The following is a 230,686-nucleotide window of genomic DNA, read 5'->3' as shown; positions in this document are numbered from 1 at the left end:
ATCCCCCAAAGGCAAAATGCTGGTCACCCTGCAGCCGGCCGGAAAACTGGAAAACTTCTTCACACAAATGGCAGCTTTGGATCACGAACCCTCGCAGGAAGAAGTCGCCAAAATATTCGAGGCCAATGAAATGAAAGTCGTCGGGCCGCCATTGAAAATATAGCGTGCTTTTCTGAATTTTAGAGGCTTCCGATAGCCTGCTTACCTGTAAATTCAATCTGTCTATGCCTATATTAAAAGATGTACCAACCCTCTACCAATGGGCGGGAGATATGCATACTTTCGAGACCCTGTTTTCCCGTTTTTATGAGAAGGTGTTGCAGGATGAACTATTAGGGGATGTTTTCAAAAATATGTCCCCGGATCATCAGAGGCACGTCGCCCACTTTGTCGCGGAGGTTTTTGGCGGCGAGCAATTGTATACGGGTCGGGATCATGGCAGCCACGCGTCCATGATTGGAAAGCACATCGGGAAAATGCTCACCGAAGAAAAACGGCAGCGCTGGGTGCAACTTCTCTTGCAGACGGCGGACGAAGTAGGGCTTAAAAGCGATCCCGAATTTCGCTCCGCTTTTGTGGGATACATTGAATGGGGCACCAGGTTGGCTGTCATCAATTCACATCTCACCGACAATCCGGTTACAGAAAGCGAACCCATGCCAAAATGGGGCTGGGGCGAAACAGGCGGGCCTTACATAGCTGAATAGCAAGAACCCGGATTTCACGATTTCTCAGCTGCTTGTATCGTGTGTTTTGCTTCGACGCACGGACCTGAAATCCGATATTTCCATTTACAAAGTACCAACTTGAATGTGCTAGTTTTCCTGATCGCAGCTTACGGTCCCGAGCCAATCTTTACTTCACCTGCCTTTTCAGCTCCTCATACCGCTTCCGCAACTTCTCCAATCGTACTTTTTCAGAAGAATGCTTTGCCAGGTTCAGCGTTTCGTGCGGGTCTTTTGCAAGGTCGTAAAGTTCCTCGTATCCGTGCTCGGTATACAGCATGTATTTCAAATCTGATGTCACTACGCCTTCTACTTTTGGCAGACGAGGGCTGCCCAGGTAGGTGTGCTCGTAAAAGAAATCCCGGCGGGCTGGTCGCTTTTTTTGCTCGACGGCCAGAAGATCGTAACCCTGCATGGAATCTGGCGGGTGGATGCCGGCCAGGGAAAGCAGGGTAGGTGCAATGTCAATGTTCAATGCAAGCTGCCTGGACGAAATACCCTGCAAGCTTTTCGGCATCGCGCCGCCGGAAATGATCAGCGGAACACGGATCGATTCTTCAAAACCAAACCATTTACCCTCCAAACCATGCTCACCAAGCAAAAAACCATTGTCACCCATGAAAACGATGAGCGTGTTCTTGTCAATGTCTAGCTTTTTGAGCTGAGCAACTAGGCTTCCTACCACTTCGTCCACACCGGTGATGAGGCGGTAGTAATCACGGGTGGTTTGCTGCCGTAGTTCGGGCGTCGACAGCAATAGTTTCCACCGGTCACGGCCGATGTTCTGGTCGGTGCGGAAGAATGCAGGGAGGCTGTTCCAGTATGGCGGCCCGGCAGTCAGCGGATCGGTTGACCAGCTCGTATGGCGGCTGACTTTCCTTTTTCGCTGCCCAGTAGTCAAACAGCGTATCCGGCTGGTTCTTCACCCCAATCCCGAATTTTCCGATAAAACCAATCTTGTAACCTGCTTTTTTCAGCAAAGCGGGATAAGTCTGAGCAAGCGCATCCGGTTTGAAATCCGTATCGAAATCATTGATACCATGCCGCGACATGTATTGTCCGCTCAGCAAACTGGCACGGCTCACCATGCATATTGCTGTGGTTACGTGCGCATTACGGAACAAAATTCCCCGTTTCGCCAGTGCATCGAGATGTGGGGTCTGGATAATTTTGTTACCCATCGCGCCGAGCGCGTCCCACCGATGGTCATCGGTCAGCAGGAAGATGATATTGGGCTTTCTGGAACCCTGCGCGAAGGCGGTGTGCGTGAGCGCGAGTGCCAGCGCGATGATGGTAATCAGGATCTTTTGCATATTATAAACCATTGACACCTGAGCATTCTTGCCGTACGTACAAAAGCCACAGGCCCTTTCAGATCTCTCACATCAGTGAACTCTTTTGTACGAATGCTGCGGTACTCTTCGCTGAGCTTGTCTGATGAGCTGGATGAATTTAAATTAAAGACCAACATTTAGTCGTCGCCATTTCGGGCAGACTTTCAAAATTAACCGGAGTGTCAGTCAATCTTTGGAAAACTTCTGATTTCTCCATTTAACCGCGGAAACGATTCCAGGTAGTCTCCATCGCCGGTTTCGCGCGGGTCTTTCGTCGCCAGCTGATAGTCTTTCAGTTGCTTCCTCAGCTTCCCGAGCTGGCCGGCTACGCTTTTGTCATTTACCAGATTTTTCAAACAACCCGGATCTTTAACAATGTCGTAAAATTCTTCCTTAGGCCGCTTGTCGGTCGCCAGGTGAAAGTATGTTTCTTTACTTTTGAGATCAACCACCACCAGGGAAGGCAGTCGTCTTTCCCGTTTTTCTATACCCGGTTTTTTGAATTTACATTACATCGATTAAGAAGGCTGTAACTGCTACTTCAGCAGTCACGGGAAATGCCGGACAACCATCATAATTTGACTTGAATGAACAGAAGAACATTTACCAGGCAGACGGCTGGTATTTGGGCCGCTTTGTTATTATCGCAGGTTGAACCTGCCGATCCGAAGCTGATCGTTACCGAAATCCTGATCCATGAAGTGAAAGTGAATGCGCGCGGCAACTGGCATTTTGTGGAACTGAAAACCAATAAAGGGCTGACCGGGCTGGGAGAGGCGTCCCACGGTTCGCGGTGAAAGACGGACCGGGACAGCTGCACCAGGAGATCAGGCGTATTTTCGAGCTTGTGAAAGGCGAGTCGCCATTCCATATCGAGCAGTTTTGGCAGCGCGGATTGAAGTCGGCGGCGGAGAGCGGAAAAGCCTCGATTACGGCATTCAGCGCGATCGAGCATGCATTATGGGATTTGAAAGGGAAGGCGCTGGGTGTGCCGGTGCACGATCTGCTTGGTGGAAAGCTGCGGGATAAACTGAAAGTATACGCCAACATCAACCGAGCCATCAATGCCCGAGATGCAAATGGCCGCAGGCTGATCCCGGATTTTCAGCGCAATGCGGAAAATGCATTGAAAAGCGGCTTTAGAGCGGTAAAACCGGCACCTTTTGATGATATGAAACCGCTGAAATCCAGCAGTGAAATCCAGGTTGAGTCTGACATTGACTATGCGATACAAACAATCGAGGCAGTGCGTGCGGAGCTGCTGTCGCCCGACGAGCATTTCGACGAGGGCTACATCCACGTTCCCGACGCACCCGGGCTCGGGTACCAGCTTAATCCGGCAATTCCGAGCAAATACCGCATCTAGCAAAACACATTTTGTATGAAAATTTTTACCAAAAGAATACTGATCGGTCTCACCATTTTGCAGGCTGCCTGCTATGGATTTACCGCTTCGGAAATCAGCGTGACGAGTGAAAAGCAGCATGCCGCGAAGCCTAACATTCTCTTCATTTTCGCGGATGACTTGCGGGCGGATGCATTGGGATATGCCGGTAACACAATCATCCAGACCCCAAATATTGACCAGCTTGCCGCTTCGGGGACGCATTTCAAAAATTGTTACGTGATGGGCGGGCATCATGGTGCCATTTGCGCGCCCAGCCGCGCCATGCTCATGAGCGGGAAAAGTCTTTTTCACGTGTACGACAAACTGGATGGCGTGCACACCATGCCGCAGCATTTTGCCGAAAACGGTTATGAAACATTCGGTACGGGAAAATGGCATAACGGAGCCGAAACCTTTGAAGCTTCATTTCAAAAGGGTAAAACCATTATGCTGGGTGGCATGAGCGATCACTTTAAAGTGCCTGTGTGTGATCTGGATGCAAACAGAAAGCTTGGCAAACCGGTTGTGAAAGGTTTTTCGACCGATATTTTCACGGAATCGGCGCTTTCCTATCTGGACGAGTATGCAAAAGGAAGCAGGAAAAACCCGTTTTTCTGCTACGTCGCCTACACGGCACCTCACGATCCGCGCTCTCCCCGGGAGGATTACATTGGTAAATACCCGGAGAAGGATATTCCGCTGCCCGGCAACTACAAGCCTGTGCACCCGTTTGATTTCGGCGATGCGCAGGTGCGGGACGAAAACCTGGCTCCGTGGCCACGTACTCCGGAAATTATCAAAGCTACCTTATCAGATTATTATGGACTGATCTCGCATCTGGATGCGCGCATCGGGGATCTGATCCAATCGCTGAAAGAGAAGGGGCTTTATGAAAATACGATCATCGTTTTCGCCGCCGATAATGGACTTGCGGTAGGCAGTCACGGGCTGCTTGGCAAGCAAAGTCTGTACGAGCACAGCATGAAGGTACCCTTGATCCTGACCGGCCCGGGTATTCCCAAAAACAGCGCTACCGACGCACTGGTGTATCTTTTCGATATTTTTCCCACACTGACCACCGTGGCCTGCCTGCCTGAGCCGGAGAGGATTGATGGTAAAAATCTTTCTGATGTAATTAGCGGGAAGTCTGCGCAGGTGCGTGAAAGTAGCTTTACCGCCTACCGCCACCTCGTACGCGCTGTGCGAGATCAGGAATGGAAACTGATCCGCTATCCGAACCGGGATTATACCCAACTATTTAACCTCAAAAAAGACCCGCTCGAACTCGAAAACCTGGCGGGAAAACCGGCATACCGGAAGCAAGAGGAAAGGCTGAAAAAGCGGTTGATCCGGTGGCAGCAGCAAACAGGCGATACAGTTGCCTACACGGCAAAAACCATTTTGCCAATGCAATATAAACCGGAGCAATTTGAGCGGACCATGGACCAGCAGCAGCCAGTTTACACCCAGAAAAAGTATTGGGATAAACGTTGAAAAAAAGCTCTTCCAAATAGCAATTCTATTTATAAACCATCCGGTGATGGCAAGCAGTCCTACCAAGCGCTAAAAACCTGAGCCATGAACGAATCTGTTATAAAAATACACGATGGTGAAGGCCATTAAAAAGATTAAAATCGTTGATACGAGGGTATAGATACGACTAACACGCTCGATGCTTAATTTGAGATTCGGTCTGAACAATCTGAATGCAAACAGGCAGCCGTTGGACACTGTGACAATTACAAAGCAGTAAAAAGTATCATCTTTAAATTTTTCGAAACTGATTTCAGGTGATTTGGTTAAAACAAAACTAAAAAGCCCGATATACATCAGGATACACGCGATCATCAGATTAGCATATTGCTGCCGGAATCCGGGTAAGAATATGCCTCCTGCTGCCATGCATGTACCAAGCGCAAAAATTAAAGCGATGTAATTCAAATCAAATTCATAATTCAGCAGGGTAATGAATGCAAGTATTGGCTTACAGGCTATTCCTATTGCATATTGGATATTTGCGTCTGTTTTCATCGTGGAATATACAGTATTTATCCTGCTGTTGTACGGCAAATTATATGTCATTTCAAATATATTAAACAGCACTTATTATGCTGCTTTTTATTATTTATCACCTTTATCAATCACAGGTATATTAGATTAAATGCGCTGAGTTCTTTGGCTTAAACAACTATCTGTCAAGGAATTTCGCTGCTATATGAAATCAAAACTACTTCGGCAGCATGTGACCTGGATCCATGCATTTTGTGTATTGGCAGTTTCCTTTGTCCAACTTCCCGCCAGGCTCTCGGCACAGCCGGCCATTGAATGGGACAAGACCTTCGGAGGAAGTTCAAGCGACAATATCGCCTGCGTCAAACCTACGGCAGACGGCGGGTACATTGCAGCAGGATCGTCTGCTTCCATGGCAGATGGTGATAAATCCAGGGGGTCGTGGGGCGGCTTTGATTTCTGGGTTGTCAAACTTGCAGCCGATGGGACCAAGGAGTGGGACAGAACTTACGGTGGCCAGATGGACGACCAGCTTGTCCAGGTTTTCCAGACGTCCGATGGCGGTTATATGCTGGCAGGACATTCTAAATCCGATGCTTACGCTGAGAAGGGAGCCGACGACCAAATCGCCGGCGGAGGCAGCCGGGGCGACTTTTGGTTAGTCAAAATTGACGCAACCGGAAGCAAAAATTGGGACAAGACTATAGGCGGCACCAGTGACGACATACTGGAAGATGCCAAACAAACTGCCGACGGTGGCTATATCCTGGCCGGTTCGTCCACTTCGGGAGCAGGCGCCGACAAAACACAACCTTCTGCGGGCCTTCAGGATTTCTGGCTTGTACGGGTAGATGCAAAAGGAAACATAATCTGGGACCGGACCATCGGCAGCGGCAGCTCCGACCGCAATGCAAACATTGCCGTCACCGCGGATGGCGGCTACATCCTGGGTGGTGGCGTTAAATCAGAAGATGAAGCTAATGCGAGGGCGTTTGCAGCCAGGATGTCTGAGGATGGAACCGTTTTGTGGAGCCGCGACTTGGGTGTGCCCAACAGTGAGGTCTGGGATATGATTGCAACCAGCGATGGCGGGTACGCGGCGGCTGTCAGTGAATTGGTAGGAGAGTTTAACCGGCCTTTTTCGCTGCTCAAAATGGATGGGAGCGGCACGCAAACGTGGCGGAAAACATACACTGGAGGGTTGACAGCTTATCCGTTACCCGATGTGGCGATGTCGACGGTCAGGGAAACGGCAGATGGCGGCTTTTTGATGGGCGGGTTCTCTAATGAGGCAGCCGGGAACGACAAGTCGGAATACCCCAAGGGCAGGCTGGATGTGTGGATCGTCAAGGCAGATGCAAATGGTGCCTGGCAGTGGGATAAAACCATCGGGGGACACATGGTTGATCATCTCATCGCATTTGAAGCTACGCCGGACGGAGGCTATATTCTTGCGGCCAATTCATATTCGAGTACGGGAGAAGACAAGTCTGAACCCAACCGTGCCGGTGAAGACTACTGGCTGGTGAAGCTGGCACCGCAGACACCTGATACCCGGCTTAGGTTTTCGGCTTCAAGCCTTGACCTGTCTGTGGTGCAGGATTCTGTTGCTGAACCTGGATCTGTCAAGCTGATTACCAACTCAGGTACGCCTGATGTGACGCTTACGGCATCGCCCAATGTTTCCTGGCTGATCCCGCCCACCGGGGCCGGCCGCTTGCAGATCGGAGTGGATGCGGCAGGATTGCTCCCGGGGACCTATCAGACGACGCTGATTGCGAGTGCACCAGGCTATACCGGCGATACGCTCCTGATCCATTTAAACATAAAATCAGCAGATGCGCCCGTCACAATCCGGATTGATGCCGGGGGCGACGGATTTACGACGGCCGACGGGCGCGTATTCAGCCGGGACCGGTTTTACCACGGAACAGATCGTGTGTACCGGGCCGAGGATACGCAGGAAATTCAGTATACAGCGGACGATGTGCTGTATTGGTCTGAGCGCAGCGCCGACGCTTTTCAATACGATATTCCGGTCACAAACGGCAGCTATATGGTGGTGCTGCACTTTGCCGAAATCTGGTTCGGCTCTCCCATTGCAAGGCCGGCGCGACCGGGTCTGCGGATGTTTCATGTAGATGTCGAAGGTGAGCGAAAGCTTACAGACTATGATCCGTATGCGAAAGCCAACGGAAACTTTACTGCCCTGGAAGAGGCATTTCCGGTCGATATTACAGACGGCATGATCAATGTAGATTTTATTACCGGGAGTGCTAACTGGCCTACCGTGGCTGCCATTGAGATTGTTCCGCAGGATGAGTATTTCAAAACAGTATTGACACTGCCTGTGGCGGCAGATGCCTACGTGCACACCCATTTTCCGGATCAGAATTTTGGTACAGACCCCGAGCTGATTGTAAAAGCCGGCGGGGATAATATCAGCAGAAATACTTACCTGAAATTTGATCTGCGCCCTTTCCAGTACATTACCTCTGCCAGGTTGCGGATTTACGGTGCCAATGTGGAAACGACCATGAACGTAGGCACGGCGGTGCACGGCGTCGAAGATGATGCATGGACTGAAACAGGAATTACCTTCAGCAATGCTCCTGTCGGCAGCCGTCGCGAACTCACCTATACAACGATCAATCACCTGCTCGCGTACCGTGAATTTGACTTGACAGAATTTGTGCAGAATCAGGTCATGAACGATAAGGTAGTCAGTCTGCTCGTGAAAAATCCGACATCCGCGAATAAGAAGCTGGGTTTTCACAGCAAGGAAAATGTATCAGGGCTTGCCCCTGAATTGGTAGTCACATCCAATAAACCGGTCGTCAGTATGGCCCGGAAATCAGCCGCACCATTTGCTTTGCAAAATGCATGGCAAAAAGAGGATGGAAGCTCCGTAATTTTCCCGAACCCCGTCAGAAAAGCATTCAGATTCAAGCTTTCCAGCAAGCACGAAGGCGATGTTTCTATGCGGTTAATTGATCAGGCGGGAACAGTGTATGATGTACAAAAGCTGAGCCCGTCTGCCGGCCATGAAGTAGTCGACATTACCAGGGCTGCATTAAAGCCTGGCATTTACCTGCTGAAAATCCAATCCCACGCTTCCACGGAAATGGTTAGGGTTGTCATAACAGAGTAAGGGGACTTCGATTTTCATTTTGCATTGGAAAGGATAAAATTGCGTCTCGATTCAGACAACTTCGTTCAGGAATATCACTCTGTGACTTAATTGTTTGTAAAAGAGCACCGATCATTTCCAATTCCAATTTGCAGTATGAAATTGATGTTTTCCAGTGTTATATTCAGTGGGTAAATGGGAAAACTTAAAAAGGTAACTCTCACGCATCAATGACATTCAGCATTTTATTGGCTAACATCACTTCCTGTATCTTTTTTGCTGATCATACTTTTCAGTTGCAAAACAATAATCTGCAAAAGTGCGATTCGCTCTACGAAATGATTTCCCGTCAGCAAATTCATTTATCGCCCGATGATGACGATGATACGTGGTATGGTTTTCCCTTTGCGTCGTCGGACATTAAAGAAGATTCATTATTTTCTACGATTTTCAGACAACCTGATAATTATCTGGCTTGTTATAGCAAAATCTTAAAAGATCCAAAACTCGATCTGCGCTACAAGCATATTGCACTGCTGGCAATGCAGAATGCCAATGCAGAGACATATTACCAGGTTTTGAGAAAAACATTTTCCTCCTTTAAAAAGAATGAAGTTAACAGTAATACGCTGCTATATGCGATCATACAGGATGCTGAATGGAGTAATGTCGTGGTCTCCAATAAAGATGATGGTGAAATGAGGCGTTTGCTCATGGAAATACACAACTATCATCGAACCCCGGCCCGGCTCAAAAAGTATATTGGGAAGATGCTTGGCGTACATGAATAGCATAGCTTTTTTAGGAGCGCTTTTGCATGATCAGCTATCACTAAATCAACTGTTCGTTTTCGCGAGGCATGCACTACTGATCAAGATGCAATTAATGTCATTCTGAATTAATTCATTTCACCTCGCCACAGCCCGGAACCATCGAGCCCGGCAACCAGCCGGGCTCAATGCCGTATGCTGAGCATGTGTTTTTTGCTTCCGAAAATGTGGCAGGTAGCCCAGGCTGCAAGCGTTCAGGTAGCCGGGAAATAGGTCGCCTGCAGGTACTCCCGCAGCCTAGTCTGTTGATGACCGAGCAGCCGCTCAACGGTATCGTGGGTTCCGGCCAGCATGCCATCTCTGGCGGCGGCACCCCACTGCGCAAGGAAACTGGCCACCACTTCGGGCACACCCGCAGCGACTTTCTGCGCAATGAAGGGCGCAACTTCACTGTTCCGGTAATTAATAGGCCGGCCCGCCAGTGCCGTAAGTTCGCTGGCAATGTCGTGAAACGAATAGGCTTCGCTGCCAGACAGGGTATACTCCTGATTGTCATGTCCTTCACTCGTCAGCAGGGCAGCTGTGGCTGCGGCCAGTTCGGTGCGCGTGACGAAAGCGATCTTGCCTTCCCCCGCCGTAAAAATCAGTTCCGCATCCGGCACCTCGCTCCCGAGGATATATCCCAGACTTTCAAAGTAGTAGCCGTTTTTAAGAATGGTATATACCAGCCCGGATGCTTTCAGGTAGGCTTCCGTGGCCAGGTCGCTTTCAGTAACCTCCTGCATCACAAAATCGGTACTCCGCTGGATGCTGGTATAAAAAAGATGCCTGACGCCGGCTTCCCTGGCAGCGTCAATGACGTTCCGGTGCTGGTGCACCCGGTCGGTAAAAGCCACGGCCGAAACCAGCAGCACCTTGTCGATGCCCTGAAAGGCTTGCACCAGCGAAGGATAGTCAAAATAATCGCCTTTCCGAACGTCTATTCCCCGTTTTACAAGATCCGCGGCTTTGCTGGTATCACGCACCAGGGCCGCAATTTCTGAGGCCGGGGTGGTAGTAAGCAAAAAATCAATGGTCTGGCGGCCCAATCCGCCGGTGGCTCCGGTTATTAAGATCATGATGAAAAGAATTAAAAATCTGCGTACATTTACTTGCGATTTGCAAGTGTAAAGGTAAAATTAAATACTTGCAAAAAGCAAGTTAAATTTAAATTGGTTTTTTATGAAAGAGGTAAATCAGCGTTCTACGTGCCCAGTCAGTACATCGCTCGACATACTTGGAGATAAATGGACCCTGCTCATTCTCAGGGATATGGTATTTGCGGGGAAGTCTGCTTACGGACAGTTTCTGCAGTCGGCGGAAAAGATGGCGACCAACATTCTGGCCGACAGACTGGCGGTACTGGAATCGCAGGGCATCTTAACCAAGGCGGTGGCGGCGGATAAAAAATCCAAGTTCACCTACCGCCTGACCGAAAAAGGGATCGATACCGTGCCGATCATTGTCGAGCTGATTTTGTGGGGAAGCAGGCATTGCTCCACCGTCGTTGCTCCTGGCTTGCTGGAAGAACTTCAGGCCGGGAAAGGCGCTGCCATTGAAAAGTACCAGCGGCAAGCGCGTGAACAGGCCTTGGTTTAAACGAAAGGTATATTTCAATGGAAACCTGATTTTAATAGCTGCATAAGCTGCATTTCTGCACGTTTATGCCAGGGTAGAAAATGTCTATATTGCAGGAAAATACCTTGTTGCTGCTTATGAAATATTTGTACGCTCTGCTTTTTATCAGTTTGCTAAGTTGTGAAAGGCCGGAGATAGAACAGCCTGCTGAATTTCCATCGACATTATACCTGAGCCGTATCAGCATCAAATCCAAAGTCCGCCTTTACACAGCTAAAAAAGAAATAACGGATCAGGCCATCATCGACAGGTTCGTGGAAAGCAATGGAGGGTTCAGGCTAAAAGATTCTTCAGTTGTCAGCGATGAATATATAAAATTCATTTCTCCTGATTCTGCTGAGATGGTGAACTCGTCCAGCTCATTTCTAATCACCAAAAATGATAAGCAGTTGTTGTTTAAATCAACCAAAAAGCAGATTGTAACGCAAGGACAGATGAAGTCCAGCTTTAATATGTTAAAATACAGGAGTGAGTTTGAACCAGTCTGGGATAATAAGTTCAGTACCTATAATATGATGGTGGGGTATGGAAATTATTCTGAACTGAGTATGTCTGTATTTGAGTACTTGCGTGTTTGGTGGACTACCAGTTTTGATTCGCTATTTTTCCAGCATCCTGATTTATACAAAGCCTCGTCATACGGTAAGACGCTTAATGAATTTGACGAATCTTATGTAAATTCCATAGGTAAAGCCGATACCCTGGCCATTCGGGAATATTTTTACTTAATGAAAAAAAGATAACTGCTTTTATTCCACGGAGCTTTAAGCCGGTCACGAATTCAGGCTTGGCACAGTTCCGGAGTTGATTCAGAATTTTTGGTCGCAAACCCGTCAGCGATATCAGCTGCATGACGTATATAGGGGATTGTTTAGCCGGTCGGTACCCTGATCGCAATCCTGTCATTTTACAGTGCAAACTCCTTACAGCGCAGTCTGCATTTATTTTCCAAGCCGGAAAATAATAATATTAAATCTTTATTTATTTACTTGAACTACAAGGCTGCAAACGTCCTAAATTTACGCGCGATTTTTTATTCAACATAAACGCCTGTAAGCTATGGACCTCTTTTACAAAGTTTTAGGAAATTTCCTTTTGAGGAAAATCAACAAAAGTGCTGTCCGGCAGATCTGCCTGGCAGCATTTTGTTTTTTACCGCAATGCCTGTCGGCTGCGGTCATTTATGTCAATCCCGCAGCAGGTGGGAACGGCTCGGGCAGCAGCTGGGGAAATGCGTATACCAAGCTGGCACCCGCGCTCGCTGCCGCAGTCGCTGGAGACGAAATTTGGGTCAAAAAAGGGGTTTACAAACCTTCGATTGCATTTGACATCAATGGAAACGGTACCCTGGAAGCACAGGAAGTAACGTTCAGGATCCGGTCGGGAATTGCCGTGTACGGCGGCTTTGCCGGCAATGAAACGCTCCGCAGCCAGCGTAATTACCTCGCCAACCTCACAATCCTGAGCGGGGATATCGATAACAATGATTCCAATGTCGACGGCAACAACATTGCTGAGAATACGGGTAATATCCAGGGAGCGAATGCATTCCACGTTGTTTACACCCGCAACGTGGATGCCGCAGCGCGCCTCGACGGATTCATCGTCACCGCAGGCAGAGCGAAAAGCAGCGGCGTATCCACGGATGCAAACCAGGATGGCGGCGGCTGGTACAATCACCTCGGCAGTCCTGCCAATGCAAGCAGTCCCACGATCGCCAATACGACTTTCCGCGGGAATTATGCCGAGTCAGAAGGCGGCGCATTGTTCAGTACTGCGTTGGCAGGCGGCACCGTAGCTTCGGTGATCTCCAATTGTAAGTTCATTTCCAACAAGTCCAACGTTGCAGGCGGGGCGGTCAATATGGGCTCCTTCAGTGCGGGCAATTACCAGCCGCAGTTCAGAAAGTGCGAGTTTGTGCAGAACGAAGCGTACCGCCGCGGTGGGGCCATTTACCTGATCGGCGACCATGCCGTACTGGATTCCACGACTTTCAGGGCCAACATGGTGACCGCTGTATCTCCCGACAAGAGCACGCTTCCGGGCTCAGGTGGGGGCGTGGGTATGGTAGGTTCCAATGCCCGTTTTTCAAACTGTATATTCGACAGTAACACCACCACCGGCAATCCTACGGGCCCATTTGAAGGCGGCGGGGGCGGAGCTGTGTACATGTCAGTGAACGAATCCCAGTCGAATACGCTGGGCATTTCGGAACCGAAGTTTGTGAACTGCGGGTTTTATAACAATGTCGCCAGCGGGAATGTATCTGCCTGGGGTGGCGCGGCAGTGCACCTGAGCGATGGTGGAAAGCTGCGTCCAACATATACCGGCTGTGTTTTTACCAACAATCAGGCACAAAATCTGGGCGGTGCCGTGGCGAATTTTGCAAGGGTGATCAGTGTAGCAACCGGGTTTGTGCCGGAACTTACGCCTGTTTTTACCAACTGTACCTTTTATTACAACCAGGCCGGCCAGCAGGGTGGGGCGATCTACAACCAGGGATATATCTACAAAGGTGCGCAGGTACTTAACGCCAAAGTTGAAAACGCCATTTTATGGAACGACATGGCGAGTACAAGCGGACCGGAAGTGGGCTCGTCGACTGCCAGGATTACCATTTACTATTCGCTGGTAAAAGGATCGGGCGGCAGCGGCGCGGGCTGGAATGGCAGCCTGGCCCTCGATGGCGGCAATAACATTGACACCAATCCCGGCTTCGTGAACACGGCTGATGCCGACGGGGCTGACAATCTGCCCGGTACTTCCGACGACGGACTGCGGACAACTGCATACGCGCCCGTGACCGATGTGGGTAACAATGCGGCTGCCGGACTGGCCGGAGTTACCAAAGACTTCATCGGCGGCGCACGCATTCAGGGCAGCACGGTGGATATGGGTGCCTACGAAACCGCACGCATTAAGTTGCCTGACCTGGGAAAATTGCGCCTTTATGACTGGCGGCCCGTCGTGACCGGCTGCCTGAGCTGTCCATGGGCAATCCAGCTGAATGAAAGGATATTCCAGAACTTTTCCTGGGACGGCGCTGCCTACCTTACCGATGGCCGGTCAACCTTTATCACGGGTAAAATTGTCAGCCGCGAAAACAGGGAGGTTGGATTTGAAGTGTACCTGAGACTTGTCAGCAAGCAGGATTGGAGCACCTGGAGTGCCAGGGGACGCACTTATTCCACCTATGCTTCCGAGGCCGAAATCGCCGCGAGACGAAACCATATTAACTGGACTTTCTGGGAACTGAGCAGTGACAGTTATCTCAAAGGTACCGGGCTGCTTTCCGGTACATTGAGTCTGGCGCATACGCCGGTCGACAGGCATACGGGCTTCCAGCTGGGTGTAGGTGCCAATGGCTGGGATGCTGACCAGGGCCTGAGCGGGACTTTTTCTTATAGAGGTACACTCCTTTACAGAGGTGAAAGACTTGCCCTTAATAACGTAGGCTCACTGAATGTGGATGCCAGGCAATCCGACCGGGCTGTCAGACTTATGGTACCGGAACCCGAAGTAGCAGCAGGTGATGCAGTCGTCAGCAAACCTGCATTGTCCATTTATCCAAACCCTGCGCGTGATGCCATCAACCTTCAATCAGAAAATCTGATTGGGAAATTCGGAATAAAGCTGTTGCGGCAGGATGGATCGGTGGTGAGCCAGTGGCAGGGTGCCTCTACAGACGGTACGGTGCGTATGCCGGTAAAAGGAGTCAAGCCCGGTAACTATCTGCTGATCCTGACGGGTAAGGATGGTACCGTCACCAGCGGGAATGTGTTAGTTGAATGATAACAAAAAGGACGGCCCCTCCATCATACTTGGAGGGGCCGTCCTTTTTTACTGCTTATTATTTTTTGTACCGGACATTCAAGTCCGAACGAGAAATTACCGTACAGGCCGGGATTGACTGAGCAGGTCGCGGATTTCAGTTAATAATACTTCTTCTTTTGTAGGTGCAGGAGGTACTCCGGGCTCTTCTACTTTCCGGCGCATCAGCCGGTTCATAGACCTGATCAGCAGGAATATAATGAACGCCAGAATGATAAAATCAATCACAATGGTAAGAAACTGTCCATAAGCAAACACAGGCCCGAGGCTTTTGGCCTGTTCAAGCGAAAGTCCCGGTGTAATTTTGTCGGAAAGCGGCACATACAGATTACTGAAATCAACATTTCCCACTGCTTTTCCAACCAGCGGCATAATAAGGTCATTCACGACGGAATCAACGATCCGGCCGAATGCCGCACCAATAATTACCCCGACGGCCAAATCCATGACATTACCACGCAGGGCAAACTCTTTGAATTCTTTTAACATTTGCTTTTTTGTTTAAGGGATGATCAGAGAAACGGAAATATAGAGACGAAATCTTAAAACAGGATGATCACAATGTGATTTCAGTAAGGTTGTAAGATGTCAATATAGTAAAGATCCAGTGATTTTATCTCAACAGACAGCCTGTCAGCCAGCAGTTTTGATTCTTTTGCGTGATGAAGGTCCATTGTCAGATGTTCCAGTTCATCCATATCCCGTAAAGATAAACGCTGAACAAGCTGCTCCTGCAGCAGCATATTCCGGCTGGTGAGATATTCCGAGGTCAGCTTTGTCCTCGCTTTCAGGTAATCGAGCATTCTTTTTGCGTCCGTGATCATCATCTTCAATGCGGTAGTTTTATTTTCATTCCTGATACTTTTATTTCTTTATATCTGAATCCGGCTGCTCTTTTTCGAGCGCTTTGAGGAGTGCAGCGTACTTCTCAGAAAGCAAAAGGGTGGCTGCTGCATGTCTTTGCTGCAACTCCGACAGCGCGGCACTGTCCGATTCGGAAATGGCTGATAGTTCACCCGCGTGCTTATCGAGCAATTTTTTTCTTTCAAGTTGAAACTGACTGATCAGACTGGCCCGTTGCCGAACGTAGTATAGCAGGTCGTCAGCTTTCATAAGAAGGGACAGTTTGGCGTCAACAAGTTGAAGTAAGATGGTTTGAGTTTAGCAATACTTAACAATAATTGTGCTAGCCATTGGAATTTCAGGAAGGCTGTCTTTATTTTTTTAAAAATTAATGCCTCCTGCGGCCTTATTAGGACAACTGTAATTCAGGCTGCGACTAGGTTGAATAACACGTATCCTATACTTTTGCGCCCAATGAAACCCCAAGCGCATTCCTGCCAATCCATATCATTGCCCGCCGGCAGTCCGCCCTGAGTGCCGGGCCTGGCGATCGGCACGCCGCCAGCTTCATCTCTTTTTTATTTTCCGGTCACTTACTTGGCACGCGCAGACACCGGGCATATCCCCGGTAAAAGCATTGCGCTTTATCCATGTAAAAACCTTTATCCAACCATTTTTCATGAAGGGCTATTTAGATCTTTTCGATTTTTCACAAAAAATCAACTATAAAACCGAAATACTGGCCGGACTGACCGTAGCCATGACGATGATGCCGGAATCGCTCTCATTTGCGATCCTGGCCGGTTTTCCGCCGCTTACCGGACTTTATGCAGCCTTTATCATGGGGCTGGTGACGTCAGTTTTCGGAGGCAGGCCGGGACTGATCTCCGGCGGGGCCGGTGCCACGGTGATCGTTTTGGTGGCGCTGATGAAATCACACGGTATCGAATATGTGTTTGCTGCAATTGCACTGGCTGGCGTCATCCAGATGCTGATCGGCATTTTCAAATTCGGGAAGTTTGTGAGGCTGGTGCCCCAACCTGTTATGTACGGTTTTGTCAACGGACTGGCTGTGGTCATTTTTATGTCCCAGCTCGAACAGTTTAAAACTGTCGTCGCCGGCGAATCCGTATGGCTCACCGGCACCCCCCTTTACATGATGACCGCGCTGGTGCTGCTTACGATTGGTATCATCCTCATCTTGCCAAGGTTCACCAAAGCAGTTCCTCCGTCTCTCGTGGCCATTATCGTCGTCTTTGCGATCGTACTGGGTTTCGGTCTGGACACCAAAACAGTGCGTGATATTGCCGCTGTGAGTGGCGGGTTTCCTCCTTTCCATATGCCCGCAGTCCCGGTCAGCCTTGCTACCCTGGAAATTATTTTGCCTTACGCCGTGATTATGGCAGGCGTGGGGCTCACCGAGGGATTGTTGACGTTAAACCTGGTGGACGAACTAACCGGAACAAAAGGAAACGGCAACCGCGAATGCATTGCGCAGGGTAGCGCCAACATCCTCAACGGCTTTTTCTTCGGGATGGGCGGGTGCCCGATGATCGCGCAAACGCTGGTAAACCTTTCCGCCGGGGCAAGGGCACGACTGTCGGGTATCATCGCATCGCTGACAATCCTGACCATCATTTTGGTGGGTGCGCCCGTCATTGAACGGGTACCCATGGCGGCACTGACCGGCGTGATGATCATGGTGGCAGTCGGTACATTTGAATGGGCCAGTTTCAGGATTATCAATAAAATGCCGAAACAGGACGTGCTGGTGGGTATGCTGGTGGCTGCGATTACCATTTACCTGCATAACCTCGCACTCGCCGTGCTGGTAGGCGTGATCATTTCCGCCCTGGTATTTGCGTGGGAAAGTGCCAAACGCATCCGCGCACACAAATCCACGGATGAAAACGGGGTCAGGCATTACAGGATTTATGGTCCGCTCTTCTTCGGGTCCGTCGCGGCATTTAATGAGAAATTCGAAGTGCTGACAGACCCGAAGGAAGTGATCATCGATTTCTCCGACAGCCGGGTTGCTGACATGTCCGGCATTGAGGCGCTGAATAAAATTACGGCCCGGTATCAGAAAGCAGGAAAAAAGGTGCTCCTGAAACACCTGAGCGCCGACTGCCGCCGGTTGCTTCAGAATGCCGACGATGTGATCGATGTCAATATCATTGAAGATCCTACCTACCGGGTGGCAGATCAGTAACCGCAGCAGGGGCGGGGCGGGCTGTAAGCTGTGCCCCGCATGCATACTGCTCAACAGCGGTCCTGCCGGATCGTTTTTGACGAAGCATATTATATTCCTAACTTCAAAATTTGCGCCCGAATTGAAAAACGTAGGTTTTGGCGTGCGTTTTTATGCATACATTATATTTTTCTTTTCAGTATTTGGGCTTGTTCTATCGATTACATTTTCATGACAGACACAGATCCGGGAAATGACCTTTGGGAGCGTTTTGTTTCAGGGAGTTCTTCGGCATTCAGCGAACTTTACGATGCTTACACGGACATTCTTTACAAGTTCGGAATGCGGTATACTGCTGACAGCGAGCTTGTCAAGGATTGTATCCATGATCTTTTCATTGACCTGCATACCTACCGGCCCAGCCTGGCCAGAGAGGTGAATGTCAGGTTCTATTTGCTTAAATCATTCCGCAGGAAATTGCATGCTGCCCACCGCAGGTCGAGCCTGCTGAATCTCAACCGGTGGAATACGGACGAAACTTTTGGCGTCCAGGCATTATCGTTCAGCATTGAGCATGAAATAATTGTAGACGAGGAGCAGCGCGAAATGCTCGAACAACTGGCTTCCGAAATCAACCAGCTTCCGGAGCGGCAGCGGGAAATTCTGTACCTGCGATTCAATCAGGATCTTGATTATGAGGAAATTGCCTCAATGATGCAGATCTCCGTCCCCACCTGCAGAACCTTCATTTACCGTGCAATCAAACAGCTCCGCGGCAAGCTGGCGTGTGGCTCTTTCGCCCTGATTATTCTCTGGGCGTAAAATATTTTCTTTTTTTGTTAAAATAATCCTTTTCAGACGTCTATGTCTGGTCGCATTTCTTCTCTTGTAGGTCAAACAAGTTCTTAAATGAAGAAACGCGTACGCAAAAGTGAACATCTGCCTGAGTCCGAATCGCCGGATCTTTCGGAAGATGAAAAAAGGATTGCCGCCAATACCCGCATTTTAATGAAGTCAGTACAGGAGGAGGCTCTGCCGGTGCTGGAAAAGACGGCATTGCGCCTGCGCATGGAGGAAACCATTGAGCTGCAGGGTACCCGTACCTTTCGCGGGACATGGCTGGCCGTGGCGGCATCGGTCGCATTGCTGCTGGTCAGCGTGTCCGGCTACTTTTTGCTTCGGCAAAATACGGGCTCGGCCATGCAGGAGGAAGCTTCAAAGCTCACTTTCGATACGGCTGATACACGTTTGCAGCTTGCCGACAGGAGGATCGTTCGGCTGTCCGAGCAAAATGCAGACCTGGTGTATAAGCAGGATGGCTTGCGAATCCAGATCGATTCCGCATCGGTGGTTGAGCAGCGCACAGCCGACCAGGCATTCAACACCCTGACGGTCCCTTATGGCAAAAGGTCAACCGTAACATTGGTGGATGGTACCAAAATATGGCTTAATTCCGGTTCCAAGCTGGTTTATCCTTCCACATCGGATGGAAAAACCAGGGAGGTTTACCTGGAAGGGCAGGCTTACTTCTCCGTCTCCCACGCCGACGATATACCCTTCTTTGTGCATACCAAAAATATGAAAGTTCAGGTGTTCGGGACCGAATTTGACGTGAGCGCTTACGACGACGACCCGCAGAGTACGGCTGTTCTGGTCAAAGGAAGTATTGAGCTTACCGCCAATCAGAAATCCTTTTTTGGCTCAAAAAAGAAAAAGCTGACGCCCGGAACCATGGCCGCCTACGATCCCGGAACCTCGGAACTGCAGACCTCGCAGGTTGATGTGGCATCCTACATTTCCTGGAAAGAGGGTTACCTCATTCTCAATAAAGTGCCTTTACCAGACATTCTGCGTAAGCTGGGGCGCTATTACCGGGCTGATATTTCACTCGGAAGTGCCGATGCAAGGAACATGACATTTTCCGGAAGACTGGATTTACAGGAAGACATTGCGCCGGTGCTGGATATCATCGCGGCAACCACATCACTCAATTATCAGCAAACAGAAAGGAGGTTTATATTCAGATAAAGCATTACCCGAAAACAAAAAACGGAAGACGCGGCAACGTCTCCCGATAGTCCCACTTGCCGGTAAGCAAGTGATTTTTAAACCATTGTATCAACAAAAGTCAATTCAAATTTATGAAAAAATTTGACCATTCAGGGTATTGCCCTCTGGGAGAATTGTATCCCAAAAAATTGCTTAGGATTATGAAGCTGGTAGTTCTGCTGCTGTTTATCGGAATGATGGGGGTTCACGCCACGGGCTATTCGCAGAAAAGCCGGATGGACGTAACGATCCGCAACGGCCATCTCGGGTTATTGTTTAAGCAGATTCAGGAAAAAACCGATTACAGGATTTTCTATCGTGACGGTCTCTTTTCGGAAACTGAAGGAGGAAATCTGAATCTCAATCTCAAAAACGAAACCGTACCTGCCATCCTCACGCGGGCACTGAAAGGATCTGATCTGTCCTATAAAATCATTGGGAAACAGATCGCAGTTTTCAAAAAAGATGAAGCGCCGCAATCCGCTGCCATCAAATCACTTCCTGTTGCCGTGGAACCGGCTGCGGCTGTGATCAGAGAAATTACCGGTACCATCCGGGATATGAAAGGTTCGCCGCTCCCGGGAGCAACCGTCATCGTCAAAGGAACCGACAAGGGGACTTCGACCGACGCGACCGGAAAGTTTACCATTGAGGCGGAACAGGGCGATGTGCTGGTGATTTCGTTTATCGGATACCTGGGAAAAGAGCAGGCGATCAGTACTCAAACCTCGGTTGACGTGCAGCTGGAAGAGGATCTGGGCGGGCTCGAAGAGGTGGTGATCGTCGGTTTCGGATCACAGCGGAAAGCAACCATCACGGGCTCCATCGCCACCATCACCACAGAAGATTTAAAGCAAAGTCCGACGGCAAGCATTACCAATGCACTGGCAGGGCGGCTTCCCGGACTTTTTGCCAACCAGTTCAGCGGGGGCGAGCCTGGGGTAGACCGGAGTGACATATTCATACGCGGTACCGCCACCTATGGCAACCAGTCGCCCATCGTGATTATTGATGGACTCGAAAGAAGTATGGATTACCTGGCGCCCTCTGAAATTGAGACATTTACGATCCTGAAAGATGCATCGGCGACAGCACCTTACGGGGTGAGGGGAGCCAATGGAGTTATCCTGATTACGACCAGAAGGGGGAAAGTACAGGATAAGGCCACCGTGAATTTCAAAGCATCGGTGGGGGTAAACCAGCCGGTAAAGTTCCCGACTTACCTGGGCTCGGCAGATTACGCCATGCTATACAATGAGGCGCGCCGGAATGATAATCCCGGCGTGGACCCGTCTACCCTCAATTTGTTTTCGGAGACGGCCATTGCCAATTTCAGGAAGGCAAAGGGTGACAACTCCGACGGCCTGGGTTACAACTGGAATTACTTTGACTACGCCTTCAAGCCGGGCGTACAGCATGATTATAGTTTGTCTATTAGCGGTGGATCAGTAAGGGCCAGATATTTCGTTCTGGCCAATTACTTTCAGCAGGACGGTAATTACAAGCATACCGATCTCGGCCCCAACAACACCCAGGCAGTTTTCAAGCGCTATAACTTCCGCTCCAACATTGACATTGATATTACGGATAACTTTTTCGCCAGACTGGACATCGGGGCCAGGATCACCGACCGTAATGCACCGGGTACGACGGCCGCCAGGATTGTGGAAATGGCCAATACCCAGCCTTCCTACCTGCCGATCACGCTGGAACCCAACGGAAATCCTGCCAACCGCGTTTACGAAGCCAATAATCCGCTTGGCATGCTCTATGGTGATCAGATTTACCGTTTCAACATATTGGGAGAGCTGAGCCGTACCGGTTTTCTGAATGATAAAAATACCTACCTCAACGGATCATTTTCGCTCGGTCACAAGCTGGATTTTATTACAAAAGGACTTTCTGTCGACGGGATATTTTCTTATGATGCCGCAGACGGGGGCTGGATCCGGCGGGATGTGACAAGCTATTCCGAAGGTTATCGCGAGTACCCGGGCTATGCCACGTTCGTTCCCGAGGCAGGCAGCGATATTTACAGAGAGCCCGGTGTTTATACGGGTGCCTACAAGTCGGGCAACAAGTACGATATTGACCAGACGATCCGCAACCAGTTTGACAAAAAAGACAGCGAAAGCCGGTCCTATATGCAGGCCAAGCTGGATTACCTGCGCAATTTCGGAATGCATGACGTAACCGGGATGGTGCTGGTAAACCGTTCCAAAAGGATCATCAACAACCAGGTACCATTCAGCTACCAGGGTATTACCGCCCGGGCGACCTATGGTTATGATGATCGCTATCTTTTTGAATTCAATGCGGCTTACAACGGGTCTGAGAACTTTGCCAAAGGCAAGCGCTACGGATTTTTCCCATCGGTTTCTGCGGGCTGGGTACTTTCCAAGGAGCAATTCATGACGAGTACCCAAAACTGGCTGAACACATTCAAAATCAGGGGTTCCTATGGTCTTGTAGGCAGCGACCGCGTACCCAATGATCGCCGGTTTATCTACCTCCAGTACTTCGGGGGACGGGATGGTGACTACAATTTCGGGACGGACAATTTTGGCTCCGGTGCCGGGGGATACCTGTCCGAAGGTGACCTTGCAAACCCTGACCTGACCTGGGAAAAAGCCAGGAAAGCCAACATCGGTATCGACGCCACATTCCTCAAACACCTTACCGTGACAGTGGACCTTTTTCATGAACACCGGTACGACATTATCACGGACATGGGCGGAGGCGACAAGCTGGGTTATCCGGACATCGTCGGCAAAGACGCGCCATACATCAACTCGGGGATTGTGAATAACCGCGGGTTCGATCTGGAAGTAGGCTGGTCGGGAAGCATTGGTAAGCATGCTACTTACTTCATCCGTCCCAACCTGTCTTTTGCGCGCAACAATATCGTTTTCATGAATGAAATACCTTACGCAATGGCAGGCCGTGCCAACACGGGCAAGCGCATCGGCGAACATTTCAACTATGCATTCGACCACTTTGTGCGCAACCAGGAGGAGGCCAATGAGCTCAACGGAATGAATTCCGGAAGTGGCTATCAGTCGTGGGGAACTTTACGGCCCGGCGACGTGGTGTACAAGGACCTGAATGGCGACGGCAGGGTAGACGACCTGGGCGACCGTACCGCGATGGGCAATCCGCGCAACCCGGAAATCATGTTTGGTCTGCCGGTGGGCGCGCGGTACCGCGACTTCGATTTCAGTATGCTGTTCCAGGGTGCGTCGCGGGCTTCCGTTCAGCTTTCGGGTGCTGCTGTGTACGATTTTCCATTGTTTAATCAGGATAAATACGGTAAAGTAAAACCGATGCACCTGGACCGCTGGACACCGGAAACTGCTGCCACAGCCACTTATCCTGCGCTCCACTTCGGAGACCACAGCAACAACAAAAATCCGAACAGCAGCCTGTTCATGTACAATTCCAAATACGTCCGGCTGAAAACAATTGAACTGGGCTACAACCTGCCCAAGGCAGCCATCAAGAAAATCGGCATTGAGCAGGTGCGGTTCTATGCGCAGGGCCTTAACCTGCTGACTTGGGACGGCCTCAAAAAGGTGGACATGGACCCTGAAACCCGGGAAGGTACCGGCGACTGGTACCCGATCCAGAAGGTGCTGAACTTTGGTGTTGATTTAACATTCTGATTTTAAATCCGAGCATTTATGAAGACGAAAAACATATATACGATTATCCTTTTCTTCACCTGCGCATTGCTATCGGCCTGTAAGGAGGATTTCTTGGACAGAAAACCCGATGATCAGGTGGATGCCGAGCAGGTTTTTACAAGATATAACAAGACCAATCAGCTCATTACCGACCTGTACGACAATGCAAAAGGCTCAAACAGTCCGCTGGTATTCTTTTCCCACTTTTCCACAGCGCCCGTAACCGATGAAGCCGAGGGTTCCACCGCCGAAGGAAGCCTCACCAACAAGTTCAACAACGGTGACTGGAATGCGAATGTAATGCCGGCCGGGAGCAGCCGGGGCCAGTACTGGTGGGATCTGTACGGCAGGATCCGCAAGGCCAACGTGATCCTGGAAGGTGTACGGAAGTACAATACGCCCGATAATCCCTTGCAGGCAGGAGACCTCAACAAGCGACTGGGCGAAACATACTTCCTGCGTGCCTACTTCCATTTTCTGGCGGCACGAATGTATGGCGAAGTGGTGTACGTGACCCACACCATTAATCCGAGTGACCCGATGGACTTCAAGCAGGAATCTTTTCATTCTATTGCTTCCAAAATTTACCAGGATTGTGATTCTGCCATGGCGCTGGTGCCAGCCAGCTGGGGTGGTGCTGATTTTGGCAGGATTGATAAAGGTGCCTGTCTGGGCCTGAAAGCCATTGTAGCCTGGATGGCCGCAACACCCATGTGGAACGGAGGATCATTTCCGAATGATACGCGACAGTTCGCATCGGAATATACGTACAATGCAGACCGCTGGAATACTGCCAAAATAGCCGCGAAAGCAGTTATCGATTTTAAAGTGGATGGCCGGCAGCGCTATTCCCTGTACCAGGGGCACGATGCTTCTGATTTCAGGGATGATGCGGGTGTTGATAATAACAATTCGAAAGTGCCGGCCCGGCTCTGGGACATGTATCACAGCATGGAAGCATTTCAGAATGAGGCCATTTTCTTTGTCACACGTGACAAGGACAACAACTGGCAGGGCGACATTTATCCGCCCAGCTGGGGAGGAAGCTCGCGTCAGATGCCGGTTCAGGAGCAGGTGGATGAGTACGAGTACATTGCGCCCGATGGGTTCGGATACCCGGTATATGCAGCCCGCGCCAAAAAAGACGGATATGACGATACCAATCCTTACGAAAGTGTAAAACGCGATCCGCGTTTCCACAGGGATGTCATTTATCATGGTGCCACATTCAAGGGAAAAGTGATCAACACGGCCTCGGGACCGGACAAGGTGGGAGCCACCAACTCCACTACCACGGGGTACTTTCTGCGGAAAATCCTGAGAGAATCCTGGAACAGGGATAAAAGTTTCTCCATCAGCGGTCCGCCGGTTTGGCGCCTGCCGGAGTTCATGTACATCTATTGTGAAGCTGTGAACGAAACCGCCGGTCCGAATGCGGAGATCTATGACATGCTGAACACCGTCCGCAAAAGATCATTCATGGCGCCCATACCAGTGGCGGCAATGACGAGCAAGGCGTTGATGGACGAGTACATCAAGCGGGAGCGCAGGGTGGAGCTTTTTTATGAAAACAACAGGATATGGGCATCGCGCCTGTACCTCGAACCCAGCTCACCGAAAGAAATCGCCAAAGAACAAGCCTGGCAAAGTGCGGGAACTACGAATGACCAGCGTTCGCAGAATGTGTGGCCGTATCCCAAAGCGCAGCGCATGATCAATGGGATGAAACCGGTTGAAGACCCGGCAGGGAAGATTGTGGTGGATGGCAAAACTTACAAAATGCAGCGATACTTTATAGAAAGCCGCGTTTTTGTAGCACCAAGGCATTACTTGTTCCCGATTATGCAGGACGAGCTGCAAAGGACGCCGACCTTAAAACAAAATCCAGGCTGGTAACACCCCGGATCAAACCTGCCGAACCCGGATGGGTATGGCAGGTTTGGCCCATTTATTTCGTGCGCCCCGAACCACAGGTGCGAGCCAGGGCTTCGGTATATTCCTGCGGTACCGGGTAGCTGCCGGTTTTTTTGCGCAACTCATAAAACCGCCTTGCCTGAACACAGTCATTGGCGCGGAAGTATGCCGTAGACAGCTTGAATAATGTATTTGGATTTAAGCTGTCGGCCGCATACGATTTCAAAAACAAAGAAATAGCTGCCGACAAGGTGGCCGGATCCCCGGTATTATCATATTTTCTTATGAAAATGGTCGCTTTGTCCGTCAGCAATTTTGGATTTTTGGGATTTTTTTTCAAACCCTCATCATACTGTTCCAGGGCTTTGGCCAGGTCACTGAACGAAGAGTAGATGGCTCCCCATCCCCAATAAACGTCTTCATTATCAGGATTTAAGAGCCACGCCTGGTTAAAGCGGTACATGGCCGTTTTTACCTCACCTTCCTGAAGATACTGGAAACCAGCTTCGATCAGCATATCCGAGGCTTTTTGCCTGCTTCCTTCCTGCTTTATATAGCTTTCGATCAGCTGTTTGTCGGCATCCAGCTGAGCCCTGGTTTTTGGTTTATTTCCGTATTTTGGAAGAAGTCTGATATTCTCCTTTGCCTCTTTTTGCCATTCTTTGTAGCTTATGTCCTGCGCCGATGAAAAGTGAGAAATGCAGGTGAAAATGGCCGCCAGGATGAACTTCACTGACCCGATATGATTTTTACTGATACTGTATTTTACAGATTTTTGTCTGGCCATCTGCCGCGTTTTTTGTTAGCTGGTTTTTACTTTTTACTACTGATTACCGGAGTAACCCAATCCCTGGCGTTTGAAGTTCATTTCAGTCGGGTGCATGCAGACGGCGGATTGCGGACGAATTTTATCAATTGTGTTGCACAAACCTCCGAAGGCTATATCTGGGTGGGCACGCCAAACGGCCTTCACCGCTTTGATGGCAACAGTTTCCACCAGTTTCATGTTACCGGCCCCAACCGCATTCCGCCGCTGCCCATTGATGAAATCCTGAGCATCGGGGATGGAAAGCAGCTGCTTGTACGCATGGGCAACCACATCGGAAAATTCGATACGAGGACTTTTATCTTTCACACGGCAACAATTCCAGCGCCTCATTCCGCATCGCCCAAGTACGCCTACAAGCTCACAGCCGACCGGCAGGGCCATGTTTTTCTGATTATGCGGGGAGTGAAAATTCTGGTTTATAACGCAGCAAAGAATGTTTTCGAGTCTGATCCCTCCATCATCAGCTATCCCGAAAACCTGAAACCGACATCCCTGCAGCGTGATGCCGCAGGGAATATCTGGATAGGTTCGGCATCGGGAATGGGCGTGTTCAGTCCTGCAAAGAGCCGGTACTACTCGGCAGCGGATGTATCCGCCTTCCAGTCAACGCTGAAAAAGGCCGGGCACATTCAGGCAGTCACCCACTTTCTCATCGACAGCCGCGGAAGGCTGATCATCCATAGCTGGCCGGAGCAGGGAGCTTCCGGCACTTTCCTGGTAGATCCTGCGCAAAAGCTCGCAAAAACGTTGCAGTGCCATCCTTTTCCTCATTCCAATTATTACGAACTCACTTCCTTTGAAGAAAAACAGGGCATCATCTGGGCCTTCGGGACAGATATTTTCAATATGCTGGAAGATGATGAAGCTGGCTTTCAGGGGTTTTACGATCCTGCGAATGCCGATTACGGGATCAATGCCAATCACATCCGGCAGGTATTTGAAGACAGGGACAAAAATCTGTGGGTGGCAACTGACAATGGTCTGTATACGATGGCGATCATCGGCGATCATGTCAGAAACGGCACGATCCCGAACCTGAATGGAGCCAATCTGACGGGTGTGAAAGCACTGCATGATAACAAGCTGGTGTTTTCAAGCTGGGGCAGCGGGTTGACGGCATTGGAGTACGATGCGCAGCTCCACCTCAGCCAAGATCATGACCTGACGGCTGCTATTTACCGGGGCGTACCCGTCACCGATCAATGGTACAAATTTGTTTGGGACGTCTTCGAGCAGCCCGTATCCAAGATGCTCATCATTGGCTGCCAGCACGGGAGGCTCATCTACCACGACCGGCAGCAGCGTCGTTCCAGATTCGTGGTGCCGGCTATTTTCAAAGAGTCAACCATCCGGTCCATCGCGGCCGATACGGCGAAGCATTTGTGGTTTGGCACCCATACCGGCCTGCTGGTCAAGCAGACGGGCGCTACTTACAGCCAGATTGCCGACTTTAAACATCCGGTTGTCAAGTTGTGCAGTGACAAAAAGGGGAACCTCTGGGTTGCAACGGACGGGAAAGGCATTTTCCAGTACAATACGGCTACCAACCGCCTGGTCAGGCATTTTGACAGTCAGCACAATGCACTCACAACCGACCGGGTTTCAGATCTGATGCCGGTCAACGACAGCACCCTGGCTGTGGTCACGACCGCGAACTTTGATCTGCTGCATTTAAATACCGGAAAATCGCATCGTGTGAGCATGTATAATGGTTTGCCGGCGGGCGTAGTCACGTCCGTGCAGCAGGATGTGCACGGACGGCTCTGGCTTTCCACGGTATCGGGCATATGCAGGCTGGATCTTAAAACCGGCCAGTTTCACCTGTTTGATCATAGTCTGGGTCTGGCCACCATGTCCAACCATAGTAATCTGATGCTCACCTCGGGCAGGCTTCCCGACGGTAAGCTGGCATTCTGTGCGCAGAAGAACTTCGTTATTTTCGATCCGGTCAAAATGGTTTCAGCCCGCCCGGCGCCCGATGTGGCGATCACCGACTTCAAGCTGTTTGACCAGTCTCTGCCGCTTGATTCTCTGATAAAGTCAAAAACCGTAACGCTGAGCCACAATCAGAACTTCATTACGATTGCATTTTCTGCATTTACCTACGGCAGCGAGCCGCAGCCTGCATACTACTACCGGCTGGAAGGAGCCAATAGTAACTGGATCAGGTCTGAAAACAATTACTCGGCCACTTTTGCCTCCCTCGAACCGGGCGATTATGTTTTTCATGTGCGCTCACAAAACAAGGACGGACTTTTTTCACCCCATATTACAAAACTGCCCATTCGCATCCGGCCGGCATTCTGGCAGACCTGGTGGTTTACGGCCCTCCTGATCCTGGGGGCGGTGCTGCCATTTTACATTTTCTACGTGCTTCGGCTCAAACGCATCCTGGCCATCCAGAAGATCAGGGAAGGCGTTGCGCGTGATTTGCACGACGATATGGGATCCAATCTTACCTCCATTTCCATTTTGAGCGAAGTGGTCTCCAATACTTTGCTGCCTGCACAGGCGCGTGAGAAGGAATACGTAGGGCGGATCAGTACCAGCAGCAGCCAGATGATGGATGCTATGGATGATATTGTGTGGAGCATCAAACCTGATAATGACTACCTGCACCGCGTGGCCGCCCGCATGCGCGAGTATGCAGCATCCGTGCTTGAACCGCAGGATATTGCGTTTAATTTCGAGAGTACCGAGGGCGACAGGATGCTCAAACTGCGCATGGACGACCGGCGCAACCTGTTTTTGATTTATAAAGAAGCCCTCAACAACCTGTCCAAATACGCGTCTCCCACCAGGGTTACCATCAGTCTGCATTGCCGGAATGGTATCGTGGCGCTGCTGGTCGCTGACAATGGTACCGGCTTTGACACCGATGCAGTGAGCGGGGGCAATGGTTTGTCCAACATGAAAAAGCGGGCGGCTGCCTTGTCGGGCAAGCTTGTTGTTAATGCTTCGCCTCAGCGTGGCACCGAAATCCTGCTCACATTTCCCCTGAAAAAGCCTGTGCGGGGCATTGGTGGAAGTTTCCGGTTAAAATTCTGAGTACTGTTCATCCGCCGGCACCCTGTTCAAATCACATCTTTATGTGAATGCGCGCTGTTTTGTACTGCCCTAATTTTGTGGCTCAATAAAAATTTGATCTGCCATGAAAATTACCTCAGCCTGCATCATCCTGAGCCTGCCCGCCTGCAAACCAGTGAAGGAAGATTTGTCATTTGAAACGCCCATCCGCATGCTCGCTCCGGGAAGCGGCGCCACCATTTTCAAGCATACGGGGACGCAGTCAGGCAAGCCCGGACTGATCGTAGCATTATATGGCAAAGCTTCCGCTTAGCGGATTAAAACATGTTAGCCATGAAAACATTGAAACTGATATGCTGCATGCTGGTAGCAGGCTGCATGTTGTACGCCTGCCAGCAAGGCGAGCCGGCATTGCAACCCGAGCCACAGGTTCCGGCCGGGGGAACCCCCACCGATACTGGCAAGCCGGCAGGTGAGCCGGTACAGAAAAGGATAGGTCCTGCGGGTGGTACGATCTCTACCCCCGATCATGTTATAACCCTGGTGATTCCGGCAGGTGCCCTGAGTGCTGACACGCTTATTTCTGTCCAACCCGTAGAAAACAAAGCCTGGGGCGGCACCGGCCTCGGTTATGAGCTTGGACCCAAAAACCTGGAATTATCCAAAGTGGCGACGCTGATCTGGCATTATACCGATGCGGATATAGCCGGCTCGGCTCCCGGTGCGCTGGGGATCGGCTACCAGCAGTCCGACCGGAGCTGGAAAGGGCAGGGGAAGCTACTCGTCGATCAAGCCGGCAAGACGGTCACCGCCCCGGTCACCAAAATGCTGCCGGTTGCTTTTTATAAAGCCTATTTTATGGAGCCTGGCCAACGATCTGTATGGCCGGGAGAGCAGGTACCGCTGACGGTTTTTTACCAGAAAGGTCATGCAGACGACGGGATTCCATTGGAGCCGTTGATTGAGCCTGTGAAGCTGAAAAAAGAAGATGTAAAAAACTGGCGCGTCAACGGCGTCGACCTGACCAACCACGCGGACCCGCTCCTGGGTACTCTTTCCATCCCGGGCGACGGAGCTGCGGCAATCTACCAGGCACCGGCCCGGGTGCCCCTGCTCAACCACATGACCGTCAGCGTAGCAGTCGTATTCAGGCAGGTAAATGCAGAATTGACCCTCTTTTCAAACCTGAAAATAGAAGCTCACGCAGGTCTGAAAGGAACAAACCCTGTACGCCTAGGCGTACAGGGTTTGTTGTTTTGGTAAATATCTTACAGCTAGACAACCTGGCTTTGAACCATCTGCCTGATTCCTTCTGCGTATCCCACGGGCTTGTAGGCGAATTTTTTTTCGAATTTGCTGCTGTCAAACACGTAATCCCGGTCGTACTGGTAGGCCATTTCTTTGAGCTCTTTCAAAATGGGGATAAACAAGCCAAGTACCTGCATCATCAGCCGGGAAATGATGTAGTAGCGGGGCTGCACCTGCATTTCTGCTGCAATCATGTTGATAAAATCCTTGCCTGTCAGCCTTTCATTAGAAGTAGGTAGATGCCACACTTCCCCGCAGACATCGGGTGTGTTGCCGAGCAGCGCAAGAGACCTGCCAATGTCGGGAACGTAGGTAAAGGAATGCACCTTGCCGGCATCGACCTGCCAGAATGCCTTTTTTCCTTTCCGGAACTCGTCCAGTACCGAAATGCTCAGTGGGCTGTTTTTAACATCGGGTCCATAAAAATCAGCACTGCGGGCGATCAATGCCTGCAAGCCCTGCGTGTTCACTGCATTGAAGATCATGTCCTGCACGGCGGCACGTACTTTTCCTTTTTCACTCGGCGGCTCTACTCTTGAGCGCTCGGTCATATTTGGGATCTCGCTGGCCTGGTACATGTACACGTTATCCAGAAAAACAAGGCGTGCATTCGCTTTCAGGCAGGCATTGATTACATTTTTGATCAGCACCGGCCAGTCGCGCCTCCATACCCGAATGTTGTATTCCAGGCCTGCCGTAAGATAAACCACGTCCGAACCCTGGACCGCAGCTTCCACCTCCCGGGCATTCAGCAGGTCCGCCGGAAACAATTCGTCGTCCGCATTGACCCGGGCGGGGCGGCGGGATACAAGCCGGATATGACCGGTATATTTTTTCAGTTCTTTTGCCAGGACTATGGCGGTGGCGCCGCCTGCGCCGAGTATCGTTTGCATACCGTTTTTTTTAACAAATGTACCGCAGGCAGCCAGGACTAAATGTTGACGAAAGTTAAGATTTTGCTTCCGCAAACAATCTTTTGCGGATCCGGCTCAGACTTTCAGGCGCAATGCCGAGGTATTGCGCAATGTACCGCTGCGGTACCCGCTGAAAAATGTCGGGACGTGAATGGGCCAGCGTCAGGAAACGCTGCTGGGGCGTGTAGGCCAGCAGGGATTTGGTACGCTCCATACTTTCTGTTGCAATGCGCTCCACGAGCACACGGAAAAATACCGCCGTGGCAGCCGACTCGCGCAGCAGCATGCCCAGGTCATGGCACTTGATGCACAATACGGTCGTTTCGGTCAGGGATTTGATATGGGAAGCAGCGCCGGCCTGTTTTGAAAAACTTTCCAGGTCGGTGATGAATTCATTTTCAAAAGCAAAGTTGCACGACTTTTCCGTGCCGGATTCGTCAAGATAAAACTGGTGTAATGCGCCTTTCAGTATAAAAAACACCTCGGACGCCGGGTCACCGGCCTGCAAAAGGATTGCACCCCGCTTGTACAGGCGTTCTTTGAAAAACGAGAGGATGTAGGCTGCCTCGGCATCTTCAAGTTCCACATCCTTCCGCATGGTTGTGATCAGCGCTGATACCATTTCTGGGGCTTAGTTAATGTTACATATTGCATTGGACACAAATATACGCCTGCATTCCCGGCACCTCGCTTGGCTGGCATCGGATGCGCGGGGCAATTTCACTTTTCCATATCCAGTTCGCCGGGTTCCGTATCCGGCTTTGCATAGGTAAGCCGGCCCACGGCCTGCGGAATGAAGTAGGCATCCAGCCCGGCAACCGTCATGGTTTTTGCTTTCACATGGTTAATGGTGCCATCGCTGCCGAGCAAATCATCGTCGATGGCGATCTCCATTATTTCGCCGACCACAATGGTGGTGCCATTGATTTCCATATCAATGGTCTGCCTGAGTTGCAGTCCGATCCGCACGGTGGATTGCCGCACGAAAGGTGCCTGAAACCCGGGAATGTAGTAGTGCTCAAATCCGCAAGCGTCAAACTCGGATATGCCCGAAGGATAGCTGGCGCTGGTCTGGTGCGCTTGCTTGTACCAGTCGGGCAGCACATTGTTGAGGGTAAACTGCCCGGTTTCCCGGATGTTGCGGAGCGTATCATTGTGTTCCCGCTCGGGGCGCATCACGAGACCTATGAGGGGAGGATTGGCTCCAAGGTGGAATGCCGAGCTTACGACGCAGAGATTTGTCACCTGCCCGTTGCTCATGGTACCGAGCAGGTTCAGGGATTTGTAGCCAACCAGACTGTTGATCAGTTTGATCCTGAAATGTTTTTCGAGCTCCGCAATCTGGTCTGTACTGAATTTTTGCATAAAATGAATGATAATTTAATCTGCCGGAAGCCGCCGGTTACCGTATTTCCGTTGTTTAATGGGCCGACAGCCTGGCCAGGTAGGGAACCAGTGTTTCTTCACCGGGTGTAAGTCTGGTATTCAAAACCATTCCCGCCTTGTCCAGCGTGGCGGCAGCACAGGCAGATGCAGGTAAGATCTTCAAGTTCATAGCGAAAGTTTTTCCGGGAAGTTGTGAGGTACCAAGCAGGGACAGGAGCCCATATCAACAATTTTCGAGTAAATTAAGAAAATAGCCGGCTTAACAAACTGAATAGGTTACAAATTGGATAAAGGCTGGATATTTTGCTGGAAAAAGCATTAAACCAAAACCCGAAATGGAAAACAAGCTTACATTGAATGAAAAGTCGGCCGCTTCCCGGAGAGACTTTGTAAAAGCGGCGGGAATTGCCGCCGCCAGTTTTATGATTGTCCCCCGGCACGTACTGGGAAAAGGCTTTGTTGCGCCCAGCGACAAGCTGACCGTGGCCGGCGTCGGGGTAGGCGGTAAGGGAACGTCGGATCTTTCCAACTTTTTCAAAAGCGGCAAGGCAGATATTGCCTACCTGTGCGATGTGGACGACCGCCGGGCCGCAACCAGCATCACCAACTTCCCCAAGGCGAAGTATTACAAAGACTTCCGGGAAATGTTCGAAAAAGAATCCAAGAACTTTGATGCAGTGTCCGTTTCCACGCCGGACCATACCCACGCCGTGGTTGCGATGGCAGCCATGCAGCTCGGCAAGCACGTGTATGTGCAGAAGCCGATGACCCACGACATTTACGAAGCCAGAAAGCTCACCGAGGCGGCAGCAAAATACAAGGTAGTGACGCAGATGGGCAACCAGGGTTCATCCGGCGATGGCGTGAGGACACTGCACGAGTGGTACGACGCCGGCATCATCGGTGATGTGGACACGGTGTACATCTGGACCAACCGCCCGATATGGCCGCAGGGCATTCCCTGGCCGGCAGAAAAACCGCCGGTCCCGAAGGAACTCGACTGGGACCTGTGGCTGGGTACAGCTCCAAAAAAAGACTATGTTGACAACCTCATTCCGGGTAGCTGGAGAGGGTGGTGGGACTATGGTACCGGCGCCCTGGGCGACCTGGGATGCCACCTGATGGAGGCTCCATTCCGGGTATTGGGACTGAAATATGCCACCGATATGCAGGCGAGTGTGGGCAGTGTCTTTACAGCTTTTGGTAAAAGAGGTATTTTCCCCGACAGTTGCCCGCCGTCGAGCCACGCGACGCTTACTTTCCCTAAAACACCAAAAACAAAAGGTCCTGTTACCATGCACTGGATGGATGGCGGCATCAAGCCGGAACGTCCGGAAGAACTTGGCCCGAACGAGCTTTTTGGAGATGGAAACAGCGGGATATTGTTTGTAGGGTCGAAAGGAAAGATGATGGCCAGCGAATACGCGGCTAATCCGCGCCTGCTGCCACTGAGCAAAATGCAGGAAGTGAATGTAAAACAGAAATTTGCCCGGGTACCCGGAAGTGCCGAGGGTCACTACGCCCAGTGGGTTGAAGGGTGCATTGCCGGGTATGGGAAAATGGAACTCAGCTCACCGTTTGAACTGGCGGGACCGCTTACAGAGGCTATATTGGGTGCAAACCTGGCCATCCGCGGCGCAGACATGCCCAAAGCGAGGGAGGACGGCAAAGGTTTCACGTATCCGGGAAGCAACATGAAAATGCTCTGGGATGCCCAGAATATGAAGGTTACCAACTTCGACGAAGTAAACCAGTACGTTCGCCGCACTTACCGCGACGGGTGGAGCCTGGGCGTTTAATTCTTTATACAAAAAGTAAAAGCGCCCTGGCGATCGGAAGATTGCCGGGGCGCTTTTTTGCCGGGTGCACCATGTTGCTTTCCGGGCCTAGCGTACTTTATAGAAGTAACTTCTTTTGGCCGCACAGCACGGTGGTCTGTATCAGTATCTGCCCTGTATTTTTTCCACGGTTGCCTTCGTACCGTCTGCCAGCTGATCTACTTTTTCCTTCGCTCTGTCTGCATAGTCGTCAACGGTATCTTTGGCATGCTCGGCTACGAGGTCAAGTTTAAGACGGGCCTCGTCCACTTTTTCCGCGGCGATCGCCTTCGTAGCTTCCCATTTTCCCTGTACTTTCTGTTTCTGGTCATAAAGCATGCTTCTGAGATTGTTGCTCAACTTGTAGCCCGATTTCGGGGAAAGCAGCATTGCAACAAACGCTCCCGCAGTGGCTCCTACGAGCAAGCCCAGTGTAAAGCTGCCGTTTGAATCGCCCGCACCATCATTTTCATACCTTGATTTCATTGTCTCCGAAGTTTAAGTGAAATGCCCCAAGCAAGCTAAAACTATGCCAACAGCAGCGCACACTGCAAAATACTGCGTGAATCAGGCTGCTTTTTCCGGGTGCATTTACCCGTAACCACCCGCCTAAGCCCTGACTGTACCCGTTACGTCCAGCATAAAATTGTGCAGATCGGTGTTTCTGACAAAAGGTTTGAGGCCCTCACTGCCGGGACCAAACATGGCCAGCTCTACATAGTCGGCGGAGTGGTCCATCCCGGCCCAGCCGATGCCCGTATAGTGGCTTTGTATGAGCGCCAGTTCCCGGAAAAGGGGTTTGTTGGCAATGTATAATCCGCTTTCACTTTTGGCACTGAACAGGCTCACGAGTTTTTCAGCCTCATCTTTTTTGATCGCATAACCTTGTGCAAACGCAATACGGTCAATCAGCTGGGAAGCGGAAGGGATCTCCTGGTGGTCGCCCAGGATCCAGTTGTTGGTATGTTTAAATTTTTGGAGCAGGTCAAACTGCCTGTCACTTCCAAACAGACCGGGATTGGCATTGCCATGGTCAGTCGTGATAATCACAAGCGTTTCCTTGTCTTTTTCAGCAAAATCAAGAGCTACCCGCACCGCCTCGTCGAAGGCAATCTGGTCGTACAGCAAACCGCCAGCATCATTGGAATGCGCAGCCCAGTCTACTTTTCCACCCTCGATCTGCACCGCAAATCCCTTTGGATTTTTAGAAAGCAGTTCAAGTGTCTTGCGGGTCATTTCTGCCAGTGCAGGTACTGATTTCTGAAGGTCGGGCGTAGCGGCAGCGTCCAGCGCGTAGGGGAGGGCTCCCTCACAGAATACGCCGAGAACCGGTTTTTGCAGATTTTGCAGCCCGAGCATCGCGTCCCGGTCTCGCACCACCTGGTATCCGCCCTGCTGGTAGGCTGAGAAAAGATCAGTTTTGTCTTCCCGTTTATCGCCCATGAAAAATTCAGCACCTCCACCCATCATCACATCGAATCTTAGGTCCAGGTACTGAGCGGCAATCTCGGATTCGTCGCCCCGCGATTTGTTGTTAATGCAAAAGCCCGCAGGTGTGGCGTGGGTAATCGTCACCGACGTGACGCAGCCCACGGATTTTCCATATTGCCTGAACTTCTGAAGGATCGGTTTATTGAAGCTTCCGTCTGCATTGACATTCAGGTTTCCGTTGGGGACTTTCCTGCCGCCGCCCCAGGCGGAGCTGCCGGCGGCGGAGTCTGTGACCAGCGCATTGAATGAGGAGGTTTCCATAAATGCCCGCCGGCCGGTTTGTTCCCGGTACAAGCTCATCCAGCTGCTCTCCCGTCCTTCCCTGCGGCTGAGCAGCAGGTCGGCCATGTTCAGTGTGCCTGTGCTCATGCCGTCGCTCACCATGAAGATGATGTTTTTGGCACTGGGTCTGGGTTTGGAAAAAGGAGCAGCTTGCTGGTTCCTGAGTACCGAACCGGCAGCAAGGAGCCCGGCTGAACTGCTGGTGAAAAACTCCCGTCTTTTGATTACGCGCATTATTTTCAGGTTTTATCTCACTGCAAAGCTACTGTCCCCCCTTTTACCTGAATGTTAAGTCAAAGACCCCCTGCATCAAGAAAGTATTAAGCGGCAAGTTTGATCCGCCTTCAAGGCAGGCATTTCTTCAAACCCAAGGGATATTTTTAAAAGTTATTTCTACGTAAATGACAAATAAATTGCGTAGAAGTAATTTCTGTTTACATTTGGAAACATGTTCTTTATGGTATTATAACTTCTATTCTGATCTACGATGATGGTACAATTTACTGCTACTTTACATCCGGCTCGCCGGGCCTGGCGGCAATCCGGGCTCAAAGTGCTGATGCTTGCATTGATCGCACCTGCGTCTGCTTATGCCCAAGGCACCGATACCTTGCTCGTAGCGAGAGATGCAGCTTCCAATGCCCGTATGACCGTTTTTCAGAGCGGCGGGTTCGTGCTCAGCGGCGTCTACAATCCCTTTGAAATCGGCGTGCCTGCCACAGGTGCAGGGACACGGCTCATGTGGTACCCCGGAAAATCCGCATTCAGGGCAGGCAGCATATCCAATGCACTTTGGGACGATGCTTACATTGGAGAGTATTCCATAGCCATGGGTAATGGAGCACGTGCTACGGGCGAGGCGGCCACGGCATTCGGGCTGCGTACGGGTGCTGTTGGCCCCTCCTCATTTGCCGCTGGTGAAGACAGCTATGCCAGCGGTGCTGCATCCGTAGCATTGGGGTACCATGCACATACCAATGCCCGGCAGGGCAGCTTTGTATTTTCCGACAGATCCAGCGTGGATACGCTGCGTGCCGGTGTGAACCACTCGGCCAACTGGCGGACCAGCGGCGGGTTCCGGATTTTTACCACATCCAATCTTTCCACAGGCGTAACCATTCAGAGCGGTGCTTCTATGAGCAACTGGGGGCAGCCTGCTGCTGTAATTTCCACCTCGACGGGCGCCTATCTGACGACCAGCGGCGTATGGCAGAATGCTTCTGACGTTCACCGGAAACACCTTTTTGAAGCGATTTCCAATGAGGATGTCCTGGAAAAACTGCGCAGGCTGCCGGTTACACGGTGGAGCTATAAATCGGATCCTGAAAAGATCAGGCATATCGGACCCATGGCGCAGGACTTCTACGCGGCATTCGGCCTGGGTAGCGACGAGCGCAGCATCGGTACGGTAGATGCTGACGGGGTTGCGATGGCAGGCATCAAAGCCTTGGAGGAACGTACGCGAAACCTCGCATCGGAGCTCGAAAGCCTCAGGGCCGATAATGCTGCATTGCGTCAGACGCTGCATGATCAGGAGCATGATTGGAAAAAAATGGCAGGTGCCGGGTTACTGGTGCTTGCACTGGCTGGTTTCTTCAGGGGCTTGATGGTACGACGCCGCATCATGAAGACGCTGGGTGTACTCATGGCAGTGGCAGGATTGGGTGCGGAAGCTTCGGCCCAGGGACTGTCCAGCCGGGGGGGAGCGCTGACGCTGAAAGGCGGTATTTTACAGGTAAAGGGAGACCTGCAACTGGATGGAGGAACATTTACCAACAATGGTAATTTCTTTCTTTCCGGTAACCTCGTCAACAACCAGTCCGAGACTACGGCGGATACCGGAACTATCACCTTTGACGGGAATACCCTACAAACGGTAAGCGGCAGCGTCTTTTACCTGTCCAACCATCTGACGATAAACAATCCTGCGGGTATTGTGCTGAACAATCCCGTGGAGGCGGGCGGAACCGTAACTTTCACCAACGGTGCGGTTGATGCCACGCAGGTTCCGCTGATCTTAGGTGAAAATGCCATTGTGGAAGGCGTGTCCGATGTAAGCCACGTAACCGGGAATATACTGAAGCGCGGTCTGGGAAGCTTTACATATCCTACCGGAGGCAACGGAAGATACCAGCCTGTCACCGTAGATCTTACAGAAAACAGCAATGGGCTGATTGTGCGTTATGTGCCCGAAGATGCAGGCACAGCACCATTTGCCGGCGCCGGTACGAAGGCTGCCCTGGAAGCATACAACAATCAGGAGTACTGGGATATCATACCCGCAGGTACCGCAACCGGCCGGGTCACCCTGTTTTGGGACGATTTCCGAAATCCTTCACTTACCACGTCCGAAAACCTGAATGTTTACAGCGTGGCCCACCTGACCGGCGGCAACTGGGTTAATGAAGGTTCCGGGGGAGCGGGGACGCCGGCTGCGGGCAGCGTTACGAGCGCGTTGATCAGTACATGGAGTCCGTTTGCGCTGGGTGTCGTTTCAGAGTCCGGGTTGCCGGTGACGATGATCAGTTTTAATGCCCGTTTGGTTGAAAATACGGCATTGCTGGAATGGCAGACCACCAGCGAGGACAATGCTTCCCATTTCGATATAGAGCGAAGCCTCGATGCCCGGAGTTACCGGAAGATTGGCTCGGTAAAGTCGGCTGGCACCGGCGAGGTGCTCAGGCGGTACAGCTTTTCGGATCCGTCTTTTCCCGGCCAGCAGCAAACGGTTTACTACCGGCTCCGGGCTGTTGATCACGACGGTACATTCAGCCTCACGAGGGCATTGTCGCTAAGCTCCCACAGTACCGACCACCTTGCAAAAATTTATCCTAATCCTGCCGGAAGAACCGGCATGGTGACGGTTACTTCCGCAGGATCGGTAACGCTATGGGACATGCTGGGCCGCCAGGTGCCGGTTCGGACCTCTGCATTGGCCGACGGCTCCGTGCAGGTGAGCCTCAGTGGCATCCATGCCGGTTTATATTTCCTCAGATCGGCATCCGGCGATAGCGTCGTAAGCCACAAGCTGGTTGTTGAGTAACCTTTTCTTACTTCTTACATCATCTTTATGAAACGTATTTTCACTTTCCTTTTTGTTATTACAACTGTTTGCGCCAATGCTCAGGTCGGGATTGGTACCCTCACGCCGCAGGCGGGACTGCATGTGGCAGACAGCAGTGTTCTTTTTTCTGCCCCGGGCGATATTCCGGGCTCCCCTTCGCGCATACCTGCTGTGGGTGAAGGACGCCGGATGATGTGGTTTGCGGATAAAGCGGCCTTTCGAGCCGGACATGTGGGTGCAGCCGCCAGCACGTATTGGGATAATGATAATGTCGGAAATTATTCCTTTGCGGCCGGTCAGCATACGCGGGCTTCCGGGGAACATGCTTTTGCAATGGGATTTGAAAGCAGTGCAAGCGGCAACCAATCCGTGGCGCTTGGTTCCAATGGGAATGCTTCTGCTGATCGTACCCTTGCATTCAATGGGTTCGCAAGTGCGGTGGGAGCTATCGCGCTTGGCAGTGGTGCGCAGGCAACCAATGACGATGCACTGGCCATGGGTCCTTCCTCCATCGCATCGGGACTTGCCTCCATTGTGCTCGGACCCTCTATCGCCAGAGGAAACTTTGGCGTTGCCATCGGACTGCAGAACAGTGCAGGGGGCCAGTTCTCCATGGCTTTGGGCAAAAATGCGCGTGTGAAACACCAGGGATCTGTCGTCATCAGTGATGCCAGTGCAACTTTCAGCAGCGATAGTGCTTACAGTACTGCCAACAACCAGCTGACCATGCGTTTTGCGGGTGGTATGAGGCTTTTTACAAATCAGCAAATGACCAGCGGCGTAACGCTGGCCACGGGTGGCGGCTCCTGGGATATGGTGAGTGACAGGCGCAAAAAGGAGAACTTCACCCTCCTTGATGCCGAGCAGGTACTTCGGAAAATAGCCAACATGCCCGTAACCAGCTGGAACTACAAAGCCCAGTCTGCTGCTATAAGGCATGTCGGGCCTATGGCGCAGGATTTTTATGCGGCATTCGGGAGCGATGGCATTGGTACCGATACAACTATCAATGGCGGCGATTTTGACGGCGTAAACATGGCTGCCATACAGGCCCTGGAAAAACGGACGAGGGAGTTGCAGCAGGAAAATGACGGATTGAAAGCCAGGCTTGAAGCGATGGATGCAAAAGTGGCCGCCATTGAAAAGCTGATGGGCGGGCCGGCGCGGAAAGAGGAGGTAACAGCCTCACGCTAGGTTCTCTTTTTGGAAGAAAAAATTATCAGGCAGGTGTGTTTCGAAGAGGTCGTACCTTTCGGAACATACCTGCTTTTTTGTTCCCTGCCTGCCATGCACAGTGTGCCGGACCATATGGCGCATTGTAAATGGTTGAAGGTGAGTATGGGTGTATATTTCCGGAGTCGTGCCCCTGCTTTTTCAATGTCAAATTTTCCTCAAATCCGCATTCGAAAATTTTTTTCAAATATTTCCAGTATCCGGCATTGCCTTGTGTCTATATAGGGCTAAATGTCCGCTAATTTCTGATTCTTCATCATTAGTTATGTTACAAAACCTGGATAAATGCGACGAAAAGCTTTGGAAAAACGCTTTTTATGCGTTGTACGAGGCAGGAAATTTTGACGAAGCTGCCGAAGTTCTGGCCATGCACCGGCCGGGAATGCTCTATTTTTATGGGCTCGAATGGAATTACAACCAGATGAAAAAGTATGATAAAACATTCCGCAACACTTCTGTGGCAATCTGGATTACTTACATTCTGTTAATTACCTGGACCATCTCGTGCAGCACTGCGGGTTTGATCCGCCCCTGAGACGGCGGTATATCCTGTAACTCCGCCACTTTTTACTTTAACTAAAGCAGCAATTTTCAATTAGCGATCGGTCGTTGTTTGCTCAGGGAAATTATCAACCTTGTGTAACCTTAAACATACTGATCATGCTGATAATCAAACAAGTATTTAGGCGGAGAACCTGCTCCGTGCTGTGTATCGGATGTCTGCTGGTCCAGCTGGCGGCAACCGGGCTATTCGCCCAGCAAGCCCCATCCAATAAGCCAAAGTACCGCATCATTTTTACGGTTGTGGAGCAGCAGCCCGAATTTCCCGGAGGGCAGCAGGCTATGGATCAATATTTCGCCGATCACCTCAGCTATCCGGCCGAAGCTGATGATAAGTACAGGAGTAAGGTCATTTTCGCCCGGTTTATCGTAAGCGATTCGGGTGCAATCGACAGTGTCCGCGTATTGAAACCTGTGAATAAATTAGTGGACGAGGAGGTGATCAGGGTAGTCAAAAATATGCCTGTGTGGATCCCGGCCCGGCAAAGTGGCCGCCCCGTGGCGATGTGGTATAATGTTCCTGTCCGGTTCCCTGAAAAATAAAAACGCATTCAGGATAGCTGCCTGCACAGCAATGCATAGCCTGGGAATTTCATTCAGACGAGTAAACGGGAGTTAAAAATCATTTTAAGATATCAGTGCTGGTATTTCGTTTTTGAAAATACCAGCACTGATTTTTTCCCCAACTCCTGAACCGATGAACCGTAGAGAATTTCTTGCATTGTCTGCCGCTGCTGCACTGGCGCCCGCCCTTCCTGCTACCGCCGGGCAGTATGCTTCTGTGCCCATGATCGATACCCACATTCACCTGTTTGACCCGGCCCGCCCACAGGGAATACCCTGGCCTGAAAAAAGCGACAAGCTGCTCTACAAGCCGGCTCTGCCGGGCAGGTACCGGCAGGTGGTGGCTTCATCGGGGGTGGTTGGGGCAATTGTCGTGGAGGCGAGTCCCTGGCTCGAAGACAATCAGTGGGTACTGGATACAGCCGCGCGCGATCACATCATTGTAGGCGTGATCGGAAATCTTGAACCCGAAAAATCCGGGTTTGAAAAGCAGCTGGCACGTTTTGCTGAAAACCAGCTTTTTCGTGGCGTGCGGTACGGCAACCTGTGGGGCCATGACATCGGCGCTCAGGTCCAAAATCCCCGGTTTATAGCCGGTCTGGCCAGTCTCTCAAAAGCCGGGCTGGTGCTCGACACTGCCAATCCTGACCCCGCGCTCCTTGCCGCAATCGTAAGGCTTACAGACAAGCTTCCCGACCTTAAAATCATCATTGATCATCTTCCGCAAATGGCTGTACCGGCCGATAGCGCCTTGCGGAAAGTGTATGAAGAAAGCCTCCGGGAGATTGGGCAAAGACCTCAGATATACGTGAAGATTTCCGAAGTACTGCGCAAGGAGAAGGATTCTGTTCCGACGTCGCTTGATTTTTACCGCGGCAACCTGGACAAGCTGTACGGAACGTTCGGGGAGGACCGGGTGCTGTACGGGAGCGACTGGCCCAACAGCGATCAGTGGCTTCCCTTTGAAGCCGGGCTGAACCTGGTACGTGCCTATTTTCAGGAAAAAGGTCTTGCCGCGTCAGAGAAATATTTTTGGAAAAATTCAATAGCTGCCTATTCCTGGCATAAGCGCGATAATTCCCAGCCCGGATGATTTCAGGGTACCTTCTCACATCAGGCACGTTTGTGCCCGAATCTCCATTTTTGTTTACAGGCACAGTCTTTTTATGATAGTCAGGTTGGGATTCAACTGACGAAGCATGACTTTATATCTTCTCCTTCAAAAATCGACAGCCGCTGCCGGGCTGATCCCCTTATACATTTCTGAATGTGGCTTTAAGACACCGGAGCCGGGACTGGGTGGCGTATAGGGATGAGAGTCGAAAGTTCTGCTTTGCCGGGGAAGACCTGTGGAGCACTTTTCCACTGGGCAAACTTCGCCATAGTATGGCAGCCGGCTCGTTCAGGAACTCCGGAATTTTATGTTTAACGAACATTAACCAATGAAAAAAGGACATCATGTAGAGGTGCCAACTCCCTGGGAACGACTCATGGGAATGCTTTATGTAGAGAGGACCACGATCAATTATATCTTCATTTATGCCATCCTGATCGGCCTTATTGGGCTGACACTCCCGCTGGGCACGACGGCGGTTTTCAATTTCCTTTCGAATGGGGCTGTGTACAGTTCTACGTATATCTTGATAGGTGTTGTGCTGGTTGGGGTGGTGGTAGGCGGACTTTTGCTGATCGGGCAGCTGACACTGGTAGAAGTCATAGAGCAGAAAATCTTTGCAAAAGCCGCGCTGGAATTTGCTTTTCGTTTTCCCAGAATCAAGAGATCGGAGCTTAGCGGTGAAAATCCCCCTGAGCTCGTCAACCGGTTTTTTGATGTGCTCACCATTCAGAAAGGGCTTACCAAGTTACTCGTGGACGTGGTGGCATCCACCGTGCAGATCTTCTTTGCGGCGATTCTGCTCTCCTTTTACCATCCTGTATTTATTGTATTCGGGATTTTTACCGTCCTGGTCATTCTGCTGATGCTGGCACTTTTTTACAAGCGGGGCGTGATGACGAGCATTGATGAGTCGGAGTATAAATACGAGGTGGTCGCCTACCTTGAAGGCGTAGCGGCTAACCTGGACGAGTACAGGAACCATCCGGTGCAGATGAACAAGGTAATTCAGGAAACCGATAAGATTACCGCCCGGTACCTGGATGCAAGAAATGCGCATTTTAAAATATTAAGAAAATTCTTTGCGAGCTCGGTGGTGCTGCGTACCATTCTGATGGGCGGCTTGCTGCTGATGGGTTCTTACTATGTGATCGAGCGGGAAATGACCCTCGGGCAGTTCGTAGCTGCCGAGGTAATTATCGTGCAGATCAGCTATGCAGTTGAAAAGTTTATGACTAACCTGAATACAATATTTGATATGGTAACGGGCAGCGAAAAGCTGGCGGTGGTCACTGACCTTGAACTGGAAGAAAGTGAGGTGAACCATGGCTAGCAGATTCTTGGAAAATGGAAACTGGGAAGAAATGGGGGTTCGTTCCCGGGTCAAAATCCTGAAAACGCGGAACCCCAAGTTGCTGGGTAAAATCATGCTGGCCCTGTTGCTGCTCTTTATCATTATCCTCTTTTTGCCCTGGCGGCAGACAATTCCCGGCCGGGGTAATGTAACTGCGCTGCGACCCGAAGACCGGCCTCAAACCGTACAGAACCAGATTGGTGGCCGGATAGAGCATTGGGCAGTCCGGGAAGGGCAGCAGGTAAATAAAGGGGATACGATCCTGATCATTTCCGAAACAAGCCAGTCCTATTTTGACCCCGAACTTCCCGTGCGATTGCAGGAACAGCTGGCCGCCAAAGAAGGCAGTGAGGATGCAGCCGCCCAGAAAATGGCCGCTACAACCGCACAGATGAATGCACTGCGCAAGGGATTGACCATCAAGCTGAGTGCAGCAGAAAACAAGGTTCGCCAGGCTGAAAATTACGTGAGCATAGACAGTGCCGACCTGGTCGCTGTCCAGCGGTTTTATGAAATTGCCAAGTCGCGCCTCGCACGCTATGAGGCCGGGTACCAGAACGGTCTTTTTTCCCTGACCGACATCGAGTCAAGGAGGCTGAAATTACAGGAAGACAATGCAAAGGTCATCAGTCAGCAAAACAAGCTTAACAATTCGATACAATCCCTCCGGAATGCGCGCATTGACCTCGACAACATCCGGGCGGAATACGAGCAGTCGCTGGCTAAGGCGCAGTCGGATATGAGTTCGGCGGTGTCGAGCAGAGTGAGTGCACAGGGGGAAATATCCAAATTGCGGAATGAAATTTCCAATACCAACATCCGCCGCGGCCTGTACGTGGTACGTGCTCCGCAAAGCGGCTTTGTGGTAAAAACCCTGAAAGCCGGGATTGGGGAAAATATCAAGGAGGGCGAATCCATTGCGACGCTTCAGCCCGAGGCACCCATGGTAGCAGCCGAAATTTACGTGGATGCCATGGACGTACCCCTGATCCTGAACAACAGCGATGTTCGTCTTCAGTTTGAAGGTTGGCCGTCCGTCCAGTTCTCGGGCTGGCCGTCGGTGGCAGTGGGTACTTTCGCGGGGAAAGTGTCGGTTATTGACCTGGTGAGCAGCGAGGGCGGAAAGTACCGCCTGCTGGTAAAGCCCGCGGTTCCGGTGCCTGAAAACGACCAGCCCTGGCCTAAGCAGCTGAGGCAGGGGTCGGGCGTATATGGCCGCGTAATCCTGAGGTCTGTTCCGCTGTGGTACGAAATATGGCGATTGCTGAACGGATTTCCGCCCAGCCTGAAAGCCGAACCGGCCGTGCAGGTAGGCGCCAAATGACAAAGATGAAAAGAGTGGTAGTGATGTTTATGAGAAAGTACCTGATAAAAAGTAAACCTGCGCTTGCATGCCTGGTTTGGCTTGTTACCGGCTTTTCAGCATGCATGGCGCAGACCGATACAGCGGGTAGTGCATCCCGGGTGTTTGCGCTGCATGATCTGGAACAGCTCGTTCTTGCCAATCACCCGATCGTCAAACAGGCGGGCCTGCTCACCGGAGAGGCTCAGGCCAAAGTACAGCAGGCATGGGGGAGTTTTGATCCTGCATTGAAAAGTTATTTCGGAAGAAAAATTTTTGGTGGTACCGAGTACTATAACAATTGGTCCAACGAACTTAAAGTGCCCCTCTGGCTTGCTGGTGCGGATTTGAAGATCGGGTATGACCGTTTTGTCGGAAAGTATACCAATCCCGAGACACGGACCGGCGTGCCTGGCCTGGCTGGGCTGGGGCTGAACATTCCGATCGGCCAGGGACTGTTGATTGATGCCCGGAGGAATACGTTGCGGCAATCGAGAGTGATGGTAAACTATGCCGAAGCAGAAAAGATCAAGCAGATCAATAAAGTCTGGTTTGATGCGGTGAAGGATTACTGGAACTGGTTTTATGCCTACCGCCAGTATTCGCTTATCCGCAACGGAACAGACCTGGCTTATAAAAGATTTTTATTTGTCAAAAATCAGGTACTCATCGGTGATAAGCCGGCTATTGATTCGGTAGAGGCGGCGATTACTTTTCAGGAACGCAGCCTGCAACTTGAAAAGATCAAAGTGGAGCTGAACAATACCCGGCTGCTGATGTCCAACCATTTGTGGAATGAGCGCGAAGAACCGCTGGAACTGCCCGATAATTCAGTTCCGCAGGATACCAACCCGCCGGTTTCCGATTTTTACCGCAACCAGCTTCAGACGCTGATCAGCAATGCAGCCAGCGCACATCCTGAGCTGCTGATGCTCAGAAACAAGGGCCGGCAGCTGGAACTGGAAAGAAATTACCGCAGGGAAATGCTCAAACCCAAGCTGAACCTGAGTGCCTCGCTGATCACCAGCCGCACCGATTTCGACTCCTATGTACCTGATTACTACGATCTCCGGTGGAGCAATTACAAACTGGGCATTGATTTTTCATTTCCATTGTTTTTGCGGGAACAGCGCGGAAAATTACAGGAGATCAAAGTAAAGCAGCTCGCATTGCAATACGATGTGCAGCAGGCGGGACGTGAGATCAATACCAGCATCCTGAGTTCTTTTAACAACCTGGTAGCCTACGAATCACAGCTGGCGATACAAAACCAAAGCATTGCAAACCAACAGTTGTTATTAAATGGAGAGCTGACAAAATTTGAGCTGGGAGAAAGTACTTTGTTTCTGATCAACAGCCGGGAAACCAAGCTGATCGATATGAGGATAAAAATGGCAGAGCTCGTGGCGGGCTACCAGAAAGCAGTGGCAGAGCTCTACTATTCGGTCGGAACAATCGAGGCAAGGTAAACTACGGAATTTCAGAAATACAGCTGTTTTTCCCTGATAGGTACATCCAATAATTCTCTTATTTCGTCCGCTACGGCTTCACTGACCACTGAAGGGCATTGTCGAGCAGCTGCACAAAGTTGCTGTCCTTCCATACGGCCGCGTTATGGCCCATAGAGGTGTAAAAAGTTTTGCCTTTGCCCACGCTCCGGTACCAGGCTACGGGATGGTACATGCCCATTCCGAAATTTTTACCACCCATCAAAGGCAGGTTACCATCAGGGATTATCCGGGTGCCGTCAATGTATGCAAGAACATGTACATTCCGGGGCTGGGAAAAGTAAATGTACCATTCATCGGTGTGTGTCCACGTGGCAGGGATACGGGTCAGCAGAGCTGCAGCCGCAGCGTTTTCCCGATGTACACTGGCTGCCTGCAGTTGCGGTTTGAGCGGGTGATGCGAGAATTCGGTCCCTACCAGGTGCGTTTTGTACCAGGGCCAGTCATCATGCGAAAAGTCTCCGGCACCATGAATCCCCATCAGCACGCCACCTGCGGTCACATACTGCATGGCTGCCTGCTGCTGCTGCTTGTTCAGTAACCTTCCTGTACAGTTATTGAAAATAACCACCTGAAAGCGCCTCAGCTGCGCAGGATTGAAGACGCCGCCTTCTTCAGTTTCATAAACAAACCAGCCATGCTGATTCCCTAACTGCTGAAATACTTTTTTCGCAGCATCAATGGAGCCGGAATGCCTGTACCCGGTTGTTTTTGAAAACACAAGAACCGCCGGCTTTCCCTTCGGGAAGTCAGTGCGCGGCGGGTCGGTTTCATAGCTGACGGGAAAGCCATTTCTGATCTTGTACATGAACAGCCTGGCAGCTCCCGTCAGCATGATGACTATCATCAGTATCCTCAGCAACCATTTTCTTCCTTTTTTTCTCATCTGGAACTGCTTGTAGGATCGTCAGTGATGTGCGTGGTACTACCGTACCGCCGGTGTGCTCCCCTGGTTGTGCTCGTCTTCGATTACCTCGCGGATGGCGGGTTTTGAAGCCGGATGACTATCATCTTCGCCCAGCAGGATACCCCATGGATTAAGCCCCTGGACACGGTCGAAAATAACTTTGAAAATGGCGATGACCGGAATAGACAGGAACATACCCGTAATTCCCCAGATCATTTCCCCAAGTACCAGTCCGATCAGCGCCACCAGGGTGTTGATCTTCACTTTGGAACCTACAATCTTGGGCATGATGTAGTTGCTGTCGACCAGGTGGATGGCTACAATGGCGATAAATACAAAGACCAGCTGGCTGGTACCGGCAGTGGCGAAGGTGATAAGACTTGCCAGCAGCAGGGCCGTCAGAATACCTATGTAGGGAATCAGGTTCAGAATTCCGGTAATCAGTCCAAGCAGAAATCCGTATTTCACGCCCAGCAGCCAGAATGCAATACACGAAAGTCCGGTTACGAGAAGCATCTGCAGAAAAAGCCCGACGATGTATTTTTTAACGATGTACTGGATCTGACTGACGATGTCATACACGACTACGCTGTGCTGCTGATCGAAAACCATGACGATGAACCGCAGCAGGAGGCGCCTGTGCAGCAGGATAAAAAACGTGTACAGGAAAATAAAAAGGAGAAAAAGAAGAATGGACGAAACGGAAAGGATTGTATGCCCCAGGATACTTGTACCCGTATTGACTGCCTTCGAAGCCGAATCGTTGATGTAATTCATCTGTTCCTCACTGTCCACATGAAAGGTAACCTCGATCCATTTCTGAAGATCAATGGTGGTGTCGAGCACCTGCTGCTTGAATGCAGGCCAGTCCTGCGCCAGGGCTGTAAGCTGTGAACCCAGCAGCGTGAAAATGGCCGCAATGGCTATAATCAGCGTCAGGAGCGCTACCATGGAGGATAATGCTCTCGGGAAATTGAACTTGTATTCCAGGAAACCCGCAAAAGGCAGCAGCAGGAGTGCGAACAAAAGGGCAAAAATCAGGGGCGCGAGCAGCGTCTGACCAATGATTGCAATGTAAACCAGGCAAATTATGCTGATCAGAACCTGAGCGAGCCGGGTGTAAAAAGGGGTAGAGTGAATCATCTGTAGCTTTAATCGTTGTGATATGGATAATTCATTTATAATCATGCCAAATTCAGGCAATTGCCCGGAGGTATGCATCCCGGCCATGACCCGGCCTGTGATTCAGCAACCAACAAATACCTTTGAGCCGTAACTTCGCCCCATGCAGGTACCCATTAAAAACAAACTCGACGACCGGGAGCTTTTCAGGATCCGCAGGATGAAGGAGGTGATTAAAACCACCAACCCGCACGGACACAAGGATTATCTCGAAATTATCTATTTGCACGAAGGTGCCGGAACGCACCAGATCGATCAGTTCCGGTTTGATGTGCAGCCGTTCAGCCTTTACCTCATCCTGCCCGGCCAGATCCATCAGTGGGAGCTCACGGCCATCCCCAAAGGATTTGTCATTATGGTGCAAAAGGACTACCTGCTTGATCACCCGCTCTACAAACAGCTTTTTCAAACCTTCCCGCTGCCTTTTCCAAACCGGTTCCTGCTGGATCATGTAGCTCCGGTGATCACCGGTATTTTCAGGGATATTGAGCTTGAATATGAAAAGAAGGAAACCAATCACCAGGCCGTCATCCAGACTTACCTGCTCCTGCTCTTCAATCTCCTCAAACGCGAAATCAAAAGCAGCGATCTGCTGACGTACCCGCCCGTACTCGCCCGATTTTTCGTTTTGCTCGACCAGCATTTCAAAACCAACCGGGAAGTGGCCTGGTATGCCTCGGAGCTGGGCATAACTCCGAAAACGCTCAATACAACCTGCAAGAAGTATGTCGGGAAAACTGCAGGGACCGTCATCGACGACAAACTGACCGCCCAGGCTAAACTCGAGCTGCTTTACTCATTCGAAAGCCTCTCCGGGATAGCCGATTCCCTGGGCTTTGCCGATGCTTCGCACTTCAACAAGTTTTTCAGGAAACAAACCGGCGTGCTCCCGGGCGAGTACCGGAAAGGAATTTCCTGAATGTACCAGTTATTGGACGGAATGTACAAAGTCTAGCGAGTTAGTAGGATATATATTTGCGGCTCCTGACGGCGTACACAATGTTCCTTAAAAACTTTTTCTTTCTGCTGCTTTGCGGCATGGTATGCCTGGGCTCGGTACAGGCGCAAAAAACAACAGCCATTTCCGGCCGCGTGCAAGACGCAGCTACCGGGCAGGCACTTGCATATTGTTCGGTAGCCCTGTGCAACCCGCTCGACTCGTCGGTGGTTGCAGGCGTGCTGGCGCAGGAAAACGGGTCTTTCAGTTTTGAAAATCCGGGTGAAGGTCCGCACTACCTGCTGGTACAATATGTAGGCTACCAGCGTACGCTTGTTCCGGTTTCCGAAAGTCCGGTGCTGATCGGGATGCAGGCGGTTGCAAATGCATTGCAGGAGGTGGTGGTCCAGGGAGCGCGGAGTACGATAGAAAACCGGGCTGATCGCCAGGTGTACCGTGCCGACCGTTTTCTTGGGGCGCAGGGAGGTACTGCGCTGGATGTTCTCAAAAACACACCGTCGGTGAGCGTGAATGCCGAAGGTGACATTACCATGCGGGGTTCAAATGGGTTTATGGTGCTGCTGAATGGAAAGCCCGTCCAGACAAACCCATCCGTACTCCTGAACCAGCTGCCTGCGAACACCATCGGCAACATTGAAATCATTACAGCACCTTCGGCGCGCTTTGACCCGGACGGAAAGGCCGGGATCATCAATATCACTACCAAAAAACCTGCCGAAGGTACTTCCCTGGTGGTCAATGCACAGGGCGGGCTGCCGTCCGTGAGCGACTACGGCAACCTGCACAAACCGCTGCGCTTCGGCGGAGACTTTATCTATACAATCCAGTCCGGAAAATGGGAGGTGAGCCTGAGCGGCAACTACCTGCGCAACGACATTGCGGGAAGAAGGGTCGGGGATGTCAATACCACCATCGGGTCTGTATTTACTTCTTTTCCCTCGGAAGGCGAGCGGAGCTTCATCCGGTATAACTATACGGCGCGTGCAGCGGTTACTTTCACGGCAGATCCGCAGAACATCTTCTCAGTGGGCATTTACAATGGGTACCGCAGCCAGTCACGACGGGCTGATATTGTTTATCAGAATACCAAAACAGACCTCCGCACAGGTGAAATCCTCGGTGCACTGACTTATTTTAACTCCAACATTGCACGCAAAAACACCAATATCACGCTGGCGAACTTTGACTATACGCACAATTTCGGCCAGAAATCGTCCGTAACTATATCGGCCCTGTACGAAGGTGCCGACCTGAAAGGATTGACAACCAACCTGAATCTGGCCGAACCTGCGCGGGTGACCATTCTGCAGAGTACCCGCAACCCTGCCACCAATCCCCTGGATGCGTTCCGGATCAAGGCGGACTACAACATCCGCATGGGTGCAGGAAAGCTGGAAGCAGGATACCAGTACCGCGACCAGCTTCAGAAGGGTATTTTCAATTATCTTGACCTGGACCTGGCGTCGGGTATGTTTGTGCGGGTCCCTGCATTCAGCAGCAGCACACGTGTTGCCAACCGCATTCATGCCGTATATACCATGTATTCAGGCAAATTGCCCCGGCTGGAATATGCAGTCGGCCTGCGTTACGAATATGCAGAGCGGGTATTTGCAGCTGAAGGCATTGACAGGCGTGAGCTGAATCTTTCCAATTTTTTCCCGTCACTGAATTTCCAGTACAAGCTGACTGAAACATGGCGATTGAAGGCCGGGTACAGCAAGCGTGTCCAGCGTTCCACCAACAGCGAACTGAATCCATTCCCGGAGCGGGAACATTCAGAAACCTTCGAGTCGGGCGATCCGAACATTCTGCCTGAGTTTATAGACCTGTATGAAGCAGGAGTCGTGCGGGAATCGGGGAAGGGAAGTGCATTTGCAAACCTCTACCATCAGCGGATCGCGAATGTGGTCAACCGTGTCAACAGTGTTTTCAATGATACCATCATCAACCGCATTTACACCAATGCGGGCCAGGCCCTTTCCTGGGGCGCCGAAGCTGGCGGCACGGCCAATATCACCCGGTGGTGGCAGCTTTATGCAGGAGCCAATGTCTATCATTACCGTATCAAGGGTTCGCTTTTCGAGCGGGCAGTGCTCGTCAATGCGGCGGGCATGGTGTATACGGTCAACGGAAATACGACCTTCCGGCTGTCTCCCTCCGCACAGGTGCAGGCTTCGGTCAGCTATCTTTCAAAGCGGGTCACGGCACAGGGTAGAGACTCGGGATTTCTTACGCCGGGAATAACGGCTAAAAAGACATTCTGGTCGGGCAGGCTTTCTGCATCCCTGCAGTGGCAGAATATAGACCTTGGACTATTGAACAGCAACAAGCAGCGCATCACTACATTCGGCCGCGATTTTTTTACAACTACTAATTATATCCAGGAGACAGACATCTTTTTGCTCAACGTTACTTTCAACCTGAATCAGTTCGTTAAAAAAGCAAAGTTACCCGGAAGCGAGTTTGGCGAGCGGGAGTTCTGACAGCCAGCTGGCAGGAGGGATGCTATTTTTTTCTTTGTTTAAAAAAAACAGGTACAAAAAGAAGGTCCGTCTTGGCGATGCCTGCAAACCAAACAATGTGGAGCGAGCCCCACCTTGTTTAGTTTTTTAAGTTATCTCACCTTAGCTTTTGAGCGAAGCCATATCAATTACGAAGCGGTACTTGACATCACCTTTCAACAGTCTTTCATAAGCTGTATTGATGTCCTGCATGTCGATCATCTCTATGTCCGCAACAATATTGTGCTCACCGCAGAAATCAAGCATTTCCTGTGTTTCAGCAATACCGCCGATCATGGAACCCGCAAAGCTTTTGCGGCCTACGATCAGGCTGAATGCAGCTACCGGCAGGGGATGTTCGGGAGCGCCTACCAGTGCCAGGGAGCCGTCTACACGAAGCAGGCCCAGGTAAGCATTGATGTCATGCTCGGCAGAAACTGCATCAAGAATAAAATGCAGCTTGCCGCGGTAAGCCGCCATTTGTTCTTCGTCCTTGGAGAGCACAACCTCATCCGCCCCGAGGCGCTTGGCTTCTGCAAACTTGGATTCGGAAGTTGTAAATGCAACTACCTCGGCGCCCATCGCCTTGGCAATCTTGATGCCCATGTGACCCAGTCCGCCGATGCCCACGATCCCTACCTTTTTGCCGGGACCTACATTCCAGTGCCGGAGGGGGGAGTAGGTAGTAATTCCTGCGCACAATAAAGGAGCTGTTGCAGCAAGGTCGAGATTTTCAGGAATGTGCAGGACAAAGTTTTCGTCTACCACAACCCGTTCCGAGTAACCTCCGAAAGTAGGTGTTTCGAGGTATTTGTCGGGCGAATTATAAGTTTGGGTGGCGCCCGGCTCGCAGAACTGTTCCAGGCCTTCCTGGCAGTACTGGCACTCGCGGCAGGAGTCTACAAGGCAGCCTACACCCACCACGTCGCCCACCTTGAACTTGCTTACATGGTCGCCCACGCTGATGACTTTGCCCACGATTTCATGGCCCGGAACGCAGGGATACTGCGTGCCGTGCCACTCATTTTTGGCGGTATGCAGATCGGAATGACAAACCCCGCAAAAAAGGATGTCGATTTCCACATCGTGCGCGGTGGGTTTTCTGCGGTCGATACCGCGTTGGTTCAGGGGAGCTTCGGCTGCGTCTGTTCCGTAAGCCTGGACGTTTGTTGTTTCTATCATGTTGTTAAAAATTGGTCTTCATATTAGCTGTTTAACCACTTTGGCAGGTACACCTGCAACTACTGCGCCCGCCGGTACATCCCGGCTCACGACGGCTCCGGCTGCCACCACTGCGTTTTCACCCACGGTCACGCCCGGCAGAATCGTAGCTCCCGCACCGATCCATGCATTGCGCTTGATCACGACGGGTTTGAGAATCAGAGCTTTCCTATCGCCAGGGTCGAGGGGGTGATTTTCCGAGGTGATATTCACCCGCGGCCCGATCTGTACATCGTCTTCAATAAGAATGCCGCCCAGATCCAGGAACGAGCAGGCATGATTGATGAACACATTTTTGCCCAGCGCAGTAAACCGGCCGAAATTAGTGTAAAACGGAGGAAAAATGACGGTCGACGCATCAATCTCACGACCGGTAATCTCGCTGAGCCGCCGTCTTACCTCATCTGTGGTAGCGGCCGCTGCATTCATTTCGACACATAACCGGATGGTCTGTGCGACGGCGCTGCCGAAATCCGCATACCCGGGATCTTCCTTTCTGATGACCTCACCGGCCTGCATCCGGTCGAATATGGTCTGGCCAGTTTCACTGATCATACTACTTGCATTGCAAATGGTTTAACTATTGGTTTATGCATAACAAATCTGTACCGCATCCCGCACGCTGCCGGCATTTTTAGGTCGCGCCCGTGATTAATGTTTTGAGAATTGATCAGGCACTACAAATGTCTGTCCAAAGGCAGCCGGATCGGTTACGACAATCAAACGATTTATTAAGATTTTCAAACTTCTTCCATCCCCATGCACTTCGGTATCGTGGTATTGCCAATCTGAGAGGAAGCGCAGGAGAATGTGGGGTATGTAAACCCCGGTGCTCCCGAGCCTTCTGAAACATCAGTAACTGCAGGGATAAGAAATCTATAAAATTGGTAGGATACGTAGTTTTGGTACTTTTGTCAGCGTGGCAGCTGCTTGTGCTGACTGGGTCAATGCAGGGGGGCGCACACTTTCTATCAAATCAGGCCAGGCCGCTATTTGGGCACGGCCCACTTTAATCAAGCTTCAAGTGCAGATGAAATTAGCAGCTGTGTGGCTGGGCCTGCTGATGGCCGGGCACTTGCATGGACAATCCCTCAAGCCGGCTCAAAAGGCGCCGAACATCATCGTGATCCTGGCGGATGACCTCGGGTTTTCGGACCTGGGTTGTTTCGGGTCGGAGATCAATACGCCCCATCTCGACCGCCTTGCCAGGGAGGGGATGAAGCTTACCTCATTTTACAACAGCGGGCGATGCTGCCCGTCGCGGGCTGCACTGCTCACCGGTCTGTACCCGCACCAGGCGGGCATAGGCGATATGGTGCAGGACAAGGGATCGCCAGCCTACCAGGGGTACCTTCGTGAAAGCAGCGCCACCATTGCACAGCTTCTGAAAGCCGCCCATTACAATACCATTGTATCGGGCAAATGGCACGTGGGCCTGGTTCCTTCGGCCTTGGCGCACAACCGCGGTTTTGACAGATCATTTACCATGCTCAACAACGGCAGCAGCTACTTCAACTCGGAGCCGATTTATAACGATGGCAGGACAGTGACTTTCCTGTTGAATGGTGAGAAAACCGAGCGGCAGGATACTTCCCGGTATCTCACACAGGCGATTACGGACTTTGCAGTGAAATCACTGGAAGAGCTCCGGTCCAGCCCGGATCCTTTCTTTTTATATGTCACTTATACGGCCCCGCACTGGCCTATACAGGCGCTTCCGGAAGACATTGCACGTTATCAAGGCAAATACATGCAGGGCTGGGATGCATTGCGCCGGGCACGGTTTGCAAAACAAAAGCAGCTGGGTATCGTGGATAAAAGCTGGCAGCTGTCGCCACGGTACAGTGGGGGGAAGGAATGGGAAAAGCTGGATGCCTCAGCCCGCGACCTGTGGGATACGCGTATGGCCATTTACGCCGCCATGATCGACCGCATGGACCGGGGCATTGGCGACATTCTCATGAAATTAAAGGATATCGGACAGGATAAAAACACCCTTGTCATTTTTGTTTCTGATAATGGAGGCAGTGCGGATACGGTGAAGGAATGGGCGTATGTAAGACAAAAGAATGGCGCGCCCGGCTCGGCAGCTTCCATAGACAGCTATTATCCCGAGTGGGGCAATGCCAGCAATACGCCTTTCAGTCTTTTCAAAAAGAATACGCACGAAGGCGGCATTGCATCGCCTTTCATCGCCTGGTTTCCCGGCCGGATCAAAGCCGGAAATTCCGGCACGCAGGTAGGGCACCTGATCGATCTCATGCCGACATGCCTCGATTGGGCCGGCTTGTCATACCCGGCGGAACTGCATGGTAAAAAGCTGACGCCGCTTTCCGGAAAAAGTTTGAAACCGGTGCTGACCGGATCCGCCGCTACCCCGGCGCGTACCCTTTTCTGGGAGCATGAGGGAAGCCGTGCGATGCGCAGCGGCGACTGGAAGCTCGTAGCCGAAATCCATCAGCCCTGGGAGCTTTACAACCTGAAAACCGACCGCACCGAAACCCGGAACCTTGCAGGAAAATATCCCGGCAAAGTAAAGGAACTGGAAATACAGTATCTCAAATGGGCGAAGGAAGTAGGCGTAGTAGACTGGGACCTGATCAAATAACCGGTAAAATCGTGACGGAAATACAAGGCACCCTGTTCCTGCATTTCTCCTAACCTGGGAAAATGCGCCCGATCATCCGCCCGATCTCCACAAAATCGTCGTGGTTGCTGACAGAGCGTTTTTCCATTTCATCCGGATTTTCTTGTGAGAAGGGATATACCAGCAAAAAGTTGTTTTCGCGTGCATGCTGGTTCAGGAATTCGGGGATGAGGCTCAGCTGGGGAAAGTAGGAGGTCATGCCGCGTTTCGCCATAAAGATGATCAATCCCTCGTCCGTGGCAAGCTCAGCCGCCGCCAGCTCGGCCTGGCGCCACTTGGTAATCGGATGCAGGGAAAGTTCAATGCCGGACCTTTTGACAACCCGCTCAATGATACTGATGACCGGCTCGCTGGCGTGAAATGCCATGGATGCACCCGACGACTTGGCAATGTTCCAGATGCGGAGCAGCGCCTGGAAGAAGCCGGGCTCTTTTTCTGCCTTAGGCGGAATGAGCACGATGTATTTCTTGACCGTCGAGATAGGCTGGGCCGCGTGGTATATGAGGGTATTGACATTGTCATTCTGCAGGTAACCATTGGCCAGGTTGTACACAAATGACGGAGTGAACCCTTTATCCGGCTGGATCCCGATCACCAGGTCCGTGATCTTCTGTTCTTTGATCACATGGCTGATCCCGGTGGCCACATCGTTGTCGTACCTGGTCAGCGGCTGGATCTTCACGTCGGCAGCCGCACCGGTGTCCACAGCGATATGGAGCGTTTTTTCGGCATTTTTAACAGACGATTCATTTTTTTCATCATTAATGACATTCAATGCAAAAAGCCGGTCATCATTGTGCGACGCCTTGATCAGGAGGCCCAGGTTTACGATTTTTTCAACAATTTCCTCATAGTTGACGGCCATCAGGATATTTTCGACTTCCGGATTAATACCTGAGGCTGTGGCTTCCTTGTTGACCTGCGCAATACGCTCGGCGCTCGACATGGAAACGAAAGATGAAATGGTACAGGAGATCAGGATAAGCAGAATACTTCCGTTCAGCACGTGCTCGCTCAGCAAACGCACCGACTCACCGGTAGCAGTTTCGGAAACGATGATGTTGTAACCTACCATGACGGCGGCGAGGGTAGCCGCGGCGGACGCAGAGCTCAGCCCGAAAATGAGCGTACCCTCATCTTTGGTCAGCCTGAATGTTTTCCGGGTTAATACGGCAGCCAGGTACTTGCCGCCGATGGAAGCGACAAGCATCACAGCGGCCACTCCCAGGGTTTCCAGGCTTCTGAAAAATACGGTAAAGTCAATCAGCATGCCCACGCTGATCAGGAAAAAAGGGATAAAAATGGCATTACCCACAAATTCCACGCGGTTCATCAGTGCGGAGGTATGCGGGATGAGGCGGTTCAATGCAAGTCCCGCAAAAAATGCTCCGATAATTGCCTCGATACCGGCCAGCTCGGCCAGTACCGCAGCCAGGTAGATCATCACCAGCACAAAGATGTACTGCGATATCTTGTCATCGACTTTCTTGAAAAACCACCGCCCGATAATGGGAAAAACAAACAGCACGACGAGGCTGAAAGCGACTACCGAAAGTCCCAGCCGCAACCAGAACGCACTATCCACCTCGCCCTGCGTCATACCTACCACGACCGCCAGTACAAGCAGCGAAAGTACGTCTGTGAGCATGGTGCCGCCTACCGTGATGTTCACAGACAGGTTTTTGGCAATTCCCAGCTTGCTCACAAGCGGGTAGGAGATGAGCGTATGGGATGAAAAAAGACTTGCGAAAAGTACCGAGGTAAGCAGGGAAAAGTGCAGTATGTAATAACCGCCGATCAGGCCCAGCAGGAAAGGAACCGCAAAGGTGTAGACCGTAAATGTGATACTTTTCCATTTGTTCCGTCTGAAATCGCCCATATCAATTTCTAGTCCGGCCAGGAACATGATGTAGAGCAATCCCGTGGTACCGGTAACAACTACGCTGCTGTCGCGGGAAAGCAGGTTGAGTCCGTTGGGGCCCACGAGCGCACCCGCAATCAGCAGGCCGAGCAGGTGGGGTACTTTGATTTTATTGAGCAAAAGCGGCGCACCCAGGATGATAATCAGTTCAAGCAGGAATTTCAGGACAGGATCCTCAATGGGCAGGCTGCCGACATGTATGTTCAAAAGCGGCATAAACTACTGGTTAAGTGAGCGGGTAAGTTCTATTGAAAATTTTGCCGCACAGGATTTGTCAATGCCGATGGTTTGCAGGCCTTTCAGAAGGTTGGCACCCGACCTGCCGAGCTCAACCGCCAGTTCCATGTTTTTACTGGCCGATGAATCGCTTGCAAAATGCAGCTGGATGCGTGTACTGTCGAACGTGGCGGAGTATACACGTATGACCTGGTTATTGTTGTTGGTCACGCGGGTATACAAGCCGGTCGAGTCGCTGATGAACTCCCAGCTATTGGACCGCTGGTCGCCGATGACGTATTCGGGACAGGTGGATTCCCTGCAAAGCGACTTTCCGTTCCAGGTACCGGCAATGTCGTCGGGCCACTGGAGAACCACTGCTGCAGTGTCTGTTTTTGTAAAAAGACTGTCGCGCATCCGCACAAGTGAGCGGTAATCTGCTTCTTTCAGGGAAAACTCCTTTTCCTTTTGCAGCAATCTTTGTTCGCGCAGATCAAGCTCCTGTTTTCGCTTACTATCCTGGCAACCTCCCAGGACGAGCATGGACAACACTGTCAAAAAGAGGTATTTGTGATACGTCATAGGTTCGGACAAGGGTGTGAAAAGCTTTACCAGGGCAGGCCCGTCGGGCCGGCTGCCTTAAAACCGAACAGTGGATACCGGGTGATGGTTTCAAAAAAAGAACAGCCAGGATCGAAATCGTTCCTGGCTTTCCTGAACTAACCATTTTGAATCAACAAAAAAGTACGCACGTTGATTAGCGCGCACCATGGTAAATTTTTGTGCCTGCACGGTGTGCTTTGCGCCTGAAAATCAGATTATTTATGGAGAATGTTTTTGGGGAGCCGGAAGCTGTGTCGGGCAAAGAACCGGTTTTAGTACCCGGGTGCTGGCGCCCAATGGAATGATCTTTATACCTTGCGCCCCATGCAAACTGCAAGCCGGTTAAACCAAATCATACATCAATGCCTGCACAAAACGACCTGAAAAAGAATTACAAGATGCTGCTGGATTGGTACGGCTACCGTGCCAGGGAAAATGCGGGATCATTGAAAAAACTGCAGAAGCTACTGGCCGTGCTGAACCGGGATGTGGAAGGAGGGAAGGTATACGACAAGGATATTGATGACCTGGAATCCCTGAAATTTATCTACGAAACCGGGATCAGGAATTTTGAGAGCCAGGTCGAAAAGTATCAGGCACTTCTGGACGAGTTATCTTAAATCAGCAAAACCGCATCAATCCATACTGCACTTATGGAATGGATCACCCGTGAACGACCCAAAATTGACCGCCTCGCATGTCCGTGGCTGATCCGGCGGTTTATTGATCCCGGTGCGGTGATTACTTATGTGCCTGAAGACCGTGTAATTGAGGAGGCCGAGGCGAGGGGTGCCACGGCGTTTGACATACCCGGCGTAGAGTATACGCATTACGAAGACCGGTGCACGTTCGATTATTTCATTCAAAAACATCAGCTTACGGATCCTGCGCTCCTGGCCATGGCACCGATCATCCGCGGCGCGGATACCGATGACCATTCGCTGGCGGCACAGGCTTCGGGCCTCTGGGCCGTATCCGCCGGACTGGCGCATAACATCCGAGACGACCAGGAACTGCTTGCGCAGGGAATGGTGATTTATGATGCATTGTACAGCTGGGCCAGACATCTGCAATCGGACAGGCACACGCAGAGCCCCACGGAGCAGCTCCTGCTTGCGGTGCTGCATACTTATATGGATCCCAAAAACCGCCGGAAACCGCCGGACTGGGTGCTCGAACTGAAATCCATGATCCAGGACCAGATTGATGCCAACCTGGCACTGAGCCTCACCGAACTTGCAGAAAGTGTGGACGTCAATCCGGCTTATGTTTCCCGCACATTTGCGCGCTACTTCGACGACCTCTCTTTCGGGGAGTACATCCGTAAGCTGAGGATCGGCAAGGCCGTGCAGCTGCTCGAATCCACAGACTACACGCTCACCGAAATCGCCTACCTCACCGGCTTTTCGGACCAGAGTCACTTTACACGCATCTTTAAAAAGCAAATGGGTCAGATTCCTTCTGCGTACAGAAAATCGGATAAAGGTAAAATACGTACAAAGGGTTAAAATGCATTCTATTTCGGGCGGAGCAGAAGCGGTAATCTTGGCATTTCAAAGATTACTGTATGACAATCCAAACATTTTCATTTCGCTCCGGCCGTCTTGCAAGCCGCATTGTTTCCCTATTCATCCTTGTATTGCTGACTGGTTCAGCACATGGTCAGACACCCGCGCCGGCGCCGGTATTTCCCCGGGTGAGTGGCTACCAGGGTATTCTGCACCCGATTGTGACGCTTGATAAAAACGGCTCCGAAACCAATTTCAGGCACTACTATGTGGTTGGGTTTCCCATCGGCCTCAATCTCTGGAAAACAAAGCAACTCGGGTTTTCAGTGGAATTGGTACCCGTAGTCCGCGCGCAGAATGGCACCAGCCGGGTGTCGAATGTGGTTTTTCATCCGGGCGTGCTGGTCGGCCTCGGACACGATTTTACCTTTGCCGGAAGGCTTGCCTTTGAAACATCCGGCCGGTATGGTATTACGCCGGTGTTCAGCAAGATCGTTAAGAAAGGTCCTACAAACAGCTATTTCGTGGCTGTTCCGCTACCCATACGTCTCGGAAACGGTCATGCCGCGTCCTTTACGGCAGGGTTCCAGTTTGGGATTGTATTTTAAAAATCACCGGTTCCTGTAAATGGGCGGGGTACCAATATCAACTGCAAAGTGGCATAGTTTTCATAGACGTCCGTAGCGTTTTCATTTTTCGTTACCTGCACATCTGTTATGTCACGTTTTACACGATTGCCTTTATACCTCTCGGCCTTTTGTTTTTGCATGGTTTTTACAGCTGGTTATGCTCAGGAGGCCGGAGGGGAAAAGTTTGAAAAAAGGATCATTGCAAAAGGTACCTCCGACCCGTGGGAAATTGTGTTCGGGCCCGATCAGCACCTTTGGGTCACCGAGTCCAAAGATTACCGTGTGCTCAGGATTGAGCCTGCTTCCGGGAGTAAAGATGTCCTGATCGATCTCAGCAGCGAAAAAAGCTTTCCGAATTACGACCAGCTCAGCGACTCCATCGATGGCGGTAAGCCAATGCCGCAGGGAGGACTGATGGGTATGGCGCTGCATCCCGGCCTGCTCCACGAAAAACCTTTTGTTTACCTGGCCTTTGTTTACGATTTTGAGGGTAAAGACCGCCCTGGCGATGGGCAGGATCCCAGAGACCACGGCTATCATTTTAAAACAAAAATTGTCCGGTGTACCTACAATTTCCAGAGCCGCAAGCTCGAAAATCCGGAGACGATCTGCGATAAAATCTCCGGGAGTAATGACCATAATGGCGGGCGGCTGCTGATTTCGAAGGTAAACGGGAAAGATTACCTGTTCTATTCGGTGGGGGATATGGGTGCCGGGCAGTTCAAGAATGCAGGACGGGCCAATCATGCCCAGGAGACGGATGTGTACGAAGGTAAGGTCCTGCGCTTCAATACGGAACCCGATAAGGATACGGATCGGGACGATGCGTGGATCCCTGATGACAATCCTTTTAACAGACGCAGGCAAAATGCCGTATGGTCGCTCGGTCACCGCAATCCGCAGGGACTCGCTGCAATGCAAGTGAATGGCAGTGAGGTTATTTATTCTTCCGAGCACGGCCCGTTTTCTGACGACGAGATCAACATCATCAAAGGCGGGCGCAACTACGGGCATCCGCTGGTGATCGGCTATGCAGACGGTAACTACGACGGACTTTCGGCCGGGGTCACCGACAAGGACAGCCTGCCCGGGAAATGGAACACGACCTACCCGTTCATCACCAGCGAAAAGCAGAATGCGGGAAAGCTCAAGAACTTTGAACCGCCTCTCAAAAGCTTTTATCCCACAGACAATAAGCAGCTGCTTAGCTTCGCAGATACGATACGTGCCGGCAAAAAGAGCCCGGACTGGCCGTCGCTGGCACCTTCGGGCATTGACACCTACCCGTATGATGCCATACCGGGATGGAAAAATTCCCTGCTGATTACTTCCCTTAAGCAGGGTAAGATCGTGCGGATCAAGCTGGATGCTGGGGGTACCCGCGTGCAAGAGGAAAAGGATTATTTTACCAATAAGGTACGCTACCGCGATGTAGCCGTATCTGCCGACGGAACAAAAATTTACCTGATCACCGACAAGTCCGCAGTTACCTCCGGGCCGTCGGGCGAAAATCCTGAGGAGTCGAAGGAGCAGGGAGCGATCATTGAATTTACTTATAAACCCTGATCTGCCGCCTTCCGTACCCATGTGCCTGGCCTCACTTTTCCAGCGATTTATTTACGAGTTTGTAATCCCAACAACATTTACCTATATTTGTATCGTACACGATATAATCTTAAACGATATAAAATAATGGGCGCATTGTATCAGACCACCGTGGCAGTAACCGGTGGCAGAAATGGAAAAGTGAAAAGTGAGGATGGTATCCTGGAACTGGAAGTGCGTACACCCAAAGAACTGGGCGGGGCGGGCGGCCATACCAATCCTGAACAATTGTTTGCAGCCGGCTATGCTGCCTGCTTTGACAGCGCACTGAACTTGGTGATGGGGCAGGCTAAGGTAAAACCGACGGAACCTTCACAGGTAAAAGCAACCGTCGGACTGGTTTCAAACGGACAGGGTGGGTACAGGCTGGATGTTGCCCTCGAAATTTCCCTTCCTGGAATAGACAAGGAGCAAGCCCGTCAGCTGGTAGAAAAAACGCATACGGTATGTCCGTATTCCAACGCAATCCACGGCAATGTGGATGTGGCGCTTAATGTGGTCTGACCGAAAACTTTTTCGATGATGGCAAACGAAGAATCGCTGAAACTCGAAAACCAGCTTTGTTTTCCTTTGTATGCGGCTTCCCGGCTCGTCACCCAGTGCTACCAGCCTGTGCTGGACGAGCTGGGATTGACCTACCCGCAGTACCTGGTACTGCTCGTTTTATGGGAGACGGATGCGGTAAGCGTCAAAGTGTTGTCCGAAAAGCTCTATTTGCAATCCAATACCCTCACGCCCCTCCTCAAACGAATGCAGGATGCCGGCCTGATCGACCGGGTGCGGTCCAGGGAGGATGAACGCAGCGTGATCATTTCGCTGACCAGCCAGGGTAAGCAGCTGCGGGAGGAAGCTCCCAGGGTGGGAGGCCGGCTTGCAGAACATCTGGGTATAAGCAGCGGGGAGGCGCAGCAACTGCATGCCTTACTGCACAAGTTGATACAAAATGTGGTTCCGGAGTAGCTCAGTGGGCCGTAAGCTGGGAAACTCCTTACATATTGCCATCCGCTGTTCTCCTGCATTTGTAGGAAAAGTACCACTTTTGAACGCACTGAATGTACTGAGCAGGTCGGGTATCATTATTTAAGTGCATTGAAAAAACTAAACAATGCAGGAGAGTCCTATTATATATGTCGGCGGGGATGATGATGACCGGTACCTGGTCGGCTCCGCCCTCGACGAGCTTGGGTTTGAGAATGAGATAATCTACTTCAATGTCGGCACACAGCTGGTGGATTACCTGAATTCTGCTCACACAAAACCTTTTATCATACTTTGTGACCTTAACCTGCCGGGAATGTCCGGTCTGGAACTACGGGAGACACTGAACCAGGAAGACTCAATCCGCGGTCTTTCCATTCCGTTTATATTCTTGTCGGAGGTCATCAGGCCGAAGGATATCAACCAGGCATATCAGTCGCTTGTACAGGGTTTTTACAAGAAACCGAGTGATTTTCAGGGTTTAAAAAATCTGCTCAGTGCTATTTATACCTACTGGTCACTGGCTGTGCATCCCTCCAAGGAAATGTGAATCGGCACGGCATGGGCTTCGCTGGAAAATATCTGTTTGAATAATTGGCAAACCGCACCGAAATTCAGAAGTTTGAGCTAAGAAGCTCACGATTAAACTACTGGATATGAGTAAGTCAACATTCGAGATTTCGCTGGAATCCGGCATTCACCAACACATTCAGGCCATGGCCGGTGTGTGGGAAGGTACAACCAAAACCTGGTTTGAACCCGGTGTGACTGCTGACGAATCGCCCATGTCGGGCACCATCCGGCCTATCCTCGGCGGGCGTTTTTTGCTCTATCAGTACCAGGGAAGCCTGAGCGGGGATGCATTTGAAGGCTCCGCTACAATCGGGTATGACATTGCCAATGCACGATTTCAGGTATCCTGGATAGACAGCTTTCACATGGGTACGGCCATCATGCATTCCGAAGGTGACTCCGTACCCCACGGTTTTACTGTGCTGGGAAGTTATGGCAGTCCCGAGTACCCCGAGCAATGGGGCTGGCGTACCGTATTTCAGCTCAACGATCCCGACCAGCTTACTGTCACAGCCTACAACATTTCCCCGGAAGGAAAAGAAGACAAAGCCACAGAAACCGTGTACAAGCGCACAGGGAAGATTTAAGTACGGCTTAACCCCCCGGGAAAAAAATGCTGAACGTAGCGCCTTGTCCCGGCTCGCTGGTTACCGAAATGCCGCCGCCGTGATTGGCTGCCACACTTTCACAGATCGTCAGTCCGATGCCTGTTCCGGAATACTCGCTCTTGCCGTGTAAACGTTGGAAAAGCTGAAAGATACGCTCTGCATGCTGCTGGTTGAAGCCGATTCCATTATCAGCGACATCAATCCTGTGGTACATGCTGGTCTGGCGAACGACCCTGACGGACTTGGGCAGCTCGGTACCGGGGATGACACTTCCGGTGATTTCAATCACAGGACTGACACCGGGCTTCCTGAACTTGACGGCATTGCTCAGCAGGTTGAGAAAAAGCTGGCTCAGCTGCATAGGGTCGCCTTTGATCTCGGGCAGGTTGCCGATATGCACCATCGCACCCGACTCGGTGATAGCCAGTTCGAGATCACTGACGGCATCAATGATGACCCCGGTCAGCGATACGGAACTCAGTACCTCCTTCTGGGCAGTAATCCTGGAAAAGGCCAGCAGGTCGGCGATCAGGTCGGACATGCGTTTGGCAGATCCCTGCATTCTGCGCAGGTAAGTAATGCCTTCGCCCACCTGCTCCCCGTAGCGGTTCACCAGTAAGTCGGAAAAGGACTGGATCTTGCGCAGCGGCTCCTGCAGGTCGTGGGAAGCTACGTAGGCAAACTGCTGCAGATTCACATTGGATTGCTGCAGCATGTTGTTGGCTTCGGACAGTTCCTCATTGGTGGATACATATTCCTCGTTCAATGCGGCAAGTTCTTCATTGGTTGCTTCAAGCTCCTCGGTACGCTCCTGGACCTGCTGTTCCAGGGCCAGCTTTATCCTTCGCTGGGTGGTTACATCCTGCGCAGTACCGATCATCGTATGCGGCCGGCCCTGGCTGTCGTACAATACCCTTCCCTGAGAATGCAGCACGCGGGTAGCGCCTGTTTTTTCCGCGTCAAGGGTATATTCCATATCGTAATGCCCGTCGGAACCCGGCGCAATGGCCCGGTTCACCGCAGCGATCACCCCGGGCAGGTCACTCCGGCTGATGGCCGCATATACTTTTTGAAACGTAATCACGCGCTCATGCTGCAGTCCGAACCAGTGTTTCAGCCGGTCCGAATAATGAAGTGTGCCGGCATTCAGGTCGATGGAGTAGGTGCCCAGCTCGGCAAGTTCGATCGCACCCTGAAGAAAGGTCTGTGTTTCTTCTATTTTCTTGCGGCTAAGTACCTGCTCGGTGAGGTCGGTGGCCACCACAAGTACACCGGCAATGGTCCCTTCCCGGTCCCGCTGAGGCTGGTAGGCAAGGTTTACATAAATTGTTTTCAGCTCACCGTCATAGCTGATATCTACGGGCTGTTCTTTGGAGATGTACGGAATGCCCGTTTCCATTACATGATCCAGCAACGTATCAAAGCCCTGCCCGGCAATCTCCGGCAAGGCTTCCAAGAGGGGCTTTCCAATGATTTCTCCGGGCAGCCTGCCTACCATTTGTCCGTAAAAAGGATTGGCCATCGTAAAAGTCAGGCCTTCCTTCTGGATCATGGCGATACCAATAGGGGATTGTTCAAAAAGGGCGAGCAGCTGAAGCTGACTTTCACGGATCTGTTTTTCTACATTAACCCGCTCCGAAACGTCGATTGCAATGTCCAGCACCGCATACACATGCCCGTCTTTGTCGTACACCGGGGAGTAGGTAATATCATAGTAATTGTGTGTCATCACGCCGTGCTGCACAATATCAACCGGCGTCCCAAAGCTCCGGTAGGTAACACCACTGGTGAAAACATCGTCGAGTATTTGTAAAAAGGGCTGACTTTCAAGCTCGGGCATTACCTCCCTGAGCGGTGTGCCTGCAATGTCAGGGCCTTTTCCTACAATGTCGATAAAAGTCTGGTTGGGAAGCTCTACAATCAGGTTGCGCCCCACAAAAAGGCCGATGGCAGCCGGTGCGGAGGCAATCACAGTCCTCAGCTTGGATTCACTTTCTTCCAGGGCTCTTTGTGCCAGCACCTGCGTGGTCACGTCAATCGCCATGTTGATGATGCCGTAAATATTTCCGGTATTGTCAAAAATGGGTTTATACGTAAAATTGAAATAATAGGTACCCAGCTTACCCGCTACTTCCAGCTCCACCTCCGCGTTTGTTGCGCTGTAAGCCACGCCGGTACGGAGAATGTCATCCAGGATATCCAGAAAAGGCTGTCCCTCAAGTTCGGGCAATATCTCCCGGAGCGGCTTGCCGATTACGGAAACATCTTTGCCCCAGTAGTCGATCATGGGCTGATTGGCCATTTCGACCACCATTTCCCGGCCCACAAAAAGACAGGTTGCCACCGGAGCCTGGTCAATGAGCGCCCTGAACTTTGCCTCGCTGGCTTCCAGCTCCTTCAGCATCCGGTACTGCCCGGTCACTTCATGCGCAAGTACCATCACCCCGCTCACCGATCCGTCGCCTGTCCGCATGGGCGTATATACAAAGTCAAAGTACACCTCCTCCATACGGTTATTGCGCTCCAATCGGGCCGGAACACCGCTGCCTGCATACGATTCGCCCGTCTGGTAAACGTGCGCCAGCAGGTCAAGAAACTGCTGATCGTTGATTTCGGGCAGTGCATCGGCAAGCTTCATGCCTGTGATCGCAGGCGATTTGCCCCACACTTCAAATATCTTTTCATTTCCAAGCTCAATAACCTGGTCGGGCCCGGTCAGCAGTCCGATGGCCATGGGCGCCTGCTCCACGATCGTCTGAAAACTACGTGCGTGCTGCTGCTGCTCCGCATCCGCTGCCCGGCTCGCGGCCTCTTTGGTAATGTCTGTAAATGTACCGAGGGTACGTATGGTATTCAGGTTTGGGTCAAAGTGGTTTTTTCCTTTACAGAAAATCCACTGCTGCCTGCTTGGGTCAGAGCCATTCAAGCGAAATTCAAAGGAAAATGCCGCATCGTTACCCGGTAGGTAATTTGTCCACGCTGCAAACAGCGGCCTGTCATCAGGATGCACCTGCTCTTTTAATATATCAAGACTGATATGATTCTGATTGTAAAAACCCAGCAGATGTGCAGCCTGACCGTTCCAGCTGAGCCGGCCGGTCCGATCGTCAAACTCCCACATCCCGACCCCTGCCAGGTCAAGGGCGAGCTCAATGCGCTGCATTTCCGAAGTGTCACCAAAATCAAAAGGCCTGGGCATAACTAGCATAATTTGTATTGAATAAAGTGCTGCAACCAGCCGGGAAAGTCCGCCGGTACCAGGTATATCTGACTGAATGAACACCCAAGATAGGCAGGAAAACAGCAGGCATCCTATCTTGCAGTGGCAGGCCGGCTGTGTAATCCGGTGCAAAGTCGGGCAGAAACTGGCAAAATCGCTGCAAAAATGATTCCGGCAATCCCTGCTTTCTCTTATACCTTTGCCAAAACAGGTATCTCATATGTCACCATCCCGTTTTCGCACCCGGCGGTTTCTGGTTCTTCTTCTCAGGCGTTTTCCGGTGCTTTTTTTTCTGATAAAATGGCTTTTGCTTTCCGGGCTGGTCGGCGTGCTGGTGGGTTCGGCTTCCGCATTCTTCCTGGTATCACTTGACCTGGTCACGGCCTGGCGCGAAAATCACATCTGGATCATTGCCCTGCTGCCGCTCGGGGGCTTTCTGGTGGGATGTATATATCATTACTATGGTCGTGACGTGGAGGCTGGCAATAACCTGCTGCTGGATAACATCCATCGTCCCGCCGAAATCATTCCCCTGAAAATGGTGCCCTTTGTACTTTTCGGGACGCTCGTCACGCATTTATTCGGAGGCTCGGCCGGGCGGGAAGGTACCGCCCTGCAGATGGGCGGTGCCATCGCCGATCAGTTTACGAGCTTGTTCCACCTCAGGCAGGAAGATCGGCGGATGATCCTGATCGCGGGGATTGCGGCAGGTTTCGGCTCCGTTTTCGGGACACCCCTCGCGGGCGCTGTTTTCGGACTTGAAGTCTTCTGGGTGGGCAGGTTGCGGTACGAGGGCATTTTCCCGGCCTTTGCATCAGCCATTTTTGCAGACCTTTCGACCCGCGCCTGGAATGCAGGGCACACGCATTACCACATTCCCGCCGTGCCCGGCCTGGCAGCGGAACCTGTACTGTGGGCCATGCTCGCGGGAGTTGCCTTTGGGCTCGCTTCGGCCCTGTTCAGCAAACTGACGCATTTTACAGGAGGCATTTTTAAAAAGTACATTGCCTGGCCGCCCCTCCGGCCGGTGGTGGGCGGTGTGCTGGTAGCTGCTCTGGTTTTTGCATCAGGTACCACCCGGTACATCGGACTTGGTATCCCCACCATTGTCAGTTCATTCTCTGAACATCTTCCCTGGTACGATTTTGCCGTAAAAATCATCCTGACGGCACTTACGCTGGGGGCCGGCTTCAAAGGCGGGGAAGTAACCCCTTTGTTTTTCGTCGGCGCCACACTGGGCAATGCACTCTCCTGGCTTATTCCACTGCCTTCGGGATTGCTCGCCGGCATTGGCTTTGTGGCTGTGTTTGCCGGTGCCGCCAACACCCCGCTGGCCTGTTCACTGATGGCGATGGAGCTATTCGGGGCGGAATGCGGCGTGTATGCAGCCGTCGCGTGCATCGTGGCGTACTGCTGCTCAGGGAACCGCGGCATTTACGTTTCGCAGGTAACAGGCAGTTCCAAGTACCCCGACAGCCGCAGGAGAGAAGCAAAAAGGATTGCAGACCTGTAAGACGTTTTGCTGAAAAAGTCCGGTATGGACGTGCAGGCCTGGTTTTCTGCTTTTGATAAATACCTTTTAATATGTTTAAAATTCTGATAAATAAATGAAAACCGAAAAAGAGAAAATGCTCACCGGCGAGCTGTACCTGGCACTAGACCCTGAACTGGCAGAAGAGCGTACCCGTACCCGGCTGCTGCTGCTCGAACTGAACAATGGCCGTGAAGACGAGCCTGAAAAAAGGGCCGAGATCCTGAAAGCGCTGATCCCCAATGCGGGTACCGAGCTCTGGCTGCAGCCTCCTTTTTACTGCGATTACGGAAGCAACATCATCGTGGGCGACCGGGTTTTTTTCAACTTCAACTGTGTGGTGCTGGATGTTACGTACGTCCGCATCGGAAGCCGTACCCTTTTTGGTCCCAATGTTCAGATATATACCGCTACGCACCCGATTGATCATGTCACGCGGGCATCCGGGGTGGAAGCTGCCAAACCGATCACCATCGGTGAAGACGTCTGGATCGGCGGAAGCGCTGTCATCAATCCGGGCGTGACCATCGGAGACCGCACCATCATCGGAGCGGGGAGTGTGGTCACCAAAGATATTCCGGCGGACGTATTTGCAGCCGGCAATCCCTGCCGGGTAATCCGGCAGCTGGCCTAGTGCCAGGCGCAACCAGCGGTCGGCTAGTCGCTGCGGGCACGGCAATGGCTCGTCGTGCAGTACACAGGAGTTAACCCGCACAAATACCTTGGAACACATTACCTATCAGGAAATAAGGGCAGAGGGAGACCTGGTACCTTATGTCGACAGCTTCTGGATGATTGCCAATACGGGTGAAAGTCCGCTGGACATTGTAGTACTGCCTGATGGTCGCATGGATGTTTCCTTTAATATGGGTACTAACCCGGCATCTGTCCTGCACGGCTTGGAAACCAAGGCGCAAAAAGCTGCCTTTCCGCCGGCCACGCGCATGTTTGCGATCAGCTTCCGGTTCCTTGCGGCAGAGTTCTTTTTCAAGCCATATGCGCCCGTTTTACCCAATAATATCCGCTTTTTACCAGCTGATTTCTGGGGAGCGGATGTACAGTTTGATTCGCTTGAAGCATTTGCCAGGCTATTTACAGATACCTTGTCGGCGAGGCTGCCGGGGGCCGTGGACAGTCGCAAACTCCGGCTGGCGGAGTTGCTGTATGCGAGTGAAGGAGCGGCAACGGTCGGTGAACTGTCTGCTGCCTGCCACTGGAGCAGCCGGCAGATCAACCGGTACTTTCAGCAAAACCTGGGTCTTCCATTGAAGGCTTACCTGGATATCCTGCGTTTCAGGGCATCATTCAAGCACCTGAAAGCCGGTAAATTGTTCCCGGAGCAGGATTTCACAGACCAGTCCCACTTCATCCGGGATGTAAGAAAGTTTGCGGGCGTTGTGCCGGGGGAGCTTTCCAGGAACAGCAACGACCGATTTATACAATTCTCAACCTTATCCGCATCCTAGTTTTGCTTTTGTAAAAAAACAAAAAGCTATGAATGCTGCGGAAATGAAATTATTTGCCATCGTGGGCGGCGGCCCGGGTGGACTTACCCTGGCGCGGCTGCTGCAGCTCGGCGGTATGCGTGTTAAAGTTTACGAAAGGGACCAGAGCCGGAATGTGCGGGTACAGGGCGCAACCCTCGACTTGCATGAAGCGTCGGGTTTGAAGGCGCTGCGCAGGGCGGGATTGCTTGAAAAATTTTATCAGGCCTACCGGCCCGGCGCGGAAAAGCTGCGGGTCACTGACCGGGATGCCCATATCGTGCTGGACGATCACGCCTCTGGCACCTATGCAGGCGACCGCCCTGAAATTGACCGCGGGCCGCTCCGCGACTTGCTGATCGACGCGCTGGATGAGGGTACCATCGTATGGGATTGCCAGTTCAGTCATATGGAGCCGGAAGGTGCCGGATGGAAGCTGTATTTCACCAACCAAGAGGCAGTGTATGCCGACGTGGTGATCGGTGCGGATGGTGCTAATTCTAAAATAAGGCCGTATGTCACCGGGATAGCGCCGCTGTATTCGGGCGTGACCATTGTAGAGGGGAATGTATATGACGCGGCAATACACGCGCCCGGGCTGAACGCGCTGGTCCGGGGCGGTAAGTTGTTTGCTTTTGGCGACGAGCATTCGCTGATCGTCAGCAGCAAAGGTGATGGCAGCCTTTCCTTTTATGCCGGCATGAAGGTGCCTGAAAACTGGAGTATTGCTTCCGGAGTGCGGTTTCATGAAGTTGCGTCGGCTGCGGCCTGGTTTGCACAGACATTCAAAGACTGGCATCCGCTCTTCCATGAGCTTGTCAGCAGCGAGAACACCTCTTTCATCGTACGTCCCCAATACCATTTTCCAATCGATCAAACCTGGAAGAGCATGCCCAACCTGACCATCCTCGGAGACGCTGCCCACCGCATGCCTCCCTATGCCGGCGAAGGCGTGAACATGGCCATGCAGGACGCGCTCGAACTTTCGGAAGCGATCATGGCCAGCCCGGAAGATCTTCCGGCCGCATTTTGTGCATTTGAACAAAAAATGCTTGAACGTACCGCAGAAGTTACAAAGATCACCCTGGAAGCTACCGCAATGCTGCACTCGCCCGGAGCAATCAGTCAGATGGTTACGCTGATGACAGGAGCCTGAGTGACGGGGACATCAGAATGCAGCAGCAAGCCGTACCGGGTGCAAATAGGACTTATTTGACGGCAGCCGTCACTCCATGGAACAATTGTTTTCCGCCTCGTAGGCTGAATCAAACAACTCGGGGAAATGGATTGGCAGGAAATATTTGTTAATGATCTGGATTGGTCTTTTGCATTGCAGATATTGATCCGCACGACCATTATGTTTTTGGTCATTCTCATTTTTCTGAGGCTGACCGGGAAAAAGGGCGTCAGGCAGCTGTCCATATTTGAGGTGGCAATTATTATAGGTCTTGGATCTGCCGCGGGTGATCCGATGTCCAACAAGGATCAGGCCGTGTTGCCGGCCTTACTGGTATTTGCAACGGTGCTCGGCATTTACAGGCTCATCACCTGGATCGCAGCCAAAAACGAGCGCTTTGAAAGTGTGCTGGAAGGAGATCCCATTTACATTATTGAAGAGGGTATGTTTATCCTTGAAACGGGCGAGAAAACCTTTGCCAAGGATGAGTTTTTCTCGGAAATGCGGCAGGAGGGTATTGAGCATCTCGGGCAGGTCCGCACGGCCATTCTGGAAACAAACGGAAATGTAAGCTTCTTCTACTACGAAGATGAGGAAGTGAAACCGGGCTTGCCGGTACTGCCCAAGCTGTACAACAAACGAAGTGCGCAGGTGGAGGAAGCAGGGGATTATGCCTGTACCTACTGCGGCCATGTGCAGCATGTTCCGCATGGAGCACAAAGTTGCTCACGCTGCCGGAAAGAAGAATGGGTAAAGTCTATCCGTACATGCAGACTGACCTGAACATAAATAACAGGTTACTGTTTATACAACTACCCCCTGGCTTTTTCCCGGTATCAGATTTGGGTACCGGCTGCCAGGAATTTCCGCTGCCATAACATACCGATCATTGCAGCCGCCATGATAATCACCAGTCCCGCCGCAAGTCCGATTACAGATACCGGAAATTGCTTAAATAAGGGTCCGGAAAGGTAAATGCCCGCCACATCCGCCTGGTTGCTCAGCGCCATGTAAAAACCGAACTGCGCTGCTGCAATGCTTTTGCGGCATACGCCCATCAGCACAGGAAGTGCGGCAATGCTGAAGAGGGATTCAAAAGTCTGCCTGGCCATCAGTCCGCCTACTGCAAAGCTTTCGTGTATCCAGAGCGTACTGGCCAGTGAGAATGCTACAAATGCGGCACCCATCATCATGGTCACCATCACAAGTAACTTCAGAGCGCCGATCCGGTCGGACAACCAGCCACCGAGCAAAGCCACGGCCACAGCCGTAATGCTCCCGTAGGTACCGCTCAGGACAGAAACCGAAGTATCTGTCCAGTCCAGCTTCTGGATGAGGTGCAGTGCGAAGGTGCGCTGAAAAAGGCGCTCACAGACGAATACCGCCGCTACGGAGACAAAAAGGAGCAGACTTCTTTTCACGAGCAGCGCACGCGCCAGCTCTCTCACCATGCCCGGAAACAACATCCAGCCTGTCGCTGCTTGTGTGCCTGCCAGTTTTTTGAATGAAAAACGCGCATGCCCGGCTTCTTCTTTGATGAAAAATGTAAGCAGCGTCAGGAGAAACAATACGGCCGACTGGGTCAGTACCGCATAGCGGAAGCTTCCAAAATGGATGATCAGCGCAAGTCCGGCCGAGCCCAGCGCCTGCCCGATGACCATCCCGATTTTCATGAGCGCATTGGTACGTCCCCGCTCTTCTTCCGGGACAATGGTGATCGCAAGTGCATCCACGCTGATATCCTGCAGGGATGCAAATACCCCGTGAACAACAAATGCACCTACAAGCAGCCTGAAATCCGCCACAGGATCGCCGACGAGCAATAAAGCCAGCGAAGCCAGAAATGCCATTACCTGTGCGGCAAGGATCCATGGCCGCCTGCGTCCCATGGCCGAACCCTGAAACCGGTCGACCAGTGGTCCCCACACAAACTTGAACGCCCAGGGCAGTCCTACCAGCGCCCCGAAAGTCCCGATGGTACCGGCATCCATATGTCTTGCCGACAGGTAGTTGGTTACTGCGATCAAAGCGAAGCCTCCCGGCACCCCCTGCATGATGTAGAGATAGAAGAAAGAAAAGTAACGGAGACGTTGGCTTTCGAGGAGCGAGTTCATAGCTCCAATCTACACAAATAATTGAGCAGATCGTTTTTTGTGCGTTGATCTTGAACATCCTGCATGCAAAGGTTTTCTCAAGGCACAGTTATTATAGCTTACCCCGCATATTGACTTCGAGAATCAACAAACAAAAATGGATCTACCAAATGGAAACGAACCAGAAAACGCATTTGATTGAAATAGAAAGGCAGTTTGACGTGGATGTTGAAACGCTTTTTCAAGCCTGGACGGAGGCTGAACACCTTAAAAAATGGTGGCACCCGATGGGAGATTCGCTCACTGAGGTGAAAAACGATTTGAAGGAAGGCGGTGTAGTGGCGTACTATGCAGGAGACCAGGGACTGGAAATATCGGGTACTTACAGCGAGGTGGTACCTAATGAAAAGCTGGTGTACTCCTGGGTCTGGAATATGAGCGATGAAGGCTCCGAAAGCGGGTACACACTTACCGTTCAGTTTTCGTCCGAAGGAGAGGGAAGCAAGCTGCATGTGACGCAGGACGGCTTTTCAGGACCCGAGCTGGTGAAGCCACACGAGGAAGGCTGGCAGAAAGGACTGGATGATCTTGCCGCATACCTGTCGGGAGGAAACAACGGCGGGAACGCTGAGGCAGGTCAAAGTGAAAACACGGAGGCAAGTCAGAATGAGGCACCTCGCTCACAAACCGTGACACAGAACGACCTTCAGGATCCGGCAGTGACGGCTGACCGCTCGGGAGGATATAACGAATCGCCGGAACAAGCCAAAGTAGGCGGCGGCTGATCATTAAAAACAAAAAAAAAGCCCGTAACTGCTGTTACGGGCTTTTTTTGTGCCTGAAATACACTACTTACCTGAGTCGGACATCACGATCAGTACGGCTCCCCCGATAATGAGCATCCCGCCCACGGCCAGCTGCCAGGTAAGTTTTTCTTTTAAAAACAAAATGGATAAAATGACCGCAATTACCAGGGACGACCGCTCGATGGTGGTCACGTAGGAGGCGGGCCCCATGGAGAGTGCTTTAAACGAAAATAGCGTGGAAAGGGTAGTGGCCAGCCCCGCCAGTACCAGCAGCACCCAAGCCTTGGTCTCGATTTCTTTCACCTGTGAGAATGTACCCTGCCAGGCCACGACGGCCCAGGTAATGCAGAAAATGAAAATGGCCTGAATTGCAAATGCCAGGCTCGAATCTACTTTTTTTAATCCAGCCTTTGTCAGAACTGTTACCAAAGCTGCCGAAACAGCCGCACCTATTGCCCAGAGTACCCACATGGAGATCTTTTTTAAAACATTTACCAATCAACGGCTTAGCTTTATAAAACAACCATACCGCAGTGCGGTGCGGCTCAGCTGTGGTATAAAGAAAGCTGGTGGTGCATTGGCCTACGCCTTCGCAAGTTCAAAATAGAAGGTACTGCCCATTCCTATTTCACTAATAACCCCGATGCTGCCCCCCTGCGCTTCTATGAATTCCTTGCTGATCGCCAGTCCGAGACCGGTTCCGGTTTTGGCACTGCCGGGTACCTGGAAGTAGCGGTCGAAGATCCTGGTGCGATAGCGACTGTCGATCCCCTTGCCTTCGTCCTGAACCGAAAACCGGATAGTCTGCCCGGAATCTGTCACCTGTATGCGGATCTGGCTTTCTTCCTGCGAGTACCGGACTGCATTGGTCAGGAAGTTGATGAGCACCCAGGCCGTTTTTTCCATGTCGGCTTTGACGTGCGGGAGCTCATCGTCAGTCTGTACCACCAGACTGATATGTTTTTGTTCGAGGGGTATTTTTACTGCATCAGCCGCATACCGGAGGATCTCGTACGGACTGCTTTGCTGAATGTTCAGCTGAATGTTGCCCGTTTCTACCTGCGACATGTTCAGCAGCTCGCCGGTAATTTTCAGCAGCCGGTCACTGTCCTCGCGGATACCCGTCAGCAGTTGCGCCTGCTCATCATTGAGCAAACCCGTGTGCTGGTTTTCAAGTAGCTGCAAACTCATTTTAATGGACGAAATGGGTGTTTTAAGCTCATGGGAAACGGTGGCTATGAAGTTGGTTTTTGCAAAGTCGAGCTCTTTGAAGGGGGTAATGTTTTTCAGGAGAATCACCTGGCCGATCAGTTTCTTGACGCGCTCGCCGGTCGGAACAATGGTGATATCCACGATTTCCTTTTCAAAATAACTTTCTTTATTGTCTGCATAGATCTTCAGAGAAGCTGCGCTGCCGGACGCATTGATTCCGCTCTGGCCATTTTTTTCTTCGATCAAAACCCGGATCAGGTCATTTTGTTCGGCCAGCTCGCTGGCAGATTTTCCAAGCATGTCGGCAGCCGCTACCCCGGTAATTCGCAGGGCTTCTTCATTGGCAAAAAGGATCTGCTTGTTTTCATCCAGCCCGATCACCGGCTCGTGCATGTTGTTGATCAAAGCATCAATGCGCTTTTTTTCGAAAAGAACCTGCGAGAGATTACTGTTGTCGTATTCTTCCAGCTTTTCGGCCATGGAATTAAAAGAACTCGCCAGCTCGCCGAATTCATCACGACCCTGAAAATGCAGGCGCTCCGCATAGTTTTTGGCAGCGATGGCGCGGATACTTTCGGTCAGCTCGCGGATCGGATTGGCAATGTTACCCGGCAGGTTCACCAGCAGTGTCAATGCAATGAGAAAACAGATTGTACCGGCCACAGCGATCCACACAAAAGCCGACCTGACCGTGAGCAGCGCCTTGTCGCTCTTGCCATGGATCGCCTCCATGTTGATCCGGGTAAGCTCGGCCAGGTCGCTGCGGATCAGCGCGGGCAATCCTGCATTGCTTTTTTGCAGAGACAGGGATGCAAGGTGGCTGGCTATTTTCTGCGTTACCGCACCTTCGCCGGGTTCGGTTACATTTTGCTGCTGAAGTTTCAGGTTTTCTTCAAACATGTTCCTGGCGCGCACCTCGGAGAGCAGTCCGTCGGATGCCAGCAGCATGTTGCGGGTATAGTCGAGGGTCTTGTAATTGTCCTGAAGAATATTTTCGGTATCCTGTTTCAGCACATATACATACCGTGCTGCGATCAGCGACAAAGTCAGGATCATCAGGAAAAGAAGCCCCAGTCCAAGCCGCAGTTTGGTTTTGATTTTCATTTTTCTACTGCAAATGGTTTGGTAAAACTCATGAAAGAATCACAAGGTCAATGTCCGAGGAAGATAGTTTTTTCAAAAGATTATTGAAAAGGTTGGTCGCCATAATTACCCGTATCAACGTAATATGCGGCTTACCTACACAGATGGTCGTGATCTCGCGCTGCTCGGCCACCCTGATAATCGCTTCGGACACATTTGTGCTCTGCACCCGCACGATCTCGGCGCCCATTTCCGTGGCAAGCTTGAAATTGTTAATCAGGTGCCGCTGCTTGCCGAGCGCGATCTTGTCCTGACTTTCACCCGGCGTCTGCACATACAGCACGATCCATTTGCTGTTGTAGTAGCTCGCCAGCCGTGCCGTTTTCCGGATCACATGCCGAGCGGTATTTTCATTGCTGCTGATGCAGGCCAGGAATTTCTCGCGTTTCGGTGCTACCAGGCGCGGTATTTCGGACTCTACTTTCCGCTCCACCTGGCTGGCCACTTCTTTCAGCGCGAGCTCGCGGAGTTGGAGGATATGGTCTGGCTTGAAAAAGTTGCTGAGCGCCGTCTGTATTTTTTCTTGTTTATAAATTTTCCCCTCTTTGAGCCTGGTAATCAGCTCGTCGGCAGTGAGGTCAATGTTGACCACCTCGTCTGCGGTGCCCAGCACACTGTCGGGGATACGTTCTTTCACCTCCACGCCGGTAATGGCTTTTACTTCCTCGTTCAGGCTTTCAATGTGCTGGATATTGACAGCGCTGATGACGTTGATCCCGGCTTCCAGGATTTCGAGCACATCCTGCCAGCGCTTGTCGTTTTTACTGCCTTCAATGTTGGTATGTGCCAGTTCGTCGATCACGACCACTTCCGGACGAAGGCTGATCACGGCCTGCACGTCGAGCTCGTCGAGCTCTTTGCCTTTGTAAAAAAGTTTTCTGCGCGGGATTACCGGCAGGCCGTCGAGCAGGTCGTGGGTTTCTTTCCGGTTATGCGTTTCAATGTACCCGATCTTGACATCGATGCCGCTGCGGAGCAGTGCGTGTGCCTCCTGCAGCATCCGGAATGTCTTGCCAACCCCGGCGCTCATGCCGATGTATATCTTGAATTTGCCGCGGCGTGACTTTTTGATCAGGTCGAGGAAATGTTGTGCGCTGGGGTTGGTCTCGGACATTTTCGGGTGTGAATCAGTTCGTTATATACTTTGTCGGCTGCATGGTGTCAAAATGCCACTGACAGGGATGTGGTAAGGAAAAAGTTGTTTTTACTTAGATCCTGATCTGTCCGCTGTGTAAAAATGCGGTCTCTGCTGCTCAGGTTCCTGGCCTCAACCCGACAGAGTACACCCGGAAAAACCGCATAGTCCACATTGGCCGAGTAGCCGAACGTTTTAAATCCGTTTGCCGTGCCGGTGCCAATGATCACACCATTTTTATCCTGGAAGTACTCCCCGCGCAATGCGATATGTAGCTTCGGGGCCGGCGTGTACCGGGCGATCAGTACTGGCACGAGCCAGTTGTTGTAGTCGCTGCTGCCTTTGTGTTTTTGCTCCATACCATAATCGAAGCCCGCGGTCAGCCCCAGCTTTTCTGTGAGCTGGAAAATGCCGTAGATATTATGGTAGTAGCGCATCAGCCGGGTACTGTCCGGTTTATCATTACCCGCGAACGTGCTGTAATTCAGTGTAACTGAAGATGCAGGCTTGTAGGTCACCTGCGTACCGAAGCCCGGCGTACTGTTGCCGTCAACACGCTGGATGCGCTGCCAGCCATTGAGGTACATGGCGGCGAGGTACAGCTTGTCGTCTTTGGACGTGTAGCCCAGCTTCACGCCCGATTCATAGTAGGGGGTATTTTCGGCTGACAAACTTCTGGTCAGTGCCCAGTTGTCTTTTCCTATCGCACTTTCAAATCCGATGTGCGAAGGCATGATCCCGGCATCGATCCATAGATTGGCATTGCGGGATACTTTCACACCAACATTGGCTTCAAAAACATTTTTCAGCACACCCGGCTCAGCGGCGTAATTGGCATTCACGTAGGTACCGGCGGCCAGTGCGAGGTTACCCCTCAGCCGGCCCGCAGTATAGCCTGCCTTGATAAAGCCCAGGTTGAGGTTGACCTCCCCGGCACGATTGAAGTTGTACAGAAATCCAGGTGTGGTGTTGTTGAGCGGCCTGTTAAAATCGTAATTGTAATATGCCTCTGCATACCCGCTTACGGTCAGTGTACCTTTGATGTCTGTGGAATCCTGTGCGGAGGCTGGTTGCAAAATCGCCCATCCTAGCGCACTCAGTAATAAACGCTTCATTGAAAATAGTACTGAAAATGAATGTAGCGGCGCATTTCAAATTTCCTTCCGGTTCCCGCGTCGCTGCCGGTGGGAGCCGGAAGGCATTCCCTTAGTTTTCGAGTGCCATGTTCAGGCTGAGTACATTGACTTTCGCCGGCCCGAACAATCCGAACAGTGGTTTTTCGGTATTGGCATCGATGAGCTGCCTGATTTGTTCAACAGGTATTTTACGAACGGATGCAATCCGGTTGACCTGGATCCGGGCGGCTTCCGGCGATATATCCGGGTCGAGCCCGCTGCCGCTGGCCGTCACCAGCTCTACGGGAATGTCCTTTTTGGTCACACCGGGATTATGTACCAGGAAAGTGTCGATGCGGGCCCGGACCATCGCCAGGTACTCAGGGTTGGACGGACCTTTGTTGCTGCCGCCGCTACCTGCTGCATTGTAGCCCACAGCCGATGGACGACCATTGAAAAAGCGGTCTTCTGTAAATGTCTGGCCAATGTTTGCATAATACTTTTTACCATGGGTAATCACCACTTCGCCTTGTCCGGCATTGGGTGCGAGCTGGGCTACTGCCCATACCAGGGCCGGGTACACCACCCCGAAAAACACCAGGGTCACGATCGTCAGCCGGATAGCGGGAATTATGTTCGTTTTCATTTTTTTGTTTTTTTAAATGCGTTTTAAATCCAGATACTCACCAGCAGGTCAATGACCTTGATGCCCGCGAAGGGAATCAGCACGCCTCCCAGACCGTAGATCAGCAGGTTTCGTCTCAGCAGGGCACTGGCTCCGATGGGCTTGTAGGCCACGCCTTTCAGTGCAAGCGGGATCAGGAAGGGAATGATGATTGCATTGAAGATCACTGCCGACAGGATCGCACTTTCAGGGGTGCTCAGCCGCATGATGTTCAGGCCCTGCAAGGCAGGAATGCTTGCAATGAACAAAGCCGGAATAATGGCGAAGTATTTGGCAACATCATTTGCAATGGAGAAGGTCGTGAGCGTGCCCCGCGTCATCAGCAGCTGCTTGCCGATTTCTACGATCTCAATCAGCTTGGTAGGATCGTTGTCGAGATCTACCATGTTGCCGGCTTCCTTGGCGGCCTGGGTACCGCTGTTCATCGCCACACCCACATCCGCCTGGGCGAGGGCAGGGGCATCATTGGTACCGTCACCCATCATGGCCACGAGCTTGCCGCCTTCCTGTTCTTTCCTGATGTAGTTCATCTTGTCTTCGGGCCGGGCCTCGGCGATGAAGTCGTCCACGCCAGCTTTTTCTGCGATGAATCTGGCAGTCAGTGGATTGTCTCCCGTCACCATCACGGTTTTGACGCCCATCTTGCGGAGCCGCTCGAATCGCTCGCTGATGCCGGGTTTGATGATATCCTGCAACTCTACCACACCCAGTACGCGCTCGTTTTCGGAAACCACGAGCGGGGTGCCTCCATTGCTCGAAATCGTTTTTACCTGTTCCTCCGTCTCCGGCGGGAAGTGGTTGCCGGCCTGGATCACCAGGTTCCTGATCGAGTCGAAGGCTCCTTTACGGATACGTGTTCCTTCAAAGTCGATGCCCGAGCTGCGGGTTTCGGCCGTGAAACGGATGAAGGTGGGGTCGGCTACCTGGTAGGTAGCCGGTGTGGCATTGGCCAGTTCAAGGATAGACTTTCCTTCGGGCGTCTCGTCCGCTACCGAGCTCAGGACCGCTGCTTTGATAAAGTGATTGTCGGTTATTCCTCTGGCGGCATGAAAATGCGTTGCTTTCCGGTTTCCAATGGTGATCGTACCCGTTTTATCCAGCAGCAGCACGTCGATATCCCCGGCAGTTTCCACGGCTTTGCCCGATTTGGTAATCACATTGGCACGAAGCGCACGGTCCATACCGGCTATCCCGATGGCCGAGAGCAAACCTCCGATGGTCGTAGGGATAAGACAAACAAAAAGCGAGATAAATGCAGCGATGGTGATGGGCGTATTGGCGAAATCGGCAAAAGGCTTTAATGTCACGCAGACAATCACAAATACGAGCGTAAATCCTGCCAGCAGAATCGTGAGGGCAATTTCGTTGGGCGTTTTCTGCCGGCTTGCACCTTCTACCAGCGCGATCATTTTGTCGAGAAAACTTTCACCGGGAGCGGTCGTGACCATCACCTTGATCTTGTCCGATAATACCCTGGTGCCGCCGGTTACGCTGCTTTTATCACCTCCTGCCTCACGGATTACGGGTGCCGACTCGCCTGTGATGGCACTCTCATCAATGGTGGCCAGTCCTTCGATGATCTCCCCGTCGGTAGGGATGTTGTCGCCCGCTTCGCAGATGAAGATATCGCCTTTTTTCATCCCCGCCGACATTACCTGCTGAGTTGCCACGGAAAAGCCCGGCTTGTTTTCGATGACCCGTTTTGCGGGTGTTTCCTCGCGCGTTTTGCGCAGGCTGTCGGCCTGGGCTTTTCCTCTTGCCTCAGCGATGGCTTCGGCGAAGTTGGCAAACAGTAATGTAAGCAACAGGATCAGGAAGACAACAAAGTTGTAAGCAAAACTGCCCTGTGTGGTATCACCAGCCAGGATCCACACACACACTGCCAGCATCACGAACGTGCCGATTTCGACAGTGAACATGACCGGGTTACGAAACAGGATCCTGGGATTGAGTTTGATGAACGATTGTTTCAGGGCTTCATTCACCAGCTCCCTTTGGAACAAGGATGCATTTTGATTTTTCATTGGATGGTGGAGGCTTTCGGCATATCGCTTCCGGCACTCGTTTTTGATGTTCTGGAATTTTTGTAAAAAACCGCAGTCAGGCGCTACAAGCTGAAATACTCTGCAATAGGGCCCAGGGTCAGCGACGGGAAGAATGAGAGCGCAGTGATGATAAAGATCACGGCCAGGATCATCATACCGAAAGTGCCTGAGTCTGTCCGGAGTGTACCTGCACTTTCGGGAACGTACTTCTTATCTGCCAGCAGTCCTGCAATGGCCACTGGCCCGATGATCGGGATAAAGCGGGACAGGATGAGCACGAAGCCGGTTGTGATGTTCCACCAGAGGTTATTGTCTCCCAATCCCTCAAACCCGCTGCCATTGTTGGCTGCCGAGGAAGTGTATTCGTACAGCATTTCACTGAATCCGTGGAAGCCGGGATTGTTTAGGTTGGCAGACGTAATCCCGGGAAATGCCGCAGCCAGGGCGGTACCGGCCAGGATCAGCAAAGGGTGCAGCAAGGCAACGATCATGGCGATTTTCATCTCCCTTCCTTCAATCTTTTTACCCAGCAGCTCCGGGGTCCGCCCTACCATCAGTCCGCTGATAAAGACCGCCAGAATGATGAACACGAAAAAGTTGAGTATGCCCACGCCACATCCCCCGTAAAATGCATTGGTCATCATGGCCAGCATCTGCATCATTCCGGAAAGGGGCATGCTGCTGTCGTGCATGGCATTCACAGAGCCCGTGGAAATAACGGTCGTGGCTATACTCCAGAACCCCGACGCTGCCGCACCCAGCCTTGTTTCTTTTCCTTCCATAGCCCCGGCATTCATGTTGATGCCCGTAGCGGCAAGTGCCGGGTTACCCTGAACTTCCCAGATCACCGTGGGGATACAAAGGACAAGAAAGCCGATGGTCATGACGCCAAAGATCATCCAGGCCATTTTCCTGCGCTTCAGAAAGAATCCCATTGCAAAAATCAACCCGAGCGGAATGATCATTTGCGAGATCATCTCGACGGCATTGGTCAGGTAATTGGGATTTTCCAGCGGGTGCGCCGAGTTGGCCCCGTAAAAGCCACCGCCATTGGTTCCCAGGTGTTTGATGGCGACAAAGGCAGCTACCGGTCCCGTGGACACGCCCACGGTATCACCCTGCATGGTTACCATGCTGTTTTTGCCTTCGAAGGTCATCGGCGTACCGTTGAACGTCAGGATCATTGCTACCAGAACAGACGCCGGAAGCAGGATACGGGTACAGGAGATGACCAGCAGGTTGTAAAAATTGCCGAGCTTGTCCGTGGTTTTTTCTTTCAAAGCCATGAAGAGGACCACGGCAGCAGCCATACCGGTTCCGGCACTCACAACGTGTAGGAACATCAGGAACAGCTGGGAAAGATAGCTCACGCCGCTCTCGCCGGAGTAATGCTGCAGGTTACAGTTGACGACAAATGAAATGGTGGTATTAAAGGCCAGGTCGGCGGTCTGGCTGGGATTTCCATCCGGGTTCAGCGGCAGCCAGCTCTGGTTCATGAGCAGGAACATGCCGAGCAGGAACCACACAAAGTTGATCGTGAGCAGGGCAGCCATGTGCTGCTTCCAGTTCATTTCAGCAGCCCTGTTGATGCCGCTGAGGCGGAAAAAGAGTTTTTCAAGCGGATTGAGCAGGGTGTCGGGCAGTGTTTTTTCACCTGCGTAAACCTTCGCGATGTACTTCCCGAAGGGGACAGCCATCAGGATGGTCAATGCGTACATGGCGACGACACCTGGTATTTCTGTATTCATTTTTTTGAGGTTTATGGCATTCCGGGTTATCGGCAGTTGTCTGGCGAACCCGGAATGCGATCAGATTAAAATTTTTCGGGTTTGATCAGCACGTAGCACATGTAGCTAAACACGGCAAGGGAGACGATGAACAATGCAGCCATGATTTCAGATTTTTTCAAAAAATGTGATGGTTTTGTAAAACAGGGCAAAGCAGAGGCAGCCCGCGGCCAGCAAGAGGATTGTTAACATAAGGCAAAATTTTTAAAAGATGGTGCTGCAAATCGCCACGTGTCCGGGTCATATGGATTGAAAAAAGATGGTTCATTGCAATTGTTTTTTCAACAACCTGTTCCATTGGCATACCACAAAAACATCTGTAAACCTTATCGCTTGTTTTTCAGTGTTTTAGGCATAATCCGGTTTGCATGCCTGCCAAATAAACCCTATCATTTTGATAAGCGTTTTATCAAAAACGGTATAGGACTTCGCTCATTCCAGTTAAAGATTTGTGGATGTAATGCGTGCTGGCCGGGATTTAGTATTTCTTTACAAAGGCAACAATCCCGATGTATATTGTAGAATTGTTGCTATCTTCATCTTTTTTCGGAACGCAGCATTAGTATATGGTTTATTCGATTGTCTATGTAAGTTCGTCATCCGGTTTGCTGGCCGATGAAGAACTGGAAAGCATTATTTCCAAAAGCAGACTTAATAATTCAGAGAAGGATATTACGGGCGTACTGTTGTATTGCAATGGCAATATCATCCAGGTGCTCGAAGGGGCTGAAGAAACAGTGATGGACACATTCAGAAGGATCCTGCGTGACCACCGGCATACACAGGTCACACGGTTGTTTGCGGGCATGGTGCCTGACCGTTCCTTTCAGAAATGGTCCATGGGATATTCGACCATGACCAGCAAGGATATGGGCGAGCTGAAGGCTGCTTTTCCGGCTATTGATAATCCGCATAAACGTGATCTGACCGGCAAAACGCTTTCCTTGATCAAAAATTTCTACATCAATAATCACCGGAACTGATACGGGAAAATGCCCCTGTACCGCATCCCTGGTATACCATGCAGGATAGTTGAAATGCTTTCCTCCGGGGGGCAGGGATCAGTAAGTCTGTACATTGTCCTTATCCAGCCAGAACCTGCAGATCCGGTCGAGCACGTCCTGGGTTTCCTGTAATGTGAATGGTTTGATCACGTACGCGTCGGCACCTTCCTGGTAACATTTACGGATTTTGGCCTCACTCGTTTCTGCACTCATGATAATGATCGGGCGCTCCGCAAAAAACGGGTAAAATTCACTTTCGGGATGTTTCAGCAGCCGGAGAAGCTGCTGACCGGCCATACCTTCCATTTTCAGATCAATGATCATCATTTCGGGAAACTGATCATAATCCTTTCTTATCAGCAATGAATTAAGGTGCCGGTACGCAGACTGCCCGTTCTCAAACATTGAAAGTGAATGAGCCGGAACGCGCTTTCTCAGCAGCGTATACATTAGAAAATGATAGTCGGGATTGTCATCTATAATATAGATTTGTTTTTTCATGTCACTGGTAATAAAAAAGTGAACATCCGTTAAAAATCATACCACAGATGTTGCTTTTTTCCTGCGATTGCCGCAAGCCTAAAACCTGCTTTTTACTGACTCCAAACCAACCAAAGAAAGTGAATTGATAAGGGTACATTCTCAGCAGAAAATATCTTCCTTTTAGATTTTCAATGCAGTTTCTTAACCTCAGACAAGCATATTGTTTTAGAGGTAAACAGGGTATTGAACCTGATTAAAGCAGGAAGGAACGTGGACTGGCATAGTTTTAGAAAAACAATCGCGATATCATTCATCAAAACTAAAAGCAAGTAACATGAAAAAGTCGATCATCTTTGCCGTAGCTGCTATGTTGAGCGCTGCCACGGTATCATACGCCCAAAGCAGTGCTTCCAATGCCACAGGCCAATCCAATACAGACAGCCGGAAGGAAACTCCGGGTGCCACCAAGCCGGGGGGCGGTTCTGCGACGAAGACCAATGGTGACAAAGGCGGCGGCCAGCCATTACAGCAGGCCCAGAAAACCACAGCGGGGGATGGTGCCACCAGGCCCGGCGGTGAATCTCACAAAAACGCGAACGATGTAGGCCGGTACTCCGAGAATGAGGATTCCAAGTCTATGACGCACTCACGCGAAGCCATAGAAATTCGCAGAAAGAACATGACCGAGCCGGATGTAACTGTGAAAGAAGGAAGCGGATCGTCTGAAAGGAACACGAAAAATCACACAGGCTTTACCGGTAATTATCAGAACAATGATTCCAAGCAAAGCCTGAAATCGAAATCAGATGAGTAGCAGATCAGCTACTTTAACTGATGATTTACGTTAAGCCAGAATGCATTCCATATAAAAAGCCCGTTTATCTACTGATAAACGGGCTTTTGTATTAAATGACCTTCATACTCTGGATTATAGCGTCAGGTTAAGACGGGCAAAAGCGAATCGTCCGTTGAAACCAAATTGCTGGCCCGTGCGCGAATAGATGAAGTATCCGGCCCCGCGGTTCCCTCCGATGGTCTCGTCCGGGTAAACGTCCAGCAGGTTATTGGCCCCGATCGTAAACCGTACCGCTTTTGAAATATCATAGCTCAGCGCCAGGTCGGTAATCACCTTGGATCCGAACGTTTGTGCATCGGCTTCCACATTGGTAGCCGCATTCACCGGCCCGAAATACACGTTCCGCAGGAACACGCCGAACTTGCTGATGTTGTAGGTGAGTGTCAGGTTACTCTTCACGCGCGGCACTGCCGATTCCAGGTAAATTCTGCTTGAACGGTCAAAATAGCTGTTTTCTTTTCCGGCCAGCAGGGGCGAGGCTTTTACATTTCCTGCAATGTTGGTCTTTACAAATGTACCTGAGAGGTCGGCCCGGAAGCGCGATTTGCCAAATCGTTCACTGTATGTAAGTACCGCGTCAATACCGCGGGTCTCCGTATCAATGGCGTTGGCAAAAAAGCGCGCGGTTTGCGCATTGGCCTGCGAAAGCAGCTCATATATTTCGCGGTCCTGGTCGGTGGCAGTGGCTGCATTGCTGCCGCTGAACTGCCCGGTATACACAATCCGGTTGTTGATGCGGATGTAATATCCGTCTACCGTAAGCTTGAATTTACCAAAGCTTCCTGTAAACCCGGCACTGTAATTGACGGAAGTTTCCTGTTTCAGCTCCGGAATGCCCAGCAGCTTTGCGGGCCGGCTTTCATTGGTAAATGTGCCCGACTGGATAATTTGTCCTTCCACAAATAGGCTGGAAGTGGCACTGAAATAACGCTGGTGCAGGGAAGGTGCACGGAAGCCCGTACTTGCGGCAGCCCGGAGTGCGAAGTTTTCCCCGATTTTGTAGCGTGTCGCAAGTTTCCAGTTCCATGTTGAGCCGAAGTCCGAGTAGTTTTCAAAACGTACTGCCCCGTCTACAAGCCACTTGTCGGTAATGTCCAGCGCGAGGTCGGTGTACAGGCCTACGGATGTCCGGGAAACGTCGATCGCGTTCTCCGGCCGGAAGCCAGGGAAGGCTTGTGCGCCACCGGCATAATTGCTGCCGTTTGCGGCTTTGAGGGTAAAGATGTTACCGGTGAGGCTCGGAATCAGGATATCGGCTCCATTTGAACCCACGCCAACTTTGATGGCGCGTCCGTAATCTCCCCACGATTTTTCTTCACCTTCCACGATCTGGTAGTTTTCATACCGGTGCTCGGCCCCGAATGCCACGTTCAGTCCACTCAGGACATTTTCAAAATTGCGGTTGATGTCCAGATTAGTGGTATTCTGTGTAAACCGGTAGCCGCCATCGGTGAAGCGGGTAGGAGAGGCTTTCAGCAGCGAGGCATTCAGTGAGTTCGCTGTCGCAAAGTCGATCTGGTTGCGTCCGAAGGTATTGCTCAGGTCTGCATTCCATTTGCCAACTTTCCCGCGTATACCGGTAGCCAGGGATTGGTCGTAGTTGTCGGTAACGATCAGCGGCAGGTAGCCGAGCGGATATATTTCCGCAATGTTCTGCGTCAGCTGGGCCGGCATGCGACGAAATGCGGCAGACTCTCCGTGCCGGTAATTCAGTCCGCCGAAAGCATATATCTCTGCCTCATTGGCAAGGGGTACCGCGCTGTTAAATGAAATCGCGCCCCCGCGTGCCGCAGCCTGGCCGATCCTGGACGTAAAGTCCGAGCGGGACATACCCCTGCGTTCGAGTTCGGCATTGGTAATATCCGCGCCGGTCGGGCTCGGGTACAGAGCCGGATTGTTGTAATCCGAAAAGATGACACCCGTAAACTCCTTCATCCGGTTGGTCGGATTGCGGAAATCAAATGAGCCTGCAAGATTGAAGAACCCGCCTTTCGTACCCAGCGGCAAGCCGTAGTTCACATTGGCTTGCACCGTTTCGCCGTCGATGTTATCTTCTGAATTCCTGGAAGCATATCCGCCGGCAGTGACACTTGCCCGCAGTTCGCTCACATTGTCTTCGAGGATAATGTTCAGCACACCCGCGATGGCATCCGAGCCATATTGGGCCGAAGCTCCGTCACGCAGGATTTCAATGCGCTTGATGGACGACGTAGGTATCGCATTCAGGTCGGTACCCACAGATCCTTTGCCGAAAGTACCGTTGATGTTGATCAGTGAAGTGGTATGCCGGCGTTTTCCATTGACCAGCACAAGTACCTGATCCGGCCCGAGCCCGCGGAGCGACGCAGGATCAATATGGTCGGTACCGTCTCCCAGAACCTGCGTATTGGAGTTGAACGAGGGAGCAACATAATTGAGGATCTGGTTCAGGCTGACCTGTCCGACATCCCTGATCAGGTTTTTTACATCAATCACATCCACGGGTACTGGCGTATCCAGCTGCGAGCGAGCCTCTCCCCTGGAACCCAGCACCACCAGCTCGTTGAGGGAAGTGGTTTGCAGGTCAAAGTTCAATGTGAGTGCCTGCCCGGCCTGTACTGTTACAGGATGCTGTTCGGGTGTGAGGCCGGTAAAGCTGGCCGTGATAACATAGGTACCGGCAGGTAAAGTAAGCGAGTAGGTACCGTCGGCATTGGTAATAACACCCTCACCACCACCCTGCACAAACACCGAAGCGCCGGGAAGTACCTCCTGTCCCTCCCTCACAATACCGCTCACGGTGGCATCCTGCGCGCTTACCATCCCGAGCGACCATAGCAAAGCAATTGCGGACAATTGCGTTTTTCGTAAAATGTACTTCATTCCATAAGTTGTTTGATGAATATGAAAAAAACCGTCGGTTGGTAACAGGTTCGTGTAAAGGTATATAAAAGATTAAGTAGATAGTTTTAGTGGAATATCAAGTGTTCAGGGGTTAAACCCTGATTGACTTCCGGTGAAAAAAGCGGAATTTTCCTCCATACGGCCTTTAAGAAATTCGACGTGCCGTTCTAATAAAGAGCAGCATTACTACACAATCAAGGCCATAGTTGTGTAAAATCGCGTGCCAGGACGCGCTTACGAAAACCGGTTGCGGGCATCGTAGGCAAGTCCCAGTCCGACACTCGAAAGTTTGTCTTCTTCAGACCAGTCTGCCGTAGGAAAAAGCTGGCGGAATTGTTCCTGGATCAGGGGAATCTCGGTAGAACCGCCTGTCATAATTACCAGGCTCACCGATTCCGGCCCGATACCTGCGGCACGAAGGCATTCGCGGGCTGCCTGAATGATCCGCTCCGTTTTGATCGTAATCGCAGCATTGAAATCTGCCCGGGCAACGTCAATCTGCAGGGATTCATCGATAAAATCGAGTGCCGCCGCATACTGCTCGCTGCTGGCGAGTCCGATCTTAATTTTTTCCGTTGCGGCCAGCACCGCATGTCCGGTTTCCTGTTCGAGCACGCTGATGAGCCTGCCGTAGCGTACGGGATCGTGCGTTTCGCGCAGCAGCTGCCTGGCCTGGAAAATGGTTTTATTTGTATAAAGAAAATTAACCTTACTCCACTCCGAAAGATCAAAGTAATGATACGATGGTACTTCGAGGTTTTTGGCACCATATCGTGAGCGGAAGCCAAGTTCGGGCATCATTTCGGCCAGGCTCAGGTCCTTGTCAAAGTCGTTGCCGCCCAGCCTGACACCCGTGTTGGCCAGGATGTCCTCATTCCGGTCGTGTTTGCGGGCATTTGCCTGGGAAAGCCGGATGAGCGTGAAGTCGGAAGTGCCGCCGCCAAGGTCTACAACCATAGCCAGCTTTTCGCCCGTAACCCTTGCCTCATGCGCAAATGCAGCCGCAATCGGCTCAAACTGAAAACCGACTTCCTCAAACCCGAGCCGCTTTGCAATGGCTTTGAGCTCATCCTCAGCCCGCTGGTCTGCCGCGGCATCATTGTCTGTGAAATGGACGGGCCTGCCCATGACCACGTGGCGGAGCGCCGTGCCGCAGGTCGCCTCTGCCTTCTGCTTCATCTGGTCGAGGAATGCCGCAATAATCTGGTTAAACCGCATCAGTTCGCCATTTACCATCGTTCCCTGACGCATCGCCTGCGACCCCAGTACACGTTTCAGGCTGCGCATCAGCCTCCCTGGCTGGCGGGTAAGAAACCGCTCCATGGCTTCACGTCCGAAAAAAGCCTGGTTATCCTTCCGCGCAAAAAACATGGCACTCGGGATCGTATAATGGTCGCCTTCTACCGGAACCAGAAAAACCTTATCCTGGTCAGCCACGGCCAGGCTCGAATTGGAAGTGCCGAAATCAATACCGCAAAAAACAGAGTCACTCATGGTTTCAAAAATTGGGCGCGCAATTTCTCATTATTTGCCGGTGAATGCAAGTCGGGGAATGTTTGTCCAATAAAATCGGCAATGCAAATGCTGCCTTGTACCAGGTCAGATGATGGTAATCTGCTCCGGGTCAGTAGTGCCGTTTTCTTTCAGAGTTTGATCCCACACCACCTGCGCACGCTGGTACCAGGTCCAGATGCCTGAAAACAGCAGTCCCGCCCCGATCAGAAATCCGAAGAGCTCGATGGTATTAAAAATATCCAGCCCCTCCGTATTGCTGATCATGGAGCTTGTGCCGGTGCCGTCCGGACCTGTATTTTCATAGGCTGTTCTTTGCTTTTCAAAGTTTTGCCTGGCGATATCTGAAAACACCAGTGAAAAAACGATGATCAGCAGCCCGACCAGTGCGAGGATTTTGGGCAGGTTATTGGACGGAATTGTAGATGAAGTTTTCATAAGTTTGTTGATTGCTAGGATGTTACAGGATTTGAATAAGCCTGGCAATGCGTATACAAAAAGCCGGCCTGCTCGAAGTAATTTTCATGCAGGCCGGCTTTTATTTCGAATTAATATCACCTTCGCTCATTGTAGATCCCGAGCTCAGCGACAGTAGGCGGATTTTTAAAGCCCGAAAACCGGACCCTGACTTTCTGCCCGGTCACCCGGTCAAACCGTAAGACCTTCGTGCGCCCCTCCTGCGTACCCGCAGTAAGCGGATACCATTTGTTGTTGGCAAAGTAATCCAGCTGGTAGTGCAGCGGATTCGCTTTTGCGGATGTCAGTACGACCGTATTAAATCCGGTTTCCTTCATCAGATCTATTTCGAGCCACGGCTGGGTTACGGCAGGGTTGGAGTTCCAGCTGGTTTTAAAATCGTCATCATTGGCGAAATCCATGATCATCATATCATCGCCCCAGCTCGAATCAGCAGGCTTGTTCCTGGCCAGATTGGAAGCAATCACCGGCCCGTCATTGGGCAGGAGGGAAGGTAAGCTGACCGGTTTTTTATAAATCTTGCCGATCTCCTTCAATTCGGCAATCACATTATCGTCAATCAGTCCGTCGCGGTTGGGTGCTACATTCAGGATAAAATTGCAGTAAGCCCGGTTAAAAGGCACCAGGTTTTTGTTCACCAGCTCATCCGCTTTTTTGACGGGGGTTGTCGGAAAGGACGGTTTCCAGAACCAGTACTGATTGATCGGGAGGCACGAAAGTGCAGGCAGCTTGTTGCTTTCCTTTGAAATATGCTGGCCTGCGCCTTGTTCGTAAGACTTGATATCCGTATAAAACAATGCTTCCGCCGGGTATTTGGCAGCATTCAGGTCCATGAGCAGGCAGTTGGGCTGAATGGATTTTACCAGGCTGTAAATTTCCTCAAACGGAACATCATCATACGAAATCCGCAACCAGGGCGCATCCCAGCCGTCGATGATCAATGCGGTGATCTCGCCGTAGTTGGTGAGCAGCTCGGTGAGCTGGTCCTTGATCATCTGAATGTGCGCCGGCGTAATATGGCCGGGGCGAAGCTTGTGGTGCGTGTCCAGGATGGAGTAGTAAAGCATTACTTTCAGGCCCTGCCTGCGAAAGGAATCTGCATATCCGGCAACGATGTCTTTTCCGTAGGGACTATGCATCACATTATAATCGGTCGTTTTGGTATTCCAGATTGTAAAACCGCTGTGGTGCTTGGTGGTAAGACATCCGTACGCCATGTTAGCCGACTTTGCCGCAGCCGCCCACTGGTCGGTATCAAGTTTTCCGGGATTGAAAACAGCGGGAGAAGCATCCGGATCGGCCCAGTCGTCCTTGCCGTAAGTAGGTATGTTATAGTGGATAAACATGCCAAAACCAAGGTTGACAAAGTCTTGCTGCAAGGTCACAAGTGACCGGGTAGTTGCTGTTTTCTGAGCCCAAGTTGTTGTAAATAATCCGGAAGCCAGCAGGAAGAAGGCAGCTGCCCAGACCTGTTTCATTTTCTTGTACTGCATTTTTAAACGAATCTATTTTAAACTGTATACCTGTCTGTTCTTTCCATTTTTATCAAAAATCAGCACCGATCTGATTCCGTCGGAAATCCCGATGGCGCGTTCCTGCTGAGAGAGGTAGCCGGCGCCGTAGTTAAATTCCTGTTTTCTTTTTACGCCGTTTTTAAAGGTAATTTCAGCATACACATCCTCTGGCTTTGCCCGGATTACCTCCCTCAAATGCCGGTTCCGGTTTGTCAGGATATTCAGACTGTCTGCATTGGCCGTAGCCAGCACCACCTGCCGGCCTCGCGAGTCGTACAGCATTCCGATGCCGCGTGTAGCTCCGCTAAGGAACACCCCACTCATTTCGGCAGGCAGCGGCCGGAAGTTGCCTTTCCCGTCACCTTTCAGCAAAATGCCCACCGATGCATCCATAAATCCATACACGACCTCATTGGAATGCGAGTTGCCGGTCAGGAGCAGATCAAGGTTGCCGTCGGCGTCGGCATCCAGGGGAAGTATTCCGAAAATACAGGAGAATTGTGCTTCAGCCGGAAGTGCCTTCATTTCAAATTTTCCACTGCCTTTGTTGATCAGGATACAGCTCCGGAAGGTTTCGGCTGTGTAATGTTTAGCACCTGAAACCAGGTCTTTACTGAAAATGTCATCCAGCTTCGCCCGGCTGAAAGGCTCATAGGTATTAAACTTCTTTTTGAGGACCGGCATGGTGCGGAAAAGGTCATCCCGGAAGGAGAGGGGAAAGCTTTCTTTGTCGCCGCCGGCATTTGTCATGTAGCGCGTCATCACCGGCTTAGGCCTCCCGTTTCCCGCAAAATCGGCGTAGTATAATTCCAGCGGCTCATTATGGGAGGGCCGGTAGTCAATGTTGTCGCCCACATTTCCGAGCACATAGTCCGTATCACCATCATTATCCAGGTCGGCCGGGTAAATGCTGCTCCACCAGCCATGCATGTTCTGAAGCCCCGTTTGTGCGGTAACATCCGTAAGTTTTCCTTTTTGATTTTTCAGGAAAACAGGCGCCATCCATTCCCCTGTGACGATCAGGTCTGTCCAGCCGTCATTGTTAAAGTCGGTCCATACTGCGGCATTGATCATACCGGCATGCAGCAGGGCAGGTGCGAGCATTTCCGTGGCATCCGTAAACTTCCCTGCATGGTTGGTAAGCAGGTAGCTCCGGGGCGGGCCGGGGTATTCGCCAGGCAGCACCGCGCCCGCCCGGAACAGGTCCAGGTCACCATCTTTGTCGAAATCAGCTGCCGCCACACAGCTCCCGCTGGAAGTGGTAGCCGGGAGTGCCTGTCCGTTTTTGGTAAAATGTCCTTTTCCGTCATTCAGGTACAAACGGTCGGTGTAAGCACCCGGCTGATTACTGAATTCGCTACCGCCGCTTACGATGTACAGATCCTGATCTCCATCTCCGTCGGCATCAAAAAACAGCGAACCCGCATCTTCAAACCGTGCATCGTCTTCAAGAATCTGCTGGTGCTCGAAGGTTCCCGATTTCGTCTGCCGGAAAAGCGTACCCGGTAAGCCCGCTGCGCCGCCGATGAAAAAGTCGGTACCATTCAGCTGATCCGCGTCAGCCACTGCAATACCCGGGCCCTTGCGGGAGTACATGGCCATCAGCAGCGACTCTTCGACAAAATCGTTGAATTCGTTTTCGGTATGTTTCCAGTGAACATCGTAGGTGTCATTGGCATTGGAAAAGACCACATCAGCAGCTTTTCCGGCAGGGCTCGCGGCGTCATCAGCTTGCTGATAATTTAAAGTAAGCCGCTGATCAGCCTGCACCGACGTCATGAGCTGCGATTTTCCATCGGGCCAGATAACCCGCAGCGAGTCGATCGAAGCATGCTTCCCGAGTCCCGCATGCAGCGGTCCGCTCATGCTGGACAGGTAACCTTTTACCGGAGAAAAATAATGGTAGAACCGGTCGTTCCCGCAGTACAGGGTGATTGCGGCACCGATGCCAGCGGGATTTTTCGGGCTTCCGCTCAGGAGCATTTGGAGGTAGTGATCCTCTCCGGCCTGCTTTATAGATGTGTTTTCAAATACAAAAGCCTCCTCATTGATGTTGCTCACAACCAGGTCCAGGTCGCCGTCGTTATCTAGGTCGGCATAGGCTGCCCCGTTGGAAAAAGAGTCGTACTTGAGTCCCCAGTTGGTGGTGTTATTTTCAAAATCCAGGTTGCCTTTATTGCGGTACATGTAGTTGGAGAGCTTTACGCTTTTCAGCATGCTCAGCAGTTCCCTGGTCCGGTTGGCCTTTACCTCGTTGGTACCAAACATGCTGTGATCGGTATTGTAGGCCAGGAAGTCCAGGTCGGTAATATCTTTTACAAAACCATTGGTAATGTAGGCATCCCGCAGTCCGTCATTATCATAGTCTGCGAGCAGCACGCCCCAGCTCCAGTCCGTCGCCTGCATGCCCGTCAGCTGCCCGATTTCGGAAAAGTAAGTTGTCCCGTTTGCACTGGTACCCTGGTTAAGTTGCAGGGTGTTGCGCATGTACTGGTCTACGTACCCGGCCTTCTGGCGCAGGAAAAACTTCTCGTAGTCCGCCTTCGCGATCATGGTTTTACGACGCTCGTTGTTTTCCGGGAGCATGTCCATCACCATAATGTCCGGCCTGGCATCATTGTTAATATCCTCGATGTCAACGCCCATTCCATTGTAAGTCTGATGCCGCAAGCTTTCCCGGGCCGATTCGCGGAAGGTTTTATTTCGCTGGTTGATCAGCAGCTGATCATTGGGCATGAAATCATTGGAGGCATACACGTCCGGCCAGCCATCCTGGTTGAGGTCGCCCACGGCCAGCCCGAGCCCGTATCCTTCCTGCCGCACCCCGGCTTGTACGGATACGTTTTTGTACATAGGATGCCCGAGCGTATCGCCCACATTCTCGTAAAACTGATCTGCCGTCTTCCCGCGTGTAATCGGGAAGCCTGCGGGTATGATCATGGTTTTTTCTATTTCGTCTACTTCATTCGTGAGCAGGTACATGTCGAGGTCGCCGTCCCGGTCGTAATCAAGGAAAGCCGACTGCACACAAAAGCTGCTGTCGTTCAGCCCGTATGCAGCTGCTTCTTCCCTGAAAGTCAGGTTTTTCTGATTGACATAAAGCAGATTATGGTGCTTTTTTGCAAAGCGTGGTCCGGCTACATTGAGGTAAATGTCCGTAAAACCGTCATGGTTGATATCCACTACCGATACCCCCATGATCCAGTCGGATGTAGTGAGCCCGGCTTGTACTGTAATGTCCTCAAACTGCATGTTTCCCTTGTTGAGGTACAGCCTGGACGTGACCATGTTCCCGGTAAAAAGGATATCTGGCAGCTGGTCATTGTTGAAATCCGCAATGCCTACGCCGCCGCCGTTGTAGCAGTAGTAGTAAGTAAAGGCATTAATGGTGTCGCCCTCTGCAATGTTGTTGGCAAAATGGATCCCGGTTTCATCGGGCGATAGTTTGTAAAAAAGCGTGTCGCCTTTTCGCCTGCAGGCAAAAGTGTCCAGGAGAAGCATCAAGTAACATAAGCGTAGGAAAAAAACCTTCATGGTTTGCAAAAATGGACGGTATGGGACCGGAGGGCAGATGCCAGGATTTTCCCTGAGAGAACGGATGAACCCCCTCTCAGGGAAATAGCATTTAGTTGATATAACCCGGGTTCTGTTTCAGTTTCGGGTTGGCACTCACGTCGTTGAAAGGGATCGGCAGGTACTCGTTTTTATTCGGGATAAACTTGCCGCCGCTGTTGGAGCGGTACTCGGGGTGCTTGGTAAATACCTCGGCCATCGTGCCCCAGCGCAGCAGGTCAAATACCCGGTCGCCTTCGAGCGCCAGCTCCAGCACCCGCTCATCCCGCACGGCTGCACGGAATGCGTCCTTGCTGAGGCCCGGCGTAATGTCGGGCATGTTAGCCCGCGCGCGTACCCGGTTGATGGCATCGTAAGCCGTCGCGTCCGGGCCGGATGCTTCGTTCCTGGCTTCGGCATACATGAGGAGTACGTCGGCCAGGCGGATCATTCTCCGGTTGTTGGAAGCGTACCACCACGAGCCCGGTACCAATGAGCTTTCCCGGTCGAAGTTCAGGTATTTGCGGTCCCAGATCCGGTTGGTGTCCGCGCCTGTCATCTTTGTTTTAAAGTTATCCTGGTAAATCTTGGCCCCCGGATAATTCCAGATCATGGTCGCATAAGCCCGCGGATCGATCTTTCCGTCTTTCGTTTTTTGTTTCATAAACAAATCAAATACCCACCGGTTTACAGAAATACTGCCCTGACTTGAATAAGCAGGAGGTGCAATGTCCGGCTCATAAGCCTGGCCTCTGCCTACGTTCGGGGTGCCGCTGGTGCCCCAGCTTGCATTCACGTTGCTTTCATACTGCAGCTCCCAGATCGACTCCGCATTGTTGTTGGTAGCAGTGAGGAAGTTGTCCTGGTAGTTGGAGACGAGCCGGTAGAGGTTTGGTTTATCAATGATCTTCTTGAACTCGGCAGCGGCATTGGTCCAGTCCTTTGTAAACAGGTAAGCCTTGCCGAGCATAGCAGTGGCAGCTCCCCAGGTTGCCCGGCCCACGTTAGCGGCATCCACTGTCTCGGGTAATGATGCCTGCGCAGCTTTGGAATCACTGATGATGGAAGCCCATACCTCGGCTTGCGGGGCCTGCTCTACAAACAGGTCGTTCACTTCTTCTACCGGTTGCAGGATCAGCGGAATGTTGCCCCACATGTTCAGCAGGTAAAAATGCGCCAGTGCACGCAGGAAATAAGCTTCTCCCAGGATCCGTTTCTTTTGCGCCTCGTCCATGTCAATGGTTGGCACATAAGCCAGTACCGAGTTGGTACGGGCTACGATGGCATTGAGCTCGCCCCAGCCTTCGCCCACCCGCCCGTCGGTAGGAACGACGGTGAAGGTTCCGGGATCGCTCACGGCCGGCCAGGAGAATGCATTGGCATCGTCGCCGCGGTGAATTGTCAGGATGGCGCCCAGCATCCGGCCCCAGCCCTGGGTGGTAGTGAGCGGACCATAGCAGGCCACCAGGCCCTTCTCGGCGTCATCGGCGGTTTTCCAGAAGCTGGCCGTACTCAGCGCATTGGGATTGGTCAGGTTCAGGTCGTCCTTGCTGCAGTTTACGGTCACCATGACAACCATCACGAAAACCAGGGGAAGTGTGACGAATCTCCCTTTTTTGTAGTTGACAAATATCTTTTTCATGTCGGATTAAAAGTTTAGATCAAGACCAATACTCATGATTCTTGCATTTGGATAGGCGGTTTGGTCTACGCCATTGTTGAGCAGGCTTCCGATATTGTTCGGGTTGCTGCCGCCGTTGCTGTTACGGCCTACTTCGGGGTCATATCCTTTGTATTTTGTAAAAGTCAGCAGGTTTTGTCCGCTCACGTAAAACCGGGCATTGCTGATTTTGGCTTTGTTCAGCAGCGACTGCGGCAGGGTGTAGCCGATGGTCAGGTTTTTCAAGCGCACGTAGGAACCGTCCTCAATGTAGAAAGACGAAGAACGCTTGTTGTTTGCAGGGTCCAGCTGCGTGGCGCGCGGGATGTCGGTATTGGTATTTTCCGGCGTCCACGCATTCAGCACTTCCGGACTTTTATTACTGCCGTAGTCAAGAATGTACTGGAACCGTCCTTTGGCATTCCAGATTTTGTTGCCGCTCACACCCTGAAAGAAAAGACCGAAATCAAAGTTTTTGTACGTCGCATTGAAGTTTGCGCCATAGTTGAATTTTGGAAACGGACTGCCGAGCCAGGTCGGTTCTTTGCTGAACTTAAAGTCACCGGCCGTAGCATCCGTGCGGCCGTCCTCGGTAGCCTCCTGTTTGCTTTGATAAATCCCCAGCACCTGGTATCCCCAGAAACTGCCGATGGGCTGGCCCACGTCGGTGCGGGTTGCCTGCAGCGACTGCTGGGTAAAACCACCGGCGATAATGGGACTTACCCCGTCGCCCAGGCTGATCACCCGGTTTTTAACCGTGCTGAATGTTCCGGTAATGCTGTAATTGAAATCCTTCCCGGCGGGCCTGGCATAGGTTACTGCCATTTCAAAGCCCTTGTTGTTGATCGTGGCTGCGTTTTTGGTGAGCGTGCTGCCCGCACCTCCATAAGCAGGGATGGGAATGCTCGCCAGTACATCGGAGGATGTTTTATCAAAATAATCCGCCGAGATCGTGATCGCATTGCGCAGCATACTCAGGTCAAAACCAATGTCGCTTGTCTTGGTGGATTCCCATTTCAGATCCGGATTCACATACTGCGTCACGGCAATGCCCGGCTGCGCGCCTCCTGCAAAATAGTAGTCCGAAGTCAGGTTGAACGTAGGCGACGTCAGGTAGTTGCCAATGTTCTGCGAGCCGAGCGTACCGTAGCTTCCCCTGAGTTTGAGATCATTAAAAAGATCGGTTTTGGGAAAGAAGCTTTCCTCGCTCACGCGCCAGCCCAGCGAAAACGACGGGAAAGTGGCAAACGTATTGTGCGGATACAGGAACTTGGAAGAACCGTCGCGCCGGATCGTGGCCGTCAGCAGGTATTTGGATTTATAATTATAATTGATCCGCGCAAGTGCCGACTGCAGTACAAATTCCTGCAGATCACCATTCGTGTTTACCGTCCGGTTGATTGCCGCATTGATTACCCGGAGATCATTCGACGGAAAGTTCGCTGCAGTAGCGCCCAGGCTGCGGGCCTGTCCGTTTTGCGTCGTGTAACCTGCCAGTACTTCAAAGTTGTGATCTCCAAAGGACTTGTTATAGGTGAGTGTATTTTCAACAAGCGTCGTAAATGACTGGATGTAGGAGTCGTTCAGCGTTGCCTGCTGCTGAAATGCCTCCTGCGAGTTGCTCATGAAAAATGCCGGTGTAAAATCGTACTGTCGGTAAACGGAATAATCAAGGCCGACATTCAGCTTGTATCGAAGTCCGTCGATGATCTCGTATTCGAGTCCGATGTTGCCCAGCACCTGGTCCGTGGTGTACCGGTTATCGTCCATATGCGCCAGTCCGTACCAGTTCACCACGCGCGCCACACCGGCAAACGCAGGATCGAGGCCGGCATAGCCACCCTGGTTTTTTGCATCATACACCGCCATCGTAGGCAATGGTCCGGTTTCGCGGCCGACGTAAGTATTGGGATTGTTGATGCTGCGGGAAAGGCTCAAAGACTCGGTAAACTTGAAGCGGCCCTTGTTGAACTGGGAGTTGGCGCGCATGTTATATCTTTTGAACCACGAATCCGTCGCAATGCCTTTCTGATCAAAATACTGACCTGAGATAAAATACTTGGCGGTGTTGCTGCCGCCCGAAAGGCTCAGGTTGTAGTCTGTCATGGGCGCAGAACCCAGTTCAAGGCTTTGCCAGTCCGTATCAATGGCGGGATCAAACTTGGCATCATTACCCGGCGCACGTTCCAGGCCGTCATTATCATGCGCCTGGTTGTTCCAGTCTGCATACTGGCGCGCATTGAGGAATTTAAGTTTTTTACTCGGTGTCTGAATGCCGCCTTTTACATTCAGGCTTACTTTCACATCGCCTGCCTTGCCCGACTTGGTGGTTACCAGCACCACACCATTGGCAGCCCGGCTGCCATAGATCGCCGCTGCCGATGCATCTTTCAATACCTCCATGGATTCAATATCATTCGGATTGATGTACGACATGGAAGCAGCGATCATCCCGTCGATCACATACAACGGCTGGTCGTTGCCGAAGGTACCGGTTCCCCGGATCACCACGGCGGGAGCCTGGCCCGGCGCGCTGCCGCCTTGTTGCACCGTGACGCCCGCAAGCCTGCCCTGCAGGAGTGCCGATGCATCTGCCGCCACCACGCTTTTTACGTCACTGCCTTTGACACTGCCCACCGCACCTGTCACATCCCGTTTTTTCTGGGTACCGTAGCCTACGACCACAATCTCGTCGAGCGCACGGTCTTCATGGGTCAGCTCCACGCTGATCTCAGTCCGGCTTCCGATGGTTTCCTCCACCGACTGGTAACCTACAAAACTAAAAACGAGTACAGCGTCGCCGGGCTGGGTTTCGATGGTGAAATCACCGTCCGCGTTTGTCACAGTACCGCGCTGGGTTCCTTTTACAATTACATTGACACCCGGCAGGCCCGCACCCTGCGGATCTTTCACATTACCCTTGATGGTCTGGACGGCGCCGGCGGGTAGCACCGGAAGGTGGTTGTGGCCAGCCCCCGCAAATGCCGCGCCCGAAAAAGCGAGCGCGAGCAGCAGTTGGTAAAAAACATGTTTCATAGGTTCAGGAACGGTTGGATTAAAGTTTAGATGTGCTTTTCATAATCGATGCGGCTTTTATAATCACAGGTTTGGTGGAAATAACTCAAATTCATTGACGCCGAAGTAGCCCTGGTATTCGTCGATCACCAGCCTGAACTTCTGTGCGGTAACCGGTCTGATTTCCTTCTGCCAGTCGCCCATGCTGCTTCCTTCGGCCAGGTCTGTCCAGGTGCTGCCCGCCAGGTACTGTACCTTGAACCTGCGGATGGCAGAATCGCTGTACCGCGACTCGCCCAGCTTGATCCTGCCTACCGGATGGGGTTTGCCGAGGTCTACTTCCAGCCAGCCTTTCGGCTCATACAGCGACATGATTTCTTCGGACAGGTAGTGGATGTTTTTACCATAAACCTGATGTACGTCAATGTCCTTGCGCCGGCCGATCTTCCAGCAGGTTTTCGGATTATCGTCAAATGCGGCGGCCGGGTCGTGGTAGAATTGTCCGACGGCACTTGAAGCAGTTGCTTTTTTACCGTAAGCCAGGGACCGGGAAGTCGAGAACGGGATCACCGGTGAAAGAGAAGCCAGAGGCTTGTCCATCGTGAGTACCGCAATCGTTGCGACGGAATCGATTTTTGCTTTTGGGAACTGGATTTTCAGGCGCTGGGTACTTTGGCTGAAAGTGACCGGGCTGCCGTCCGCGAGGGCAGCACTTTTAACTTTTGCCGGAATGCCCGGCAGGGTGAGCTCTGTTTGCGTGTCGTTCAGCAGGTGAATGTATAGTTTGTTGTCTTTGTAGGAGCTTACATAATCGGCTGCGGGCGTGTAAACCCCGCCTTTTGTACCGTAAATGGCAGCTTGATTTTTTGAAATCCAGCTTCCCATTTCATGCGCCCGGGCAACAAAATCGGCCGGAAAAACGCCGGTACTATCAGGCCCGATATTGAAAAGCAGGTTTCCGTTTCCACCCACGCAGCGCAGCAACGTGTGCACGGATTCTTTCAGACTGCGAGGATGGTCGCCAAACTTCCACGCCCACTGGTGGCCCATGTTGGTGCAGGTTTCCCAGGCGGTTGTACCGTAGCCGGCCACAAATCCTTCGGGCGTCGCATAGTCCGCGTACTGCCCTACATACCCGTGCGACTCATCCGGGGTAAAGGGTTCGAGGCGGTTGTTGATGATGATTTCCGGCTGCAATGTCCGCGCGAGGTCATACACTTTCCTGGGCTCGACCGGGCTCGGCCAGCCTTCAAAATCAATCCATAACAATCCGATTTTACCATAGTTGGTCAACAGCTCGCTGACCTGCTTCAGTACCCTTTCCGCAAAGACCGGATTCCGCTGCGGATCACGGCAATCGGGGTCTTTCCAGTCCGCCACAGAGAAATACCACCCGATAGGCATGCCGGCTTCGTGTGCGGCCTGTGCCAGCTCTTTGCATACATCCCGCCCGAAAGGGGCATTCATGATGTTGTAGCTGGTTGTTTTTGTATCAAAAAGACAAAAGCCGTCATGGTGTTTGGCAGTAAGCACCATGTATTTCATACCCGAGGCTTTGGCCAGTGCCACCCATTCTTTTGCGCTGAACTTCTCAGGATTGAATTTTTTGTACAAAGCATCATACTTTTCAGGTCCGTAATCCTTCCGCGACCAGCTGATTTCCTGTCCGATCAGCGACACCGGGCCCCAGTGTATAAACAAGCCCATTTTAGCATCCTGCCACCATTTTAATCTTTCAGCCAGCGACATGGGCTGCGCGGATTGTTTTTGAGCAAAACCCTGAAAACCCGAACAGGCGAGCAGGAAAATGAGTAGTAGCTTTTTCATAAAACCGAACTTTTGATCTGAATTTTTTCCGGCTGCATACCGGTTTTGCCAGGCAATGGTTTGTGACCGGCCAGGGCATAATACATGAGGTAAGCATAGCATAATACGGGAACCAGAAACGCGGTTTTGATCCCGGAAGCGTCTGAAACCAATCCCATCAGCGGCGGAATCACCGCTCCTCCAACAATGCTCATGATGATCAGCGAAGAGCCCGTTTTGGTATAAGTACCCAGGTCTTTGATGCTGAGTGTAAAAAGAATGGGATACATGACGGAGGTGAACAACCCGATTAGCGACAGGGCATATAGGGAAGTATACTTCGTCGCCAGCATGGAGATGAATATCAGGATTATGGCAGCCAGCGCACAGAAAGCCAGCATTTTAGAAGGATTAAGCATCCGCAGCCAGTAGGCACCGGCCAGGCGCCCGGCCAGTACAAGCGCCATGTAAAAGGTGATAAACAAGGCGGCATCCTGCTCACTCAACCCGGCAATGCCGGACGACTGGGCATATCGGATCATGAAGCTGACCATGCCGACTTCCGCACCCAGGTAGCAGAACACCCCCAATGCGCCCAGCACGGTATGCCTGAACGCAAACACGGACTTCAGACTGCCGGCAGGTGCACTTTCTTCCTCGATTTTGGGCAGACGGATGAAGTACAACAGCAGCCCGATGGCCAGAAAGAGTCCACCCAGGCTCAGGTATGGGGTTTTTACAAGCTGGGCTTCGGCATTCAGGTACCGGTTTAACTCAGCAGCATCGAGGCTGGCGGCAGTAGCGGCGGGTACGTCGGTGGCGTGAAGCAGGAAGCGGCTCCCGACAAACGGGCCGATTGTGGCTCCGAGTGACCCCACCGCCGAAGCCAGGCTCAGCCGGCTCGACGCCCGGTCGGGATCGCCAAGGATGGAAATGTAGGGAGTAGCCGTCACTTCCAGGAAGGTGAAGCCGGCTGCCATGATGAAAAGCGCAGCCAGAAAGAGGGGATAGTAGCGGGTGTCTGCTGCCGGGAAAAACAGGAATGTGCCCGCAGCGGCGGTAAGCAGGCCGGTAACCATCCCTGCTTTGTATCCATATTTACTGATAAACTGTCCTACCGGCAAGGCAAGCAGAAAGTAACCCCCGAAAAATGCCGACTGCACGAGTGAAGACTGGAAATCAGTGAGCTGGCAGGCTCTTTTCAAATGCGGAATAAGAATATCATTGATGTTCCGGCTCAGGTTCCAGATAAACATCAGGCTCATCACCACCAACAAAGGCACTGCCACGGATTTGCTGCTTTTCATCGGATGTGATCGTTTAACAGGAATACAGGTTCCATCGTGGCCCAATGTTCGTCCGGCTTTGCGTCTGCAAGTTTCCTCTGGAAGCCCGCCATCAATGCGGCCCACTCAGGCTGGCGCGGCATGGTGCTCATTTTTGCAAAAGCGTCGGTCAGGCTGGTATCTTCGTCATGATCTACAATCATAAAGAGCCTGTATCCGATGCGGTATATCTGCATGTCGGCAATACCGGCTTCTCGGATGCCCGCCGGAATCTCCGGCCACATGCCCGAAGTGCTGTGCAGGTCCAGGTATTCCGCAACCAGCTGGGAATCGCGGGCCAGGTCCAGGGCCATACAGGTTCTTTTTACAGCCATTCCGCTTTATTTTTTATAGCCCAATTCAGCCCCGCCGCTCACAGGCATTACACACCCGGTTACAAACCGTGCGGCATCCGAGATGAGGAATACCGCTACATCAGCGATTACGTCGCCTTCGGGACAGTATCCCAGTGCATGAATGTTGTCGAGGTACTGCTCAATTCCCGCCCTGTCGGGCTGCTCTGCCGACCATTTCCGTAACATGGGTGTCCATACTCCGGCCGGGCAAACGGCATTGACGCGTACCCCGAACGGTGCATAATCCAGCGCCATCGCTTTGGTCAGTGCGCTCATGCCGCCTTTTGTGGCTACATAGGCCGCATGGTTTTCCTGACCGATCCCGCCCACCATACTGCTGGTATTCAGTATGCAGCCTTTTGTTTTTTTCAAATGTCCGATCCCGTAGCGGGTGGTCCGTAACACACTTTTCAGGTTGATATCGAAAAGGTTGTCCCACTCTTCATCCGTAGTCTGATCGAGCGGTTTGGACGGGTTTGCGATGCCTGCATTGTTATGGATGACATCTATTTTGCCAAAAGTGGCCACGGTCTTTTCCAGTGCGGCTTTTACCTCTTCTCCGGATGTGACACTCCCTGAAATGGCACACAACAACTGCCGGGATATTTCATTTTCCAGGTCTTTTAATGCATCTTCATCCTTATCCATCACAGCCACCTTCGCACCGGCCCGCAGGTAGGCGAGGGCACATGCTTTTCCGATGCCTGCCGCACCGCCGGTGAGGAAAATGACTTTATCTGCCAGTGCACTCATATTTTTAAAACAGTATTCAGATAATGCGCTATTCCTTTAAATCGCTGCTGCTTCCGGGCTCCTGAGGTACCTGGTAATAGGCGCCGCTAACTTCCGCAGGATGTACAAAGTATTGTTTCAGATGCGGTATGTGTTCGAGGAATAAATGCTCGTGGCCCATCCCGATGTGGTTGAACAGTACCAGGTGCTGGTGGATCTGACCCATATCGCCCACGTGCGGCACCACCGGAATGCCCATTTTCCGCGACAGCAGGCTGATCGTCAGAAATTCGGAGATACCACCGACACGCACGGCATCTACCTGACAAAAGTCCAGTGCCTTAGCCTGGAAAAAATTCTTGAAAATCACCTTGTTGGGAATGTGTTCCCCGGTGGCGACTTTCAGGGGCGCAATGCTTCTGGCAATCGTCTGGTGGCCGATCACATCATCGGGGTGCGTCGGTTCTTCGATCCAGAAAGGGTTGATCTCACCCAACTTCCGGCAGATGTCCAGCGCCTCGGGTACATTCCATTTCTGGTTGGCATCCACCATGATCGTGGCTTCGCTGCCGGCCGTCTCCCGGATCAGCCTCGCGCGACGGATGTCACGGGAGGGATCGTCGGAGCCTACTTTGAGCTTCAATGCGGTGAATCCTCCGTCCATCGCTTTTTTGGTGCCGGAGACTATTTTTTCATCGGAAAAATTAAACCAGCCTACCGATGTATCGTATCCTTTATATCCCGTAGCCAATACCTGCTCTCTCGACTGCCTTGTAGGTCGATGTTCTTCCAAAATATCAACAGCCTGCTCCCGGGTGAGCACGTCTTCCATGTAGCTGAGGTCAAGGGTGGCGACCAGCTGTCCGGGTGTAAGGTCGAGCAGTAATTGCCAGAGCGGCACCTGCCGGGATTTGGCCCAGAGATCATAGCAGGCATTCACCACCGCAGCCAGGGCGAGATGCACCACCCCTTTGTGCGGACCAAGCCAGCGGAACGAAGGAGAATCCACCATTTTGCGGTATACCGCTCCGAAATCGCTCATCAGTTCCTCGATTTCCCGGCCGGCGAGGGGAGCAGCCAGGTATTCTATGGCCCTGCACACGAGGTCATTGCCTGCTCCCAGCGTAAAAGCCAGCCCTACGCCGGTAACCGCGGTATCCGTGTGGAGGCAGCAAACCGCATAGGCATATTGCGGTGTCGTGTGCGTAGCGTCCGAACCTGCGCCGTCGGAAAGGTCAAACCTTTTGTCCTTTATAGTGATCGATTTAATGTGCATCCGGTAATAAATGTCAATATGCTATCAGTGTAAATGCTTGCTCCCGGGTCGATGCAGTTCAGAGGTCTGCCTTGTTTTAATGGAATTATAATGTGTGTTTTTGCAGTATAAATAGTGATTCCGCTGCTTTCCGCCACTTCCTGTAAATCAATCCTTTACTTACGCTGCCATTTTTGTTAATGATATTGTACAAATTTATTGTCGCTTAATCCAGTAAGTTGATGGCGGGTTGATATTTTATAGTACTATATTTGCATTAATCTGAATTTTCAAGATATGAAAGCGACGTATGCCCTTTTGCCCGATTTTGCGCAGGCCCGGAAACCCTTTGTTGTCAAGCGGATCGAGCGGCCGAATTTTTCAACGGACTTTCACTTTCATAATGAATGTCAGCTGGTGTATGTGCTGTCAGGCTCTGGTACGCGCATTATCGGGGATTCCATAGAGCAGTTTGAGGAAGGTGACCTGACCTTTGTAGGGCCCAATGTGCCGCACGTCTGGTACAGCAAGGCGGATGCGGATTACAGGGGAACCGAGGCGGTGTCGGTCGCGCTTTACATTAATCCTGAGGCCGTCAGCGAGAGCCTCGGCGCCCTGATCGACACACAGGAGCTGCGTCTTTTCTTTAAGGATTCGGAACGGGGGATCAGCATCTGCGGTGCCAAAAAGCAGCAGATCACGGATATTCTGCAGCAAATGCCGGAGCAAAAAAACATTGCCCTACTGGCTTCATTTACCCAGATCCTCAACTGCCTGCTGGATCCCGATGAACTGGTGTGGCTGAATGTGCCCAACCTTTTGTCCGTATACAAAGGCCAGGCGCAGGGACGCGTGCACAAGCTCATGCAGTACATCCAGCAGAATTTCAAGGACGATATTACCTTGCAGCAGGCAGCATCCGTGGCGGGTCTGCAGCTTCATTCTTTCTGCCGTTTTTTCAAATCACTAACCCACCGTACTTTTTCCGATTTCCTGAATGAAGTACGCATCGCATTTGCCTGCAAGTTGTTACAGCAGTCGGACCTGCCTGTCACGCAGATTGCGCTGGAATGCGGCTACACGAACATATCCTACTTTAACCGCTGCTTTAAGAAAGTGCATAAAATGTCGCCAAAAGCATACCGGATGATGATCGCGCCGGTTGTTACACAATAAAAAAGCCGTCGTAAAACGTGTTTACGACGGCTAAAGAAATTATTGGCCAGGCAGCAGCCAGCTCTTTTTTTGTTTTATAAACCAAATCCGAGTGCGAGTCCTCTGGAAGGAGCGCTGAACGGATATTTGACCTGCATGGCGCCGGTAGCAAGGTCTACCGAGTAAAAGCTGGTTGTACCGCCGACGGTGAAAATGCCGTATCCGATGCCTGAAACATTGCCGATGTCAAACCCGATATTTGCATCCGCATCTGCGCCCAGTGTCCTGGGCTCAATCAGGATCCCGTCGTTCGGCGGGCTTTGCTTGTACAGGGTATTGGACTGACTGTCGATGTCAAACAGCGTGGTATTGGCTGCCACAACGCCCGGGTAGCTGTTGGTATATGCCACAGCCGTCGCAAATGGTGTCGCGCCCGTCATGCTGCCGATTTTAAGCGGACCATCTACGGTCGTAACTCCGTCGGTAACGTTGATGCGCAGATTTTGGCCGGTGTTGCTGACAACCCTCAGCCGGTCGGCCGCAGGGTTGAAGTCGACGCCGAAAGTAGCCCCGCTGATGGTGACCGGCGTATTATCGGCAAGTTTCAGGCTGGCAAGTTCCGCTGCTGCACCCGACCCCAGGTCGATGCCGTAAATTTTGCTGTCGCTTCCCAGCGCATGCAGCCGTCCGTTGGCCGGACGGATATCAATGCCGTGCAGCATCACGCCAGCCGGCAATCCGCTCACAGCCTTGGTGCCGTATGCTGTTCCCGATGCCGGATCAAAAATGCGGATGCTGTTGGATACGTCCAGCGAATATGCCACCGGCAGTGAAGGAATGGCAATGCCGATGATGTTCACTCCGGCCGGCAAATTCCCCAGTTTCTGAAGCCTGCCCGAGCTGAGGTCAACCAGGTCGAGTTCCCACTTATTTTCAAACTTTACGGATGCAATCGGGTAAACGTCCGCTGCATTGACGTCCGGCGAAATATCAAAGCCACCAACTTCCTGGATGTCCAGTCCCAATGCGCCTACCGCAACGAGCGCACCCGGGTTAGGCGGGTTCTGGATGTAAAGCATGTCCGAAGTGGCGTCAATGTCGTAAAGCGTGGTACCTGCACCAGCCGGAGCAGCCGTAACGCCCGCGCGGCTGTTGGTATAGGCGACGGCCCCCACCTGCGGGCTTGCGGGTCCGTTCAGGGGTGCATCCCCGGGAACTACGGCTCCGGTTTCGGGATGCAGCCTGAGGTTCTGGGCTGTATTGGTCACCACGCGGATCCGGTCGACGGTCGGATTGAAATCGAATCCGATGTGGGTTCCTGAGAGGGTAGTAGCAATAGGTGCTGTGCCGATGCGTGTGGCCTTACCCTGCTGATCACCCGATTTGATATTTACCTGATACAAATTACTCTGTGCGCTGATCGCATAAAGCTGCCCGGTAGCTGGCCTGAAATCAATGCCCGAAAGCACGTCGCCGCTTTCCAGTCCCGTGATGGCGAACGACCGCAGGGGCGAAGCCGTGTTCCGGACATTGATTTCATGAAGCTGATTATTATCCGAAAGCGCGAAAAAGATGCGGTCGGGCAGGGTTTGTTCAGTGGGAGCGACGCGGTGGTCGTCGCAGGAGTACATCAATGCGGAAGTGCCGATTGCCATCGCCAGTCCTGCTTTTGCCACGTAATGTTTAAAACATTTCATTCATGATTGGAGTAAAGTGAGTATTGATTGGAATGATATACGCACTTGTCCGCACGGTGGATTAAAGGGTTGAAAAATATTTTAATTCGCTTTTAATCTCATTTTAATGATTGTTTTTAAAGCATTGAACCAGAATGCTTCATGCACCGCCATTTTGTAGCAGCTCCCTTTTTTAGTTTGAAAAAAAACAGAATCCAGGTATCTTGAGTAGGCTTTCTAAATACTTCCTGTCATGAAATTTATCCTGACCATCATTATTGTATTTGTATACTGCTCACATAGTTTCGGCCAGCAGGCGGCACTGATGTATGACAGCCAGCACGCCGTCACCAAGGACTCCATCGGTGTGATCAAGCGGATCGCATCCCATCCGCTGAGCAGAAATCTGAAAGTTGTTTATACCAACGGGAAGAAAAGAAAGGTCCCCGAAAAGGAAGTATGGGGCTTCCGCGGACGCACGGGCCACCTGTACAGGGTGTACAAGGGTGATGTGTTCAGGGTGATGCCGAAAAAGGATTTTGTCAGGTACGAGCGGCACCTGACAGGCACGCATTACCAGGTGCGGTTCAGCTCAGACCTTGACAGCCCGATGGTATGGTCGAAAAGAAAAGCCAGGAAATACGGTTCTCAGCTGAACTGAACTTTGCCCCGTCCTACTTAGCAAATGCACCGAAGTGCCACAGTACACCGGCCGGATCGTGTACGAAGCATTCACTTCCCCATTGTTCTTTGCGAATGGGAGTAAGCTTCACACCTTCGTACCGAGCGGGCAGATCGAGACCTTCGAGGTACTTCCAGAATTGCTCCACATCGTCAACTTCGAGAAATACCATCGTATTCTCGATCCACTCCCGGGCATAATAGTCCTGCAAGTAAAAAGCCAGTTTCCCGGTCCTGAACAAGGAAAAGCCCGGACCGAGTGTCACTTCTTCAAACCCGAGATCTTTATAAAAACTACTGGAAACCAGGAAATCCTTTGAGCCGATAAACGGGCGCAGCGATGTGGCATTGTTTAGCATTCTTTTCTTGTTTTACGGAGAAAATAAAAATGCTATTTACAAAGTCTGCGTCTAAAATCGAAAAGCTTCACTTTCATGCGGATGATCCAGGACACAATCAGGCACTCTCAGATTGAAATTCTCATTACGCTACTGTGTGGTGATCAGGCTGGCTACCTTTGCATTTACGGCAGCTTCTCCCTGTTCCAGTCCGGTATGGCTGGCCATAAACGTGCCGTCCTTGTCGAAAAGCAGCCAGAGCGGAATGGTATTGAGCCCGTAAGTCTTGTCGAACTTGACAAAGGAATTGTCGCGGCGCAGCAGCATTTGCTGCCACGGCATTTGTTCCTGCTCCATCGCGCGCTTCCATGCATGCTCTTTCGTGTCAATGGACACACTTACGATATTGACCTTGTCTGCGTGTGCTGAAAACAACTGGCGAAGCTGCGGGATTTCATGCCGGCACGGCGCGCACCAGCTCGCCCAAAAAACCACCAGGTTGTACTTTTCATGATCCAGCAGCTTCGTGGCAGGCCTGAGGTCAGGCGTGAAGCATGTTATCTCTGACGGGAATGCATTGCCGGTTTTGTTCTGAAAACTTACATGCTTCACGAGCCGCCGGTACAACGGGGTTTGATGCACGGACTTGTCAAACTCTGACAGCAAGGTACTGACCTCTGCATCGCCAAGACTTTTTTTCTGCCAGTCGAGCTGCTTAAGAAGGTACATGGACGACGGGAACATGCCGATGATTTTCGCATTGGAAGTTGCCGCATCTTTCCCGGCCCCACCGGCAGGTTGAAAGGCAAGCATCCTGAATGCAGCTTCGGTTTGCTTGTTAATGTTGAGAATGCGAAAAGCAATCACTTCCTTTTTCCGGTATGAGGACGAGGTATCTACTACCAGGTCCATGGTTCCTTTGTCGGCATAAAAATTACTCATAAAGGTCTTGCTCCGGTACGGATTCTTGAATCCAAGCATCCAGTAAGGATAAGCGGGATTGCCGGTTGCATACAGGAGCGTGGCCTCAAAAGGCACAAAGTCTGCACCGGTTTTTACCGTAAGGCGGAACTTTCCATCCCTGACAATGGCAGAGTCCAGGAATTCCTTTGTTTCCTGACGACCGAAATATACCTTTTTGCCTTCCAGGTAGGAGTTCTTACGCTGCATATCACCCTGGATCACAATTTCATTCCCGGGAACCTGCCTGAACATAAAGATGACCACCACAAGCAAGATGACCAGTAACGTCAGAAGGACGGGTACCAATTTGAGTTGAAGTTTTACTGCTTTCATAACATCAGTTCGTTTCGTGATGGAAGTGAAAATAATATATAAATTAATTTTATATATAATTAAAAATAGATTTTAAATGATTTTACCGGGGGCTTAATTCATCAGCAAGGAGGCACATGCCGTGGCCTTGGCTATGCAGTAGAAAGGTTGTACGTACAAAGCAAAAAAGCGCGACTCCGTCCGGAGCCGCGCTTTCAAAATAATGGTTAATCCTTTATTTATTCCACCAGAGCGGTGTGGTAATATCGTCGTTGCCCTGTGCCTTTACCGCATTCTGGTAATTGGCAAGATTTACGCTCTGTTCTTTCGGCGGGTAATACAGTCGCTGCGGGACGCCGGTGCCAAACAGCGGCTCAAATTTGTAATCAGTCGTTTGTCCGTTGGCCGTCCTTTTCCAAACAATCTCTCCGGGTTTCACAAGGAAATCAGGATAACCTGTGCGGCGTACCTCGGCCCAGGCTTCGTCGCCCTGGGTGTATAGTGCCAGCCATTTTTGATTGAGCACATTGGCTTTGTCGGCTTTGGGCAATGCGGCTACATAGGTAGTAATATCCGCCTGCGGAACTGCCCATTTTTGCAGCGATGCAGTTACCCCATTCACATACTCCTGCTGGTCCCAGTTTTTGTATTCCGAAATCAGAAATGCTACTTCTGCATATTCCTGCAGCACTTCACCGTAATTGGCTGCATTCACTGCGGTCCCGGGCAGACTTACATCTGTCGCAGTCAGCAGGCCGGCGGCAGCAACCGGTAATCCGTAAGGCTGACCCGCATATTCACCCGCTGCATTTTTGGTTGCATAAACCGCCAGACGCGGGTCCTGCACTTTTACCGTTCCTCTTTGTCCTTTCAAAACATCAACCAACACGTGGGAAACCGCGAAATCCTTGCGGTTGGCCGTCACCGTGGCGCGGTACAAAGGCGCTTCATTGGGCGCCAGCGACTGGTATCTGAAAACGGCATTGTCCGCATTGGAAGTGAAAACACCATTCGCCAGCGCATCTTCAAAATGCGTATTCGACTCGGTGGGTGCAGCCTTGCGGATTCGGGTAGCGACGCGCAGGCGGAGTGAGTTCGCGAATTTCGCCCACAGCTCGTTTTTGCCTTTGTAAATCACATCATAGTTACCGAAAGTAGTCGCTGCCTTGTACTTATTGAGCGTGTCGCCGGCTGCTTTGAGTTCATTCAGGATGTCGAGGTAAATTTTCTGCTGGCTCGCATAAGCCGGGCTCAGGTTCTCGGGATTCTGCTGCAAAGCCTGAAACTCGGGATCGGGGTTTCCGTACGATTGATACGGAATATTCCCGAAAACGTCGGTCAGGTTCTGGAACGTGTAAGCTTTCAGAATGCGTGCGATCGCGATCTGGTTGGCATTCGTTCCGGCTGTACCTGCCGCCGCCACATCTTTCGTGGCCGGGTTTGCATTGAGAATAATGATCTCATTCAGGTTGTTGAGCGCCTTGTACGCATTGCTCCAATAGGTGTCCGAGTAGGAGCGGGGAATATCGTAGCGGGACTGGTCGCTGTAAATATTCTGGCTGTAATACTGGGCGAACAGCTGCGAGCCGCGTAATGAACTGTTTTCGTTGCGGATGTTGTCGATCACCTGTTTTTCTGCATTGAGCAAAATGGTGGTGGTGGTCGCATTGGTCGGACGGTTTGGGTCCTGATTAATATCCCCCAAGTCGTCGCAGGAGGACAGCAAGGCTGCGCCTAAAACCAGTGTCAGGATGCTTTTACTATATATGTGCTTTTGCATGGTCTTCAGATTTTAACTTGTTAATAGTGCGGTTCAGAATTTCACATTCACATTCAAACCGTAGGTAGCCGGCACCGGAATGTTTCCGCCTTCCAGTCCCTGTATGTTGCCGCCGCTGCTGGTGAATTCCGGATCAATGTATTTGCTGGCAGTATAAATGTTCGCCAGGTTACGTCCGTACACGCCGAAGTAGACCGACTTCACCGTTTTGTTGGCCAGCGGCAGGCTGTACCCGAAAGTGATTTCGCGCAGCTTCACGAAGGTTGCATCAAAGATCGTCTGCGGGGTAGGGCCGCTGTACTCGCCACGCGCCCAGGCTTGTGCCGTAATGCGGGTATCGTTGGGCGAAGTATTGCTCACCGAGTAGCTGCCGTCTGCATTGTAGGTCACGGTACCTTTCACACCTTCGAGCACCACACCCGTTTCACGTACATTGTTGGCTGCTGTTTTGTCGAGCACGCCCGAGTACATACCCACTTTATAGGTTTGCGAGAAGAATTTGCCGCCCACGCGACCATCTACCAGGAAGCCCAGGTTGAAGTTTTTGTAGGTAAAATTATTCTGGAAGCCGAACAGGTATTTTGGCAAAACACTACCCAGCGGCGTCAGTTGCTGCCCGCGGTCGTAGGTACCATCGGCTTTGATCACTTTTTGTCCGTCGGCGGCGTAAATGAAATCGTTGCCCAGAATCTGTCCGTAAGGCTGCCCCTCGCGCGCTACTAAGGTAACGAGGCTATTCGCAAGCTGGAATGTATTTACGCCCGGCGCCAGCTGGATCACCTTGTTGCGGTTACGTGACCAGTTGAGGCTCGAATTCCATTCAAATCCACTCGCCCGGATCGGTGTGCCGGTTAATGTTACCTCAATCCCTTTGTTGTTGATCTTACCCGCATTGATCACTTTTGAATCGTAACCAAATGCAGAAGACACCGGGATGTTGATGATCTGGTTGCGGCTCACATTGTCGTAGTAAGTTACGTCCAGACCAACCCTGTTTTTGAATGCCTGCAAATTGATACCCGCTTCCCAGGAGCTGGTGATCTCGGGTTTCAGGTTCTGGTTGTTGAGCTGGTTGGGCAGCCGGTAAGAAGCCAGCCCGTCGAAAGATTGCGTGGCTTCGTATGCGCGCTGCAACTGGTAAGGATCGGTATCATTACCCACCTGCGCCCAGCCGAGACGTACTTTGGCAAAATCCAGCCAGTTGACATCCTTAATTCCATTCAGTTCCGTAAGGATCAGGCTGGTGGTAAGGGAAGGATAGGCGAAGGAATTTCTGCCAGTTGGCAAAGTCGAAGACCAGTCGTTACGCAGGGTTCCGTCGAGGAACAACAGACTTTTCCAACCCGCCGAGAAGCTCGCGAATACCGAATTGATCTGCTTGCGGTATGCATTGGAATTGACAAGTACGGAGCTTGCATTCTTCAAGTTGTAATATTCAGGAATGATCAGCCCGCCCTGCGTCACTGCGTCGCTGATGCGGCGGCGCTGACTCATGATGTTACCACCTGCATTTACATTCAATGAAAAATCTCCCCAGCTCTTGTTGGCCGAAGCCAGCAGCTCGTAGTTGAACTCGCTGAAATTGTTGTTGTACTCCTGGTACTGCGACTGTGTCCTGGAATAAACCGCAATGCGATCCTGGTATTGATACTGGTATACATCCGCATTCACTTTGCCGCTTACTTTCAGCCAGTCGTTGACGTCGTAAACCATCCCGACATTTCCGTAAAAACGGTCGCGGTTCTCTTCCAGGTAACTTTCGTAAGCCGACCAGTAGGGGTTATCGATAAACTTGGCAGCTTCCCCCGCCGGAGTGTTCTGGTAGCCGCTGCGGTTCCAGAGGATCTGCGTTCCGTCCGCGCGTTTGTAGTTTTTCAGCTTGTCGTAATCTACCTGCACCTGTCCCCACTGGAATGCTTCCAGGATAATATTCCGGTTGGTAGCACCCGTCCATGGCCGGCCGGTAGACTGGTTTTTGATGTAGTTAAAGTTGTTATACACCTTCAACTTGCCCAGCTGTGTCGAGCCCGAGAAGTTGATCGAATTCCTTTTCAGGGAAGAATTCGGTACAGTACCTTTTACATTTTTATTGGTGTAGGAAAGGCGGTAGGTAGAATTTGCATTGCCGCCGCTCATAGATAAGCTATTGGTATTCGACACCCCGGTTTCGAAGAATCCATGCACATCATTTTTGGGATATGCCCAGGGTTCAGGTTTCAGGTATTCCGCTGTGTTTTCAGGATCGAGGTTATACCAATGCAACACCGGTGTACCGTCCAGTTTTGGTCCCCAGCTTTCATCTACCGCATATTCTGCGATGTTGTACTCGGTTCCGTTGATGGTTGCTTTCTGGAATGTCGGGTTGAAACCGCCGCCGTACAGTTTCTGGCGTTTAGGGAGGCGCACGATGTTTTCGAACTCCACGCCTGTATTCAGCGTGATATTCACCTTGCTGTTTTCCTTGCCTTTTTTGGTGGTGATCAAAATGACCCCATTTGCCGCGCGGGTACCGTAAAGTGCCGCCGCAGACGGACCTTTTAGCACCGACACATTCTCAATGTCGTCCGGGTTTAAGTCCTGGATCATGTTACCCACGTCCTTTCCGCCCGAGCCCGAGCTGGTGGCCGCGCTGTTCAGGTCCGCATTGTCGATCGGCGTACCATCAATTACGTAAAGCGGCTGGTTGTTACCCGAGATCGAGTTGATCCCGCGCAGCAATACGCGTGACGAACCGCCCATATTGCCGCCCGAAGAGGTTACCTGCAAACCTGCTACCCGGCCCGATAATGCGCTCAGTGCATTGGTCGGCCGCGTCTGCAATGCTTCTCCTTTGATTTCCTGCACTGCATAGCCCAATGCACGTTTTTCGCGGGATATACCGAGTGCGGTGACTACCACCTCATTCAGGATTTTGGTGTCGGGTTTGAGGGCGATGGTAAACTTGTTGGTATTGCCGATGGGAATATCCTGTGCGAGATAGCCGATGAAAGAGATCACCAGAACGGAGGCATCATCAGCCACATTCAATGAAAATGAACCGTCAGCGTCCGACAAAGTTCCTGAGGATGTGCCTTTTACCGCTATTGAGGCGCCGGGCAGGGGACTGTTGTCGTCTGCATCCGTGATGATCCCCGTAATAACACGCTGCTGCGCGCTGGCATAGCCGCCGGTGAGCAGGGTCAGAAAAAACAGGTAGAGAAATCGTAGTTTCATAGATTGCATTATTGTTAGAATGGTAGGAGTTGATTTTGGTAAAACAACATGCTGTCAGCAGCCTTGCAGATTAAAAACAATTAATCAGGTTCTTAGTTCTTGTAAAATTATGTTTGGTGTACATGGCCTTAGCAACAGGTTCTTGCAGCAGGATCAATAAATATTCCGCAAAGGTATTAAAAAGAGATTAAACATTATTTCCTATCGGTATGGTAGAGTAAAAAAATGTTTTTGACTTATTTAAAGATCCGAGCAGGTGAATTGTACCGTGTAGCCTCCTTTTTTCCGGCCTGCCGCGAAAAAGGAACGCCGGGCTTTTTGAATGTGCGGGTAATTCATCCCAGGGTTGCGGAGCAGACACTGAAAACAGTACTCTACCATTTCTATATATTTAATATTTTTGTTTAGCTTTGCCCGCAAACTTTTAAATCCATTTATGCAACCACCGATTATACCTCACTGTTGTCACCAGCTCCTGCTTTACCGGAAAGCTTTGCAGCCGGGTACTACCCAAGCCTGCCGAAGCCTTTAACACCATCAAAAAAATCCCGAAAGAACTACCTCTTGTATGAAGCCATTTTTTAAAACCATCTTCATTTCCAGTCTTCTTCTTGTTTCATTTTTTGCCCAAGCTCAGGATCAGCCCATTATCAATGCAACCGTTACGGGTACCGTGCTCGATGCCACTTCTGATACCCCGCTCGTAGGTGCCACGGTGACCATCAAAGGCACTACCAATGGTGACGCCACCGATGCGAACGGTCAGTTTGAGCTGGTAACAGGCCAGAAACTTCCATTCACAGTGATCGTCTCTTTTTTAGGGTATGCCAAAAAGGAAGTGGTGGTAAACGGCGGCAATATCACGATCAAGCTTGATCCCGCTGCGGGCAAGCTGGAAGACGTCATTATATCTTCACGCCGCCGTCAGGAATCGGCCCAGGAAGTACCTATCCCCATTTCGGTAATCAGGGGATCGGCCGCCGAGGACGCAGGCGCATTCAATGTGAACAGGCTGAAGGAGCTTGTGCCTACCGTGCAGCTTTATGTATCCAATGCACGCAATACCACGCTGAACATTCGCGGATTGGGCTCCACCTACGGACTTACGAACGACGGGATAGACCCTGGCGTCGGGTTTTATGTGGATGGGGTGTACTATGCACGGCCCGCTGCCACCGCGCTCGACTTCATTGATATTGACCGCATTGAAGTTCTCCGTGGGCCGCAGGGTACCCTTTTTGGTAAAAATACCACTGCCGGCGCCTTCAATATTACAACCCGCGCCGCCAGCTTTGATCCGGGCGGCAGCTTTGAGCTGAGCTATGGAAATTTCGGATTTGTGCAGGCAAAAGCCTCCGTGACCGGCCCCATCAGCAAAAAGCTCGCAGCAAGGGTTTCCTTTACAGGTACCCAGCGCAATGGTTTGTTTTACAACGTACATACCCAGCAGCCGATCAACGACATCAATAACCTCGGGGTACGCGGCCAGTTCCTGTATACTCCCAGCAGCAAGGTGGCTATTACGGTCATCGGCGACCTTTCCGATCAGAAACCCAATGGTTATGGCTGGCCCGTAGCCGGTGTGGTGCCTACGCTGCGCCCTGCTTACCGCCAGTTCAACGCGATCATTGCAGACCTGGGTTATTCACTTCCTTATAAAAGTGCATTTGAAAGAAAACTCGACCTGGATACACCTTCCAAGGCCGATAATCGCCTGGGCGGTGTTTCGGTAAATGCGGATATCAAAATCGGGAACGGTACGCTGACTTCCACGTCGGCCTGGCGCTACTGGAAGTGGGTGCCGCTCAACGACCGCGACTACATTGGCCTGCCCGTGTTCACGATCTCGTCGGGGAACTCCGTACATGATCAATGGTCGCAGGAGCTTCGTTATTCAGGACAAATTTCGCCCAAGCTGAGCGGGGTAGTAGGGTTGTTCGGATTGTGGCAGGACCTGAAATCGGATCCGGTCCAGACGGAAGAAGCGGGATCGGCACAATGGCGGTTTGCGCAAAGCTCTACCAGCGAGCTCTGGAAAACACCGGGCTTGTTTGACAACTTCGGGATCCGTACCACCAACCGCATCAAGAGCACTTCACTGGCGGTATTTGCCAACGTTGACTGGGCGGTCACCAGCCAGTTTCATATACTGCCCGGCGTGCGCTACAACTACGATAAGAAGGTTGTAAACTATAAAAGGGAAACGTACGGAGGTTTGCAGACCACCGATGCAGCGCTGCTGACGCTGAAAAAAGGTGTTTACTCTGATCAGGCCTTTGACACGGATTATGACCAGGGTAACTTCTCGGGCCAACTATCCGCCCAATACCGTCCCAGCACGCGGTTCAATGCATTTGCAACCTACTCGATTGGTTATAAGCCCATCGGTGTGAACGTGGGTGGTCTGCCTACCGCAAATGGTGCCATCCTGCTGGACCTTGCAAACGTAAAACCGGAGCATGTGGAGCATAAGGAGCTGGGATTCAAAACCAAGCCTACTGCCAACTCGATCCTGAACCTGACCGTGTACCGCTCAGACATCCGTGATTACCAGACTCAGGTACAAACGCCTGAACCGGGTGTGAACCGTGGCTACCTGGCAAATGCAGAGAAAGTACGTGTACAAGGGGTCGAGCTGGACGGAAACGTTCGCTGGCCGCATTTATCACTGAACGCGGCAGTAGCGTACACCGACGGTAAGTATGTGAAATTTGCCAATGCGCCCGTACCGCTGGAAGAAGTAGGCGGCCCGCAGGCTTTCAAGGATGTTTCCGGCGGGGAACTTCCGGGTATCTCCAAATGGTCGGGCTCCGTGGGAGGTGAGGTAAATACCAAAGGAACGTTCCTGGGACTCAAAGGCAACTATTTCCTCGGTGTTGACGTGTTTGCCCGCTCCAAGTTCTCATCAAGCCCGTCACCTTCGAAGTACCTGAACATTGACGGTTACTCACTGACCAACGGTCGCGCGGGCTTCCGGGCTTCCAATGGAATTTCAGTTTTTGTCTGGGCAAGAAATATTTTCAACAAAGACTACTACGAGCTGCTTCTTGCAGCCCCGGGCAGCTACGGGCAATATGCCGGTATCGTAGGCGACCAGCGAACCTACGGCGTAACGCTGAGGTATTCGTTTTAAATCCTGGCTGAAATACGCGGCTCGGGCCGCAGACGGCGGCACCCTCTTCCAGGGTGCCGCTTTTTTGTTACCGCGCAGTTTACCCGGTGGGTTCCAGCTTGCACCGGGGGAGTATTTCTGATGTCGTGATTACTCAGGCTTGTGCTGTAATGCCTTAGCACGGTTCTTTTTACTTCTACTTAAACCTGCAATGCAGGCTTACACAACAACGAACAGGAACATACATAATGAGTTTGACCAATATTGCGATTATTGGCGGAGGTGCGTGCGGCATCTCGGCGTACATTGAGCTTTTTCTGCAACTCCGCATCGCTTCTCGCCACCAGGAGGTAGGCATCACAATCATCGAGGAAAACGAAGAGGTAGGTAAAGGCCTCGCCTTCGGTACCAAAGAGCCCGGCCACATCCTGAACACGCAGGCGGATCTCATGGGTATCCATTTCAGCGAGCCTGAGCATTTCAGTGAGTGGCTTATCCGCCACGAGCAGCGCGTCGGACATGAAGTGGTGGACAACCAGGGCCGCGACGAAGCATTTACGACCCGCCGGCTTTACGGTGACTATCTGAAAGAGCAGTTTGACCATTACTTTGCCCTCGCCAAGGAAGAGGGGATGCAGGTAGACGTGATTCATGCCAGGGCGCTCAGCATCACCAAGTCGGGAGAGCAATTTGAGATCCGCCTGTCTGATAACCGTAAACACCAGTGCGACTTTGTGGTACTGGCACCCGGCACGCCGGTAGCGGATAATTATCCCGAGCTGAATGACAAGGAAAACTACTTCGGTTCGCCCTGGCCATCAGACCCGATTCTCGCCAAAATTCCCAAAGAGGCCGATGTAGCAGTACTGGGATCGAGCCTGAGCGCGATTGATGCATTGATGACCCTGGCCGATAATGGTTATACGGGTAAAATCCGCTGCTACGCCCTCGACGGACTCATGCCTCGCGTGCAGCCCGACAAGCAGGCGGTGGTAGAGCGCAACTTTATCACACTCAAAAACCTGCACGAAATACAGCGAAGCAAGCTCAGGAACCCGACCGCCAAAGAGGTGTTCCGGTTGTTTATTCAGGAAGCGGAGAACTATGCAGGCGGCAAAATCGACTGGAAAGCTGTAAGCCGGGAAGATAAATCTGCGCAGGAGCGACTGGATGAAGATATCGCCATTGCCCGGGACGGGGGCGATGCACTCATCAACATCCCGTATTCACTCAGGTACGACAGTTCAGAAATGTGGAAGTGGCTGGATGCGGATGAGAAACAAAAATTCAAGAAATGGCTTGGGCGTTTCTGGGCGATCAACCGGCACTGCATGCCCCTCTACAATGCGGAGCGCGTGGCCGGTCTGTTTCACGATAACCGCCTTGAAGTTTTCAGTCACCTGGAAGATGTGCAGTACGACGATGATCAGGAAGGCTTTTGTATGAAGTACGGCAAAGGTGAGGAGGCATTTGAAAAATACCTGATCAATGCTACAGGGCCTGCTTCTTCGGTAAAGACCATGAAGTCCGAGCTGATGCAAAGCCTGGCTGCCGACGGGCTGGTGGAAGCAGATCCGGTGGGGGGTATCAAGGTAAATACCGAAACCATGCAGGTGATCACGGACAATCAGGTCAATCCTCATTTTTATGCCATCGGTCACATTACCAATGGTGTACTGCTAGATGTGAATGCAGTATGGTTCAATGTAAAAATGATTGGCAAGCTCTGCCGCCACCTAACCGGCCAGATCCTTGGAAGAGCTTCTTAAAGTGTACGGCAAGCTCCTGCCGGTAATGGCATTCATCGCGGTAGGGTATTTTGTAGGAAAGAAATTCAATTTCAAGTCGGAGTATATCAGCAAGCCGCTGATCAATGTGCTGCTGCCGGCACTCGTGTTCAGCAACATGCTCGACGCCGAGCCCTCCAAGCTGCTCGTGCTGCCGGTGCTGACTTTCTTGCTGGCTTTGTCCATGAACTATGTGGCCAAAGGTGTACACAAGAAAATCGGCAGCGATACCGATCCGCTGCTGCTGCGCAGTTCTTTTTCTTTTTTCAACATTGCATTTTTTGGTATCCCCATTGTCACGGCCATGTTCGGGAAGGAAAGTGTAAGTGTCTTAATCTGCATTTACCTCGGCTCGGCCCTGTATGGCGATACAATCGGCTACTACCAGGTAGCGCGGACCAAGTTCGACGGCAAAAAAGCATTGACGGAAATGCTGAGTATTCCTTTCCTGTATGTATTCGTGGCCGGGGTAATCTGCAAGCTTGCCGGTGTGGAAACGCCCGAAGCGATAAAGCCCGCGATCAGTGTAGTCAGCTTTACGGTTTCGGCCCTGGGTATGATGATCGTCGGTTTCCAGCTGGCCGATGTAGACTTCCGGAACATCCGGTTCGGCTACTACCTGAAACTGATGACCGTGAGGACCCTGGCTGCTGCTGCCATCATGGCCGTCATTGTGCTGGCTGCGCATTTCATCTTCCAGAGTCTGGAAAAAGACGACTATACCATGCTGGCCCTGGTGCCTTTGTTCCCTATTGCAGCTAACGTAACCGTATTTGCAGCTTTCCTGAAAGCAGACGAGGAACAGTCTTCGATCCTTGTGTTTCTGTCCATGCTTTTGTCGGTATTGCTGGTGTCCGCCGCAGTGCCGATCCTATCGTGAGGACAGGGAAATACTTGCCCATCTGGCGGAGCTAATCAGAGATTACGCCGTAAATCCATTAACTTTATGTAAAGTAAATGTGAGATATGGATGTGTTTAGACTTGGGGCCAGGACTGGAAGCTATGTTTTGCTTCTCTTCCTGCTGGGCCTCAATTCTGTTTTCAGCTCTGCTGCGGAAAGCGGCCGGGTGCTTCAGTATTCATTGAGCCAGGGCCTGTCCTTCGGAATTGTGAACAGTATCGTGCAGGGCCCTGACGGCCTGATGTGGTTTGCCACAGGTGACGGTCTCAACCGCTTTGACGGTACTTCTTTCAAGGTTTTCAAGAACAATCCCGACGATCCCCGCAGCATTTCGGGGAATTACGTGAGATCGGTTTTCAGAGACCGGGAGGGTACCATCTGGACTACCTCCCGGAACGGGCTCAATGAGTTTGTAGCTGATCAGGAAACCTTCCGGCGGTACATACCCAGCCCCGGTGGCGGGTTGCCGGGGAATGATGTGAGCGATATTGCCCAGGCTGCCGGCGGCAACTTATGGGTTTCACTCAATGGGTCCGGCATTGCGCTTTTTGACAAGAAAACAGCTGCATTTACCTATTACAACAAGCGCACCCTGCCGGGACTTTCAACCAACTCCATCCTGAATGCATTTGAAGACTCGCGCGGAATGCTCTGGCTGGGTACGCGGGAGTCGGGTATAGAGGTATTTAAAAAAGGCAAAAACAAAGCTTTGCACAAGGCTTCCCTCGACCTGAAAAATGTACCTTCTGCGCGGATCAATGCAATTTTTGAAGATCACCTGCATAACATCTGGATCGCTTCTGCGAAGGGGCTGATCCTGTACAAGCGGTCATCGGGAGCGTTGCATGTGCTCCATTTGCCGGCCAATCTGCGCAGCGATATTTACCTGTCGCTTGCCAAGAACGATCGCGGCCAGCTGCTCGTCGGGTTGCAGGACGGCGGGCTTTATAGCCTCGATCTGGCCCAGGTAGGCGGGAGAGAGCCGGAAACTTTCGAGTTTGTGAAGGTAAATGACTCTGCAAATCAGGGTATTACCCAGCGGTCTGTGCAGGCCATATATATTGACCGTGACAAAAATACCTGGCTGGGTACTTACGGCGAGGGCGTGTACCTGATCAGCAGCATTCCGGCCAAGTTCCGGAGTTTTACCCGCAAGGTACAGGATAGCAGGGCAGAAAGTTACCTCAGGTATTACGGGATGTGCGTGGATGCCGACGGCTTCCTGTGGCTGGGAACGGATGGGGATGGTATTTATAAAACACGCACCAATGGTGAGATCGTCAGGCACTACGCGCGCAGCGACCGCCCCGGCGCACTCCGGGGCGGGGCGGTTATCGCTGCCCATGGAGGGCGCGACGGCCGGTTATGGTTCGGGACGTATGCCAGGGGCTTGTTTCTGTACGATCCTGCCAAAGAGACCTTCCGGCAGTTTGCCAATGATCCAAAAGACCCCGCCAGCCTGGCCAAAAATGATGTGAGGGTCATCTATGAGGACAAAAAAGGAAATATATGGGTGGGTACCAATGGGGGAGGGCTCGACCTGCTGGACAGGAAAACGGGCAGATTCAGACACTTCATTACCCGAAACAGCAATATCAACTCCAATGATGTGAGGGCCATCGCGGAGGATCACCGCGGGAACCTTTGGGTAGGGACTTACGGCGGCGGCCTCAATTACCTCCACGTGCCGACTATGAAGTTTACATCATTTTTAAATGATCCGCGCGGAGCCGTTTATCTTTCCAACCACATCATATTTTCCCTGTACTATGATGTCAAAAACCGATTGTGGGTAGGTACAGAAGGGAATGGACTGGTCGTTTTTGAGCCTGAAAAAGGCCGGGCCCAACATTTTACCGAAAAAAACGGGCTGCCCAATGATGTGGTGTACGCCATTCAGCCGGAAAGTGCAGACAAGGTCTGGTTCAGTACCAACAAAGGGTTGTCGCGCCTGGACATGGCCACACACCGCTTTGAGCATTATTATCAGAGCAACGGTTTGCAGGGCGGGCAGTTTAATCCCAATTCGGCCTTGTACAATCCCAAAGAAAAATCCATGGTATTTGGCGGTACGCAGGGCTGGAACCTCTTTTATCCTGCGGCCATCCGGGCCTCTGACTTCAAGCCGGACGTTATGCTCAGCGGATTGTCCCTTTTTGGTCAGGATGTACATATCGGGGAGGAGCGGGACGGGAATGTGATCCTGAAAAGCAAAATCTCCAGCCAGCAGGAAATTACCCTTCAGCCCGCCCAGTCCGTATTTACCATTGCGTATACTGCGCTCAATTACGCCTATCCTGACCTCAACAATTTTGCCTATCAGATGGAGGGGCTGGATAAAGACTGGAATTACGTAAAAAATGAAAGGTCAGCGACCTACCGCTATCTGCCGGCCGGAAATTATATCTTCAAGGTAAAAGCTGCCAATCAGGACGGTGTATGGTCTGAAAAGTTTGCCTCGCTCCATGTTCGGATCCTGCCGCCCTGGTACCAGACGTGGTGGGCTTACCTGCTGTACCTGGCTGCTGCGGGTTTGCTGATTTATTATTACCAGCAGTACAAAATCCGGCAGGCGCGTCTCCGGTACGAAGTGCAGCTGGCCCACTTTGAGACACGTAAAGAAAAAGAGCTGAATGAGAAGAAGCTGGCATTTTTCACCCACATCTCCCACGAGTTCCGTACACCGCTCACATTGATCATCAATCCGGTGCGGGAGCTGTTGCTGAAAGCCGATGCCCCTGATCCCGCCCGGGAAAGTCTGAACATTGTGTACCGCAATGCCAAGCGGCTGCTCAGCCTGGTGGATCAGCTGCTTCTTTTCCGCAAGGCCGACCTCCATGCCGACAAGCTGAACCCGGCCGTGTGCAATATTACGAGCCTCGGACTGGAAGTGTACCATTGCTTTACGCACCAGGCCGAGCAGCGCAACATTACCTATACGTTCACCAGCAGCGACGAGCATATGGAGATCGTCGCAGATCGTGAGAAGATCGAGATCGCCTTGTTCAACCTGCTTTCCAATGCGCTTAAATACACGCCTAAAAATGGGAGCGTAAGCCTCGGAATTGTGGACAAAGGTGAGCAGGTCGAAATCCGTGTGGCCGACAGTGGTCCGGGTATTCCTGAATCTGCAAGAGACAGCGTGTACAACGTTTTTCATCAGTTTCAGGATAAAAGTTCTCCCTCCAAGGGCGGGTTCGGGATCGGACTGTACCTGACCAAAACCTTCGTGGAAAGCCACTTTGGGGAAATTTCCTTTGACTCGGAGCCCGGTACCGGTACGGTGTTCAGTATCCTGCTCTACAAATCGCATCCCGCACTGATTGCAGAAAATGCGCCTGCTGTCACTCCGGAAGGTAACTCGGTACTGCTGGAAGAACTTTCAGAAGGAGAGGTGATGCTCGCGGCATCGGCTATTCCGAGCCAGCAGATGATCATGGAGGAACTCAGCTCCGACATCAAAACCATGCTGATCGTGGAGGATGACGAGGATATCCGGCAATACATCGGTCAGGCTTTTGCGGGCCAGTTCAAGCTTTTACAGGCAGGAAATGCGGAGGACGGCCTTTCGCTCGTCCGTAAACATGTACCCGACATCGTGATCAGTGACGTGATGATGGGGGGCATGAGCGGTATCGATATGTGCCTGCAGATCAAAACTGACGTGACGCTGAGCCACATTCCGGTGGTACTGCTCACAGCTAGCACTTCCCAGGAGAACCGGCTGAAAGGCATTGAAGGCGGAGCGGATGATTATATCAGCAAACCGTTCGACAAGGAGATGCTGGTAGCCCGGATCAATGCGATCCTCAAAGGGCGGAGCGATCTGCAGCGGTATTTTTACAATGAAATCACTCTGCAGGCCAATGACTTCAAAATTTCCGCCGAGTACAAGGAGTTTCTAAAAGAATGCATCCGGGTTGTTGAAAGTCATCTTACTGACCCTGAATTTTCCATTAAGGTACTGGCGGCCGAGATCGGCATGAGCCACTCTACATTGTATAATCGAATCAAGGCCATTTCGGGCCAGTCAACCAACAGCTTCATCCGCTTCATCCGCCTGCGCCGGGCTGCGCAGATGCTTATTACTACCGACATCACGATTTCGGAAGTATCCTACCAGGTCGGGATCAATGACATCAAGTATTTCCGGGAGCAGTTCTTCAAACTGTTTGGCATGAAGCCTTCCGAGTACGTCAAGAAATTCCGGAACCCATTTCACGTCAGCGCTCATGTAAATCGGGGTGTTTTTCAGAATAAAGTAGAGGAATAAGCCGTCAGGGCAGGGCTGCCGGGTGCCGCGCCATCCTGCCAGTGTTGTTGCTCCAATTTTGCGCCGAAATTTCATATTTCGGGGTAGCAGTAGCATTATACTGCTAAAATGTAGCTTTTCACCCCCCGAAAAAATAGCTTCTTACCGATTTGCCCCCTCTTTAATGTGAGAATGTCCCCTGCTGGTCGGATACAAATAATCCTACTTTTGATTGGTCTTTTTATAAAAGCTGACGACCAATTATACCCATTTTCAAATCCATTATTTATGATGAAATTTTTTCAAAAGCGCAGCGCATCGCCACGTTTGTTCCGCGGAACCGTGCGACCGGCGCGCATGCTCCTAGCCTTTTTCCTGGGAATGACCGCCCTCTGCGGTTTTGCCCAAACCACCCTTACGGTAACAGGTACCGTCACGGCCGAAAACGGGGAAACGCTTCCGGGAGCAAGCGTGATCCTGAAAGGAACATCCACCGGTACCACTACGGATGCCGACGGCAAGTATTCCCTCAGTCTTGCCGATGGCAATGGTACGCTCGTGTTTACCTACATCGGGTATGTGAACCAGGAGGTGCCGGTCACCAGCCGCAGTGTGATCGACGTCAAGCTGCTTACCAATGATAAAACCCTGGATGAGATCGTGGTCGTAGGATATGGTACGCAGAAAAAAGCGACGCTCACCGGCTCGGTATCGGAAGTAAAAGGAGCGGATATCGTCAAAAGTCCGCAGCCCAACCTGTCCAACTCGCTAGCGGGACGTTTCTCGGGCTTCGTGGCCAATAACCGCGGCGGCGAGCCGGGGTATGATGGTTCCAGCTACACGATCCGCGGCTTTGCATCCACAGGTAATAATGATGTGCTGATCGTGGTGGACGGAATTCCCGGCCAGGTTGGCGGACTCGAGCGCATTGATCCCAATGATATTGAAAGCATTTCCATCCTGAAAGATGCCTCTGCGGCAGTGTACGGGAGCCGGGCCGCCAACGGTGTGATCCTGATCACGACCAAGCGCGGTACCACGGGCAAGCCGGTGATTTCGTACAGCTTCAACCAGGGTTTTTCATCGCCCACGCGCCTGCCGAAGCTGGCCAATGCAGGCACATATGCAACGATCCTCAACGAAATCGACTACTATAACAATCCTGCGGGCGGCATGAACCAGTATTACACCGCCGAGGAAATTGAGAAGTTCAGGAGCGGTTCTGACCCGATCAATTATCCGAATACCGACTGGCAGAAAGAAACGCTGAAAAGCTTTGCCTTGCAGAACCAGCATAACCTGGGCATCAATGGCGGTACCGAAAATGTGAAATACTATGTGTCGCTGGGGACGATCTACCAGGATGGTTTGTATAAAAACGGCGCTACCAAGTACAAGCAATACAACTTCCGCTCCAATATTGATGCCAATGTCACGAAGGATTTTCAGGTAAGCCTTTCTCTCTCAGGCCGCCAGGAAAACCGCCAGTTCCCGATTTCTTCAGCCGGCAATACGTTCCGCTCCATTTACCGGGCATACCCGACTGTTCTTGCGCGCTACCCGAATGGAAACTACTCCACCGGTGTTGAAAACAGCAATCCGGTCGTGCTGGGAACCGACCTGGGTGGTACTGTAAACAATCCCACTTCGGTTTTTAACGGGATTCTGAAGGCGAGCTACCATCTGCCTTTTATTGAAGGATTATCCATTGACGGATTTTACTCCGTAGACAAGTCTTTCAATTTTTCAAAAAGCTTCAGTATTCCGTATACATTGTACGGCTACGATGCTGCCAGCGGCGCTTACTCACCCGTGGTGACGGGCGGATCAGCAGGTGCGGCTTCGCTCACCCAGTCGCAGGTGAACATTACCAACATCACTCAGAACCTGCGCCTCAACTATGTCCGGCAATTTGGCGGGCATCATGTGAATGCATTTGCAGCCTACGAGCAGAATAAGCGTAACGAAAGTTCCTTCGGAGCTTCCCGCATCAACTTCCCGACGGCTTCCACGCCGGAACTTTCACAGGGAGGCGCCGCGGCTACCGACAAGAATAACTCCGGCAGCAGCTACAACTTCACGCGAAAAAGCTTTATAGGCCGTATCGCATACGATTTTGAAGAAAAATACCTGGCCGAAGTACAGGCCCGTGTCGACGGTTCGTCGGTGTTCCCGAAAGGCAAGCAGTACGGATTTTTCCCGTCGGTGTCTGTGGGCTACCGGATTTCCCAGGAGGACTGGTTTAAAAACAATGTGAACTTTGTCAATGATCTGAAATTCAGGGCCTCTTATGGTTCGCTGGGGAATGATAACGTAGGACAGTTCCAGTTTTACAACAACTATTCCTTCAACAACCAGTATGTTCTTGGCTCAAATGTGATCACACCGGGCATCGACCTGACCAAGCTGGCCAACCCTGATATTACCTGGGAGGTGGCGAAGAAAATGGACCTGGGTATCAATGCGGTTTTCCTCAAAAATTTCAGCCTTGAATTTATCTACTTCCAACAAAAACGCTCGGATATACTGGCAGCGCGCAATGCATCCATTCCGAATGTATCGGGTATTGTAAACCCTTACGGTTCAGGCGCGCTCGTTCCTGACCAGAACATCGGGAAGGTCAACAGTTCGGGTGTGGAGGCTACTTTGGGCTACAACCATGCAGGAGCATTCCGCTACGGTATCTCAGGGAACATTACGTATGCCAAAAGTAAAATCGTCTTTATTGACGAGGCTCCCGGCCTGCTCGACTACCAGCGCCAGACCGGCGGCCCGCTGTATACCAACCTGCTGTACAATGCAATCGGTATATTCCGCAGCCAGGCCGACCTGGATGCCCACCCTCACCTTCAGGGCGCACAGCTTGGCGACCTGATCTACGAAGATCATAATGGCGACGGGCAGATCACTGCCGACGACCAGACGCGCACACCTTACGGAAACGTGCCGCTGCTTACCTACGGCATGGTGCTCAATGCGGGCTACAAGGCTTTCGATGCATCAGTCGTGTTTTCAGGTCAGGGAATGGTGAGCCAGTACGTGCTGCCGGAGTCGGGCCAGGTAGGGAACTTCTACAGCAGCTGGGCCGATAACCGGTGGAGCCCGACCAATCCCGATGGCAGCTATCCGCGTGTCGATACCCGTGCATCCTCGTCGGTCAATGGCGGGTTGTACAACAGTACTTTCTGGCTGAACAATGCTTCATTCCTTCGTCTGAAAAATGTGGAAATCGGCTACACGCTTCCGAAAGCGGCATTGAGCAAGATCAAGATCGCGTCGCTGCGCATCTATGCCAGTGCGTTCAACCTCTTTACCATCACCAGCGTGAAGGATTATGATCCGGAAGGCAACAGCAACAGCGGACAGTTTTACCCGCAGCAGCGCATCCTGAACCTCGGTCTGAATATTAAGTTTTAATTGAAAATTGAAATATGATCAAGCAAGTAAAAAATATATCGATCACATCCTGCCTGCTGTCGCTGACCCTGCTTTTCAGCGGTTGCAAGGAAAATTTCCTGGATGTAGTACCTACCGACCGGGTTTCCGACGCCTCCATTTTGTCCGACTCGGTACTGTTTGAAGCTTATGTGGTGAACCGCTACATGGGCACCCGGCTCACCGATAAGGAAGCGGAGGGAACATTGCCCGGCTTCGGACGCGGATTTGAGTACGCCATGTGGTCGTCGCTCACGGATGAGTCCATTTACAATAACGACGACAATACCTGGCTGATCCAGCGCGGGCAGATCGCTCCGGAAAATACGGGCATCGCGGGTACCATCTGGGGCAGGAGCTACCGGAGCATTCGCGAGATCAACTATGCGCTGGCCAATCTGGCCCAGGTTCCCATGAGCGAAGGCAGGAGAAACCGCCTGCGTGGCGAACTGCAGTTCCTGCGCGCTTTCCGCTACCACGACCTGGTGCGCAATTACGGCGAGGTGGTACTGGTGGGTGACAAGGTGTATGAGCTCGGCGATGATCTTACCAATATGGAGCTTTTTAACCGTTCCGAGATCAAGGCGGGGATTGAATACATTGCTGCACAGCTGGACGAAGCCGCTGCATTGCTGCCGTCGGATAATGACAATAATGCCTGGAAGCTGGGCCGTGCGACCAAAGGTGCCGCACTGGCATTGAAGTCGAGGACACTGCTGTACGGCGCGAGCCCGCTCTACAATGCAGCGACCTGGCAGCAGGCTTCCGCAGCTGCCAAAGCGGTGATGGATTTGAACAAATACACCCTCTACACCGGTGGCTACGGCAAGTTATTTATCACCAATGATAACCCTGAGATCATTTTCGGGCGCCTGTATGCGCCCGGCGCGCGCCACGTGTGCCTTGAAATCGCCAACGGTCCCAACAGCTACAATGCGTGGGGCGGTAATGTGCCGGTACAAAACCTGGTGGACGACTACGAGATGATGGATGGTACCAGGGTTGATGATGCCAAAACAAGCTACAATCCGCAGAACCCCTATGTAGGCCGTGATCCACGGTTTTACGAAACGATCCTGTACAATGGTGCCACCTACCGGGGCAGTACGATCCAGACTTATACGCCCGGCGGCAAAGACAGCAAGGATGGCCCTTCGAACTGGAATACTTCCAAAACAGGCTACTACCTGCGTAAATTCATGAACGATAACCTGCCGATAGACAATCCGTGGGATGTGGCGGGTACACAAACCTGGATCTACTTCCGCTATGCTGAAATCCTGCTGAACTATGCCGAGGCCCAGAATGAAGCTTCCGGCCCGGATGCATCCGTGTACGCGGCGATCAATGCAGTGCGGCAGCGCCCGGGCGTGATGATGCCGGTGATCCCTGCCGGATTGTCGCAGGCGCAGATGCGCGAGCGTATCCGCAACGAGCGCCGGGTGGAGCTCGCGTTTGAAGAACACCGCTACTACGATGTACGACGCTGGAAAACCGCACCCGTAGTAGAGAATACCCCTGCCTACGGCATCGAGATAGGCAGAAGCGGCAACGCATTTACCTACAAGCAGAAAGAAGCGCTCACCGGAAAATCGTTCAGTGAGAAGCAGTACTGGTTGCCCATTCCGAGATCGGAAATCCAGGCATCCAACAACAAGCTTGAACAAAACCCAGGCTACTAACGGTAGAAACGAAGGTGCGGCGTACTGTATTAAGAACACGGTACGCCGCCTTTTTTTATTTATTATAAAAATTCATAATTCCGATCCTTGAAACCATCCCGTAAACTTTTATCAGCCCTTGTACTGGGGTTCTTTCTGGAATCCTGCATGGGTACCGACCCGGGTGCCTCGGGCGTCCAGGTGAATGCTCAGCCGGTTACCGTCACGCTCACTGCCGGAAAACAATATCAAACCATCAGCCACTTCGGCGGGTCGGATGCATGGGCCTGCCAGTTTGTGGGCACCTGGCCGGACGCAAAGCGCAATGCACTTGCCGATCTGCTTTTCAGCAGGGATACCCTGGCAGGCGGCCAGCCCAAAGGCATTGGCCTGTCGCTGTGGCGCTTCAATATCGGAGCGGGTACGGCTGAACAGGGCGCAGCCAGCGACATCCGCGATGAATGGAGGCGGGCGGAATCTTTCCTGAATGCCGACGGTACTACCTACAACTGGGACAAGCAGGCAGGGCAGGTCTGGTTTTTAGAGGCTGCCCGCAAACGCGGCGTACCCGAGTTCCTGGTTTTCCCAAACAGTCCGCCGGTACAATTTACCATCAACAAAAAAGGCTATGCCCATGCCGGCAAGCCCAACCTGACGGCTGAAAACTTCGGCCTCTATGCCGACTTCCTCGCCAGTGTGATCGCCGGTATTCAGAAAAAAACGGGCGTGACGATCCAGTACATCAGTCCGGTCAATGAGCCGCAGTGGGACTGGAGCGACGCAGGTCAGGAGGGAACACCATTTTACAACAATGAAATCGCCGGCATTGTACGCGCCCTCAGTGCCTCGCTGGTGAAGGCAAAGCTGCCTGCAAAGATTAACATCGCCGAGGCAGGGCAGATCGACTACCTGTACTCGCCTTTTAACAAGCAGGGCAGAGGCAACCAGATCCATGCTTTTTTTGACAAAACATCCCCGGATTACATCGGCAGCCTGCCCAACCTTGCCCAGGCAATATCGGGACATAGCTACTTCACTACATCGCCCTACAACCAGGCTTCGCAGAAGCGCCGTGAACTCGCTGCGGCCGTCGCGAAGGTACCGGGCCTGCAATACTGGATGTCCGAATACTGTATTCTGGGAGATAATGATGGTGAAATCCAGGGCAATGGAAAAGACCTCGGGATAGACGCTGCATTGTACGTGGCGAAAGTGATACACAATGATCTGGTCAATGCCAATGCAAGCGCGTGGCACTGGTGGACTTCCATATCAGCCTACAACTATAAGGACGGGCTTGTTTATATCGATAAAAACAAAACGGACGGAAATTTTGAAGCATCCAAGATGTTGTGGACGCTGGGAAATTACAGCCGCTTTGTGCGTCCGGGTGCTACGCGGATCGATGTGTCCGATCAGCCAGGCCTGCTGATTTCTGCCTATAAAAACGTAAATAACCAGCTGGTGGCCGTAATTGTGAATGAGCAGAAAGAAAAAGCCGCAATCGATCTGAAAGCACAGGATTTTCAATTTTCTAACGTAAAAATTTTTCGAACCTCAGCGCAGGAAGATCTGAAACCGGTTGCTGCTGACAATGAAGAAAATACCATCATAGCCGAAGGGAGAAGCATCACCACCATTGTTGCGGATATTATTCATTAAAGTGTGCAGGTGAGGCCAAATGTCGGGAAGTAGGGTAGTATAAATTCTGTTATACTTGGTTATATTTACAAACAGGCATATACCAATATTAACTATGAAAAAAATACTACAGTTTTCTCCGGCATTTTACCGGCATTATCAATGCGTTTTGGCGCTACTATGCACGCTCGCCATCAGTACAACCCATGCAGCCGAGCTTCCTTTCAGGGATGATTTTGACAGGACGAAATTAGGAGAGGACTGGATTGCCGACGAGAACTGGTCTGTCGTAAGCGGCTCGGCCTACAATCCCAATGATTACGGGTCGCTGCTCACCTCGGGCTCCTTCAATGCCAGCTCCTATGTGATCGAAACTTCGGTAAAAGGCCTGTCGGGTTCGTACTGGCGCGAATTCAGGCTCCTCTTTGGCCAGGCCAGCACTTCCAGCTCCCGCGCCTATGTCCTCAGCTACAGTCCCGATTCGGGCGGGCAGCTCATTCTGGGCCGGTCTACGGACAACGTGTACTATCCCGAGCGCCTGGATGCGGTAAGTATTTTTCCAGCCCTCGAAGATGCCAGGTGGTACAAGTTCAAAATCTCCCGTTATCGCAGCGGCCTGATCCAGGTTTTTCTTGACAAAGGGGATGGATACAGCAAGTTTCCTATCCTGGAAGCCATTGACCAGACCTATTCCCAGCTGGGACATTTCGGCTGGATGGTGTCAACACAGACGGCCGGGCTGGATTTCTTTGTGGGATGGATCGATGCACGGGCACCCCAAAGTGAAAAGCCCGCAGTGCCTGAAAAGCCGGGCGAAGACGATCTTATCACCCAGGTATCTGCTGTAAGCGGGCGTCCGTATCCGGTGGCAAAGCTCCGGAATGGAGCCAAAGTATATTCCGACCGTGACTACCAGGTTACATCTGTGCCTTCCTATATGCAGGGTGCTTCGTTTATACAAACTTCCATGGAAGACAAAAGCCAGACACCCGACGCCTGGCTGACTACTTTTATGAAAAAGCAGGTGATCGTGTACGTTGCGTATGATTCGCGCGCCACGGTGCTGCCCGCATGGTTACAGGGCTGGCACAAAACCGGTGATGTCATCGGTACGAGCGATGCTGCATTGAAATCCCTGGATGTGTACAGCAAGGAAACGGAGTTCTGGGATATATATCCGCGGCCCTTTATCCTGGGCGCAAACCTGGGACTGCCAGCGCAGGGAGCCAAAGCCAATTACCTGGTTGCTGCCGTAGAGCAACCCACCGGCTTAAACCTGGAAGCAGAGGATGCAACTTTATCAGGCGTAGTGAAGGCCAATGATCACAGTTTCTACACAGGGAGCGGCTTTGCCGATTTTATCAATAAAAACAACGACTACATTGAATGGAACGTGCAGATAGGCTCCCCGGGAACGTACAGTGTAGGCTTCAAGTTTGCAAATGCCAGCACGCCGCGCACGCTTGCATTGTCCGTGGACGGTGTGCCTTCGGGCAACCTCACCTTTATTACCCTGACCAGCTGGGATAGCTGGGCATTCTACTCGGCCACGCGAATTTTCCTTAAACCGGGCACGCACAAGATCCGTGTCGCGGCAAATGGTACCAGCGGTCCGAATATCGATTACCTGAGTCTAAGCTTTTTCTCGGCGGATCCGGCGGATGCCTACAAGGGTGCACTTGCCCGGATTGCCGGTCCTGAATTCATCCCGGCAGTACGGCAGGAGGAGGCCGCGATGGCTTACCCCAATCCTTTCCAGCAGCAGACAACCATTTCCTACCATCTTCCCGAGCCGGGCAAGGTGAAGCTCGCTGTTTACAGCACTGACGGAAAAATGCAGCAGGTGCTGGTAGATGCGGTGCAGGATGCCGGCAGGCACGAGGTGGAGTTCAAGGCAGGTTCGCTGGCTACCGGGCTTTACCTTTACCAGCTTACCCACGGTCAGTCCATCACGGTCGGCAAGGTGCTGAAACATTAAACAGGAAGGCCGGTGCGGTATTTACTGCCGTACCGGCGCATCCGTGCTGAGGCGCATTTCGGTCAGGTGCTTCTTAAATCCTACCTTCTCATAAGCAGCGATGGCCGGTGCATTTTCGGCATATACCTGCAGTCTTACTTCATACAGCCCTTTCGAATAGGCCCATCGTACCAGTTCCGCGATGATCATGCTGTTGATACCCTTGCCGCGATGGGCAGGCTGTACATACATAAATCCCAGGAATGCATATTGCTTAAAGTGGTTGTAGGGCCTGGCAGGCATAATGCGTGCATTGCCTGATCCGATGAGCTCACCATTCAGCTCGGCCACGATCACGGCAGCCTGCTCGTTAGCAATCATGACTTCCAGATTATAGTAGTGGAAATCGCCGCTCACAAAAGTTTCGTCGAAGGGTCTTTCTGCTTCAATGATCCCCTGTTCAAATGCCAGTAAAGCTGGCAGTTCCCCGGCGCGTGCTTCCCGGATAATAATGTCACTCATAGCAGTTTGGTTTTTTGTAAAAATAAAATAATTCACACAGCGCAATGCCGAATAGTAAATAACGCTGCAATCCCGGTAGCTGGCCGCATTGGGCGGCAGCCCGTTTTTATATTTGTGCTTACCTACTCATCTACTTATGAAATTGCTTCTAACCATCATGATCCTGGCTGCGCTTCCCGCACTTGCACAGGATCCCCTGCAGCCGCACGAAGTTACGCGGCAGGCTGTGCCGACAGGCGGCATTCAGGTGCTGAACCAGTTTATTTCAAGTAATCTCCGGATCCCTTTCACCAGTGCGCTCGGCGGGATCAATAGCCGGGTGTACCTCAAAGGTGTGGTGGAGCCCGACGGCAGTATGACCGGCATCGAGGTCACCCGCGGCATTGATCCTCAGTGTGACGAGGAGGCCAAAAGGGTACTGGGTCTTTACAAAGCCTGGACACCCGCCGAACTGAATGGAAAGCCAGCGCGGCAGATCGTACACTTCCCGATTACATTCAGGGAGGATCCCAAAACCAGCTTTGACAGCTCCATGCATGCCATGGTCATTTATCTGGACAATAAATTCCGCCTCACCGACCAGCCTGACAAAGCTGAATTCCGCCGCATTCTATCGGTTAATGAGGATGGATATGTAAACAAGGATGTGCGTTTTGACGAGCGGCGGGGCAACAAATGGAAGCCGCTTTTCACTGTGCCTTTCAGAAAGCAAAGCATGTATTACAAAAACGAGTACGTGCGTACCATCACCGACTCTGTAAAGTCTTACCGCATTTTTGTACAGGATCAAAACCTGGCCAGCTATGCGCCGGAGGCAGTTTTCAGTGAAGACGGCCGCCTGCTCGCATTCACACAGATCGACGAGCATGGAAAAACTTCCCTGCGGAAAGAGTTTGATCTCAATGGCTTGCTGCGCGAAATGCATATCCATGATGATAGTACGGACACCGAAGTGCGCTGGTACTCCAACGGACAGATACGCAGCGTGGTAATACATCCGGCCAACAAGCCCGCAATCAAAGGGACCGACATGTACTCCGATGCCTGGGAGCCCGACGGAACCCAGAACCTGAAAGATGGAAACGGCTACTGGCGCGCCATGGGCCTGGATTATGAGCACAAGCCGCTGCTGGAAGAAGGGCGGATCGTATCGGGGGCAAAAAGCGGAGTCTGGACGGGCAAGCGGCCGGATAGTACCCTGCATTACAGGGAATTTTACCATAATGGCATGCTTGAAAAAGGCGTATCCTACTACGGCACCGACTCGGTTACCTATTCAAACCCCGTAAAGCAACCCGAGTTCAAGGGCGGGATTAATGCATTTTACAGGTATCTCGCTCAAAATATCCGCTATCCCGGCGAGGCTGCCCGGCGGGGTGCTGTGGGGAAGGTCATGCTTACTTTCGTGGTTTGCGAGGATGGTACCATGTGCGATTACAAAGTGCTGAACAGCATTGGTTTCGGGCTGGACGAAGAGGCACTCCGGGTGGTCAAAGGAATGAACGGAATGTGGAATCCGGGAGAGATGCGCGGGAAAACGGTGCGGGTGCAGTATAACCTTCCGATTAATTTTCAGTTGAATTAGCAAGCACAGAGCGGTGGTGCATTAGAAACAAATGTTTAACTGACAATCAGTTTCTTATTACTATTTCATGCATGCAATGATGGAAAATAAAAAAAATAATTTGCAGGCAGGGTACATGGTGTGGCATACATTTTGTCTAAGGCGTGGCTTTTCACAAACTAAAAAGCAACGTCTATGTTTTACCACGATGGAAAACTCCAGTACCATGTAAGGGTTGACAAGCCCAATCCGCAATTTGCAAAACTTCTTCAGCAGGCGATCGGCGGGATAGAAGGTGAAATGAGAGTTTGTCTGCAGTACCTGTTCCAGGCCTGGAATTCCCGGGGTCCGCAGAAATACCGCGACATGCTCCTCGAAACCGGAACCGAGGAAATTGCGCATATCGAAATGCTTGCCACAGCCGTTTGTCTGAATCTCGAAGGTTCATCAACTGCGGTAAAAGATGAAATGGTTGCTTCCAATCCCATGGTTGAAGCTGTTATGGGCGGTCGCGATCCGCGCCATATCCTGTCTGCCGGACTGGGTGCCATGGCCGCCGATGCGAATGGCGTACCTTTCAACGGATCGTGGGTGGTGAGCAGCGGCAACATTGCAGCCGATATGCATGCCAACGTGATGGCCGAAACCACCGGCCGGGTACTTGCTACCAGACTGTACGAAATGACGGATGATGCGGGTATGAAGGATATGCTGGCATTTCTGATTGCCCGTGACACCATGCACCAGAACCAGTGGATGGCCGTACTCGAAGAGCTGGGCGTAAACCAGACCTACCCGATACCAAACAGTTTCCCTGAAAGTCTGCAGAACCAGGATGTGGCCTACAAGTTTGTTACGACCCGTGTGGATGGTGACTCCATGGCCCGTGGGCGCTGGACGGAAGGTACTTCCATTGATGGAAAAGGCATTTTTACGGTTGAACCCGGTGTGCCTGTGGGCGGCGTACCCAAGTTGTCACCTGCCGATAAGGAGGTACACGGACAAGTTGAGCAGGGTGTAAGGCCGGACGATGGCTTCATCGATAAGGTAAAGGACTTCATTACAAGCTAGGGATGTGCATTGCTTAGAGTAAGTTCTTGAAAAAGCCCGTTCTGCATCAGGGAGAACGGGCTTTTTCATGGGTAAAGTTGATGCAAACATCTCAAAATTCGGACGTATTGCTTTTTTGTTTCGTTATTAAAACTTTACTTTGTCTATAAGTTTAATAGGATACTCTGTTAACCACCAGCAGAACCTTTTTTTACACGTTATTCTCTGAGCATTCCGGGGTACGCTCCGGAATGTGGGATGATTGCTAAACAAAGTGGTTAACAAATGAAGTTTTCTACACTCCTTGTGCTTGCCCTTGCGGGTACCTCCGCATTTGCCCAAAAGAAATCACCTGCCGACACCCGGCCCAACATCATTCTCGTCATGGTGGATGACCTCGGTTATTCCGATCTTGGCGCTTACGGCTCCGAAGTCAGGACACCGAACATTGACCAGCTGGCAGGTGAAGGCATTCGTTTCCGCGAGTTTTATAATAATTCCATTTGTGCACCTACACGTGCATCGCTGATCACCGGTCAGTACCCGCACAAAGCCGGGGTGGGGTATTTCAATGTTAACCTCGGCCTGCCTGCCTACCAGGGATACCTGAACAAAGAGTCACTCACATTCGGAGAAGTACTTCAGAATGCGGGTTACAGCACGATTCTGAGTGGTAAGTGGCATGTGGGAAATGACAGTCTTGCCTGGCCCAACCAGCGCGGCTTCGACCATTTTTACGGATTTATCAATGGTGCCAGCAATTACTATGATCTTGGTAAATACGGAAAAGGTCCCAAGGTGGAGCTTGTGGAAGACAACCGCCGCATAAACCTGCCCGCTGATAAATACCTGACCGATGAGATCACCGACCACGCCATTTCCTACCTCGAAGAGCAAAGCAAAACACCGAAACCTTTCTTCCTGTACCTGGCCTACAATGCACCTCACTGGCCTTTGCAGGCACCGGAGGAGGATATTGCCAGATACAAAGGCCGGTACAGCATTGGCTGGGACTCGCTCCGCCAGGAACGTCTCTCCCGGCAAAAGGCCATCGGCATAGCCGACCCCCGCCAGTCACTCGCCCAGCGTGATGCAGATGTGGTGCCCTGGGACAATGTGCCCTACGACGAAAAACTGCTCTGGGAGCGGAAAATGGAGATTTATGCAGCAATGATCGATCGGGTTGATCAGAACATCGGCAAGCTCCGCGAAAAGCTGAAAGCATTGAAAAAGGATGATAATACAATGATTATCCTGATTTCAGACAATGGTGCACAGGGCGGCTATGCAGGCTTGTCGCCCCGGCGGCCGCAACGCAATACCGGTCCGGCAGGTACCGCAGGCTCCTACGTGTACCAGGACCAGCCGTGGGCGTACGTCTCCAACACGCCGCACGCCAGCTATAAGAACAATATGCACGAGGGGGGGATCAGTGCTCCGTTTATTGCCTGGTTTCCAAAGCAGATCAAAGGCGGTACCATCACCAAAGGTACAGGCCACCTGATTGACCTTGCACCAACTTTCTATGATCTGGCCAAAGCTACCTATCCTGTAACCTATAAGGGTGTCAAAACAAATGCATTACCTGGAAAAAGCCTGGTGCCTGTGCTTACCGGTAAAAGTGCCGAAGTGGACCGGGCCGGCGAACCGATCTGCTGGGAACGCGCCGGTAACCGGGCGGTGCGCAAGGGCAAATGGAAGATTGTATCCACTTTTCCGGCCTATAAATGGGAGCTGTACGACCTGGAAACGGATCGGGGCGAGACCGCCGATCTGGCTGCAAGCCGCACCGAAATCGTCAATGAACTTTCCTCCGACTATGCCAAATGGGCCGAGCGCACCGGGGTAGTGGATTATGACAAGATAAAGCCTGCTACTCCGCTCGGTGGAGTAGTTGCACAGCCCAACCGCAGGCCGCCTACTTTTTAAGAAGTTATTGAGGCACCAGCGACCGACTCCGGAATACACAAATCCATTTCAAACGATTAACCAACCAGAAAATGAAAATGTTTAGATCCTTTATTGCATTGTTGTTTACTGCCGCGATGGTGACGGGAGTGTCTGCACAAACGAAAAAACGGGAGCTGCTGTCCTTCGCCGACTTTGAGGCAAAACTGAAATCGGCAGGTAAGAACGCACAGATCCTGGATGCCCGCCTGCCTGAGGAGTACGTTCAGAACCATTTGGAAGGTGCCGTCAGTTTCAGCGTGGCCGATGCGGCTGATTTTGAAAAACAGACTGCAAAGCTCAGCAAAGACAAACCCACCTTTATTTACTCCATCGGAAATGGCAGGAGCGGCGTCCTTGCGGAACAGCTGCGTGAGGCCGGTTTCAGGGACGTGACCGAAGTGCCCGGCGGACTCAGCAAGTGGATCGGGCTGGGCCGGCCGGTGATCTCGACAACCGGCAAGGGATTGTCGCTGGACGAATATCAGGCTTCACTCAAAAGTGACAAGCTGGTGCTGGTAGATTTTGGTTCACGCTATTGCCCGGGCTGCAAAAAACTCGATCCCGTCATCGACAGCATCAAAACCGAGCAGGCATCCCAGGTTAAGGTCATCAAAATTGAAGCTTACGAAAACAAAAGCCTCGTGAAAGAGCTGGGCGTGGTAGGCCTGCCTACTTTGGTTTTGTATAAAAACAATGAAATCGTCTGGCAGAAAAAGGGAGGCGCCACGAAAGCGGAGATTGAGACTGCGCTCAGCAGTCAGGCTTTCCAGCTTGTGAAAAAATAATAGAGGATTACTGAAAAAGATCGGGGCCGGTACGCCGGCCCCGATCTTTTTTTGCCCTAACCAGCCTGAAAAGACAGGCCGCACTCTCTATACCCGCAGTACTCCCCGAAACCCACGGGCCGCGTAGTACGAATCAGCGCCATTGTGGTAGATGAACACCCGGTTGAAACGCCGGTCGCCGAAGATCGCGCCGCCGAGCTTGCGGGTATCTGCCGGTGTTTTAAGCCAACTCGACGTTTTGGTGTCAAAGCTGCCGAGCTGCTGCAACTGCTGGTACTGTTCCTCGGTCAGCAGTTCAATGCCCATTTCGGCAGCCCGGTTCACGGCGCTGTCGGCGGGCTTGTTGGCCTTCCGTGCTTCCAGCGCCTCATGATCGTAGCAAAAGCTTCTCCGGTCTTTAGGACTTTCCGCAGCACAGTCGAAAAAAATGTATTCATCCGTCGCTTTGTCATAGCCCACCACGTCGGGCTCGCCACCGGTTTCTTCCATTTCGTCCAGTGACCATAATTTTTCAGGGTCGGCTTCCAGCTTCGCCTGCACAGCGTCCCAGCTGAGTGCCTGGTGGCGGTTTTTGTTTTTTTCAAAACGGGCTTTCAACGTGTTCAGCAACGCTTCGCGCCGGTCTGGCGGCAGTGCTCTTGGTGGTTTACTCATATGGCTCACAGTGTTATTGGGATACTAGTTATCGGATGTGCCCGCCGCCTGTCTGCGTACCATTTCATTGATCCAGATCGGTGCAAAAGGCGAAGTACAGCCTTTGGAAACAGGGTAGTTGCGGTAAATTCCCATTGCCTCACCCAGCGCCAGCGCACGCTCCCGGTACTCCGGATGGTGAATGCCGATTTGCGCCAGGGCTGAGTTCATGGTCCATTGTACTTCCGGATCGGCTGCCGGCATCTCAGCTGCGATCCTTTCGAGCAGGGCCGGTATATCCAGTCCGCCAGGATTTCTGGCAATCCTTCCGCTGGTAAGGCTCCATCCCGCCCGCAGGCACATGGGATGGTCGGACGACATCCATTCGTTTCGCATGATCTCATGATCGGGATAATCCTTAATCACATGGCTATAAAGCCTATCGGTAACCTGCGAGTATCTTTCAGATTTTACAATGGCATTGAGCTCCTCGTGTGACAGTTTTTCGGGCTGGATGATCAACGTAGCCAGGAGGCGGGCGTCTATGTTTCCGGTGTTCCAGAGTTCGAGCGCCAGGGCATGGTTGGTTTTTATCTTTTTTGCCAGTGCGCGTATGTCACCCATTTTCAAACCATACTGATTATCGTGTGCGCCGTGTTTACGGTTAAATTCACGCATTTTGTCGGTACCCAGCTTTTCGAGCTGTGTGAGTGTCTCCTGCAGCGTTATACTCATACATTCAAATGGTTTGATTTGACGAATAAAAGCAATCAGATAAACCGGAAGCTGCACCGCATTTACTCTTTTTTATACATAGACTGGCAAGCTGCTAAACAATCCGGTTAACGTTTCCCAGCTGACTACCTGTATTTACCTGCCACTTCTTGCAACCGGTTGTGCGCCATATTAATACCCTGTGCAAAAGGCAGCTTTAACATATTGTTCCGGTGGGCGACAGATTTAAAAACCATTTGCATCACCAAGCGGCTTGTGTCGGGAGTAAGGCTTTCAAATTCGAGAAATTCGAGCTGCACCGGAAAGGGTGTGTTCTCCATTTCAAAGGTCCGCGTGATTTTCTTGCCCGGCACAAATTCATGAATCGTTCCGTTAGCACGAAATACTACATTCCCGGCAGGATCGGAGGTTTCAAACCGGTAGCTTCCATGTGGCTTGCTGTCAAGTTTCAGCACTTTTGTTCCCATCCATTGGGCAACAATGTCCGGGTCGGTATAAGCCTTGAAAAGGAGTTCCAGTGGTAATTCAAAATCCCTGGTGACCACAATTTCCTGTTTGCCCGCCTCGGCATTAACACGCGTTTTCCGCTCCATCAGACGTTTATTTTTCCGGTTTGTAATGCTTCATCATGCTTTCAAGCTTGTTGAATCTCTCATCCCACATGTCCCGGAACGGTTCTATGAAGTCGGCTATTTCCTTCATTTTCTGAGCATTGAAATGATAGTAGATCTCGCGTCCGTGCTGCACCTGCGCGAGCAGCTCACAGGCGGTCAGTATCTGCAAATGCTTGGAAACTGTCGGCCTCGCCGTGTTGAAATTGGCCGCGATCGCTCCGGCCGTCATCGATTGGGAAGCTACCAGTACGAGTATCGCCCGCCTGGTAGGATCAGCGATCGCCTGGAATACGTCACGTCTCAGATTCATTGTGTAGCCATTTAACTTCAAATATATGTGTAGTCAATCAGCTACGCAAATGTTACCTGAGAAAAAATATGACTTTATGCCGGCAGTTGCAGGAAGGAACCGGGAGCTAGCAATGCAGCTGGTTTTCCGGATAAGCCATGTAATAGGCAAGAACAATTTTCCCGATCTCCGATTTCTTGTTGATAGGACGGCCAAACCGATCGCGAAACAGGAAGAGCCGGTTTAGCTGCTCGTCCAGCAGGTAATAAAGCGCGCCTTTGGAAAGCTGGTAGACTGAAAAAGGGACTTGATGGCCGGGGAATGTTTCGATGATACGGTTGTAAATACCAATGCGAAAATTCGGGACTTCCCGAAAGTAATCGTAGTGCCTTGTATGCATGTTTCAGTGGAGGAGCGATTGTAGAACTTATACTAGTGCAATAGGTATGTAATTTAGTTCTTTCGGTAAAAAGTATCGATTGTAAATCATTTCTGATTTGATAAAAAGCTAATAATGAGGTGCTTAATATGAATGTGATTTATTTAACGGTTTTGTAGTAGTTCCGTCATTCCAGCCTGTTTTCGGGGGTTATGATCTTGAAACTGTACAATTCGGGAAAATGATGGCACAATCTTTATATAATCATAAACCTCTTTGCGCACCGGTCTTCCGCAAGAGTCGCATCTTTTTCATCTCAAAGCATCTATCTATGAGGTATTCTACACTGCTGTTTTCCTGTACACTCGCATTACTGATGTCTGCCGGCATCGTGTACGGACAAGCCCGAACCATTACCGGCCTCGTACGTGCTGCTACCGGCGAAACCCTGCCGGGTGCAACCATCCTGGTAACAGGCACCACCAATGCCACGATTTCCGATGCTGACGGAAAATTCTCGCTTTCCGCCGCTACAGGCCAGGTTCTACGCATTTCCTTTATTGGCTACCTGACCGCCGAAGTACCCGTAACAGAACAGGATGCCTACACCATCCAGCTCGAAGAAGACGCCCAGAAGCTCGAAGAATTCGTGGTGATCGGGTATCAGTCGGTCCGGCGTACGGACCTCACCGGCGCTACGGGCATCATTGACGCTCAGAATACCAGCAAACGCATTGCCCGCTCCGTACCCGAGGCTTTGCAGGGCATGACGCCCGGCGTATCCGTCCGGAACGGCGGGGCACCGGGGCAGGAGGCGGTGGTCAACATCCGGGGTCTCAGCACGCTTTTCGGCAATGCCAATCCCCTGTACGTGATCGACGGCATGTTTGCAGACGCTAATACCACGGTCAATCCCAATGATGTGGAAACGATCCAGGTACTTAAAGATGCTTCCGCCGCAGCCATTTACGGATCGAGGGCTGCTAACGGGGTGATCATCATTACGACCAAAAAAGGAAAGGAAGGTGCCCTGAAAGTGGATGCTTCGGCCCGGTTTGGCCTGTCGTCCATTCCGAAAAGGTGGGATATGATGAATGCTGCCGAGTACGTAGCCACCAACACCCGCGCCTACCAGGCCGCCGGATATGCATTGCAGCCCGGAGTGGCCGGCTATAACGGGACGGTAAACACCAACTGGGCCGATGAGCTGCTGCATACAGGTTCCATCCAGGATTATAATGTGAGCCTCTCAGGCGGTGGCAAGGACAGCAAGTACCTTATTTCAGGCTCATATTTTGCTGACGAAGGTGTACTCAAATTCCGCGATTTTCAGCGCGGCTCACTCCGGATCAACACCGAAGCCACACGCAGCAAATTCACTTTCGGCGAAAACCTGATGGTATCAAGCACTGAGCGAAATACGCCTTTTCAGGGTGGCTTCGCGGAAGGAAATGCCTGGTACGACATGTGGACCAGCCTGCCGATCATCCCGGTGAGCAGTCCCGACCTCGTGAGTACTGCCAATCCGGGCGGGTGGGGTTACGGCTCGTTCAATGCACGTTCTTTTTCACGGAACCAGGTGGCGATCAATGACATTACCAAATCCACCTTCAACTTCTTCAAAATACTCGGCAATGCCTTTGTTGATTTCAAGATCCTGAAAAACCTGAGTTACCGCTTTAATGCAGGGCTTGAAACCAGCTTTGACAAAACCAATGATATTCGCAAGGAAGGCCTCTGGTACTGGAACCAGTCGCCGGAGTTCAGCAGCGTGGGGCAAACCCGGGCGCAGTACCTGAGCTACCTTTTCGAGCATACCCTGAATTTTAATTTTACATTTAACAAACATAACCTGAATGGTGTGGTGGGCTATACCCAGCAAACCATCCGCACTGACGACCTGGGTGGCCGCAGGTTGCAGCTCGGGGTGTATGGCGGTGATTATTTTACGACCATCAATTCGGCGAGCGGCGGCATGACATCCAGTGGTACCCGTGCACAGACCCTCATCAATTCCGCCCTGGGCAGGCTCAATTACAATTTTGCTGAAAAATATTACCTCACGCTGACCTTCCGGGCTGATAAGGATTCCCGTTTTTCACCTGGTCACCGTACCGGCTACTTCCCCTCCGCTGCGGCTTCGTGGAAGATCAGTAACGAGGAATTTTTTAAATCGAGCGTGATCAACGAGCTGAAACTGCGCGGCTCCTATGGGGTGCTGGGATCCGCTAACCTGAGCAACTATCAGTTTACCGGCTTCCTCAACCAGGCACCGCGGGCGGTATTTGGCGCAGGACAAACCGAGTTTCCGGGCGCCACCCAGGCACGGCTTGTGTATGAGGACCTGAAATGGGAGCAAAAGGCTACGGCCAACATCGGTGCTGACGTCACTTTATTTAACAACAAGCTGGCGATCACGGTCGATGCATTCCGGTCGGTGGCTAAGGATGTGCTCCTGTCCCTGCCGCTGCCGCTTTATATCGGCAACCTGCAGGGCGACCCGCTGGTTAACATTGGTTCAATCGAAAATAAGGGCATTGAGCTGGAACTGGCCTACCGGCAGAACGCTGGTCCTTTCAGCTGGAGTATTGCACCTAATTTCAGTATCATCCGCAACAAAGTGCTCGAACTCGGCAACCTGGGCATCGACGAAGAAACGGGCGAACCGCGAAACTACATTCAGTCAGGCAATACCCGCTCGCAGGTAGGCCGCTCCATCGGGGAGTACTACCTTCTCCAGACCGACGGCTTGTTCCAGAATGATGAAGAGGTACAGGCTCATCGTGCCCAGGCATCCTATGCCAAGCCGGGCGACATCCGGTACGTCAACCGCGTAGACCAGGGAACTACCGACGACATCAACGACCGCGACCGGAATTTTGCGGGCAGTCCCTGGCCTAAGCTTACCTCCGGGCTGATCCTTAACGGAACGTGGTCAGGCCTGTCGCTGAACATCCAGTTTTACGGTGCATTTGGTCAGAAGTTGTATAACGATGTACGCCGTGAGATCGACGGACTGGGCTACTCCAACTATCGCCGCGGCATCAATCCCTGGACTCCTGAAAATACGGGTACGGACTTCCCGCGCCTCGGTGTATCCTATGCGACGGGTGCAGCTGGTGACCCTGCTACGGCCGATCGCGGTATTGTGTCCAATGTACGCGGGAACACGGATCGCTGGCTGGAAAACGGCTCATACCTGCGCCTGCGCAACGTCGAGCTGTCTTACTCGATCCCCCAGAACGTTACCGGTAAGCTTGCGATCAGCAGCGCCAGGGTGTATGTCAGTGCACAAAACCTGCTGACATTTACCAAATACCAGGGGCTTGATCCGGATGTAGTAGGGGCCAACTTTAACCTTCAGCCCGGGGTAGACCTCGGCGGGTATCCTGCATCACGCATTATTTCCTTCGGCCTTAACCTGGGATTCTGACAAACCGATTTGAACCAAAAGAACCTGATGATGAAAAAGATATATCTGGTTACCACGCTCATCCTGCTGGCGGTTACAGCCTGTAACCGCGATTTCGACCAGCCTAACCCCAACAATCCTACCATCGCCTCATTCTGGAAATCGCAGACAGATGCGGTAAAGGGGATTAATGCGGTGTACAGTACCTTTCACCGGACGGCGACGCTGTACTCGCGGTTTTTATTTTATCATGGCATGCTGCGCTCCGATGAGGGCTATGGCTCGGGTGGGGACATTACACTTAACAATGTAATGAGCTTCAACCAGACAAACTTCAACGAAGGCCTGACTGCGGGTACCTGGCAAAACCTGTACATTGGTGTGTTCAGGGCCAATCAGGTACTCGCCTATGTGCCCGCCATTCCTATGGATGAAGCCCTGAAAAGCCGGATCATCGGGGAGGCGAAGTTTCTGCGGGGATTGTTCTATTTTAACCTTACCCTGTACTTCGGCCGTCCGCCGCTCGTGCTGGAACCATCCGAACCTACGGACAGACCCTCCAACGCGACCAACGAGGAAGCCTGGGTGCAGGTACAAAAGGACCTGGCCGAAGCAGCCGTGGCTTTGCCGGTGAGCTACACAGGCGACGATGTGGGCCGGGCTACGCGTGGTGCTGCCTATGCATTGCTGGGCAAAGCCTACCTGCAGCAGAGCAGGTACCAGGATGCAGCCAATGGGCTGGCCTGGTTTGTGACCGGGGAGGGTAAAGGCGTGTACAGCCTGCGGGCTGATTATCAGGAAAATTTTACAGCATCCACGGAAAATAACAGCGAGTCCGTTTTCGAAATCCAGTTCCGGTTTAATCCGAATGAAAATACCGACGATGACGTGGACGAAACGCGTATTAACAATACTGGCACCTCCATTGCACAGTTCTATGGACCGAGAGGAGTCGGTTTTTCCGATGGTGCAGCGCGGCGATGGCTGGTAGGGGAATTTGAAAAAGAAAAAACCGCACTCGGCACGCGCGATCCCAGGCTGCCGGTTACGCTGCTCTTTGACTCTACCGATGTACGCGGACCGCAGTTCACCATGGTGTATGGTCAGACCTTTGCTTCCCGCTACGGCACTGCAACCGGTGAAAGCAGTACAGTTTGGTTTCGCAAGCAGCTCAATGACAATGAGCCGGGCAGGACATCAGAAGGTTTTCGCTCCCCTAATAACCACCGCTTGCTCAGGTATGCCGACGTACTGCTGATGTATGCGGAGGCACTTAATGGTATTGGCCAGACTGCCCAGGCTTATCCGTATGTGGACATGGTGCGGGCGCGCGCAGGCTTGCGGCCGCTCTCGCAGGTGAAGCCCGGAATGACCCAGGCGCAGTTCCTGGCGCAGATCAAGCACGAGCGCATTACGGAGCTGACAGGGGAAGGATGGCGCTTCGCGGACCTGCAAAGATGGGGAGACCTGGGACCTGAGCTGGCGGTACGCGACCCTGAGTTTACCAATTTCCGGAAAGGCAGGGACGAATGGTACCCTATACCGCAATCCGACATCGATCTGAATCCGAACCTGACCCAGAATCCCAACTATTGACACAAGCCTGCCCGGGCAATGGCCGAAGACAGAGCCAGCTCCATGTACAGCATAGTAGGGGAGTACACCCGCAACCTTGTTTTCCGTCATTTTGTGCCGCTAGTCCTAAATAGCATGTTGCAGGTGGCACGTATTTTTTGAACCACGCCCGCATTATTGATGGCGGCAGGCATCCGGGGCTTCTTGCAGCGGAAGCCTGCCGCCATTTACTGTTTGCCTTCGGACCTGATGTATTCCCTGACCCGGATCTGGCCGGTTGTAGACTGCTGCCTGCTGCAGGAGCGCGGATGCAGCCTGCATAAAGGCAGTATTAATCATTGAACCAGCATGGAAAACCGGAACATCATTGTCATTGGAGCATCCGCAGGAGGAATTAGTGCATTAAAACAGCTTTGCAGCAGCCTGCCGGCTGATCTGAATGCGTCGGTTTTCATTGTCTGGCATATGGCACCTGCAGTCAGGGGCGTGCTCCCGCAAATTCTGAACCAGGTAAGTGCCATACATGCAGCGCACGGCGTGGACGGTGAGCCTATCGTAAGCAACCGGATGTATATAGCGCCCCCCGACCATCACATGCTGATTGAGCAGGGGCGTATCCGGATCAGTCATGGTCCGAAGGAAAACCGCTTCCGGCCGGCAGTAGACCCGCTTTTTCGCTCGGCAGCGTATACCTATGGTAACCGGGTGATCGGGGTGGTGCTGTCGGGTGCGCTTGATGATGGCACTGCGGGTTTATGGACGATCAAGTACAGGGGAGGGCTTACGATAGTTCAGGATCCCATCGATGCAGAGGTATCTTCTATGCCCGATAGTGCGATTCGTCAGGTAACCATCGACCATATTATTCCGGCAGAGCAGATGGGGCCGCTACTGGCAAAGCTGGTACAGGATCCTGCTAATAAGGATACACCGATTGCTATGGAGGAAGATGAGAAAACAAAAGCAGAGCTGGAAATCGCCGGTGCTGATACCGCTTCGGGCACCAGCATATTTCAGTTCGGAGTTCCCAGCACATACGCCTGTCCGGAGTGCCACGGCGTACTCACCATGTTGAAAGATGGAAACATTACCCGTTTCCGGTGTCATACAGGCCATGCGTTTTCGGCTGATGCATTACTCGAAGCTCTCACTGAAAGTATAGAAGACAGTTTGTACAATGCGATCAGGGGAGTGGATGAAAGCGTGATCCTGCTGAACCATCTGGGGGACCATTTTGCGGAAGCCAACCAGCCCAGGGCAGCGGCCGTTTATTTTCAGCGCGCCACAAAGGTGAGCGAGCAGGCTGCAATGGTACGAAAGGCCATTCGCCTGGCAGGGCTGTCCGCCGATGATGAGGAGCCGGATGCTCCGGAGAATCCGAAAATGCCGGTTTAAGAGGTTTTACCTTTTGAAAACGTGTAAATAGATTAGCTTAGCACCGGCATTAACATGTGAATAAGTGAGCAAGAAGAAATCTAAAAAGGAGACGCAGGGCCAGTCGCAGGACGACGCCGTTTTCATTGTCGGCATCGGGGCTTCTGCCGGTGGTGTAGAAGCATTGATGGAGTTTTTTGCGCAGGTACCGGCAGACTCGCGAATGGCTTATGTGGTTATACTGCATTTATTACCTGATTACGACAGCAAACTGGCCGAAATTTTGCGTCCCGTTGCTAAAATCCCTGTGTCACAGGTGCAGGAAAATGTGACCATTGAAGCGAACCACATTTACCTGGTCCCGCCGGATCAGCATTTGCAGGTACAGGGTGACCAGATTGTTGTTTTTCCAAATCTGCGCATAGAAGAAAGGCGTGCGCCGGTTGACATATTCTTCCGTACCCTGGCCGACTCACACGGACCCAGGGCCATTGCAGTTATCCTGTCCGGCACAGGTGCAAACGGATCGATGGGTATCAAGCGGATCAAGGAAAACGGCGGGTCGGTGTTTGTTCAGAATCCCAGGGAAGCCGCGTTCAATGAAATGCCAAGACAGGCGATTTCTACGGAGTTGGTAGATGATATCCTCCCGGTAGGCCAGATTCCTGCGCGGCTTGTGGCCTACCGCGAGAGCATGGGCAAGGTGACGATCCGGATTGAAGCGCAAATGCGGCCCGAGGATCAGCAGCAGGCCTTGCGCGAAATTTTTACCCAGCTTCGCCTTCGTACGGGTCATGATTTTTCCAATTATAAAAGGCCCACGCTCATGCGCCGGCTGGAAAGGCGTATTACTGTCAGGAGCCTGCCCGGCCTGCCCGCATACGCTGCCTTTCTCCGGGAGCATCCTGAAGAAACCCAGGCCCTGCTCAAAGATCTGCTGATATCAGTCACTAATTTTTTTCGGGACGGTAAGGTTTTCGCAGCGCTGGAGAAAGACATCGTTCCGCTGCTGACAAGAAATAAAAATGCCGAAAGTACCATCCGGATCTGGGTGGCCGGCTGTGCAACCGGTGAAGAGGCGTATTCCATTGCCATGCTGCTCGCAGAGAAAACCACCGGCGTGATCGACGCGCCCAAGGTTCAGATCTTTGCTACCGACATTGATGAAGCCGCCATTGCCATAGCCCGTGAGGGCCGGTATACCCTGAACGATGCCGCAGATGTTTCGCCCGAAAGGCTGCGCCGGTTTTTTATGCTGGAAGGAGACGATTACCGCGTAAGGCAGGAAATACGGGAGCTTGTGCTTTTTGCCCAGCATAATGTGCTGAAAGATCCTCCTTTTTCGCGTCTTGACCTGATCAGCTGCCGCAACCTGCTCATCTACCTCAATCAGACTGCGCAGGAGCGGGTCATGGAAACCTTTCACTTTGCCCTCAAACCCGGCGGGCATTTGCTGCTTGGCCTTTCCGAAACGACGGATGGGGCCGGCGACCTTTTCGCAACCCTCAGCCGCGAGCATCATATATACGAAAGCCGGCCAGTGGCAGTAAGGTCGTACCCGGTTCCTGAAAATACGCCGGTGGTTCCGCAGGAGCGAAGGCTTTTGTCCCAGCCGCAGCCACAGGCAGAGCCAAGGTCCTATACCAGCCGCCTGAATTTCGGTGAGCTGCACCAGCAACTGCTTGAACAATATGCGCCGCCTTCCATCATTGTCAATGAGGAGCTTGATATTCTGCACCTGTCGGAGCGGGCCGGGCAATACCTGCAGATTGCAGGAGGAGAACCATCCAAAAGTCTGCTCAAACTGATCCGCCCAGAGCTGCGGCTTGAACTGAGGAGGGCCTTTTACCAGGCCGTGAAGCAAAAAACGAACGTGGAGGCACGCAATCTGAAAGTACGGATTGACGAAAAATTACAGGTTGTCACCTTGCACGTACGTCCTGTGCTGGATGACAATGACCCCTCCAGAAGCAATCCTGCGCGCGGTTTCCTGCTCGTATTATTTGAAATCGTCGGTGAGGCTGCCGGATCCATACAAAGTGTCCTCAGCTCGGAAGAGCCGATAGCGCGTCAGCTGGAAGAAGAACTGATCCGGGTGAAGGCACAGCTCCGGTCCTCGCACGAGCAGCACGAGACGCAGGCTGAGGAACTGAAAGCATCCAATGAGGAGCTTCAGGCGATGAACGAAGAGCTGCGATCGGCCGCGGAAGAGCTGGAAACGAGCAAGGAAGAGCTCCAATCCATCAATGAGGAGCTCACAACCGTGAATCAGGAACTCAAAATCAAGCTGGAAGAGATCTCGATGACGAGCAACAATTTCCAGAACCTGATCAACTCCACGGACCTTGCCACGCTTTTTCTGGACCGCAGCCTGCGGGTACACATGTTTACACCCGCAGCCCGCTCGATCTTCAATCTCATCACATCGGATATCGGACGACCTCTCAGCGACATCACCAACCGCCTGAACTACGAGCACCTGCAGAATGATGCGATTACCGTCCTGAATTCTCTTCAGCCACTTGAACGCGAGGTGCAGACCGTAGACGAGCGCGTTTTTATGATGCGTGTATTGCCCTATCGTACGGCCGAAGACAGGATTAACGGGATCGTACTCACTTTCGTGGACGTTACCCGCCGGAAGAATGCCGAAGAGGCTATGCGCCAGTCGGAAGAACATATGCGGCTGATTTTCGAGAGTGCCAGGGATTATGCCATTGTCACGCTGAACCTGCACCGTCAGGTTTCGGGGTGGAACACAGGTGCCCAGATGATGACGGGCTACCCGGAGGCTGAGATTATGGGACAGTCGGGGGATATACTCTTCACCCCGGAAGACCGCCAGGCCGGTGCACCCGACCGGGAGGAGCAGGTAACCCGTGAGCAGGGACGTGCCGTAAATGAACGCTGGCATCTGCGCAAAGACGGCACCAGGTTCTGGGGTTCCGGTTCGGTATCACCATTGAAAGACAGCGCCGGTAACCTGCGCGGGTTTGTAAAAATCATGCGCGACCTCACCGAGCACCGCTCCGCCGAGGAAGCAAAATCGTTTCTGGCTTCCATTGCGGAGTCCTCCGGAGATGCAATCCTGACCATCAATTTAGCCGGTGTAATTACAAGCTGGAACCGGGCCGCTGAAACACTTTACGGCTATCCTGCGGCTGCTGTCATCGGTAAAGTACTGAATACATTACAGCTCCCTGAAGACCTGGCCAATGCATTACGTTCCACAGATGAAATCAGGCAGTCGCAGCAGGTTGAAGTTTTTGATACACTGCGGGTCGAAAAGAATGGCCGTGACCTGCACCTGGAACTGGTAATATCTCCGGTAAAGGATGCGGCCTCGCGGGTGATCGGCGTGTCGGCCATTGCACGTGATATCACTTCAAGAAAACGGGCCGAGCAGGCTCAGGCTCTGAAACAATTCACCCTTCAGCAGCAGACTGAAGCATTGGCCCGTACCGGCAGCTGGGAATATGACAGGGCAACAGGGCAGTTTGTATGGTCCGAGGGAATGTACCACCTGTTTGGACTGGAGGCCGGTACGCCCGTGCCGGAGGATATTTATGTAGCAAAAACCATTGATGCGGATCAGCATCTGGCCACCCGCCTGATGGAGTGGCTCAGAGGCGGCCGGGAGCCCTACGAAGGAGGTTTACGGATCAATGCCAATAATGACATAAGATATTTGAAAATCAAGGCGATGGTCATGCCTGGTGAAAATGGGGAACCCGGGAAGTTGTTAGGCATCGATTGGGACATTACGGAGCAAACGCTCGCCCAGGAACAGATCCGCCAGAGCGAAGCCCAGTTGCGTACCCTTGTGGAGAATACGCCCGATGGGATCACCCGCTGGGACAAAAACCTCCGTCTCGTATTTGCCAATAGTGCATTTGTAGAAAAAACAGGTCAGAGTCTCGAGGCGCTGCTCGGGAAGACCAACAGTGAAATGGGACAGTCGGATGATATTGCTGTGCCGTATACGGAAAGTCTCCGGAAAACTTTTGAGACCGGTACCGCTCAGGAACATTACAATTCACTGCCTTCCAAAAACGGCCAACTGGATTACTATTCGCGTATGGTGCCCGAGCGCGGGGCCGATAACCTGGTGGAAAGTGTGCTGGCGATCGCCCGTGACATCACCGAGCTGCAAAAAGCGCAGCAGGAGATCCGGTACATTGCCGAGAATCTTCAGGCCGTACTGGACGCATCGCCGGCAAGCATAGGCCTGCTGAAAGTGGTTCGGGACGATCGCGGAGCAATCATTGACTTCAATCTCGCAGTGGGGAACCAGAAGCTGGCAGAGTTTTTTGGACAACCGCTGCCCCAATTGGTCGGGCAGCCGGCTGAGTACTTCAATGCATTGTTGTGGGAGTCGCAAACGCTTGAAATACTTACCCGGGTGTACGCCGCCGATCAGCCGCGGTATAATGAAAAATACCTGAATATCAACGGTCAGGAGCGCTGGCTTGCCGTAGGGGTAAGCCGGCAGGATGATGGGGTAGTGCTTACCGGCATTGACGTAACGGAACTCAGGCAAACACAGGCGCAGCAGCAGTTCTGGCTGGGTGAACTTGAAAAAGCCAGTCAGAGTACCCAGGCTTTGGGTGAGCTTCGCAACGCGCTTAAAGAGCGCGGTGAGCTTTTGCGGGCTGCATCGCATGACCTGAGAGGGCAGGTCGGGGTGATCGCTTCGGCAGCTGAGCTGCTGGGGATGGCAGGGAGTGAGGCGAACAACGGGGTCATGATCCAGATGATCCAGCGCAACATCCGCCAGATGACCAACCTGATGACCAGTCTGCTTGATTATGCAAGACTCGAAGCCGGGCAGGAGGTAATTACGCCGGCACGATTTAATGTGGCTGAGCTGCTGCAGGAGCTTGTGGTAGGTACCAAAGCCGTAGCCGAAGAGCAGAGATTGTGGCTGGAAACAGGCGGACCGGCGATGCTGGAAGTAGAAACGGATGCCATGCAGCTGCGGAGGATTGCCCAGAACCTGCTGCTGAACGCGCTGAAATACACGGATGCCGGAGGTGTTACCATTCACTGGGGCCTTGTGGATGGTGAGCAGGGCTGGTACTTCAGTGTGGCAGACACGGGTCCTGGCCTGGCCGGACATATTGTGGGCAGGCTCAGGGGCGAGGTGCCGGCAACCCATGCAGGTGAAGCAGGGGATACGCCCCGGGTGCCGGGAAGTGAGGGGATCGGACTGGCCATCGTCAAACACCTGTGCACGCTGCTGGGCGGTCAGCTGGTGGTTGAAACGGAACATGGAAAAGGTACCCGGATTGAGGTGAGGTTTTCAGGACCGTTGCCCGGGCCCGAAGGAGATTGAAGACGTCTAATAAAGAATTGAATTATGTTGGAATGTATGATTGATCAGCCATGTGTAGTATACCTCGTTGATGATGAGGCTGATTACCGGTTTCTTGTGCAACAGGTTTTTTCAATTTTCCTGCCGGGTCAGCAAATCCGTTTTTTTGGGAGCGGCCTGGACCTGGTGGCACATCTGGAACTTGCATCCGACCAGAAAAAGGGAACGCCGGAGGTATTGATACTCGATATCGATATGCCCCGTATGAATGGTTTTCAGACGCTGCTGCAGGTAAAAAGGCACCCCGACTGGCAGGGTGTACCCGTAGTGATGATGACCAACCGCGACCAGGCAGAATATGCGCAGGAAAGCTACCGGCTCGGTGCCAGTGCTTTTCTGCTGAAACCCATTAACCTGAATGCAATCAGGGATGTAATGGGCTTTTTGTGCGAACACAAAGGTGACTTTGAGCAGCTCCCCGGATTGATCAGGCGGGGCGCCTGATTATCTATTTATCCTACTAAAAATACTCCCGGGTGCGATGTTGCCCGGCATGTAGACGAGCTGCTCAAATGCGGCACAATGCTTCTTTTTTAAAACCGTCTCGCATTGCTGCTTTATTTAGCATCCGGGCTGCCTGTCCTTTCTGTTTTTGTAAAATCAATGTAGCGGTAAGGCCCAAGCAAGGTGGTTTCAAGCAGTAATTTATACGTACCCCAGGGATAGGCAGCCTCAGTCCGGATCTTCTCTTTTCTTGATTTTCCGGTTGATTTGGCAGGTTTTACAAAGTATTCGGTCAGTACCCGGCCGTCCATTACCCTGGGAACCGGAAGACCGTAAAGTGCGAGTACCGTAGGTGCAATGTCAACGTTGGAAGAAGGAAGATCTCCCTGGAATGCATCTTTGAAATCCGGCCCGTCGGCCATCAGGGCAATGTTGATCTCGTAAGGACTGGAACCGCCATGTCCGGCCACACCGCCCGAGAAATCCGAACCTGCATATCCCTTGTCATTTTTGTAGTCGTTCCAGTTGGGCGCTACCAGGATGTCGCCCGAGCGCACCGGATGATTGTAATGGATGGCGTCAAAGGAGAGCGTGCCGTCCACCCAGCCCTGCAAGCTGTTTTTCTGTTTGGGTTTTGTAAAAACAGCACCAATCCAAGGCGTTTTGTGCAGGACTGCAACAATTTTCCGGATGGTATCTTCCTGGTGGTTTTTGACATAAATGGCGCCCTCGGCAATCACAACATCATCTGAATCCTTGTCTTTTTTCAGCCCCTCCGAAATCAGGAGATCGCTCAGGTTTTGTTTGCCCGTGTGGGTTACGAAACCGTGGTCCGTAGAAATCAGGATATTGTAATGCTCGCGCAGTCCTCTTGCCGATAACGTGTCGAGTATTCTGCCAAACTGCCCATCGACATATTTGATCGCAGACACTGCCTGTTCCGAGCCGATGCCGTACTTGTGCGCCGCACCATCCGGGTCAGAAAACCAGATCGCACTTACCAGGGGACCATCCTCCTGCAGTCCGTACCGGAACAGGGCGTCGGCTACCCACTTGTGTTTGGCATAAATGTCACCATTTCCGGTATTGACCGGGCCGAGCTCAGCCATCACCTGATCGCGGAGGGACGCAGGCAGGATGAGCTCATGGTTAATGATCGCACCGCGGCCCACAGCAGGATTTTGCAGGTAGGCCTGGCCTGTGGTTCCTGAGCTGAAAACCATCATCCGCTCGCCCGCAGCGTCCAGGACTTCGCCCATGGAGACCGCTGTGAGCAGTTTTCCGGATTCCGATTCCTGCACTTTCATCAGGTCCTCGTAAGTAGTGCCCACGGCTTTGGCGGGGTTTACTTTCGGGAAAAACACAGCATTGCCCAGCAGTCCGTGCGTGCCCGGATAGGAGCCGGTACCATAGGAAGAGGAGTTTACCCGCGTTACGGTCGGAAACACGCTGTGATGATTTTTTCCGTAGGAGGCTTTTTGTTTAAAAGCGTACAAATTGGGCATTTGCTCGGGCGTGATGTAGTCTGGACGCAGGCCGTCGAAGAAGACGATGAGGGTCTTGTTTTTTAATTTCAGACTGTTTTGCTGAACCGCTGCCCGGGTATTGCCATAAGTTGGTATAACCGGTTTGATACCCAGCTTTTTAGCTTCCGGCAGAAAGTCGGCAACGTTATTTACCAGTACAAAATCAACCCCTTCTGCATAGAGAGCACCCAGCTCGTCAGGTGTTTTAGCATAAAAGTAGTTGACCTTTACCTGGTTATTTTTCAGCATTTGCATCACCTCTTTTCTGTCTTCGCCGGGTTCATGGCGCAGGAGCTGTATGAAATCGGCATGCATGCCGACGGTGGCCTGCACGTACCGGGGCGTGTCTTTCCGGTAGCTGTTCTCACCATTGCAGATGCGGATGCCCGGCACAGCCCGGCGCGCCGCTCCGGCCGCCTTTTCGGAGCAGGTCAGGAAAGCCTGGTGCAGCCTGCCCGACCTCGCCAGCACTGCGGCGGCTTTCGCGCCCACCGCTTCGTCGCCTTTCAGGTGGCAGTTCAGCCACACATTTTCGGGCATCATTGCAAGGGTTTCTTCAAAAGTCGGCACCTGTGTGCCTTTGAACTGCGGCGATTTTTTAATGCCTGCATCCATGGCCCGCACCTGTGCAAACGTGAGGTTCGAAACCTTGCCGGTACCATCCGTTGTACGGTCCACGGCATCGTCGTGCATGATTACCATCGCGCTGTCTCTGGTCAGCTGAATATCAAACTCGATCATCTGCGCTCCCAGGCGCACTGCCTCCCGGAAGGCGGGCAGCGTATTTTCCGGATGCGTATCCATGCAGCCGCGGTGGGCACACAACCCCCGCACGGGCATTTGAACTTTGGATTGCGCCTCCGCGCTCACGACCATCAGCAGGGTACAATGCAGGTACAGCAGCCAGGTAGTTATTTTGTTTTTATACATCATTTGCATTCTATATTTTTTCAAAAAAGCTTACTTGTCCCACCAGACTTTAATATCACTGTCATCGCCGCCCATGGATGCCACGGCACCCGCCAGGGCTTCAGGGTTGAGCGACTGCAGGTAAGTAGGGTAGGGAACACGATTCGGAAAATTGTTCTCCGCCGGGATGCCTGCACCGCGCGGCAGCACCGGATAGCCCGTCCGCCGCTTTTCAAACCAGGACTGGTAATCCACAAAATAGTAGGCATAGTACTTCTGCAGCATAATTTGTTCAAGTTGCTTGTCGGCGGTTGCGGCTGCATTGAAAATGATACCGGGCTGCTCCGTAAAGCCGGCGGGCAGGGTTACGCCCCACTGGTTCATGGAGGCTGCAATACCGGACTCGTAATGCTTTTGCGGGGTAGCGCCGGTCACATATCCTTTGAGGGCAAGCTCGGCTTTGATGAATTCTACTTCTGCGAGTGTCATCATAACGCCGAGTTGGGGCAGGGTTTTCAGTGCGTCGGAGTAGCTGGAATTGCTGCCTACCGCATATTCCAGACTGGTGGGATAGCCGCTTTCAATGCCTCGATACACGTTTTCGGTGGCCGATTTTACCTGTGTAGCCCATGCTGCCCGCCGCGGATCATTGACCTGGTTCATGTAATCCATAAAGAATCTGGTGTAGTAATTACCGTCGCGCCAGTCGACCTGCCTTGCATTGTAGAAAGGATTGAAAAACGGAAATGTACCCGGATACCGGAAAATCGCTTCGTCTGCATTGGTTGTAAAAATCGGGTATTTTGCCGGATCGGCGAGTATGGCCGTGATCTGCTCTTTTACATTCACCTCGCCCTCGCGCTTTGAAATCCTTAAAAGCAGGCGCAGTCGCAGGGAATTGCAGAACTTTTTCCATTTGAGGATCCCCGGATTTTGTCCGGCCGATAATGCATTGGAGTTGTACAGCATATCTCCTCCGTAAGTCAGCGCTCTCGTCGGATCCAGCAGCGTGTTGGCAGTTTCAAGGTTGCTGAGCAGCTGGATGTAAATGTCTTTCTGCTTGTCAAATGTTGGCTTAAAGTTTCCTTCAATCGCTTTGGTTGCCTGTGAATAAGGCACGTCCCCGTACAAGTCTGTGAGAATGGAGTAACTCCACGTCTTGTAGATTAGCGCAATGGCCTTGTAGTTGTTCTCATTCAGCTGGTCGGCAATGAGGTAAATGTCCTCGATATCATTGAGATACGTATAAAAATTACTCCAAACCCCGCTTCCCGGGTTCACGATATACCGGTGCAGCCCGCCTCCGCCCGCACTGGCCCGGGGTGCGTCCACCTGCATGAGTTCGTGGGTAAAATTCCGGCTTGCATTCACCGTGCTGTTCACGATCTGGTATTGGAGCTGTCCCAGCATCACGCCCGGGGTGATTTCTTTGGGCCGGTTGGGATCGGTGTTCAGCTCCTCAAACCCGTTGGTACACGATACCAGCAGGGTCAGACAAAGGAAAAAAGGAATATATGCTTTTTTAAACATGATCTTTTTCAATTAAAATTTCAAGGTAAGGTTCATTCCCATCGTGCGGGTAGACGGAAACTGGGCCAGCTCCACGCCCGGCGTGAGCGTACCGTTATTCAGGTTGCCGCCCTCGGGATCAAAGCCGGGGAACTTCGTAAAGTTGAACAGGTCGCGGCCAAAAAACGCAAGGCTCGTCTGCCGCAGCCGCAGCCTGGCCGACAGCGCCTGGGGCAGGTTGAACTCCACACGCAGCTCCCTGATTTTCAAGAAAGAAGCGTCAAAAATATTGGTCTCTGCATTCGCGATCTGATAGTAGTTGTCGTAGTAAGAGCTCGCCGGCACACGCACGGTGTTGGGCGTGAATGTTCCGTCCGGCTGTTTTACCACCCCCTGGCCTACAATGCCCTCATCCCGGCCCGGCAGGGTCACTTTGGTCTTGCCCAGGGTATTGTTCTTATGATTGGTTTGTGAAAACATACTTCCGCCTTTCTGTCCATCCAGGAGCAGACTGACGCGCACGTTTCTGATTGTAAATTCATTGGACAAGCTGGCTTTCCAGTCTGCAAATGCATTTCCCCATTTCTTGTTTTCAGGGTCCAGCGCGGCAGGCAGCCCCACCGACGAGTAAATGATCTGTCCGTCCGGAGACCGCTGGAAGCCGCGTCCGTACATATCGCCCATCAGTCCGCCCACGCGGGCCTCAATGCTTACATTGGTATTGTGCGCATAAATAACCTGGTTGGTAATGCCCGACGCCAGCTCGCGCACATAGCTGCGGTTGCTCGACCAGAGCAAAGTAGTGTTCCAGCTGAAATTGCGGCGGGTCATCGGTTTGCCCGTAAGTTTTACCTCCACGCCGCGGCTGTTGATGAGCCCTGCATTGATGAGCGCATTGTTATACCCCGAAACGGGGTCGAGCGGGATGGCGAGAATCTGGTTGCGGCTGTTGTTGTTGTAGTAGGCCACGTCAAGTCCCACCACATTTTTCAGCAGGCGCAGGTCCAGCCCGAACTCGTAGCTCGCCGTAATTTCCGGTTTCAGGTCTGCATTGAAAAGGGTGGAGGAGTTGGTAAAACTGTTGCCGTAAATCCGGTCATAATACCGGGCGGTCTGGTAGGGGCGGGTATCATTCCCGACCTGCGCCCAGGAGGCACGAAGCTTGGCGAACGAAACTGCCTGGGGCAATGCAAACAGTTCATTCAACAAAAAGCTGGAACTCACCGAGGGGTAAAAGAAGGAGTTGTTGCCATAAGGCAGCGTACTCGACCAGTCGTTCCGGCCCGTGATATCAATGAAAATCTTCTCGTCCCATGAAAACTGGGAGGCTGCATATATGCTGTTGATGGCTTTTTTGGTTTTCAAAGGATCGGCTACAGCCTGGTCAAGGCTGTTGGAGATCTGGTAAATGCCGGGTTGCGCAAGCTGGTCGGCATAGATGCCCGCAAAGTCGTACGACTGCCGCATGGCATTCGCTCCACCCGAAGCAGTCACATCGATCAGCCCGGCAATTTTGTCCTTGTAGCTGAGTAAAAAGTCCGTATTGGATTCGTAGGTAAACACATTCTGCTCACGGTACATGCCTCGCGGGTAGCGCGTCATGCTGAAAGGCCGCTGCTGCGAGCGGAACTCGAAAGCCATATCCAGACCGGTGCGTACCAGCAGGTCAAACTTTTTTGAGATTTCATAACTGGCTGATACGTTTCCAATTACCCCGTGTTTGTTAATCTTGTTGAGCATTTCGTACATGCCCAGGTACGGATTGTCGGGTGTGGGATTAAATGGACTGCGCTGCTTCACATTTTCGAGTCCCGGTTCCCAATATGGCTTAAACCATTCCGGTTTGATGTTGGGCGTGGTGCCCAGGATCAGGAAGTACATGAGCGACTGGTTGTTGTACCCGGCCATCGGCAGGTTGTCGCTCTTTTTATTGGCATAATTAACTTTTCCATTGATTTTGAGCCGGTCCGAAACGCGCTGACTTACCGATAATGCTGCATTCAGCCGCTCAAAGCCGGTATTGGGTATGATCCATTTGTTTTTCAAATGTGTGAGTGAGAGGCGTGCCGAGCTGTTTTCACTGCCGCCTTCAATGGACACACTGTTGGAAAAGGTAGTACCCGTCTGGAAAAATCCGGAAATGTAATCCTTGTGGGCGACCCAGGGCGTACGCATCGTTGGCCGGCCATCGGGTGCATCGGGGTTGTACTGGAAGTACGATTGGCCGTTAAACCTGGGTCCCCAGGCACGGCCGGCAGCTACGGTGGTACCCGTATTCGGGCCGTCTTCGCTGTCGAGGTAAGAGTAGTACGCGCTCGTGCGACCCTCGCCGTACTCAAACTGATAGTCGGGATAGCGGTTAATCTGGTCAAAACTGAAATTTGAATTGACGGTTATGCCAATGCCTTTGTCTTTTCTTACGCCCGATTTCGTCGTGATGATGATCGCGCCACCCGCGGCCCGGCTGCCGTACAATGCCGTAGCACCGGGACCTTTCAGCACGGTAACCTTCTCAATATCATCGGGATTGATGTCCGACAGGCTCGACCCATAGTCTACCGGGCTGTCGGCCGACAAATGCGAGTTGAAACCCGTACCCGTGATTCTGCTGCTCACAGGCACGCCGTCGACCACAATGAGCGCCTGGTTGTTATCCAGGTTCAGCGACGACTCACCCCGGAGCGTGATCCTGGCCGAGCCCATAGGTCCCGCGCCCGCGCCCTGGATGTTCAGTCCGGCTACTTTTCCGGAAAGTGTATTGACCCAGTTGTTGGATTTGGCATCTTTTACCGCATTTTCATTGATCGTCTGCGCCGCAAAGCCCAGCGATTTTTCTTCCCGTTTGATCCCCAAAGCAGTCACCACCACTTCATTCAGCATTTTGGTATCTTCCTGCAAAGCAACGTTGATCACCGACTGATTGCCAACTGCCCGCTCCTGCGGAAGAAACCCGATGGCTGAGAAAATAAGGGTGGCATTGGAAGACGGCATAGGGAGGGAATAGTTGCCGCTTTCGTCGGTGGTAGTGCCCGCGCTGCTGCCCTTGATGAGCACATTGACGCCCGGCAGGGCATCGCCGGCTGGTGCGGTAACCTTACCGCGGATGGTGAGAGACTGTGCAGACAGGTGCAGGTGCATAACAAGTCCGCACAGCAAGGCAAAGAATGCCGGCAGTAACCGTACTTTCATAGGAGTTTGTTAAAGGTTAAGTGAGTTTGCCGGAGCGATGGAGCCGGGCATTTTTGTAAAACCTCAAAGGTATCGTCCGCTCTTCGCTGCGATATTAAGGGGCTGTTAACCAATTGTTATGTATTCGGCGGGAATGTTAAAAATGCGGTTCCCTGCTGCTTTCGGATGCAACTTGCCCGTGCAATTATTAAATTGCCCTGCGCACCACATCGCTTCTTACCATGATTCTGCAACCCTGTCCGCCGATCAGCACCATCCCGCTTTTTCCCGAGCTGCACGATCACCTTATCTATCTCCTGGAAGGACTCGACGCCGACCAGTGGCATGCACCGACCGTGCTGAAAGGCTGGAATGTCAAGGATATTGCCTCACACATTGCCGACGGACATTTTCGCCGCATTGCTTTGTACAGAGACCATTATGCAGCACCGGACATACCCCGCATTGATTCCTATCAGTCGCTGGTGAGCTACCTCAATGAGCTCAATCGCGATTGGGTAACTGCCACGCGCAGAGTAAGTCCCGCTACCCTGCTGGACTGGATCAGGCAGGCTGGTCCGGAAGTCTGCAGGCTTTTCCAGGCACTGCCGCCGGATGCGGATGCTGTCTTCCCGGTAGCCTGGGCAGGCCAGGACGTGTCGCCCAACTGGTTCCACATTGCGCGGGAGTACACCGAGCTCTGGCATCACCAGCAGCAGATACGCCTGGCGGTTGGTGAGCCGGAAACATTGATGAGCGTACGTCTTTACCAGCCTTTGATAGACACATTTATGCGCGCACTGCCGCATACGTACAGGTTGGTGGAGGCTGCGGAAGGTACGCTGGTGGTGTTCAGGGTTACGGGGTTGCCGGGTGCCTGGTACCTGCACTACCATGCCGGCCGCTGGCAGCTGGCCGCAGGCAGTGAGCAGCTGCTGCCCGCGGCGGAAGTGGAGCTGGACGGTCCGGCTGCCTGGCGCATCTTCACAAAAGGCATCCCTGCCTTGGAAGCGGCTTCCCTCGTCACCATCCGCGGCAATGCAGCATTGGGCGAGCCGGTGCTCAGTATGTGCTCGGTGATGGCATGAGGTACACTTTCCAGTACAGGGAGTGTGCTTGACACGCAAATAATTTTGTATAGTTTTAAGAAAATAATGTATTCATTTTTATTAACTGTTTAACCCATTAAAACCATGATGAAAGCAAAGTACTTTCTGATGATGCTCGTAGTGCTGGGAATCTGCTCATTTACAGCAGCCAAGAAATTCACCGCCGATGGTATCGCCGGCTTGTGGAACTACAGGATCTCCGATGTTCCGCCCGAGTATGAAACCGGCTTTTTTACATTCGAGGAAAAAGACAGCAAGACAGTAGGGTATATGGGCGCTGAAAAAAGAGAAATGAAGGATCTGGTGGTAGCTCAGGGTAAAGTAACGTTCGCCATGGATTTCGACGGCGGAGTGATCAAATATAATCTTACCCAAACCGGCGATACCCTCGCCGGAATCGTCGCTACTCAGTACGGCGATTTCCCGATCAAGGCAATCAGGGATACAAAGAAGTAAGTTTTTATAAAAACAAAAAGAGAGCGGACTGGCTGCCAGTCCGCTCTCTTTTTGTTCCACCCTAATGTACCTGCACCTTTACACTTACCGCCACTATCTCTGCTGCTGCCCGCGCTGACGAATCCTCCGGCGCAACTTTCTTTTATTTGCATCATTGTTGCATTTGTCATTACCAAAACTATCTTTGCATCATTGTTGCATTTAAAAAACTGATTGATGAAAAACTTTTTATCCAACATCACATCACTGGCCTTTGCGGCCCTGGTACTTGTTGCCTGCGAGACGAACAAGGAGGAAGAAGTAAAGCCGGAAGATGCCCGGGAGTACCGTTTTATCCGGGTCATGGTCAATGATGAAACTGCGCGTACCCTTTCACTGGTTGACCCTGTAAAGCTGACAGTCGAGACGTTTGAGGCGGGTGCTCCCAAGGCTGCCTTGTACCGGACCGAGGCAGGGCGGTTTGGGGCTCTCGTGCATGGTACCAGTAACTTCGTGCAGTTTTTTGATTCAGGATTGGAGGGGCATGGTGACCATGTGGACGTAGCCGGCACCCCCAAATGGGCTGCGCTTACCGGAACGGGGAACCGGCCCACGCACTTCAAAAGCAAGAGCGATGAAGTGATCACGTTCAATGACGGCGATGGTACCCTCAGCGTGGCGCGTGAGGCAGATTTTCACACTGCGAACGCAAAAATGGAGGTGATCAGCTTTGGGGGAGTGCCGCATCATGGTGCGATGACAAGGTTCAATAATGGTACTTATGCCGTCACCGAGAAGGACGGGAGTGTTCCCGGTACCCTCCCGGAGCGTGTGAGGGTGATCGACAGGTCGGGCAGGACGCTCTTTGCATCTACTATCCAAACTGCGGGCATTCACGGCAATGCCAGCGACGGCAATCTATCCTTATTTGGTTCTGCGAGCGGTATATTGGTGGTAGACCAAAGCGGCAGGCAGCGTCTGATCGCCTATCCGGCTGATTTCGGTGATGCGTGGTTTGGTTCTGTTCTGGAAGCCGGAGGTGCCGGCAAATTCATTGGCTTTACGGCTGCGAAGGGTGCCTACCTCATTGATCCTGGCGCCAATACCATCACACCCATCCATGCCGGCGCTGATGTGATGCAGGCAAAGGTCGATTACGCCGGAAACCAACTGATTGTGTTAACGCACAGCGGGGAAGTGCATATTTATGATCTGAAAACAAATGGCGCACCGAAGCGCGGATCCGTATTGCCGGCTACTGCCAGCGAGGAAACTCAAAAGCCCCAGCTGGAAGCTACGTCGCGTTTTCTGTACATTACCCAGCCGAAAACCGGTGAGCTGCTGGTAGTGGATATCAATGATTTTTCCAGAAAAAGGCGCGTGAAAGTCTCCTCGCAGCCATACCGCCTGGCGATCCTCGGACAGGAATCTGACGCCGGCCACTAGTACCAGTTATAATGTGCGATAATCAGTGTAAGTGGTCGGAGCATGATTTTTTCCGTATTCCTGTGCCCGAAGTTCAATCCCGGCTTTGCGGCTTACGCTGAATGCATGTTTCCTATTGCTTACCATCCTATTTATAAGTACCCGGTGCCCGCGGAGCATCGTTTTCCCATGGACAAGTACGAGCTGCTTCCTTTGCAGCTACTGCGCGAGGGCGTCGCCACGGAGGCGGATTTTTTTGCGCCCGGGCCGGTGGATATGCAGGCCGTATATGCGGTGCACGATCGCGACTATGCCGATAGGTTTGTGGCCGGTATGCTGACGCGCCAGGAAATACGCCGCATTGGTTTTGAACAAACACCCGTGCTGGCAGAGCGGGAGCTGCGTATCACCAACGGTACCGTACAGGGCGCATTGCTGGCACTGGAAACAGGCATTGCATTTAACATTGCCGGTGGCACCCATCATGCCTCCCGGGCTCAGGGTGAGGGATTCTGCATTATCAATGACCAGGCAACTGCCGCGCAGCTGCTGGTGGACCAGGGTAAAGTAAAGCAGGTACTGATCATTGACCTCGATGTGCATCAGGGAAACGGGACGGCGCAGATTTTCAGGGACGAACCCCGTGTGTTTACCTTTTCTGCGCATGGTAAAAATAATTACCCGTTCAGGAAGGAGCAGAGCGACCTGGATCTTCCCCTGGACGACCGTACCGGTGATGATACCTACCTGCGCCTGCTGCATGATACTATACCCGGACTGATCAGTAGCGTGAAGCCGGACTTTATCTTTTATCAGGCAGGAGTGGACATTCTGAGCACCGACAAGCTGGGACGCATGTCGTGCACGATTGAGGGATGCAGGCAACGTGACCTGCTGGTACTCAGTACTGCCAAAAAACACGGTATCCCGGTACAATGCAGTATGGGCGGCGGCTATTCCTCACAGCTACGCATTATTCTGGAAGCACATATGAATACTTACCGCATTGCCCGTGATCTGATGTAGATTTTCAATTAGAAAAAGCGCCCGGAGCAGGCTATGCATGTTACTGAATTGCCGCTCCGGGCGCTTACTTTTCTGAAACTGCAGCTGACTATGCGTCGAAGCCGGTAGACAGGGACAATGATTTCCACTGCTCCATATCCTGCTGCATGGCGCTGATCTTGGCAGCGGCAAGCTCAGTGGCATCCTGGCCGAGCAGCAGGTGCAGCGGAGGATTGGCTTCGGCTGCAATCCGGATGACCGCAGCGGCCCCTTTTACGGGATCACCCGGCTGGGCGTTGGCCGCACCCAGCTCATCGTGGTATGCCTCCGACTCCCGGATAAGGCGGTACTCGGCCAGCCGGGTTTCGGGGAGGCGCAGGGAACCTGATTTAAGGAAGCTTGTACGAAAGTAACCCAGCTCTATCAGGGTAACTTTGATGCCAAATGGCGCCACCTCAGCTGCCAGCGACTCAGAGAGACCTTCTACGGCAAACTTGGTAGCACAATAAATTCCCCAGCCCGGAAAGTTGCCGGTTATGCCTGCAATGGAAGAAATGTTGAGGATATGACCGGATTGCTGCCTGCGGAGCTGCGGCAAAACCTGGCGGGTTACATTCAGCAGCCCGAATACGTTCACATCAAAATTAGCGCGTGACTCTGCATCTGTCAGCTCTTCGATACCGCCGAGTTGCCCGTAGCCTGCATTGTTGACCACCACATCTATCCGGCCAAACCGTGCAACGGTGGCATTAATCGCCTCACTGACGCTCTTTTCGGAGCCAAGGTCTACGGCAAGCGGAAGAAAACCTGCGGCGGTAGTAGCAACTGCCTCACGCAGCTCGTCGATGTTACGGGAAGTAGCCGCTACCAGGTGACCTTGCTGCAGCAATTGTGTTGTTAATTCGAGTCCGAAACCTTTAGAGGCTCCGGTAATAAACCATACTTGTTGATTGTCCATGACTTAAATGCGTTTTATTAACAGGACAAAGGTAGCCTGGGCGGAAGGGGAGGCGTTTGCCAAATTCAATGAGATACTTGCGAAATTCAAACAATCCGGAAGACCCTGGAAGCATATAGGTCAAATCAGTGTGTCGATCTGCTTGCTGAGGCAGTGTACAGTGATGCAGTGAGGTGCTTCATGCCCTGGTTATGTTCATCCGCGTAACTGAGGTGGGTAAATGCGGTATAATTGGAAAAAAAGGCTTAGTGAGGACCGGAACACGGGTAATCGTGTGCACAGCAAAGGGGTATTTGCAGATGCTTAGCCTCATGGAACGGTTTTTTTTATTACCGGCGCAAATTCAACTAAAATATTTTGTCTTATGGATATCGCAAAAAACACCGAACACGAAGAAGGAGAAGTTGCAAAAACAATCGAAAACCAGACTGCAAAATTGCCATCGGATGTATTCCTGTGGGCAGCGCTTGCAAGCATGGGTGTATCAGCTGCACTTAAAATTGCAGGACAGAAGCATACAGCACTGTTTGTAGGTCAGTGGGCGGCACCGTTCCTGTTGCTGGGCGTTTACAACAAGATTGTTAAAACACAGGGTAACGACTAGGATTTTCATTAGAATCCGACAATCAAAAGCCCCGCAGATCAGCTGATCTGCGGGGCTTTTGATTGTCGAATGTAAAACAAAACGCTAGTAGCGCAGCACGGCCGCAAGCGGGCCTTCACTTGGCATTTCGTCCGGCTCTACCAGGAAAGCCTCTCCTCCGTTCGCCAGGGTTTTTACCACAGCCCTGTTGAGCAGGTCTTCGGAGTCGTCCTGTTGCTGTGCATGCAGCTTCAGTTCAGAGGTAGTCTCATTGAAAGTACCCCAAACCTGCTCTCCTTTGGCTGCAAACAGGTGGGAGATCCGGCCGTAATAGGCAGCCGGGATCACGCCCTCGGGCATAGAGTTCGTGAGCGGTGTAGCCGACTGGTTGGCAAACATTGTGGCCGCTGTTTCCTGTGGCTTGCGGAAGTATGGGGCCATAATTTCCCTGGCCTGGGCATACAATGCATGCAGCTCATCGTGCTCGTGACTGCCGGTAAGCGCCTCTTTACATACATTATGGTAATCGCAGGCCGACCGATAAATCGGGATCAGGTACTCGACGCCGGCAAGCAGCAGCGGTGCATTTTCCTTGTTAAGCACTTCCTTGAAAAGAATATCGTCCACCGCCTCAAAGTACACGGCGATATTGTCCTTCTCGTCGGGGTTGCCGCCTGCCATACCGTGGAAGTTTGCGCTGCCTCCCGAGCTCACTCCAATGCGGACGGTACTCGCATCTTTTTCACTGATCCTTTTTACAGACATCATATCTTCCGGAAGCCCTTCCACATCTACCGGTTTCATGCTGAATGCGTCGGCTTTGAAAAGCTGGCAGCGGTGCTTGCTGATCACCAGCAGAAAGAAGTATTCTTTGGATGCCAGGGTAGGTACCAGGGGCGCTACAAAAAAGCGCGTCGCGGATGATACATGCTGCTGGGGTGTTACAGGCATTTTGACGTACCTGAAATAATTTTCTGCAATGAAAATGCCCAGTCCCTGGCCCATGTTAGCCCAAAAGGTATCCTGCTGCAAGAGCTCAAACCCGGGCGTGAGCAGCTGCTTCACACGTGCGGGGTCGATTCCTTTTTCTGTGAGCGTTGCGGACAGATCCTTTAAGGTGTTTTTGAACAGGATCGCATCCTGCTTTTCATTGACGGCTACGCCGGACTGGTGTGTAGGCAGGTAAATGCTGATGCAGCAATCCGACTCATAGTCGGCCAGCTCGGTGAACATTTCCTTACTCAGTATGCCGGGCAGTTCTTCGGGAACCGTATCTACGTCACTGTCAATGGCAAGCTCAATGGTTTTATCTTTTTCGCGCAGGTTAGCCCTGCCGCCATCGGGCTGAGCCATGTGGCGGTTGGGGTTGCGTACCGGCAGGGAAGGGTCGAGTGTTTCATCATCGACCACATATTCGTCGGTGCGCTGCAGGTAATCTTCCAGCTGCTCCGGTGGTGTGGTTGAAATTCCAAGTCCTTCCTGCTTGTTGGCGCCTGAGGGCTGTCCCTTGGGAGGGTGAAACCCTCCTGATTGATCCTTTCCCATAATCTTACATGCGTTGATGAAAGTCAAAAAATATTGTAATTGGTCGGGAAAGGCAACTAAAATTGTGCCAGAAAGGGATGTTTTGAAGTGCTTTTTACGAAGGAATTGATTTGCAGGAATTTACTTTTTGCGGCGTTCTTCTGCGAGTTGTTTGTAAACTTCGCCCAGTTCGAGTTTCAGGTCCTGGATCTCCTTATCACGTTTCGCGAGTTCGCTGTCAGCATTAGGACTGGACATATAAATGATCTCGTCATCATTTCCTTCAAAGCCAAAAAGCCAGTTAGGATGAATGTTGAATTCTTTAATCAATAATCCAATCGCTTCCGCAGACAAAAACTGATGGCCAGAAATCACCTTACTCATTTTTGCTCCCGAAATATTCATGATTTCAGCAGCATTTTTTTGACTCAGTCTTTTAACCTTTAAGACTGTTATTATTCTAGTAAGCATCAGTCCTCAAATAAAAACCTTATAGTTATTTGAAAATTACCTAAGAGCAACTATATTCGCTCTTAGGTATGAGAGTTTATGTTGAGTGTAAAATATGTAAAACTCTTTTTACCAACAATTCAACCTTACACTTACACATCAAAGCTATGAACTTTAAGATCCTGACGCTGCCAGACAATCAAATTGAAATCTGCCTCCACCGCGACCGCAACGAAGCCGGGGACGAAATTGTCAGGATCACTTCGCTCGTTGCCTCCGCAAATGGCATGGAGCCGATGCTGGAGAAAACGCTGGCATTCCCTGATGGTGCATTTGCCAGGAGCTTCATTGAGGACTTTTCAGAGAAATCCGCGCAGACTTTCTTGCATCGGTGCCTTGGGGAGGAGGGGATTGTCCTGGCTGCGAGTTGTTCCGCTTAATACAACCAGTCAAAATGCAGTTTACCATTGTGCACTGTCAGTTCATAAACTGCATTCCTCTTAATCGCCTCAACAGCCTCGTCGACCAGCTCATCCGTGAATCTTTTGTTCAACGAGATTTTACCTTCGGCTCCCGTTTTCGGATAAACGTAAACCAAATAAACAGATCCCTCAAAAGCATAGCTCAGCAAGTATGTCCGGAATTCGCGACTTCCACCCAGTCTTTTTTTGATAAGTTTCCGTTCCGGTGCTTCGAGAATTGTTCTTCCGTGACGAATCTGCTCGTCTGTTCCTGTGAAAAAGCCATCAATAATCCGCTGTTCCAACACCTTATAGGCATTGTATTTCATGAGCTTTCGATATTCTGATTTGAAAAGCCCGGTGCAATAAACCTTCATTTAGCCCAAAGCAGGCGATTAGCCGCAGCCATGAATCTTTTATCATGAGGCAGCACGAAAAAGATTTCTTCGAGATCTTCGACCGTCTCTTCCAGTCCATCGAGACTGTCGAGCAGCATTTGGTGATATGCGTCTGAAATCTCGGTTTGCACAATTGCCGCAACCGACCGGGCATTGGTTAAGATTGACTTAACCGATAAAAGAATGCTATTTATTTTTGGAAGATCGCGTTCATGCCTTTCAAGCTGCGTGATCTTTTCCAGGGTGTAAGTGAAAATATCCAGTGCCACAATCAGGTTTTCTGCAATGTCTACCGGCTTATGTTCCTGAAGATCTGTATTCTCACCGTAAAATAGGTCACGGATGTTATAACTAATCTCATCCAAATAACTCCGCGTCGCATTCAGATCTGCGAGCGCAAGCTCTTCTTTTGCTAGTTCGATACTCATTGGTTTGATTTTCATTGTTTTAAAAATTTCATCCAATGGAACGTGAGTGATTGTAGGGTCAAGTTAGAAAACTTTATTAAAAAATCATCCAACAAAACATCCGTGTCAGATTCGTGCATCCGTGGCAACAAAAAAGGCCAGGCACAAACGCGCCCGGCCCCCAATCAGTTTGTCAGAAAAGCAAATCAATGCCCAAAATGCATTCCAACTGTCAATTCCAGCCTGCCCAAACCTTCCATTTCATTCTTATCCAGCTTGATGGTTTCTTTCCTTCCGTCAGACTCAACATTAATTTTGGAAATGGTTGCAGACATTAATGCAAGATTGAAAAACAGCTTGGCAGATTGGGCAAGGCGGATTGCATAGCCTATTTCGAGGCCAAAGCCTACTGTTCCGCCGCTTATTTTCAGTGCTGTCCCACTTGATTGCAGCTTATCAAGATAAGACTGGTATCCCATATTCGCGCCAAACAGAAATTCATTTCCGCTGCGCGCGATCACCCTGTTGAGAGCGGACAATGCTATATAATTCAACTTGTTGCGGTCGTCGAAATCCATAGTGCTGTATTTGTAGGCATTGTAATTGTATTTCAGTCCCAATCCGAACGGTTCTGAAAAGTAATGGTGAATATCCCCACCCAGGACGAAACCCGACCGCATTTGTTTCAGATACTCTTGCATACCAGGCGAAACCTGATCGCTGATCTTGGCAATCCGCCGCGAGTAGCCGCCTTGAAAACGGTACTGCCAGCGCGGGAAACTTTGCTAACCGGCATATTTGACACGCGCTTTATACATACCCTTTTGCTTGCTTGCAATAGCGTCTGCGGCGATCAGCGTGTTGCTGGGTACCCCTTCCCGGATGTAATTGAAATACACAAAACCGTCGTGTTCGCGGGTGATTTTGCAAAAAATAGAATCTCCGGCAGTCGTAACAATCAGGTCCTGCGCGATGCTATTGCCAACCCATACCAGGTTGATAAGTAGTAGAACTAAATATTTTTTCACCGGAAGATTATTTACGTTTTGCAAAATATTCGCTTTTGCCCGTGGCGCGGTCAACGAGATCAAGGGTAGGACGACCCACCATAATGCCCATTGCTACACCACAGCGTAAATAGTAAGTTTTGCCTTTGACAAAATTGACCGGTATGGAGGCTTTGGATTCGGTTTTGGCCCAAAGTTCAAAGTCACCTTCTTTTCTGATTTCAATCTTCTGGCGGGATTTGGGAGATACCCGGCAGATCACTGAGTCGCCCAGGCTTATGTTATAGTTGACAATGACGCCTGGCCCGCCGTCGCGGTAGACATACAGCACTGCATGATCCAGCAGAGAATCAATTTCAGCTTCATTGTCCCGGAATACAGCCAATTGGTCATTGGAAAGGCGCAGTACTTCGGCAGTGATGCGGTGGCAGGAACTCATGAAATCCGGCTTCTTGTGCTGGGTAACGCGGATGGCATTGCCGCCTGTTTTCCGGGCTTCTTCTTTTGCTTTTCCAATTACTACAGTATAGCTGCAGTTGGTGGTCATACCCGCATCCCCCACATGCAATGTTCCCAGGACTTCTGCGCCAGCAGGGGCTTCACCTGTTTTGGGGATTACTACCACCTGATCGCTGAAATGAAGCGGCGGGTACTTTTGAGTAATATTCGTGCGAACTTTTGGGGCGCATCCGGCCACGAGCAGCACACTGGCCAGTGTGGCTCCAAGCAATTTGTTGAACATAATAGGGAACAGATAGAGTTTGTAATCGATAGGGTATTATTCAGAATCTAATTGTAACCAAAGTTATATATAATGCCGCATTAATAGTAAATGTAAAACTAGTTGTAGTAAATAATTTTAAAGGGATTAGAAAGTCCAGCAAAACATTCGTGTCAATTCGTGCATCCGTGGCAACAAAAAAGGCCAGGCACAAACGCGCCCGGCCCACAAAATCTATCCCGAATAAGCTAGCTGATCGCCTGACCTACTTCGGTCTCCTGCGGCTTTTTCGGAGTAACACGCTTTCTCGTAAAACGCGCTTTCAGCCGGTCCACAACCAGATATGTTGAAGGTACCACGAGTAAGGTCAGGATCATCGACGAGCTCAGCCCACCAATAATCACCCAAGCCATCCCATTTTTGGTTTCAGCACCCGCGCCGCTCGCCAGTGCAATCGGCAACATCCCCAGGATCATCGCCAGGGTCGTCATCAAAATAGGGCGGAGACGTTCTTTACCCGCTTCAATCAGCGCATGTACCACATCCTTGCTTTCGGCTTTCAGCTGGTTGGTAAAGTCCACGATCAGGATTGCATTTTTGGCCACCAGACCCAGCAGCATAATCATCCCCACAATCGAGAATACGGTCAAACTTTCCATCGTCAGCGCAAGGGCTAGGAAGGCACCCACCAATGCTACCGGGATCGAGAACAATACCACAAACGGGTAAATAATACTTTCGTAAAGTGCCACCATAATAAAGTACACCAGTACGATCGCGATCAGCAATGCCAGTCCCAGCGAGCCGAATGCATCGGATTGCTGCTGCAACTGACCCAGGTACTCGATGCTCACGCCGGTCGGCAGCTTTTGCTGCGCAACTTTGGCCTGGATATCCGCACCCACTGTACCCACCGGACGGCCTACTACCTGCGCATTGACGGTCACAGACGAAAGCCGGTCCACACGTTCGAGCACACTTTCACCGATCTGCTCCTGCACGGTCGCAAACTGGGACAGCTCAAAAGTCCTGCCCTGGTTGTTCACAAAAGTAAGGCGGCTGATATCATTGGAGCTGGTACGGTCAAACCGGTCGAGGCTGATCAAAATGTCGTATTCATTCCCATTCTGTTTGAATTTCGACTGATCGTTCCCGCGGAATGCATTCTGCAGGGCAATACCTACGTCCGCTGCATTGATGCCCAGCTGGGCCATTTTCTCACGGTCAAGGCTCACGGAAACTTCCGGCTTCGGATCTTTTACCGAATACTTCACATCCTGCGTACCAGGTACTGACTTCGTCACATTCAACACCATTTCTGCTGCCGCCCGGATATCTTTCAGGTCGGTTCCTTTCACTGCAATCTGTATCGGCGCCTGAGAGTTACCAACAAGTCCCACCGGACTTACGGTTACCTTCACACCCGGTATCTGCTGCACTTCCTTTTTCAGCATCTGCCCGAAATCATCGGTAGACTTGGTACGCTGTTTTTTGTCGATCAGCTTCACGTTAATGTCTGCAATATTTGCATTGGAAGCCGTAGCCAGACCGTTGCTGCTGTATCCCACGTTGCTGAACACATTCACCACTTCCGGGTGCTTCATAATAATCGCCTCGGCACGCTGCGCAACTGCATTGGTCTGGTAAATGGACGCGGTAGGAGCGAGCTCAATATTAATCGCCATTTCGCCCTGATCTGCCTGCGGCATAAATGCAGCACCGATAAAGCCGGCCGGTACCAGTGCGATAGAACCAACCAGCAGGAGGATCACCGCAATAAATACCCACCTTTTACGGCTCAGCGCCGATTCGAGTACGCGCCCGTACCAATTGGTAATGCGCGTGATCATATTTTCAAAAGCCAGGTTCAGCCGGCCCCACAAGGTATCTTTCTTCAATAATTCTATTTTCCCAAAACGCGAAGCCAGCAGCGGGGTAAGTGTAAAGGAAACCAGCAAACTCATCAGGGTTGAGAATACCACCACCAGTGCAAACTCGCGCAGGATGTTACCGATCAGTCCGCCTGTCATTGCCAGCGGCACAAACACCACGACGTCCACAAGGGTAATTGCCAATGCCGTAAACCCGATTTCACTCCGGCCTTCCAGTGCAGCGGTAAATTTGTTCTTACCCATTTCAAGGTGGCGGTTGATGTTTTCCAACACCACAATCGAGTCATCTACCAGGATACCTACCACAAGCGAGAGCGCCATCAAAGTCATCAGGTTGAGCGAAAAGCCCATCAGGTACATCAATGCAAATGTCGGGATCATGGAAGAAGGCAAGGCCACCAGTACGAACATGGCCGAGCGGAAGCTGTGCAAAAACAGCAGCATCACCACCGATACGATCACAATCGCCAGTCCCATATCAAACACTACGGCATCAGCCGAGGCCAGCGTGTACACCGACTGGTCATTGGCAATGTTGAATTTCAGCTTGATATTGCTGTATTGTTTTTCGAGCTCCGCAATCCTGCCGCGTGTCAGCTCACTCACGGATACCGCATTGGCATCGGACTGTTTCTGGATCTGCAAACCAATCGAAGGCTGTGCATTGATGTGGTTGATCGCAGTCGGCTTGGTCGTGGCATCCACTACTTCGGCCACATCTTTCAGCTGTACTTCACTGCCGTTTGACTTCCGTGCCACGATCAGGTCGCGGAGGCGGCCTGTAGTTTCCACTTTTGCATCAAAACGGATGGAATACTGCTCGTCGCGTGTCTCTACCGACCCGGCAGGATAACTGGTGTTGGCAGCGGCAATCGCCTGTGATACCTGGGTAATCGACACGCCATAAGCGCGCAGCTTGTCCTGGTCTACATTCACCTGAATTTCGCGCTCGCTGCCCCCGATCACATTCACCTGTCCCACGCCCGAAACGTTCGAAAGCTGTGGTTTGATGTTATCATCGATCAGGTCGTAAAGTGCAGTGGGTGCCAGGTCGGCAGTTACCCCCATCCGCAGCACGGGTATTTCGTCGGTCGAAAATTTATTGATAATCGGACGGTCGGCTTCATCGGGCAGGTCATTGAGGATCTGCTCTACTTTGCGCTGCGCGTCCTGCTGGGCAAGGGTGGTATTCACCCCGTTTTTCAGCTGAATAACAATAATGGAGGCACTTTCCTGCGAGGTGGAGGTCATTCTGTCCAGACCTTCCAGGGATGAAAGCGCGTCTTCAATGCGTTTGGTCACGTTGGTTTCCACCTCGTCCGCGGAAGCTCCGGGGTAGGTGGTCGCCACGCTGATCACGTTTGCTTCGAACTTGGGAAGCAGGTTGTAAGACAGTTCCTTATAACTCAATGCACCAAAGAGAATCAGTACAATGAAGACCGTAAGGATCAACAACGGCCGTTTGACGGCAACTTCGGTTACTGACATAGTCTTTCTAAATTATTTTGTGATGGTTACGGGCTTGCCGTCTGTCAAATTCAACTGACCGGTAGTTACTACCTGGTCGCCAGCCGCGAGGCCTTCCGTTACTTCAATCGTATCACCCATATCGCGTCCTACCTTGATCTTGCGCTGCCTGGCCGAAGTACCGTCAATCACGTACACATACGGATTTTTGATACTTTCCACGAGTGCGGAGCGCGGGATTTGCAATGCTTTCTGGTTGGAGGTTTGCGAGAAGTCGACATTCACAAATGTTCCGGCTCTCAACCCGCCTGAGGTCGGCAGGGTAATTTCTACCGGATAGTTATGCTCGTCGGTACCCTGGGGAGCAATGTAGGAAATGCGTCCGCTGAATTTTTTACCTGGAAAAACATCCGCCGAGATCCGTACATTCTGACCGATTTTCAGGCTGTAAACATCACTTTCATTGACCAGTACATTTACTTTCAGGCGGTTTACATCCAGCACCGTACCCAGTACAGTACCCGGTGCCACGTATTCGCCCGGCTCAATATCCTTGGCAACGATCTGTCCGCTGATCGGCGCCTTTACATTGGCATCCTGGATCTGCTTCTTGATCTGCTCAGCCTGGTTCCTGGCGTTTTCATAATTGAACCTGGTTTCGTTCACCTGAATTTCGGTTGTTGCATTACCAGCCAGCAGGGTATTGTAACGCTTCACGTCTTTGTCCAGCTTTTCAATATTCAGGTTGGTTGCTTCCAGGGAAAGTTCTCTGAGGCGGTTGTCCAGTGCCACGAGCACGGCCCCTTCCTTTACATGGGAGCCCAGCTCAAAATTTACCCTCGAAACCTGCCCGCCGGTGGTGGCGGTAATGCTCGCCTCCCTGAACGGGATCAGGTTGCCGGTTTTTACCAGCTGCTGCGTCACGGTTCCTTCGGCAACCCTGGCGACGGTCACAGGGATGGCTACATTAGTATTCGTGGGCATTTGGTTTTTTTCATCAATCTTCCTTTTGTTGGAAGAAAGCCGGAAGCCGATCAGCGCAGTTATCGCCAGAATAGCTACTATGACGAAAATGGTTGACTTTTTCATGATGTTAATTCGAGTCTCAGAGTTGATTATAAAATGTTAACAAAGTGCCCTGCGACTGTTCAAGGTCGAGACGGGCCTGGTAAAAGTTGATCAGGGAATTGATGTAGTTGGACTGTGACTGGCGGTACTGGTTATCCGCATTGATCAGGTCTGTCAGTCCTTTTACACCCTGTTTATATTGCAGCGTGGTCACATTATATACTTCCTGCGCCTGCTGTACCGTACGCTGGTCATTCTGAACAGTCGCCTGGGCGCGCTGCATCTGCGACTGCGAATTGTTGAACTGCAGCTGGTAGGCCGATGCATTAAGTTTTTGCTGCTCTTCCTGGGTAAGTACGGTCAGCTTCTGCTGTTTTACCTGCGCATCGCGCTGCAGTCCGTCGAAAATGGGCACTTTCAGCGTGACGCCGATGCTCCCGAAGCTGTTGAAATTCCGGAACGCACCGCCAAAATCATTGGCAAACGCGAGCGTACCATAGCTGGCCGAGGCACTCAGGGTAGGCTGGTAGCCCGCACGGATGCGGCTCAGCTGTAAACGCTGCAGGGCCAGGTTGGTTTCGGCCTGCTGGTAACTGGCTAGGTTGTGCACGTCAAACTGCATGGTTTCTACGGGCGGTACCTGGCCCAGCTGCATGGAATCGGGTAATATAAGCTGCTGCTCCTGCGAAAGGCCCATCTGGTACTTCAGTCTGTTGAGCGCCAGGTTCAGGTCGTTTTCGGCGAGTGAAAGCTGCGAGCTGGTATTGTTGTAGGTCACTTCCGTATTGGTATAGTCCACCGGCTGGATCACCCCGTTGTCGCGCTGCAGTTTCAGGATGTCGAGCACCTGCTGGGTACGCTGCAGGTTATCCCGGAGCAGGCCGATCTGCTGCTGCGCCACGTATACCTGGTAATAATTGCTGGTAATGTTGTAAATAATCTCTTCTTTCGTCTGGCGGGTGTTCAGCTCAGCCAGCTGCTGGTTGGGCTTGTTGGCTTTCAGTCCGAGCAGCAGCGACTGGTCGTAAATGGCCTGGGTCGCCGTGGCGCTCATGTTGGTCTGGTACTTCTGCCCAAATGCAATACGTGTAGGCTCAGGTCCGAAAATCCCGGCAGGAATCACCGAGGTCTGAAGCTTGATGTTGTCGATAAAGTTACCGGTACCCGACACCTGCGGCAGGTAAAGCCCCAGTGCCTGGCGGGCCTGCTGATCGGCTGTTAGTTTCTGGTACTCAGCCAGCCGCACTGTTCCGTAATGCTGCAGACCGTAATCCAGGCATTGCTTCAGCGACCAGCTATTCTGGCTCTGTCCGGGCAATGCAGCGGTCAGCATAAGAAAGGAAAGTAAGACAATGATCCTTTTCATGATTGTAAGTATGTAAGAAAAAATAGGACTGTTGAGGTGTCTACGGTAGACCTATCAACGATTTAGTTAAAAAATTTTTATGCCTCAAGAATGAGCGCGACCTTTTTAAGCAGGCGGGTGAGCGTCTCCACTTCCTGCGGTTCCAGACGATCGGTTACCAGTTTGTCCAGCCCCTGAGCGGTTTCGATCACCTTTTCCACCACCATTTTGCCAGCGGGCGTAAGTTGTATCAGATTCTTGCGCCTGTCCGTACTGTCCACGGTGATCCGCAGGTAGCCGTCCCGCACCAAAGTCTGTATGGAGCGCTGTATGCCTGCTTTGTCTTTCTGCAAATGGTTGGCAATGTCTTGCTGCGAGCACAATGCATCCGAAGCATTCACTACAAACAAAACGGGAAGTTGTTCCAGGAGGAGCGAAAAACCCGACTTTGCCAGCTCACGATTGCCTTTTTTAGCAAACAAATGGGAGATGTGGTGGATGTTGAACATCACCAGTGCGCCCATCTGTTCTTCAATCTTTTTCTTGAATTCGGGATTGCTGTCGTTCACGGTACTGCTTGATTTTTCTGTTTGCAAACTTATTATAGGTTGATCTATCAACCAAATGTTTTATGAAAAAGTTTTCTGCGTTTGGAAAAGTTGAAGGATGCTATACACCCGACATGTCTTTCCGCCGTTCTCCTACCTGCTGCCGCCACATGGAGTAATAAAGTCCTTTCTGTTCGAGCAGTTCGGCGTGGGAGCCGGCTTCGGATATGCGGCCCTTTTCAAGCACATAAATGACGTCGGCATGCATGATCGTGGACAGCCGATGGGCAATCAGGATCGTCATCCTATGCCGGTTCGTGGAAATCTCGCGGATCGTAGCTGTAATTTCTTCTTCCGTCAGTGAGTCCAGCGCAGACGTTGCCTCATCAAAGATCAGCAGGTTTGGATTGCGCAGTAAGGCCCGGGCAATAGACAGGCGCTGCTTTTCACCTCCCGAGAGCTTCATGCCGTTTTCTCCCAAAAGCGTATCCAGTCCATGCGAAGCCTTGGCAACAAGCCCGAGGGCCGAGGCTTTCCGCAGCGCCTCGGTCAGCTCCTCGTCCGTGGCAGCCGGCCTGACCAGCAGAAGGTTGTCGCGGATGGTGCCTGCGTACAGCTGCGTATCCTGGCTCACAAAGCCGATCTGCCTGCGGAGCGGATTGTACCGGATCACGGTTGCCGGGGTTTCATTGAAGAAGATCTCGCCGCTTACCGGCGTGTACAGCCCTACCAGCAACTTGACAAGCGTAGACTTCCCCGCACCCGACGGTCCGGCAAATGCAATGGTTTGTCCCAGTTTTACTTCAAAGGAAATGTCGTCGATGGCATTGTACCCGGCGGTTTTGTGGCGGAACACAATGTGGCTGAAACGCAGACTTTCCAGCATGCCAAGCTCAATGGAATTTTCGGGCCGCTTTTCGACCGGCTTGTGCATCAATGCATCGAAAGTTTTCAGGGAAGCATCGGCTTCGCGGTAGAGGATGATCATGTTGCCCAGATCCTGTAAAGGCGTGAAGATGGCCGTGGAAATAAACTGCATGGCGATGAGCTCGCCGGTACTGAGCACTTTGCGGAAAATCAGCCAGAGCAGGATAAATAGTATGGACTGTTTGAGCAGGTTCAACAAGTTACCCTGAAGGAACGACAGCATGCTTACTTTCCGGGCCTTCTGCATTTCCAGCTCAAAGATTCCCAGGGTGAGGGCATTCAGGCGCCTTATTTCTGCAAAGGTGAGCCCGAGACTTTTGACAAGCTCAATGTTGCGCAGGCTTTCGGTGATCACACCCGCCTGCCGGTCTGTCTGCCGGTTGATCGACCGCTGAATCGTCTTGATCCGCTTGGAAAGGAGGCCGGTCAGTGAACCCAGAAGCACAACCCCGATAAAAAAGACCGGAACCAGCAGCCAGTTGCGGTTGATGCTGTACCAGATCAGGAATCCCACGCCCACCAGGGACGAAAAGAGTACATTGATGAAAGAATTGATAAAACGCTCCGCGTCCGTTTTTACTTTCTGGAGAACCGAGAGGGTAGTGCCGCTGCGGCTCTCCTCAAACTCCTGGTACGATAGCCGCAGGGTTTGCCGCAGCCCGTCGTTGAAAATGTACATACCAAAACGGGCCACCGCCTTGCGCGCAATGTAATCCTGAGCGGCCTTGCACAGTCTGGCAAGTACTGCAATGCCGAGGGCGAGCAGCAGCCAGCGTGTCACGCCGCGGATCATCTCATTTTCAGGTAAATGGTTCTTGTTGGTGGCGTACTGGTCGATGATCTTTCCGAAAATGACGGGATCAATCAAGGTAAGAAGTTGTGCGGTACCTGCCAGCAGCAAGGCCAGCAATATCAAAGCGTAATGCGGGCGAAGGTATTTCAATAATAATTGCATGAACCCGCAGCCAAAAAAGTTGCGCCAGCGGCTGGGAGGTGGTGACCCGTACAATTTTTCAGAATTGGTTTGCAGTACGGCTACACGCCATGATTGTGTAAGTACTTTGATTCAGTTTCCGGCATTATTGTACCATTTTAATCAGTATTACCTAGTTTTGGATGTTTTTAAAAATACCTTGACGGCCGGAGAGACCGGCCCGGTTTTAGCAGCATGTACTGTTCATCGGTGCAGCATAAAATCAGTAACATGAAAAAGGTGTGAAAGCATTGAAGGTCACAGGGAAAATTCTGGCAGGCCTCAGTATTGTGATCGGGGCTGTTCTTCTATATATCCGGCTGGTGCTGCCCGATACCGGTCCTCCGCCCGAGATCAGGATCGAGCGGACCCTCGACCGCATTGAGCGCGGCAAGTACCTGGCCAACCACGTTATGGTTTGCATGGACTGCCACAGTACCCGTGACTGGTCGCGGTACGCAGGTCCGATGCTGCCCGGCGGATACGGGGGTGGAGGCGAGGCATTTACTCCTGAAATGGGATTTCCCGGCCGTTTTTTTTCACCCAACATCACACCCTACGCCCTGCAGGACTGGACGGACGGCGAAATTCTGAGAGCTGTAACAGGCGGCGTCAACAAGGAAGGCAAAGCATTGTTCCCGGTTATGGCCTACCACCGGTTTGGTCAGCTCGACCGCGAGGATATTTACTCCATCATTGCCTACATAAGGGAACTGCCCGCCGTGGAGCACGACGTACCGGCCTCTGAGCCCGACTTTCCGGTCAGCTTCCTCATCAACACCATGCCCAAACGGGCTACATTTACGAAGCGTCCGGCACCTGACAATCTTGTCGCTTATGGCAAATACCTGGTCAATGCTGCGGGATGCGTGGATTGCCACAGCCAGACGAGCAAGGGAGAAGTAATACCCGGAACTGAATTCGGGGGAGGCACGGAGTTTCGTAGTGCCGGCGGAACCATGCGCTCTCCCAACATCACCATGCACAGGGAAACCGGTATCGGGAACTGGACCAAGGCGGATTTCGTGAAACGCTTTAAAGCCTATGCAGACAGTACCTACCAGGCGCCTCGCCTCGGCAGCGGCGATGTGAATACGCCCATGCCGTGGTCTATGTATGCCGGGATGAAGGAGCAGGATCTGGAAGCGATTTATGCTTATTTGTGCAGTATCCGCCCATCGAACCATCAGGTCGCGCGTGTCCGGAAGAGTACATTAAGGTAAAAACAAAACGGCTGCTCGGGATACTCCGGCAGCCGTTTTGTTGATGTAAGCAACTCAAAGCAAATGACTGTTGTCAGTTCAGGATGCAAATTGACGCTGTAAGGCCGGCAGTACCTTTTCGCCGAAGGCATCTATAAACTGCTCCTGCCGCAGGTTGACATTGTGCAAAAGCAGTTTTTCAACACCCAGCTCCACATCTGCTGCCAGCCATTCGAGATGCTGGTCGAGGCTGTCCGAAATGCGCACGGAAGCAAACATATCTTCTTTCTTGACCATCACACCCGCTGCATCCAGTCCCTGGGGCGAGCGTGTATCCCCAAGCAGCGTGGACGCAAATACGTTATTCCGCCATTGTTCATGCGCGGTTGTCAGTGCTGTGGACAAATCCGGATCATAGGAGAGCTGCACTTTCAGGTACACGGGCTTGCCTTCTCCTCCGCCTTCCCGGAAAGCGGCAATGATTTTTTTCAGTTCTTCGGGTGGTCGTGAGGTCGTGATCATACCATCGGCCCAGGCCCCGAGCCATTTGGCCGTTTTTTCGGTCAGTGCCGCACCGATGACGGTCGGGATATAGCCTGGCAGGGTGTATAGTTTGGCATCGTATATTTTGATGTGGCCTTCATGCGTGACCGTTTCACCCCGCCAGAGTGCCCGCATGATATCCACGCTTTCGCGGAGCCGCTCATTCCGGGCCTGTTTGAGCGGCCAGGTGGGATCGGTAATGTGTTCATTTAAAAACTGCCCGCTTCCGGTAGCAATCCAGAAACGTTGCGGGAACATCTCACATAAAGTTGCCACAGCCTGGGCAATGAGGGCAGGATGGTAGCGCTGTCCCGGCGCATTGACAATGCCGTAGGTCAGGTTGCCTGCCTGCATGGCCGCACCGAGCCAGCTCCATGCAAAGCCACTCTCGCCCTGGGCCTCACTCCACGGAAAGTAATGGTCGGAGCTCAGCGCATCCGTAAACCCGGCTTGCTGTGCGTGTTGAATAAACCGGAGCAGCTCGCTGGGACGAAACTGTTCGTGAGACGCGTGGTAACCGATCCGCACGTGCATAAATTTCAGATTAGGTGAAAGGTGAAACAAACCGCCTTTTTTGGCGCGTTGACATTCTTAATAAATAATGTGCCGGAACCACGCTTACTGGCCGGTACCCGGGGCAGGGTATCCGGATATTTTTCTGTAAGTCACTGTTTTATACCTAGTCAGGCACATTTCAGCCCGGCAGATCATGCCCTGCCACAGCCTGGGGATTTCAGTCGTCACCGACTGATCATTATAAAGCATTCGCATGGGCCGTAGTGCTGGCATCTTTTTAATAAGCTCACCGGCAACATTTTCAGACGCATAACAATCACCTTAAATCATCAGCAAAATGCAGTTCATCAGCACTAAATTCCATTCGAAGCTCGATTACATTGTCGGGCTGTTTCTGATCGCCTCGCCGTGGATCTTCAATTTCAATGATACGGGACCCGGCTGCTGGATGCCCATCATCGCCGGCTTTGTGGCAGTGATCATGTCGCTTTTTACAGATTATGAAGGCGGGATCGTTCGCAGCATTCCTATGCCGGTACATTTGGCCGTAGACGCTTTTTCAGGATTGGCACTGGCGGCATCCCCCTGGCTGCTGGGCTTTGCCGACGAGGTTTTTATCCCGCACCTGGTATTTGGCCTGTTTGAAATTGCAGCGGCAACACTCACCTCGCGCCGGGCTTTTGCACATGATTAACCGGAGGAGCAAGGTTTTGCCAATACATAGCATATTGCCACGCAGTACTGGAATTCGCCATACAGCCTGTATGGGAACGATTTTTGAAGCACAAAGGCCATCAAAAAATCAACAAACAATGGAACCCAACGAAGAAAATTCAAAGACCGACGAAGTAAAAGATCCGGCAGTACGGGAGGCACTTGCCCGCGGCCGCAATGCCAATGATAATTTTCAGGATGGCTCCACGGACGATTACGGCATCGACAAGTCGTCGCCCGAAGCCCAGGACGAGCTGGAAGAAAGGGAGCAGGTAAAAGGCGGCCGCGGTCAGCATGGTACCGGCAGAAACCGGAACGATGATTTCAATTAACCGGCCTGCCACCAGGCATTGCAGTTTTATACATCAAACGCAAACTTGAATCAACATGAAGGCAAACTGGTTAATCGCCGCAGGCATATCCATCGTCACGCTTGCATCGTTTTCGGACGCACTGCAGACCGAGGCACAGGATCAGCAATTTGTAACGCAGGCAGCCGAGGGTGGTTTGCTGGAAGTAAAGCTGGGAGAGCTGGCTGTTAAAAGCGGAACCTCAGCACAGGTAAAGGACTTCGGCAAAGCAATGATCAGGGACCATACCAAGGTAAATGATGAACTGAAAGCCCTGGCCAAGAAAAAGAACCTGAATGTACCGGCTTCGTTAAGCCCCATGAAGCAGCAGAAGTACGACAGCCTGGCTTCGCAGACAGGGACGCAGTTTGACATGCTTTATATGAACATGATGATTGCCTCCCATGAGCAAACCATCGGACTTTTCCAGACGGAATCGACCAAAGGCCAGGATGCGGATGTGAAAAAATGGGCTGACGGGAAGATCCCTGCTTTGAAACACCATCTTGAAATGGCGAAAAAGCTTTTTAAATCGTCACCAGGCGCCGCAGGGAAATAGGAAGAATTAACAAATGGCGGGCTGGCCTTGTGCGGAAGTCTTTTGTAAAATAATAGTCAGGGCGACGGGCGGCGAAAAGCAGTCCGTCGCTTTTTGCTGAAAGGTGTCCCCGTTTATAAGCGATCAGCGGGGTTTGTGTTCGGTTTTGTCTCCAATTGGGTGCCTGGAAGGAGGGTTTGAGGATGGTATGGATATTATAATTCTATCGTAAACGCAATAACCATTTATGCAAATCAACAACAAACGTTCATCAACACTGAAAGCCGCCTTTATCGCACTGATTGCTTTTACTTCTGTTTCTATTTTTTCCTGTACCCAGGACCACCAGGTGCCGCCGGGCTCTTCCATTGATCCGAAAGGACCCAAGCCCGCCTGGGCGCCGGACATTCATGATGAGATGTGGGCCGTGATCGAGAAGCTGCTGAGCTATGGCGACACGCCCATTCCGCAGCTTACCCCCCAGCAGGCCCGCATGAACCACACGGTGAAAGACGCAGTAACTGACCTGCTGGCCGAAAACAACATTACGGCCCCAGCACCTCAGGTGGATACCACCGGTGCAGACATCGATGTGGCCGGTGGAAAGGTGCACGCGCGTATTTACACGCCCAGAGCCGGTACCGCTCCATACCCTGTTATTGTTTATTATCATGGCGGAGGCTGGGTGATTGCCGGCATCGACGTGTATGATGCGTCTGCGGCAGCACTGTCTGAGCAGGTAGGTGCGGTGGTAGTTTCCGTGGGCTACCGCAAAGGTCCCGAATTCAAGTTTCCGACAGCGCATAATGATGCATTTACAGCCTACCAGTGGGTGCTTGCCCATACGGATATGCTGAAAGCAAACCCTGCCAAAGTGGGTGTGGCGGGTGAAAGTGCAGGCGGAAATCTGGCAGCCAACGTCAGCATCAGGGCGAGGGATGCGAAGATTACGCTTCCCAAACATCAGCTGCTCGTGTACCCGGTAGCTAATTCTGACACGATGTCGACTTCCTACAAGCAGTATTACAATGCAAAACCGCTTGACGTACCTTCGCTGTACTGGTTTCTGGGACATTACCTGAACAACATTTCAGAGGCAAAAGACCCGCGCATTTCGCTGGTTGCCGCCGACCTGAAAGGATTGCCTTCCACCACGATTATAGCAGCACAGATCGATCCGCTTACAACCGAGGGCATGTTGTTGAATGAAAAACTGCAGGCTGCCGACGTGCAGACCACTTACCAGCTGTATGCTGGAACAACCCACGAATTTTTCGGTACAGCGGCCATTGTACCCGAGGCAAAGCAAGCGCAGGCACTGGCAGCTTCCCGGTTCAAAGAGGCATTCAAGTAAGGTAAGTTTTGGAAGAATTGAGGCGGGCAGCGTAGCTGTCCGCTTTTTTTATGGAATCAGTTGAGGTTAAGACCTACCACAAATCCGGCATAAGGCTTGCCCTGGTACAGCCATAATGCCCGGTTTTCGTCCAGGAGATGATCGATGCCGGCCATGATGCCGAATGTGATTTTGTCAACCCCTACGATCACGGCAGCTCCCTTGGACCATACAAAGCCGTCGTACTCGATGGACAGCTGGTTGTTGGTCACCCAGGAGTTCATGGGGGTGGTACCGAGCCCGGTAATGATCCCCGCAGAAAATCCCAGGTGGGTAATGCTCTGGTCAGTATTCCCGATCGGGTTCTTTTTATACGCAAGTTCATAGGTATCGTTCCGGTAGCCGAGGTACAAGGCCCCATTGAGGTGGTTGCTCAGCTGCCTGGGAAATGACGTACGGCTTGGCCTGAACTTGAACGGGACCGTTACAATATCAATATCAAATCCATTCTGCCAGTAGCGGTTCGTCTGGATGTCTTTCCGGGATGAAGTATGGGGCAATGATTTCCGCACAAGTGCCGAGCGGTCGGGATTTTTTGCCTGCCAGCCTTTTTTAATGGAATATATCACCACGGAGTCTTCAGTATTTTCCACGTACACGAGTCCTTTTTCCTCCCCGTCGGTGCGCGTATGGTAAATGCCGTCGCTGAACTTGTACTTGGGACTGTCTTTCAACGTCCGGCAGCCGGTAAGTGCAACAAAGAGCAATAAGAAGTATCTCATAATTTCATGTTCTGTACGGCTTACTTTGTAAAATCCATTTGCCAGACAATCGTCACCCGAACGCCCTGATTGATTTCCAATACCTGCCTTTGTGTACTCGCATCCGGTTCTGCATGCTGTCGGAGCTGGTAAATGTAGTTCAGTTCCAGCTTCGCCTGATCGTTCAGCTGATATCCGAGACCTGCGGAAAGGCGGTTTTGATTAAAGACATTATCCTTTACATTTTTACCAAAACCAATAAAAACCTCATCAAATGCATTGAGGTACCATTCATGGTCATCCACGGACGAGCCCTGCAGCGGAAGCTCTGCCGAAAGCTGGTACCGGATGCGGTTCTGAAAAGCCCAGGCCTGAACAGGTCCCTGACCCGATGCATCCCTGCTACCAAGCCAGCGCTGCTCCAATCGTAGCCGGTGGGTGAGGGTGACGGGGGCAAGTTCGTCCTTTAATTTGATATCCTCGTATATGCGGTGCTCCGGCTCAGCCCGGCCGGGTACCTCGGGATAGGAGCCGTAGGCATGCGAGCGAAAATGGGTATACCCGCCCGAAAGTTCAATGCGGTCGGAAAGCTTGCGGGATAATCCCAGGCGGAGCAGGTCCTGCTGTCGGCGCGAAACGGTTTGCCGCCACTGTGCCTCCGTATGCACCGCCCATCGGGACGAAATCGCATGGTCACCCTCGTACACCAGCCAGCCTATCACATTGTGGTCGTGCAGCCTCGGGTATTGTGCATGGCAAAATGCTGCGGCCAGGCACAGCCATACTGCAAGACCGGCTTTCAAAATGTGCACAGGATAATTCATGTGTGTCGTCGGTTTTCAATCTTTGTCCAGGCTCGCGGGAAGCTTGTTGGTGACCAGGTAAGTAAGCGAGCGCCATATCCACTCCATAGGACCGTGCCGGAAGTGCATCAACCAAAACTCAGCCATTAAAATCTGGCCCGCATAAAAAGAAAAAGTAACGAGCATGGCACCGGGAAAACCCAGCTCGAGCCCGTCCCAGTAAATGTAGAAAAGCTGAAAAAACACGGACTGCATAATGTAGGCCGTGAGGCCCATTCGTCCGAGCGGTTCGAGCCACGATAGGGAAGAGGTGAACGCGCGCTGTGAGTACAGCAGAGTTACCAGCGATACATAGAAGCACGAAAACGCGATATTTTGCAAACAATAAAAAATGGCATTACTCAGGTAAATACCGCTGTGGGTCAGGCCCAGGTTCAGCGTCTCGGATCGGATGCCGATGGCCGTAAGAACAATGGAACATCCGCTTGCCGCCACAATCCGCTTCAGAAGTTTATCCTGGCCGGCTATGTGCTGCAATATGCCTGTTTTGCCCGCATACAGCCCGAGTACAAACATCGAGCTTGTCACGAACAGCCTCCCGGACGACAAGTTGTAGCTGAGCTTGCTTGGTACCGGGATGTGGTGCTGTTTGAGCAGTGCAAAGTTGAGAGCGATTTCGTCCCGGTAAATGACGCAGGGAACACTGCTGAAAAACAGGGTGGCACACAGCAGCAAAAGACTCCGGTTGCTGAGGTTACGGCAGAAGATCAGCGGAAAGCCCACCACGGCATATACCTGCAGGATGTCGGAGCGGTAGAAAAAGGAGTGGAAAATGCCGATGCCCAGCAGGATCACCAGCCGCCACACAAAAAGCTGCACGAAGGGCTTGCGCTTGTGGGTAGCATGCTGGTAGATCAGGTAAAAGCTCCACCCAAACAAAAATGAGAAGATGATGAAGAACTTGTCTTCGATCAGGAACTCGAGGGACGTTTTTACAAAGGTATTTTTAGGACCAAGGCCCATCAGGCCGACGGTGGTTGCATTCACAAAGTTCTGCACCGAATGGATGACGAGGATGCCGAACAAGGCAAAGCCGCGGAGCACGTCTACGATCTGAACACGGTCCGTGACCCCGGCCGGCCTGAGTAATGCATTGTCTTCGGAGAGTGCCGGTAAACGTAGAGAATTTTTCAAAGAGCTGAGTTTTGATGAAGGACTACGCAGCAATATTCGCAGTATAACACGGAAATATCCGCGCAGAAATGTTTGTTGCCAAGTCATGGACCACAGAAGGGCCAAATACGCCTGTAAAGCGGACGGACAGATACGGTGCAAATTGCAATGCTGGAAAGGTCGCGCGCATACTCGGCGCGCGGGCCGGGCTCTGTCAGGTGAGGGCCGGCCCGCCTGGGGCAAAGGGCGTCAACGTGCGGGTAGCATGATTGTGTTGAGTAAAAGCGGACATGGCTGATAGATGCACGTGCTGGCTGGCTTACTGTTGCAAAAAGAATCCCGCTGAAGGCATCCTTCAGCGGGATTCTTTTTCACTGATGTTAAAAAATCAGTCCTGATGACGGCTGATCCCGGCCGGTCACCGATTTTTGACTCACTTGTCTATACGTAACCGCAAAACGGGTGAAGTAGCTTGTGGAAAATATTTCGAAATTTTTTGACATGGTTGTGAAATCCTGTATGGAGCGGGATAAAAGTGCAGCTAAACTGGGGAATGAGGGAAATGGCAGGCTGTAATATTGTAGAAAAAACACCGCACAAGACCATGCGCATCACCTGCACATGGCGGCTTGAAAAAGAAAAAAGAGGTTTCTCAACGTGGAAACCTCTTTCGTGTTAACCCACTAATTTAATCTTATGACAGATTTGCAGGTGACCTGTAAAAAACCATTCCATAGAAGTAGTTAGCGACCGATGCGGGAAGACAGATCTTTCTAGCACGCATTTATGCAAGATACTCTTGGCTCACGTTATTATTTTACCAGCACCAAACCTGCCCATAATGAAAAAACGCTTTTTCAGCTATTTGTACCTGATCCTCCTTGCCGGCTTTATGCCTGCCCTCGCGCAAAAGAAGCCCGGCCCAAAAAGTAACAATCCACAGATAACGCTTGACCGGATGCCGCAGTCGCATCCCAGACTTTTAATGAGCGCATCGGATGAGCAGCGCATCCGCTCCGAGCTGTCAAAACATGATGAGTGGCAGGGGCTGCACCGTGTTATTATCGCGGAGTCGGAAAAGATCATCCTGCTGCCGCCGGTAGCCAGGGAAAAGATCGGGCGACGCCTGCTCGACAAATCCAGGGAGTGCCTGCGCCGCGTTTTTCAGCTTGCTTATGCCTACCGTTTTACCCGCGACGAACGTTTTCTCCGCCGGGCTGAGCAGGAAATGCTGGCCGTCAGCCAGTTTGAAGACTGGAACCCCACGCACTTCCTCGACGTGGCCGAGATGACCCTTGGACTTGCCATCGGCTACGACTGGCTGTACGACGGACTGCCGGAGAGCAGCCGCCAGCTGATCAGGGCTGCCATTCTGGAAAAAGGAATCAGGCCGTCCTTTGACAAGCAGTATAATGGTTTTGTAACAGCCAAAAACAACTGGAACCAGGTGTGCAACACCGGCATCACCTTTGGTGCGCTCGCCATCGCCGAGGACGAGCCCGAGCTCGCCGGGAAAGTAGTGCAGCGTGCCGTGTCCGGGCTGTCGAAAATTATGGCCATTTCCTACAGTCCCGACGGTGTATATCCGGAAGGCTATTCTTACTGGGATTATGGTACGAGCTTCAATGCATTGTTTATCGACGCGATTGAAAAAGCCCTGGGCACAGATTATGGATTGTGCGCCACGCCCGGCTTCCTGAAAACTGCGGGGTTTGTGGAGCATATTGCCGGACCCACCGGCCTGGTGCACAACTGGGGCGACTCAGGCAACCGCGACCATATCAATCCTGCCACATTCTGGTTTGCATACCGTGAAAAAGATCCCACGCTCGTGTACAACCAGCTCAAATTCCTGGAAAGGGATAAAGTGAAAACCGCAGGAGGGAACCGCCTCCTGCCCCTGGCAATTATATGGGGCGCGCAGCTCGACCTGGATCGGGTGACGCCGCCCAAGCAGCTGGTGTGGACGGGCCAGGGCGACAGTCCGGTAGCCTACATGCGTACCAGCTGGACAGATCCCAATGCCATTTTTGTGGGATTCAAGGCAGGATCGCCAGCTACCAGCCACGGGCACATGGACATAGGCTCGTTTGTGCTGGACCAGGATGGTGAAAGATGGGCCATGGACTTCGGTATGCAGGATTATAATTCGTTGGAAAGCAAGGGAGTGAGTGTATTTGGAAAAGGGCAGACAGCGCAGCGGTGGTCTATTTTCAGGTACACCAATATGGTGCACAATACATTGACGGTGAACGGACAATTGCAGCAGGTAGACGGAAGTGCCCGTATGGGCAGGGTGTCTGACGATCCTGATTTTATGAGCGCGATTGCGGACATCACACCGGTATATGCCGGGCAGCTGGCCAAAGCAGAGCGGGGGATTGCGATTGTAAATGGGCGGTATACCGTGGTAAGGGATGAACTGGAAGGATCAGGTCAGGCGGCGACGATCCGCTGGACGCTACTGACCAAGGCCCGCGTCAATATAGTGGATGCCACGACTGTCGAGCTCAGCCAGGATGGTAAAAGAATGCAGCTTGTTTTTGACAGCTCCATTCCCATTCAGATCAGGACATGGTCTACCGCACCGCCTTCCCATTATGATGCACCTAATCCGGGTACTACACTCGTCGGATTTGAAGCAGAACTGCCTGCCGGGAGCAAAGCTTCGGTGAATGCATTCTTTGTTAAGGCGAAAAATGAGGTCGGTAAGGTGGCTCCGCTGGATACCTGGAAGTAAGACTTGCTGATTTTCAGGCTTATACAAGACAAAACTACCCGCATGATGCCCGGGGCACCTGCGGCGAGTTTGCATTTAGCCAGCCCACAAGCTGCCGGCATTAAGTGTTTTGTACAAAAATACTTTAATAAAATATTAGAATATATTCTACTTTATAATTAGAATATACTACATTTGTAATACGGCTGCGTTTGTATTAGGCCGAAGTTTATCTCTCACTTCACAACTTACCTATAATGCCAAGAAAGGACAAAATTGTGATAGTCGATACAGGTTCCGACTTCACAGCCAGGCTACAACAAGCTTTGGACCATTTGAATGTGTCAAAAACACTGCTCGTTTTCGACAATACACCTGAGGCTGTCAGCTATATTCTGAATGACTCACGAAATATTTTTTGCCTGGTCAGCCGCTCCGAAGGTCACGATCCGGAAGGACTCAGCCGGTATGCCACATCGGTGATCCTGACGGGCAGCGACTTTGTTCCGCAAGCATATGCGCAAGCCGGAGTGTTGCCTTTAGACCCCGGAATGCATGAATTTGCCCTGATCGAACGTTTTCCCTCAGCTTCGGAAAGCCTGTTCGAAGCGGTTGTCGCATACTGGCAATCTGTGTCTGTAAATACAACAATGAAACAACTTACTGCGCTGTAACCTCAGGCGCGAATATTTTAGTCGGGAAACCTGGCTCCGCTTTTGCCGGAACCGGGTTTTTTTTGCTGAAGTCTTTCAGCGAAACGTCCGGCCGGCGGCAGGGCTTTTCAACTGTACGGAAAGGTTATGAGGATTGCTACATATAATATCAATGGTATCAACGCGCGGTTGCCGGTGTTGCTGCGCTGGCTTGCCGAAACGCAGCCCGATGTGGTTTGCCTGCAGGAACTGAAAGCCCCGCAGGAAAATTTTCCCGAGCAGGCCATACTCGAAGCGGGTTATCAGGCCATTTGGCTCGGTGAGAAAAGCTGGAACGGGGTAGCCATACTTTCGAGAGGCCATGCCATGCAGGAAGTCCGCAACACGCTGCCCGGCGACGACACGGATACGCATAGCCGGTACATTGAGGCAATTATCAATAAAACCCTGATCGCCTGCCTTTACCTCCCCAACGGCAACCCCGCACCAGGGCCCAAGTTCGACTATAAACTTTCGTGGATGAAGCGCCTGCAGGAGCATGCACGCTACCTGCTTTCGGAGGATGTACCCGTGGTACTCGTCGGAGATTACAATGTGATTCCGACGGATATGGACGTGTATAAACCCGAGCGCTGGCTGGACAATGCGCTCTTCATGCCTGAACCCAAAGCAGAATTTGCCGCATTGGTTGGGCAGGGATGGACAGATGCCCTGCGCACCCTGCATCCCGACGAGCGCATTTACACCTACTGGGATTACTTCCGGAAAGCATATGACCGTAATGCAGGCCTGCGGATCGACCATTTTCTGCTCAGTCCCCAGCTTGCCGGCCGGCTGCGCAGCGCCGGGGTGGACAGGCATGTGCGCGGCTGGGAAAAAACGAGCGACCACGCGCCGGTATGGATCGTGCTTGACGATCCCACGGATTAGTGCCCGGCTGAAAGTGCCTACTTACCCATCCAGATTTTAAAATCATTCGCACGTTCGCGGCTCACGATCGTTTCTTTTTCGTAAAGCGGCTTCAATGTGAGAGCCAGCCGGTGATTGTAGTAGGGCTGGATCTGTAAGACCGCCTGGTGCGTGATCATCATTCCGCGATTGATCCTGAAAAACTTCGCAGGGTCAAGCACGTTTTCGAGATCATCCATTTTATAGTCGATCACGAACTTCTGGCCCTGGTGATTTTTGAAAAAACTGATGCACTCTTCAATGTAGAAGTAAGCAATATCACCTGTTTCTACCGAGAGCAGGCGCGCGCCCTGCTTTACGAGAAAACGCCTCCGGTATTCGGTTTGTGGCTGCTGTAACTGCAGGTTGCGCAATATATTTTCAAGATCGGGCGGCAGGAGCGAAGTTGCCGCCGATTTCTGGGTGCCGGTAAGGTCGTAGTACTTGCGTATGCTGCGCTGCAGGTCTTCCTGCTGTACGGGTTTCAGAAGGTAGTCAATGCTGTTGACCTTAAATGCCTGCAGGGCATACTCGTCATACGAAGTCGTGAAAATGATCGTACTTTTTACCTCGATCCGGTTGAAGATCTCAAAACTCTGACCGTCGGCGAGCTCAATGTCAAGAAAGATGATATCAGGCTCACTGCCGCCCAGTCGGCGGTTTTCGGCAAGCCACTCTACCGTTGCGGCTATGCTCGGGGTAATACCGCTGATCACCAGTTCGGGCGCGGTTTCTTCCAGCAGCTTGGTAAGCTTGCGCACAGCGAACTTTTCATCTTCAACAATCAGTACGTTCATGGATGTTCAGTTTTTACGTCGATCAGTGGGAGTGTGACGGTAAAGGATTCCGTACCGGCCTCAATCACCGGCCTGCGGTCGGAAAGCAGTTTATATTTGGCCATGATGTTGGCCAGGCCAAGCCGGGTTGACTTCACCGGGGTCGATTTTTCGAGTACGTTGTTTTTCACTTCCAGCCGGTCATCACCAATGGACCTGATCGTGACGTGCAGGGGAGTTTGTTCCAGGATTGCATTGTGCTTGACCGCATTTTCAAGCAGCAGCTGCAGGGTCAGGGGCGGAATGCTCCGGTGCAGGTCGGCCTCTGCAATGTCAATGGTAAGTTCCACGCCTGTGTCGTGCCGGGTGCGCAGCAGGTGGAAGTACGATTGCACAAACCGCACTTCGGTAGCGACGGTAGTCAGCTCGTTCTGGTTGGTCTGCAGCAGGTAGCGGTATACCTTCGCCATCTCATCCACAAACTGTTCGGCCCGCTCCGGCTCATCGGTGATGAGGGCCGAAAGCGTATTCAGGCTGTTGAATAAAAAATGCGGATTCACCTGGCTTTTCAGACTTTGCAGCTGCCCCTGCATGCCCGCTTTTTTCATAGCTTCCTTGTTGATGTTGATCGTCCGCCATTTATTGAGGGAATAATTAAGCTCATAAAGGCCGGTCAGCAGCAGTACCGCAAAGAATTCAAAAATGTACACATTAACCATCTTCCCGGCATCAAGCTCCGCGTGAAAAGGTTTGAAGCGGATGATGAGCAGCGCATAAAATGATACGTACAGAAACGTCAGGATCCAGAAAGCCAGGGCCGTGTAAAAGCCCCGTTTAAGCGACATGTTGAGCGACGGGTATTTGCGCGCTACATATTGTGCCGCCCAGTCGTGCGGGACAAACGCCACCACAGTCATCACAAAGATCATGAGTGTGCCCAGTGCGAAGTTGCTGAAACTTTCCAGGTAGGGCGGACCAATGAGAAGGTAGCTGATCGTCGGTACAAACCAGGGTACAAGCAGGGCGAACATCCACCTGCCAAACAGGCTTACCCAGATGGTACGACCGATGGAACTGTATGCAGGCAATGCGTTCATGTAAATATCAGCGGCAGCGTCACGGTGAAACATTGGTTGTCCTCACGAACCTGGATAGTACCGGCCTGCTTGAACAGAAACCTGTACCGCGAGATCAGCACGCTCAGCCCTGCACTGTTGAACGGAGCGCGCACGGATCGTCTCTGCAGGTTGTTACGCACTTCAAGCTGCCCGGTAGGGGTCGTGCGGATGCTGATATGCAGGGGATGGTCATTGGCAACTACATTGTGCCTGATCGCATTGTCGATCAGTGTCTGCAGGGTCAGCGGGGCCATTTGCCCGGTCAGGTACAGGTCGGCAATATCCAGGGTGATGCAGATGCCTGTCTCAAACCGCGTTTCAAGCAGGTAGGTATATGATCTGATAAAACGGATCTCCGAATCGAGCGGCACGAGCACATTCTCCTTGTCCGGCCCGGCTACGCTGAGCTGGTAGCGGTACACCTTCGACATTTCATCCACAAACTTCTCGGCCGTAGAAGGTGCCTCCGAGATCAGGACCGACAGTGAGTTGAGACAATTAAAAAGAAAATGCGGATTGACCTGCTGCTTTACAGCTTCCAGCTCGCTCTGGAGCTGGCGTTGTTCGAGCTGCTGAAGTTCATCATGATTGTCACGCCACTGGGTAAACGTAAACACAAGCTCCGTGAGCCCGGCAGCAATCAGCGAGCCGCTCGCCACGAAAAACGTCATCCATAAAGCTCTACCTGTGTTCAGCTGAAATCCGAACAGCCTGAACCGGTCGTAGATCAGGAATGCAAAATACATCAGCGCCAGATGTGTGCCTGCATACAGCAGAAAAAGCAGCAGTACTCGGTACACCGACTGGTTTGTCTGATTGTACAGGCCGGCCACGTACCGGTAGCTGAACCTGCCGGCATGGAGCGCCAGCAGCACCACCGCTGCATTGAGCATACTTCCGGTAGCAAATACCGGCAGGGAGGTGAAGTAGTAGTTTCCCCAGCATCCAAAACCGGCCAGCGGCACCATTAGAGACAGCACAAGCAGGATGACGAACATGCGCGCACGGTCGCCGCGCCCCGGTTTTACCAAACTCTCACCCCATGCCATGCGGGTACCGCTTTCATTGCCTGCGGTAAACGGAAGGACTAACGCCCATGAAATTTTTGAAGGCTGTTGAAAAATGTTGCGCATGCTCATAACCCAATATATCCGAAACTTCGTCCACAGTCAAACCCTTTTTTTGAAGTAGTTCGCCCGCATATTCCATCCTTTTCTTTTTCAAATAACTGAAAACCGACATTTCAAAAAGTAGCTTGAAACCCCTTTTTACCTTGAACTCATTCAGCACGCAGCAGCGGCTCAGCTCAGCCAGGGTAAGCTCCGACAGGAAGTTGGCATCAAGGTACGTTTTCAGAAAATGCAGCTTTTCTACCTCGTCAGGCCGCAAGTCGGGAGGTATTGCAGCAGGTGTGCGCATCTGCTCGATCTGCAGTGCCACCAGTTCAAGCGCCCTGGATTGTACCATGAGGTTGCGCATCGGCCCGCCTGTGCGATAGCTGCGGATTTCCCCGATGAGCTGCCACATCCGGGGCGTGATTTCAAGGGGTTTGTTATAGCCTGTAAAGCAGCGGTGCAGGTTCAGGTTGCGTTGCATCTGTTCCGTCCAGCGATCGTCCCCACAAATGGCCGACGCAAAAAATCCCTTGTCGAGGCTGATATGAAAAACCTCCATGTAATAATCAGCCGGTATGGAGTTGCAAAAAGTGCCTTCGGGGTGATGAAAAATGGAATGCTCGCCGCTATGGGAAGATATACCCTCTTTGAAACCCGTAAACTTGACAAAGTTGTTGCCCCGCAGCTGGAAATTGAAATTCACCGTGTCGGTCGGAATGTCGTTCAGCAGGCTTACCGCCTCCCGCGATTTCCATTTCATATCCACCACATGCATGTACCTGAACGATTCATTATGAAATTCCATCCGTCCCACCTGCGGATGTTCATGCACATCGTAGCCGTCCCGCGCAGAGGCAGGCTGAGTTCCCACGCCCAGGGGATTGGGCAGCACGCTGAAATCATACACTTCCTTGGTAGGCAGAACGGTCGCTCTCATACTGGGGACGATGGTTTGGTTGACGGTTTAAAGATACCAGCACAGGCAGCAACCTGTAACAGGCACATTCCCGGGACGTCGGAAAGCATCGTTGAACTGTCGGGATTGCAGGCTCAACCGTGCATCATTCCGGCACCTGGCCAAAGCGGCATTCGATGCAGCTGTAATCCGTTCATGTATTTACAAACGTCAGATGTACAGGCTTTCAGCAAAGATTGATACTTTGCGCCATACAGGCCATTATTCCCGCCTGCTTTCCCATGAACCGTAACACTGCCATCCTGCTCGGTTTTGTTGTTTTAAAACTCGCATTGCAATACTTTCTGATCAGTCCGGAGTATGACCTGCACCGCGATGAATACCTGCACCTCGACCAGGGCCGGCACCTGGCCTGGGGCTACCTGTCTGTGCCGCCCTTTACTTCCTGGGTTTCGTGGGTGATCCACTTGCTCGGCGGGGGTGTGTTCTGGGTGAGGCTTGTGCCCGCTTTGTTCGGTGTGCTCACGATATTGACGGTCTGGAAAACGGTGGAGGCACTGGGCGGAGATCTTTTTGCGCGGATACTGGCTGCTACCTGCGTACTCTTTTCGGTACTGCTGCGCCTGAACCAGCTCTACCAGCCCAACTCCGCCGATGTGCTCGGCTGGACACTCCTTTATTTTACACTGATCAGGTACACGGCCACGCTCCGGCCGGGATGGATCTATGCAGCGGGAGTCGTATTTGCATTCAGTTTTTTAAACAAATACAACATTGCATTCCTGGCTGTCGGCCTCGTGCCTGCGTGGGTGCTGACGGCCCAGCGGAAAATTTTTCTGGACAAACACCTGTACCTGGCGGCTCTGCTTGCGCTGGTACTGGTACTGCCGAACCTGGTGTGGCAGTATGCCAACCATTTTCCGGTTTTTCACCATATGAAAGAGCTCGCCGCAACCCAGCTCGTAAACGTAAGCCGGGCCGATTTCCTGAAAGAACAGCTGATTTACTTTTCCGGATCGTGGGTCGTGATTGCGGCTGCATTGTATGCTTTGCTGACTTACAAGCCCTTTGCCAGCTGGCGGTTCCTGTTCTTTTCCATTTTTATCACCCTGGCGGTGTTTCTGTTTTTAAGGGCAAAAGGTTACTATGCGATCGGTCTTTATCCGATTTACATTGCATTCGGGTCGGTTTTCCTTTCCAATCGTGTCAAAGGCCGGTGGGCGGCCATCATCAGGCCCGCGCTGGTGATTTTGCCTGTCCTGCTGTTTATCCCGCTGTACCGGATCGCATTCCCCAACAAGCGTCCGCAGGCTTTCATCGACGAGCCCGAACGTTACCGTAAAGTGGGGATGCTGCGCTGGGAGGATGGCCGTGAGCATCCGCTGCCGCAGGATTTTGCCGACATGCTGGGCTGGAAAGAACTTGCCGCCAAAGTAGACAAGGCCTACGCGGCCTCTCCCGACCCGGCAGCTACGCTGGTACTCTGCGATAATTACGGCCAGGCGGGTGCGATCAATTTTTATACACGCCGCCATGTGCAGGCCGTGTCTTTCAATGCCGATTATGTTTTCTGGTTTGACCTGAAAACAAAGTACAGGCACCTCATACGCGTGAAGACCTGGCCTGAAAACAAGCTTGAAATGGCTGAGACCGGGCCTTTTTTCCAGCAGGGTTTTGCTACCGGTGCAGTTACCAATCGTTATGCCCGGGAGCAGGGTACCACGGTTTTCTTGTTTTTAAATGCAAAAACGGACATCAATGCGCGGATTAGGAAGGAAGTAGCCGAAGCCCGGGAGCGGTATCGCGAGTAGGACAGGGCATGGCATAATTTTTAAACCTCTCATGCCGGAACACCAACCTGCTTATCCCGGAATTTATGAGAAAAACCCTACAGATTGCCAATATTATCGCCTTGCTGGCCACATTGGTGATCAACTATCTGTCCAATACCGGCATCTTTGCCGACAGTACCATGGCCACCGTATCGGCTGCCTACCAGAACTTCTTCACACCCGACGGTTACGCATTCTCGATATGGATCCTGATATATGTTGGTCTGGGTGCCTTTGTGATTTACCAGAGCAGGGGATTGTTCAATGCGAAGCCATGCCCTGAAGAAGTAGGCCAGATCGGGTGGTTGTTTGTGTTGTCGTGCCTGCTTAACTCCCTCTGGATCATTGCCTGGCTCTATGATTATACCGGACTTTCAGTACTGATCATGGTTGGCTTGCTCACCACGCTCGTGCTTATCGTATACCGCACCCGCATGGAGCTCGACCTTGTTCCCCTTCGTAAGCTGGCGCTGGTCTGGTGGCCGTTTGCCATTTACCTCGGTTGGGTGATTGTGGCACTGGTCGCCAATGTAGCCGCATTTCTGACCAAAATGAACTGGAATGGTTTCGGCATTGCAGAATCCGTATGGACGATCATTATGCTGGCTGTTGCCGGTCTCATTCTTATTGCACTCACCTGGACGCGCAACCTGCGCGAATCTTCGATTGCGGGTGTATGGGGAATTGTAGCCGTGGCTGCCGCCAACTGGAATGATATGCGCGGGATTGCCTATGCCGCGATTGCCGTGGCGGCTATAACGCTCGTCAGCACCGGCTTGCACGGCTACCGCAGCCGGGGCCGGCACTTCGAGGAAGAGGCTCAGATGATGCAGCGGTGAAAATACACCGCTGCACAGGTTCATGCGGCCGGAAAGGATGAGTAGTAAAGTATTTACATACTGTAAGATTCAAAAGCCAGTTCAACAATCCGGAACTGCAATCCCCGGTAGCTCGACCGGAATTTCAGAAAACGGGTCTCCGCTTCTTCGCGCGACAGTTTTTCATCGGAACGAAATGTGACAAAGCCGGTGCGGCGGTTGTAATGATTCAGGGTTATCCAATCACGTGCAGTCTTCATCTGCACCTGGTAATACTTCATGACAGGTTACTGATTGAGGTGAAACGTTTTGTAAACGGAGCGCTAATTTAATGAAAAACTTTGATCAATATACGAACTAGTATTACATGGTAATTTTTTGTTTTTGCAAATAGTATGTATGCTATACTTTTAAAAGCATGCATGATGTAAAAACAAAAAGCCGCAGCGTAACCCAATCGTTTTGCCCGCTTTCTGATCAACATTCATTTCAACATTCCGGATGTATGGCCTTATCGGATCAGCAGATTGACCAATTTATTCAGGAAGGTTTTGTGCGCATTGACCATGCATTCGACGCGGCATTGGCTGCGGAGGTGCGTGACAGGCTCTGGCAGGACCTGCCTTTTGACCGAGCTGATCCTGCAACCTGGACTCTGCCCGTGGTACGCCTGGGCATGTACTCCGAACCTGCATTTGTAAGTTCTGCCAATACACCAGTGCTCCACGAGGCTTTCGACCAGCTGGTAGGACGCAGCCGGTGGATACCCCGGCAGAGTATGGGCACTTTTCCCGTACGCTTCCCTTCCGACCAGCCGCCAGGCGACGACGGCTGGCATGTGGATGCTGCATTCCCCGGGGACGAACCCGATAATTATCTGAAATGGCGGGTGAATGTACGTTCGAAGGGACGTGCGCTGCTGATGCTTTTTCTTTACTCTGACATCACTGTTGCCGACGCGCCTACACGGATTCGCTCCGGCTCACATCTGGATGTGGCGCGCCTGCTGAGTACAGCCGTTGAGGACGGGCTGGAATTTATGGAGCTGGCATCCCGGCTTGACCTCCTGCCTGCGCGCCCGGAAGTACTTGCCACGGGCCCGGCCGGCACCGTGTACCTTTGTCACCCATTTCTGGTACATGCAGCTCAGGCACACCGGGGAGCAATGCCGAGGTTTCTGGCGCAGCCTGCGCTGGAACTTAAAAGTCCGCTCGGTCTGAATGCAGGAGGGGATCATACGCCGGTAGCGCAGGCAATCAAGCTGGCATTGGGCATTTAAAAAGCCTTGCAGTTAGTACTGCAAGGCTTTTTCGGGAATTTAATAAAATCCGGGCAGCGGGTTCAGCCGGGTATTCTGCCGCTGATGCCAGTACGGATAAACCGGGTCGCGATCACTTGCAGCATCCAGTTTTTTTACCTGTTCTAGGGTGAGGTTCCAGCCTGCAGCCCCGAGGTTCTGCCGCAGCTGCTCTTCATTTCTGGCGCCGATGATGATGTTGACCACCGTCGGGCGCTGCAGAAGCCAGTTGAGCGCAACCTGTGCTACGGACTTGCCCGTTTCTTCCGCTATCTCATCAAGCGCATCCACGATATTGTACAGCAGCTCGAAGTTCGTCGCCGGACCATGGGTCCCGCCCTGGTTCATCCGGTTGTCTTCCGGCAGCGGCTGCCCTCTCCGGAACTTCCCGCTCAGCCTGCCCGATGACAACGGACTCCATACGATTGTGCTCACATGCTGGTCAATGCCGGCGGGCATCAGCTCCCATTCAAACTCCCGGTCCAGCAGCGAGTAGTAAGCCTGATGGGCCACATACCTGGCCCAGCCATGTTTTTCCGAGATCGAAAGCGATTTCATCAGGTGCCAGCCCGAAAAGTTGGAGCAGGCGATGTACCGTACCTTTCCGGCCGTGATCAGGTCGTCGAGTGCGCGGAGGGTTTCCTCAACCGGGGTGTTGCCGTCGAACCCGTGCATATGGTAAATGTCGATATGGTCGGTGCCGAGGCGTTTGAGGCTGGCTTCGCAGGCGGTAATCAGGTGGTACCGGCCCGAGCCGAAATCATTGGCACCCTTACCCATCGGGAATGTGGCCTTGGTAGAAATGAGCACATCATTTCGCCGGCCCTGCAGCACCTTGCCAAGAATCTCTTCCGAAATCCCCTGTGAATATACGTTGGCGGTGTCAAACAGGTTAACACCTTCTTCCAGACAAATATCAACAAGTTTGCGTGCTTCGTCCAGCTGGGTGTCGCCCCATGCTTTGAAAAATGCATTGCCACCGCCAAAGGTAGCGGTACCGAAACTAAGAACGGGAATATGCAGCCCGGATGCTCCCAATTGTCTGTGTTCCATAAGCAGACTTTATAATTATTACAGTATTTGAAATTAAAACAGCTTTATTAATTTAGTAGTTAAAAACCTCATAAATCAGATGATCGCCAAAGTTTTTACTTTTCTTTTACTCGTCGTAACCAACATTTCCTTGTACTATTTTGCGGTCCAGCTCGAACCTCAGGTCGATTACCGGATCCTGTTTATCCTGGTTCGTGCCATGCTGGTGACCAGCTTGCTCATGCAGGTACTCACTGCTACCGGCTTCATGAAGGAAGAAAAACTCTGGTAGCCGGGCAGGATGGATCCTGGCAGTGCCATGCAGGTGTTTGTATAAAAAAATGATCCAGCCTCTTGTTTAAGGCTGGATCGGCATGTCAGGCGGGGAGCCAGATATGGAATGTAGCCCCGCTGCCAGGCTCCGATTCTGCGGCAATGAAGCCTTCATGCTGCTCTATGATCTTTTTCACAATGCTCAGACCGATTCCTGTGCCTGAGTACTCGTGCTTGCCGTGCAGCCGCTGAAAAAGCGTAAAGATTTTCTCACTGAACTCGGGTTCAAAGCCGATCCCATTGTCTTTGAACACCATATGCATGTACGCCTTCCCGGCATCCATGCCTCCCGCCGCAGGAATGCTTTCTCCCGGAACCTTTTCCCATACAATGCTGATAACGGGATCACGCTGCGTGAATTTCAGCGAGTTACTGATGAGATTTGAAAACAGCTGGCTCATTCTGAATGCATTGGCGCGAACAACCGGCAGCTGGTCATACTCTATCGTTGCATTTTTTTCCTGGATCAGCAGTTCAAAGTCTGTCCTCACATCTTCCAGCACCCTGTTCAGGTCGACCTCTGCAAATTCGTCGCCCGTATTTGACAGCCGGCTGTATTCCAGTACAGAGTGAATGAGCTCGCTCATGCGTTCCGCTGAGGAGTAGATCTTGGTGAAATACCGCTCCGTGGCTCCTCTGTCGTCCGGGCTCTTCTGGATAAGGTTGATAAAAGTCTGGATCTTCCGGAGCGGCTCCTGCAGGTCGTGACTGGCAATGTAGTTGAAGGATTCCAGTTCGCGGTTTGCTTTTACGAGATCCAGGGTACGCTGCTGAATCTTTTTCTCAAGGTCATCGGTAAACATCTTCTGGTCGTGAATGTCCGTGTATGTACCGATCCAGTTGCGGATTTCACCTTCTTCATTGCGCATGGGCACACCCTGCCCATAATGCCAGCGGTAATCGCCATGCCGGTTTTTAAGCCGCACTTCTACCCGGAAAATGTTACCCGTGCGCAGGCTTTCCTGCCAGACGTCTACCACATGCTGCTGCTCGTCGGGATGGATCAGGCGTGCCACTACGTTCCCTTCATACAGTATCATTCCGCTGTATTCCAGCCACTGGCGGGAAGCAAACTGCAGCGTTCCGTCTTTGTCGGTCATCCAAACCAGCTGCGGCAGCGTTTCGGTCAGCATCCGGAACTTCTCTTCGCTTTCTTCGATCACGCGCCGGGAGCGGACTTCCTCCGTAATGTCGGTAGCCATCACCGTAATGCCCGAAATCCGGTTCTCGATGTCGAAAATAGGCTGGTAAACGTAGTTGTAGTAAAAGTCCTGCGCTACCCCTTTTATCAGGATCGAAGCCTTTTCTTCATTTCCATAGTACAGTTTCCCCGTACGGTATACCTGTTCCAGCAATGTTGGAAAAGGCTGTCCCCTGAGTTCAGGAAGAACTTCCAGCAGCGTTTTTCCAACAATTTGCTCGGTTTTGTCCCACGACCGGAGCAGGGGAGGGTTTACAAAGGAAATGCGCATTTCGGCACCGCGCAGGATCAGGAATATATTGGGGGATTCGAGCAGCACGCTGCGGAATTGCTTCTCGCTGGCCTCTATCCGTTTCATCGCCTCCACCTGTGCCGTAGTGTCAACCATATGCACCATGATCTCACTGACCTGCTCATCCGCGTCACGGATCGGGTAGATCAGCACATCATAGTAAATGGCCGCAGCCAGTCCGGTATGTACGGGTTCAAACGCGAGCTCACGACAGGTAAATGGTTTGCCGGTTGTATATACCTGGCGATACAATGCATTGAGGTCCAGTTTTTTGTCTTTAAATGCCTCTTTGAGCCGGGCGCCCATCATGGTAAGCTGGGTAGTTCCTGATATGTTGCGGAACAATGCATTGGCCATCGTGTACCTGAAACCGGGACATTCCACCAGCGCTACCCCGGCGGGCATTTGCATGAGGTAGCTTTCGAGCTTTTTCTGGATATGCCTGTGTGCGCCTGCAATCCTCAGCTGGGCCTTGATCCGCGCAATAAGTTCATTGGCCGAAAACGGTTTGATCAGGTAATCGTCCGCCCCGATCTCGTACCCTTCGATCTTGGATTCTTCACCGGCGCGCGCGGTAATGAGGATCATGGGAATGCTGGCGGTGGCCGGATTATCCTTGATGCGCCTCAGCAGCTCAATACCATCCATTTCGGGCATCATAATGTCACTGAGAATCAGTGAAGGCTGGAATTCCGCAATGACTTTGAGGGCTTCCACACCATTCCCTGCCGTCCGGGTCTGGTAGCGGCGGCCGATCAGCGACTGCACATGCTGCCGCATGTCGGCATTGTCGTCCACGATGAGGATTGTTTCCGCCGAAGCCATTTCGCTGCTCACCGGCGCGGGTAGCTGTTGCGTGTCCGCATGCTGGTCCAGCAGGCTGGAAGCTTCTTCGATATAAAATGCAGATACGATGTCGTCAAAACCAGGATCCTCCTCAAAAGCCTGCTGCGGCCTGATGTGGCTCTTGCCAACCGGAAGTTTTACAATAAACGTGCTGCCTTTTTCTGATGTACTTTCCACGGTAATACTTCCTTCATGCAGCTGCACCAGCTCCTTGATCAGCGACAAGCCGATACCCGTACCCTCGAAGGTCCTGCCGGCCGTATTCTGAATGCGGTGAAAGCGCTCAAACATTTTGGGCAGCTCTTTCGCCGGGATCCCGACGCCGGTATCGGTAACCCGCACCACAGCCTGCCCGTGCTCTGACGAGACTGTTATTGTAATGGAGCCTTCGAGCGTGTATTTGAATGCATTTGAAAGCAGGTTGAAGATGATCTTTTCCCACATCTGCCGGTCAATGTACACGGGCGAAGGATTATCAACTACATGCACCACCAGCTTTAAACCCGCCTTCTCCACTACCGACCGGAAGTTGGCGGCCAGGTTGGAGGTATAATCGGCCAGGTCCGTCAGTACAAACGATGCCCGGATCCTGCCGCTTTCGATCCGGCTGAAATCCAGGAGCGTGTTCACAAGTTTGAGCAGGCGCAATGCATTACGGTGTGTTACTTCCAGCTTTTCGTGGGCGGCGGATTGTACGTCCTGGTCGTTCAGGAGCTCTTCCAGCGGCCCGAGCATGAGCATAAGCGGCGTGCGGAACTCGTGGCTGACATTTGTAAAAAACAAGGTCTTTGCCTTATCGAGCTCTTCCAGCATCTTCGCGCGCTTTCGCTCTTCCTCATAGGCCAGCGCATTGTTCACGCCCAGCGATATCTGGTCGGCCACCAGCTGTATGAAGTTCCGGTAAGCATCATCAAACTTCCGGTAAGGGTTTAGCCCTACGGTGAGCACCGCAAGCGGGTATTTTTTATTTCCTGATTTAATCGGAATGTCCACATAATGCCATGGCTGCACGTCCCATACTCCTTTGGGCAGATCCTTCCAGCGGTGGTTGCCCGTCGATTCCACGATGCGGTTTCCCAGCACCGCCTTGCTCATGGTCTCAGCCGCCGTATCCGGGTTTTGCAGGTTGATCACCGGGGGCAGGGCAGGATGGTCTTCAATAATGCCGGATGCCGCAGCCATGCGGGCCTCCGTACCTTCTTTGTCTATCTTGTAAATGATGGCCAGCGGAAAGTCACGTGGGTTGCTGCCCAGTGCCCACACGGCCTGCTCGTATATTTCCTTTTCATTCTTCTTTTGCGCCAGCGTATCCAGCTGCTGCATGGTCCGTAGCAGACGCTCATTGACAATGCGGTCGGTATCGGCCGTGTTGTAGCAGATAATGCCTGCCGGCCGCCCGCCTTCGTCCAGGACCGGCGTGTATGAAAAGGTATAATACGTTTCTTCCGGAAATCCGCTGCGCTCCATGATCAGGAGCTGCGACTCCACGTAAGTACCCTCGTCGGTAGTCATCGCTTTGGTCAGCAGCGGCTCAATATCCCTCCATATGTCCTTCCAGACCACCGATGCCGGCTGGCCCAAAGCAATCGGGTGCTTGCCGCGCACAATATCGATGTAAGCATCATTATAGAGCTTGATCAGCTGACTGCCCCAGCCGATCCAAATGGGCTGTTTGGAACTGAGCATAATCCGTACGCAGGTCCGGAGGCTCTGCGGCCAGTGTTCCGGAATTCCCAGGGGCGTAGCTTCCCAGTCGAAGCTGCGGATGCGGTCTCCCATTTCGCCACCCCCGGCCAGAAATTCCAGCGAGGTACCGTTATTCATATTCATTTACAAAGAGGAGGCAAGATTTTGAATGATGTTTATAAATGCCGTTTTCAGCTCGTCCATGTTGGCTTGCTTTTGTATAAACCCCGTAGCACCCAGGCTTATGCACTGTTCTATAATGTTTTTTTCCGCAGAGGTGGAAAGCATGTAAACAGGCGTATCGGGAAGGTGAGGCTGTGATTTCAGGCGGGTAAGCAGTTCAATGCCATTCATTTTAGGCATATTGATGTCCACAAATATCAGGTGCGGGTTCACGCTTCCATTTGCCAGTTTGTCAAGCGCATGCAGGCCGTTATTGGCGAATGTACACGAAACCCTGTCATCAGCACCTTCAAAAATGAGCGAGAAAATCTCCTGATCGTCGATGTCATCGTCCACTATGAAGACCTGAATAAGAGATTGCATTATGTTATTGATTTACTTAGCAAACTAAACAAAACTATGTAGAACTCACAAGAATCCGCACCGAATTGCACAGGCCGACAGGTTCCGCACAGGCTGGGCCTTTGTTCCCGAAATGATTGGATCTGATAATCAGCTTTGCGCGAAAATAGTCCTACTAAAAAATGCGGGTAGCACACGTAAAACTAGTTCTATTCACGTACCTTGTGCAGGTTCTTGAATTCCTGTGTAATGACAGTCGGTTTCGGGAACGAAGTCATATGGTTATAGTCCCGGTGTACTGCGCCGGGACTATTTTTTTGTTGGAAGAAACGGATTTACTCGGCTACGTGGAGCAGCTCGTCCATGGTACCTTTTACAGTAGTTCGGATGTTGCTGTTGTTGAGCATTTCATTATCCGAAAGAACCAGTGCTTTGAACACCGTGTTGAAGTGCGTGTCCTTCTTATTGGTGAGCAGCTCCCAGCCGGCTTTCAGAAACTTGCGCTCTTTTACCTCGCAATGTACTTTAATGGTCCTGGACGATCTGGGTTCGAGGCTGATGGTGGCGGGTTGCAGCACGCCTTCCATTTGCAGGGCATCCTCCATCGCAAAATGAAATGCCGCATCCCGCATTTTGATCGCAAACTGATTGGGATTAAAGAGCTGCAATGTGACATCGACACCCTTGTTTTTGAGGTCAAATGCGTGAATATCCACATCCTTGATGTCGATTTTGGGAATGCGGATAGCGGGTAGTTTTTTCGTCAGGTGTAATTTGATCAGCTTTTCGCCCGCCACAGGTACGTCTGTCTCGAACGATGCCCTGAGTCCGTAATCCGCACTGTCCGTTTTTGCCTTGTCAAAATGTTTAAGCAGTCCGACAAGGTTATGTTTCAGCACCTGCATGGGGATGGTGAGCGTGGTACTGTCTCCCGATTTGAGTACCAGCGGCTTTTGATACACATCCTCAATGATTTTTACGGAATCTATATAAATCTGATAATCAACTTGTTTTGCGCTCAGTTGCATAGGCAGCCGGTTATGGACAGTCACCTTGCTGGTGAGTTTGATGCGGTCATCGTCAATGTCCGTGATGCTGAGATTGGCCAGGCTCAGGTCGGGGGTGAGCGCCTCGGTTACTTCCTGCTTCACGGGACCGGGATGTTGCCCGCGCCACCAGAGCCAGAGTACTGCGGCAGCGGCCAGCAGGACGAGTAGTATGATCAGCCATTTTCTGTTTTTCATTTTTTCTGCAAATATGGTGTTAGGCGGCGCTTGCTACTATATTCGTGCCGGATTGAAAAGGGCGCATAAGCCGCTTAATAACAACACAATCCTTTCACTTTTTTTTGACAAATGTTCTGTTACCTTTGGTTTGCTGTAACACGACGCCCACTTTCGCGGAATAGAAAAATTGCCAAGTACAGGACATTCTGTCCGACTTTCTACCTGACTCTGCTACATAAAGTTTTCACAAAAAAAAACCACATATTTCTGAGCATCGATTGGATCTGCTTTTCAGAGATGGTTTGTTAAAACGACCGGGGAACCAGCCCCTGTCATTGCGGTGAGCCGGCCTCGAGCCGCTCCGGAATTTACACTTTTGAGGTACAGCATTACTTTTCAAGATACCGGATGTAATCATGCTGGAAAATTGTCTGAAAGAAATCGTTACGCGTTTCAACGACTTTGCCCTGCTGCCCAAGACTGTGCTCAACGGTGGCGGCATACTGGAAACGCTGGTGCTGGCCGACATCGCCAGGCATGAAAAACAGCAGGAATCCGATGATTCCATGCAGGACAAGCTGGTGCTCACGCTCATCAGTCTGGAAGAGGAAAACAGTTTGAAAAATAACTACCCGGTACACCAGGAACAATCCGTGAGCATGTACCAGAAGCCGGCGCTGCACCTGAACCTATACCTGCTGTTTTCGGCCAATTTCAAACTGTATGCGGAGGCATTGAAACACCTCGGGCTGGTTCTTCAGTTTTTTCAGGCCCAGCAGCACATGAGCTATACCGACGAGTTCAGCAACACGCACAAGCTCACTTTTACGATACACAACATTGGTTTTGAGAACCTGCATAATCTCTGGACAGTGCTGGGCGGACATTCGATGCCGTCGGTGCTGTATAAAGCCAGGCTCCTGTACGTACAGCAGTCACCGTTGAACGGTGCCGACGTAATTACGAACATCGACAGTGTCGAACATCTTAACTGAGTAAGGTAAAACCCTTAAATGACTTGTTTATGCTGCACATTGCATACCGGCTTTTGTGTTCAATCGGATTTGCACACAGCTATTATCAAAACGGGCGGAGCCGTGACTTCACGCTGGTTCCTGCGGCCGGATGCGTACCGGTCCTGGAAAGCTTCGGACTGGTGCTGAGGCAAGCCGGAGACCAGGTGCTGATTCTGCAGAAAATGGAGGAGGGGCAGCCTGAGGTTCCCATCAGCAAACCCGTTTGCCTGTCCTTTAAAGTGCTGCTGAATAATCCATTGCTTGGAAATGTAAGCCGGTTTTCGTGGAGTAACGGTACCGGAGTGTCGCCGGGCACACGCAGGTTTTACCTGACCAATGCAAACCTTACCGACGGTTCGCTCAGGGCTGGTCTTACCAAAGAAGCGGCACTGTCTGATGCGGATGTGCTCCCACCTTTGCGCCCGGAGCGGTTTACACTGGATGTGGCAGCCTGGCCGGGCGAGATTCTGATCGAGAAGTTTGTAGGTGGAGCAGGCTGGAAAGTACTTTCGGCACTTGCCGCCATACCCGGGGCCGACAGTCTTGAAGTAAACCTGCCCGCTCCCGGCTTGTACCGCCTGCCCGCTGCGCTGGTACCCGGAGGACCGGAGTTTTATGCCAGTGACGAAGCCGGCAGCAGTGAACCCTTTTTCGGGATTGTTGATCTCTGCCTGGATGACAGTGTTGAAGCAGGTACACAGTACGTGACGTATATAGCTTATCGTGAGCTTGCGTGGCATTATGTATTGATCGATGTAAAAAACAAGAAAGTACCTTATGGAACCGGCGACGATATCCGCATTTCGTACAGCCGTCACGTAAGTGATGTGGTATCTCCTGCCCAGGTGGAATTTACCCGCTTGTCCGAAGCCGAGCTGGATGCCGGGCTTAAAGCGACGATCGATAAGATCCGGAACAGCAATGCCGATTCTGTACAGGATGTATTTGTATTCGGCAGCACCGTTCCGATCCCCATACTTGAACATCGTCCGCCTACGATCGCGCTGGGGATCAGCGGAAACACCAGCTATGCAAAATTGCCCGTACCCGATATTTCAACCGTACGGATACGCGGCGACCAGTCGCTCATATTTTACAATATCTGAATCCTTAAACTTTAAAATACCTGATTATGGCTGCATTACCAGATACCCGGATGCCCGGCGTGTTTACGGTGGAAGTACCCACCATACCCCCATCGATAGGAGTGGTGCCCAGTGCCGTGCCATGCTTCATCGGCTATACCGAATTTGCGAGTAAAAACGGGGAGGATGTCTTGCTCAAACCGGTGCGTATCCGTAACCTCCGGGAGTACGAAAACTATTTTGGCACAGCCCCCGCCCAGGCAATCAGTGTCGATCTGCTCGAAATTGTCGATGATCTTCAAACGGCTACCAGCATCCGCACCGATGTGCGGGTACAGCCGGCCGACGATTTTAAGTTCAAAATGTATTATGCCATGAAGCTTTACTATGCCAATGGCGGCGGACCCGGCTATATTATTTCTGTCGGGAATTATGAGGATGATACCGTAGCGGCTGCTGATCTTCAGAAAGGTGTTGACGCTGCCCGGCTGGCCAAAGATGTCACCATACTGTCCTTCCCTGACGCGGGTAAAAACCTCAACGACGATGATCATTATGGCACCCTGATCCCATACACCCTCAAACATTGTATGAAAATGGTGAACCGGATCGTAGTGGTGGATGTGGATGATAAAAATACCGACATCAGTTACATTGGCGATAATTTCAGGACGAAGATACCCAAGGATATCAGCCTGAAATACGGCGGTGCCTACTATCCGTTTCTGCAGACAACAATAGATTACCGTTTTGACCCTGCCGGGGTGACCATTGCCTCACACCACGCATTCACCTCTGCGCTGCTGCTCAAACAGCAGGCAATTACCCAGCTGAGCGTACAGGCAAAAGGCTATTCGGAAGCGAAGGATGTTGCGGCGGCCAGTACGGCGGCCGACCTTGGAGCCCTTCGCAAGGAGGTTGAAGATGCATTGCGCAAAAAAGCTTTACCGGTTCCCGCAGAAGTCACGGCCGCGTTAAAAAAGCCGGGTGCTACCCTGGATACTGCAAAGGCTGACATTAAAAAAGCATTCGATGACTTCGATACTGCTAAAAATACCAGAACTGGCGAATTTGAAGCTGCTCAGAAGGAGATTGACGACCAGTTGCCGGCAGGCAGACTTCTGCCCGCAGGTAGCAAAATGGGCGATCTGGAAAGTTCAAATAATCTGATGTTCAACAAAATACGTGAGGCAATCAATGCAGTACCGGTGATCCTGCCACCCAGCCCGGCCATCGCCGGACTGATGGTACAGACAGACGCTACCCAGGGTGTCTGGAAAGCACCGGCCAATGTCGGACTGGCTGCGGTCATTGCCCCAACCGTGGAGATCGACGACGACTTCCATGCCGACCTGAACGTGGATGCCGGTTCGGGCAAGTCGGTGAATGCGATCCGCACCTATGAGGGAAAAGGAATCCTGGTCTTCGGAGCGCGCACGCTCACCGGCAACGATCTGGAGTGGCGGTATATTTCTGTCCGCCGCACATTCAATTTCATCGAAGATTCGGTCGCAAGGGCCATGCAGGACTTTGTTTTTGCACCCAATACCCGCGATAGCTGGATCAAGGTGAAGGCTATGATCAGCAACTTTCTGATTGAGATATGGAAATCCGGCGGATTGTTTGGTAACACCATGAACGAGGCATTTCAGGTAAATGTAGGGCTGCCCGAAACCATGACCGACGTGGACATTCTGGAAGGACGGATGATCGTCGAGATCAAGCTCCGGGTCGCCCGGCCGGCTGAATTCATCATCCTGCGCTATGAGCACAAGTTCCAGGCCAATGCTGCCTAGGGTTTAATCGAAAACCACCATAAATATTCACTACCATGCCAGACATATTTTATCCTATACCCAAATTTCGCTTCAAGGTGAAGTGGGATTCGCTTTCCCGGGAAACCGAGATCGGTTTTACCGAAGTGACCGGGCTGGACTACCAGGTTGATGTGATCGAGTACCGCGATGGCATTGATCCCAATCTGTCCAAAAGAAAAATCGCAGGCCACCGGAAGTTCAGTAATGTGGTACTTAAACGGGGCGTGTTCAAGGGCGTGAGGGACTTTTACGACTGGATTGACGGAGGGGATAAAGCCAATGAAAAATCGCTGGTAAAAAGAAAAGACTACCGCCGCACAGTCACAGTCACCCTGATGGACGAGGCAGCTGTGGAGGTTGTATCCTGGAACCTGCAGAATGCCTTCCCGACCAAGGTACAGTTCAGCGACATGAAGGCCGACGGCAACGAGGTATCTATTGAAACCATCGAGCTTGCGCACGAAGGTGTGACTGTCTCGTACCACTAAATACCCCTAAAAATGGCCTTTTACCCGCCTGTCGGATTTTATTTCAAGGTCAGCATCGACGGCTTTCCCGAAGCTGAGGCGGATTTCCAGGAAGTGGCCGGGCTGGTTATGATGCTGGAAACGCTGGCACTCCGGGAAGGAGGAGAAAACCGGTTTACGCACCAGCTGCCCCTGCGTACCAGCTCGGATAAGCTGGTGCTGAAAAGGGGTTTTAAGGTCAGTTCGGCATTGCATGACTGGTGCAGCCAGGCGATCGGCGAGTTTTCGTTCAGTCCCAAAGACCTGGATATTTTCCTGCTGGACCCTGCCTTGCCGGACTCATTGCACAACCCGCTGGTAGCCTGGCACGTGGTGCATGCCTATCCTGTAAAGTGGTCGGTTTCGCCCTTCAATGCCATGAACAATGAGCTGGTGATCGAGAGCGTGGAGCTGCAGTACCATTATTTTACCAAATCATTCCCCGCATAAAAGCCATGTTCTACATCATTGAAATGACCGTACATGCCAGCTTTACCGACAGGCGCAGCTATGGCGAAACCCAGGGCGGTCAGGACACAACGGAACCCGATCCGGATGCATTGCGTGCTTTGGAAGACCGCATTACCGAGTCAGTAGTACGGAAAGTGATGAGCACGATTGAACGCCAAAAAGAACGCTGAAATGGAAAAAGCATACGTTAACAAGCTTCGGATCACATCCGTGCGCATTGACTTCAGCTCTCCGCTGGCCGCTGCGAGCAGTATAGCCCAGAGCCTTGCGGGCGGCATTTTTGAGCTGCCGATCAATCCGGAACAGTACCAGCGTCAGTTTAAGATCCGCTATCTCAATCCTTCTGAGATCGGCGGGTCCAAGAAAAAGGCCGAGGCGCAGTTCAGCTCGGTGGAGCCTGAGGTACTTGACCTGAAATTTACCATCGACGGTACCGGCATTGTGCCCATTCCCAAGCAGGCGATTGATGCTGTATCACAGGCATTTGCAGCAATGGACGGCGACGCCCAGGTAGCATTTGTGACGGCCAAGCTGGCCCAGCTCGAACTGGTCGTATATGGCATTCAGGATGAGTCGCACCGGCCGCCTTTTATCATTCTCAACTGGGGGAAGCTCGTATTTGTAGGTACCCTGCTCGAAATGAACCAGAACTACACGCTTTTTCATTCGTCGGGTCTCCCGCTGCGGGTGGATGTAAACCTGAAAATTCAGCAGTTTATCCTGCCGGCCGCCGCTGCTGCCGCTATGTCGCTGCTCTCGCCTGATCTTACCCGGCAGCGGGAGGTAAAAGCGAGCGACACGCTGCTCAACCTTTGCACGACGATCTACGAAGAACCGGATTATTATCTGGAAGTGGCGCGCATCAATGGGCTTACCAACTTCCGGAAACTCAAACCAGGCTCTGCACTGCTTTTTCCCCCGGTAGGAGACTGAATCATTTATTAAAACTTATTATGACCGGCCTGCCATCAAATCCAATTTCCGGCAATGCGACTGACGCGCCCACCCACAACGTAGCCGTGACCCTCCGCATGGATGGTAAGGATGCGACCCAGAACCCGGGCGGGCTGATGGCGCTCTCCGTTTACCGTGAAGTAAACAGAATCCCCTACGCCCGCCTCCATTTGTCCGACGGGAAGGTAGAAAAGGGTACGTTTCCTAAAAGCGGCTCAACGGTCTTTGTCCCGGGTAGAACTGCCGAAATACTGCTGGGTTACCAGAATAAGGTCGAAAGTGTGTTCAAGGGTATTGTCGTGCGGCATGGGGTCAGTGCGCTGCACGGGCGGGCATCCATGCTCGAACTCGTATGTCATGACCCGGCCGTCAAAATGACCCTGGTGCGCCGGAGTTGTTATTTTTATGATAAAACGGATCAGCAGATCTTCAAGGAGGTGATCGGTACGTATGCAGACCAGGGAATTACGGCTGGGAAGCTGGACCCGACTGCATATGTACACCCCGAGATGGTCCAGTACCACTGCACCGACTGGGATTTTCTGGTGATGCGTGCCGAGGCAAACGGGCTGGTGGTGATTTGTGAAGACGGAAAGATCAGCATCATATCGCCCCAGCCTGCTTCAAAAGCTGATTTTACAGCAACCTGGGGTGACGATATCATTGACTTTGAGGCTGAAATGGATGTCCGTACGCACTTTCCCGATGTGGAAACCGGAAGCTGGAATGCTGCGGAGCAGAAGCTTGTGTCGGAAAAAGGCGGGAGTAACCCGGGTTCGCCAGGTTCCGCCACTGCCGGGATCGGCAATGCACTATCGGCCGCGGCCAGTGTGGCAGGCATCGACCTGGGCATTGAAGACGCTACTCACCAGTTTCCGGATGTACTCTATAAAAAACAGACGCCTGCATTCTTCCATGGCGGTGACCGGTCTACCCAAGAGCTCAGCGCCTGGGCAGCGGCCGGTAAAAAGCGCGGTGAGCTCTCGCAGGTGCGCGGCAAGGTGAAGGTGCGCGGACGGTATTTTACATTGATGAAAACAATAGAGATCAAGCGGGTGGCGGGCAGGTTCAACGGCAAGCACCTGGTTACAGGTTTGCTGCACCAGGTATTTGAAGGTACCTGGCAAACGGACGTCCAGTTTGGTCTCAGCACGCAAACGCTGGCCCAGTCGGCCCCGGAAATCGCCCTCCCGGAGGCAGCAGGACTGCTGCCGCCCATTCAGGGCCTGCACATAGGCGTGGTAACAGCTGTGAGCGGCGACAAGCTTCCGGGCGACCATCGCGTCAGGGTGATGGTGCCGGTTATTTCCGGTCAGCCGTCCCATGCACAGGGCGTATGGGCGCGCGTGGCGGCAGTTACGGCCGGAGAGAAGCGCGGCTTTAATTTTCGTCCTGAAAAAGATGATGAGGTGATCCTCGGATTCATTAACAACGACCCGAACGACGCCATTGTACTCGGCTCATTGTACAGCAAGAAACATCCCGCACCTGTCCCGGCCTCTGAAAAGAATGCGCAGAAAGGTATTTACACAAAAGGTAAAATGCAGCTCGTATTCGATGACGAAGAAAAAAGCATCCTGCTGAAAACGGACCAGGGATACTCCATCCTGCTCAGCGAAAAAGACGGGATGATCGAGATACGGGACAAGAACAAGAACGCTGTCAAACTTTCGTCTGCGGGAATCGACTTGTCCAGCACATCCGGTATCTCGATTAAGGCCACCGGGAATGTATCTATTCAGGGTAAGCAGGTGCGGATCAACGATCCATAGTATCAAAACGATTGGAATTCCATAACACTAATCATCATCACCATGCAGGCTGCCAGAATGAACGATGCCCATCAATGTCCCGCTCCGCTGGAATCGGGTACCGGCACCCATGTCGGCGGGATAATCCAGGTAGCAGCGCCCAAAACGGTTTTTATCAACGGCCTCATGGCTGCAACCGCTACCGACATCTGTGTATGCCCGGGCAGTCCCAACAGCATTGCGAAGGGCTCCGCATCGGTTTTTTTCAATGGAAAGCCTGCTGCACGCAAAGGGGATCCCACCGTGCATGGCGGTAAAGTTGCCGGCGGCTCTTCCAATGTTTCGATTGGCAGTTAAAACAAAATTTTGCAAATGGAAAATACACCATTGTTTCCGTCAGCCGACCGGAAAAGCTTCCTGGGTACCGGCTGGGCATTTCCGCCTCAGTTTTCACTGGCTACCTGCGCGCCCGTCATGGTATCAGACGAAGAAGATATCTGGCAAAGTCTTCAGATCTTGTTCAGTACCAGCCTGCGTGAGCGCCGCATCACACCGGATTATGGCTGTAATCTGGAAGAATTTGTATTTGCGCCCATGAATGTATCGCTGCTTTCCCTGCTGGAAGAGATGATCAGGGAGGGTATCCAGCTGCATGAGGCGCGCATCAGACTGGAACGTGTCGCAATCACACCCAATGACTTCGAAGGCCGCCTGGATATCAGCGTCACCTACATCGTGCGCAGTACCAACACCCGCTTCAACAAGGTATATCCCTTCTATTACCAGGAGGGTACCAACGTGGCATTTTAACCGATCAGGCCCATGTCTTATCCGCAACCTACCATTCACCCGCTCGAACGCACGGGTACCATGCAGCGCGAGCGGCTGCTCAAAGCCCTCATCCCGGACAACCTGCTGCTGGACGACCGCAGCCTGGCCGATCTGGTGGCCTTTGCGGGATCATTTTCCGGGCAGGTACGCTACTGGAACGAGTATAACCAGCCCGATGGCAGCTGGACGCCATTCTGGGAGCACGATGCCACGGCCCTGCTCGCCCTGGTGTCCGCTACCGACCTCGATCAGATTCAGGTGAAGTTCCGGAATGCAGAGCTTGCGTTTGTGCGGGCTTGTAAAGCCGAAAAAAGGAAAGAGGGAGTGCCACAATGCGAAAAAGCATTGACCAAACTGCACAAGCTGGTCGCACAGATCCGCGACGTAGCTGCCCTCATTGAAGAGATCGCCGGAAAATTGCCCGGCAATCATCCGCTGAAAACAGAGGCAGCCGCCCTCATCAGGGACAAGCTGGGTGTGGCGGATAAGAACGGAACCAGGTTGTACGACGGTCCGCTCGCCACCCTTGTCAGTTACCACAAAGGCATTGGCGAGCATACCGGACTGATTGAACTGTACCAGCCATTTTTTGATGATGAGGCACTGTGGGGCCTTACCGTGCATGATTTTCTCAATTGTATCGACTACCGTCAGATAACCCATCAGGATCAGGAAGCATTGTGGCGCCTGTTTCTGGAGTTTTTCAAAGTGCTAACTTTTATCGTGGGACGGGCCGGAAAGGCTTTTCATCAGTCACTTCACGGGCGCAGCGACCATCCGCCGCACATTGCGCTTTTTCTGGCTTTTGCATTGCTTTTCAGGCGGTACCACCAGGCGGCGCTCAATGGGCTGGCGGCGAGGCACCTGAACTACTATTATCTGGATATCCTGCGGCTCCAGCAGCGGCGCGAGATTCCGGATAAGGTACATCTGGTATTTCAGCTGGTGCAGCAGGCGGATTCGTACAAGATCGAAAAAGATACCCTTTTTACAGGCGGGCAGGATGTAAACGGGAATGACCTGCTGTACAAGCTCGCCGACGAGCTGGTCATCAGCCAGGCAGCCCTGGTGGAAAAGCAGAATCTGGGTTTTTACAAAGATGAAAGCGGCAGCATCATATCCGTAGCCATGCGCGGAGCCGATAAGCGTGATGGCCTGCAGGAAGCTTATCCTCCAAAAATAAAAAGCTGGGCACCGCTTACCGGTGAAAGTTTATACAAAAAATATGAAAAGAAAGGGCACCTCATCAAAAACCTGCTGGGCGAATCGACCTCCCGCTCACCGGAACTGGAAGAAGTCAGGGAAAAGATCGGCCGCATCATGGGTCACCCCGGCTTCTTTATTGCGTCACCGGAACTCTGGCTGGCCCAGGGTGGGAAGCGCACGATCCGGATCAATGGAATAACATCCAAAATAACCGAGCTTTTTGACGTCTTTCTGAGCACCAGTGAGCAAATGGTGGATATCGGTCGTTATGCGGCCATTCGGGGGGAGGATGTCACCTTTACACTGCCGGAACAATTGCCCGACATCATGCCCGTACAGAATGATCCGTGGGTACCGGCAGACCTGCCGTGCCTGCAGTTTACACTCCGGTCTTTTGTCAGCCGCACGGATGCCGCGGAGCTCCGTTTTGATCGTATTACGCTGCAAACCGCCAATACTTTACTGAAAAATGTGAGTATACAGGTCGGCAGTACACCTTACGCACCATCGTCCGACATCCCGATGGCTGGCTCACCCTCTGCCGACACCAGGTACACCCTGTATGTCATAGCGCCTGAGCTGACTTTCAAGAAAGTAAAAAAACCGGTGCTCGTCCTGCCCTCGCTACGGGAAGATCACGGGATGATCGCTGTGGATCCGGTGGAGGAAAAAGAGATTTACCATCCCGGCAAGCCCGAATACATCCATTTTGCGGACATGCGCCTCAGTGAGCCGGTACCTTACACTGTGGCTACCCCTTACAGCTATTTTAAAAAAGAGTATACCCTGGCTGCATCCGGCGAAGGTCCGCTGAAAATGGTATCCCTGCCCGCAGAGAGCATAGCGGTCAGCTACCAGTCGGAGCCGGTGGAAGTGACTTTTGGGGATAGTAATGCGCTGCACAGGTTTTACCACATCGACGACCTTGGCGGCTATGCGGATGCCAGAGAGGAAACATTTATCCCCGCACAAAATATACCAGGCCCCGATGAGCCGCTGCGTGCTGATCCGGCGACTGTAACGCTGCCCGCCGACGGAAACCTGCGGCTGGGTTTTGAAGACCTGCTGCCCGGCCAGACACTCTCCTTATTGTTTCACTTCGCGGATGGTTCCGGCAACCCCGACCATATTGCACCAGAGGAAGTTGTATGGTCCTATCTTCGGAATGATGAGTGGGTCCGGGTTCCTCCCCGGTTTATTCTGCTGGATGAAACTCTCCGGCTGTGCAAGACGGGAATTGTACGGTTTCAGGTACCCTCTGATATCAACAATGGAAATACCCTCGCCATGGGGGAAGGAGGGCGTAAAGACCTGTACTGGTTACAGGCCTCTGCCCGCAACAACCCCCGACGCAACATTTACGTCAGTGCCATGCCACACCTGGTCGACATTTTCCCGCAGGCTGCTACCGCTGTTTTTGAAAATCACCGCAATGATCTCGGGCACCTGCCAGCCGGCCTGCCAGCGGGCAGCATTACAGAGCCCCGGTTTCGTGATGCGGGGATTTCACAGGTCATACAGCCATTTGCATCATTCGACGGCCGCCTGGGTGAGTCGGCGGATGTAACCTCGTACTACCGCCGCATACAGGAGCGCCTGCGGCATCGCAATCGGGCCGTTACGATCTGGGATTATGAGCGCCTGCTCCTCGAAAAATTTCCGAAAGTGGCCCTGGCCAAATGTCTCCCGCACACGCGCGATACTGCTGTGGAAGCTGCGGGATATGTGACCCTGGCCGTAGTACCCTATCCGGGTGCCATGACCGGTGATGGGTGTTATTATCCTGTTTTCAATGCGGGAGAACTTGAAGAAATGGAAGATTTTCTAAACCGGTTCAACAGCTTTTTCGTGAGCGGAAAGGGAGGGGGTACCAGCTGCTGCTGTGGTTGTGAGGAAGATAAAAGCCGGCTTCTGGTGCGCAATGCAATGTTTGAGCCCGTGCGTTTGCAGGTTTGCGTCAAATTCAGAAAGGGGCGCGAAGCGCTTTTTTATAAAAAGCAGCTGAACAATGACCTGAAGGATTTCCTGGCCCCATGGGCTACCGACACGCAGGCTCCGCTGGTATTTGGTACCCGCATTTACAGCGTTGAGCTGCTGCGGTTTCTTGAAAACCTCGACTATGTTGACGCGGTGCTCGGCATGAAGGTCAAACATTTTCCCGACAGGGATTCGGCTGGCTTGTACGAGCAACTGGTACCGTTTGAAGAAGCGGAACGCATTGAGCCTTTTACTTCGCGCTCCCTGCTGACTACCTACCTCGATATACTGAATGAAGACAATGCCAATGTACTCGACCACGAGATCCTGCTGGCGGGTGAACCCGGTTGCATGGACTGCGGGTGCTGATCTTAAATTTTTAACAAAATGGCTACATCACTTACAGTACCGCGTATCCTCAGCTACCCGCCGGCAATGGACTACCAGTTGCTGCGGCGGGAGGGGCTTACCCACCTCGAAAGACTTGGCTCGGCGAACTGGACCGATTTCAACACCCATGACCCGGGCATTACCATGCTCGAAGTACTCTGCTATGGCCTCACCGACCTGGGCTACCGGGCCGAGCTGCCGGATGCCGACCTGTTTGCCGCCGGAGCTGGCCAGAAGTCGTTTTTTACAGCTGCCGAGAGCCTGCCTAATGCAGCCGTCACCGCAACGGATTTCCGCAAATTGCTGATTGACATCGAGGGCGTCAAAAATGCCTGGCTTAAAGCAGGCGGCAGGGAAAAAGTATCCGTTCAGCTCAATTTGGCCGCACGGATAGAAGTACCCTTGTCGGGGCGTCTCGGCGAGTACGTTGCGGCATTCGCACCAGATGTGCGCGCCCTGCCCGCCTTATCGTTCCGGCAGGGTGCAGACAGTCCCTGGGCAACAATAGTGGCGCTTGAACATGCAGGGGCAGGGCTGAAAATCTTTAAAAAAGACCTGGAAACGCTGGATAGTGCAGGCATCCGGGCCAGCATTACTGGATTGGTCGACGAGCTTGCGCGCTTTCCCGAAAGTACCACGGCCGGTGAAATCATTGCCATTTTAAACCGGATTGATGAGGATGCAGAGGAAGGTGAGATCCGCAAGCTCCTGGACGAGGCGGGCTGCGAGCTGGACCTGAACGATGCCATATCCGGCTTTTTTGAAGATGGTCTTGCTCCTGATGCCGTGCCTGCCGGGACGCAGTGGAAGGCGCTGGTGCTCTACCTGATCGAAGCGCACTTTGCGGCCATTGAAAAGTGGGCCCGCAAACAGTTCGGTCCCGGATTCTTTCCCCCGGCCTCTCCGGGCTTTTTGGAGCAGCTGCGGCAGCTTCATCAGGAACTCTCGACTTATTGGGCACAACCGGAGGGGCAGCGGGGTGAGTTGCTTTCCTGGGATGGTTTTGCAGCGATGAGCGTGGTACAGAATGAATTCAAAAAGGCTTTTGTACTGCCTTTTCTTTTCGGGATCTTGTTTAAAAACAGTTTGCTGGTGGCCGAAAATGAGGACGACATGGTTTCGCTGTTTGTACCCCGGGGAGTTTACAGGGTGTACATTCAGCCGGAAGAGGGTTACCAGCATCAGGCAGAAGAACTCAGGCAGAAGGCCCTCGGCGTACTCCACGCCAGCCGTGCACTGGGCGAAGACTTTGATCCCGCGATCCGCATTATTGAAAATGTGGGGATGGGCCTGGAAGCCGTGATCGAAATAGTGCCCGGTGCGGATCTTGCGGAGGTATATGCAGCTCTGCGCTATGCTGTGGACGACTTTCTTTCACCTGCTGTGACCATGTACAGCCTGCAGGAGATGATGGACCAATATGCCACATACACGTTCAGTGATCATGTTTTTGAAACACTATCCGATACAAATCTGCCGGCTGCGCTGCTTACCGCCCTGGAACCGCTCCGCAACCAGCTCCTCATCGGCAGTGTTTCGCTGGATGCAGCCCTTGCGGCCCTGCTTACTTCGTCGGAGCTGGAAGAATATGGCAGTATGCTGCACTCAGCTGTTGCGGTTGCTTACGAGGCGGGTGAGGTGTTCCAGGGACCCCTGCTTACCCATGGTTTTATCGAAGATGCTGCGCTGGAAAATGCAGGATGGCGCAGGACTGTGTACTTGTCCGACCTGTTTCAGGTCATGTCCGCTGTACCTGGTGTGGTGCGTGTACAAAAGCTGGTGATGAACCGGTGCGGAGACGAGCATCCTGTACGCACACCCTGGTGCCTGCACTTTGACTGCGACTGCCAGCCTGCGGTGGATTGGGAAGGAGATTGTTCGCAGATCCGTTTTACCAAAGGCGGCCGGGCAGTGACACCCGGCGAGTCACTGTTGTGGGAGGTGCAGGATCGCCTGCAGCAGCTGCGGGCAAAAAATGCAAAAATCGACCGCTCCGGCGCGCTGGATTTGCCGCTGCCCGCAGGCAGGCGCCGCGATGATCTTGCGGAGTATACCAGCGTACAGGAGGAGTTTCCGCGCACCTACCACGTAGGCCGCGAAGGCATTGCTTCGGGTGAACCTGCATTGCGGAAGGCGCAGGTGAAGCAGCTGAAAGGATTTTTACTCGTTTTTGATCAGCTGATGGCCAACTACCTGTCGCAGCTCACACAGGTAAGTGAAGCGCTTTCCATTCAAAAAACCGGTGAGCCTTTGCAAGCCTACCAGGCACTTTATGATATTCCTTTTGTAAAAACACTTTTTACTGCGCTCGACCCTGACGCAAGCTGGGACAACTTCCGGAGTGATCCCGGTAATGCATACATGCGGTCGCTTGACAAGCTCGTGAATGGTAGTGCTGTGAATGTGCAGCTGAGACAAAACCAGCTGCTGGACCACCTGCTGGCACGTTTCGGAGAATCGTTTATGGAAGATGTACTGTCCATGTTCGACATTGAACGCCCGCTTGAAGCAGGGAGTGAGGACGGACTGAAAGACTGGCTTGCTGATAAGCAAAGGATGCTCGAAAACATCCCGCTCCTGGCCGGCAGAAGGGGATGTGCATTCAACTACCGGGCGCCGCGGGAGGCAGGCAATACGCATTTCTGGGATTCGGAAAACGTGGAGGGCTTCCGGCGCCGTGTGCTGGCACAGCTCGGTGTAAGCAACTGGCGACGTGGTACCATCAGTTTTATGCCCAGGTTTACACTGGATACCCGCCTCGAAATGGCAGGCAAGGCCAGGCGCTACCGTTTTGGGATCAAACCTGAGGAAGGCAGCGCGGGATTCTGGCTGCTGAGCCGTGCCTTGTTCAGCCAGCTTGAAAATGCTGAGAAGGAAGCCGATAAATTTCTGTCCCAGGCAACCGGTACAGACCACTACGGCATCGTGCGGGATGATGAGCAACGGTTTGTGGTCGGGTTCTGGAAAAATCAGTTCTCAGACCCGGCGGGTACTTTCATTCCCCAGGTGGAAAATGCATGGCTCCTGTCCGAAAGATTTGACAATGAAGAAGATGCAGGCGCATTGCTCCGCAAGATCACCGAAACCACCGGCGACCAGGCAGGAAGTGACAACTTTCATGTGGTAGAGCATATCCTGCTGCGCCCGCTTGATAAAGACTACCTGGTACTGCTGCCGGATGTCCTGCAAACCGGGTTTGAAAGTGCGGACGCGTATTCTTTCCAGGTTACCATTGTCGTGCCGTCGTGGGCGGAGCGGTTCAGGGAGCCTGCGCGGTATGCATACTTTCAGCAGCTTGTACGCCAGGAACTTCCCGCGCACATCCATCCGCGCTTTGTGAGCCTTGGCCGGGCCGCCATGGTCCGGTTTGAAGAAGATATGTACACCTGGCTCAGCCTGCTTTCCGATCCTTCCGCCGAGCGTTTCGAACTCCGGAAGGCAGCCAATACGATGATCAGCCTTTTAAACCAATACGAATATGACAGCTTCAACTGACCGGCAGCGGGCAGACGTATGCCTGCAAGGGTACGGGATCGTATGCGGCCTCACGGTACAGGTTAATGCCAATTGTGACGTGCAGCTTGGCGGCGGTACGGCCATCGTCAGGGACGGAACAGTGATAACCGCAGCAAAGCAGGCATACAGCTACTACCTGAAAGAGCCCGACGCTGAGATACAGGCCTATTTCCCTCATCAATGGGACGAGCAGAAACGGGTAAACCGTACTGTATTGCAGCTGGTACCTGCCGGCCATTTCGACGGCCGCCTCATGGACTCCCTTAAACAGCAAAATCCGCGCGATCTGCCGACCCGTAATCTGCTCGATGATAAGATTGCGGTCATGCTCGTGTCCAAAGCGGATAGTGCCCGGCGCTGGTTCCTGCTGGTCAGTCCGGCGGTGCTGGCGGAAAAGGACGGCACATTGCAGCAGGCGCTGAAAAAACCGGTAAGTGCCGAAGCCGGCACGGTGGGAAGAGGCATATTCGGAAGGCCAGGTGCTGGCAAACCTGTCTTGTCCGCCGAAACCATTCTGCGGGCACAGTACCCGCATTTACAGTTGAAAAAACCGGTACTACCCAGGTTCGGATACAAGCAACTTGCCATAGCGGATCCCGGGCAGCCCTTCGGAACAGACAATTTTACAAATCCCTTTTCCAGGATCACGCTCTTCAAAGACATTTTTGGAGAATATAAAGCCATTCTCGATGACTTTATTCCGGAGTTCTGCGAAGCGCTGGAAAAACTGCACGAGCTATATGCCGCGGTGCTCACGCACAAAGGCGAGCCGTACCTGGCCCGGTACCGGCGGCTGCTGGCTGAGAAATGGCAGGTTTTTCTGGCGGAGGGCGAGTGCCTTTTTTACATACAATATTTTTACGACTGGCTTTCGGACCTCGTCAAAGCTTATGAAGAGCTATGCAGCAAGCTCGTGACCCTGCAAAGTGAATGCCTGTGCGATGGCGGTACCAATGATCAGAAAGATGTTTACTGGTTGCTGCGCCTCGGCCCGGTGCTGGGAGGGAGGTCGTCGTACGCGCCTGTGATTTTCAGGGATTATTTCAAACCCGCGCCAATCAACGGAGCGCAGGCCGACCAGGAAAATGAGGCACGTTTCCTGCACTGGCGCCTGCTGATGATGATCTGGACCTTTGACCTGCCGCAGCTCAGGCTCGACCAGAAAGTGCTGGTAAAAGGCCGCTACATAATTCCGGCACAGGAATTTGCAGACGCACAAGACTTTTTTGAAGAACAAGACAGTGACCGGAACGGGGTCACAGACCTGGAAGATCTGCCGCTGAAACTGACGCCCGGGCAAACGCCCGATCAGCCGCTGGACAGGCAGGCGATTCCCTACTATTATCCCCTGGATGCAGACAGCCCGTACTCGCTGCATAACTTCTGGAACTACGGGGCCATGTTGCGGGCAGAGACCCGGTACCTGAAATCGTACAATGCATTTGACGGGGAAGACAGTTACAGTCATCTGAAAAGTACGCTGTTTCCGCTCGCATTTTCCCTGAGAAACGATCCCTATGTGCGCGCAGAAGGGCATATCGGCAAAAAAGCATTGATTGACCAGGCCGCCGGAACAGTCACTCCTGACTGGACCCCGATTGCGGAAAAGTACAACATAGCTACGGGGTTCGTGTGTATGCCGGTATCTCAATTAAAAACCTGGCTCGCTCAGCAAACAGCACGCCTAGCCGTGAGTGCAGGCGCGCCGTACACTGTGTCGAGCGTGGTGGCGGCTGTGGAGCATTCCGGCGGCTTTGAACAGGGCCAGGTGCTGGTGATGGTGTACGTAGATGCGGCCGGAGGTGAGCAGATCGAGCTCAGCGAGTGTAAAAAAGATGAGGCACCGGAAGTTCCGCAGTTCGCCATTGTGGCTGACTTCACCATGCCGGCTACCGCAAACCTTAAATCCTGACGGCTATGGATCATACGCTGCAAAAGCTGCGGATCAACGTGGAAGCTACCTCGCGGGAGGGTGCCCGCAATGCGGCAAATGAGGTAGCGGGCTGGTGCCGCTCTGAGCGGTTTTGGGCCGGACTGGCAACCAGGCTGGACGACCTGCTGCCGGGCGACAGGGTAGTGGTGATACCCAAACTGGAAATTCATGTAGCTGCGGAAAATGAAATGGATTTTCAGCGGATATTGGCAGAGAAGATTATAGCCTGCCTGAGTGATTGGCCGCAGGCGGATCCGGATGATACGCCTGTGACCATCGAAAGCTATTTAATGGCGCAGGCGATGCAATTTCTGAAGTACGGCTATTTTCCCGTGGGAGTGCCGCCTGTACTGGCTGAAAAAATCAAAGAATTACTGATCCGCTGGATAGCGGAAGCGGACGCACACTACTGGCAGGAGCTTGCTTCCCTGGCGTCAGCGGAACCTCAGATGCTTGACCGGCTCATACAGCACTTTGGCAGTACAAGGGTAAGGTCCAGCATAGCCAGGTGGATGCGTGAAGAGAGCGGGATCATGGTAGATACGGAGGTGGTTGCGTCATTTTTCCTGAAAAAAGCAGGCAGTACGTTTGCAGATGCCGGTAGCATGTCAGCAGAGGAGCGCAGGTTCTGGCGGTGGTTTTTGCGGCTGAAAACAAAAACTAATTTGCAGGAAGAGGCTGATCTGGAAAATGCTGTTTCCCGGGAAGCTCCGGAACGAGCCGGCAGGCCGGAACATACTTCCAAACATCGGGCAGTACAGCCGGAGCAGGACGTTTTTTTTGTAGAAAATGCAGGACTGGTCTTGCTGACGCCCTTTTTACCTCAGCTTTTTGAAGCACTTAAATGGACCGAAAACAACGCATGGATCTCTGAAAACACCATGGGACTGGCCGTACGCCTGCTGGATTATATCGCGCATGGCACTACGAAGAACTGGGAAAACGATTGGGTACTTCCCAAGATATTGTGCGGTATGCCGGTGCATGAAGTCGTTGTGCAGCACGTACCCCTGGAACCGCATGTAGTGCTGCTGGCAGACGAGCTGCTGGAAGCGGTGATTGCGTACTGGTCGGCATTAAAAACTATTTCGCCTGACCGGTTGCGGGAAATGTTCCTCCGCCGGCAGGGCAAACTCACGATCATCGAGGATGGTCCGGGCTGGCAGCTGAGGGTAGACCGGAAAGCTCAGGATATACTGCTGAGCCGCATTCCCTGGGGCTTTGGTGTCACACGCCTGCCCTGGATGCAGGATATGCTGTTTGTGGATTGGGCCTGAACATTACATTGACATGGCAGAAAAGGCGACATTAGCAGCACCCAAAAAAGCAGTCCGAAAACCTGCCAAACCGTTTTTTGCGGCTGTATTACATCCGAAATCAGGGATGCGGCAGCCGCAGATTGCAGCGGGGTTGTATGATAAAGCTGTTTTGTTTCCATTAAAATCCATTGCTGAACTTTCCCGTAATAGAAAGCCCGGGACTGTTGCGCCGACTTCAAAAACAGGAGCGCCTGCTCCCGTAAATCTTAAACCCACACAGCCGGTGCGTCCTGCCCGGAAAATCCTCATTGGCGGGAGCCGTCCCGCAGCACAGGTTGTACCCAAGCCGGCACAAGCCGGGCCTGCCGATCAGAAGGATGCACCGGTACCCGCTACGTCAGCGGTAAAGGCACCCGCCCGGCCGTCAGAGGATCCGGATTTCAAAGCATTGAACCGGCAGGTGAAACAAAAAGCCGGTACCCAGAAAAAGCACGGTCTCACGGCTGACAAGCTGCACGAAGGCAAGGTAGGGGCCGTGGCGCCGAAAGGTGAGAAGCTGGCACATGCCAAAGGCAGTGTGGTGGAGGAAATGAGCGAGACGAAGGTCAAGCCGAAGATCTTTGACCGCAACGATTTCCTGCGCCAGTTTGACAAGCAGATCCGGGATGCGCTGCCTAAAAGCAAGGGTGAAATGGAGCGTTTTGCCAATACCAGGGAACCCCATGAACCTGCCGAAATACAGTCGCTCAAAGGCAGCGTGACCAGCGGTGTAAAGCAGGCCAAAAATGATGCTACCCAGCCCATTGCTGTCGCTGCCGCACAAACACCCCAGCCGGGCAATGTGATTGCGCCGGAATTCAAAGAACTGAAAAAGGAACAGCCCGGCGCTGTTCCTGTGGTGGAAAGTACGGACCGGGCAGCACCCAAGCCCAGGTTGGAAGGTGAGGTCTCAATGGAAAAAGAGGCTGCGGCGCTGGATACTCAGATGCAGGACGGAGGTGTGTCGCAGGACCAGTTGCAAACATCCAATGAGGAAGCCTTCATGTCGGCCGAAAAGTCGAAGACGAGCGCTCAGGAGAAGGCCAGGCAGGTGCCCGAAGTATACCGGCAGGCCGAAACACCTGCCCTGGAAGCGCGGAAAGCCGAAGCGGAGGATCGTGTTTCAGGGCAAATGACGCTGATGAACAAATTCCGCTCAGGGCTTTTCGGGGGCGTGGACAAGCAAAAGCATGCAGTAAAATCAAAGAACGAGCTGATGCGGGAGCGCATCCGGAAGCAGCTCGAAGACATTTATGACCAGACAAAAAGTACCGTAGAGGCACAGCTTTCCGCGCTGGAACTGGCCGTGACGACCCGCTTTGTCCTGGATCTTGCACTGGCAACCCAGAAGTTCAAGAACAATGTCGACAGGAAAATCGGTGACCTCGGCATTACGGACTCGATCTCTGATTTTTTTACGGGCAGTGACAGCAAGCAGGAAGTTTTTGATGAGGAGAAAACCAGGTTCGAGGCCGACCTGCGTGCTACGATCAATATTATTGCCGACAAGGTGGAAGCCGGCCTGAAAGCGGCCATGCAAACCATCCGGGACGGGCGCGGGCGGGTGGCAACCGAAGTGGACAAGATGAACCCTGAGGAGCAGAAGATCGGGAAGGAAATACAGGGCGATATAGACGAAAAATTCACTGCGCTTGAAGGTACCGTGGAACAAAAGCAGGGTGAACTGGCCGAATCGCTGGCGAAGAAATATGTGGAAGGCGTCAGTGAGCTGAATGCGATTTTTGAAAAAATAAAAGAAGAACACATGGGCTGGCTGGAAAAAGCCGCCTGGGCGATCAAGAATGTAATCTCGACGATAGCCGAACTGAAAGACATGCTTCTGAATGTGCTGGCGAAAGCCGGAAGCGTGATCATGAGCATCATCAAACATCCGATAAGATTTGTCAAAAATCTCGTAAGTGCGGTCAAACTGGGGCTGAGTAACTTTAAAAAGAACATCTGGAAACATCTCAAAGAAGGCTTCTTTGCCTGGCTGCTGGGTTCACTGCCACCGGGCGTCGAAATTCCGAA

General features: G+C 52.0%; 183 protein-coding genes (2 of these 183 only partly in view). 98 read left to right on the top strand and 85 right to left on the bottom strand.

Annotated features, from left to right (window positions below):
* Both HWI92_RS07530 and HWI92_RS07525 read left to right on the top strand, forming a co-directional pair.
* A protein-coding gene (locus HWI92_RS07530) for a cupin domain-containing protein (protein WP_204662306.1) crosses the window boundary here: on the top strand, nt 1-163 show its 3' portion. 401 nt of this gene lie to the left of the window's left edge; 163 of the gene's 564 nt are visible here — the last part of the coding sequence; its start codon lies off the left edge, out of view; it ends in the stop codon at nt 161-163.
* Nucleotides 164-224: 61 nt separating this feature from the next.
* Entirely contained in the window at nt 225-707 is a 483-nt protein-coding gene (locus HWI92_RS07525) for a group II truncated hemoglobin (RefSeq protein WP_204662303.1), read from the top strand.
* Nucleotides 708-855: 148 nt separating this feature from the next.
* On the opposite strand, the gene HWI92_RS07520 is transcribed toward HWI92_RS07525, so the two are convergent.
* The 3 genes from HWI92_RS07520 to HWI92_RS07515 all read right to left on the bottom strand — a co-directional run bounded on the left by HWI92_RS07520 (nt 856) and on the right by HWI92_RS07515 (nt 2,511).
* On the bottom strand, nt 856-1,506 hold the full coding sequence (locus HWI92_RS07520; RefSeq protein WP_374757893.1) for a sulfatase/phosphatase domain-containing protein: 651 nt from the start codon (nt 1,504-1,506) through the stop codon (nt 856-858).
* Entirely contained in the window at nt 1,496-2,038 is a 543-nt protein-coding gene (locus HWI92_RS25260) for a sulfatase-like hydrolase/transferase (RefSeq protein ID WP_229249091.1), read from the bottom strand. Before HWI92_RS25260 ends, HWI92_RS07520 begins: the two co-directional genes overlap by 11 nt.
* A gap of 203 nt (nt 2,039-2,241) precedes the next feature.
* On the bottom strand, nt 2,242-2,511 hold the full coding sequence (locus HWI92_RS07515) for a hypothetical protein (RefSeq protein WP_204662297.1): 270 nt from the start codon (nt 2,509-2,511) through the stop codon (nt 2,242-2,244).
* A 135-nt stretch (nt 2,512-2,646) separates the two neighbouring features.
* On the opposite strand from HWI92_RS07515, the gene HWI92_RS07510 reads away from it, so the two are divergent.
* From HWI92_RS07510 to HWI92_RS07500, 3 genes are read left to right on the top strand one after another with little or no spacing between them, the layout of a single operon-like run.
* On the top strand, nt 2,647-2,856 hold the full coding sequence (locus tag HWI92_RS07510) for a hypothetical protein (protein ID WP_204662293.1): 210 nt from the start codon (nt 2,647-2,649) through the stop codon (nt 2,854-2,856).
* A complete protein-coding gene (locus tag HWI92_RS07505; RefSeq protein ID WP_204662290.1) occupies nt 2,853-3,425 on the top strand; it encodes an enolase-like domain-containing protein in 573 nt (190 codons plus the stop codon). The genes HWI92_RS07510 and HWI92_RS07505 overlap by 4 nt, the downstream gene beginning before the upstream one ends.
* Before the next feature lie 15 nt (nt 3,426-3,440).
* On the top strand, nt 3,441-4,940 hold the full coding sequence (locus tag HWI92_RS07500) for a sulfatase family protein (RefSeq protein WP_204662287.1): 1,500 nt from the start codon (nt 3,441-3,443) through the stop codon (nt 4,938-4,940).
* 69 nt (nt 4,941-5,009) lie between these two features.
* On the opposite strand, the gene HWI92_RS07495 is transcribed toward HWI92_RS07500, so the two are convergent.
* The gene (locus tag HWI92_RS07495; protein WP_204662284.1) at nt 5,010-5,477 is read right to left on the bottom strand and encodes a hypothetical protein; all 468 of its coding nucleotides are present in this window, start codon (nt 5,475-5,477) and stop codon (nt 5,010-5,012) included.
* A 184-nt stretch (nt 5,478-5,661) separates the two neighbouring features.
* Here HWI92_RS07495 and HWI92_RS07490 point away from each other — a divergent pair, with 184 nt between their 5' ends.
* Both HWI92_RS07490 and HWI92_RS07485 read left to right on the top strand, forming a co-directional pair.
* A complete protein-coding gene (locus tag HWI92_RS07490) occupies nt 5,662-8,607 on the top strand; it encodes a CBM96 family carbohydrate-binding protein (RefSeq protein ID WP_204662281.1) in 2,946 nt (981 codons plus the stop codon).
* A 209-nt stretch (nt 8,608-8,816) separates the two neighbouring features.
* Nucleotides 8,817-9,377: a hypothetical protein gene (locus HWI92_RS07485; RefSeq protein WP_204662265.1), complete on the top strand. Its 561-nt coding sequence runs from the start codon at nt 8,817-8,819 to the stop codon at nt 9,375-9,377.
* Nucleotides 9,378-9,610: 233 nt separating this feature from the next.
* On the opposite strand, the gene HWI92_RS07480 is transcribed toward HWI92_RS07485, so the two are convergent.
* Nucleotides 9,611-10,474 carry an SDR family oxidoreductase gene (locus HWI92_RS07480; RefSeq protein WP_204662261.1) on the bottom strand — a complete coding sequence of 288 codons (864 nt, stop codon included), beginning with the start codon at nt 10,472-10,474 and terminating at the stop codon, nt 9,611-9,613.
* Nucleotides 10,475-10,577: 103 nt separating this feature from the next.
* On the opposite strand from HWI92_RS07480, the gene HWI92_RS07475 reads away from it, so the two are divergent.
* From HWI92_RS07475 to HWI92_RS07465, 3 genes are all read left to right on the top strand, one after another.
* Nucleotides 10,578-10,994, top strand: a complete 417-nt coding sequence (locus tag HWI92_RS07475; protein WP_204662258.1) for a winged helix-turn-helix transcriptional regulator — start codon at nt 10,578-10,580, stop codon at nt 10,992-10,994.
* Between the two features lie 80 nt (nt 10,995-11,074).
* Nucleotides 11,075-11,776 (top strand): hypothetical protein, encoded by a 702-nt coding sequence (locus tag HWI92_RS07470; protein ID WP_204662255.1) that lies wholly within the window; start codon nt 11,075-11,077, stop codon nt 11,774-11,776.
* A gap of 316 nt (nt 11,777-12,092) precedes the next feature.
* Nucleotides 12,093-14,825, top strand: a complete 2,733-nt coding sequence (locus HWI92_RS07465; protein ID WP_204662252.1) for an SP85-like N-terminal domain-containing protein — start codon at nt 12,093-12,095, stop codon at nt 14,823-14,825.
* Between the two features lie 96 nt (nt 14,826-14,921).
* Here the strand turns inward: HWI92_RS07465 and mscL are convergent, their stop codons facing one another.
* The 3 genes from mscL to HWI92_RS07450 form a co-directional block, all read right to left on the bottom strand.
* Nucleotides 14,922-15,353 carry a large conductance mechanosensitive channel protein MscL gene (gene mscL / locus HWI92_RS07460; protein WP_204662249.1) on the bottom strand — a complete coding sequence of 144 codons (432 nt, stop codon included), beginning with the start codon at nt 15,351-15,353 and terminating at the stop codon, nt 14,922-14,924.
* Nucleotides 15,354-15,433: 80 nt separating this feature from the next.
* A complete protein-coding gene (locus HWI92_RS07455; RefSeq protein ID WP_204662246.1) occupies nt 15,434-15,691 on the bottom strand; it encodes a hypothetical protein in 258 nt (85 codons plus the stop codon).
* Nucleotides 15,692-15,728: 37 nt separating this feature from the next.
* Nucleotides 15,729-15,977 carry a hypothetical protein gene (locus tag HWI92_RS07450; protein WP_204662244.1) on the bottom strand — a complete coding sequence of 83 codons (249 nt, stop codon included), beginning with the start codon at nt 15,975-15,977 and terminating at the stop codon, nt 15,729-15,731.
* 409 nt (nt 15,978-16,386) lie between these two features.
* Here HWI92_RS07450 and HWI92_RS07445 point away from each other — a divergent pair, with 409 nt between their 5' ends.
* The 5 genes from HWI92_RS07445 (at nt 16,387) to HWI92_RS07425 (ending at nt 25,526) form a co-directional block, all read left to right on the top strand.
* Entirely contained in the window at nt 16,387-17,919 is a 1,533-nt protein-coding gene (locus HWI92_RS07445) for a SulP family inorganic anion transporter (RefSeq protein WP_204662241.1), read from the top strand.
* Between the two features lie 210 nt (nt 17,920-18,129).
* Complete coding sequence (locus HWI92_RS07440) at nt 18,130-18,720, top strand: RNA polymerase sigma factor (protein ID WP_204662238.1); 591 nt, start codon at nt 18,130-18,132, stop codon at nt 18,718-18,720.
* An 87-nt stretch (nt 18,721-18,807) separates the two neighbouring features.
* The gene (locus HWI92_RS07435) at nt 18,808-19,926 is read left to right on the top strand and encodes a FecR family protein (protein ID WP_204662235.1); all 1,119 of its coding nucleotides are present in this window, start codon (nt 18,808-18,810) and stop codon (nt 19,924-19,926) included.
* A gap of 182 nt (nt 19,927-20,108) precedes the next feature.
* Nucleotides 20,109-23,609 carry a SusC/RagA family TonB-linked outer membrane protein gene (locus HWI92_RS07430; protein ID WP_229249089.1) on the top strand — a complete coding sequence of 1,167 codons (3,501 nt, stop codon included), beginning with the start codon at nt 20,109-20,111 and terminating at the stop codon, nt 23,607-23,609.
* An 18-nt stretch (nt 23,610-23,627) separates the two neighbouring features.
* On the top strand, nt 23,628-25,526 hold the full coding sequence (locus HWI92_RS07425) for a RagB/SusD family nutrient uptake outer membrane protein (RefSeq protein WP_204662229.1): 1,899 nt from the start codon (nt 23,628-23,630) through the stop codon (nt 25,524-25,526).
* Between the two features lie 52 nt (nt 25,527-25,578).
* Here HWI92_RS07425 and HWI92_RS07420 read toward each other — a convergent pair whose 3' ends face one another.
* Complete coding sequence (locus tag HWI92_RS07420; RefSeq protein WP_204662226.1) at nt 25,579-26,331, bottom strand: tetratricopeptide repeat protein; 753 nt, start codon at nt 26,329-26,331, stop codon at nt 25,579-25,581.
* Nucleotides 26,332-26,343: 12 nt separating this feature from the next.
* On the opposite strand from HWI92_RS07420, the gene HWI92_RS07415 reads away from it, so the two are divergent.
* The 3 genes from HWI92_RS07415 to HWI92_RS07405 all read left to right on the top strand — a co-directional run bounded on the left by HWI92_RS07415 (nt 26,344) and on the right by HWI92_RS07405 (nt 30,663).
* Nucleotides 26,344-29,421, top strand: a complete 3,078-nt coding sequence (locus HWI92_RS07415) for a sensor histidine kinase (protein ID WP_204662223.1) — start codon at nt 26,344-26,346, stop codon at nt 29,419-29,421.
* Between the two features lie 103 nt (nt 29,422-29,524).
* The gene (locus HWI92_RS07410; protein WP_204662221.1) at nt 29,525-29,713 is read left to right on the top strand and encodes a hypothetical protein; all 189 of its coding nucleotides are present in this window, start codon (nt 29,525-29,527) and stop codon (nt 29,711-29,713) included.
* Nucleotides 29,714-29,733: 20 nt separating this feature from the next.
* Nucleotides 29,734-30,663 (top strand): hypothetical protein, encoded by a 930-nt coding sequence (locus HWI92_RS07405; RefSeq protein WP_204662219.1) that lies wholly within the window; start codon nt 29,734-29,736, stop codon nt 30,661-30,663.
* Between the two features lie 11 nt (nt 30,664-30,674).
* On the opposite strand, the gene HWI92_RS07400 is transcribed toward HWI92_RS07405, so the two are convergent.
* From HWI92_RS07400 to HWI92_RS25440, 4 genes are all read right to left on the bottom strand, one after another.
* Nucleotides 30,675-31,601, bottom strand: coding sequence for an NAD-dependent epimerase/dehydratase family protein (locus HWI92_RS07400; RefSeq protein ID WP_204662217.1), 927 nt, complete (start codon nt 31,599-31,601; stop codon nt 30,675-30,677).
* Between the two features lie 55 nt (nt 31,602-31,656).
* Nucleotides 31,657-32,244, bottom strand: coding sequence for a Crp/Fnr family transcriptional regulator (locus HWI92_RS07395; protein ID WP_204662215.1), 588 nt, complete (start codon nt 32,242-32,244; stop codon nt 31,657-31,659).
* 98 nt (nt 32,245-32,342) lie between these two features.
* Nucleotides 32,343-32,987 carry a flavin reductase family protein gene (locus tag HWI92_RS07390; RefSeq protein ID WP_204662214.1) on the bottom strand — a complete coding sequence of 215 codons (645 nt, stop codon included), beginning with the start codon at nt 32,985-32,987 and terminating at the stop codon, nt 32,343-32,345.
* A gap of 55 nt (nt 32,988-33,042) precedes the next feature.
* On the bottom strand, nt 33,043-33,177 hold the full coding sequence (locus HWI92_RS25440; protein ID WP_262897696.1) for a hypothetical protein: 135 nt from the start codon (nt 33,175-33,177) through the stop codon (nt 33,043-33,045).
* A 166-nt stretch (nt 33,178-33,343) separates the two neighbouring features.
* On the opposite strand from HWI92_RS25440, the gene HWI92_RS07385 reads away from it, so the two are divergent.
* Nucleotides 33,344-34,807 (top strand): Gfo/Idh/MocA family protein, encoded by a 1,464-nt coding sequence (locus tag HWI92_RS07385; protein WP_204662212.1) that lies wholly within the window; start codon nt 33,344-33,346, stop codon nt 34,805-34,807.
* Between the two features lie 141 nt (nt 34,808-34,948).
* Here HWI92_RS07385 and HWI92_RS07380 read toward each other — a convergent pair whose 3' ends face one another.
* The gene (locus HWI92_RS07380) at nt 34,949-35,311 is read right to left on the bottom strand and encodes a YtxH domain-containing protein (protein ID WP_204662210.1); all 363 of its coding nucleotides are present in this window, start codon (nt 35,309-35,311) and stop codon (nt 34,949-34,951) included.
* A gap of 123 nt (nt 35,312-35,434) precedes the next feature.
* Nucleotides 35,435-36,832 (bottom strand): alkaline phosphatase, encoded by a 1,398-nt coding sequence (locus HWI92_RS07375; RefSeq protein WP_229249081.1) that lies wholly within the window; start codon nt 36,830-36,832, stop codon nt 35,435-35,437.
* A gap of 253 nt (nt 36,833-37,085) precedes the next feature.
* Here HWI92_RS07375 and HWI92_RS07370 point away from each other — a divergent pair, with 253 nt between their 5' ends.
* The 8 genes from HWI92_RS07370 (at nt 37,086) to HWI92_RS07335 (ending at nt 47,299) form a co-directional block, all read left to right on the top strand.
* Complete coding sequence (locus HWI92_RS07370) at nt 37,086-39,641, top strand: T9SS type A sorting domain-containing protein (protein WP_204662208.1); 2,556 nt, start codon at nt 37,086-37,088, stop codon at nt 39,639-39,641.
* Between the two features lie 27 nt (nt 39,642-39,668).
* Nucleotides 39,669-40,856 (top strand): tail fiber domain-containing protein, encoded by a 1,188-nt coding sequence (locus HWI92_RS07365; protein WP_204662206.1) that lies wholly within the window; start codon nt 39,669-39,671, stop codon nt 40,854-40,856.
* 304 nt (nt 40,857-41,160) lie between these two features.
* Nucleotides 41,161-41,430, top strand: a complete 270-nt coding sequence (locus HWI92_RS07360) for a hypothetical protein (protein WP_204662204.1) — start codon at nt 41,161-41,163, stop codon at nt 41,428-41,430.
* A gap of 125 nt (nt 41,431-41,555) precedes the next feature.
* Nucleotides 41,556-41,999, top strand: coding sequence for a TonB family protein (locus HWI92_RS07355; protein ID WP_204662201.1), 444 nt, complete (start codon nt 41,556-41,558; stop codon nt 41,997-41,999).
* Nucleotides 42,000-42,153: 154 nt separating this feature from the next.
* Complete coding sequence (locus tag HWI92_RS07350) at nt 42,154-43,113, top strand: amidohydrolase family protein (RefSeq protein ID WP_204662198.1); 960 nt, start codon at nt 42,154-42,156, stop codon at nt 43,111-43,113.
* A gap of 349 nt (nt 43,114-43,462) precedes the next feature.
* Nucleotides 43,463-44,467 carry an ABC transporter transmembrane domain-containing protein gene (locus HWI92_RS07345; RefSeq protein ID WP_204662195.1) on the top strand — a complete coding sequence of 335 codons (1,005 nt, stop codon included), beginning with the start codon at nt 43,463-43,465 and terminating at the stop codon, nt 44,465-44,467.
* A gap of 31 nt (nt 44,468-44,498) precedes the next feature.
* Nucleotides 44,499-45,812: an HlyD family secretion protein gene (locus HWI92_RS07340; RefSeq protein WP_229249353.1), complete on the top strand. Its 1,314-nt coding sequence runs from the start codon at nt 44,499-44,501 to the stop codon at nt 45,810-45,812.
* Nucleotides 45,813-45,817: 5 nt separating this feature from the next.
* Entirely contained in the window at nt 45,818-47,299 is a 1,482-nt protein-coding gene (locus tag HWI92_RS07335; protein ID WP_229249072.1) for a TolC family protein, read from the top strand.
* A 70-nt stretch (nt 47,300-47,369) separates the two neighbouring features.
* Here the strand turns inward: HWI92_RS07335 and HWI92_RS07330 are convergent, their stop codons facing one another.
* Together HWI92_RS07330 and HWI92_RS07325 are read right to left on the bottom strand one after the other, a co-directional pair.
* On the bottom strand, nt 47,370-48,224 hold the full coding sequence (locus HWI92_RS07330; RefSeq protein WP_204662189.1) for a ThuA domain-containing protein: 855 nt from the start codon (nt 48,222-48,224) through the stop codon (nt 47,370-47,372).
* Nucleotides 48,225-48,263: 39 nt separating this feature from the next.
* Nucleotides 48,264-49,388 carry an AI-2E family transporter gene (locus HWI92_RS07325; protein ID WP_204662186.1) on the bottom strand — a complete coding sequence of 375 codons (1,125 nt, stop codon included), beginning with the start codon at nt 49,386-49,388 and terminating at the stop codon, nt 48,264-48,266.
* Between the two features lie 142 nt (nt 49,389-49,530).
* On the opposite strand from HWI92_RS07325, the gene HWI92_RS07320 reads away from it, so the two are divergent.
* Nucleotides 49,531-50,346, top strand: a complete 816-nt coding sequence (locus tag HWI92_RS07320) for a helix-turn-helix domain-containing protein (protein ID WP_204662183.1) — start codon at nt 49,531-49,533, stop codon at nt 50,344-50,346.
* A gap of 80 nt (nt 50,347-50,426) precedes the next feature.
* On the top strand, nt 50,427-52,868 hold the full coding sequence (locus HWI92_RS07315; RefSeq protein WP_229249068.1) for a TonB-dependent receptor domain-containing protein: 2,442 nt from the start codon (nt 50,427-50,429) through the stop codon (nt 52,866-52,868).
* Between the two features lie 141 nt (nt 52,869-53,009).
* On the opposite strand, the gene HWI92_RS07310 is transcribed toward HWI92_RS07315, so the two are convergent.
* The gene (locus HWI92_RS07310; protein WP_204662179.1) at nt 53,010-54,068 is read right to left on the bottom strand and encodes an NAD(P)-dependent alcohol dehydrogenase; all 1,059 of its coding nucleotides are present in this window, start codon (nt 54,066-54,068) and stop codon (nt 53,010-53,012) included.
* An 18-nt stretch (nt 54,069-54,086) separates the two neighbouring features.
* Entirely contained in the window at nt 54,087-54,662 is a 576-nt protein-coding gene (locus HWI92_RS07305; RefSeq protein WP_204662177.1) for a DapH/DapD/GlmU-related protein, read from the bottom strand.
* 475 nt (nt 54,663-55,137) lie between these two features.
* Here HWI92_RS07305 and HWI92_RS07300 point away from each other — a divergent pair, with 475 nt between their 5' ends.
* Nucleotides 55,138-56,715 carry an arylsulfatase gene (locus HWI92_RS07300; protein ID WP_204662175.1) on the top strand — a complete coding sequence of 526 codons (1,578 nt, stop codon included), beginning with the start codon at nt 55,138-55,140 and terminating at the stop codon, nt 56,713-56,715.
* 49 nt (nt 56,716-56,764) lie between these two features.
* Here the strand turns inward: HWI92_RS07300 and HWI92_RS07295 are convergent, their stop codons facing one another.
* Both HWI92_RS07295 and HWI92_RS07290 read right to left on the bottom strand, forming a co-directional pair.
* On the bottom strand, nt 56,765-58,891 hold the full coding sequence (locus HWI92_RS07295; protein WP_204662174.1) for a cation:proton antiporter: 2,127 nt from the start codon (nt 58,889-58,891) through the stop codon (nt 56,765-56,767).
* Nucleotides 58,892-58,894: 3 nt separating this feature from the next.
* Nucleotides 58,895-59,473 carry a hypothetical protein gene (locus HWI92_RS07290; protein ID WP_204662173.1) on the bottom strand — a complete coding sequence of 193 codons (579 nt, stop codon included), beginning with the start codon at nt 59,471-59,473 and terminating at the stop codon, nt 58,895-58,897.
* A gap of 383 nt (nt 59,474-59,856) precedes the next feature.
* Between HWI92_RS07290 and HWI92_RS07285 the strand changes: the two genes are divergently transcribed.
* Genes HWI92_RS07285 through HWI92_RS07275 form a run of 3 tightly spaced genes read left to right on the top strand, consistent with a single transcriptional unit; the run spans nt 59,857 to nt 61,610 of the window.
* Nucleotides 59,857-60,114 carry a hypothetical protein gene (locus tag HWI92_RS07285; RefSeq protein ID WP_204662172.1) on the top strand — a complete coding sequence of 86 codons (258 nt, stop codon included), beginning with the start codon at nt 59,857-59,859 and terminating at the stop codon, nt 60,112-60,114.
* Between the two features lie 33 nt (nt 60,115-60,147).
* Nucleotides 60,148-61,002 (top strand): chromate resistance protein ChrB domain-containing protein, encoded by an 855-nt coding sequence (locus HWI92_RS07280; protein ID WP_204662171.1) that lies wholly within the window; start codon nt 60,148-60,150, stop codon nt 61,000-61,002.
* A gap of 59 nt (nt 61,003-61,061) precedes the next feature.
* A complete protein-coding gene (locus HWI92_RS07275; protein WP_204662169.1) occupies nt 61,062-61,610 on the top strand; it encodes a hypothetical protein in 549 nt (182 codons plus the stop codon).
* On the opposite strand, the gene HWI92_RS07270 is transcribed toward HWI92_RS07275, so the two are convergent.
* Nucleotides 61,607-61,771, bottom strand: coding sequence for a hypothetical protein (locus tag HWI92_RS07270; protein ID WP_204662167.1), 165 nt, complete (start codon nt 61,769-61,771; stop codon nt 61,607-61,609). The genes HWI92_RS07275 and HWI92_RS07270 overlap by 4 nt on opposite strands.
* Here HWI92_RS07270 and HWI92_RS07265 point away from each other — a divergent pair.
* The 5 genes from HWI92_RS07265 to HWI92_RS07245 all read left to right on the top strand — a co-directional run bounded on the left by HWI92_RS07265 (nt 61,770) and on the right by HWI92_RS07245 (nt 65,374).
* Nucleotides 61,770-63,197 (top strand): PQQ-dependent sugar dehydrogenase, encoded by a 1,428-nt coding sequence (locus tag HWI92_RS07265; RefSeq protein WP_204662165.1) that lies wholly within the window; start codon nt 61,770-61,772, stop codon nt 63,195-63,197. The two genes, HWI92_RS07270 and HWI92_RS07265, sit on opposite strands and share 2 nt — an antisense overlap.
* 126 nt (nt 63,198-63,323) lie before the next feature.
* Nucleotides 63,324-63,740 (top strand): organic hydroperoxide resistance protein, encoded by a 417-nt coding sequence (locus HWI92_RS07260; RefSeq protein ID WP_204662161.1) that lies wholly within the window; start codon nt 63,324-63,326, stop codon nt 63,738-63,740.
* 15 nt (nt 63,741-63,755) lie between these two features.
* Nucleotides 63,756-64,196 carry a MarR family winged helix-turn-helix transcriptional regulator gene (locus HWI92_RS07255; RefSeq protein ID WP_310589522.1) on the top strand — a complete coding sequence of 147 codons (441 nt, stop codon included), beginning with the start codon at nt 63,756-63,758 and terminating at the stop codon, nt 64,194-64,196.
* Between the two features lie 145 nt (nt 64,197-64,341).
* Complete coding sequence (locus HWI92_RS07250) at nt 64,342-64,764, top strand: response regulator (RefSeq protein ID WP_204662158.1); 423 nt, start codon at nt 64,342-64,344, stop codon at nt 64,762-64,764.
* Nucleotides 64,765-64,870: 106 nt separating this feature from the next.
* Nucleotides 64,871-65,374, top strand: a complete 504-nt coding sequence (locus HWI92_RS07245) for a DUF1579 domain-containing protein (protein ID WP_204662155.1) — start codon at nt 64,871-64,873, stop codon at nt 65,372-65,374.
* A 7-nt stretch (nt 65,375-65,381) separates the two neighbouring features.
* Here HWI92_RS07245 and HWI92_RS07240 read toward each other — a convergent pair whose 3' ends face one another.
* A complete protein-coding gene (locus HWI92_RS07240; protein WP_204662153.1) occupies nt 65,382-68,594 on the bottom strand; it encodes a PAS domain-containing protein in 3,213 nt (1,070 codons plus the stop codon).
* Nucleotides 68,595-68,835: 241 nt separating this feature from the next.
* Here HWI92_RS07240 and HWI92_RS07235 point away from each other — a divergent pair, with 241 nt between their 5' ends.
* The 5 genes from HWI92_RS07235 to HWI92_RS07215 all read left to right on the top strand — a co-directional run bounded on the left by HWI92_RS07235 (nt 68,836) and on the right by HWI92_RS07215 (nt 73,590).
* Nucleotides 68,836-70,128: a voltage-gated chloride channel family protein gene (locus HWI92_RS07235; RefSeq protein WP_204662151.1), complete on the top strand. Its 1,293-nt coding sequence runs from the start codon at nt 68,836-68,838 to the stop codon at nt 70,126-70,128.
* Nucleotides 70,129-70,222: 94 nt separating this feature from the next.
* On the top strand, nt 70,223-70,780 hold the full coding sequence (locus HWI92_RS07230; protein WP_204662148.1) for a sugar O-acetyltransferase: 558 nt from the start codon (nt 70,223-70,225) through the stop codon (nt 70,778-70,780).
* Nucleotides 70,781-70,868: 88 nt separating this feature from the next.
* Entirely contained in the window at nt 70,869-71,612 is a 744-nt protein-coding gene (locus HWI92_RS07225; RefSeq protein WP_229249063.1) for a helix-turn-helix domain-containing protein, read from the top strand.
* Between the two features lie 28 nt (nt 71,613-71,640).
* Nucleotides 71,641-72,786: an FAD-dependent oxidoreductase gene (locus tag HWI92_RS07220; RefSeq protein ID WP_204662145.1), complete on the top strand. Its 1,146-nt coding sequence runs from the start codon at nt 71,641-71,643 to the stop codon at nt 72,784-72,786.
* Between the two features lie 126 nt (nt 72,787-72,912).
* The gene (locus HWI92_RS07215) at nt 72,913-73,590 is read left to right on the top strand and encodes a DUF421 domain-containing protein (RefSeq protein WP_204662142.1); all 678 of its coding nucleotides are present in this window, start codon (nt 72,913-72,915) and stop codon (nt 73,588-73,590) included.
* 53 nt (nt 73,591-73,643) lie between these two features.
* Here the strand turns inward: HWI92_RS07215 and HWI92_RS07210 are convergent, their stop codons facing one another.
* Nucleotides 73,644-74,921 (bottom strand): MFS transporter, encoded by a 1,278-nt coding sequence (locus HWI92_RS07210; protein WP_204662139.1) that lies wholly within the window; start codon nt 74,919-74,921, stop codon nt 73,644-73,646.
* Nucleotides 74,922-75,070: 149 nt separating this feature from the next.
* Here HWI92_RS07210 and HWI92_RS07205 point away from each other — a divergent pair, with 149 nt between their 5' ends.
* Nucleotides 75,071-75,685, top strand: coding sequence for an SRPBCC family protein (locus tag HWI92_RS07205; protein WP_204662136.1), 615 nt, complete (start codon nt 75,071-75,073; stop codon nt 75,683-75,685).
* 63 nt (nt 75,686-75,748) lie between these two features.
* Here the strand turns inward: HWI92_RS07205 and HWI92_RS07200 are convergent, their stop codons facing one another.
* From HWI92_RS07200 to HWI92_RS07165, 8 genes are all read right to left on the bottom strand, one after another.
* Entirely contained in the window at nt 75,749-76,177 is a 429-nt protein-coding gene (locus HWI92_RS07200; protein WP_204662133.1) for an EamA family transporter, read from the bottom strand.
* A gap of 111 nt (nt 76,178-76,288) precedes the next feature.
* Nucleotides 76,289-78,022, bottom strand: coding sequence for a sensor histidine kinase (locus tag HWI92_RS07195; RefSeq protein ID WP_204662130.1), 1,734 nt, complete (start codon nt 78,020-78,022; stop codon nt 76,289-76,291).
* Nucleotides 78,023-78,050: 28 nt separating this feature from the next.
* Entirely contained in the window at nt 78,051-79,175 is a 1,125-nt protein-coding gene (locus tag HWI92_RS07190; RefSeq protein WP_204662127.1) for a sensor protein KdpD, read from the bottom strand.
* 47 nt (nt 79,176-79,222) lie between these two features.
* Nucleotides 79,223-80,311, bottom strand: coding sequence for a porin (locus tag HWI92_RS07185; protein ID WP_204662124.1), 1,089 nt, complete (start codon nt 80,309-80,311; stop codon nt 79,223-79,225).
* Nucleotides 80,312-80,402: 91 nt separating this feature from the next.
* The gene (locus tag HWI92_RS07180; RefSeq protein WP_204662121.1) at nt 80,403-80,957 is read right to left on the bottom strand and encodes a K(+)-transporting ATPase subunit C; all 555 of its coding nucleotides are present in this window, start codon (nt 80,955-80,957) and stop codon (nt 80,403-80,405) included.
* Nucleotides 80,958-80,980: 23 nt separating this feature from the next.
* Nucleotides 80,981-83,020: a potassium-transporting ATPase subunit KdpB gene (gene kdpB / locus HWI92_RS07175; protein ID WP_204662118.1), complete on the bottom strand. Its 2,040-nt coding sequence runs from the start codon at nt 83,018-83,020 to the stop codon at nt 80,981-80,983.
* An 83-nt stretch (nt 83,021-83,103) separates the two neighbouring features.
* Nucleotides 83,104-84,789, bottom strand: coding sequence for a potassium-transporting ATPase subunit KdpA (gene kdpA / locus HWI92_RS07170; RefSeq protein ID WP_204662116.1), 1,686 nt, complete (start codon nt 84,787-84,789; stop codon nt 83,104-83,106).
* Nucleotides 84,790-84,854: 65 nt separating this feature from the next.
* Nucleotides 84,855-84,950: a potassium-transporting ATPase subunit F gene (locus HWI92_RS07165; protein WP_204662114.1), complete on the bottom strand. Its 96-nt coding sequence runs from the start codon at nt 84,948-84,950 to the stop codon at nt 84,855-84,857.
* 444 nt (nt 84,951-85,394) lie between these two features.
* Between HWI92_RS07165 and HWI92_RS07160 the strand changes: the two genes are divergently transcribed.
* Nucleotides 85,395-85,811, top strand: coding sequence for a BLUF domain-containing protein (locus tag HWI92_RS07160; RefSeq protein ID WP_204662112.1), 417 nt, complete (start codon nt 85,395-85,397; stop codon nt 85,809-85,811).
* A gap of 78 nt (nt 85,812-85,889) precedes the next feature.
* On the opposite strand, the gene HWI92_RS07155 is transcribed toward HWI92_RS07160, so the two are convergent.
* Nucleotides 85,890-86,333: a response regulator gene (locus tag HWI92_RS07155; RefSeq protein WP_204662110.1), complete on the bottom strand. Its 444-nt coding sequence runs from the start codon at nt 86,331-86,333 to the stop codon at nt 85,890-85,892.
* A gap of 316 nt (nt 86,334-86,649) precedes the next feature.
* Between HWI92_RS07155 and HWI92_RS07150 the strand changes: the two genes are divergently transcribed.
* On the top strand, nt 86,650-87,129 hold the full coding sequence (locus HWI92_RS07150; protein ID WP_204662108.1) for a hypothetical protein: 480 nt from the start codon (nt 86,650-86,652) through the stop codon (nt 87,127-87,129).
* 114 nt (nt 87,130-87,243) lie between these two features.
* On the opposite strand, the gene HWI92_RS07145 is transcribed toward HWI92_RS07150, so the two are convergent.
* From HWI92_RS07145 to HWI92_RS07090, 12 genes are all read right to left on the bottom strand, one after another.
* On the bottom strand, nt 87,244-90,033 hold the full coding sequence (locus HWI92_RS07145; protein ID WP_204662106.1) for a TonB-dependent receptor: 2,790 nt from the start codon (nt 90,031-90,033) through the stop codon (nt 87,244-87,246).
* Between the two features lie 255 nt (nt 90,034-90,288).
* On the bottom strand, nt 90,289-91,548 hold the full coding sequence (locus HWI92_RS07140; RefSeq protein ID WP_204662104.1) for an Hsp70 family protein: 1,260 nt from the start codon (nt 91,546-91,548) through the stop codon (nt 90,289-90,291).
* 105 nt (nt 91,549-91,653) lie between these two features.
* Nucleotides 91,654-92,004, bottom strand: coding sequence for a hypothetical protein (locus HWI92_RS07135; protein ID WP_204662102.1), 351 nt, complete (start codon nt 92,002-92,004; stop codon nt 91,654-91,656).
* A 116-nt stretch (nt 92,005-92,120) separates the two neighbouring features.
* Nucleotides 92,121-93,521 (bottom strand): alpha-L-fucosidase, encoded by a 1,401-nt coding sequence (locus HWI92_RS07130; protein WP_204662099.1) that lies wholly within the window; start codon nt 93,519-93,521, stop codon nt 92,121-92,123.
* A gap of 27 nt (nt 93,522-93,548) precedes the next feature.
* Complete coding sequence (locus HWI92_RS07125; RefSeq protein ID WP_204662096.1) at nt 93,549-97,058, bottom strand: VCBS repeat-containing protein; 3,510 nt, start codon at nt 97,056-97,058, stop codon at nt 93,549-93,551.
* A gap of 124 nt (nt 97,059-97,182) precedes the next feature.
* A complete protein-coding gene (locus HWI92_RS07120; RefSeq protein ID WP_204662093.1) occupies nt 97,183-98,751 on the bottom strand; it encodes a RagB/SusD family nutrient uptake outer membrane protein in 1,569 nt (522 codons plus the stop codon).
* Nucleotides 98,752-98,757: 6 nt separating this feature from the next.
* A complete protein-coding gene (locus HWI92_RS07115; protein WP_204662090.1) occupies nt 98,758-101,805 on the bottom strand; it encodes a SusC/RagA family TonB-linked outer membrane protein in 3,048 nt (1,015 codons plus the stop codon).
* Between the two features lie 63 nt (nt 101,806-101,868).
* On the bottom strand, nt 101,869-103,611 hold the full coding sequence (locus tag HWI92_RS07110) for an alpha-L-fucosidase (protein WP_204662087.1): 1,743 nt from the start codon (nt 103,609-103,611) through the stop codon (nt 101,869-101,871).
* Nucleotides 103,608-104,897 (bottom strand): L-fucose:H+ symporter permease, encoded by a 1,290-nt coding sequence (fucP, locus tag HWI92_RS07105; protein WP_204662084.1) that lies wholly within the window; start codon nt 104,895-104,897, stop codon nt 103,608-103,610. The genes HWI92_RS07110 and fucP overlap by 4 nt, the downstream gene beginning before the upstream one ends.
* On the bottom strand, nt 104,894-105,250 hold the full coding sequence (locus HWI92_RS07100; protein WP_204662081.1) for an L-rhamnose mutarotase: 357 nt from the start codon (nt 105,248-105,250) through the stop codon (nt 104,894-104,896). The genes fucP and HWI92_RS07100 overlap by 4 nt, the downstream gene beginning before the upstream one ends.
* A gap of 6 nt (nt 105,251-105,256) precedes the next feature.
* Nucleotides 105,257-106,024 carry an SDR family NAD(P)-dependent oxidoreductase gene (locus HWI92_RS07095; RefSeq protein WP_204662079.1) on the bottom strand — a complete coding sequence of 256 codons (768 nt, stop codon included), beginning with the start codon at nt 106,022-106,024 and terminating at the stop codon, nt 105,257-105,259.
* 28 nt (nt 106,025-106,052) lie between these two features.
* On the bottom strand, nt 106,053-107,279 hold the full coding sequence (locus HWI92_RS07090) for an enolase C-terminal domain-like protein (protein ID WP_204662077.1): 1,227 nt from the start codon (nt 107,277-107,279) through the stop codon (nt 106,053-106,055).
* A gap of 276 nt (nt 107,280-107,555) precedes the next feature.
* On the opposite strand from HWI92_RS07090, the gene HWI92_RS07085 reads away from it, so the two are divergent.
* Nucleotides 107,556-108,434, top strand: a complete 879-nt coding sequence (locus tag HWI92_RS07085) for a helix-turn-helix domain-containing protein (RefSeq protein WP_204662075.1) — start codon at nt 107,556-107,558, stop codon at nt 108,432-108,434.
* Between the two features lie 74 nt (nt 108,435-108,508).
* Here HWI92_RS07085 and HWI92_RS07080 read toward each other — a convergent pair whose 3' ends face one another.
* The gene (locus tag HWI92_RS07080) at nt 108,509-110,110 is read right to left on the bottom strand and encodes a DUF4394 domain-containing protein (protein ID WP_229249060.1); all 1,602 of its coding nucleotides are present in this window, start codon (nt 110,108-110,110) and stop codon (nt 108,509-108,511) included.
* 232 nt (nt 110,111-110,342) lie between these two features.
* Between HWI92_RS07080 and HWI92_RS07075 the strand changes: the two genes are divergently transcribed.
* Complete coding sequence (locus tag HWI92_RS07075; protein ID WP_204662073.1) at nt 110,343-110,750, top strand: hypothetical protein; 408 nt, start codon at nt 110,343-110,345, stop codon at nt 110,748-110,750.
* Between the two features lie 13 nt (nt 110,751-110,763).
* On the opposite strand, the gene HWI92_RS07070 is transcribed toward HWI92_RS07075, so the two are convergent.
* From HWI92_RS07070 to HWI92_RS07055, 4 genes are all read right to left on the bottom strand, one after another.
* Nucleotides 110,764-111,129 (bottom strand): VOC family protein, encoded by a 366-nt coding sequence (locus HWI92_RS07070; protein ID WP_204662071.1) that lies wholly within the window; start codon nt 111,127-111,129, stop codon nt 110,764-110,766.
* A 129-nt stretch (nt 111,130-111,258) separates the two neighbouring features.
* Nucleotides 111,259-112,404 (bottom strand): TlpA disulfide reductase family protein, encoded by a 1,146-nt coding sequence (locus HWI92_RS07065; RefSeq protein ID WP_204662069.1) that lies wholly within the window; start codon nt 112,402-112,404, stop codon nt 111,259-111,261.
* A gap of 214 nt (nt 112,405-112,618) precedes the next feature.
* On the bottom strand, nt 112,619-114,163 hold the full coding sequence (locus HWI92_RS07060; RefSeq protein ID WP_204662066.1) for a SusD/RagB family nutrient-binding outer membrane lipoprotein: 1,545 nt from the start codon (nt 114,161-114,163) through the stop codon (nt 112,619-112,621).
* Between the two features lie 33 nt (nt 114,164-114,196).
* The gene (locus tag HWI92_RS07055; protein ID WP_204662063.1) at nt 114,197-117,376 is read right to left on the bottom strand and encodes a SusC/RagA family TonB-linked outer membrane protein; all 3,180 of its coding nucleotides are present in this window, start codon (nt 117,374-117,376) and stop codon (nt 114,197-114,199) included.
* A 568-nt stretch (nt 117,377-117,944) separates the two neighbouring features.
* Between HWI92_RS07055 and HWI92_RS07050 the strand changes: the two genes are divergently transcribed.
* From HWI92_RS07050 to HWI92_RS07015, 8 genes are all read left to right on the top strand, one after another.
* Complete coding sequence (locus tag HWI92_RS07050; protein WP_204662060.1) at nt 117,945-120,509, top strand: TonB-dependent receptor; 2,565 nt, start codon at nt 117,945-117,947, stop codon at nt 120,507-120,509.
* 227 nt (nt 120,510-120,736) lie between these two features.
* Nucleotides 120,737-122,257: an FAD/NAD(P)-binding protein gene (locus tag HWI92_RS07045; RefSeq protein ID WP_204662057.1), complete on the top strand. Its 1,521-nt coding sequence runs from the start codon at nt 120,737-120,739 to the stop codon at nt 122,255-122,257.
* Nucleotides 122,241-123,155, top strand: a complete 915-nt coding sequence (locus HWI92_RS07040; protein ID WP_204662054.1) for an AEC family transporter — start codon at nt 122,241-122,243, stop codon at nt 123,153-123,155. Before HWI92_RS07045 ends, HWI92_RS07040 begins: the two co-directional genes overlap by 17 nt.
* 86 nt (nt 123,156-123,241) lie before the next feature.
* Nucleotides 123,242-127,450: a hybrid sensor histidine kinase/response regulator transcription factor gene (locus tag HWI92_RS07035; RefSeq protein WP_204662051.1), complete on the top strand. Its 4,209-nt coding sequence runs from the start codon at nt 123,242-123,244 to the stop codon at nt 127,448-127,450.
* Between the two features lie 267 nt (nt 127,451-127,717).
* Nucleotides 127,718-130,846, top strand: coding sequence for a SusC/RagA family TonB-linked outer membrane protein (locus HWI92_RS07030; protein ID WP_204662048.1), 3,129 nt, complete (start codon nt 127,718-127,720; stop codon nt 130,844-130,846).
* A gap of 14 nt (nt 130,847-130,860) precedes the next feature.
* On the top strand, nt 130,861-132,546 hold the full coding sequence (locus HWI92_RS07025; RefSeq protein WP_204662045.1) for a RagB/SusD family nutrient uptake outer membrane protein: 1,686 nt from the start codon (nt 130,861-130,863) through the stop codon (nt 132,544-132,546).
* 87 nt (nt 132,547-132,633) lie between these two features.
* On the top strand, nt 132,634-134,187 hold the full coding sequence (locus HWI92_RS07020) for a glycoside hydrolase (RefSeq protein WP_229249058.1): 1,554 nt from the start codon (nt 132,634-132,636) through the stop codon (nt 134,185-134,187).
* A gap of 94 nt (nt 134,188-134,281) precedes the next feature.
* Nucleotides 134,282-136,144, top strand: a complete 1,863-nt coding sequence (locus HWI92_RS07015) for a T9SS type A sorting domain-containing protein (protein WP_204662042.1) — start codon at nt 134,282-134,284, stop codon at nt 136,142-136,144.
* A 21-nt stretch (nt 136,145-136,165) separates the two neighbouring features.
* On the opposite strand, the gene HWI92_RS07010 is transcribed toward HWI92_RS07015, so the two are convergent.
* Nucleotides 136,166-136,645: a GNAT family N-acetyltransferase gene (locus tag HWI92_RS07010; protein WP_204662039.1), complete on the bottom strand. Its 480-nt coding sequence runs from the start codon at nt 136,643-136,645 to the stop codon at nt 136,166-136,168.
* 136 nt (nt 136,646-136,781) lie between these two features.
* On the opposite strand from HWI92_RS07010, the gene HWI92_RS07005 reads away from it, so the two are divergent.
* The 4 genes from HWI92_RS07005 to HWI92_RS06990 all read left to right on the top strand — a co-directional run bounded on the left by HWI92_RS07005 (nt 136,782) and on the right by HWI92_RS06990 (nt 141,994).
* Entirely contained in the window at nt 136,782-138,230 is a 1,449-nt protein-coding gene (locus HWI92_RS07005) for an energy transducer TonB (protein WP_204662036.1), read from the top strand.
* A gap of 174 nt (nt 138,231-138,404) precedes the next feature.
* Nucleotides 138,405-139,280 carry a manganese catalase family protein gene (locus tag HWI92_RS07000; protein WP_204662033.1) on the top strand — a complete coding sequence of 292 codons (876 nt, stop codon included), beginning with the start codon at nt 138,405-138,407 and terminating at the stop codon, nt 139,278-139,280.
* A gap of 264 nt (nt 139,281-139,544) precedes the next feature.
* On the top strand, nt 139,545-141,188 hold the full coding sequence (locus HWI92_RS06995; protein WP_204662030.1) for an arylsulfatase: 1,644 nt from the start codon (nt 139,545-139,547) through the stop codon (nt 141,186-141,188).
* A gap of 71 nt (nt 141,189-141,259) precedes the next feature.
* Entirely contained in the window at nt 141,260-141,994 is a 735-nt protein-coding gene (locus tag HWI92_RS06990; RefSeq protein ID WP_204662028.1) for a thioredoxin domain-containing protein, read from the top strand.
* An 87-nt stretch (nt 141,995-142,081) separates the two neighbouring features.
* Here HWI92_RS06990 and HWI92_RS06985 read toward each other — a convergent pair whose 3' ends face one another.
* The 5 genes from HWI92_RS06985 to HWI92_RS06965 all read right to left on the bottom strand — a co-directional run bounded on the left by HWI92_RS06985 (nt 142,082) and on the right by HWI92_RS06965 (nt 144,665).
* Entirely contained in the window at nt 142,082-142,648 is a 567-nt protein-coding gene (locus HWI92_RS06985; protein WP_204662025.1) for a DUF4256 domain-containing protein, read from the bottom strand.
* Between the two features lie 24 nt (nt 142,649-142,672).
* Nucleotides 142,673-143,362: a DNA alkylation repair protein gene (locus tag HWI92_RS06980; protein ID WP_229249047.1), complete on the bottom strand. Its 690-nt coding sequence runs from the start codon at nt 143,360-143,362 to the stop codon at nt 142,673-142,675.
* 125 nt (nt 143,363-143,487) lie between these two features.
* Nucleotides 143,488-143,955, bottom strand: coding sequence for an SRPBCC family protein (locus HWI92_RS06975; protein ID WP_204662022.1), 468 nt, complete (start codon nt 143,953-143,955; stop codon nt 143,488-143,490).
* A gap of 7 nt (nt 143,956-143,962) precedes the next feature.
* Nucleotides 143,963-144,286, bottom strand: a complete 324-nt coding sequence (locus HWI92_RS06970) for an ArsR/SmtB family transcription factor (protein ID WP_204662019.1) — start codon at nt 144,284-144,286, stop codon at nt 143,963-143,965.
* Between the two features lie 106 nt (nt 144,287-144,392).
* Nucleotides 144,393-144,665, bottom strand: a complete 273-nt coding sequence (locus HWI92_RS06965; RefSeq protein WP_204662016.1) for a hypothetical protein — start codon at nt 144,663-144,665, stop codon at nt 144,393-144,395.
* Between the two features lie 310 nt (nt 144,666-144,975).
* Here HWI92_RS06965 and HWI92_RS06960 point away from each other — a divergent pair, with 310 nt between their 5' ends.
* From HWI92_RS06960 to HWI92_RS06940, 5 genes are all read left to right on the top strand, one after another.
* The gene (locus HWI92_RS06960) at nt 144,976-148,077 is read left to right on the top strand and encodes a SusC/RagA family TonB-linked outer membrane protein (protein ID WP_204662013.1); all 3,102 of its coding nucleotides are present in this window, start codon (nt 144,976-144,978) and stop codon (nt 148,075-148,077) included.
* 27 nt (nt 148,078-148,104) lie between these two features.
* Entirely contained in the window at nt 148,105-149,652 is a 1,548-nt protein-coding gene (locus HWI92_RS06955; RefSeq protein ID WP_229249045.1) for a RagB/SusD family nutrient uptake outer membrane protein, read from the top strand.
* A gap of 327 nt (nt 149,653-149,979) precedes the next feature.
* Nucleotides 149,980-151,026, top strand: a complete 1,047-nt coding sequence (locus HWI92_RS06950; protein ID WP_204662010.1) for a chemotaxis protein CheB — start codon at nt 149,980-149,982, stop codon at nt 151,024-151,026.
* A 64-nt stretch (nt 151,027-151,090) separates the two neighbouring features.
* Nucleotides 151,091-156,340 carry a PAS domain S-box protein gene (locus HWI92_RS06945; protein WP_204662007.1) on the top strand — a complete coding sequence of 1,750 codons (5,250 nt, stop codon included), beginning with the start codon at nt 151,091-151,093 and terminating at the stop codon, nt 156,338-156,340.
* Nucleotides 156,341-156,376: 36 nt separating this feature from the next.
* Nucleotides 156,377-156,823 carry a response regulator gene (locus HWI92_RS06940; RefSeq protein WP_204662004.1) on the top strand — a complete coding sequence of 149 codons (447 nt, stop codon included), beginning with the start codon at nt 156,377-156,379 and terminating at the stop codon, nt 156,821-156,823.
* Between the two features lie 113 nt (nt 156,824-156,936).
* On the opposite strand, the gene HWI92_RS06935 is transcribed toward HWI92_RS06940, so the two are convergent.
* The 3 genes from HWI92_RS06935 to HWI92_RS06925 are packed head-to-tail and all read right to left on the bottom strand — an operon-like array spanning nt 156,937 to nt 163,956.
* Nucleotides 156,937-159,282 (bottom strand): alkaline phosphatase family protein, encoded by a 2,346-nt coding sequence (locus HWI92_RS06935; protein WP_204662000.1) that lies wholly within the window; start codon nt 159,280-159,282, stop codon nt 156,937-156,939.
* A gap of 27 nt (nt 159,283-159,309) precedes the next feature.
* Complete coding sequence (locus HWI92_RS06930; protein WP_204661983.1) at nt 159,310-160,788, bottom strand: SusD/RagB family nutrient-binding outer membrane lipoprotein; 1,479 nt, start codon at nt 160,786-160,788, stop codon at nt 159,310-159,312.
* A 12-nt stretch (nt 160,789-160,800) separates the two neighbouring features.
* Nucleotides 160,801-163,956 (bottom strand): SusC/RagA family TonB-linked outer membrane protein, encoded by a 3,156-nt coding sequence (locus HWI92_RS06925; RefSeq protein WP_204661980.1) that lies wholly within the window; start codon nt 163,954-163,956, stop codon nt 160,801-160,803.
* 221 nt (nt 163,957-164,177) lie between these two features.
* Between HWI92_RS06925 and HWI92_RS06920 the strand changes: the two genes are divergently transcribed.
* The 4 genes from HWI92_RS06920 (at nt 164,178) to HWI92_RS06905 (ending at nt 167,930) form a co-directional block, all read left to right on the top strand.
* The gene (locus HWI92_RS06920; RefSeq protein ID WP_229249043.1) at nt 164,178-165,023 is read left to right on the top strand and encodes a maleylpyruvate isomerase N-terminal domain-containing protein; all 846 of its coding nucleotides are present in this window, start codon (nt 164,178-164,180) and stop codon (nt 165,021-165,023) included.
* Nucleotides 165,024-165,128: 105 nt separating this feature from the next.
* Entirely contained in the window at nt 165,129-165,500 is a 372-nt protein-coding gene (locus HWI92_RS06915) for a hypothetical protein (protein WP_229249040.1), read from the top strand.
* Nucleotides 165,501-165,716: 216 nt separating this feature from the next.
* Nucleotides 165,717-166,925, top strand: a complete 1,209-nt coding sequence (locus HWI92_RS06910; protein WP_204661971.1) for a hypothetical protein — start codon at nt 165,717-165,719, stop codon at nt 166,923-166,925.
* 42 nt (nt 166,926-166,967) lie between these two features.
* Nucleotides 166,968-167,930 (top strand): histone deacetylase family protein, encoded by a 963-nt coding sequence (locus HWI92_RS06905; RefSeq protein ID WP_310589521.1) that lies wholly within the window; start codon nt 166,968-166,970, stop codon nt 167,928-167,930.
* Between the two features lie 88 nt (nt 167,931-168,018).
* Here HWI92_RS06905 and HWI92_RS06900 read toward each other — a convergent pair whose 3' ends face one another.
* Nucleotides 168,019-168,867, bottom strand: a complete 849-nt coding sequence (locus HWI92_RS06900) for an oxidoreductase (protein ID WP_204661968.1) — start codon at nt 168,865-168,867, stop codon at nt 168,019-168,021.
* 364 nt (nt 168,868-169,231) lie between these two features.
* Between HWI92_RS06900 and HWI92_RS06895 the strand changes: the two genes are divergently transcribed.
* Nucleotides 169,232-169,471: a hypothetical protein gene (locus tag HWI92_RS06895; protein ID WP_204661956.1), complete on the top strand. Its 240-nt coding sequence runs from the start codon at nt 169,232-169,234 to the stop codon at nt 169,469-169,471.
* Nucleotides 169,472-169,555: 84 nt separating this feature from the next.
* On the opposite strand, the gene HWI92_RS06890 is transcribed toward HWI92_RS06895, so the two are convergent.
* Entirely contained in the window at nt 169,556-170,995 is a 1,440-nt protein-coding gene (locus HWI92_RS06890) for a baeRF7 domain-containing protein (protein WP_204661954.1), read from the bottom strand.
* 120 nt (nt 170,996-171,115) lie between these two features.
* Nucleotides 171,116-171,379: an XRE family transcriptional regulator gene (locus HWI92_RS06885; protein WP_229249031.1), complete on the bottom strand. Its 264-nt coding sequence runs from the start codon at nt 171,377-171,379 to the stop codon at nt 171,116-171,118.
* Nucleotides 171,380-171,591: 212 nt separating this feature from the next.
* Here HWI92_RS06885 and HWI92_RS06880 point away from each other — a divergent pair, with 212 nt between their 5' ends.
* Complete coding sequence (locus HWI92_RS06880; protein ID WP_204661949.1) at nt 171,592-171,864, top strand: hypothetical protein; 273 nt, start codon at nt 171,592-171,594, stop codon at nt 171,862-171,864.
* Here the strand turns inward: HWI92_RS06880 and HWI92_RS06875 are convergent.
* The 10 genes from HWI92_RS06875 to HWI92_RS06830 form a co-directional block, all read right to left on the bottom strand.
* A complete protein-coding gene (locus HWI92_RS06875) occupies nt 171,861-172,214 on the bottom strand; it encodes a hypothetical protein (protein WP_204661946.1) in 354 nt (117 codons plus the stop codon). The two genes, HWI92_RS06880 and HWI92_RS06875, sit on opposite strands and share 4 nt — an antisense overlap.
* A 44-nt stretch (nt 172,215-172,258) precedes the next feature.
* The gene (locus HWI92_RS06870; RefSeq protein ID WP_204661942.1) at nt 172,259-172,711 is read right to left on the bottom strand and encodes a hypothetical protein; all 453 of its coding nucleotides are present in this window, start codon (nt 172,709-172,711) and stop codon (nt 172,259-172,261) included.
* A gap of 185 nt (nt 172,712-172,896) precedes the next feature.
* Complete coding sequence (locus tag HWI92_RS06865) at nt 172,897-173,391, bottom strand: outer membrane beta-barrel protein (protein ID WP_204661939.1); 495 nt, start codon at nt 173,389-173,391, stop codon at nt 172,897-172,899.
* 84 nt (nt 173,392-173,475) lie between these two features.
* Nucleotides 173,476-173,718, bottom strand: coding sequence for a hypothetical protein (locus HWI92_RS06860; protein WP_204661907.1), 243 nt, complete (start codon nt 173,716-173,718; stop codon nt 173,476-173,478).
* Nucleotides 173,719-173,725: 7 nt separating this feature from the next.
* Nucleotides 173,726-174,439, bottom strand: a complete 714-nt coding sequence (locus HWI92_RS06855) for a hypothetical protein (protein ID WP_204661904.1) — start codon at nt 174,437-174,439, stop codon at nt 173,726-173,728.
* 227 nt (nt 174,440-174,666) lie between these two features.
* Nucleotides 174,667-177,798, bottom strand: a complete 3,132-nt coding sequence (locus tag HWI92_RS06850; RefSeq protein ID WP_204661902.1) for an efflux RND transporter permease subunit — start codon at nt 177,796-177,798, stop codon at nt 174,667-174,669.
* Nucleotides 177,799-177,810: 12 nt separating this feature from the next.
* Complete coding sequence (locus HWI92_RS06845; protein WP_204661899.1) at nt 177,811-178,866, bottom strand: efflux RND transporter periplasmic adaptor subunit; 1,056 nt, start codon at nt 178,864-178,866, stop codon at nt 177,811-177,813.
* A gap of 16 nt (nt 178,867-178,882) precedes the next feature.
* Nucleotides 178,883-180,211, bottom strand: coding sequence for a TolC family protein (locus tag HWI92_RS06840; RefSeq protein ID WP_204661896.1), 1,329 nt, complete (start codon nt 180,209-180,211; stop codon nt 178,883-178,885).
* A 77-nt stretch (nt 180,212-180,288) separates the two neighbouring features.
* A complete protein-coding gene (locus HWI92_RS06835; protein WP_229249029.1) occupies nt 180,289-180,786 on the bottom strand; it encodes a MarR family winged helix-turn-helix transcriptional regulator in 498 nt (165 codons plus the stop codon).
* Nucleotides 180,787-180,859: 73 nt separating this feature from the next.
* The gene (locus HWI92_RS06830) at nt 180,860-182,620 is read right to left on the bottom strand and encodes an ABC transporter ATP-binding protein (RefSeq protein ID WP_204661893.1); all 1,761 of its coding nucleotides are present in this window, start codon (nt 182,618-182,620) and stop codon (nt 180,860-180,862) included.
* A 260-nt stretch (nt 182,621-182,880) separates the two neighbouring features.
* Between HWI92_RS06830 and HWI92_RS06825 the strand changes: the two genes are divergently transcribed.
* A complete protein-coding gene (locus HWI92_RS06825) occupies nt 182,881-183,861 on the top strand; it encodes a c-type cytochrome (protein ID WP_204661890.1) in 981 nt (326 codons plus the stop codon).
* A 78-nt stretch (nt 183,862-183,939) separates the two neighbouring features.
* On the opposite strand, the gene HWI92_RS06820 is transcribed toward HWI92_RS06825, so the two are convergent.
* On the bottom strand, nt 183,940-184,947 hold the full coding sequence (locus HWI92_RS06820) for a TIGR03885 family FMN-dependent LLM class oxidoreductase (protein WP_310589520.1): 1,008 nt from the start codon (nt 184,945-184,947) through the stop codon (nt 183,940-183,942).
* A gap of 289 nt (nt 184,948-185,236) precedes the next feature.
* Between HWI92_RS06820 and HWI92_RS06815 the strand changes: the two genes are divergently transcribed.
* The 4 genes from HWI92_RS06815 to HWI92_RS06800 all read left to right on the top strand — a co-directional run bounded on the left by HWI92_RS06815 (nt 185,237) and on the right by HWI92_RS06800 (nt 187,855).
* Nucleotides 185,237-185,593 (top strand): SPW repeat domain-containing protein, encoded by a 357-nt coding sequence (locus tag HWI92_RS06815; RefSeq protein WP_204661886.1) that lies wholly within the window; start codon nt 185,237-185,239, stop codon nt 185,591-185,593.
* 118 nt (nt 185,594-185,711) lie between these two features.
* Nucleotides 185,712-185,945 carry a hypothetical protein gene (locus tag HWI92_RS06810; RefSeq protein ID WP_204661883.1) on the top strand — a complete coding sequence of 78 codons (234 nt, stop codon included), beginning with the start codon at nt 185,712-185,714 and terminating at the stop codon, nt 185,943-185,945.
* A 55-nt stretch (nt 185,946-186,000) separates the two neighbouring features.
* Nucleotides 186,001-186,522, top strand: coding sequence for a DUF4142 domain-containing protein (locus tag HWI92_RS06805; protein ID WP_204661880.1), 522 nt, complete (start codon nt 186,001-186,003; stop codon nt 186,520-186,522).
* A gap of 226 nt (nt 186,523-186,748) precedes the next feature.
* On the top strand, nt 186,749-187,855 hold the full coding sequence (locus HWI92_RS06800) for an alpha/beta hydrolase (protein ID WP_204661877.1): 1,107 nt from the start codon (nt 186,749-186,751) through the stop codon (nt 187,853-187,855).
* 56 nt (nt 187,856-187,911) lie between these two features.
* Here HWI92_RS06800 and HWI92_RS06795 read toward each other — a convergent pair whose 3' ends face one another.
* From HWI92_RS06795 to HWI92_RS06785, 3 genes are read right to left on the bottom strand one after another with little or no spacing between them, the layout of a single operon-like run.
* On the bottom strand, nt 187,912-188,616 hold the full coding sequence (locus HWI92_RS06795; RefSeq protein ID WP_204661875.1) for a hypothetical protein: 705 nt from the start codon (nt 188,614-188,616) through the stop codon (nt 187,912-187,914).
* Between the two features lie 20 nt (nt 188,617-188,636).
* Nucleotides 188,637-189,419 (bottom strand): DUF2490 domain-containing protein, encoded by a 783-nt coding sequence (locus HWI92_RS06790; protein ID WP_204661872.1) that lies wholly within the window; start codon nt 189,417-189,419, stop codon nt 188,637-188,639.
* A gap of 15 nt (nt 189,420-189,434) precedes the next feature.
* Nucleotides 189,435-190,592 (bottom strand): DUF418 domain-containing protein, encoded by a 1,158-nt coding sequence (locus HWI92_RS06785; RefSeq protein WP_204661869.1) that lies wholly within the window; start codon nt 190,590-190,592, stop codon nt 189,435-189,437.
* 820 nt (nt 190,593-191,412) lie between these two features.
* On the opposite strand from HWI92_RS06785, the gene HWI92_RS06780 reads away from it, so the two are divergent.
* The 3 genes from HWI92_RS06780 to xth all read left to right on the top strand — a co-directional run bounded on the left by HWI92_RS06780 (nt 191,413) and on the right by xth (nt 194,873).
* Nucleotides 191,413-193,311 carry a heparinase II/III domain-containing protein gene (locus HWI92_RS06780; protein WP_204661867.1) on the top strand — a complete coding sequence of 633 codons (1,899 nt, stop codon included), beginning with the start codon at nt 191,413-191,415 and terminating at the stop codon, nt 193,309-193,311.
* Between the two features lie 236 nt (nt 193,312-193,547).
* The gene (locus HWI92_RS06775) at nt 193,548-193,964 is read left to right on the top strand and encodes a hypothetical protein (RefSeq protein WP_204661864.1); all 417 of its coding nucleotides are present in this window, start codon (nt 193,548-193,550) and stop codon (nt 193,962-193,964) included.
* Between the two features lie 126 nt (nt 193,965-194,090).
* Nucleotides 194,091-194,873: an exodeoxyribonuclease III gene (xth, locus tag HWI92_RS06770; protein WP_204661861.1), complete on the top strand. Its 783-nt coding sequence runs from the start codon at nt 194,091-194,093 to the stop codon at nt 194,871-194,873.
* A gap of 17 nt (nt 194,874-194,890) precedes the next feature.
* Here the strand turns inward: xth and HWI92_RS06765 are convergent, their stop codons facing one another.
* From HWI92_RS06765 to HWI92_RS06750, 4 genes are read right to left on the bottom strand one after another with little or no spacing between them, the layout of a single operon-like run.
* The gene (locus tag HWI92_RS06765; RefSeq protein WP_204661859.1) at nt 194,891-195,688 is read right to left on the bottom strand and encodes a LytR/AlgR family response regulator transcription factor; all 798 of its coding nucleotides are present in this window, start codon (nt 195,686-195,688) and stop codon (nt 194,891-194,893) included.
* Entirely contained in the window at nt 195,685-196,797 is a 1,113-nt protein-coding gene (locus tag HWI92_RS06760) for a sensor histidine kinase (RefSeq protein ID WP_229249021.1), read from the bottom strand. The genes HWI92_RS06765 and HWI92_RS06760 overlap by 4 nt, the downstream gene beginning before the upstream one ends.
* Nucleotides 196,761-197,918 (bottom strand): sensor histidine kinase, encoded by a 1,158-nt coding sequence (locus tag HWI92_RS06755; RefSeq protein WP_204661857.1) that lies wholly within the window; start codon nt 197,916-197,918, stop codon nt 196,761-196,763. The genes HWI92_RS06760 and HWI92_RS06755 overlap by 37 nt, the downstream gene beginning before the upstream one ends.
* Complete coding sequence (locus tag HWI92_RS06750; RefSeq protein WP_204661855.1) at nt 197,848-198,837, bottom strand: helix-turn-helix domain-containing protein; 990 nt, start codon at nt 198,835-198,837, stop codon at nt 197,848-197,850. Before HWI92_RS06750 ends, HWI92_RS06755 begins: the two co-directional genes overlap by 71 nt.
* Nucleotides 198,838-199,097: 260 nt before the next feature.
* Here HWI92_RS06750 and HWI92_RS06745 point away from each other — a divergent pair, with 260 nt between their 5' ends.
* Nucleotides 199,098-200,627 (top strand): ArnT family glycosyltransferase, encoded by a 1,530-nt coding sequence (locus tag HWI92_RS06745; RefSeq protein WP_204661853.1) that lies wholly within the window; start codon nt 199,098-199,100, stop codon nt 200,625-200,627.
* 65 nt (nt 200,628-200,692) lie between these two features.
* Nucleotides 200,693-201,487 carry a TspO-related membrane protein gene (locus HWI92_RS06740; protein ID WP_204661851.1) on the top strand — a complete coding sequence of 265 codons (795 nt, stop codon included), beginning with the start codon at nt 200,693-200,695 and terminating at the stop codon, nt 201,485-201,487.
* A gap of 53 nt (nt 201,488-201,540) precedes the next feature.
* Here the strand turns inward: HWI92_RS06740 and HWI92_RS06735 are convergent, their stop codons facing one another.
* Nucleotides 201,541-201,747, bottom strand: a complete 207-nt coding sequence (locus HWI92_RS06735; protein WP_204661849.1) for a hypothetical protein — start codon at nt 201,745-201,747, stop codon at nt 201,541-201,543.
* A 224-nt stretch (nt 201,748-201,971) separates the two neighbouring features.
* Between HWI92_RS06735 and HWI92_RS06730 the strand changes: the two genes are divergently transcribed.
* A complete protein-coding gene (locus tag HWI92_RS06730; protein ID WP_204661847.1) occupies nt 201,972-202,745 on the top strand; it encodes a phytanoyl-CoA dioxygenase family protein in 774 nt (257 codons plus the stop codon).
* 39 nt (nt 202,746-202,784) lie between these two features.
* Here the strand turns inward: HWI92_RS06730 and HWI92_RS06725 are convergent, their stop codons facing one another.
* A complete protein-coding gene (locus HWI92_RS06725) occupies nt 202,785-203,816 on the bottom strand; it encodes an aldo/keto reductase (protein ID WP_204661845.1) in 1,032 nt (343 codons plus the stop codon).
* Between the two features lie 79 nt (nt 203,817-203,895).
* Between HWI92_RS06725 and HWI92_RS06720 the strand changes: the two genes are divergently transcribed.
* The gene (locus HWI92_RS06720; RefSeq protein ID WP_204661843.1) at nt 203,896-204,087 is read left to right on the top strand and encodes a hypothetical protein; all 192 of its coding nucleotides are present in this window, start codon (nt 203,896-203,898) and stop codon (nt 204,085-204,087) included.
* Nucleotides 204,088-204,172: 85 nt separating this feature from the next.
* Here HWI92_RS06720 and HWI92_RS06715 read toward each other — a convergent pair whose 3' ends face one another.
* From HWI92_RS06715 to HWI92_RS06705, 3 genes are all read right to left on the bottom strand, one after another.
* Nucleotides 204,173-208,291 (bottom strand): ATP-binding protein, encoded by a 4,119-nt coding sequence (locus HWI92_RS06715; protein WP_204661841.1) that lies wholly within the window; start codon nt 208,289-208,291, stop codon nt 204,173-204,175.
* A 6-nt stretch (nt 208,292-208,297) separates the two neighbouring features.
* Entirely contained in the window at nt 208,298-208,699 is a 402-nt protein-coding gene (locus HWI92_RS06710; RefSeq protein ID WP_204661839.1) for a response regulator, read from the bottom strand.
* 314 nt (nt 208,700-209,013) lie between these two features.
* Complete coding sequence (locus HWI92_RS06705; RefSeq protein ID WP_204661837.1) at nt 209,014-209,922, bottom strand: LEA/WHy family protein; 909 nt, start codon at nt 209,920-209,922, stop codon at nt 209,014-209,016.
* A gap of 398 nt (nt 209,923-210,320) precedes the next feature.
* Here HWI92_RS06705 and HWI92_RS06700 point away from each other — a divergent pair, with 398 nt between their 5' ends.
* The 15 genes in view from HWI92_RS06700 to HWI92_RS06630 are tightly spaced (at most 42 nt apart) and all read left to right on the top strand, a layout consistent with a single transcriptional unit that may run on beyond the window.
* Entirely contained in the window at nt 210,321-210,899 is a 579-nt protein-coding gene (locus tag HWI92_RS06700; RefSeq protein ID WP_204661835.1) for a contractile injection system cap protein, read from the top strand.
* A 29-nt stretch (nt 210,900-210,928) separates the two neighbouring features.
* Entirely contained in the window at nt 210,929-212,026 is a 1,098-nt protein-coding gene (locus HWI92_RS06695) for a hypothetical protein (RefSeq protein ID WP_204661833.1), read from the top strand.
* Nucleotides 212,027-212,052: 26 nt separating this feature from the next.
* Nucleotides 212,053-213,801, top strand: a complete 1,749-nt coding sequence (locus HWI92_RS06690; RefSeq protein WP_204661831.1) for a phage tail sheath family protein — start codon at nt 212,053-212,055, stop codon at nt 213,799-213,801.
* A 35-nt stretch (nt 213,802-213,836) separates the two neighbouring features.
* On the top strand, nt 213,837-214,310 hold the full coding sequence (locus HWI92_RS06685) for a phage tail protein (RefSeq protein ID WP_204661829.1): 474 nt from the start codon (nt 213,837-213,839) through the stop codon (nt 214,308-214,310).
* A 12-nt stretch (nt 214,311-214,322) separates the two neighbouring features.
* Complete coding sequence (locus HWI92_RS06680) at nt 214,323-214,778, top strand: phage tail protein (protein WP_204661827.1); 456 nt, start codon at nt 214,323-214,325, stop codon at nt 214,776-214,778.
* Nucleotides 214,779-214,783: 5 nt separating this feature from the next.
* Nucleotides 214,784-214,969 (top strand): hypothetical protein, encoded by a 186-nt coding sequence (locus HWI92_RS06675; RefSeq protein ID WP_204661825.1) that lies wholly within the window; start codon nt 214,784-214,786, stop codon nt 214,967-214,969.
* 1 nt (nt 214,970) lies between these two features.
* Nucleotides 214,971-215,732 (top strand): CIS tube protein, encoded by a 762-nt coding sequence (locus HWI92_RS06670; protein ID WP_204661824.1) that lies wholly within the window; start codon nt 214,971-214,973, stop codon nt 215,730-215,732.
* 20 nt (nt 215,733-215,752) lie between these two features.
* A complete protein-coding gene (gene vgrG / locus HWI92_RS06665; protein ID WP_204661823.1) occupies nt 215,753-217,525 on the top strand; it encodes a type VI secretion system tip protein VgrG in 1,773 nt (590 codons plus the stop codon).
* Between the two features lie 42 nt (nt 217,526-217,567).
* Complete coding sequence (locus HWI92_RS06660; RefSeq protein WP_204661822.1) at nt 217,568-217,861, top strand: PAAR domain-containing contractile injection system baseplate protein; 294 nt, start codon at nt 217,568-217,570, stop codon at nt 217,859-217,861.
* 15 nt (nt 217,862-217,876) lie between these two features.
* Complete coding sequence (locus tag HWI92_RS06655; protein WP_204661821.1) at nt 217,877-218,314, top strand: gp25 family contractile injection system sheath assembly initiator; 438 nt, start codon at nt 217,877-217,879, stop codon at nt 218,312-218,314.
* A 12-nt stretch (nt 218,315-218,326) separates the two neighbouring features.
* Nucleotides 218,327-221,887: a baseplate J/gp47 family protein gene (locus tag HWI92_RS06650; RefSeq protein ID WP_204661820.1), complete on the top strand. Its 3,561-nt coding sequence runs from the start codon at nt 218,327-218,329 to the stop codon at nt 221,885-221,887.
* An 18-nt stretch (nt 221,888-221,905) separates the two neighbouring features.
* Nucleotides 221,906-225,403, top strand: a complete 3,498-nt coding sequence (locus tag HWI92_RS06645) for a hypothetical protein (protein WP_204661819.1) — start codon at nt 221,906-221,908, stop codon at nt 225,401-225,403.
* Nucleotides 225,387-227,336: a hypothetical protein gene (locus tag HWI92_RS06640; RefSeq protein WP_204661818.1), complete on the top strand. Its 1,950-nt coding sequence runs from the start codon at nt 225,387-225,389 to the stop codon at nt 227,334-227,336. The genes HWI92_RS06645 and HWI92_RS06640 overlap by 17 nt, the downstream gene beginning before the upstream one ends.
* 5 nt (nt 227,337-227,341) lie before the next feature.
* Entirely contained in the window at nt 227,342-228,634 is a 1,293-nt protein-coding gene (locus HWI92_RS06635; protein WP_204661817.1) for a contractile injection system tape measure protein, read from the top strand.
* 13 nt (nt 228,635-228,647) lie between these two features.
* A protein-coding gene (locus HWI92_RS06630; protein WP_204661816.1) for a polymorphic toxin type 15 domain-containing protein crosses the window boundary here: on the top strand, nt 228,648-230,686 show its 5' portion. 1,540 nt of this gene lie beyond the right edge of the window; only the first 2,039 of its 3,579 coding nucleotides appear in the window; the start codon lies at nt 228,648-228,650; its stop codon lies off the right edge, out of view.

This window comes from Dyadobacter sandarakinus (assembly GCF_016894445.1).
GTDB classification, from domain to species: Bacteria; Bacteroidota; Bacteroidia; order Cytophagales; family Spirosomataceae; genus Dyadobacter; species Dyadobacter sandarakinus.
The sequence above is the reverse complement of the archived record's forward strand: the minus strand, read 5'-3'. Positions and strand labels throughout refer to the sequence as shown.

What these genes read in the sequence shown, in the direction of transcription:
- HWI92_RS07525 (WP_204662303.1), top strand. Translation starts at nt 225, where the DNA reads ATGCCTATATTAAAAGATGTACCAACCCTCTACCAATGGGCGGGAGAT.
- HWI92_RS25260 (WP_229249091.1), bottom strand. Translation starts at nt 2,038, where the DNA reads ATGCAAAAGATCCTGATTACCATCATCGCGCTGGCACTCGCGCTCACG.
- HWI92_RS07510 (WP_204662293.1), top strand. Translation starts at nt 2,647, where the DNA reads ATGAACAGAAGAACATTTACCAGGCAGACGGCTGGTATTTGGGCCGCT.
- HWI92_RS07500 (WP_204662287.1), top strand. Translation starts at nt 3,441, where the DNA reads ATGAAAATTTTTACCAAAAGAATACTGATCGGTCTCACCATTTTGCAG.
- HWI92_RS07495 (WP_204662284.1), bottom strand. Translation starts at nt 5,477, where the DNA reads ATGAAAACAGACGCAAATATCCAATATGCAATAGGAATAGCCTGTAAG.
- HWI92_RS07490 (WP_204662281.1), top strand. Translation starts at nt 5,662, where the DNA reads ATGAAATCAAAACTACTTCGGCAGCATGTGACCTGGATCCATGCATTT.
- HWI92_RS07485 (WP_204662265.1), top strand. Translation starts at nt 8,817, where the DNA reads ATGACATTCAGCATTTTATTGGCTAACATCACTTCCTGTATCTTTTTT.
- HWI92_RS07480 (WP_204662261.1), bottom strand. Translation starts at nt 10,474, where the DNA reads ATGATCTTAATAACCGGAGCCACCGGCGGATTGGGCCGCCAGACCATT.
- HWI92_RS07475 (WP_204662258.1), top strand. Translation starts at nt 10,578, where the DNA reads ATGAAAGAGGTAAATCAGCGTTCTACGTGCCCAGTCAGTACATCGCTC.
- HWI92_RS07470 (WP_204662255.1), top strand. Translation starts at nt 11,075, where the DNA reads ATGTCTATATTGCAGGAAAATACCTTGTTGCTGCTTATGAAATATTTG.
- HWI92_RS07465 (WP_204662252.1), top strand. Translation starts at nt 12,093, where the DNA reads ATGGACCTCTTTTACAAAGTTTTAGGAAATTTCCTTTTGAGGAAAATC.
- mscL (WP_204662249.1), bottom strand. Translation starts at nt 15,353, where the DNA reads ATGTTAAAAGAATTCAAAGAGTTTGCCCTGCGTGGTAATGTCATGGAT.
- HWI92_RS07455 (WP_204662246.1), bottom strand. Translation starts at nt 15,691, where the DNA reads ATGATGATCACGGACGCAAAAAGAATGCTCGATTACCTGAAAGCGAGG.
- HWI92_RS07450 (WP_204662244.1), bottom strand. Translation starts at nt 15,977, where the DNA reads ATGAAAGCTGACGACCTGCTATACTACGTTCGGCAACGGGCCAGTCTG.
- HWI92_RS07445 (WP_204662241.1), top strand. Translation starts at nt 16,387, where the DNA reads ATGAAGGGCTATTTAGATCTTTTCGATTTTTCACAAAAAATCAACTAT.
- HWI92_RS07440 (WP_204662238.1), top strand. Translation starts at nt 18,130, where the DNA reads ATGACAGACACAGATCCGGGAAATGACCTTTGGGAGCGTTTTGTTTCA.
- HWI92_RS07435 (WP_204662235.1), top strand. Translation starts at nt 18,808, where the DNA reads ATGAAGAAACGCGTACGCAAAAGTGAACATCTGCCTGAGTCCGAATCG.
- HWI92_RS07430 (WP_229249089.1), top strand. Translation starts at nt 20,109, where the DNA reads ATGAAGCTGGTAGTTCTGCTGCTGTTTATCGGAATGATGGGGGTTCAC.
- HWI92_RS07425 (WP_204662229.1), top strand. Translation starts at nt 23,628, where the DNA reads ATGAAGACGAAAAACATATATACGATTATCCTTTTCTTCACCTGCGCA.
- HWI92_RS07420 (WP_204662226.1), bottom strand. Translation starts at nt 26,331, where the DNA reads ATGGCCAGACAAAAATCTGTAAAATACAGTATCAGTAAAAATCATATC.
- HWI92_RS07410 (WP_204662221.1), top strand. Translation starts at nt 29,525, where the DNA reads ATGAAAATTACCTCAGCCTGCATCATCCTGAGCCTGCCCGCCTGCAAA.
- HWI92_RS07405 (WP_204662219.1), top strand. Translation starts at nt 29,734, where the DNA reads ATGAAAACATTGAAACTGATATGCTGCATGCTGGTAGCAGGCTGCATG.
- HWI92_RS07400 (WP_204662217.1), bottom strand. Translation starts at nt 31,601, where the DNA reads ATGCAAACGATACTCGGCGCAGGCGGCGCCACCGCCATAGTCCTGGCA.
- HWI92_RS07395 (WP_204662215.1), bottom strand. Translation starts at nt 32,244, where the DNA reads ATGGTATCAGCGCTGATCACAACCATGCGGAAGGATGTGGAACTTGAA.
- HWI92_RS07390 (WP_204662214.1), bottom strand. Translation starts at nt 32,987, where the DNA reads ATGCAAAAATTCAGTACAGACCAGATTGCGGAGCTCGAAAAACATTTC.
- HWI92_RS25440 (WP_262897696.1), bottom strand. Translation starts at nt 33,177, where the DNA reads ATGAACTTGAAGATCTTACCTGCATCTGCCTGTGCTGCCGCCACGCTG.
- HWI92_RS07385 (WP_204662212.1), top strand. Translation starts at nt 33,344, where the DNA reads ATGGAAAACAAGCTTACATTGAATGAAAAGTCGGCCGCTTCCCGGAGA.
- HWI92_RS07380 (WP_204662210.1), bottom strand. Translation starts at nt 35,311, where the DNA reads ATGAAATCAAGGTATGAAAATGATGGTGCGGGCGATTCAAACGGCAGC.
- HWI92_RS07375 (WP_229249081.1), bottom strand. Translation starts at nt 36,832, where the DNA reads ATGCGCGTAATCAAAAGACGGGAGTTTTTCACCAGCAGTTCAGCCGGG.
- HWI92_RS07370 (WP_204662208.1), top strand. Translation starts at nt 37,086, where the DNA reads ATGATGGTACAATTTACTGCTACTTTACATCCGGCTCGCCGGGCCTGG.
- HWI92_RS07365 (WP_204662206.1), top strand. Translation starts at nt 39,669, where the DNA reads ATGAAACGTATTTTCACTTTCCTTTTTGTTATTACAACTGTTTGCGCC.
- HWI92_RS07360 (WP_204662204.1), top strand. Translation starts at nt 41,161, where the DNA reads ATGTTACAAAACCTGGATAAATGCGACGAAAAGCTTTGGAAAAACGCT.
- HWI92_RS07355 (WP_204662201.1), top strand. Translation starts at nt 41,556, where the DNA reads ATGCTGATAATCAAACAAGTATTTAGGCGGAGAACCTGCTCCGTGCTG.
- HWI92_RS07350 (WP_204662198.1), top strand. Translation starts at nt 42,154, where the DNA reads ATGAACCGTAGAGAATTTCTTGCATTGTCTGCCGCTGCTGCACTGGCG.
- HWI92_RS07345 (WP_204662195.1), top strand. Translation starts at nt 43,463, where the DNA reads ATGAAAAAAGGACATCATGTAGAGGTGCCAACTCCCTGGGAACGACTC.
- HWI92_RS07340 (WP_229249353.1), top strand. Translation starts at nt 44,499, where the DNA reads ATGGGGGTTCGTTCCCGGGTCAAAATCCTGAAAACGCGGAACCCCAAG.
- HWI92_RS07335 (WP_229249072.1), top strand. Translation starts at nt 45,818, where the DNA reads ATGAAAAGAGTGGTAGTGATGTTTATGAGAAAGTACCTGATAAAAAGT.
- HWI92_RS07330 (WP_204662189.1), bottom strand. Translation starts at nt 48,224, where the DNA reads ATGAGAAAAAAAGGAAGAAAATGGTTGCTGAGGATACTGATGATAGTC.
- HWI92_RS07325 (WP_204662186.1), bottom strand. Translation starts at nt 49,388, where the DNA reads ATGATTCACTCTACCCCTTTTTACACCCGGCTCGCTCAGGTTCTGATC.
- HWI92_RS07320 (WP_204662183.1), top strand. Translation starts at nt 49,531, where the DNA reads ATGCAGGTACCCATTAAAAACAAACTCGACGACCGGGAGCTTTTCAGG.
- HWI92_RS07315 (WP_229249068.1), top strand. Translation starts at nt 50,427, where the DNA reads ATGTTCCTTAAAAACTTTTTCTTTCTGCTGCTTTGCGGCATGGTATGC.
- HWI92_RS07310 (WP_204662179.1), bottom strand. Translation starts at nt 54,068, where the DNA reads ATGATAGAAACAACAAACGTCCAGGCTTACGGAACAGACGCAGCCGAA.
- HWI92_RS07305 (WP_204662177.1), bottom strand. Translation starts at nt 54,662, where the DNA reads ATGATCAGTGAAACTGGCCAGACCATATTCGACCGGATGCAGGCCGGT.
- HWI92_RS07300 (WP_204662175.1), top strand. Translation starts at nt 55,138, where the DNA reads ATGAAATTAGCAGCTGTGTGGCTGGGCCTGCTGATGGCCGGGCACTTG.
- HWI92_RS07295 (WP_204662174.1), bottom strand. Translation starts at nt 58,891, where the DNA reads ATGCCGCTTTTGAACATACATGTCGGCAGCCTGCCCATTGAGGATCCT.
- HWI92_RS07290 (WP_204662173.1), bottom strand. Translation starts at nt 59,473, where the DNA reads ATGACGTATCACAAATACCTCTTTTTGACAGTGTTGTCCATGCTCGTC.
- HWI92_RS07285 (WP_204662172.1), top strand. Translation starts at nt 59,857, where the DNA reads ATGCCTGCACAAAACGACCTGAAAAAGAATTACAAGATGCTGCTGGAT.
- HWI92_RS07280 (WP_204662171.1), top strand. Translation starts at nt 60,148, where the DNA reads ATGGAATGGATCACCCGTGAACGACCCAAAATTGACCGCCTCGCATGT.
- HWI92_RS07275 (WP_204662169.1), top strand. Translation starts at nt 61,062, where the DNA reads ATGACAATCCAAACATTTTCATTTCGCTCCGGCCGTCTTGCAAGCCGC.
- HWI92_RS07265 (WP_204662165.1), top strand. Translation starts at nt 61,770, where the DNA reads ATGGTTTTTACAGCTGGTTATGCTCAGGAGGCCGGAGGGGAAAAGTTT.
- HWI92_RS07270 (WP_204662167.1), bottom strand. Translation starts at nt 61,771, where the DNA reads ATGCAAAAACAAAAGGCCGAGAGGTATAAAGGCAATCGTGTAAAACGT.
- HWI92_RS07260 (WP_204662161.1), top strand. Translation starts at nt 63,324, where the DNA reads ATGGGCGCATTGTATCAGACCACCGTGGCAGTAACCGGTGGCAGAAAT.
- HWI92_RS07255 (WP_310589522.1), top strand. Translation starts at nt 63,756, where the DNA reads ATGATGGCAAACGAAGAATCGCTGAAACTCGAAAACCAGCTTTGTTTT.
- HWI92_RS07250 (WP_204662158.1), top strand. Translation starts at nt 64,342, where the DNA reads ATGCAGGAGAGTCCTATTATATATGTCGGCGGGGATGATGATGACCGG.
- HWI92_RS07245 (WP_204662155.1), top strand. Translation starts at nt 64,871, where the DNA reads ATGAGTAAGTCAACATTCGAGATTTCGCTGGAATCCGGCATTCACCAA.
- HWI92_RS07240 (WP_204662153.1), bottom strand. Translation starts at nt 68,594, where the DNA reads ATGCCCAGGCCTTTTGATTTTGGTGACACTTCGGAAATGCAGCGCATT.
- HWI92_RS07235 (WP_204662151.1), top strand. Translation starts at nt 68,836, where the DNA reads ATGTCACCATCCCGTTTTCGCACCCGGCGGTTTCTGGTTCTTCTTCTC.
- HWI92_RS07230 (WP_204662148.1), top strand. Translation starts at nt 70,223, where the DNA reads ATGAAAACCGAAAAAGAGAAAATGCTCACCGGCGAGCTGTACCTGGCA.
- HWI92_RS07220 (WP_204662145.1), top strand. Translation starts at nt 71,641, where the DNA reads ATGAATGCTGCGGAAATGAAATTATTTGCCATCGTGGGCGGCGGCCCG.
- HWI92_RS07215 (WP_204662142.1), top strand. Translation starts at nt 72,913, where the DNA reads ATGGATTGGCAGGAAATATTTGTTAATGATCTGGATTGGTCTTTTGCA.
- HWI92_RS07210 (WP_204662139.1), bottom strand. Translation starts at nt 74,921, where the DNA reads ATGAACTCGCTCCTCGAAAGCCAACGTCTCCGTTACTTTTCTTTCTTC.
- HWI92_RS07205 (WP_204662136.1), top strand. Translation starts at nt 75,071, where the DNA reads ATGGAAACGAACCAGAAAACGCATTTGATTGAAATAGAAAGGCAGTTT.
- HWI92_RS07200 (WP_204662133.1), bottom strand. Translation starts at nt 76,177, where the DNA reads ATGTGGGTACTCTGGGCAATAGGTGCGGCTGTTTCGGCAGCTTTGGTA.
- HWI92_RS07195 (WP_204662130.1), bottom strand. Translation starts at nt 78,022, where the DNA reads ATGAAAATCAAAACCAAACTGCGGCTTGGACTGGGGCTTCTTTTCCTG.
- HWI92_RS07190 (WP_204662127.1), bottom strand. Translation starts at nt 79,175, where the DNA reads ATGTCCGAGACCAACCCCAGCGCACAACATTTCCTCGACCTGATCAAA.
- HWI92_RS07185 (WP_204662124.1), bottom strand. Translation starts at nt 80,311, where the DNA reads ATGAAGCGTTTATTACTGAGTGCGCTAGGATGGGCGATTTTGCAACCA.
- HWI92_RS07180 (WP_204662121.1), bottom strand. Translation starts at nt 80,957, where the DNA reads ATGAAAACGAACATAATTCCCGCTATCCGGCTGACGATCGTGACCCTG.
- kdpB (WP_204662118.1), bottom strand. Translation starts at nt 83,020, where the DNA reads ATGAAAAATCAAAATGCATCCTTGTTCCAAAGGGAGCTGGTGAATGAA.
- kdpA (WP_204662116.1), bottom strand. Translation starts at nt 84,789, where the DNA reads ATGAATACAGAAATACCAGGTGTCGTCGCCATGTACGCATTGACCATC.
- HWI92_RS07160 (WP_204662112.1), top strand. Translation starts at nt 85,395, where the DNA reads ATGGTTTATTCGATTGTCTATGTAAGTTCGTCATCCGGTTTGCTGGCC.
- HWI92_RS07155 (WP_204662110.1), bottom strand. Translation starts at nt 86,333, where the DNA reads ATGAAAAAACAAATCTATATTATAGATGACAATCCCGACTATCATTTT.
- HWI92_RS07150 (WP_204662108.1), top strand. Translation starts at nt 86,650, where the DNA reads ATGAAAAAGTCGATCATCTTTGCCGTAGCTGCTATGTTGAGCGCTGCC.
- HWI92_RS07145 (WP_204662106.1), bottom strand. Translation starts at nt 90,033, where the DNA reads ATGAAGTACATTTTACGAAAAACGCAATTGTCCGCAATTGCTTTGCTA.
- HWI92_RS07140 (WP_204662104.1), bottom strand. Translation starts at nt 91,548, where the DNA reads ATGAGTGACTCTGTTTTTTGCGGTATTGATTTCGGCACTTCCAATTCG.
- HWI92_RS07135 (WP_204662102.1), bottom strand. Translation starts at nt 92,004, where the DNA reads ATGAAAACTTCATCTACAATTCCGTCCAATAACCTGCCCAAAATCCTC.
- HWI92_RS07130 (WP_204662099.1), bottom strand. Translation starts at nt 93,521, where the DNA reads ATGAAACAGGTCTGGGCAGCTGCCTTCTTCCTGCTGGCTTCCGGATTA.
- HWI92_RS07125 (WP_204662096.1), bottom strand. Translation starts at nt 97,058, where the DNA reads ATGCTTCTCCTGGACACTTTTGCCTGCAGGCGAAAAGGCGACACGCTT.
- HWI92_RS07120 (WP_204662093.1), bottom strand. Translation starts at nt 98,751, where the DNA reads ATGAAAAAGATATTTGTCAACTACAAAAAAGGGAGATTCGTCACACTT.
- HWI92_RS07115 (WP_204662090.1), bottom strand. Translation starts at nt 101,805, where the DNA reads ATGAAACATGTTTTTTACCAACTGCTGCTCGCGCTCGCTTTTTCGGGC.
- HWI92_RS07110 (WP_204662087.1), bottom strand. Translation starts at nt 103,611, where the DNA reads ATGAAAAAGCTACTACTCATTTTCCTGCTCGCCTGTTCGGGTTTTCAG.
- fucP (WP_204662084.1), bottom strand. Translation starts at nt 104,897, where the DNA reads ATGAAAAGCAGCAAATCCGTGGCAGTGCCTTTGTTGGTGGTGATGAGC.
- HWI92_RS07100 (WP_204662081.1), bottom strand. Translation starts at nt 105,250, where the DNA reads ATGGCTGTAAAAAGAACCTGTATGGCCCTGGACCTGGCCCGCGATTCC.
- HWI92_RS07095 (WP_204662079.1), bottom strand. Translation starts at nt 106,024, where the DNA reads ATGAGTGCACTGGCAGATAAAGTCATTTTCCTCACCGGCGGTGCGGCA.
- HWI92_RS07090 (WP_204662077.1), bottom strand. Translation starts at nt 107,279, where the DNA reads ATGCACATTAAATCGATCACTATAAAGGACAAAAGGTTTGACCTTTCC.
- HWI92_RS07085 (WP_204662075.1), top strand. Translation starts at nt 107,556, where the DNA reads ATGAAAGCGACGTATGCCCTTTTGCCCGATTTTGCGCAGGCCCGGAAA.
- HWI92_RS07080 (WP_229249060.1), bottom strand. Translation starts at nt 110,110, where the DNA reads ATGAAATGTTTTAAACATTACGTGGCAAAAGCAGGACTGGCGATGGCA.
- HWI92_RS07075 (WP_204662073.1), top strand. Translation starts at nt 110,343, where the DNA reads ATGAAATTTATCCTGACCATCATTATTGTATTTGTATACTGCTCACAT.
- HWI92_RS07070 (WP_204662071.1), bottom strand. Translation starts at nt 111,129, where the DNA reads ATGCTAAACAATGCCACATCGCTGCGCCCGTTTATCGGCTCAAAGGAT.
- HWI92_RS07065 (WP_204662069.1), bottom strand. Translation starts at nt 112,404, where the DNA reads ATGAAAGCAGTAAAACTTCAACTCAAATTGGTACCCGTCCTTCTGACG.
- HWI92_RS07060 (WP_204662066.1), bottom strand. Translation starts at nt 114,163, where the DNA reads ATGCAAAAGCACATATATAGTAAAAGCATCCTGACACTGGTTTTAGGC.
- HWI92_RS07055 (WP_204662063.1), bottom strand. Translation starts at nt 117,376, where the DNA reads ATGAAACTACGATTTCTCTACCTGTTTTTTCTGACCCTGCTCACCGGC.
- HWI92_RS07050 (WP_204662060.1), top strand. Translation starts at nt 117,945, where the DNA reads ATGAAGCCATTTTTTAAAACCATCTTCATTTCCAGTCTTCTTCTTGTT.
- HWI92_RS07045 (WP_204662057.1), top strand. Translation starts at nt 120,737, where the DNA reads ATGAGTTTGACCAATATTGCGATTATTGGCGGAGGTGCGTGCGGCATC.
- HWI92_RS07035 (WP_204662051.1), top strand. Translation starts at nt 123,242, where the DNA reads ATGGATGTGTTTAGACTTGGGGCCAGGACTGGAAGCTATGTTTTGCTT.
- HWI92_RS07030 (WP_204662048.1), top strand. Translation starts at nt 127,718, where the DNA reads ATGATGAAATTTTTTCAAAAGCGCAGCGCATCGCCACGTTTGTTCCGC.
- HWI92_RS07025 (WP_204662045.1), top strand. Translation starts at nt 130,861, where the DNA reads ATGATCAAGCAAGTAAAAAATATATCGATCACATCCTGCCTGCTGTCG.
- HWI92_RS07015 (WP_204662042.1), top strand. Translation starts at nt 134,282, where the DNA reads ATGAAAAAAATACTACAGTTTTCTCCGGCATTTTACCGGCATTATCAA.
- HWI92_RS07010 (WP_204662039.1), bottom strand. Translation starts at nt 136,645, where the DNA reads ATGAGTGACATTATTATCCGGGAAGCACGCGCCGGGGAACTGCCAGCT.
- HWI92_RS07005 (WP_204662036.1), top strand. Translation starts at nt 136,782, where the DNA reads ATGAAATTGCTTCTAACCATCATGATCCTGGCTGCGCTTCCCGCACTT.
- HWI92_RS07000 (WP_204662033.1), top strand. Translation starts at nt 138,405, where the DNA reads ATGTTTTACCACGATGGAAAACTCCAGTACCATGTAAGGGTTGACAAG.
- HWI92_RS06995 (WP_204662030.1), top strand. Translation starts at nt 139,545, where the DNA reads ATGAAGTTTTCTACACTCCTTGTGCTTGCCCTTGCGGGTACCTCCGCA.
- HWI92_RS06990 (WP_204662028.1), top strand. Translation starts at nt 141,260, where the DNA reads ATGAAAATGTTTAGATCCTTTATTGCATTGTTGTTTACTGCCGCGATG.
- HWI92_RS06985 (WP_204662025.1), bottom strand. Translation starts at nt 142,648, where the DNA reads ATGAGTAAACCACCAAGAGCACTGCCGCCAGACCGGCGCGAAGCGTTG.
- HWI92_RS06980 (WP_229249047.1), bottom strand. Translation starts at nt 143,362, where the DNA reads ATGAGTATAACGCTGCAGGAGACACTCACACAGCTCGAAAAGCTGGGT.
- HWI92_RS06975 (WP_204662022.1), bottom strand. Translation starts at nt 143,955, where the DNA reads ATGGAGCGGAAAACGCGTGTTAATGCCGAGGCGGGCAAACAGGAAATT.
- HWI92_RS06970 (WP_204662019.1), bottom strand. Translation starts at nt 144,286, where the DNA reads ATGAATCTGAGACGTGACGTATTCCAGGCGATCGCTGATCCTACCAGG.
- HWI92_RS06965 (WP_204662016.1), bottom strand. Translation starts at nt 144,665, where the DNA reads ATGCATACAAGGCACTACGATTACTTTCGGGAAGTCCCGAATTTTCGC.
- HWI92_RS06960 (WP_204662013.1), top strand. Translation starts at nt 144,976, where the DNA reads ATGAGGTATTCTACACTGCTGTTTTCCTGTACACTCGCATTACTGATG.
- HWI92_RS06955 (WP_229249045.1), top strand. Translation starts at nt 148,105, where the DNA reads ATGATGAAAAAGATATATCTGGTTACCACGCTCATCCTGCTGGCGGTT.
- HWI92_RS06950 (WP_204662010.1), top strand. Translation starts at nt 149,980, where the DNA reads ATGGAAAACCGGAACATCATTGTCATTGGAGCATCCGCAGGAGGAATT.
- HWI92_RS06940 (WP_204662004.1), top strand. Translation starts at nt 156,377, where the DNA reads ATGATTGATCAGCCATGTGTAGTATACCTCGTTGATGATGAGGCTGAT.
- HWI92_RS06935 (WP_204662000.1), bottom strand. Translation starts at nt 159,282, where the DNA reads ATGATGTATAAAAACAAAATAACTACCTGGCTGCTGTACCTGCATTGT.
- HWI92_RS06930 (WP_204661983.1), bottom strand. Translation starts at nt 160,788, where the DNA reads ATGTTTAAAAAAGCATATATTCCTTTTTTCCTTTGTCTGACCCTGCTG.
- HWI92_RS06925 (WP_204661980.1), bottom strand. Translation starts at nt 163,956, where the DNA reads ATGAAAGTACGGTTACTGCCGGCATTCTTTGCCTTGCTGTGCGGACTT.
- HWI92_RS06920 (WP_229249043.1), top strand. Translation starts at nt 164,178, where the DNA reads ATGATTCTGCAACCCTGTCCGCCGATCAGCACCATCCCGCTTTTTCCC.
- HWI92_RS06915 (WP_229249040.1), top strand. Translation starts at nt 165,129, where the DNA reads ATGATGAAAGCAAAGTACTTTCTGATGATGCTCGTAGTGCTGGGAATC.
- HWI92_RS06910 (WP_204661971.1), top strand. Translation starts at nt 165,717, where the DNA reads ATGAAAAACTTTTTATCCAACATCACATCACTGGCCTTTGCGGCCCTG.
- HWI92_RS06905 (WP_310589521.1), top strand. Translation starts at nt 166,968, where the DNA reads ATGATTTTTTCCGTATTCCTGTGCCCGAAGTTCAATCCCGGCTTTGCG.
- HWI92_RS06900 (WP_204661968.1), bottom strand. Translation starts at nt 168,867, where the DNA reads ATGGACAATCAACAAGTATGGTTTATTACCGGAGCCTCTAAAGGTTTC.
- HWI92_RS06895 (WP_204661956.1), top strand. Translation starts at nt 169,232, where the DNA reads ATGGATATCGCAAAAAACACCGAACACGAAGAAGGAGAAGTTGCAAAA.
- HWI92_RS06890 (WP_204661954.1), bottom strand. Translation starts at nt 170,995, where the DNA reads ATGGGAAAGGATCAATCAGGAGGGTTTCACCCTCCCAAGGGACAGCCC.
- HWI92_RS06885 (WP_229249031.1), bottom strand. Translation starts at nt 171,379, where the DNA reads ATGAATATTTCGGGAGCAAAAATGAGTAAGGTGATTTCTGGCCATCAG.
- HWI92_RS06880 (WP_204661949.1), top strand. Translation starts at nt 171,592, where the DNA reads ATGAACTTTAAGATCCTGACGCTGCCAGACAATCAAATTGAAATCTGC.
- HWI92_RS06875 (WP_204661946.1), bottom strand. Translation starts at nt 172,214, where the DNA reads ATGAAATACAATGCCTATAAGGTGTTGGAACAGCGGATTATTGATGGC.
- HWI92_RS06870 (WP_204661942.1), bottom strand. Translation starts at nt 172,711, where the DNA reads ATGAGTATCGAACTAGCAAAAGAAGAGCTTGCGCTCGCAGATCTGAAT.
- HWI92_RS06865 (WP_204661939.1), bottom strand. Translation starts at nt 173,391, where the DNA reads ATGCAAGAGTATCTGAAACAAATGCGGTCGGGTTTCGTCCTGGGTGGG.
- HWI92_RS06855 (WP_204661904.1), bottom strand. Translation starts at nt 174,439, where the DNA reads ATGTTCAACAAATTGCTTGGAGCCACACTGGCCAGTGTGCTGCTCGTG.
- HWI92_RS06850 (WP_204661902.1), bottom strand. Translation starts at nt 177,798, where the DNA reads ATGTCAGTAACCGAAGTTGCCGTCAAACGGCCGTTGTTGATCCTTACG.
- HWI92_RS06845 (WP_204661899.1), bottom strand. Translation starts at nt 178,866, where the DNA reads ATGAAAAAGTCAACCATTTTCGTCATAGTAGCTATTCTGGCGATAACT.
- HWI92_RS06840 (WP_204661896.1), bottom strand. Translation starts at nt 180,211, where the DNA reads ATGAAAAGGATCATTGTCTTACTTTCCTTTCTTATGCTGACCGCTGCA.
- HWI92_RS06830 (WP_204661893.1), bottom strand. Translation starts at nt 182,620, where the DNA reads ATGCAATTATTATTGAAATACCTTCGCCCGCATTACGCTTTGATATTG.
- HWI92_RS06815 (WP_204661886.1), top strand. Translation starts at nt 185,237, where the DNA reads ATGCAGTTCATCAGCACTAAATTCCATTCGAAGCTCGATTACATTGTC.
- HWI92_RS06810 (WP_204661883.1), top strand. Translation starts at nt 185,712, where the DNA reads ATGGAACCCAACGAAGAAAATTCAAAGACCGACGAAGTAAAAGATCCG.
- HWI92_RS06805 (WP_204661880.1), top strand. Translation starts at nt 186,001, where the DNA reads ATGAAGGCAAACTGGTTAATCGCCGCAGGCATATCCATCGTCACGCTT.
- HWI92_RS06800 (WP_204661877.1), top strand. Translation starts at nt 186,749, where the DNA reads ATGCAAATCAACAACAAACGTTCATCAACACTGAAAGCCGCCTTTATC.
- HWI92_RS06795 (WP_204661875.1), bottom strand. Translation starts at nt 188,616, where the DNA reads ATGAGATACTTCTTATTGCTCTTTGTTGCACTTACCGGCTGCCGGACG.
- HWI92_RS06790 (WP_204661872.1), bottom strand. Translation starts at nt 189,419, where the DNA reads ATGAATTATCCTGTGCACATTTTGAAAGCCGGTCTTGCAGTATGGCTG.
- HWI92_RS06780 (WP_204661867.1), top strand. Translation starts at nt 191,413, where the DNA reads ATGAAAAAACGCTTTTTCAGCTATTTGTACCTGATCCTCCTTGCCGGC.
- HWI92_RS06775 (WP_204661864.1), top strand. Translation starts at nt 193,548, where the DNA reads ATGCCAAGAAAGGACAAAATTGTGATAGTCGATACAGGTTCCGACTTC.
- xth (WP_204661861.1), top strand. Translation starts at nt 194,091, where the DNA reads ATGAGGATTGCTACATATAATATCAATGGTATCAACGCGCGGTTGCCG.
- HWI92_RS06765 (WP_204661859.1), bottom strand. Translation starts at nt 195,688, where the DNA reads ATGAACGTACTGATTGTTGAAGATGAAAAGTTCGCTGTGCGCAAGCTT.
- HWI92_RS06760 (WP_229249021.1), bottom strand. Translation starts at nt 196,797, where the DNA reads ATGTTTCACCGTGACGCTGCCGCTGATATTTACATGAACGCATTGCCT.
- HWI92_RS06755 (WP_204661857.1), bottom strand. Translation starts at nt 197,918, where the DNA reads ATGCGCAACATTTTTCAACAGCCTTCAAAAATTTCATGGGCGTTAGTC.
- HWI92_RS06750 (WP_204661855.1), bottom strand. Translation starts at nt 198,837, where the DNA reads ATGAGAGCGACCGTTCTGCCTACCAAGGAAGTGTATGATTTCAGCGTG.
- HWI92_RS06745 (WP_204661853.1), top strand. Translation starts at nt 199,098, where the DNA reads ATGAACCGTAACACTGCCATCCTGCTCGGTTTTGTTGTTTTAAAACTC.
- HWI92_RS06740 (WP_204661851.1), top strand. Translation starts at nt 200,693, where the DNA reads ATGAGAAAAACCCTACAGATTGCCAATATTATCGCCTTGCTGGCCACA.
- HWI92_RS06735 (WP_204661849.1), bottom strand. Translation starts at nt 201,747, where the DNA reads ATGAAGTATTACCAGGTGCAGATGAAGACTGCACGTGATTGGATAACC.
- HWI92_RS06730 (WP_204661847.1), top strand. Translation starts at nt 201,972, where the DNA reads ATGGCCTTATCGGATCAGCAGATTGACCAATTTATTCAGGAAGGTTTT.
- HWI92_RS06725 (WP_204661845.1), bottom strand. Translation starts at nt 203,816, where the DNA reads ATGGAACACAGACAATTGGGAGCATCCGGGCTGCATATTCCCGTTCTT.
- HWI92_RS06720 (WP_204661843.1), top strand. Translation starts at nt 203,896, where the DNA reads ATGATCGCCAAAGTTTTTACTTTTCTTTTACTCGTCGTAACCAACATT.
- HWI92_RS06715 (WP_204661841.1), bottom strand. Translation starts at nt 208,291, where the DNA reads ATGAATAACGGTACCTCGCTGGAATTTCTGGCCGGGGGTGGCGAAATG.
- HWI92_RS06710 (WP_204661839.1), bottom strand. Translation starts at nt 208,699, where the DNA reads ATGCAATCTCTTATTCAGGTCTTCATAGTGGACGATGACATCGACGAT.
- HWI92_RS06705 (WP_204661837.1), bottom strand. Translation starts at nt 209,922, where the DNA reads ATGAAAAACAGAAAATGGCTGATCATACTACTCGTCCTGCTGGCCGCT.
- HWI92_RS06700 (WP_204661835.1), top strand. Translation starts at nt 210,321, where the DNA reads ATGCTGGAAAATTGTCTGAAAGAAATCGTTACGCGTTTCAACGACTTT.
- HWI92_RS06695 (WP_204661833.1), top strand. Translation starts at nt 210,929, where the DNA reads ATGCTGCACATTGCATACCGGCTTTTGTGTTCAATCGGATTTGCACAC.
- HWI92_RS06690 (WP_204661831.1), top strand. Translation starts at nt 212,053, where the DNA reads ATGGCTGCATTACCAGATACCCGGATGCCCGGCGTGTTTACGGTGGAA.
- HWI92_RS06685 (WP_204661829.1), top strand. Translation starts at nt 213,837, where the DNA reads ATGCCAGACATATTTTATCCTATACCCAAATTTCGCTTCAAGGTGAAG.
- HWI92_RS06680 (WP_204661827.1), top strand. Translation starts at nt 214,323, where the DNA reads ATGGCCTTTTACCCGCCTGTCGGATTTTATTTCAAGGTCAGCATCGAC.
- HWI92_RS06675 (WP_204661825.1), top strand. Translation starts at nt 214,784, where the DNA reads ATGTTCTACATCATTGAAATGACCGTACATGCCAGCTTTACCGACAGG.
- HWI92_RS06670 (WP_204661824.1), top strand. Translation starts at nt 214,971, where the DNA reads ATGGAAAAAGCATACGTTAACAAGCTTCGGATCACATCCGTGCGCATT.
- vgrG (WP_204661823.1), top strand. Translation starts at nt 215,753, where the DNA reads ATGACCGGCCTGCCATCAAATCCAATTTCCGGCAATGCGACTGACGCG.
- HWI92_RS06660 (WP_204661822.1), top strand. Translation starts at nt 217,568, where the DNA reads ATGCAGGCTGCCAGAATGAACGATGCCCATCAATGTCCCGCTCCGCTG.
- HWI92_RS06655 (WP_204661821.1), top strand. Translation starts at nt 217,877, where the DNA reads ATGGAAAATACACCATTGTTTCCGTCAGCCGACCGGAAAAGCTTCCTG.
- HWI92_RS06650 (WP_204661820.1), top strand. Translation starts at nt 218,327, where the DNA reads ATGTCTTATCCGCAACCTACCATTCACCCGCTCGAACGCACGGGTACC.
- HWI92_RS06645 (WP_204661819.1), top strand. Translation starts at nt 221,906, where the DNA reads ATGGCTACATCACTTACAGTACCGCGTATCCTCAGCTACCCGCCGGCA.
- HWI92_RS06640 (WP_204661818.1), top strand. Translation starts at nt 225,387, where the DNA reads ATGACAGCTTCAACTGACCGGCAGCGGGCAGACGTATGCCTGCAAGGG.
- HWI92_RS06635 (WP_204661817.1), top strand. Translation starts at nt 227,342, where the DNA reads ATGGATCATACGCTGCAAAAGCTGCGGATCAACGTGGAAGCTACCTCG.